This window comes from Shewanella algidipiscicola, from assembly GCF_900380485.1.
Taxonomy (GTDB): domain Bacteria; phylum Pseudomonadota; class Gammaproteobacteria; order Enterobacterales; family Shewanellaceae; genus Shewanella; species Shewanella algidipiscicola.
The window spans coordinates 1-230,686 of sequence record NZ_OXJV01000012.1; the positions used below are offsets into that span (position 1 = coordinate 1).

Here is a 230,686-nt window from a genome sequence, read left to right on the forward strand (position 1 = left end):
TAGGATAGGTGGGAGACTTTGAAGCAGGAACGCCAGTTCTTGTGGAGTCAACCTTGAAATACCACCCTTGTAGTGTTGATGTTCTAACTCTGGCCCCTGAATCGGGGTTGAGGACAGTGCCTGGTGGGTAGTTTGACTGGGGCGGTCTCCTCCCAAAGAGTAACGGAGGAGCACGAAGGTTGGCTAAGTACGGTCGGACATCGTACGGTTAGTGCAATGGCATAAGCCAGCTTAACTGCGAGACATACACGTCGAGCAGGTGCGAAAGCAGGTCATAGTGATCCGGTGGTTCTGAATGGAAGGGCCATCGCTCAACGGATAAAAGGTACTCCGGGGATAACAGGCTGATACCGCCCAAGAGTTCATATCGACGGCGGTGTTTGGCACCTCGATGTCGGCTCATCACATCCTGGGGCTGAAGTCGGTCCCAAGGGTATGGCTGTTCGCCATTTAAAGTGGTACGCGAGCTGGGTTCAGAACGTCGTGAGACAGTTCGGTCCCTATCTGCCGTGGGCGTTGGATGATTGAAGGGAGCTGCTCCTAGTACGAGAGGACCGGAGTGGACGAACCGCTGGTGTTCGGGTTGTCATGCCAATGGCATTGCCCGGTAGCTACGTTCGGAATCGATAACCGCTGAAAGCATCTAAGCGGGAAGCGAGCCCTAAGATGAGTCATCCCTAGGACTTTAAGTCCTCTAAAGGGCCGTAGGAGACTACTACGTTGATAGGCAAGGTGTGTAAGCGTTGTGAGGCGTTGAGCTAACTTGTACTAATGACCCGTGAGGCTTAACCATACAACCCAAAAGGGTTTCAGTTAATGGTTAACTTTAGCGAAAGAATACAGNCACTTGATTTAGTGTGACTCAAATTTAACTCTTGTATAAAGAGAACAGCTTTCTAAATTTATAATTTTGGTTAATTACGCAGGTAATTGTTTGGCTGACAAAGCCGTAACGAGCGAAGCGTGGAGTGTACTTTAGTACATGAGCACTGTAGCGAGGAAACAATGCCGTCAGACGGACAATTAACCAGTAAGAATTTGTCTGGAAACCATAGCATTGTGGTACCACCTGATCCCATCCCGAACTCAGAAGTGAAACGCAATCGCGCCGATGGTAGTGTGGGGTCTCCCCATGTGAGAGTAGGTCATTTCCAGACGCCTAATACTAAAAAGCCCGTTGCTAATGCAACGGGCTTTTTTCGTTTAACCGCTATTGAAATTATCACTCGAAAATGGGGAAATAAAAAGTCCGAACGTGGTGAGGCTCAAACTCATGTGGAGGTCGATAAATGTTCCAGACAATATCGACACTTCCGCCATCCTTGGCGGTCGTAGGGGGCAGCGTCTGTGCTTATCAAGCGCAGCTTGATGCTGGAGCTGAACCCGGAGAGCTAGCTTGAAGCTGACTATTACAGATGCCTAATGCTCTCGCAAGAGAGTCGATAAAGCCCGTAGCTAACGCCGCGGGCTTTTTGGTATATGAGTTTGCCCAACTTAGCCTGAATATCGGCTAGAGAGATTTAGATGATATTGATTACTTGATTATGCTTGGCGGCTAAGCGGGAGGTATTCACTTTGATACAAGCCCAATATCGATAGATACAGGGCTTGTGCCTTATAGGGCAAGTAGCTTATCTATGATGGGTGCATTAGCCGCAGGAAAGTCATAGTGTTGTAACTTATGTAAGTCAGCCCACTCTATTGGTTGTCCTTCAAGGCCTCTAGGCTCTCCAGAGAAGCTGTTTACTATATGGATATCGAGTAGGACTTGTTTGTCGGGATAATCGTGAGCAATTGTCATTAGAGGCGTTGTATCGCTAACAGTAATATTAACCTCTTCTTGCAACTCTCGGATTAGTGCTTGTGATGTTGTTTCATTATTTTCAACTTTACCACCTGGAAATTCCCATTTTCCACCTTGATGAAGATGGTCTGGGCGTTTAGCTAGCAGTACCTGATTGGTGGTATTCATAACAACACCAACGGCGACATGTACTCGTTTCATCGGTTAGTTGTCCTTGAAAAAGTCTGCTTCATCATACCCGAGTGCATCTAAGGACTCAGCATCGAACTCAGGTTTCACTGGAATGGCGTGTTTCTCTGACGCCCAGTCGCCAAGATCAATAAGCTTGCAGCGTTCGCTGCAGAAAGGTTTAAATTTAGATGTTACAGTCCACTCTACTTGGGCTTTGCAGGTCGGGCAGTTTACTACGGTTGGCATAAAAGCTCCCATTGTCGCTTTGGTGATTTATACGAATCCGATTAATCAGTCGAACGCTTAATTAATTGAATTGGCATTAAGCCCAATGGTAATCAGTTTAGCGACAGGTTGCCAACATAAAGTCGATGGTTTGGTCTGAATGTTTTTGTTGCTCAAATCCAACGAAGTGGATTGCGTAACGATTGCGATTACCGCTAATGGTGGGGTAACAGCCTTGTGCGGCATCGAGTTTAACTCTGATAAGAGATAATGCCTGCTCACTATTGCCTTGGTAAAATCCAGCAATGGCGGTTTCATCGGTGTAATGGGTGTTTTGACGAGTTAATTCAAGTAGCAGTTTGATGGGGGTGAGCAAGCAGTCGAAGTGGGCTATCCAAGTTCGATATTCCTGCAGGCGAACATCGAAGGGTTTTGCTAACCAAAAATGCAGTTGGGGTAAGTCAAAGTTGCAACAGGCACCCGGCATGCCAAATCGTTGTCTTAGTGCTGACAAGAAGCGGTCTTGTTTGAGTATTTGTCCGGGACGTTGGTAGTGGATTAAATATTTTCTGGCATCTTTTAGTCTATCGATAAGGTCAGTGAGCTGTTGTTTATCGGTGTTATTTTGATTTTGCCAGTGAGTTAATTGTTGTAGTTGTTTATCGATATCTTTAATAATTTCAATTTGATAATCACAGCGCTCTGTGAGTTCACACAAGGAGAATAGCGGATAAAAGCACCGATGTTGGTGGTCTTGAACTAGGTTACTCTGCAACTGATTGGCAAGATACTCGAGCCGTAAATAGCTGCGGGTTTTCTCATTGAGTGGCTGTTCATAGATCAATTTATTCATGACATTATCGGGTGCGACCGGCTAGTGTTAGGTATTTATTATGTAATACAGCTACCTTGCCTTTTAATGCTGATATCGTTCCTTGATTGTCGATGACATCATCAGCTTTTGACAGTTTCTCGGCTCTACTGGCCTGACTGTTTATTATGTTTTGGACTTGTTCTGCACTGACCGCATCGCGCTCGATGGTCCGCTTGGTTTGTAGTTCAGGTGAAATATCAACCACTAAAGTGCAATTGACTAAGCTATCTAAACCATTCTCAAATAGCAAGGGCACAACTAAAATAGCGTAGGGTGAGTCAGCTTTTTCTAATTGCGACAGCATTTCTGCCCTAATGAGTGGATGCAAAAGGGCATTAAGCCATTCACGATCGGCAGTATTACTAAAAATACGTTGCCTTAATGCTGCACGGTTAAGCTCGCCATTATCCAATAAGATGGTTTCGCCAAAGTGTTCGACTATTTTGGCTAATCCTTCACTGTCTTTGGCGACCACTTCTCGGCTGACGATGTCGGCATCAACCAAGGTGATCCCCAATTCGGCAAACAGGTTGGCCACGGTCGTTTTTCCACTGCCAATCCCCCCGGTTAATCCGACAACAAAATTTGACATGGCTGGCTCTTAAACTCTCAAAGTAGTGTTATAGACAAAGGTCGAGGGTTATAGGGTCGCTAAATAAGCGTTGACTATCTGCTCGCCCCATAACATGGCAATCCACCCAGCGATGGCAATATATGGGCCAAACGGAATGGGATTACCCGAGTTGATTTTCTTATTGACTATCATCGCGATGCCAACCACAGCCCCGACAACCGATGATAACAATATGATCAAAGGCAGCAACTGCCAACCTAACCAGGCACCGAATACGGCTAGCAGTTTAAAATCACCGTAGCCCATGCCTTCCTTACCTGTGAGTAACTTAAAGCCCCAAAAGACACTCCACAGGCTCAAGTAACCCGCGGCGGCACCAATGATGGCATCGGTGCTTGTGGCAAAGGTGCCATTGAGGTTAATGAGTAAACCTAACCAGAGTAGCGGTAAGGTGATTTGGTCGGGCAGTAGCATCTCGTCGAGATCGATAAAGGTTAGCGTTAGCAGGGCGAAAGTGAGCAATGTTGCCAAGGCAAATTGCCAGCTGGGACCAAAATGCAGGGCTAAATAAGCGATAGCAACGCCGGTAATTGCTTCAATTACCGGGTAGCGAGGTGAAATCGGCATGCTGCAACTGGCGCAGCGACCTCTAAGCATTAACCAGCCCACTATGGGAAGGTTATGCCAAGGTTTAATCGTGGTATTGCATTTGGGGCAAGCCGAGCCGGGGACTATCAAATTGTATTTGGCTGGAAAGGCATCGATAGGGGCGTCGAGTTTGTCGGCGATAGGGGCAATCAGGGCTTGATGATATTCCTTGAGGTATTGGTTGCATTCTTGCTGCCACTCGCGCTTCATCATCACAGGTAAACGGTGGATCACCACATTGAGAAAGCTGCCAATAGTGGCGGCAAAGACAAAACTGATGGTGGCAAACAGCCAAGGGTGCTGCGCCATTAAATCGATAAACTGAGTCATTATTGTACTTATCTTGTTGATGCTAACTAGTTACTAAAAATGGCATCTTCTATGCCAAAGTCGCCGGCCAATAGCTCATTTAACCAATGGCTTATTTAAATAGTCGCTTTAAATGCAATTGATTAATGAACTTCATTCAAGGGTTAGCCTACCACATTACCCATTTCGAAGATGGGTAAATACATGCCGACAATCAAGCCACCCACCACGGTACCTATCACCACCATCATAACGGGCTCAATAAGGCTAGACAATCCATCGACGGCATCATCCACCTGCATTTCGTAGATATTAGCCACCTTATTGAGCATCTCATCGAGGCCGCCAGACTCTTCACCAATCATCACCATTTGGATCAACATATCGGGAAATAGTCCTGTTGTACGCATGGCAACGTTCATCTGCATGCCCGACATCACCTCTTGGCGCACCTTTAATAGGGCTTTGCGATAGACATAGTTGCCCGATGCACCAGCAGCAGACTCTAAGCCATCAATTAATGGCACGCCGGCGGCAAATGTGGTGGCTAAGGTTCTGGCAAAACGCGCCATGGCACCTTTATGCAAAATGTCGCCGATAGCTGGGATCTTGAGGACTGCCTCGTCGACGCGATTACGAAAGGTTTCTGAAGTTAAGTGGGCGCGTTTGAATGCCCATACCCCAACAATGATGGCGATGACAAAGAAATACCATGAGCCTTGTAACCAGCGAGACAGACCAATAATTAATTGGGTAAAGGCGGGCAGCTCGGCGCCAAAACCATTAAAGATCTCTTCAAACTGGGGCACCACAAAGAGCAGCAATAATGAGGTGACCAAAATAGCGACTATCACTACAGCGGCCGGGTAAAACATGGCTTTTTTGATTTTAGACTTGAGTGCTTCGGCTTTTTCGCGGTAAGTGGCGATTCTGTCAAACACCGCATCGAGAGAGCCCGAGTGCTCGCCTGCGGCCACAAGGTCGACATACAGGTCGTCGAAATATTTGCGGTGGGGTTTGAGTGAGTCCGACAGCGGGATCCCCGACTGCACATCGGCAACGATAGTGGCGAGTAGCTCGCGCATCTTCGGCTTTTCATGGCCGCGGCCGAGCATCTCCAAGGTGGTCACTATGGGCACGCCGGCGGCCAACATGGTGGCAATCTGGCGGGTCATCATGGCGATATCCATGGCGGTGATCTTAGGGTCGCGTTTAAATAACGATTCGGCTTTTTTCTTAACGACTTTGGGGTTTACCCCTTGAGACTTTAGCTGGGCTTTGATTTCGGCAGCCGAGGTGCCGCGTAGTTCGCCACCGGTTTTTTTGCCATCACGATTGGTGCCTTTCCATTCGAAGGTAACGACCTTTGGCTGTGCCTTGGCCGCTTTTGGCTTTTTGCTTTTCGATGGGCTTTTTGACTTAGCAAGTGATGCGGTGGCCATGGTGTGTCCTTAACTCGTAAGTATTAAGTATTGAGCTGTATGTATTAAGTTGTAAGTCTTAGGCTGTAAGTTGCCAATCACTTATTGTTTTGGGCTAGAAGCTGGTCACACGGTTAATTTCGGCAATGCTGGTGACGCCGGCAATCACCTTACGTAGGCCAGAATCGCGCAGATCGCGCATGCCTTGCTCCTTGGCTTGGGTGGCAATTTGCAGTGAATTACCGCCTTCCATGATGGTGCGGGCAATTTCATCTGACATTTTCATCACCTCATAAATACCGACGCGGCCTTTATAGCCACCAGAGCAGAGGTCGCAGCCCACAGGCTTATACACGGTAAAGCCCTCATCGATTTGCAGTTGGGTAAAGCCAAGTTTTAATAGCTCGTGTTCGGGCACCTCTTCAGGCAAGCGGCACTCGGTGCATAGGCGTCTGGCAAGGCGCTGGGCAATAATCAGGTTAACCGAGCTGGCGATGTTATAGCCAGGCACGCCCATATTGAGCAAGCGGGTTAAGGTTTCGGCCGCCGAGTTAGTGTGCAGGGTCGAGAGCACTAAGTGGCCGGTTTGCGCCGCCTTGATGGCAATTTCGGCGGTTTCGAGATCGCGAATTTCCCCTACCATCACCACGTCGGGGTCTTGGCGTAAAAATGAGCGCAGCGCCGAGGCGAAGGTGAGGCCAGCTTTTAAGTTAATGTGAACCTGATTGACCCCCTCTAAGTTTATTTCGACCGGATCTTCGGCGGTGGAGATATTGCGCTCTTCGGTATTGAGAATATTCAGCCCGGTATAGAGGGAGACGGTTTTACCCGAGCCTGTAGGGCCGGTGACCAAGATCATGCCTTGGGGTTTAGCCAGCATCTGCTCATACAGCTCGCGCTGATCGTCTTCGTAGCCGAGCTTTTCGATGCCCAGCTGCGCCGAGGATGAGTCTAAGATACGCATTACGATTTTTTCGCCCCAGATGGTGGGCAGGGTGCTCACCCGAAAATCGATAGATTTAGTGCGCGACAGCTTCATCTTGATGCGGCCATCTTGGGGTACGCGGCGCTCGGCAATATCCAGCTTTGACATCACCTTGAGGCGCGCCGATATGCGGCCCGAGAGGTTGACCGGCGGCTCGGAGACTTGATGCAATATGCCATCGACCCGAAAACGGATGCGGTAGCGCTTCTCGTAAGGCTCAAAGTGTAAGTCCGACGCCCCTTTACGTATGGCGTCGGTCAAAATTTTATTGATATAGATAACAATTGGCGCATCGTCACTAGCATCCCCCGTCGGCTCATCATGCTGCTTGTCGGTATCGGTGATCTCGATGCCCGAGAGGGAGTCGGCATCTATGCCGTCTAAATCCAGCGCTGAGATATCCTCTTCGAGCACCTTTTCCAGCGCCTTGGTGAGTTTGTCATCTTCGACTAATATCGCCTCGGCGTGCAGCCCGGCGCTAAATTGAAAGTCTTCTAGTGCGGCAATATTGGTGGGATCTGAGGTACCAATATAGAGGCGGTTACCGCGCTTAAACAGCGGCAGGCAGCGGTGTTTCTCTATGAGTTTACGATTGAGAAAGTCTTCGGGGATGCTGCTCAGGTCGAATTCATTTAGGTCTAGTAGCGGCGTGCCATATTCTTCATAACAGAGCTCGGCAATCTCACGGGCGGAGAGCAGCTTATCGGCGACTATGGTGGAGACTAAGGATTGCTTGGCTTGGCGCGAGCGGGTTATTGCGGATGCAATTTGGGCTTCGCTTAGGAGATGCTTGCGAATAAAGAGGGTGGATAATCCTAAGTGAAGACCTGTGGTTGGCATGATTTCAACCGTAGTAGATAAATTATATTCTTAAAATGACCAAAGAGAGCTTAGCTCCCTTTGGTGTCTTTTGTTTAATATCAACAGCCTTTATTATGTGCAACTACCTGGTAACCAACTTGTTTTGGCCGGTGAAACTGCTGTACCAGTGCATTTCCACTCTGTAAGATTGAATCCACCAGCAGTTGTAAAGTCTGTAGCTGCTGCTGCTGCCGCGCCATTTTGTGGTGTTAACAAAATTGATAAACCTTCTAAATCACTTCCAGTAGTCGCTGTAACAGTAATCACTCCTGCTGCAGAAGTAGTTAGAGTTCCTGCATATTTTGTGGCAACGAAACCATCGCCACATGCAGCAGGGCTTGCTCCGTATTGAGCTTTCTCACTAACACAAGTTTTAGCTGTACTTGCTGCTAACATTATTTCTGAGGCCTTTGCTCTAGAGGTATAATCCTGATAAGCAGGCAGTGCGATAGCCGCTAGAATACCGATGATCGCGACTACGATCATCAATTCGATCAGGGTGAAACCCTTAGCGTTGTTGATTTGTTGGTTCAATTGGATACCTTTCATTGTTACGCTCTCCGTTGGACGATAATGTTATCTTATTGTTTAGTAATTGTTTGCTATGCTTATTGTTTTCTATCCAATTAACTACTATCAGGTTATTAGTTAATAGCTGATAGGTCATTGGCTTATCAATTGCCATTAACTTGAGGATTTGGCAGCAATGATGCCGATGTTATCCTAGGTTAAGGTAGCGCATTAATAAGTTGTACAACATTACTGGTGTACCGTATGTCGTTTGGGTAGCTTTACCCACTGCCCACTACCCACTTTAGCCACTACTCACTTTAGCAGTGAACCAGTAAGCAGTTTAAGTTATAGCCACCTAGTTAACCTAGCCTTAACTTAGGTTTAACCTAGGTGGCCAGTGTGCAATGTAACACCTTGGTTTCAACAATAAAGATAAATGTTAGTTTACTTAACTCAACTTATCTTTTTGTTTAGCCTGTTGGGTGGCGTATCTTCTGCAATACTAGCCCATTTTCGTCATATTCATCATTTCGACTGAGTATTTAGTCTAGCTTGGTAGAGAGCTGGCTGAAATGGCTGGCTCACCTGCTGTCAAAGTTAGTACAAAGTTAACTGGAATGGAACTACCAATGACAACAAAGTACTAATTTTGCGATAAATTTGTCTAATGCTGGGGTGTTTTTGAAAAAACAGTTCTAACATAATTTTGTCGCTATCTAAATAAATGGCACATTTCACCCATTAGTCAAAAAAATGTTGTTTACCAAGTGAGGAGACTCGCTATGAGCTTGACTACTGCAGCCAAATTATTGTCAGTCGTAAGTTTTACATTGGTGCTCTTGATGACTTATTTATAGGGGGGTGCCTGTGGTTTTAGGTGACGATAATGGGCTTGAGTGATTTAGCCTTGGTTGTGTGTTGGGCTGCATGCCAGTAGCAACCTATTATTATCTTTTTTGTTACATTTTGGGTGGTGTGACGGTTTTTTTGGGGTCATTAGCGCTTATAAATAGTGCTTAAAATTAGGCGAGCTTACATGAGGTCGTGTACTAGGCTTGGTGATTAGGTCGGTTTTAGTCATTAGCCGTACAGCATGGACTGCCTCCTCTGCTTTATCTTTTTAAGGATGGTTGTGATTAAGCCGAGCCGCTGGTGATGCGGCTCGATAAGTCAGATAGATGAGGTGCTAGCGTATTGCCTTGAGCGACACCTCATGCTGATGGTGTAAGACTGATGACCTTGAGGGCGAGTCGGTTGGGGCTAATCTTTCAGCCTTAACGATAGGTCGAGCGCTTTAAGGTGTTTAGTGAGCGCGCCGACTGAGATGTAGTCGACACCTGTGCTGGCAAAGTCGCCGATGGTGTCTAAGGTGACGTTGCCCGATACTTCTAGCTTAGCGCGCTGGGCCTCAGGGTAGCGGTTATTAAGCTCGACCGCCTGTAACATCATGGTGACGTCGAAATTGTCTAACATCACGATATCGCTTTGGGCGTCTAAGGCTTGGGTTAATTCGTCGAGACTTTCGACCTCAACCTCGACCAATTTATCGCTGGCCAATTGACGGGCGGCGTTAATCGCGTGAGCAATTGATCCACAGGCCATGATGTGATTTTCTTTGATTAAAAAGGCATCGAATAACCCGATACGATGGTTTTGTCCGCCACCGCAGGTGACCGCGTATTTTTGGGCGGTGCGCAGCCCTGGGATGGTTTTGCGGGTGTCGAGTAGCTTACAGTGAGTGCCTGCGATTTTATCGACATAATGTTTTGTGAGGGTGGCCACGCCCGATAAGGTTTGGATAAAGTTCATGGCGGTGCGCTCACCGGTCAAAATGGCACGCGCCGGGCCCGACAGTTCACACAATACTTGGTTGGGGACGAGTAGATCGCCGTCATCAACATGCCAATGGAGGGCAACTTCGCTGCCGAGCTGATTAAAGACTTGCTCTGCCCATGCCTTACCGCAAAATACGCCCTCTTCACGGGTGATGAGGGTGGCCTGTGCATAGCGATCGCTTGGGATCAGTTGGGCGGTAATATCGGCGCTGAGTTTTTCTTGGGCACTCAAATTGCTGTCGGCTTGGTAGCCTAAATCTTCTTCGAGGGCGATTTTAACCGCGAGTCTTATATCATTTTCCAACATGTTTCTGTCCTCTGTGAGTAGCAGTCTCTCGTGGCGGTTAGCGACCTGTGGTTAATTATCCCGTTTGTGGAGACATTAAGAGTGGCGTAAATGCCTTATGGCGTTGTGCCCGTATTGGCTGCTAGCACTGGTGTTTTGTATTGGAATGATAGCAAATATGAATCTGAAAAAGCAGCGTAAATTATAGATTGAGTTACCGCCCTTATCTATAACAAAACGCTTGTTAGCGGTGATAAGTGTTTATCACTGTGTATGGCGATGATTGTTGATGAGGTTTTATCGGTCGCGGCGCCTTAACTAGCGAGGCGAGACAAATGCAGGTAAAGTGGATTTCACATTTTTTTTTGCTATTTTAGGCGGGTGAATTCGCCGCTATTGGCTTTTAAACTCAGCGATTAATGTTAACCATCGCTGGCGTAGGGCCGTACACCTACTTTAGACAATATAAAGATAGGCAAATGAGCCGCATTCGAGGCAAGATGAGTAAACTAACAATGCAAGATGATGGCTGGATCAGCCATGCAAGGCGCTGTGTATCGCCACACTTTAATCCGCGGCCTCATGGCGAGGTGAGCTTATTAGTGATCCACAACATTAGCTTACCTGCGGGTCAATTTGGTTTGCCGTATATTGACCAACTGTTTCAAGGCTGCATCGATGTGAGCGCTGACGACAGCTTTTGTGAGTTGGCCCAATTAACGGTATCGGCCCATTTTTTAATTCGCCGTGATGGGGAGTTAGTGCAGTATGTCAGCTGTGATGACAGGGCTTGGCATGCGGGTGTGTCGTGCTATGAGGGGCGCGAGGGGTGTAATGATTTTGCCATAGGGGTCGAGTTAGAGGGCACGGACGATATTGCCTATACCTATGCCCAATATGCGACATTACAACAATTAACCTTAGCCTTGTTTGACGCCTACCCTTTGCTCAATGGCGAGCGAATAGTAGGACATTGTGATATAGCGCCTGGGCGTAAAACTGATCCTGGTGGAAGTTTTGACTGGTCTAGGTATAAAAAGAATCTACTCGGCTATGCCGATAAGACCATTGATTGACAAGGTAAGGAGACTGAGATGGCGCTGTTTTCGTTGTTGATAGCGATTATGATTGAGCGGTTAAAATTGTTGCCACAAGCTTGGCAGCTAGAGACCTTGTTGGCTTGGTATAACAAGGCTTTTTTTGGTGATAACTCGCTGAAAAATGAGCCCATGATGCTGCTGGCGCTGTTGTTACCCGCGGTGAGTGTACAGGTGTTGGCTTGGTTTGTTGAGGGGATGTTTTGGGGGCTTATTAGCTTACTGTTATGGGTGGCGGTGGCGATTTTATGCTTTAGTCATCTCAAGCAGCGGCAAGTCTTTAAGCAGTATATTCAAGCGGCGTGCCGAGGAGATGTACAAGCATGTTATCACTTTGCCGAGGCTCTTGATCCCAGCGTTAGCCTCGATGCGATATCGGAAACTGACTTAGGTGCTAAGGTGGGTCAGACCGTGGCTTGGGTTAATTATCGTTTTTATGGTGCAGTGGCGCTGTATTTAATTTTCTGTGGGCCAGCTGGCGCCGTGCTTTATTGTACCGTGCGTTATTTTGCCGATGAGGCCGCTAGCCAAAAAATCCGCTTACCGCTGGTGGACTCGGCGTTGACCGTGCTTGATTGGCTACCGAGTCGCTTGATCGCGTTTGGTTATGTTTTGAGCGGTCATTTTTCGGCAGCATTTAGTCGCTGGCGCCGCTTGGCGCTGCAATGGCGAATGCCTGCCAGAACCGTGATAGCCGAAGTGGCCTTGGCTGCCGAAACTCTCGAGGCCTCATCGGCGACGCCCATATGTGTGCAATCGACTATCTCTTTGCTGCAGTTGAGTAAACGAAATTTTATCCTGTTAGTCACGGGATTATCTTTGTTAACGATATTTGGCGTGGTGGCATAGCGGCACCGACTTACATCAGGATAGCGTGCGAGGGGGTTGACCTTGTTATTGGCAAATGGTCAGACCCCCTGCGGCAAAATATCAGCTATCCTCACAAATCCTGAGGCAATATGAAGCAGATCACGAACTAGACATCTCAAATGTGATTTGATAAAGTGCGCTCAGTCAATTAAATTGGTAAGACCAATTTACAATAGGAGCTGAGGCCCATATGGCTTATAGCAAAATCAACCAGCCAAAAATCTCTGACGTGATAATGGGTCAGTTGGAGCAGATGATCCTAGAGGGGAGTCTGCAACCGGGACAAAAATTACCGCCAGAGCGTGAATTGGCACTGCAATTTGAAGTCTCTCGACCCTCTCTTCGTGAAGCCATTCAAAAGTTAGAAGCAAAAGGATTGTTGCTCCGTCGTCAAGGCGGTGGCACTTATGTCAAAGAGCAACTTTGGCAGAGTTTGGCCGATCCTATTGTGGAGCTGATGCACAGCGATTCTGAGAGTCAATACGACCTACTCGAGTTTCGTCACGCCACTGAAGGCATGATGGCTTATTTTGCGGCGCTTCGGGGTACCGATGCGGATATGCAAAACATCAAACAAAAAATCCAAGCGGTAGAAGCCGCTCCGAATATTGAGGAGCAGGCCGAAGCGATCGTGTGTTTTTATCGCGCGGTTGCCGAGGCATCGCACAATGTGGCGATGCTACACTTGGTACTGAGTTTATCTCCCGTGCTGCATAAGAATGTGGCGCAAAACTTAGAGTTGCTTAAGCGTAGAGCTGACGCCTCTAAGATGGCAAATGAGCATCGGCGAGATTTACTTGCCGCTATCGTGCGCCGCGATCCCGAAGCAGCAAGAGAAGCCTCGAACGAACATTTAAGTTATATCGAGGAAGTGATGTTGTCTGTACGGGAAGAAGACAGTCGGTTGCAGCGTAGTCTGCGCCGCCTAAAAAGTGGTGTTTAGGCAAGTATCCTAAGCGCTATTTTTTATCACTTAATTCATATTATTCATGTATATAGGGAAGGACTGCGAAATGTCTGAACATATGCTACAAGATTTAGATCCGTTAGAGACTCAAGAGTGGGTTGATTCACTGCAAGCTGTATTAGAGCAGGAAGGCCCAGAGCGTGCTCATTATCTGTTAGAAAAGCTAATTGATAAGGCGCGTCGTAACGGTACCCATCTACCTTATAAAGCGACGACCGCGTATTTAAATACGATTCCAGCTGGCCAAGAGCCGCATATGCCGGGCAACCAAGAGATGGAGCGTCGTATTCGCGCTATCGTGCGCTGGAACGCTTTGGCTATGGTACTGCGCGGATCGAAAAAAGATCTTGAGCTAGGTGGTCACATTTCCAGTTTCGCCTCTAGTGCCACGATTTACGATGTGTGTTTTAACCATTTCTTCCGTGCGCCTAATGAAAAAGATGGCGGCGATTTGGTTTATTTCCAAGGTCATATTGCACCGGGTATCTACTCGCGTTCATTCCTTGAAGGGCGAATTACCGAAGATCAGATGAACAACTTCCGTCAAGAAGTTGATGGCAAAGGTCTCTCTTCATACCCACACCCTAAGTTGATGCCTGACTACTGGCAGTTCCCGACGGTTTCTATGGGTCTTGGTCCAATTCAAGCGATTTACCAAGCCCGTTACCTTAAGTATCTTACCGACCGTGGTCTGAAAGATTGCTCTGAGCAAACCGTATACTGTTTCTTGGGTGATGGTGAGTGTGATGAGCCTGAAACATTAGGTGCCATCGGCCTTGCTGCCCGTGAAGAGCTGGATAACTTGGTGTTTATTGTTAACTGTAACTTACAGCGTCTCGATGGTCCTGTTCGTGGTAACGGTAAGATCATCCAAGAGCTTGAAGGTGAATTCCGCGGCGCAGGCTGGGAAGCGGTTAAAGTGATTTGGGGTCGCTACTGGGATCCACTATTGGCGCGTGACACTAGCGGCAAGCTACTGCAGTTGATGGAAGAAACCGTTGATGGTGAATACCAAAACTGTAAAGCCAAAGGCGGCGCCTATACGCGTGAGCACTTCTTTGGTAAGTACCCTGAGACTGCCGAGATGGTGGCTAACATGTCAGATGATGACATTTGGCGTCTAAACCGTGGTGGTCATGACCCAGTTAAGATTTTTGCTGCGCTGCAGCATGCTAAAAACACTAAGGGTCGTCCAACGGTTATCCTAGCTAAAACCGTAAAAGGTTATGGTATGGGTGATGCGGGTGAAGGTAAAAACATCGCCCACAACGTGAAGAAGATGGGTGTTGAATCACTTAAATATTTCCGCGATCGTTTCAATATTCCGATCCCTGATGACCAGTTAGAAGATATTCCTTTCTATCATCCAGGTGCCGATTCTGAAGAGGTTAAGTACCTCAAAGCGCGTCGTGAAGAGCTGCATGGGGCAATGCCTGCGCGTCGCTCTAAATTCTCAGAAGATCTAGAAGTGCCATCACTGAAGATTTTTGACTCGGTGCTTAAAGGCTCTAATGGCCGTGAAATTTCAAGCACCATGGCGTTTGTGCGTATTTTGACTGCACTGCTCAAAGACAAGAAAATCGGTAAGCGTATCGTGCCAATTATTCCTGATGAAGCGCGTACTTTTGGTATGGAAGGTCTGTTCCGTCAAGTGGGTATTTACGCACACGAAGGGCAGAAGTATATCCCACAAGACTCTGATCAAGTGGCTTACTACCGCGAAGATAAGTCGGGCCAAGTACTGCAAGAAGGGATTAACGAGCTAGGTGCAATGTCATCTTGGGTCGCGGCGGCAACCAGTTATTCGGTTAACGACATGCCAACGATCCCTTTCTATATCTATTACTCTATGTTTGGTTTCCAACGTATTGGTGATATGGCATGGGCTGCTGGTGATATGCGTGCGCGTGGCTTTATGGTCGGTGGCACGTCAGGGCGTACCACGCTTAACGGCGAAGGTCTGCAGCATCAAGATGGCCACAGCCATGTATTAGCCAACACAATTCCAAACTGTATCTCTTATGATCCCACTTACGGTTATGAGATTGCGGTTGTGGTTCAAGATGGTATCCGTCGTATGTATGGCGAAAACCAAGAAGATATCTTCTACTACTTGACCACAATGAACGAAAACTACGTTCAGCCAGAAATGCCTGAAGGCGCAGAAGAGGGTATCGTTAAAGGTATCTACAAGCTTGAGTCTGTTTCGGGTAGCGGCAAAGGTAAGGTACAGCTTATGGGCTGTGGCACCATCCTTGAGCAAGTGCGTAAAGCGGCGCAAGCGCTGGCAAAAGATTTCGGTATTTCGTCAGATGTCTTTAGCGTCACTAGTTTCAACGAGCTAACTCGCGATGGTCAGGCTGCTGAGCGTTACAACATGCTGCACCCAACTGAAACGCCTAAGCAAGCTTATATTAGCCAAGTGCTATCGAGTGAGTCACCTGCGATTGTGGCGACGGACTACATGAAGATATACGGCGAGCAACTGCGTGCTTATATCCCAACAGACTACAAAGTACTAGGTACTGACGGTTTCGGCCGCTCTGACAGTCGCGATAATTTACGTCATCACTTTGAAGTGGACGCCAAGTTTATTGTTATCGCTGCACTTAAGTCACTCGTTGACCGCAACGAATTGCCAGTGGATGTGTTGACTAAAGCGATTGCTGAATACGGCATCGACGTTGACAAGATCAACCCACAGTACGCGTAAGGGAACAGATAATGGCTGAATTAAAAGAAGTGTTAGTCCCCGATATTGGTGGGGATGAAGTACAAGTTATCGAGATCTGCGTTGCTGTCGGTGACAGTATCGAAGCAGAAGAGTCGATCATTACGGTAGAAAGCGATAAGGCGACCATGGATATTCCTGCGCCTTTCGCTGGCACCCTTGCTGAGCTGAAAGTGGCTGTAGGCGACACAGTGTCAGAAGGCACCTTGATTGCGATGATGAGCGCCGCGGGGGCAGAGACTGCAGCGCCTGCGCCAGCAGCAGAAACGCCAGCTCCAGCCGCACCTGCCGCTGAGCCGACGCCTGTAGCCGCGCCAGTTGCTGCAGCGCCATCGGCGCCACAGATTATTGAAGTGACCGTGCCCGATATCGGCGATGCGTCCGATGTGGATGTGATTGAAGTATTAGTGGCCGTGGGTGACAGTATCGATGTGGATACTGGGCTTATCACCCTTGAAACCGATAAAGCCACCATGGAGGTGCCTGCACCTGCTGCGGGTGTGGTGACTGAACTGAAAGTCGCTGTGGGCGATAAGGTGTCTCAAGGCTCGCTAGTATTGATGCTGCAAGTTGCTGGCGGTGAAGCCGCTGCACCTGCACCCGTTGCAGAGGCTGCTCCAGCGCCTGCGGCCGCGCAAGCAGCAACTAGGGTTGAAGTGAAAGAGATTGCCGTACCAGATATTGGCGATGCCGCTGATGTCGATGTGATTGAAGTGCTGGTGGCTGTGGGCGATATGATTGAAGCCGACCAAGGCCTTATCACGCTTGAAACCGACAAAGCGACCATGGAAGTGCCAGCGCCGTTTGCCGGTAAACTGGTATCGTTAACGGTGAAGGTGGGCGATAAAGTTTCTCAAGGTAGTGTTATCGCAACAGTTGAGACTCAGTCAGCTGCGCCAGCTGCAGCGCCTACACCAGCCGCAGCGCCTGCGCCAGTTGTTCCTGCACAGGCTCCTACTGCACAGGCTCCTACTGCAAGTAAGCCGCCAGTACCGCATCACCCAAGTGCCGGTAGCACGCCTAAGACTGGCGCGGTACATGCATCACCTGCCGTGCGCCGTTTGGCGCGCGAATTTGGTGCCGACTTAAACTTGGTCACAGGGACTGGGCGTAAAGGACGTATTCTTAAGGAAGACGTACAAGCGTTTATCAAGTATGAGCTAAGCCGTCCAAAAGCCACCGCGGCGACAGCCGTTGCGGGTGGCGCTGGTGGGCTCAATGTGATTGCCGCGCCTAAGGTTGATTTTGCTAAGTTTGGCGAAGTGGAAGAAGTACCACTAAGCCGTATTCAGAAGATCTCGGGTCCAAACCTTCACCGTAACTGGGTCACGATTCCCCATGTGACACAGTTCGATGAGGCCGATATCACTGAGATGGAAGCGTTCCGTAAGCAGCAAAATGAGCTGGCGGCTAAGCAGAAGAGCGGCATCAAGATCACCCCATTGGTGTTTATGATGAAAGCCGTTGCTAAGACACTGCAACAGTTCCCAGTGTTCAACGCTAGCTTGAGCCCTGATGGCGAGTCGCTGATCAAGAAGAAGTACTACCATATCGGTGTGGCTGTCGATACGCCTAACGGCTTGGTCGTACCGGTTGTACGTGATGTCGATAAGAAAGGCATTCTTGAATTATCTGCCGAGCTGATGGAGATCTCTATCAAGGCCCGTGACGGTAAGCTAAAAGCGACCGACATGCAGGGCAGTTGTTTCACCATCTCTAGCCTCGGCGGTATTGGTGGTACGGCATTTACACCGATTGTGAATTACCCTGATGTGGCGATTCTTGGTGTCTCTAAGTCAGAGATTAAACCTAAGTGGAATGGTAAAGATTTCGAGCCTAAGTTAATGTTGCCGCTGTCTTTATCTTATGATCACCGCGTTATCGATGGCGCTATGGCCGCACGCTTCAGTGTGACGCTGTCAAGTATGCTGTCCGACATACGTACACTTATTTTGTAATGATTAAGGCTACTCAGGTTGAGTAGCCTTTTGTTTAACTCGTTGAAAGGTTAAAATGCGGCCACCTTACAAGAACATACGTTCAAAAGCTGGCGTCATATAGCGTTGGGCCGGAATTCCTCCCAACGGAATGAAAAAGAATAGAGGAAAACATGAGTAACGAAATCAAAACTCAGGTAGTGGTATTAGGGGCTGGTCCTGCTGGCTATTCAGCGGCATTTCGTGCTGCCGATTTAGGGCTAGAGACTGTGATCGTTGAGCGTTTTAGCACCCTTGGTGGTGTTTGTCTAAACGTCGGCTGTATCCCATCAAAAGCGCTGCTACACGTATCTAAAGTGATTGAAGAAGCGAAAGCGATTGCTAACCACGGTGTGGTGTTTGGCGAACCACAGATCGATCTTGATAAACTGCGTGAGTTTAAGCAAAGCGTCATCAGCCAGTTGACAGGCGGTCTTGGCGGCATGTCTAAGATGCGTAAAGTTGACGTCGTTAATGGCCTGGGTAAGTTTACTGGCCCTAACACGCTTGAAGTGGCCGGTGAAGATGGTGTTAAAGTGATTCACTTTGAAAAAGCCATTATCGCTGCGGGCTCTCGTCCAATCCAGCTGCCTTTTATTCCTCATGAAGATCCACGCATTTGGGATTCAACTGATGCGCTAGAGCTGAAAGAAGTGCCAGGTAAGTTGCTCGTTATGGGTGGCGGTATTATCGGTCTAGAGATGGGTACTGTGTACTCTTCATTGGGTAGTGAAATTGACGTGGTTGAGATGTTCGACCAAGTGATCCCTGCTGCCGATAAAGATATCGTGCGCGTGTACACGAAGAAAATTAAGAAGAAGTTTAACCTGATTCTTGAAACAAAAGTGACCGCAGTAGAAGCCAAAGAAGATGGTATCTATGTGTCAATGGAAGGCAAAAAAGCCCCAGCTGAGCCTGTTCGTTATGACGCAGTATTGGTTGCTATTGGTCGTACGCCAAACGGTAAGCTAATCGACGCCGATAAAGCGGGTGTTAACATCGACGAACGTGGCTTTATCAATGTGGATAAGCAGCTACGCACTAACGTGCCGCACATCTTCGCCATTGGTGATATCGTCGGTCAACCTATGCTGGCTCACAAAGGTGTGCATGAAGGCCATGTTGCGGCTGAAGTGATTGCGGGCATGAAGCACTACTTCGATCCAAAAGTGATCCCATCAATTGCATACACTGACCCTGAAGTGGCTTGGGTAGGTGTTACCGAGAAAGAAGCTAAAGAGCAAGACATTGCTTATGAAACAGCAACTTTCCCATGGGCTGCTAGTGGTCGTGCGATCGCTTCAGACTGCTCTGAAGGTATGACTAAGCTGATCTTTGATAAAGAGACTCACCGCGTTATTGGTGGTGCTATCGTGGGTGTTAACGGTGGCGAACTACTGGGTGAAATCGGCCTTGCAATCGAAATGGGTTGTGATGCAGAAGATTTAGCGCTGACTATTCATGCTCATCCAACCTTACATGAGTCAGTGGGTCTTGCTGCTGAAATTTATGAAGGTTCAATTACTGATTTGCCAAATCCTAAGGCAAAGAAGAAAAAATAACTGCAGTTATTAAAAAAAGCGCTCATTGAGCGCTTTTTTTTTTGCTAACCTAACTCCTACATTGCTTTATCATTTTTGTTACGCTCGGGGGTGGTCGCGATAACAACTTGTCAATTATCATTAGCTAGCTTAATTGCTAAGCGGATTTGTTTTATTCATCTTGGGCTACTTTGGCGCTTGCTGTTGGCGTTTTTGTTTATAGGCAGTTTTGCCTTGCCGGTGCATGGCGATCAATTAGTGCAACGGGTGTTTAATGCTCATGATGGTTTGCATAACGCCAAGGTCAATGACATTAGTTTTGATAAGCATGGTTACACTTGGCTGTCGACCGAAGAGGGCTTGTATCGTATAAGTGATACCAAGTCTCGCCGAATTGATAAGGATGTCGATGGTATCCGTTTGTCTGATGAGTTTATTGCGCTGACAGAACCGTTGAGTGATACCTATTTGTTGGTCAGTACTTATGCCAACACCTATCTGTACAATATGGTTAGCGATGAGTTTAGCCAGTTTGGCAGCCCAGCGTTATTTAGCCATGCCCGCCGCAGTGGTTTACTTGGTCTCTCCCAGCAAAATGATGGCAGTTATATGCTGCTCAATAGCGTCGGTGAACTGTATCGTTTTGATTATCCTGCAATGACGCTGACCTTTATTAATGCGTTGCCCCACGACCCTGATTCAAAGTGGTTAGCATTATCAGCCGGTGAAAGTAACCAACTTATTCTGGCGAGAAAACGAGAGCTTCAGCTAAGAGATAGCTTAGGTATGCTCAAGGGCGTTTTTGCTTGGACTGAAGCTAATGGATTGATAAAAACCCTATTTGAAGACAGCCAGCAGCGGGTATGGCTGGGGGCCAGCAGTGGTTTATACCGGGTTTATCCTGACACGTTAACGGTCGAAAAAAATAACCCAAGCATCATTTCATATCTCTGGCATCAGCCAAGATAAGCAGGGGTTCTTGTGGCTTGCTGGTCGTGATGACCTGGTAAAGTGGCACCCAGATACGGGTGAAACTAAACCCTTTAATGCGCAGCTTAAGTCTGCCGCTGATCTTAACTATTTACATGCCATTGCGGTGGACAGTAATGATCTTATTTGGGTCGGTGGTTCGGGCAGCGAGTTAGCGCTTGTGGCCGATACCGCCGAGTTTGTGCTTGAAAGCTATACACAGGAGCCGCCATATCAACTTGCCGATGATATGGTGTGGACCATCTTTAGCCAACGAGAGTGGCTATGGCTGGGTACAGATCAGGGGATAATCGAGATCAATCGACAGCAAGGTCAGAGTCATTTGATCCCTATCGCCGCGATGGAGGTCAATGACAGTGTTTATAACATTAAGCCGCTCGATGCGGTGCACCTACTGATAGGTACCACGAACGGTTTATTTATCTATAATCGCGATAATAAACAGGTTGTGCGTTTTGCACAGTGGACCGGTGGTCAATCTTCGCTTGAAAATAAGATTGTCTACTTGGTGTACCACGATCCTTTGCTCACTCAGCGCTGGTGGTTTGTTACTGCAACAGGGCTGTTTTACTGGGATGAGGGCACTGATGAGGTGAATCTCTTACCACGGCAAGATGTGGACGGTAAACGCTATCAAAGCTCGCTGCGAGCCATTTACCGTGCCAGTGACGGCAAGTTATGGCTGGGGGGCGGCGATCAGTTTGGCTATATCGATAAGCTGGGGATCTATTACTCACGCAGTGATGTGATTGATGACGGTGAGCGAGCGGTCGATATTAGTTATATCAGCGAAGTGGAGCCAGGCCTGCTATGGCTGGGAACCTCGCCTAATGGCTTGATGGAATACCAACCTCAAACGGGACTGACTGAGCGGTTAACTCAGAATTGGCAGCTTGAATGTGGGTCGGTATTTTTTATTGAACAACTGGCTGATTATCGCATTGTGGGTTGTAACAATTCGCTGATCCGCCAAACGTTGGCTAACGGTCAGCTCTTGGTTATCGAGCAACAAGACGGACTATTGAGCAATGAGCTGAATGATGGCGCTTCGTTTTATGAGCCTGGTGTTGGCTTATACATTGGCAGTCCCAACGGTGTCGAATTGATTGACGTGACTAAGCTGAGCAACCGTGTGGCCACCGATGGCATTATGCTGGAGTCGATGTCGATATTTTTTGATGGAGCCACCAAAAGAGCGCTCTTGCCTGAGCCTAATAGTGTCGTTGCGCCCGGTGCTCGCATGATTAGCTTTCAGCTAACCAGTTCAGATTTTTTGACCGATGCGCCCTTGCAGTTACAGTATCGTTTACGCCGAGATAACGGGCAGCCCCCCGCCAACTATGTGTTATTGCAGGGGCAATCTCAGGTCAATATTGCGGGATTATCCGCAGGTGTATATACCCTCGACATTCTTAGCGAGCAAAATGGTGTCTGGTCACAAACTCCATTCTCCTACTCGTTTAGCGTTGAAGACTATTGGTGGACCAGTGAGTGGTTTAAAGCCTTGATTTCGCTGGTTGCCATTGTGAGTGGATTATACTTTTTAATGGTGAGGCAGAAGCAATTATCGGCCTTTAAACGCGTCAACCGCGCGCTGCGTGAAAGTGAAGAACGCTTGCGTCAATCGCTGCGTGGCAGCGACTCAGAATTATGGGAATGGCATAGCGATACAGGGCTGTTTAATTTAGAAAATCGTGGCGGCAATTTTCCCAGCAGTGAGCAACGCCTGTTAATCAGTATCAAGGAGTTTCCTATTCATGACGAAGACCGTCCTCGAGTGGTAAAGGCTTGGCAGCGGTTGCTAAATCAACAAGAGGCGCGCATCGATGTCGACTATCGTTATCTGCGGCTCGATGGGACTTGGGGCTGGACGCGTGTCAGTGGTCGGCCGCTTGAGTTTGATCCTGTTACTGGCGCCATTAAGAAAGTGGCAGGTATCTATAGCGATATGACTCAACAACGTCGCTTAGAAGATGACGTTAAGTTATTGGCCCAAGCCTTTAGTAATACTTCTGAGGGGGTGTTAATTCTTGATGCCGATGAACGGGTGAAAGTCTCTAATCGGGCAGCGCAAACCATATTGCAGGTGAGCAGTGAGGCGCTCATCGGGTGTAAGTTCTCTGCACTGCTAAGTGATAATGACTTACCATCAAATATGCAGGCTGATAATCATTATATCCAGATTCTACTTCAGCAATCGCTGACTTGGACTGGCGAGCATAGCTTTTATACCCCAGATAAAAAGATGTGTCCTGTATGGTTAAATTTGTCGACAATGACCAATGAGGTAGGCGGCGTTTCCCATTTTGTGGCCGTGTTCTCTGATATTTCTGAGCGCAAGCAAACTGAGGCAGAGCTACGCCGTTTAGCGAATTACGATGTGTTGACAGGGCTGCCTAACCGTACGCTGTTTTCCGCTCGGTTGGCACAAAGTATTCAACGCGCCGAAGCCAAAGATGAGACATTAGCGCTGGTCTTTCTTGATCTTGACCGATTCAAAAGCGTTAACGATTCTTACGGCCACAGCATGGGTGATGCGCTACTGATTGAAGCGGCTAAACGGCTGCAATCTTGTGTGTCTGATGAGCACACTCTGTGCCGCTTTGGTGGTGATGAATTCCTGATCTTACTGCGCAATGTTAATGATATTGATGCTATTAATCATCTGTGCGAATCGCTGATCCGCCAAATTGAGCTGCCGTTTGAACTCTATGGGCGGGAGTTTTTTATCTCAACCAGTATTGGCGTGAGCCTCTGGCCTGATGATACCAAGCAGGCGGAGACCTTGATTAAAAACGCCGATCAGGCGATGTATCATGCTAAGGAAGAGGGGCGGGGTAACTTTCAATATTATTCTGCCGAGCGTAATGCGCAATCCTTGTATCACCTTAAGCTTGAGGCCGATCTGCATAAGGCTATAGCCCGAGAGGAGTTTGAGCTGCACTATCAACCGCAGATTGATATGTTAAAAGATGACAGAGTGGTTGGCATGGAAGCGCTACTGCGCTGGCGTCACCCCGAAGAGGGATATATTCGACCCGATATCTTTATTAAGGTCGCAGAGTCTTGTGGTTTGATTATCGATATCGATCGTTGGGTGCTAAAGGAAGCCTGTATGCAAGGGGCTCAATGGGCTAAGCGTTATGGCGATGAACTGCAGCTGTCTGTCAATATTTCAGCGGTGCATTTCAGGCAGCCCGATTTTATTCAAGGGATTGAGCAGGCATTGCACACATCGGGGATGCCTGCGCACATGTTGGGGCTGGAGATCACCGAAGGGGTGTTGATGAAAGAGCTTCATATCGCCAAAGAGCACCTACAAGCCTTACGCATTTTAGGGATCGATGTTGCCATTGATGATTTTGGTACGGGTTACTCGTCGCTGGCTTATTTGCGTAGTTTTGATGTTAGCACCTTAAAAATCGATCGCTCCTTCTTAATTGATATTGCTAATAATCAGGCCGATCAGGCCATCGCCAGTAGTATTATTGAGTTGGCGCGCAACCTGAAGTTAACGGTTGTAGCCGAAGGCGTGGAGACCAAGGCGCAACTTGAGCAGGTCTTCAGTCGAGGTTGTTACATTATTCAAGGCTACTATTATGCTAAACCCATGGCGGTGCCAGAGTTTGAGGCGTATCTCAATGCGCAGCAGCACGCCGGTATTATCCAGTAATGTTGTTGAATAAACTGCAAACTTTTTAGTTTGTTAAGTTGTTTGCTAGACTGTATTTCCTTGTATCAACCATCTGAATAAAGACCCTATATGATACGTTTTTTGCTGCTATCTGTAACACTCTTTTATGGCGCTAGCGCTCTGGCTGATGATGCTCGCCCCAAGGTGGGCCTAGTGCTCAGTGGCGGTGGTGCCAAAGGGGCTGCTCACGTGGCGGTGCTTAAAGTGCTCGAAGAGCAGCGGATCCCGGTTGATTTTGTGGCAGGCACCAGTATTGGTGCCTACGTCGGTGGCATGTATGCGCTGGGTTACAGTGCTAGCGAAATTGAAGCTATCATGATGGGGGAAAATTGGAGCGATGGCTATTCCGATACCATCCCTCGTGAGGCGCTGAGTTATCGCGACAAGCAGCACAGAGATAGGTTTAATATTCCTATCAATGTGGGATACAGCGATAAAGAGGTGAAGGTGCCCAACGGCTTGCTGCGTGGCCAGACCATGTCGATATTACTGCAACGCTCTACCGATTTAGTCCATAAATTTAACAGTTTCGATCAACTTGCCATTCCTTATCGGGCGGTTGCCACCGATTTAGAAACAAGCCTGCCAGTGGTGATGGATCACGGCAGTCTAGTCGATGCGATGCAGGCTTCGGCAACGGTTCCTGGCGCACTACAAGCGGCACAATACAATGGCAAAATGGTGGTCGATGGGGGCATAGCGAACAATATGCCTGTCGATGTGGTTAAGGCGATGGGGGCCGATATTGTGATTGCGGTCGATATTGGCTCATCTTTGGTTAAACGCGATCAGTTGGCCAGTACGGTTGCGGTATTGAATCAGCTATCGACCATGTTGACTAACGCCAGTACCGAGCGCCAAAAACAGCTGCTGACAGAACAAGATATTTTAATACGTCCAGAGGTGGGCGAGCTCAGTACTACAGATTTCACCATCATGCCAGAGGCCTATCGCTTGGGGGGGGATGCGATAGCCTCGCAGCTGGATAAACTCAAAAGCTTGTCGATCAGTCCTGCAGCTTATCTTGCCTATCAGGCGAAAAAAGACGCGCAGCGATTAAGCTGGAACGCTAATATTCGTCAGCCCGTGGTGGCATTACGTTTTGAAAACAACTCTAAGGTCAGCACTAAATTATTACATGAAACCTTAGGGATAAAGGTGGGTGATGTTGTTAACAAAAAGACCTTAGAACAAGGGATTAGCAATATTTATGCGTTAGATAAGTTTGAGCGAGTCAACGCCGAATTTATCGATACCGATGCTGGCAGAATACTTGTGCTCAACACTCAAGCCAAATCTTGGGGGCCCAATTATTTTCAGCTTGGCTTTAGTTGGGAAGATGATTTCACCCTAGATTCGGTTGTGTCACTGGATGTGGCATATACCCTTACCGATCTGACTCAATACGGCGGCGAGTGGCGTAACGAATTACGCCTCGGGTTTGAGAAGCTACTCTCTAGCGAATTTTATTTGCCGCTCGACTCTGATCAACGTTATTTTGCCCGTACCGAACTCTCTTATGAACGTAAAGATTGGGATTTTTACCAAGAAAACAATCGTGTGTTGCAATTGAGCCAAACCAATTATCGCGCCGATCTGGGCATTGGTTTTAATTACGTCAATCAAGGGGCTATTGAGCTGGGCTTGACCGTCGAGCAAGGCTATTTAGAAAACGTGGCTCTGTTTGATGATTTAGATTACAACTCCTACGGTGGCTACCTGAAGTTTGGGTTTGATGACCTTGACAGTATTAACTTCCCCACGTCGGGTAATCGTCTGGAGCTGAATGTCTTCTACCGTAAAGATGAGAGCCCACAACAGATTGCGGATAATCCATCCGATATCTCTTTTCAATTTGAGGGCAGTTGGCGTGGCGCCTTAAGTGTTAATAACCATGCTTTTGTGGGGATAGCTTCGTTTGCAACTGTCGACAATGATGATCAGTTCAGTGTGCATGTTTCTGAACTAGGCGGCTTCCTTAATTTATCTGGCTATCATAAAAATGCGCTGGTTGGTCCACATAAGGTGTTTGGTGCATTTGTTTATCAATACGATCTTGGCCGCGATATGTTGGGGATGACAGATTACCCGCTTTACTTGGGGGCCAGTATTGAAGCGGGTAATGTCTGGTTGGCACGTGATGAAGTTAATTTTGGTGAATTGCTCTACGGAGGGAGCCTCTACTTTGGTACCGATACTTCGATGGGGCCGGCAGCCTTTGGCTTTGGTTGGGCCGATGACGGTGAAAAATCGGTGTTTTTATTCTTAGGTAAAAATTGGTAGCCCTTAATTAAGGTATATTTACTTAGCTTTTATCGCAGGCATATGTGGTGACCAAAGTGGTAGGTCAACGATTAAGTAAGAGCCCGCATCATTTGATGTGGGCTTTTTATCTCATAGGCGCTAACGGTCGCTGCTCGGTAGCTTGCTTAAGTGATGGGCAAGCTACTGGGCACGCAATACCTGACTTACATAGTCACTTAACTGGGTCAAGTCATCCAGTTTCCGATGAGCCGCCGCCCACTTAGCCTGCGCCGCTTCATGACTTGCCGGTACCACCACTGTGTGCATATTGGCTGCGCGTGCGGCGATAAGGCCATTAAAAGAATCTTCCACGGCGATACACGATTGGGGTGCTACCTGTAACGCGGCTGCGCAATTAAGGTAAACCTCAGGGTGCGGTTTGCCAAAGGTGAGCGACTCGGCGCTGCAGATGGTATTAAAATAATGGCCTATATCCAGTTTTTGCAGTACGGCCTCGATGAGTGGCGATGATGAAGAGGTGGCTAAGCCAATTTTTAACGGCTTATCTTGGCAGGCTTGCAGAGCCGATATGGCGCCATGCATGGCTTCACCGCTGCGCAATATTCCTGCCGCAACCTGCTGCACAATGGCATTGGCAGTGGCTCGATTGTCATAGTCTGGCCAAGGGTGGCGTTGATACCAATAGTCGACCACTTGGTCGATACGCAATCCGGTGGTTTGTAGCGTGTCTTGCAGGCAAATAGGTAAACCTAATTGGCCAAATACACTGATTTCAGCCGCCTGCCAACTGGGCTCTGAGTCGATTAATACTCCATCCATGTCGAAGATCACTGCCGCTACTTTGTTGTGGTTCATTGAGCCATTCCTGATGGTTATTTACGCATTGTCGATGGAATATTATGCGGATTTATGGGCTGAATACGACCGTTATGAATAAGTTCTTTAAAAAAAATTGCACATAAATGTGCCTTTTTAATGTGTTTATAATAAATTATTGTTAACCATTAAAGTATATATTTATCAGTTGGTTGGTGGTTGTTTCAAACTATCGTCTAATTTCATTTGTTTTATCACTGAGATAAATTGCCTTGTGCCCTAGAGAATCCCGGTAATTTCTCACTTCTCAGAGTGTGATCTGATTCATACTTTTGCAAAGCTGTAGTATAATGCGGCCGGAAATACGGGTTAAGCCTGCTTGACTGTTAACTTCAAAATGTTACTTCAAAATTGAAGACGTGCAGTTTCGCTGTTAGAACGCCAAACAAAGAGGAATGTTGCCGTGCTAGAAGCATATCGTAAACACGTCGCAGAACGTGCTGCAGAGGGCGTAGTCCCTAAGCCACTAGATGCCCATCAAGTGGCCGAGTTAATCGAATTAGTAAAAAATCCGCCAGCGGGTGAGCAAGAATTTATTCTTGACCTGCTAGAAAACCGAATTCCACCAGGTGTTGATGAAGCTGCATACGTTAAAGCAGGTTTTCTCGATGCACTTGCTAAAGGTGAAGTGACTTCACCTATCCTATCTTCAGCGCGCGCAGTTGAATTGCTTGGCACTATGCAAGGCGGCTACAACATCGAGCCACTGATCGCTCAGCTAGATAACGATGCTCAAGCGCCGTTAGCGGCAAAAGCCTTATCAAACACCCTACTGATGTTTGATGCCTATCATGATGTCGTTGAAAAAATGCAAGCGGGTAACGCTCACGCTAAGCAAGTGGTTGAGTCTTGGGCGAATGCAGAGTGGTTCTTGAACCGTCCAAAGCTGGCTGAAAAAGTGACCCTGACCGTATTCAAAGTGACTGGTGAAACCAACACCGATGACTTGTCTCCAGCGCCAGATGCATGGTCTCGTCCAGATATTCCATTGCACGCTTTAGCTATGCTAAAAAATGCCCGTGACGGTATCGTACCTGATGAACCAGGTGTTGTGGGGCCAATCAAAGAGATCGCAAGCCTTAAAGAGAAAGGCCATCCGCTCGTGTATGTGGGTGATGTTGTCGGTACCGGTTCTTCGCGTAAATCGGCCACTAACTCTGTGTTGTGGTTCATGGGCGATGATATTCCTTATGTGCCTAACAAGCGCGCTGGCGGTTTCTGCCTAGGCGGTAAAATTGCCCCAATTTTCTTTAACACCATGGAAGATGCTGGCGCTTTGCCTATCGAGCTTGATGTTAACGAAATGAACATGGGTGATGTGATTGATATCTACCCATATCAAGGTGTGGTTAAGCGTCACGGCACTGACGAAGTGATTTCAGAATTCAAACTTAAAACCGAAGTCTTGTTAGATGAAGTGCGTGCTGGTGGACGTATTCCATTGATCATCGGCCGTGGCCTGACTGATCGTGCACGTGAAACACTAGGGTTACCTGCATCAGATATTTTTGTTCGTCCACAAGATGTGGTTGATTCTGGCAAGGGTTACACCCTAGCGCAGAAGATGGTTGGTAAGGCGTGTGGTGTTGCTGGTGTGCGTCCAAACCAATACTGCGAACCTAAGATGACTTCTGTGGGTTCTCAAGACACGACAGGTCCTATGACCCGTGATGAGCTGAAAGATTTGGCTTGTCTTGGCTTTAGCGCCGATTTGACCATGCAGTCTTTCTGTCACACCGCGGCTTATCCAAAGCCAGTTGACGTGAATACCCATCACACGCTGCCTGATTTCATCATGAACCGTGGCGGTGTATCACTGCGTCCAGGTGACGGGGTTATCCACTCGTGGTTAAACCGCATGCTATTGCCTGATACGGTTGGTACTGGTGGTGACTCGCATACCCGTTTCCCAATCGGTATCTCGTTCCCAGCAGGTTCCGGTCTAGTGGCGTTTGCTGCCGCGACAGGTGTCATGCCGCTGGATATGCCTGAATCTGTACTGGTACGCTTTAAAGGTGAGATGCAGCCGGGTATCACATTGCGTGACTTGGTACATGCTATTCCGCTCAAAGCTATCGAAATGGGCTTACTGACCGTTGAGAAGAAAGGCAAAATTAATGCTTTCTCTGGTCGAGTCCTTGAGATTGAAGGGCTTGAAAAGCTGAAAGTTGAGCAAGCGTTTGAGCTTTCTGATGCATCAGCCGAGCGTAGCGCTGCAGGTTGTACTATCAAGCTAGACAAAGAGCCAATCATCGAATATCTCAACTCTAACATCGTCATGTTGAAGTGGATGATTGCCGAAGGCTATGGCGATCGTCGTACTATCGAGCGTCGTATCACTGCGATGCAAGAGTGGCTAGCGAACCCAGTGTTGATGGAAGCCGACAGCGATGCAGAATACGCCGAAGTGATCGAAATCGATTTGAATGAGATCAAAGAGCCTATTTTATGTGCGCCAAACGATCCAGATGACGCTGTGCTATTGTCATCGGTTGCCGATACTAAGATTGACGAAGTCTTCGTCGGGTCTTGTATGACGAACATCGGCCATTTCCGCGCAACGGGTAAGATGCTGGATAAGTTTGCTAAAACCCTGCCAACGCGTTTGTGGATCGCGCCACCAACTAAGATGGACAGAGACCAACTAACAGAAGAAGGCTACTACGCTATCTTCGGTCGTGTTGGTGCGCGTATCGAGATCCCTGGTTGTTCATTGTGCATGGGTAACCAAGCGCGCGTAGCTGAAGGCGCAACTGTGGTATCGACCTCAACACGTAACTTCCCTAACCGTTTAGGTACGGGGGCTAACGTCTACTTAGCCTCTGCTGAGCTAGCGGCTGTAGCGGCGTTACTGGGTCGTCTGCCCAGCGTGACTGAGTACCAAGATTATGCCAAAGAGCTTGATGCCACTGCGGCAGACACTTATCGTTACCTGAATTTCGATAAGATTGAATCTTACACTCAGAAAGCAGGTGAAGTGATCTTCCAATCTGCGGTTTAAGTTAATCGATTCGATTAGGTAAACAGCAAAAAGGCCAGCTAATTAGCTGGCCTTTTTTAATGTGAGTAACATGCTGTTGAAATGTAATTTGTCACCTAACAACCCTGCTTATGCAGATTTGCGATGCAGCGCTTCTAATAGTTGATCTTCTAGCTGAAAACGAGTTTCCATGGCATCACCAAGGGATGATAAATCATGGTCGAGTTGATACAGAATTTTGTCATCGTCGGCTTCGGTGTACTTGTCATTAAAGTCGAGGGCTAGATCGGTCGTCTCGCTGATCTTTGGCATCACCTCTTGAGTGAGGCTTTGGCTCGATTGCCCATTGTTGTCACAGGCGCTAACTAGGCGATCATAAACCTCAAAATGACCTTCTGATACGTAATCGACCAACAGATCGCAAAATTCTTTAACTGATTGAAAGTTGGGGAGTGATTTATCGTGAGACTCATAGGGAGGCAATCCGGCAACTTGGCAGTAATGGATCAGCAATTTACGCCGATGATTGAGCCATTGATCAATCAGTGAATTGGAGCCTCTCCATTTTTGTTCAGCTCTTTCCAATTGCTTTAGCATGACATTCCCCATCGATGTTGTTCTATGCCTTCTAATGTAGGTGACAAACGCAGCTTTGATCAACTCTTTTTTAGCGTAAACAGAGTCAAGCTGCATCTGGTCTAATCTGCTGGTTTTGTCTGTAAAACGAATGGGTGAGTAATAAGGGGACTGAAAATAAAATGCCCAGCGATAGAAATCTATCGCTGGGCGAGTAAAGGTATTGCGGGCTCGATGCGACGAGCTTCTTGATTGTTCTTGCTAGCGCAGACTTTTTATATCAAAGGCTTTGATGTGGCGCAACGTTTTTCTAACGAATTATGAACCTTTACCCCATAATCCATCGATAGTCTGGTGTAAAAATAAACAGCTAGACGATAAAAGTATAATCAAGCGGCGTTTGTCACATAAATGTACTGATGGAGGTTACTTTATTCACGTAAATGCTAAACTACTGTCCCAGCGGAAATCAATAAGCGTAGGAATAGAGCCCCATGGCAGAACTAAAAAATGATCGTTATTTGCGTGCCTTACTAAAACAACCTGTCGATAGAACTCCTGTCTGGATGATGCGTCAAGCTGGGCGTTATCTTCCAGAGTACAAAGCTACCCGCGCCGAAGCTGGTGACTTTATGTCTCTTTGTAAGAACCAAGATCTGGCCTGTGAGGTCACTCTTCAGCCGCTTCGTCGTTACGACTTAGATGCCGCAATCTTGTTCTCTGATATTTTGACTGTGCCTGATGCTATGGGGCTTGGTCTCTATTTTGAAGCGGGCGAAGGCCCACGTTTCGAGCGTCCTACCGATACCATAGATTCCATTAAAAAGCTGTGCATTCCTGATCCAGAAGATGAACTGGGCTATGTGATGAATGCCGTAAGCACGATTCGTCGCGAGCTTAAAGGTGAAGTGCCGCTGATTGGTTTCTCTGGCTCGCCTTGGACATTGGCGACCTATATGGTTGAAGGTGGTTCAAGCAAGGCGTTCGAAAAAATTAAAAAAATGGCCTATGAAGAGCCAACCACACTGCATATGTTGCTCGACAAGCTTGCCGATTCAGTCACCTTGTACCTTAATGCGCAAGTGGCTAACGGTGCCCAATCATTGATGATTTTCGATTCGTGGGGCGGTGCATTATCGCATCACGCCTACCGTGAATTCTCACTGCGTTACATGCAGAAGATTGTTGATGGATTGACGCGTCATGCCGATGGTCGTCAAGTGCCTGTGACCCTATTCACCAAAGGTGGTGGCTTGTGGTTAGAAGCGATGGCTGAAACGGGTTGTGACGCACTAGGTCTTGACTGGACTATAGATATTGGCGATGCACGTCGCCGCGTGGGTGATAAAGTTGCCCTGCAAGGTAACATGGATCCTTCAGTGTTGTATGGTACTCCTGAGCGAATTCATCAAGAAGTGGATCAAATCTTAGCTTCTTACGGTGAAGGTGCTGGCCATGTATTTAACCTTGGCCATGGTATTCACCAACATGTTGATCCTGAGCGTGCTGGTTCATTTATCAAGTCGGTGCATGCACTGTCTCCTCAATATCATAAGTAGTCAGTACTTGTGATGAGTCTGATTAAAAAGCCCGTTTAACGGGCTTTTTTTGATCTTATGGCGCGATAGAGAGATACAAAGGTATGTAGCTGGATGGGGCGCTTGGCGGATAAGTTTCATCTGTTCAGCTAGTTAGCGGCGAGATACATCATTTAATGCAACAGTTTTTACCAATATGGTCGCTTTGAGTATACGGTTGCCGTGAGTATATTTGTCGTGACTAATATAAAAATATAAAAGCTATTTAATCCTTTAGCTAAATAGAGTATTTTGCTTGCCGCATATGTATTGATGCGAATATGAATTAACACAGGATGGCTGTAGATAGATGCGTATTAGCAAAAAATTAGTGATTTTTGTTGTCGGATTTTGCTTGCCAGCCATGATTGCGATCACTTTCTCCCTTAATCTGTGGTTCGACAACCGCGTCGAGCAGCTTAAACACGCCTCTATCGATGGTGAATTCGATAATATTGCCAGCCTAATCGATACTGAGCTTGAGCGTTTGGCGTTATTCACCCAAATATACGGTGTGCCTATTTCGGCATTAGATCGCCCCAATCGTCAGCGCTTTGAGCAGGCTTGGCTCAATAGTGGATTAGCCGAACATCGCAGTCTATTTTATTTGGATCAGGATAAAGATAAAGCCACCGCCTTCGCCTCCAGTGGCGGAACCATAAATCATTTCGACTCCGGCAAATTACCCGCCTCATTGTTCGCATTAACTCAAGCTAAAACGGGCTTTTACCTGCAAGGGGATAAGGGCTTTATTATCAGTGTTGCCCCTGTTGATCCTAGCTTATCTATCGTCTTTGTCAGAGGGGTTGATGTTAGCCTGTTAAATCGCTATCAAGTTAACGATGCCTTGAGTCACCTGCAACTTGGTCGTGGCAAAGCCACGAGCCTTATACCAAACTATGCCGCCCTATCACATCAACTGAACGTGCCTAGCCTGCTTGACGATGAAGCGCTGCATCTGTCGATAACTCTTTCCGATAGTGTCTTTAACGATATTCATCAACCACCGACCCAGCTGCTTTATGGTGTCATCGGCCTGAGTGGCTTATTGCTGTTTTTGGGTTTTTTATGGCTTAGGGTGGGATTGGTGAGTCCTTTTAGGCAGTTATTGACTGAATTAGCCAGTATCGATCCTGAGGCCAAGACTTATGAGCCAATACGAGGTGAAGGCTGTGAAGAGTTGGCTGGCATCGCCGAACAGGTGAATCATTTGATGGCACGTATCTTCCAGCAAAAAGAGCGCTCAAAAACCACCTTAGAGGCGATTGCCGAAGCGGTGATCCTCACCGATGTCTCAGCCAAGGTTATCTACCTCAATCCTCAAGCTGAGCGTTTACTGCAGTGTGAGTCTAATACGGCGGTGGGCGAGAGTATCGAGCGACTGTTTAAGTTTGATAAGCAGATTAACCAAACCTTGTTTACTTTAATGCGAAGTGGCGTGAGTCAGCCCTTATTAAGTAAGGTTAAATGTTGTAATGATAATAGTAAGATTATGGAGCGCAGCATCAACAATTTGCGTGATCCACACAACCAGGTGATTGGCAGTGTGATTGTGCTGAGGGATATCACTCAAGAGGAGTTACTGAAACATCAATTAAGACGTAAGGCTAATTTTGATAGTATCACTTCGCTATTAAACCGTAGCGCCTTTGAAGAACGCGTAGTGAGTTTTGCCGCCGATGCAAAGATACTGGCAATGTGTTATTTCGATCTCGAACAATTTAAGTTGATCAACGATTCTTGTGGTCATAGCCAAGGCGATGTGATGCTTAATAGAGTCGCTAAAGCGATACAATCGAGTCTGACAGGGAATGTGTTGGTCGCTCGTCTGGGTGGCGACGAGTTTGGTTTAGCCCTTAAAGACAACACCCTGTTGCAGGTTGCCCAGCAAGTGAAACGCATTATGGATAATGTGGTCAAGTTGGTCATGGAGCACCAAGGATGCCAATACCGCGTAGGAATGAGTGCAGGGGTTGCGGTGGCGCGTTCGCCCTATATTTTACCGCTTGAGTTACTTAAAGATGCCGATATTGCCTGTATTGCCGCTAAACGTAAGGGGAGTAATCAGGTGCATTTTTATGACAATAAAGACAAAGAGTTAACCTATCAGCGTAATGCACCCAAATGGGCGGTGAGAATTGCGCAGGCGATAGAACGTAATGAGTTAATTCTCTATTATCAGTCGATTAAAGGCATTAGTGGCAACGGCCAACATAAGCGCATGGAGATCCTACTGCGGATCCAAGAGCCCTGTGGGCGGATCTTGCCGCCTGCGCAATTTATTGAGGCTGCTGAGCGCTTTAAGCTAATGACTGAGGTTGATAAAGAGGTGATCCGCAAAACTTTCTTGTGGTTGTCTTCTCATCCAGAGCTATGGCCCGACCATAGTTTATCGATTAATTTATCGGGTAATAGCTTAGGCGCCGAAGGCATGGTCGATTATATCATCGCTCAGTTGCACCATTTTGCTATACCTAGCAGTTGCATCTGCTTTGAGATCACAGAAACCAGTGCGATTCAAAATCGCGATCGGGCGATGGAAATGCTGAACCGCCTACGTAAACAAGGCTTTGCGTTTGCGCTCGACGATTTTGGAACCGGCTTCGCCTCCTATGGTTATCTGCGTGAGCTGCCTGTGAACTATGTAAAAATCGATGGCTGCTTTATCAAAACGTTGGCTACGAATGCCAAAGATTATGCTATCGTCAAATCGATTCATGATGTGTGTTGCGTAATGGGCATTGAGACGGTCGCCGAGTTTGTCGAAAATGAAGAGATCATCGAAAGGCTTGAGTCTATCGGCATTAACTATGCGCAAGGTTATGCCATAGGCCGCCCTCAGAGCCTAGAGACCTATCTTGACTCGCACCCGCAATTACAGCTAATCCAAGAGGCCGCAGCACAGGGGCGTTAAGGTGTGATGCTTGTGCTTTGCAGCTATCTGTGTGAGCTTAAGTCTATGTCGCTTAAGTGGTTAACGGGTAGGGAGAGCAAAGATGCAAGGATTGACAGATAAAGTGGTGATCATTACCGGTGCGTCAGAAGGAATAGGGCGTGCATTGGCCAAAGCCATGGCACCATTGGGCTGTAAATTAATATTAACCGCCCGCAATCAAGCCCGGCTTGATTCACTGGCACAAGAGTTAGCCCAGATGAGTCATCACACCCCCTTAGTGATCAGCGCCGATATTAGCTCACCCGACAGTTGCCAACATATCGTCGATAGTGCCATTAGCCATTTTGGTTATCTCGATATTGTGGTTAACAATGCGGGCATGACTATGTGGTCGCGCTTCGATGAGTTAGAGGACCTGACCATTCTTGCTAAGCTGATGACGGTCAATTATCTCGGTCCCGCCTATTTAACCCACAGCGCGTTACCCCATTTAAAAGCCAGCCAAGGGCAAGTGGTGGTGGTCTCTTCTGTGGCAGGTCTCACGGGGGTGCCAACCCGCAGCGGTTACAGTGCATCTAAGCATGCGGTGATGGGCTTTTTTGACTCACTGCGTATTGAGTTAGCCGATGACAATGTGGCGGTGACTGTGATTTGTCCCGACTTTGTGGTGTCAGAAATCCATAGGCGGGCGCTCGATGGTCAAGGCACACCACTGGGGCGTAGCCCAATGCAGGAGTCTAAAATTATTAGCGCCGAGCAATGTGCGCAGATGATGTTACCTGCCATTGCTCAGCGTCAGCGCATGATGATCACCTCAATACGTGGTCGACTCGGTCGTTGGCTACGCCTGCTCGCGCCTAAGCTTATCGACAATATTGCTAAAAAAGCGATCGCCGCGGGCCATTAACCTTTTCATCGCTCACGTGAGAGAGGGATTTACTCCTGATCGTTTAAATGTTTGATGATGGCGCGCTCTGCATCGGCTTGGGTAGCGACATCATCGCGTGCGACAACTGGCGTGGTCGACCTTAAGCCGGTCATATCTTCTGCAATGTGTAGCCAGTCTGGATGCCAATAGAAGGACGTACCTGCAAGAGTGTTCCAGTGGTGTACGCCAGCTCTTTCGCCATTATAAACAAGATCGCCAATTGAATATGTCATCATTATTCCCTGATTTAGTTGAAAACGCTCGAGTGAATATAGTGCACTTGGTAACAATATGCATGTGTGAACTAGTTCACGTTTGTTAATTGTTTATCGGAGATCCAGTGGATAATAAAAAACCGGCCATGGCCGGTTTTTACCATACTAACCTACTGTTAGCTTTCGCGAGCGATGGCGCGGTAAGCGATATCGGTACGAAAATACACATCGTCCCAATGGATGGTATCCACTAAGGCGTATGCAGCACGCTGTGCCTCGGTGACGGTATTGCCCAGTGCGGTAGCGCATAGGACGCGCCCCCCATTGGTGACCACTTTTCCCTCTCGCATACAAGTGCCGGCATGGAACACTTTGGCGTTATTATCGCCAAGGCTTAAGCCTTCAATGACATCATGCTTACGGTACGCATCGGGGTAACCGCCGGCAGCCATGACGACGCCAACGGCGGCGCGCGCGTCAAACTCTGCGGTCACGGTATCGAGTTCACCACGGGTAGCGGCTAAGCAAAGCTCAACTAAATCTGATTTAAGGCGCATCATGATCGGTTGAGTTTCTGGGTCGCCAAAACGGCAGTTGTATTCAAGCACCTTAGCGCTACCGTCGGGTGAGATCATCAGGCCTGCGTAAAGGAAACCAGTGTAGACATTACCTTCGGCGGCCATGCCATCGACGGTTGGACGGATAACATTAGCGATTGTCCAGTCGTGCACCGCTTGGGTCACCACAGGCGCGGGAGAATAGGCACCCATACCGCCAGTATTCGGGCCATTATCGCCATTGTCACGGGCTTTATGATCTTGACTGGTGGCCATAGCCAGAATGTTTTGCCCATCGACCATCACGATAAAGCTGGCTTCTTCACCCTGTAAAAACTCTTCGATAACGACACGTGAGCCTGCTTCGCCAAACATATTGCCTGCGAGCATATCTTCAATGGCGGCATCGGCTTCGTTTTGGTCTTGGGCGATAATCACCCCTTTACCCGCCGCTAAGCCATCGGCCTTGATGACGATAGGGTAGCCAGTATTGGCGGTGACGTCAGCTACATACGCTTTGGCTGGCTCAATCTCGGTAAAGTTGGCATAGGCTGCAGTTGGAATGTTGTGGCGGGCTAAGAAATCTTTAGTGAAGGCTTTTGATGATTCGAGCTGCGCTGCGCCTTTCGTGGGGCCAAAAATCGCTAAACCCGCTTCGTTAAAGGCATCGACAACCCCCAAAGACAAGGGCACTTCTGGGCCAACGATAGTGAGCTCAATGTTATTGGACTGAGCAAACTCAACTAATGCGCTAATCTCTTCAACGTTAATGGCGACGTTTTCTAGTTTAGGCTCTAAAGCCGTGCCTGCGTTACCTGGTGCAACGAAGATGGTGTCAACGTGTGCTGATTGAGCGGCTTTCCACGCTAATGCATGTTCACGTCCGCCGCCACCAATAATTAATACTTTCATGTTCTTACCTTTTATAGCTGCGCCATTTCCCTTCTCTGTATCAAGCATGCCTGTGTATCGGTATATTCTTACCTATAACACTGCGCATGCTTTGACCTAGAGAAAATGGCTTGCGCTAAACGTTAAAAATGAATGTGGTTAATCCGCGAATTAATGACGGAAGTGACGCATACCTGTAAATACCATCGCCATGCCGTGCTCATCGGCCGCTTGGATGATCTCTTCGTCACGAATCGATCCGCCTGGCTGGATGATACAGCTGATCCCCGCGGCCGCTGCGGCATCAATACCATCGCGGAAGGGGAAAAACGCATCCGATGCCATGACCGAGCCTACCACTTCGAGGTTTTCGTCGGCGGCTTTAATGCCTGCCACTTTGGCGCTGTAGACGCGGCTCATTTGGCCGGCGCCAACACCAATAGTCATGCTGTTTTTGGCGTAGACAATGGCGTTCGATTTAACAAACTTAGCCACTTTCCAGCAGAACATGAGATCTTTCATCTCCGCTTCGGTCGGCTGACGCTTCGAGACCACTTTAACATCGGCTTGGCTAACCATGCCTTGGTCACGATCTTGCAGCAGCAAACCACCGTTGACACGCTTGTAGTCTAGGCTGGTGGTCTTAGTGTTCCATTGACCGCACTCTAGCAGGCGCACATTGGCTTTAGCGGCAACCACGTCGCGCGCGGCTTGGCTCACACTTGGGGCGATAATCACTTCCACAAACTGGCGCTCAACGATCGCGCTAGCGGTGGCGGCGTCAAGCTCACCATTAAAGGCGATGATGCCACCAAAGGCTGAGGTGGGGTCGGTTTGATACGCGCGGTTATAAGCATCGAGCAGATCGCTACCAATCGCCACGCCGCATGGGTTAGCGTGCTTAACGATAACGCAGGCGGGCTCGTCAAACTCTTTCACGCACTCAAGTGCCGCGTCGGTGTCGGCGATATTGTTGTACGACAGCGCCTTACCTTGTAGCTGTACTGCGCTAGCGACTGAGGCTTCATCGATATTCAGATCCACATAGAACGCCGCGCTCTGATGGCTGTTTTCACCGTAGCGAAGATCTTGTTTCTTCAGCAGTTGGGTGTTGTAAGTGCGCGGGAAATTAGAGTCAGCGTGGCATTCATCTGTGCTGTGTGCAGGTACCATAGTACCGAAGTAGTTGGCAATCATGCCGTCATAGGCTGCGGTGTGCTCAAATGCGGCGATGGCCAAATCGAAACGGGTTTCAAGCGTGGTGCTACCGTTATTGGCTCGCATCTCGGCAATCACGCGGTCGTAGTCGCACGCGTTGACAACAATAGTGGTGTCTTTGTGGTTTTTAGCGGTCGAGCGCACCATGGTGGGGCCGCCAATATCGATGTTTTCTACCGCATCGGCTAGGGTGCAGCCTGCTTGGGCAACGGTGTTGGCAAAGGGGTAGAGGTTAACGGCAACTAAGTCGATTGGCTTGATGGCATTTTGTTCCATGACCAGCTCATCGATACCACGGCGTGCTAAGATGCCGCCGTGCACTTTGGGGTGCAAGGTTTTTACACGCCCGTCCATGATCTCTGGGTGACCTGTGTAGTCGGAGACCTCAATGACAGGCACACCGTTGTCTGCCAGAAGGGCAGCGGTACCGCCAGTAGAGAGCAGCTCAACACCTTGAGCATGCAAGGCTTTTGCAAACTCGAGAATTCCGGTTTTATCAGAAACGCTTAACAGCGCGCGACGAATAGGTCTGGCATTATTCATTTTGGGTACAGGGTCCAGTAGTTATTTTTAAGGATCTTTCGGAAAACATTACAGTGCTTTAGTTAGTGCCTTGCTCTGCTTTCCAAAAGTCCCTCAATCTATTGTTACTGTCCATCGCGGCGCGCGTATTTTATCGTAAAACGCTGTGCCATGCTGTTTTTTTCTGCACGATTTCACAATACGCCTAAGCGAACAAGCATCTTGACTGTAAATCCGCATAATAACCCTTGACCTTAGATTTAACTCTAAGGTTTATACTTAGTGCCATCGACAATGATGCCAACGTGTTTGGGTGAGTGATGTATCGAATAGGTGAATTAGCAAAGCTGTGTGAGGTAAAAACTGACACACTGCGATTTTATGAAAAGCATGGTTTGTTATCGCCTTCGATGCGAACCGAATCAGGCTATCGTATGTATACCGAAGAGGATGCAGAGCGGTTACGTTTTATCTTGCGGGCCAAGGCGGTGGGATTCACGCTGGCGGAGATAGCTGAGCTGTTGTCGATTGATTTGGATAAGTCCAATTGGGCGTGCGCCGATGTCAAAGGGATGGTGGACATCAAGTTAGCTCAGGTGAGCGCCAAAATCGCCGAGCTTAATCATTTTCAGGTGTCGCTTAAGCGCTTATCCGATGCCTGTTGCGGCGGCCCTGAAAGTGCCGAACATTGTTCAATATTAGAAGCGCTAGAATCAAACTCTGCTGAAGTAAAGCGTGAAAACCATACTCATCAGCATCAAAATAACCCAAATAAAGCAAGCTGTAAGCGTAAGGGCTAGTTATGTTATTAAGTCATTTTATCGATCTGTTTTTAGAGTCAGCCCCTTGGTTGTTACTGGGGTTAGTGTTGGCAGGCATGTTAAAGATGTTTGTGCCTATGACATGGATGCAACGACAGCTAGGGGGCCATGGCTTTAAAACCACCGTCAAGGCGGCGGTGCTGGGCGCGCCTTTACCCTTATGTTCTTGTGGAGTGATCCCCGCCGCAGTAGGGCTGCGCCGCTCTGGCGCGTCGAAGGCGGCGACCACCTCATTTTTAGTCTCGACCCCTGAAACGGGCATCGATTCTGTCAGCGTATCTTATGTCTTGCTTGGGCCATTTATGGCGATTGTTAGACCTATTGCCGCTATTGCCAGCGCCATTGTCGCAGGCTTGTTAGTTGGCCGTGATGATGACCAAGTAGCGCCTGCAACCTCAGTGTCAGACAAGGACGCGGCAACCGCGAGCTGCTGTAGCAGTAATAAAGCCGAGGTCGTGGTGGCGTCTTGTTGCAGTAGCAAAGCTGCCACGCCCGTAAAAAATGGCGGTGGTGCTAGTCAAGGGAATAAGCCGCTCATCATGCGCCCATTAGGTGAAAGTGGTCGTATGATGGAAATGTCGCCTCAAGGCGCTACGCAAGTGGCTAGCCTTAAGCCAGTCGCTGCCAGCTGTTGTAGCGACAAGGCTGCCGCTAAAATTGAGTCTGTATCGAGCTGTTGCAGCACGGAGAATAAGGATGAGACTACTGAAAGTTGCTGCGCCTCGACCCAAGATATCGCCAGCGAGCTTAAAGGCACTTCGGTGATCGCCAGAATGGGCAAAGGGCTGCACTATGCCGCCACCGATTTGATTCGCGATACTACCCTTTGGCTGTTGATCGGTTTGTTTTTTGCGGCCTTAGTGCAAACCTATGTCCCAGGCGATTTTATGGCTAAATGGGGCGATGGCCTGCTTGCCATGTTGGTGATGGTGCTGATCTCTGTGCCTATGTATATCTGCGCTACGGCATCGACGCCGATTGCTGCAGGGCTATTACTTGCTGGGGTGTCACCCGGCGCGGTATTGGTGTTTATGCTCGCCGGCCCTGCGACTAATATCGCCACCTTAGGGGTTGTCGCTAAAGAGTTGGGTAAGCGTGCCTTATATGGTTATCTGGGCGGCGTACTCGGTGTCGCCTTAATCTCTGGGGTGATAGTTAATTACCTTGTTGATACCTTTGGCTTTGAGGTGATGCCGCAAGTGGGTGAGCAGCACAACCTATTACCCGATGCCGTTGTGTACACCTCTGGCGTTGTGCTAGCGATATTGATGTTAAAGGTACTGCTGGAAAAGCTGCCTAAAAACTGGTGGCGCCGTGATTGCTGCTCATAACACGGGGTAAGCTAGCTTAACTGTCGTAGATCGGATTTGAAATTAATTATCAGCCAAAAGGCACTCAATGAGTGCCTTTATTTATGGGTAACACTGAGTGTTGCTTAACTGGCTGGTACAAAATCCATGGGGATATTGCGTTCGGTTACCGTGGCTTGGGTGACGCTGACCTCCTGTTCATCGGCATGAATAAAGAAGGGGGATTGTGGATCGTCTGCGTTGTTGCTCGACTCCGGATCATCATTTTGGGCTAAACAGGTGTAACCTAAGCTGTAACTGTCGGCAGCGACAAAACCAAATTCATATTGGTAACCGATAACTGTCTCTGTGTCATCTAGTATGGCTTGTACACGCGAGGAGGCGATAGGCGCCACTTGAGGTGGAATGAGCCCTGCATCAGGGCGGAAATCGCTCATCTGCGCCAATGGTGTATCGGCTGGGTAAAGGTAAACGGCTTGATTAAAGGTAGAGCCCTCGGCGGCGGTTTCACAGGCTGTCACGGTATCGGGACTGATTTGACCACGAATCGCGCCCACTTCGGCATTATTAACCAATTGCACCGAGGTTGGTTTGAGTGTCCAGTAGGCTTTATTGCCGTGGGGCGCCTGTAGTCCTTTAGCCAGATCGAATTCGGCGACAAACAGGTTGTTGCCAGCGGCGATAGTAAAGGCTTTATTAAAAAATAGTCGCCCTGTATCTGGCTCGTCGGCGCCAACACCGCCGCAAGTGCCATTGCTGTTAGTCGTTAATCCTGCAATCCCATCGATGGTTTGTACATAGGAGCTATCTTCATTGGCAACTTCACTGTTTTCCATGTAGATACACATTTGGTATTCACCGACGGGAACCGATTGGCCACTGACCAATGTGGCTGTCTCTTGGCCTTGAACGGTAAGTAAGTCGACCATTTTGAGCTCGCCGTTATCCGATACATCAAATGACAGTGACTGCCCATTACCTTTGAGCACGACTTGTTTAAAGGCGATATTGACAACTTGAGCATCGGCAGGGTTATCGGACACGCCAAGACTAAAGCTGCCTGATAGTGCTGGGTCAGGGGCGTCATTGCTATCGCTGCCGCCACAAGCGGTGAGGACACTGGTCAGTGCGATGGCCATTAACGATGTAGAATACTTCATAGATCACCTGTTCATCATGTGTAGAGTGAATGTAAAAGGGGTTAATTCACGCCGCTAAGTGAGGTGAACGACGTATATAGATACATTATAGACACACTTAGTTGTCATTCTTAAGGTTGAGACATTAACAATAGGGGTATATGAACCAGAATTAATTTAGTTAGGGGGAATATGGATAGATTATTTACCCATTAAGAGTGATGAGTCTTGGTAGGAAGCAGCTTGTGGGTTAACTATAAAGGGTTGTAAATCAAGCGGCTTTAAATTGAGTTGCTCAAATTAAAGCCGCCGTCGCTATTTAATCACTCAAACCGTTAGTTTGTAAATTCAGCATTGTGGTAGACGTTTTGCACGTCGTCACAATCTTCTAGCGCCGCTAGAAACTTCTCGAATTGCGCGATCACTTCAGGATCGATCACCTCTGTCATGGTTTGCGGCACGAAAGTGATCTCTTCCACTTCAAATTCGATATCGGGTAGTGCTTCGTTTAAGGCGGTTTTAGCTTTGAAAAATTCGGTATGAGGAGCAAAAACACTGACCATGCCGTCTTCGACTTCAATATCGCTAACATCCACATCGGCCATCATCAGTAGTTCTAAAATGGCTTCTTCATCGTCACCTTTAAAGACAAATACCGCTTGGTGATCAAACATATGACCAACCGTGCCTGGGCCGCCTAACTTGGCGTCATTTTTAACAAAGGCTTGTCTCACCTCGGTGAAAGTGCGCTTACCGTTATCGGTTAAACAGTCGACGATGACCATGGCGCCACCTGGACCGAAGCCTTCATAACGGGCTGTTTCATAGTCTTCACCGCCGCCGCCACGGGCTTTTTCGATGGCACGATCTATCACGTGAGCCGGAACCTGATCTTTTTTAGCCTTAGCGATCATTTGACGCAGTGCTAAGTTGCCATCTGGATCGAAACCACCATTTTTTGCGCAAACATAGAGCTCTTTGCCGTAGCGAGAGTACAGTCTAGTTTTTTGCCCAGCCGTTTTGGCCATAGATTCTTTGCGATTTTGGTATGCTCTTCCCATCTTGATCTATCTCTTTAAGCTAAAAAAATTGGCCCAATGTTAGCAGTTTTATTGGCATTTTTGCAGACTTGGATAATGAATTTATCAAAACAGCGCTAAGTATCACTATTGCGAGGTTTTTTGTTCTGGCCGGTTAATGAAATCGGGGATCTCTAATATCGCCTCAACTCGGGCGGCAAACAGGGCGTGATAACGGTACTTGGTCGTGTGTGGCCTCGAGTCGATAATTGCCATCTCAGCGATGCGATAGCCTTTAATAGAGACCGACTCGTGGCGCCGTTCAAATCGATAACGGGCACTTAAGGTGACAAATATCATTGCCTCATAAGGCTGGTGATGAGTAGACTGCTAAATCAATTTAATCAAGAGTTCGTTATCAATGGTGCAGTGGCAAGAATATGGGTTTTCAGCGCTTAGCGTAAAGCAGTTATATGAGCTAATTAAGCTCAGGGTCGATGTGTTTGTGGTAGAGCAGCATTGCCCTTATCCCGAGCTCGATGGCAAAGACACACTGGCCCAGACTCGCCATCTGTTAGGGGTTGATGAACATGGCGCGCTGGTGGCTTATGCCCGCATTTTAGCGCCGGGCGTGAGTTATGCCGATAGCAGTATTGGCCGAGTGGTGGTCGCCCGTTGCGCGCGTGGAGCCGGGCTTGCGGAGTCACTAATGCACAGGGCGATAGCCATAGCTCAAGCGCAATGGCCACAGGCCAATATCCAGATCGGGGCGCAGCAGTATCTGTGTGGTTTTTATCAACGTCTGGGGTTTACCCCTGTCTCGGATGTGTATCTCGAAGACGGTATACCACATGTCGATATGTTATTAAGCTAAGTCGCCAGCATAATAGCCTGCCATAAAAAAGGAGCACCTTGATGGTGCTCCTTTTTTTGAGATAAACGCCATAGGCGCTAAAGGCATATCGAATAATAAGCCTTAGTCTCGAAGGCGGATCCTTGGATTGTCGTCAACTTCACCGCGGCTATCTATGGTCGATAGTTGGTGCTGCTGGGCGATAATCGCTAACGGACCCGAAGGCAAATGGCGAACAAACAACAGTCGATAACCAAACCGAAGCAGGTTATAAAGGGCCATTTTTTGCTCTGCGCTCATAGAGTTCCAATGCTCATCATGATGCAGGCTAGTCCTTCGCCTGTCTTGCAGTTGTTGTGCTATTTGCATGTTATTATCTTTACGTATGAAGGCTGATGCAGCCAATTAATTCATCCAGTGCAGCCCCTTCTGATGGCGGTTGTCACTATCGACCAATGGGTCGATTTGAGCAGTTTAAAGTGAATTGGCTGTGTAAAAATTGCACGAGATCAAAGTCGGTGCAAGATCATGCGACTAGGTTGAGTAATTATGAAATTGCTCACGTTTTATCCCGTTTTTTGAGGCCGTAAGATGCTCCATTATATCGAACCAGTGTTTCGACCACCGTCAGAGTGGAAATCATTAATTTTACAAGTGACCAATGGCTGTAGTTGGAATCGTTGCAGTTTAAGCTTGTAGCACCGCAAAAGCAGTTTAAGGCGCAAAAACTCGAGCTGATTGAAGCCGATATCCTTAAAGTAAAGCAAAGTGGTGTCGCGGTATCACGGGTTTTCCTTGCCGATGGTGATGCAATGGCACTGCCCTTTAAACGTTTAGAGGCGATCTGTTTGTTGATCCGTGAACACTTACCTCAAGTCACTAGGATAAGCAGTTATTGTCTGCCGCGTAACCTTACTAATAAGACCGATGAGCAACTCGCTAGGCTTAAGTCGTTGGGGTTGAGTCTATTGTATGTGGGCTGTGAAAGTGGCGATGACCAAGTGTTAGCGCATATTGAAAAAGGCGAAACCTTCGAATCATCACTGATGGCATTGAGTAAAATACGTCGCGCCGGTATGAAATCGTCAGTCATGATATTAAATGGTTTGGGCGGGGTGACGCTTTCTCAACAGCATGCGGTTAACTCGGCTAAATTGATGAATGTGGCGCAGCCAGACTATTTGTCCACCTTAGTGGTGACCTTACCTTTGGGGACGCAGAGAATGGACAGTCGATTTGACGGGCATTTTGAGCTGCCCGATCAGTTGGGGCTACTGCGTGAAATGCACACCTTGTTGAGCCATCTTGAGTTAGATAAAACTATTTTTCGCTCTGATCATGCTTCAAATTATTTGGTGCTCAAAGGGGTATTAGGCAAAGATAAAGCCATGTTACTCGCTCAGGTCGAACAGGCATTACAGGGGATGATCCCGCTGCGGCATGAATGGCAGCGAGGCCTGTAAGGCAAACTATTGGCGTACAGGCAATGCTAGTTTTTGGTTTACTTTTCTATATGGATCTCGCGTATTGGGCAGGGTATTTCAATACCAGCCTGCTGCAGAGCATGAATTAAAGCCAGATTTACTTGGTATTTCTTTTGGTGGTAATGGGCAGTTGGAACCCAATAACGCACACCGATCTCTAGCCCTATGCTATTAAAACCATTGATGCCAATTTGTGGTGCAGCCTGCTGGCTAACATGTTCGCTGCGCTCTAACACCTGACGTATGATGGCAATGACTTGGTCTACGTCACTGTTGTAGTTGATATTAAAGTGGTTATTAACCAATTTGTTTTCAAACGAGTTATGCAGTATTTCACCGACAATATGTTTGTTGGGAATACTGATCACCTCACCCTCTTCATTGGTCAGCAGGGTTAAGCCAAGATGGATGCTCTTGACGACACCACTGACCCCTTTAATTTCAATCGTATTACCTACCACAAAAGGGCGAGTCACAATAATAGTGACGCCAGCCGCGTAGTTGGCGAGCATGCCTTGCAAGGCTAGCCCTGCGCCTAAGGATGCCGCGCCGATGGCGGCGACCATGGGGGTGATACTGATCCCTAGCTTGCCCAGTGCAATGATCCCCACCATCACCACTATGATGATCCGCACTAAGTTAGAGACAAAGTTGCTTAGGGTGATATCGATATGATGTTTTTCAAATTGCTTAGCGACTAAGTTAGACACCTTGTTAGCCACCCACAGCCCAATCAGAAAGACCAGCAGTGCACCAACGAGCTGAAAACTGTATTTGACCAGAAATTCGGTCAACATGTTGTAGACATTCTGCAGCTGAGCAAGCTCCTGCTCTAAACCATTCTCATTCATAAGGTTGTTCCTGACACTGTGGCAACAAATAATCGTTAAGGTTACTTAATTTTCAAGAGTTTGATAATCACTATCTGCTTAAATCACTCAATTGGCTTAATGCGTGATTGAGGTCAAGCTATGGGCATCATTTTCTAAGCGGAGCACTGGGTTAAGTTATAGTTCAACGAGGACAAATTGATAAATGGTTTAATTAAGGAGCGATATGAAAGCGTTAGTATTAGCGTTAAGTTTGCTGGCATCGGTTAGTGCCCAAGCGGCGACTCTAGTCGTGGGAGACAGCCTAAATACAGTTGAGCTACAAGATCAGCATGAGCAAACCTTGGTGGTAGATCAAAACACCCGCATCGTGCTGTTTAGCCGAGGCATGAAGGGCGGTGACATCATTAAGGCGGCGTTGGAGTCACTACCGCAGACGGAGCAAGCAGAAGGGCTCGTTTATGTCGCCGATATTAGTGGCATGCCATCACTCATCGCCAAGTTTGTCGCCATACCACAAATGCAGGATCTGCCTTTTCAAATCGCCTTAGACCGGGAAGGGCAAGTAACGCAGCAGTGGCTGGGTAATAAAGACAGTGCAACGGTTATGCACCTGCAACAGCTCAAGATTGTTGCCATGACTCAGGTAGACACGCCTGAAGCGCTAGTGGCTGCGATAAAATAGTTCATTACATCTTGCCTCGGTTATCTTGATGTTGCGCAGTGTTGGGTAAGACTAACGCTGCGCAGCTCATATCATATCTCCATCATGGCCTGTTTGGTGCTGCTGCTCGTTTGTGCATGGCGTGATTGGCTGAGTTTTACCTCCTCGTTTACCATCATCGCCTATTGAATAAAAAGTTATCTTTGAAGCATTAAAATTCATTGCTATTAGGGCTGAAATAGCGTTTACTGCGGATGATTTTTAATCAGCTTAACTCACACTATTTTATGCTGCTATGGAGATACTGGCGCGATGAGCCAATTTCAATCTATTGATGTTAATGATTATTATGACTCTGAGACATTTGAGCGTATTAAATCGTTTGCCCAAGATAAGCCCACACCATTTGTGGTCATTGATACTCAGATTGTTGCCAAGCAATATCAGGCGATGGTGGATAACTTTCCATACGCCAGTATTTACTATGCGGTTAAGGCCAATCCCGCGCCGCAAGTGTTAACCCTGCTGCGTGACAAAGGCGCCAATTTTGATATTGCCTCAATTTACGAGCTCGATATGGTCACTGAGCTTGGTGTGAGCTGCGATAGAGTCAGCTATGGCAATACCATCAAGAAGCGCGCCGATGTGCGGGCGTTTTTTGCTCGTGGTGTACGTATGTTTGCCTCAGACTCAGAAGCCGATCTACGGATGTTAGCCGAAGAGGCGCCGGGGGCGCGCGTTTATGTGCGGATTTTAACTGAGGGCACTCATACTGCCGACTGGCCTTTATCACGTAAATTTGGCTGTCAAAATGAGATGGCCTATGACCTGCTCGTGCTGGCTAAGGCATTGGGACTTGAACCCTACGGGATCTCGTTTCATGTGGGATCGCAGCAACGTGACATTGGCGCATGGGATTCGGCGATTGGTAAAGTCAAAAGCATCTTCGATCGCCTCAGTGAGGAGCACGGTATTATCCTCAAGATGATTAATCTTGGTGGTGGTTTTCCGGCTAACTATATCGATAAAACCAATCCGCTGGAAACCTATGCCGAGCAGATAACGTACTTTTTGCAGGAAGATTTTGGCGATAACTTGCCAGAAATTATTTTAGAGCCCGGTCGTTCGCTGTTGTCTAACGCTGGGGTATTAGTATCAGAGGTGGTGTTGATCAGTAAGAAGTCACACACAGCGTTGGAGCGTTGGGTCTTTACCGATGTTGGTAAATTTTCTGGCTTGATTGAAACCATGGATGAAGCGATAAAGTTTCCTATCTATTGTGAGCGTCAGGGCGAACTGGATAAATGTATGATTGCAGGGCCGACCTGTGACAGTGCCGATATCATGTATGAGCATTACCATTATGGCTTGCCCAGTGATTTAGCCATCGGCGATCGTCTCTATTGGCTCAGTGCTGGCGCCTATACTACCACCTATTCGGCGGTATGTTTTAACGGTTTCCCACCGCTAACAGACTATTATTTATAGGTGTCGCTATTGATAATCCCTCAATGTTAGCGATACAGAAACAGTGGCGAGCCTTACGTGTTAATGCTCGCCAAACCATTAGCAACTAAGGTATTGATTGGCCTAATCAGTAAACCGTCAGGGGGCTTTAGCGTCTCTGGCAGTGTATGTGAATCAATCACTTTGCCTTGTTATGTGCAAGGTGTACAAGCCACAGCCTCCTACCGTTAGCCACAGGCCCCCACCTTTTGCCGCAAACGGCATTATCTCTTTGACTGATATTTATCGGCACTGTTTTTTATTGGTACATTTTTTATTTTAAATTAATAGCTTAATCGTTGTGATTGTCGTTTTCTAACCCACTCAATCAGTGGTGATTAAATCTGCAAGCGTGCTGGAAAGGTAGCTGCCAACTGCTATATTTGCTGTTGTTGTGGTGTAAATGGTTTTGTAAATCGATTACGGCAAAAGATCGAACTGCTAGCAAGCAAAGTGTGATCGAGTTAACCTTACCGGCTTGCGTACTAGGTTAAAGTCCGATTTAACAGAATTTTATAATCAAAACTGAAAGGGGTTTTCATAATGTCAGATGTATTTCATTTAGGCCTGACCAAAGAGATGTTGCAAGGTGCAACACTTGCCATCGTCCCGGGTGATCCTGAGCGTGTTAAGCGTATTGCCGAATTAATGGATCAACCTACATTTCTTGCTAGCCACCGTGAATATACCAGCTACCTAGCCTATATCGATGGTAAACCCGTCGTTATTTGTTCAACTGGGATTGGTGGTCCATCAACCTCAATTGCGGTTGAAGAGCTGGCTCAGTTGGGGGTTGATACCTTCTTACGTGTCGGAACTACAGGTGCAATTCAGCCCCATGTTAATGTTGGCGATGTCATTGTGACTCAGGCCTCGGTTCGTCTGGACGGTGCTAGCTTGCATTTTGCTCCTATGGAGTTTCCTGCGGTAGCCAACTTCGAATGTACTACGGCGATGGTTGCTGCTACGCGTGAAGCGGGCATCGAGCCACACATTGGCATAACGGCATCTTCTGATACTTTCTATCCAGGTCAAGAGCGTTACGACACTGTGAGTGGCCGTGTTACCAGTCGTTTTGCTGGCTCAATGAAAGAGTGGCAAGCGATGGGTGTATTAAACTACGAGATGGAATCGGCGACGCTATTTACCATGTGCGCGAGCCAAGGGTGGCGAGCAGGTTGTATTGCGGGCGTTATCGTTAACCGCACTCAGCAAGAGATCCCTGATGAAGCGACTATGAAAAAGACTGAAACCAGTGCCGTGTCGATTGTGGTCGCAACCGCGAAGAAGTTGTTGGCATAAACTGCTGACATCATGCGTGACATGGGTGTTGGCGTCAGTTTAGATGAGTCTTAATGTGAGTCTTTGCGGCCTATGATGTTGTTAGGGCTCTCATTGCCACCTTGTGTGATGATATGTAAATAAAAGGCGCCCAGTGGCGCCTTTTTGATATTTAGCGTAAAGCCAGTGTCGTATTCGGCCTAGAAGTGATATTTAGCGATCACTGAATAGGTATTTTGATCTACGCCTTTAACGCCATATTTATTTTGCCAGTAGTCATACTCGACGCCGACAAACAGTTGGTTTTTATTGTGTTCACCAAAGATCACCGCGCCAAGATCGTACTTAACCTGTGGGTTAAAGTGGAAGTTCTCTTCATAGCCTTGGTTATCGGCAGAAAAGACCCAATCGATATAGCCATCGAATATGATATTGCTATTACCCACGGGGAAATCCATTCTAAAGGCCGGAGTGACTTGCCAACCATCACTTAGGTTACCACTGCTGAGCGCGTCACGGCGGTAGGTATTAATATTGAAATAGGTAAAGTAAGGCACTGCGATATCCATGCCGATACCATACAAGAAACTGGTGACTGGGCCTTCACCTTCTTCAAGCATAAATGCCCAAGAGAGATCGGTTATTGGACCAAAGTCTATTGATTGGCCACTGATCTTGCTAGCGCTTAAGCGTGTCGAAATTTCACCATAAGTGGTGTCGTTTTCAGACAGGTTTGAGCCGTTAAAATAGGTAACATCTTGGAACGCAAACCAATCACCGTAGATCCATGCGCCTGCAGTTTCGAAAGTGACTGTCGTTTGTCTGTCCGAAGCGGCAAGATCATAATCATTACCGTGCAGTGCCGTCACACTCATATCCCACCACTGCACGATATCATTAGCCATAGCAGGTTGTGCAGCCAATAGGGCGAGAGCAAGCCAACTCTTTTTCATCAATCTTCACCTTGTGTTGATTTTTTTATTCGGACGTAATTTAAAACAGTCCTGAGATTATTTAGGTTATGGTGATGCAGTTTGATCGCCGTAACCCTTTAGCGGCGGCAAGTATAAATGATTTCTTTAAGCGGCCAAAACACTAAACAATGCGCAGGGCTAATAAATATCGACTCTGTGGTAAAGACCTCGATTTACTGCTGAAAGGCATGACATAATATGTCGCCTGCAGCGAGAAGAGCTGCTATAGTCAACTCTTAATACTCTTATTTCAGGGGGAAATATGGTGTTGTCAAATCCGTTGATGATATGGATAGTGATCGGTATCGTGTTGATGTTAGCTGAGATTGTCTTACCCGGTGGAATTGTTATTTTATTGGGGGCTGCCTGTTTGGTGGTGGCTGGGGCGTTAGCCGTTGGCTGGGTTGAGGGCTTAGTGCAAGCGCTCACCTTGTGGTTTATTGCCTCTATGGTGTTACTGTTAGGCTTTCGTCACGTCACGCAAAAGTTGGTCGGCGGTGATTCACATATTGATAATACCGATGAGGAGATGGATTTATATAATCAAACCGCGATAGTTAAAACGGTGATTGGTCCCGCACAGATACGTGGGAGAGTTGAATTTCAGGGGAGTGAGTGGCCAGCGTTAGGCGATGGCAGCGAGATCCCTGTGGGGGCAACTGTCAGAGTGATATGTCGTGAAAATATCGCCTTGGTGGTTGAACCAATATCAGAGTAATAGCGATAAGCTATGTAAAAGGATGGAATCTATGTTTGTATTTACCTTAGTGGTGTTATTTGTTTTTTTTATTTTATATAAATTGCTGTTGATCGTGCCGATGCGTGAGGTCAATGTGATTGAACGTTTAGGCAAATTTAGGGTGGTGTTGCAACCTGGGTTTCATTTTTTGATCCCCTTCTTCGACCGGGTTGCTTACAAGCATGACACCCGAGAGCAAGTACTCGATGTACCACCGCAAAGCTGTATCTCAAAAGATAATACCCAACTAGAAGTTGATGGACTGGTGTATCTTAAGGTGATGGACGGGAAACTGGCCAGTTATGGTATAGAAGATTATCGCCGCGCCGCAGTCAACTTAGCCCAAACCACCATGCGCTCAGAGATAGGTAAGTTAAGTTTAAGTCAGACCTTTTCTGAACGTGACAGCCTCAATGAATCAATCGTGCGTGAGATAGATAAAGCGTCCGATCCTTGGGGGATCAAGGTGCTGCGTTATGAAATTAAAAATATTACCCCCTCCTTTAAAGTGATCCACACCCTCGAAAAGCAGATGGAAGCCGAGCGCCGTAAGCGCGCCGAGATAACCTTAGCCAATGCCGAAAAAGCCGCGATGATTAACCTGTCTCAAGGTGAGCGCCAAGAAGCGATTAATATTTCAGAAGGACAAAAGCAGAAACGCATCAATGAAGCCCAAGGTACGGCACAAGAGATCGCCATTATTGCCAGAGCTAAAGCCGAAGCCATGACTCAGGTGTCTCAAGCCCTTGCGCTAGAGGGAGGCAACGAAGCGATGAATATGCAGCTTAAAGAGCAGTTTATTGTGCAGGTTGGCAAAATACTTAATAAGGCCGATATTTCGGTGGTCCCCGCCGAGCTGGCGAAACTGGAAGGTTTCTTCGAAGGGATGGAGCAAGTGACCCAAGCGGTTGGGCAAGCAAAAGGAGAGCGCTCATGATTGCAGGTATCGATACAGACTTAATTGTCATGGGGATTTGGGGATTAATTTTTGCGATTTTCGTGATCAAGTTATTCCAATCTATTCGCTTGGTGCCCACCAAGTCGGCATGTGTGGTTGAACGTTTGGGTAAGTATCACTCGACGCTCGATGCTGGCTTTCATGCCTTAGTGCCCTTTGTCGATAAAGTCGCGTATGTCCACGATCTTAAAGAAGAGACCATAGATGTACCGCCCCAAGAGTGTTTCTCTAGCGATGAAGTCAATGTGGAAGTCGACGGGGTTATCTACATCTCGGTAATCGATCCGGTAAAGGCCAGTTATGGGGTGACAGATTATCGCTATGCCGCCATTCAGCTTGCGCAAACCACCACGCGCTCTGTCATAGGTACCTTAGATTTAGACCGCACCTTTGAAGAGCGTGATGTGATCAGCGCTAAAGTGGTCGAGGTGTTAGATCAAGCGGGCGCCACATGGGGAATTCGGGTGCACCGCTATGAGATCAAAAATATTACCCCGCCAGAAACCGTGAAGAATGCCATGGAGATGCAGGTCAACGCCGAGCGTGAACGCCGTGCACTATTGGCAAAAAGTGAGGGTGATAAACAGAGTAAAATTAATCGCTCTGAAGGTATTAAAGCGGAAACCATTAACCATTCAGAAGGTGAAATGCAGCGCCGCATAAATGAAGCCGAGGGTAAAGCAGAAGAGATCTTAGCCATCGCCAAGGCGACCGCCGAGTCGATTGAGCGTATCGCCCAGGTGATCTCAGCACCCGGGGGTAAAAACGTGGTGCGTATGCAGCTTGGTGCCCAATACCTCCAGCAGTTTGATGGCCTAAGCCAGAATGCCAGCAAGATAGTGTTGCCTGGCAATATGATGGACTTTGAGCATTGGATGGACAGCATGGGGCTGGAAGAGAGTAAAGATTAAGTCATCCACGTAATTGAAAAGCCGGTGCCATGGCGCCGGTTTTTTTATGCCTGCATCGCAATGCGTTAAAAGCCACGCAGCGTATGACCTAGGCGCCGGCTCCTGTTATACTGCCTGCTTGATTTTTTGGAGGCAAGAATGGACGTATCTTCTTTACTTGACGGCTTAAACGATAAGCAGCGCGAAGCCGTTAGCGCACCACAATCTAGCATGTTGGTGTTAGCGGGCGCGGGCAGTGGTAAAACACGCGTATTGACCCACCGCATCGCTTGGTTGATGCATCATGAACAGCAGAGCCCCTATTCTATTCTTGCGGTTACCTTTACCAACAAAGCCGCCGCCGAGATGCGTGAGCGGGTAGAGAAGGTGAGTGGCAGCAATATGGGCCGCATGTGGATAGGCACCTTCCACGGCCTCGCTCATCGTTTGCTGCGCACCCATTATCAAGACGCTAACTTGCCTCAAAGTTTCCAAATTCTTGATTCTGACGATCAGCTGCGCTTGATTAAACGTATTTTAAAAAGCCTTAACCTTGATGAAAAACAGTACCCTCCGCGTCAAGCACAGGGCTACATCAATGGTAAAAAAGATCAAGGTTTGCGCCCTAAGCATATCGATACCACGGGTTTTCCTATCGAGCAAAACCTGCTGAAGATCTATCAGGTATACCAAGAGTCTTGCGATCGCGCAGGGCTGGTGGACTTTGCCGAAATTTTGCTGCGGGCTCATGAGCTGTGGCTCAATAAACCGCATATTTTAGAGCACTATCAAGCGCGTTTTAAAAATATCCTTGTGGACGAGTTCCAAGATACCAACGCCATTCAATATGCGTGGATCCGCGTGCTAGCGGGTAACAGCGCCAATGTGATGATTGTTGGTGATGATGATCAGTCCATTTATGGCTGGCGCGGCGCGCAGGTCGAAAATCTGCATAAGTTCTTAGATGATTTCCCCGACGCGAAAACCATACGCCTAGAGCAGAATTACCGCTCCAGCGCCAATATTTTGAACGCCTCGAACGAGCTGATCGCCAACAACCCAGATAGACTCGGTAAAAAGCTGTGGACCGAAGATAAAGCTGGTGAGCAGATTGGGCTTTACTGTGCCTTTAACGAAATGGATGAGGCGCGCTTTATTGTGGGCCGTATCATGGACTGGCAAGATATGGGCGGCAATTTAAGCGATTGCGCGATCCTTTATCGCTCCAACGCCCAATCACGGGTGCTTGAGGAAGCCTTGCTGCATAAAGGGATGGCTTACCGTATTTATGGCGGTTTGCGCTTCTTCGAACGCCAAGAAATTAAAGATGCCATGGGGTATCTGCGGCTCATCAGTAACAAAAATGATGATGCCGCTTTTGAACGTGTCATTAACACGCCCGCTCGCGGTATAGGGGGGCGCACTCTGGATATTTTACGCTCAACGGCGCGTCAGCAAGAGTTAACCCTGTGGCAGACCTGCTTGTCGGTGCTCGATGAAAAGTTGCTCAGTGGCCGAGCGGCAAATGCGGTGCGTGGCTTTATGGATCTTATCGTTAACTTGCAACAAGATACCGAATCGCAATCTTTGCACCGTATGACAGATCATGTGATCCAAGCGTCTGGCCTCAAAGCCATGTATGAAGCCGAAAAGGGTGAGAAGGCCCGTGCTCGAGTAGAAAACTTGGATGAGTTAGTGACCGCGGCGCGCACCTTTGTGATGCCAGAAGATCTGGAAGATATGGGTGAACTCAACGCCTTCTTGTCCCATGCGGCGCTCGAAGCGGGCGAAGGCCAAGCCGATGCCTTTACCGATGCGGTGCAATTGATGACGCTGCATTCGGCCAAAGGACTTGAGTTTCCACTGGTGTTTATGGCGGGCGTCGAGGAGGGGATTTTCCCCAGCCAAATGGCGATGGATGAGGGTGACAGGCTCGATGAAGAGCGCCGCCTCTGTTATGTTGGCATGACCCGCGCCATGAAGCAGCTCTATATTACCTATGCCGAATCACGGCGCATCTATGGCCGAGAAAACTTTGCCCGACCGTCACGGTTTATCAAAGAGATACCCAGTGAATATGTGCAAGAAATTCGCTTAAAGGCACAGGTAACGGCACCGACTAATAGGTTTAGTAACCGAATCAACGATGCTATTAGTGAGAGTCGCAATCGCCCTGTAAGAGCGGTTGCTGGCCATGAGTCTGGTTTTAGTATTGGTCAACGGGTGATGCATTTTAAGTTTGGTGAAGGCAAGGTTATCGATCTTGAGGGCAATGGAGAGCAAGCGGTTATTGAAGTGAACTTCGACGATGTCGGCCGTAAACGGCTTAAAATCGCCTTTGCTCGTTTAGAAAAGGTATAGCCATGGGTGGTACAAATGGCTTGAAAGTGGTCGTATGTCAGTCATAATGTCAGCCATATTGACCTCAGATCACAGGCCAAGCGGTGTTTAAGGGAGCCTCATTAGATGAACTTACGGGATAAAATTAACGCCTATTTGCGTCTTGCACGCATGGATCGGCCCATCGGTACCTTGTTGCTGCTATGGCCTTGTTTAATGGCCCTTGTACTAGCGGCTGGTGGCATGCCAGATACTAAAGTACTGATTATTTTTATTATTGGCGTGGTAGTGATGCGTGCGTGTGGGTGCATCATCAATGATTATGCCGATCGTAATATCGATTCTTACGTCGAGCGCACTAAATCACGACCTTTAGTCAGTGGTGAGGTGTCGGTAAAAGAGGCCCTGTGGCTATTTGTGGCATTAGGCTTGTTAGCTTTTGGTTTAGTCTTGATGCTTAATCCATTGGTGGTGCAACTGTCTGTGGTAGGGATTATTTTGACCATCATCTACCCCTTTACCAAGCGCTTTACCAACATGCCGCAAATGTTCCTTGGTGTGGTGTGGAGTTGGTCAATACCCATGGCCTATGCCGCGCAAACGGGTGAGGTGCCAGCAGAAGCCTGGTGGTTATTTGCCGCCAACTGGTGCTGGACTGTTGCCTACGACACTATGTATGCCATGGTCGATCGTGATGATGATTTGAAAGTAGGCATTAAATCGACGGCGATTTTATTTGGCCGTTTTGATCGTCAGATAATCGGTTTGTTTCAGTTAGCCGCCCTTGGTTGTTTTATTATGGCGGGCTTAAGCGCGCAACGTGGTTTAGTCTTTGGTTTAGGCATTATCACCTTTGTCGGCTTTAGTCTGTACCAGCAAAAGCTGATTTATGGCCGCGAGCGCGCGCCCTGTTTTAAAGCTTTTTTAAATAATAACTGGGCGGGGTTAAGCCTGTTTATGGCATTGGGTATCGATTATCTAATCTAAATGGGTTAAGCGTGTTGCGCTAACGGTCACAGATGCAAGTCGAGATGATTAACAACAGAAGCCAGTGACATTATCACTGGTTTTTTTGTTAATCGTATAAGTGCAGCTCATACTAGACCAACTAGCTCGCTTGTTGTAGCTGCAGATCTCCATTCAAATTCGCAGCCTCAATAGCAGACTTAAACTGCTGCGGATTATCCAGCACTATGTCGATTTGGCTAACTGACTCTGTTAACTGCCCCATTGCGCCCATATAGACTTGAGGAGATGTAAACATAATTCGCGTATTGCTTTTCCCTCTGCCGAAACTCAGATCCTGCTTGTCTCGCTGTGCACTGCCATCGAGTAATTCCACACCTGCAATACGATTTAATTCAACAACTAGCATTCCCCAAATGCCATTATTTAGCACCAGCTTGTCATCGATGAGATAACAACTATAGTGCCGCGCAATTCGGTGGTTTGCACAAAGTACCACGACACTATAGGCGATAAACCCAGCAGAAAAGAGTGCGGCGAGTTCACTCCAATCGACTAAGGCTAGGTAACAACAAGTCGCGGCAGCAACCAAACCTGTGATCAGTGACAACAGATGCCAGCGACTCGATGATAATGAGGTGATATGCGCAATAGCCCTTGCATGATGACGAGAGAAATAAGCTATGGCGTAATACCAGCTGGCAGGCTCGGTCGCTAACATGTATCCCAAGGTGAGTTTCTTATCATCTTGGACTTGCGGCTTATCTACAGGCTTGTTCGTTGTAAGCGATGCTTGAGGCTGATTTGTGCCATATTGGCTTATCACAGTGAGTCTCGGATCGCCTTTGGCCGATCTCGCTTGCCACAGTCCCCTCGCAATACTCACGATTAGATACAGTTCAATCGCGAGTAACACGGCAATAATAGGAAAGCGCAACCAGGCGATAAACTCAAAGTAACTCGCGATCTCCGCCGGGAAACCAAGCCGAGCCATCAGGCTGCTAAGACTAAAAATGATAAGTAGTTTCCATAACTTTTGACCGCCCACTTTGATAATGGCAAACCAATAGCCAAGTGGTAAAATAAGGAAGTAGATAACAGAAAATACACTTAGCCGAATCAGTGCACTAGGTTCATCTAAACTCGCGGGAAGATATGTAAAACCAAGGCTGTAAGCCACAACGACGGATAACAGAAACAACAAACGATATTTAACACTTCGCCTCATAAAGGCTCCCTGTGTAATGTTACCTATTTGTAAGCAACATATGGAGTTAAGACGCTAGTCTCAAGCTAAAAATTGTAACTAAAGTCATTTAAGACGAAGATTTTTATATGAAATTAACTCTGTAACAGGGCTAAGTTGACGGAGATTTCTTGTCATTCTCTGCTTTTTGCTTCATTAAGTCGGCAATTTGGGCAGATAACACAGCTATCTCAGTTCGGATCTGAGCGCGTCGCTTTTCGGCCGCGTCACTTTTATCGTGAGCTAAGGCCTTAAGCTCTTGTTGGAGATCTTGTATCTTCTCTTTGCGCTGTTCAATCAGCTCATCAAGGGAAGGTTTATGGGGTTTGTCGCTGGCCGCCGCTTGCTGAGTTTCTTGCATCTCATTCACTTTAGCGTGCAGTGCACCACCAAGTTCACTCGCCAACGCTTGGCGACCTTCACTAGAGATAGAAACCTGACTACTTTCCTGACTAGGTACCGCTACAGCTGAGGCAGCCGTCTCTTTCACAGCCACTAAATCTTTCGCAACTACAGTTAATCGGCTCAAACTTGTTGGGCCAAGGCTTTGCTGATTTATTCCTTGAATGTTCATACTGCGCCTTCTTTAACGAGCAACTTGTGCTGAGTGATATTAATACCCATTGCTTCTATTCATCGGCAAATGACAAAAATGGTTTAGTTAATTGGCGACAATCTTTTCAGCAATCAGCAAAATTGTGGCTCAGACTAGATAATTAACGCCTAACGCGACAAGATGAATGAGTCATTATGGGGATACCTGTAATGACTTTTTTTATGGGGGCCGTATATGGTGGGGACAAGAGGCATTTATCTGTGTAATGAGTCAATTGAGAAACTCGCTGCAGGATAATGGCATAATAGCTCATAAATGAGAGTGCAAAAAAGCAGCGCCGTGAGCGGCAGTAGCGTGAGGGTAGTCTAAGCTTATGTGAAGAGTTATTGGTGAAATCATCAGCTACACATGAGTAAAAATTGTTGTTGGATGTGATAGTGACGATGAGGTTATGCAGGAGATTTTCATGCTTAACACAGACGTTGCATTTGAGGTGGGACAGTGGCAAATCTATGAGCTAGCGTTATTGCTGACCGCGGGGGCGATAGTATTATTTTGGCTCGGGGTATCCTTGTTTAAACGTCGTGGGATTGGTTCCTGGGTTGTGGTGCTATCTCTTAGCAGTGGGTTGATCACATTGTGTTTTTTCAGTAGAACAGACGCAATGGTGTTGCAGCAGATTTTATTGCAAGGACAGAAAATTGAAGTGGTCAATGGGGAGTTAAACTATGGTGAGTATCATTTTCCCTATATGGCGAAACATGAAATAGATTACCGTGAAATCCACCTCGATAAACGTACTATTAAACTCTATCACTCAGGCCACTTACCCAGCGCTCGCTGTTACCGAGGCTTTTATAGCCATAATCTTATTAACGCGAATAGTAGTGTGCGTCTCTATATCCATTGGGTTGATAGACCATATCAGTACCGTCAGCAAGACTATATCCTCAGGGCGCCCTGTATCTTAAAGATTGAGCAATTACATGATAAGGCCCGAGTGGCCGTTGCTAGCAATTAACGCTGCAGGCTCGCTACCCTCTGTAATAGGTAATCCGACTACGAGCCGGCACAAAAAAGCCAGTTGATATAAGCAACTGGCTTTTTGACGTTATCGACACTGAGCTTATCAGCTATTATCGCCTTCTTTTAGCCACTGAGCGGCACGTTTGGCAAAGTAAGTTAAAATGCCATCGGCGCCCGCGCGTTTAAAGCACAGTAGTGATTCCATTACGATGGCTTTTTCGGCTAACCAACCATTTTCAATGGCAGCCATATGCATGGCATATTCACCACTCACTTGGTAAGCGAAGGTCGGCACTGCGAGTTCACGCTTAACGCGGGTGACGATATCTAAATAAGGCATACCAGGTTTTACCATCACCATATCGGCACCTTCTTGAATATCGAGGGCGACCTCATGAAGCGCTTCATCGCTGTTAGCGGGGTCCATCTGGTAGCTGTGCTTGTTGCCACCCTTTAGGTTACCTGCCGAGCCGACGGCGTCACGGAATGGGCCGTAGTAGCTCGATGAGTACTTAGCCGAGTAGGCCATGATTTGCGTATTAATGTGACCAGCTTCTTCAAGCGCTTTGCGGATAGCGCCAATGCGGCCATCCATCATATCAGATGGGGCAACGATATCGGCACCGGCTTCGGCATGTGACAGCGCCTGCTTAACTAAGATCTCGGTAGTGATATCGTTAAGAATATAACCTTCTTCATCTATGATGCCGTCTTGTCCGTGGGTGGTAAATGGATCAAGGGCAACGTCGGTCATCACACCTAATTGAGGAAACGCTTCTTTAAGCGCGCGCACGGCGCGTTGGGCTAACGCATCGGCGTTATAGGCCTCTTCCGCCATTAAGGTTTTTTTCTCGGCGGGTGTCACGGGAAACAGTGCCACAAGCGGAATGCCTAGCTCGACTAGCTCTTCAGCTTCTTTCAAAAGTAAATCAATTGAATAGCGTTCAACACCAGGCATTGATTCTACCTTTTCAGTGCGGTTATTCCCCTCGAGTACGAACATTGGGTAGATTAAGTCATTAACCGAAAGTTGATTTTCGGCCATTAAACGGCGACTAAAATCATGTTTACGCATGCGGCGCATTCTGCGCTGAGGGAAAGCACTGGTAATGATGTTCACATTCGACTCCTAATTTAGGGTTACTGACTGCAATGAATTGTAGGATTTGAGTTGGCGATTGTGCCAAGTCGTCACGGATAAAGCTAAGTCTTTTCTACTGTTCGATATCTACCGTATAAACACAGACACGATTACGGCCACTATTTTTAGCATGGTAGAGCGCCTTATCGGCTCGTTCGACCAAGGTGTTGATCTGTTGGTCGTCGACAATTACCTCGGCATACACCCCAACACTAATCGTAAGCGGAATGGCATTGGCCCCCCAACTTAGCGGTAGCTGAAATACGGTTACTCTTATTAATTCAGCGACTTTTTCGGCGCCATCAATAGAGGTATTGGGCAGTATCATAGCAAATTCTTCACCGCCAAAACGTGATACTAGATCACTTGGGCGCCTTAACTTTTGTTTTAACGCTTGGGCTATCTGTTTCAGTGCTTGGTCGCCCGCGAGATGGCCGTAAGTATCGTTAATGGCTTTAAAACGGTCGATATCGATCATCAAGACGCTGAGCGGCGTTTGCTGGCGACGGCTGAGACGGCCCTCAGCTTGTAAACGTTTTTCAAATGCGGCGCGATTTTTCACTCCGGTGAGGCTGTCGACAGTATTTTGCTCGGTTAGCTTTTGATTGGCCTCATTAAGCTCACGAAGGGCAATTTCAAGCTCCAAAGTGCGCTCTTGCACCATCTGCTCGAGTTTTTCATTGCTGTTGGCCTCGGCTTGAAGGGCTTCTTCTTTGGCCTGGCGAATACGTCTGGATTGCTCTAATGCTTGTTGTTGTATTTTTAGCTTAGTTTTACGCTCATCATTGTAGCGCAGTGCTAACACTGCTGTCATAAAGAGGATTTCAAAGTTCAGCCCGATGAGCATCGGCGTTTGTGGCAACATAGGTAGATATACTATTCCTAAGTACATCATGGCGGTAATGAATGAGCCGATTAACATCCCCGACCACGCAAAGGTGTAGAGCTTGGCCAGCTTATGTCCTTGCAAACTGAGCATAACGGCTATCACCATCAATAACAGGCTGACGATAAGTACGGCGAGGATATCGACGGTTAAGGCGAGTGGGTAACTGATAAATGGTATCAGTAACGTCAGTATCAATGTGCCAGTAGCACTGTAGCGACACAGTTTTAACATCAATAGATTATTATCTCTAAGCTGCAGTACTCTTTCGGTGAACAGTAACATAAAAGTAATGCCGATAGGGATAAGTAACGGGATGATAGTTTCTTGCACTGTAGGCCAGTCAGGCCATAAGTAACGTGCTGGCAAACCAAGCAGTGTTGCGACTAGTAGAGACACTGTCAACACGTAACCCGCATAAAGGCTGTAACTGGGCGAACGCGATATGATGGCTATAAACAGGCTTAATAGGCCGATGGCAAGCAAGGCACCAAGCTGTAATCCTTGGTATAAGGATTGGCTTTCAGTGGCTCTGATCATCCCATTAGAAGATTTAAGAGTTAAGGGGACACTCGCGCTGCCCTGTGTCTCGATACGCAGATAAAAGGTGTGTACCTGATCTGGCGCTAAATTAAACGGATACACAAACTGGTTATGTACCATAGGGCGTAAAGAAAAGGGGTACGCATCCCCCATCTCTAGGTGGACTGTCTGCTCTGCGTTAGGCAGATGATATAGGCTAATTTTATCTAAATGCGGATTACCTATGGTTAAGTAGTTACGTAGCTTCTCAGTTGTCGCATTGTATAAGCTGAACTTTATCCAAAAAGGCTTAACCGCTAATGCTTGATTAAAAAAGGGATCTATTTTTTTCCAGCGACTTGGATTGAGTGATTGAATATCGTCTAGCCGTTGGAGTTTGTCATCTTGCACATAATAGAGCCATGGCGATAGCTCGATGACATCGTCATCGCCGACAGGCAACAAAGTGTGAGCTACGCTACTGGTTGAAAGGCAGCATAATATGAGAATGATGAGCAGAGGGTTAAAATGCTTCATAATTCGCCTGCAAATCAAAAAAAGCACAAGTGTTGGCGTAGACTTGGGCGGCGAACTCATTAGCTGGCTGGCCTCTTAGTTGGGCAACATATTGGCTAATATAGGGCAGATATTGCGGCAGGTTTTTACTCGACTTAGGCTTGGGGCGCATGCTACGCGGCAGCAGATAAGGACTATCGGTTTCAAGCATGATTCGTTCCGCTGGAATATCGCCAACCAAGGAGGCCAGTTCCGCCCCGCGCCGCTCGTCACACACCCAGCCTGTGATGCCAAGGTGCAGGTCGAGTTCAATATAGCGTTCTAGGCTGTGCCTATCACCCGTAAAGCAATGCAATAAGGCGCCTTTAAGCTGAGGTCGATAATCTTTGAGGATCTCGACAAAATCATGGTGGGCATCGCGCTCATGCATTAATACAGGCATATTGAGGTCAACCGCCAGCGCCAGTTGCTTAGCAAAGGCGCTGCGCTGCATGGGTCGCGGCGAGAAATCGCGATTATAGTCTAAGCCACACTCGCCGATGGCTACTACGGCCGGATGTTGGGCTAGCTGGCGTAAGCGAGTAGAGCTGTTCGCATCCCACTCACTGGCGTGATGTGGATGCAGCCCAGCAGTGGTCAAAAGCGCCTCAGGGTAGCGCTGCGCGCAATCAATGGCTTGCTGACTTTCCTCTAGACTACTGCCAATGACAATGAGCGGCGAAACCCCTTGCGCCGCCGCAGCGTGTATCACGTTATCGATATCATTTTCTAATGCACTGCCAACTAAGTTAACAGCGATATCTATATGACTTGGCATTAGTTAATACGTTTAACCCTAATCGTGGTGTTGCTGCCCTCTTTACCTAGCAGAAAAGAGCCTAGTGCCGCTCGTTCAATTTGTACTTTATCGCCGCTAGATACTCGAAAACGACGGCTGTCGATCTGCTTCCATTGCTGGCCATTTTCGAAGCTGAGCTTTAACGTGCCATAGGGATCTTTATCGACCTGTTTGACCGTCAGCCACATGGCATCAATTTGTTCTTGTTTGACGATTTTACCAAAGTTGTCTTGGGCCGACTCTGTCAGTGTAGTTTGAGTTGTTTTAGTTTGGGATGCAGCAACCTGAGCGGCTGCAACCTCTGCGGTATGGGTAGGCACTTCATTCAAATCGGTAGAGACTTGTTGTGCGGCGCGATTAATCGCTTGTGCCGCAAGTGCGTCATAACAGATTAGCCGTTCAAGTTTATCGGTTTTGGCAGCGCATTGGGCAAGTTGTTCTTCAATATCGGCAACGGCGTGAAGAGAAAGCAATAGGCTTGAAAGTGTTATCCAGCGTAAACCATGGGTAAAACGAGAGGTCATGAAAAAGCTCCTTTTTATTATGAACGCTAAGCAAACGAGACTCTCAAAAACGAACAGCTACCCGAATTGGATAGCTGTTCGTGTAAGCCATTAACCAAGCGCTGTGGCTAGATTAATCCGCTTGTGTTTGCTCATCATCTTCTTCTGTGTCCTTTTTACTGTAGAAACGGGCCGCAAGCAATCCCCCTTCGAACAATATTAACATCGGAATCGCTAACATGGTTTGCGAGATAATGTCGGGTGGGGTCAATAACATGCCGATAATAAAGGCACCCACCACAATATAGGGACGTTTGGCTTTGAGCTCTTCAGGTGTGGTTACTCCCGCCCAGCAAAGCAAGATCACCGCAATAGGGATTTCGAAGGCTAAACCAAAGGCAAAAAACAGCTTAAGCACGAAACTCAGATAACTACTGATATCGGTAGCTACTTGCACCCCCTCAGGGGCAACACTGGTAAAGAAACCAAATACCACAGGGAATACAATGTAATAGGTAAAGGCTATCCCTAAATAAAACAGTAATGTACTGCTGGTGAGCAGTGGCACCATTAGGCGTTTTTCGTGCTTGTACAAACCTGGAGCAATAAATGACCAGATTTGAAATAGCACATAGGGGATGGCGATAAAGAACGCCAGCACTAAGGTTAATTTAAACGGAGCGAAGAAGGGCGCGGCCACATCTGTTGCGATCATGCTACTGGTGTCTGGTAGCACATCCATCAGAGGCGTTGCCATATAATGATAGATATCGTTCGCCCAGTAGACTAGGCAAATAAACACCAAAAGCACACTACCAATCGCTTTAAGTAACTTGTTACGTAACTCAAGCAGATGGCTAATTAACGGTTGCTGTTGCGACATGGACTACCCGTCAGATTTATCTGTTGAAGTGCTGCCTTTGGCTGTACCTGTCGTCTTAGGGGTTGAGTCACTGCTGGCACTGTCTGTGCTACTCGGTTTCTCTTCTACCTGATAAGGACGATTAACAGATTGGGCTGCTTCTTTTAATTGATCGATTGAATCCTGTAATTCAGGCGAAAGATTCTTTAGCCCTTGGCTTTCAGCCTTCTTCAGGTCTGAATGCAGTTGCTCTATTTTAAGCTCTTGCTCGAGCTCATCTTTTACTGAATTGGCCATGCGCTTCATGGCGCGGATCCAGCCACTAATTGAGCGTACTGCAACCGGAAGCCTTTCAGGGCCAAGAACCACTAGCCCCAAAATACCGATCAACAGTAACTCCATAAAGCCGATACCGTCGAACATAAGGATTTACGCCTGTTCTTTGTCCTTGGGCTCAGTCTTTTTTTCATCAGCCTGAGCGGTTTTTTCTGCAGAGGTGTTTTCTGCAGCAGTTTTTTCTTCTAGTGCTTTCTTTTCATCTTCAGAAGACATGGCGTTCTTGAAGCCTTTTACTGCACCACCTAAATCGCCGCCAAGTGAGCGTAATTTCTTCGTGCCAAACAGTAAAACTACGATTAAAGCAATGATAAGGAGTTGCCAAATACTAATGCCACCCATGTAACGTTCCTCTTTAATTTAACTCTTTAGTAAGACTGGTTCTATTATGAACCTTTGGTTATTTAGTGCTAGCTAAAATTTGCGATTCTTTGGTCTAGATCGCCATCCGAATAACCATAATATGGTCCCGATCCCGATAGACCCGTAAGAGGCCCATAGTGTAGCGTTTTGTGCGAACAAAATAGTGCCGCAGATCACTAAAACTGCCGATGTCACTAAAAGGTAGTTACTTTTGTGGGCTTTTTGCTGCTGTTTTAAGTAGCGTTCTAGGAGTAAATTTTGGCTGTTTACGAAATTTTTACCCATTTTAAGATTATCGTAAATTAGCTCTGGCAGTTCCGGCAATTTATCGGCCCAATAGGGGAACTCTTTTTTAATTTTTTTGGCCATGCCGATGGGGCCAATTTGCTCGGCCATCCAGCCTTCGAGAAACGGCTTGGCCGTTTTCCATAAGTCCAACTGCGGATAGAGCTGGCGCCCAAGTCCTTCAATATAAAGTAAGGTTTTTTCAAGCAGCACCAATTGTGGCTGCACCACCATATCGAAGCGGCGTGCGGTTCTAAATAGTTCTAGCAGCACATGGCCAAAGGAGATTTCGTCCAATGGTTTATTAAACATCGGCTCACACACCACTTTAATGGCTTGCTCGAAGGCGACGATATCGGTATCGGCAGAAACCCAGCCTGATTCGATATAGAGCTGGGCAATACGGGTGTAATCACGGTTGAAGAAGGCAAGGAAGTTCTCGGCTAGGTAACGCTTATCTTGTTCGGTTAAGGTGCCCATGATGCCGCAATCTAGGCCGATATAGAAAGGATCTTCCGGGTGTTCAGTGCTAATAAAGATGTTGCCCGGGTGCATGTCTGCGTGGAAAAAGTTATCGCGAAACACTTGGGTGAAAAATAGCTCAACGCCGCGTTCGGCCAGTAACTTAAGGTTGGTGCCTTGGGCTTCTAACGCGGCCTTGTCTGATACTGGAATACCATAGATGCGTTCCATGACGATTAAGCGTGTAAAGCAAAACTCTTCATACATAAATGGCACATACAGTGAGCCAGAGTCGAGAAAGTTATTGCGTAGCTTAATGGCGTTAAGCGCTTCCAATTTTAGGTTTAATTCGCCTTCAATCGTGGTGCGATAATCCTCTACCACTTCGGCCGGACGTAAGCGATTACCTTGGCCTAACAGAGTTTCTAAAAACTGAGCGCTCTGGCTCATTAATTGAAGATCGGCATGCACTTGCGCTTCAACATTGGGCCTGAGTACCTTGAGTACCACTTCGGCGCCGCTCGATTTTAATTTGGCGGTGTGAACCTGAGAAATCGACGCCGATGCCAAAGGCACATCGTCAAAATCGTCAAAGTAGGTTTCAATGGGGGCGCCCAGTTCGGCTTCAATTTGAGCTTTTGCCACTGAAGAGTCGAAAGGCGGCACGCGATCTTGCAGCATGGCCAGTTCTTCGGCCCATTCATCACTGAGCAGATCACGGCGAGTCGACAGCATCTGGCCAAATTTAATGTAAACCGGCCCCAGCTCTTGCATAGCCAGTTTGAGGCGTTCACCACCCACTTTGTCTTTATGTTTGTTGCGTAACCAGAAAAAGCTGCAGCGCAGCAGTCTAAAATACCAAGGCTTTAGCTTTGATGGGATAAGCTCATCTAGGCCGTAATTGAGTGCAATTTTAATGACTTGGTATGCGCGCCGAATGCTTTTGACTGTCATTTTGTCTTGTGAGTCCTGGTTATGAGTCGTTCGATCCTTTGGTTTAAGACATCAGTATCGTCTTTAAGCTCATCGATTCTATCACTAAAATGAATAAATTCGATTTTGTGTGGACTGATGCGATACTCTTCGACAACGAGCTGGCCGACATGGTCGCGGCTCTTATTAAATATGTCCGCGAGCCCTTGTCTGAGTTGTTTGACGCCTTGTTGCAACATATGAGTTGGCGCATCGCCAATCCATTTTGACAGAGGCTCAGCAAAATCAAACTCTACCTGTTGCATGAAGTGGCTAAAGCTTTGCAGTAGATTGAGATCGCCTTCGAGTTTGAGCTTATCTTGTTTAATCAACTCGGTGAGATTAGCGCCTTCGGTGAGGCGATACAGAGTAGTGATGTCAACTTCAACCTGAGTGGTGATCTCACCATTATATTGACTAAAGACTTGGATCTCTTTGGCAAATAACAGGTAAATGGGCCAGCTAAGTTGGGTCAATTGTATGCACAGCATCTTGCCATGCAGCGTATGCTGTTTGGCATACGCTTGCGGGGACTGTTTGACAGCTTGCTGTAATGCGGTTTCAATTGCCGCGCTAAGCAGCAATACAATGTCACGTTTCATGCGTTACCTAGTCGGCTGAAGCAAAAGGGGAAAGATTAAAACTTATAGCCTTTGTGCAGTGCCACAATACCGTCGGTCATGTTGGTGTATTCAACCTGTTCGAAACCGGCATCGATCATCATGCTCTTCAGGGTCTCTTGATCAGGGTGCATACGGATTGACTCGGCTAAGTACTCATAGCTTCCCGCATCTTTAGTGATCAAGTCACCCATCTTAGGTAAGATTTTAAAGCTATACAGATCATACAGCTTACACATCACTTCATGTTTAGGTTTAGAAAACTCCAGTACCAACAGCTTTCCACCAGGCTTTAATACCCGCAGCATAGAGCGGATAGCCGCATCTTTATCAGTCACATTACGTAGGCCAAAAGCGATGGTGATAATATCAAAATAATTATCTGGAAACGGTAATGCTTCGGCATTGGCTTGCACGTAGTTCACGTTACCCACAACGCCACGATTTCGCAGCTTATCACGGCCAACCTTGAGCATGGACTCGTTAATATCGGCAAGGATCACCTGGCCTTTATTACCCACGATGTGGGAGAACTTGGCAGTAAGATCGCCCGTGCCACCGGCAAGATCCAATACTTTCATGCCTGGACGCGCACCCGCACTCTCTATGGTTAAGCGCTTCCAAAGACGATGAATACCAAAGGACATGACATCATTCATAATGTCGTACTTGGTTGCGACTGAGTGAAAAACGTCGGCCACAAGGTCCGCTTTTTTCTCTGCTTCTACCGTCTTATAACCGAAATGGGTATTGTTGGGTGAGCCCTCTGACATTTATTGTATTCCTGTGCTTCGCTACTGTTATGGCGAGTGTAAGTGAATGATGCTCATTGCAGAATCATTCATCTGTGACTCTGTGATCGATGTTAATAATCCATGTGCCGATTTTATAAAAATGCGCGTTGGCGCAGAGTTTAAAAAATTGAACGCCGCATTACATCATAATATTAGCCATAAGCCAAATTCCCCAGAGCCAATTACCCTATGGGCTGCCTCGCTATTCGTCCCTGCATGTAGGCATAGATCAGTTCGCTAATACTTTGACCTGTTTCTCTGCGTCCCGCATCGCTGCCAGCGTTATGACAACTCGGGGCGGCTTCGGCCAAATGCAAATAACAGGCGTTGGTGCGCAGCCCTATTTGATTAACGTAATAGAGAGCGTCCAGAAGCGGGATCCCTGCTGCCGTTGAAGCGCTGCTGGGCATATTCATGATGGCATCCATATCCAGCTCAACCGCCACGGGTGAACCGCTGTCGTTAAGTTGGGTGACTATCTCATCGATGGCCTGTTTGAGGCTCAGTTCTTGGCGCACCCAGATGGCCTGCAGGGTATGCCACTTGCCGCCAAAAGCGCTGAGTTGGTCTAAAGTTTGTTGGCTATTTTTGAGCTCATGCATGCCCAGTACATGGTAGTAACCCAGCGCGCCACTGGCTGCGGCGTAACTGAAACCATTACCGCTGTGGCGGCCTTCTCTAGGGCGAAAGTCGGCATGCGGGTCGAGGTTGACGGCGGCGATCGGGCGCTTCATCACTTGCTTGCTCGCCATCAAGAGTCCGTAGGCGTTGTTATGGCCGCCACCAATCACGATAGGTTCTAATCCGGCGGCAATGATGCTGCTGACGATATGGATCACTCGCTCATCGAGGCGCTCGACATGGGCTCTTAATGTTTGGGTGGTTGCGCTCGCGGGCAGTTGCAAATCGTGAGTATTAACTTGCCCAAGCACCATGCACTGCTTAGCGTCGAAAAATTGATTTGATTGCAGATTACACCATTGGCTCATGGTTGCTTCGAACGCATCAACCGCGCCGCCACGACCAAGGTTGGCTCGCGGGCCGATATCTTCGCCTATCCCTAAGATGACAAATCGCACACCTTGTTGTTTGGCATCGGCTAATGCGGTGTTTAATGGCGTGTCGCCATCGTAACAATACAGGGCTTGTCCTAGCTTGGTTTCGCCTTCACGAACATGGGTGAAGGTGCTGCACAGTTGGCGGGTAAAGGGGAGCAGTGTTGGCATGGTCATGGCCCTATATTATTGTTGATGCCTCAATTGTACTATTGTGGCCCACAAACCTAGCGGCTGGCAATTGTGCGTAAACGCAGGAGGCCGCGCCAGAGTAGCTGTAGACCTTGGCGTCATCGCTTATTGGCGGTGTGATGGCTTGTTGGCGTCAGGCTAGTGGCTTGGAGTAGGCTTAATCGTTGTTGCTAGGGCTATTGAGGAGCGGCGCCAGTTTGAGCAGCTCGGCAACATTATTGGCCCCCAATTTGCTCATCATTTTTGCTCGGTGCACCTCAATGGTGCGCAGGGCGACGCATAGCTGGTTGGCCATCTGTTTATTGGTGTGGCCGGCGATAACTAATTTGAAAATTTGGGTTTCTCGCTCAGACAAGGTGTCGATAAGCTGTTGGTGGCGAAGCTTCCAATGTTGGCGCTCACTGTAGTGTAACCCTTTAGCGATAGACTCGGATAACGCCGCGCCTTGGACGGGCTTTTGGAAAAAGTCGAACGCCCCATTTTTAAAAGCATCGACCGCCATCGGCACATCGCCATGGCCGGTGAGAAAGATCACTGCCAGCGGGCTTTTAGCTTGGTGCAATAAGCGCTGCACCTGCGGCCCGCTCATTGAGGGCATTTTGGCATCTAAAATCACGCAGCCGGGCTGGGTCAGATCGACACTGGACAGAAAGTCATCGCCAGCGTTAAAACTGGTTATCTCATAGCCATAACCCACCATTAAAAAACTGATCGCATCGATGATCGCTTCATCATCGTCGACAAGATACACGGGACTAGACGAGGGTGTTGGCACGGCGGTTCCTTTATTGAGTTTTGATAACTATTTGGCGGCGATGACTATGATTGATATCGCAGATGCGGCCATTTAGCCAACTATTTTAGGTAAAGCATGAGGCGCATCACGTGGCGATCTGCTATCGATACCGTAAGCTGTGCTAAGCGTATCGATTGAGGAACATTGTGTGTATAAATACCTACTGCATGCATTGGCTGTGTGTTGCTTATTGAGTAGTTTATTCTGTTGTTCTGCCCGTGTTTTTGCCCAGCCGCAACAGCTATATGTCGGCGTGTTGGCTAACTGGGGGCATCAACAAGCCATGGAGCGCTGGACGCCCATGATGACCTATTTAAATCAACAGGTACCCGGCACGCAATTTCATGTATTTCCGGGGAATTTTGAAGCCCTAAATCTTGCTATGGAGCTAGGGCAGATCCAGTTTATTATCACCAACCCGGGGCAATATCTGTATCTGTCGAACCAGTATCCGCTGTCTTGGTTAGCCACCATGCGCTCTCGGCGGCATAACGGCAGTACTACGGCTATCGGCTCGGCCATTGTGGTGAAAGCCGAAAGTGATTATCGCACCTTGTATGATTTAAAAGATAAAATCATCGCTGCCAGCGATCCCCATGCATTAGGCGGATATCAGGCGACCGCAGGATTAATGCATAAATTGGGCATGGATGCTGACCACTATTTTGGCCAAGTTAAGTTTGTTGGCTTTCCGCTCGATCCCTTGTTGTATCAAGTGAGGGACGGCCATGTCGATGCCGCGATCACCCCCTTGTGTACGCTTGAGGATATGGTGGCGCGCGGCTTGTTAAATCCTGCCGATTTTAGAGTGCTTAACCCGAGTCGTCCCGAAGGGTATGACTGCCAGTGCAGCACTAAGCTCTATCCTAATTGGTCGTTTGCGGCCAATGAAAGTGTCGATATTAATCTTAGCCAACAAATTAGTCAGGCATTAATGGCATTACCAGCCGAGCATCCGGCCGCAGTGAGCGGCCAACTCATGGGCTGGACGTCGCCCATTAGTCAGCTAGCCGTTATCCAACTGTATGGTGACTTACATGTGATCTCGCAGGAAAAAAGCCGTTTAAACGCCCTGCAAACTTGGCTCAATGAAAATCGCCATTGGGGCATCTTAGCTGTGGTCATTTTTTTAGTGGCGACGGTATATCACCTGTGGATCGAGTACCGATTTCACCAAAAAAGTGAGTCATTGGTCAGCACAGAGCGGCAATTAAAGCAGCAAGCTATTGCGTTAGAGCGGCTGCAAAGCGCCTCTATGATTGGCGAAATTGGCGCGGGGCTGGCTCATGAGATCAACCAGCCTATTGCGGCCATCACCAGTTATAGCGAGGGCGGCATCATGCGCATGCAAGGCGGGCAATTGACGGAGGCGGAAGCCACCATAGACTTGCTGCAAAAAATTCATAAGCAGTCGACCCGTGCGGGGGAAGTGGTGCACAGGATCCGGGGTCTACTCAAGCGCAAAGAGGCGGTGATGGATGATGTGAATATTCTCACTCTGGTGGATGAGAGCTTGTCTCTGCTGCGTTTAGAGTTGATGCGCCGCGATATCGAGGTGGTCAAAGAGATCAGCGGTGAGCCGTTTTTTATTAGTGCCGATCGCGTCGGTCTGCTGCAAGTGTTGATTAATCTGATTAAAAACAGTATCGATGCCATTGCCGAGCGTCCCGATGATACAGGGCGTGGGCAGATCATAATTACGCTGCAGTTTCATGAACACCAAGTAGATGTACTGGTGATCGATAATGGCCCAGGATTGACGCAACAGGCCGCCACCGTGATGGCAACGTTTTTTACCACCAAAACCGAAGGATTAGGCTTAGGATTAGCCATCTGTAATGAGGTGATAAAAGAGCATAACGGCGGCTTCACACTAGAAAATCGTGACGATGGCCATAGCGGATGCGTGGCTAAAATCGCGCTAAAGCGTAGAGGGTGCCAACAAACGGTGCAGATTTAACGGTTAGTGACTCATCTGCTTTCGATAAAACAGGATCGAAGTAATGGATTGTTTTTCATTGCTTTATTTACATGTGTCGCACGAATGCTATTCGATATGTGGTTTACCACACTATACAAAATCAGTGCTGTGTGTTGGTGAAATTATCGACTATGAAGTCGATCACAAACTGACCTGCCAGTGGATCGATATGTGGTATACCACAATGTGCAACCACTCCTCCCTTGGTAACAATGGTGAAAACCGAGTGACATTTGATGGTGTTGTCCCACGTAATTAATCGGGATGAGCTACCAGCTCAGGTCTGTCGGTATCATTGTTAATTGGGAGAAAAATCATGAAACTTGATCGGCGTACCTTTATTAAAGGGGCTGGTGCTGGGACCGCAGGTTGCGTATTTGCGACGTTGCCGGGCTCATTAGCAGCGCTAGGGCAAACGGGGTTAAGCGGCAGTGCAGAATCGGTCGCCAGTATCTGTGAGATGTGCTCGACAAGATGCCCCATTTCGGCGCGAGTCGTGAATGGTAAAAACGTCTCCATATTGGGCAACAAGAAAGCCAAATCCTTTGGTGGCGCAGTCTGTGCGCGTGGCGGCGCAGGCCATAGTCAGCTGTACGACAAGCAACGTATCGTTAAACCGCTCAAGCGGGTAGGTGAGCGCGGCGAAGGCAAATGGGCCGAAATCGAATGGGATGAAGCTTATGCCATCATTGCCGAAAATCTCAATAAGATAAAAGCCCAGCACGGCGCCGAATCGGTGGCGTTTTCCTCCAAATCTGGCTCACTTTCGGGTCACCTTTTCCATCTGGCTAAGGCTTTCGGTAGCCCAAACACCTTTACTCACGCCTCTACGTGTCCGGCCGGTTATGTGGTGGCTGCCAAGGCGATTTTTGGTGGCAAAGTCAAACGTGATTTAAGTAACTCTAAATACATCATTAACTTTGGTCATAACCTGTATGAAGGCATCAATATGTCTGAAACGCGGGGCATGATGAATGCACAAATGGAGAAGGGCGCTAAGCTGGTGGTGTTTGAGCCTCGCTTCTCGATTGTGGCCGATAAAGCCGATGAGTGGTACGCCATTAAACCGGGCACCGACGTTGCGGTCGCGTTGGCGATTTGCCACACCCTTATCGAAGACGATCTGTATGATAAGGCTTTTGTCGCCCAGTACGTTGCTGGTTTCGACGCGTTTGCGCAAGAGGTTAAAGCCTACACGCCTGAATGGGCCGAATCGGTCAGTGATGTGCCCGCTGAAGATATTCGTCGTATTACGCACGAATACGCCGCCGCAGCGCCTCATGCCGTGGTGGACTTTGGCCACCGCTCTTCATTTACCACCGAAGAGTTTGAGATGCGCCGTGCCCTTTATGCCGCCAACGTGTTAATTGGTAATATCGAGCGTAAAGGGGGGCTTTATTTTGGTAAGAAAGCCTCTAAGTACAATAAGTTTGCTGGTGAAAAAGTGGCGCCGACCTTAGCGAAACCTGGGGTAGAGGGTATGCCCTCAATCGATGCCAAGCGTATCGATATGGTCGATGATCAATATGCCTTGTTGTGGTCATCGGGGGGGATCTATCAAACGATTTTAGATGCGACATTAGAGGCCAAGCCTTATCAGCTGCATGGCTGGGTGATGAGCCGTACCAATCCGATGCAGACCATGACAGACAGAGCACGCATTGTTGAGACCATGCAAAAGCTCGATTTTATCGTCGCCTGCGATATCTATATCAGTGAAAGCGCCGCTTATGCCGATATCTTCCTGCCTGAATCGACCTACCTTGAGCGTGATGAGGAGATTGTCGATAAGTCGGGTAAAAACCCCGCTTACTACGTGCGTCAACGTGTGGTCGACACCATAGGCGACACTAAACCCAGCTGGATGATTTGGAAGGAGTTAGCCAATCAGCTCGGGCAAGGGCAGTACTTCCCTTGGGATAACATGGAAACCTTGCAGCTGTTTCAAGTCGATAAAGATGCGGCGCTGCTCAACACCATTAAACGTGATGGTTGGGTCAGCTATGGTAAGCCCTTGATGCTTCGTGAGCGGGAGATGGTCAAGACCTTTACCGATACCTACCCCAATGCAAAAGCGGTCGATGATGATGGCACTTATGCCAGCCAGCTAAGCTTTAAAACCCCGTCTGGCAAGATTGAGCTGAGCTCAGATAAAGTGGAGAAAATGGCGCCAGGGCGGGGGGTTATCCGTTACCGCGAAGTGACCATGAAGAAGGCCGACGAGCTGTTTTTCATCCAAGGAAAAGTCGCGGTGCACACCAATTCGGGCACGCAAAATGTCCCTATGCTGGCTAATCTAATGTCGGATAATGCGGTATGGATCCATCCCGTCACGGCGGGCTTATTGAATATTGCCAACGGTGACGCGATTCGCATCTATAACGCGACTGGCAGCGAAGAGGGGCATGCCTTGGTCACGCCGGGTATTCGTCCCGATACCGTGTTTGCCTATATGGGCTGTGGTTCTAAAAACAAAGAGCTAGCCCGCGCCACGGGTAAAGGCGTGCATTGTGGCAACCTACTTCCTCATATTACCTCTCCGGTTACTGGTATGAATTTACATACCACCGGGGTCAAAATTGCCAAGCTGTAATCGGAGTTCATTATGACTAAACGTTATGTTCTTGTGCACGATGAAAATAAGTGCATTGGCTGCCAAGCCTGTAATGTGGCCTGCCGCAGTGAAAATAATGTGCCTGAGTCGGTGACCCGGCTTCAGGTACGCATCGAGGGGCCTTACGGTAACTTTCCTCATCTGCATTTTAAATACAATCGCGTCTCTTGTGAGCAGTGTGAAAACGCGCCATGCGTCAAGGTGTGTCCTACGGGCGCGGCTTACGTTAACGCCGATGGCATTGTCTCAATAAATGAAAACAAGTGTGTCGGCTGCCTCTATTGTGTTGCCGCTTGCCCCTACAAGGTGCGCTTTATTAATCCGGAAACTCGGGTGCCAGACAAGTGTGATTTTTGTAAGGAGACGCGACTTGCTCGTGGTGAAGACCCAGCCTGTGTCAGTGTTTGCCCGACCCAAGCCTTAGTGTTTGGCGATGCCAATGATCTGAATTCAGAGGTTCGCAAGGTGTTAGATACTAAGCCGCATTATCAGCAAAAGGTGAATCTTGGCACAGAGCCAAGGGTCTATCGCATTCCTAGCCGTAAAGGGGGGATTAAAGCATGAACAATATTTGGGGCTCCATGGAGCAATATGATCCAGTCGTCTGGAACTGGATAATCGCAGTCTACCTGTTTATGGCAGGCTTATCGGCAGGTTCTATGTTAGTGGCGATAGGGCTTAAATGGTACAAGCAGAGCCGAGGGCTACCCACTGATGGCTTGCCTGTGATTAAGGCCGCGGCGGTGATAGGGCCTGTGGCTATCTGTTTGGGCATGGCGTTATTGGTGCTGGATTTGACTAAACCGTTTGAGTTTTATCATATCTTACTCAATTACAACTTAACGTCTGTGATGGCATGGGGGGTTATCGCCCTGCTGATTTACATTCCTTTAGTGTTTGTGTTTGCCGCGCTAGTGTTTGAAAAGCAGGTGCTGCACTACGCTCCCTGGTTAGCGGGCATCTTGTCGGTCTGCCGTCAGGTTGAAGGCAGTTTGAATAAGCTGATTTTTGCGCTGGCACTCGGCGTTGGGGTCTACACCGGATTTTTGCTGTCGGCGATGATCAGCTATCCGATCCTCAATACTGCAGTGTTACCGGCGCTGTTCTTAGCTTCGGCGCTCTCGGTCGGTTCGGCTGGTAATATTTTGGTAGCAACGCTGTTTTTCAGTAAGAAAGAGTCTGACTGTATCGAGCAGGTGCACCGTATCGAGTACCCTGTCGCGTTTAATGAAGCGCTCTGTTTAGTGCTGCTGTTTGTCGGGCTTAACTTTTCCGGTCCTGCCGCGCAGGCGGCGACGGCGGCTATCACTACCGGGACTTGGGCAAGCGTCTTTTGGATTGGCGTGGTGGGCTTAGGGCTAGGTGTGCCTGTGCTCGCCAGCTCGCTGGCACCGAAGGCGTGGCGACACAGTAAGGCATTTTTAATTACCGTGTCCTGTAGCACGATTCTTGGGGTGTTGGCCTTGCGGCATTTCGTGGTCTATGCGGGACAAAGCTATATTAGTTAATGGGCCATGTTACTTGGGTTAACTTATCGCGTTAGCCCAAATGGTGGCTGTGACTAAGTATTTAATCGTTAAATTAAAAAGGATGATGACCCTGTAGGGCATCATCCTTTTTTATGCTTAGCATCTGTGCAGTTAAGTTAGCGTACTGTCTGGCAAGCTAAAACGGTTGTCAGAGGCTTAATCGATATCTAATGGCTCTGGCGACAAAATAATCCCTGTGTTGTCTGCATACAGGTGATCGGCAGGTAAGAAGGTTACGCCACCAAAGTTAACTGGTACTTCGAGCTCGCCTACACCATGGCCATCGGCGCCAACTGGGATAGAGGCAATGGCCTGAATGCCAATATCGAGATCTTCCAGCGCATCAACATCACGTACCGAACCGTAAATGACAATGCCTTCCCAGTTATTAGCGACCGCAATTTCTGCGATTGATGCATCGAGTAGGGCGCGGCGTAATGAACCACCACCATCAACCAGCAACACCTTGCCTTCGCCATCTTGCTGCAGAACTTCTGCGATTAAGCCATTGTCCTCGAAGCATTTGATGGTGCTAATTGAACCGCCAAAAGAGCTACAACCACCGTAATTACTGAACATGGGTTCGACGACATCGACCATATCAATGTAAGTGTCACAAAGTTCTGAGGTGTTGTATTCCATAAGTCATACTCCTGTAGAAAGGCATTTTGCTTGGATAAATCAGCAACATATTAGTACCAGCCAGTATATAAGGGATTCTTAAAAAGAAAAGCGTTATTAATCACGCAATTGTCGATAAAACTAGCTTGTATGCCAGTTGGTGTAATGTTTCTATCATTGGTGGTAAAACATACTGAAAACATGACCCACCTCATTAAATAACGTATTTTTATTACACATTGTGTATGGTTTTGCTAATATAGCTGCAGTAATTGATAACGTTAATTTAACTTGCTTTAGGGGCATGGATCCCCCAGTTCGCTTACGGATGGTATAGGGTCTTAAGAAGGTGCCTTATGGAAGTTTCAAACACAATTGAATTAATTGGCTATTCTGCGTCATTAATGGTGGCAATATCATTAATGATGAAGGACATCGTTTGGCTAAGAACGCTTAACTTTGCTGGCTGTACACTGTTCGTGATCTACGGCACTTACATCTCGGCATGGCCAGTTGCAGGTATGAACGCTTTTGTTGCCTGCATTAATATCTATCATTTAGTTAAAATTGCCCGTAGTAAATCGCAGTTAAACGACATAAAAAGCGCCTGACTGCGGTGTGTGCCAACCTGAGTCTGCTCTCGGGTTGGTGGCTCTGCCTGACTCCTCGTCCTCCCCATCGAATGTGTGCCTGAGCTGATGCCTTACTGAGGTTAGTCGATGTTTCGCCTATACCCACGGCCTCGGCAATCTGCTGGCGCAGACTTGTACTTATAGTTTGTCACCGAATTATCAGCGTTTATGCTGATAACAGCTATGTGCTATAGCCCCAGTTATTACTGTTATTTTTGTTGTATTTCTTCGTGAGGCACGGGGTTAAATTGCATGTGCGCAGTACAGATAACAAATTGACTTGTTATTGCTTTGTTATACTATCCTTAGGTGCAATCGTTGTTTCATCTTCCCCAAGAACAAGAAAAAGGATTCGCTCATGGCAGAGCAAGGCACTAAACCTTATCGGTTTACTATACGTGTCACCGTAGTGAGTATTTTTGTCTTTGCTACCCTATGTACTGCCTTGATTGCAATAGGATTGCAATATTATTTTAGCGAACGTCTGGCGACTGAGTCGGCGCTTAAACTCTATAATAGCAGTGCCCGCAGTACCAGTGAACACTTGGCGTATTTGGATAGGAGTATCATAAATACAACCAAACTATTGGCGAGTTTCTCGTCGCTAGAAACGGATGAGGGATTGTCAGCCGAGGCGCTGAGTATCTTTTCCAAACTGATGCAAACCTCCCCTTTTATTTGTGCTATCTACATTGGGCTCGACGACGGTGATCTGTATGAGCTCATTAATCTCAATACAAATGCTGCCGTGCGCGACCAGCTTAATGCTGGCCACTTAGACCGTTGGGCCTTAATCAAGATCCACACTCATGCCAGTGGTGAGCGACGACGTGAAATTGCTTATTTTGATGCCGAGTTTAATCTTAGGGTCAGCCATTTTGATGTCAGTGACTATGATGCGACTAATCGCCCTTGGTATATTAATGCAACTAGTGAGGAGGTCTATAAGACTGAGCCCTATCTATTTCAGACACTACAAGCACCAGGACTCACTTATTCTATTAAGTTACCGGGTAATGGTACCGTATTGGGAGTCGACATTGCCCTATCTAGCCTAGAGGAACACCTAGTGCAACAAGGCCAGACTCACGGGCTGGATGGTGAGCAAGAGGTTTTTGTGTATAAAGCCACAGGTGAGCTTATCGCCTCTAATCAAGCTGCTGAAAACGAATTTAAACTCCCAGCAGGGCCACAATTAACACTTACGGATGAACAAACAGCGTTTATTACGCGCTCGCCAGTATTAAGAGCGTCGAATGAAACCGATTGGCCGCCGATAGACTTTGCTATTGCCGGAGAACCGCAAGGATACAGCATAGATATGCTTAATCTGGTAGCTGCAATGACGGGGCTGCAGATTGAATATAGTAATGGTATTAGCTGGGCTGAGTTATTTGAGCAGTTTAAACGCGGTGAACTTGATCTATTGCATTCGGTGTTAAACAACGAACAAAATGAAAACTTAGGTTTATTTAGCCAACCCTTTTTACCCTTACCTTTTGCTATTGTCACTCGCCCCAATCATCAAGTGTTTAGCCGTATAGAACAGCTCGAAGGGCATAAGCTGGCGATTCCCCGTGGTTGGTCAGTTATTCCCATTATTCAGCGTTATTTTCCACAAATTGAGGTGGTTGAATACGACTCAACTCTAGCGGTTTTGCAAGCCGTAGCCCAAGGCGAGGTGTTTGCTGCATTAGATAACAGCGTGGTGCTGCACTATACCGCTAAGCTTTTCTTTATTGATGGTGTGCAGTTTCATGAGCATATTGATTTTGCCCCCGCGAATGTCAATCCCGGCTTGAGTATTGTCGTGCATCCCAGTGATGAAGTATTACTGGAAATCATCAACTTAGCCTTGGCAAACATCACATCTGAGCAAGTTAGTGCATTAGAGCAAAAGTGGTTCGGTGATGGCATGGAGGCGTCATCGAACCTGCAACAGGGGGCCGTTCCTTATAAGTTGTTAATAGATATAGCTAATTATCCGAGTGAACAGCAACAGCTCAAGCTTTATAGCATCAATGGTGAAGAGCGATATGTCTATGTGGCTCCCATGCATAACAGTCGCACCGAAACGGAATATTTTGCCATCGTGGTACCTAAGCTGGTCTTGCTATCGACTAGTCAAGAAAGGGTGGAAAAGTCGATTATGATCACCGGCATATGCATGTTGCTAGTGCTGCCATTATCTTGGTTATTTGCCTCACCGATCATTAATCCGATTAAACAGTTAGCGATTGAAAACCTTAAGGTAAAAAATCGCCAATACAGTGAAGTCGCTAAGGTGAATTGTTATATCGTCGAGATTGATGAGTTGGCCGATTCAATGGTAGATATGTCTGATTCGATTAGGCAGCACGAACAGAATCAAAAGCAATTAATGGAATCATTTATCAAGCTTATCGCTCAGGCTATCGATGATAAATCCCCCTATACCGCCGGGCACTGTAACCGTGTACCCGAGCTTGGTTTGATGCTGGCGGATCAGGCTGTGGCGTCGCAACAGCCCCCCTTTGATACGTTTGAATTTAATAATGAAGAAGAGCATACCGAGTTTAGAATGGCAGCCTGGTTGCATGACTGCGGCAAGATCACCACACCAGAGCATATTGTCGATAAAGGCAGTAAGTTGGAGGTGATCTACAACCGAATTCACGAGGTGCGTATGCGCTTTGAAGTGCTGTGGCGTGACGCCCAAATAAGCTACCATCAACAGTTGGCGCAACAACCAGAGAACAGAGAACAACTGCAAGCCGAGTTAGCGCAAAAGTGGCAAACCCTTAACCAAGACTTTGAGTTTATTGCCAATGCTAACGTGGGTGGCGAGTTTATGGAGCAAGCCCATATCGATAGATTGCAGCAATTGGCTAAAATCACTTGGGTGCGCCATTTCGACGACAGGCTGGGGCTGTCGCCCATTGAAGAGCTCAATTATCCCAAGTCGCTAGAAGTGCTACCTGTGACAGAGTCGCTATTAAGTGATAAACCTCAGCATATTATTCGTCGCGATTTTCCGGTGCATTTCGATAAAAAGTTTGGCATTAAGATGACGGTGCCAGAGCATCTGTATAACCAAGGTGAGCTGTACAACTTAGCCATTTCTCGAGGCACCTTAACCGCTGAAGATCGCTTTAAGATTAATGAACATATTACTAGCACCATTAAGATGCTAGAAAGTTTACCTTTTCCTCCCGAACTGGCGCGGGTGCCGCGTTATGCTTCGACTCACCACGAAACACTTAAAGGCACTGGGTATCCGCGTAAGTTGACGGCTGAGCAGCTATCGACCCCAGAGCGTATTTTGGTGTTAGCCGATATTTTTGAAGCCTTAACCGCGGCCGATAGACCCTATAAAAAGGCCAAGCCCATTAGTGTGGCCATCGATATTTTGCATAAAATGGTCTTGGATGACCATGTCGACAGAGATCTGTTTGAGTTGTTTTTAACCAGTGGGGTTTATCTTGACTACGCGAATAAATTTCTCGACCCGAGTCAAATCGATACGGTGGATATTGAGCAGTACCTTAATCGAACGGCGTGATTATGGTTGGATGGAGAATTATGGTTGGGATAATCGGAGCAGAACAGCTGCTCACCATGCACCTATGAGGCTAGATTATTTGTCCGTTAAATTGGGCAGCAGTGAGTGCTCTAAATAATCGATGGGCTGCGCGCCTTGGACAAAACCATCGTCGGCCAGTATCCGCTTGAGTAAGGGGATATTAGTGTTAATCCCTTGGATAACCAGTTCATTTAAGGCAACACGCATACGGGCAATGGCGCAGTTGCGTGAGCTACCCCAAGTGATGAGCTTACCTATCATGGCATCGTAATAGGGCGGCACCTGGTAACCTTGATAAAGATGCGAGTCCCAGCGAACCCCAAGGCCGCCGGGAAGGGTGAGTGCTGTGATGGTGCCGGGTGATGGGGTAAAGTTAGCAGGATCTTCAGCGTTAATACGACACTCAATAGCATGCCCATGGCATTGTATTTGTGCTTGGCGCATGCCAAGAGGCTGATCTGCGGCGATACGCAGCTGCTCGGCGACCAAGTCGAGATGGGTCACCATCTCTGTTACCGTATGTTCTACCTGCAAGCGGGTATTCATCTCCATAAAGAAAAATTCACCCTCTTGGTAAAGAAACTCTATGGTGCCAACGCCCTCATAGCCTATGGCTTGGCAAGCCTTGATACAGCGTTGACCGATAGTATCGCGCTGCTCATCGGTTAACCCTAATGCCGGCGCTTCCTCTATCACCTTTTGCTGGGCACGTTGCATCGAGCAGTCGCGCTCGCCTAAAGACAGCGCATTGCCCTGCTTATCGCATATGACTTGCACCTCGATATGGCGCGGCTGGCTTAAGTATTTCTCTAGATAGACGCCGGCATTGCCAAACGTGGCTTCGGCCTCTCCTTGAGTTAAGGCTATGGTGCTTAGCAGCGCGCTGGCATCGTTAACGATGCGCATCCCTTTTCCGCCGCCACCGGCGGTAGCTTTGACCATAACCGGATAGCCGATAGCGTCGGCCAGAGCCAAATTGGCGGACGCATCATCGCCCAACAGGCCATCAGAGCCGGGAATAGTCGGTAATCCTGCCGCTTTCATGGCGGCAATGGCGCTGACCTTATCCCCCATTAGGCGGATGGTGTCACTGCGTGGGCCGATAAACACAAAGCCACTGGCGGTCACTTGCTCGGCAAAGGTGGCGCTTTCGGATAAGAAGCCATAACCAGGATGGATAGCATCGGCATGGGTGAGTGCGGCAGCGGCCAGTATTGCTTGGCTGCTTAGATAACTTTGGCTCGATGGGGCGGCGCCAATACACAGGCTTTCATCGGCAAGGGTGACATGCAAGGCGTCTTTGTCGGCGCGCGAGTGAACACTCACTGTGGCGATATCCAATTGCTGGCAGGCGCGGATGATCCTTACGGCGATTTCGCCGCGATTGGCGATAAGCACTTTGTTAAACGGGCGCGATGCTGCCATGGCAGAGCTTACTCGATAACCATTAAGGGTTGATCAAACTCAACGGCGTCACCGCTGTTGCATAAAATCGCCTTCACTACGCCAGCATGTTGGGCTTGTATTTGGTTCATCATTTTCATTGCCTCAATAATGCAGACGGCATCACCTTGCTCGACCCTTTGCCCCACTTTGACTAAAGGCTTGGCATCTGGCGAAGGCGATAAATAGAAGGTGCCCACCATAGGGGACACCAGCAGATCTTCCTCGGCATAGTCGAGTGGCTTAGTCGACTCTGAGTTGGTTGTATCTTCTTTGTCGTCGGTGGTTTGGCCAAATGCTTTAGCCGCTACGGTCTTGGTGTAGCTCAGATCGCGGCAGATACGAATCGACTCCTCGGCATTTTTAATTTCCAGCTCCGAGATATCAGAGGCTTGCACTAGGGCGATCAGTTTTTTAATTTTACGAATATCCATACGCTTGTCTCTTGAGCATTAGTGAGCTGCTTTGATACGGCTGATGGCCGAGCGCAGTGCAAATTGATAACCCATTTCACCCAAGCCACAGATCACCCCAACGGCTTTATCTGAAAAGTAGGAGTGATGTCGAAACGGTTCGCGGGCATGCACATTCGACAGGTGCACCTCGATAAAGGGGATAGCCACTCCCAGTAGTGCGTCTCTAAGTGCGACACTGGTGTGGGTAAAGGCCGCCGGATTGATAATAATGAACTGGGCATCGCTGGCATGAATGGCATCGATCAGTTCATGTTCGGCATTGGATTGAATATGTTGCAGTTGCACCGCTTCTGCTTGGGCCATTTGGGTCAACTGTTCGACAATCTGGCTTAAAGTGTGATGACCATAATGGCCGGGTTCTCGACGACCTAATAGGTTTAGATTAGGGCCATTGACTAACAATATTTTCGCCTGATTACTCATGCAACATACCTTTAGGAGTGAGCCGCAGCGCGGCGCGCAGATGCTCATTTTTAATAGATAACTGCAAGTTAGCATAATTTAGCGCTATTTTGTCGCCGCAATTTAAATTTCATCATCAGCCTGGGTAGAGGCCGATGTTTGCATCAAGCATTATCGCCTATGCTGCGACAAAGAGTGGCGGTTACTGCTATTGGTTGTGGAGGGGTAACCCTTATCGACCCCTTATTTAGTCGAGGCGAACAACGAGGCTGGCAATGATTCGTGATTAACAGATAAGACAGAGAAACGATGGGTTTCTCTGTCTTAGGTATTTGGTGCGTCGGCTAAATATAGCGCCGTGCTATGTTAAAAAAAGTATTTATATTGCAGCTGCAATGTGCGCGGTGCGCCCATGGTTTCAATGGGGTATTCTGCTCGGTGGCCGTGTTTAAAAATACTCTGCGGCACTTCGCTATCAAATAGGTTGTCAATGGTGAGCTGCAATTGCTGGTTTTGTTTGGCTGATAACCAGGTTTGCAGGCCAATATTGGTAAGCATATAGTCACCGGCAGTGAGGCCATAATCTAAGAACTCTCCGACATATTGGCCGCTCACCCAGAGTGTCACATCATCGTTCATCTCGTAGTTTAGCTTGGCAAAACCTGTGTATTTGGGGACTCGCTCAATTTGCTGGCCATTATCTTTGCGCTCGGCATGGGCATAGCCACCGCTGAGTTCCATTAACCATTTCGCTGAAAAGGCTTTGACCAAGTGAATATCTATCCCATAGCTTTCGACACGGCCATTAAGGTTGCTGTAGGTAAACTGGGTGTCACTGAGCGCGCGTTGCTCTATGAGGTTATCAATATTACGCCAAAAACTATCTACGGTTAATGAGATATCACCTTGATAATTAAACCCAATATTAATACTTTCACTGGTTTCTGCTACTAAGTCAGGATTACCCAAGGTACCCAGCTGTTGATAGAGTTCTGAAGCGGTTGGCTGGCGATAACCATTGCCAAGATTGGCCTTCAGTTGTAATTGTGACGTTATATCGTGAGTTAACGCGATACTGCCAACCCAGATAGATTCGTCATTGACCAGTTTATTGACTCGTGCTCCCAGTGATAGCTGGGTATCGGGCAGGCTGCTTAGCTTAGGTTGGTATTGACTAAATAGTGCATAAGTACGGTCAGTTGGCGTGGTGAAGTGCATAACCTCGTCAGCGCCTTCAAATTGTTCATACTGACCTCCCATAATCCACTGACTCCCATCTTGAGTGTGATAGTTAGCGGAGACGATCGCGCCGTAATCTTTAAAGCCCCAATATTGATCCCAGTAGGGAACATCGACCTTGCCGTCAGCCTCTTTGGTGATTTCACTATAGTGAGAGTCCCAGTGTTGGTAGCTTAACTTGGTTTGTAATAGCAATTGGTCTGACACTTGGAGTTGCCAATCGGCATAGGCGAGCGTCTGTTTGCGATCATTTTCACTCAAAATAGCGTTGTAAGCTAAAGGACGTTCGAGTAAGCCGTCATTATATTGCGCAAAAATAGTCAGTTGCTGGGCATCGCTGATGGACCATTTAATTTTTGCATTGAGGTTATTCATATGATAACCCCGCTCTTTGTCTAAGGCCGCCGTTGGTGAGTATTCCTCATCGGGCCAAAGTGCGTAGCCTTCTGATTGGCTTGAACTGGCGGCTAAGCTAATTTGGAGATCATTGATTTCGCTGCTGACGAACGCTGATAGATCATAACTGGGCAGCGTATCAGCCACTAAGCTAACTTCACCGCGATCATCATGTTGATAGCTTTTGGTGATGATGTTGATGATCCCCGCAATGGCTTCCGAGCCGTGGATCACGCTTTGGGCACCTTTAATCACTTCGATGCGCTCAATCATCATGGGGTTAATACTGTCGGTATAGGTTGAGCCATAAAGCCGATTATTGAGTCGATTACCGTCAAGTAACCAGAGGATGTCTTGCGGGCGACTGCCTTGCAATGCATAGTCGGTATCGGTATGGCGACCCGCTCGGCCGTTAGCGAATAAACCTGGTACAAACTGGCTGAGGACCTTGTTGATATCGACCGCCCCAGCGGCTTGGATCATCTCACTACTGATAATGGTGACATCGCTACCCAGGGTAACAATTTGGTAGGTGCCGTCATCTTGATATTGCACACCGTGAACGGTGATTTTTTCGATATCATCAGCGAAAGCGGCGTTGTTTACAGCTAATAACGTTAAAGCTAATCCCCATGTTTTCAAATACATTACTCATTCCTTTTGGGTACGCGGTTATGTTTTTGTGACCTAAGTTAACGGTGTGTATTATATGTTTGAGTGGGGATAATTTTGCGAGCTAGATCAATTATATCGGCGACAGTGTGAAAAATATTATAAAAGTATTACTCGTTCGATATGAATATCGCTGGCAATATAATGCGCTTAATTAAATGGCTGGATCATTTATTAATGAGTGAAAAGGGATTGATATTAGGCTTGAATATGCTTGATGAATTATAGTGGTTACCACTGGCTAAGCTTGGTCGATGGGCATTAAAGGTGGGTTATATTAGTCATACTTAGCCATTTAAGCATGGCTAAGGTATTAATGGGGAATATATTACTTTAGGCTTAATATAAGGCGAGTTAAACGATACCCGTTCGGCTTAAGCGTGCCACCTTGACGCCTTTAAGCACAGCCATTCGATTCACTATGCTATTGAGTTCACTGGCTTGCCCTTTGATAATAATGGTTTCTAGGCAGTTATGGTGGTCAATATGAACATGAGTACTACATAAAACATGAATTAAATTATTGTGCTGTATCTCAAGCAGTTTTTCAGTTAGCCCTCTTTGGTGATGATCAAATACCAGCGTGAGCACGCCCACGACATCTTCTTTGCTATTATTCCACTGTTTATCAACCAGCCTATCGCGAAATAGATCTCTTATATATTCAGAACGAGAAAGATATCCGCGCTCTAATTGATCTTCTTCAATCTCTTCAAATTGAGATTTAGGCATGGAAACAGTAAAGCGGATCGTGTCGTTAGGCATAAGTTAAATTCTATAAAGCTTAATTACTGTGAGTATCCTACAGATATAAAAAGGATGCAAAAATATAAAATTGATCTAAGTCAACGATAGTATTAAAGATCTGTTTTTAGGCTGATTTTTAGGCATATACCCGCTAGTATGACGAATATTTTAATAGTATTACCTATTTGGGCTAAATGTTTATGAGACGGTTAATCTTGCTGCTGTTGTGTGGTTGCTTCGCTTGCCTCTCAGTGGCAGCGACGGATAGGGAAGTGGCTGCCACTGAGAGGGTATTGACACTCGCCTTAGGGGCCGAGCCCGACGCGGGGTTCGATCCTATCTTAGGCTGGGGTAAATATAACCGGCCGCTGTTTCAGTCGACACTGTTGCGGCGCAATAAACAACTTGAGCTGGTGGGCGACTTAGCGACATCGTGGACCTTATCAGCCGATCGCTTAACCTGGCAAGTCTCGCTACGAAAAGGGGTTAACTTTAGCGATGGCACAAAGCTTACGGCTGAAGATATTAAATTTACCTTCGATACTGCCAAGCAAATTGCCTCAATACACGATCTCACTAATCTAGAGAAGGTTGAGGTGGTAGCAGATGGAGAGCTCAGGTTTCACCTGCAGCAGGCCGACATCACTTTTATCGATAACTTTGTCAGTTTAGCGATTGTGCCTAAAGCAAGTTATGGTCCGCGATATGGCTTAGCACCTGTTGGCTCGGGGCCGCTTAAGTTTGTTCGTTGGGATCGCAATCAACAGCTCATCATGGTCCCCAATCCATATTATTACGGACAAAAGCTGCAATTTAAAAAAGTGGTGGTCATTTTTAGTGATGAAGATAGCCGCTACTCTCGGCTGCGCGTCGGTCAGTTAGACCTTAGCGCGATAGCACCGCGCTATGCGCAGTTACTCCCGCCGACATATCGGCTATGGCGTATCGACAGTGTCGATAACCGCGGCATTGCTTGGCCTATGCTGCCTAAGCAGGGCAATAACATAGGTAATGATGTTAGCTCAGATCTGGCGATCCGCACCGCTATCGACTTAGTCATTGATCGTCAGGTGTTAGTTGAGCAACTGCTAGAGGGTCATGCAACACCGGCTTATTCGATTGCCGATGGATTGCCTTGGGGGCCAGTTGCTCAAGCCCATGAACCTCAAGTTGATCCCGAGGCCGCTATTGCACTGCTTGATAAAAGTGGATGGCAATTACAAGGTGGTATACGTCAGCGCGATGGCGTTAAGGCGTCGATGACGCTTTATTATTTGGCAGGCGACACCGTGCGCCAACAATTAGCCTTGGCGGTAGCGCAAATGGTCAAACCGCTAGGTATCCAAATCACTCCCGTCGGTAAAAGTTGGGAGGCCATCTATAAACAGATGCATCAACAGCCGGTGTTATTTGGTTTTGGAAGCCACTCGGCAACCGAAGTGAGGGGCGTGCATCACAGTCAATATCGAGGCCAAGGCTATTTTAATTCAGGCTATTACAGTAATCCTGAAGTGGATAACGCATTAGATGAGGCCCAGCATGCACTTTCGTGGCACGCCTCATTGCCGTATTGGCAAAGCGCGCAGCAATTCATTGCCCAAGATAAACCTTGGACTTGGCTGGTTAACCTTAAACATCTTTATGCGGCCAATGTCTGTCTTGATCTGGATTCGCCCGGAATTGAGGCCCATGGTCACGGCTGGCCATTAGCCAATAATATCGAGCATTGGCGCTGGCAATGCCCCAACTGATGCCCACCCATAGCTATGCCATCTTAAGTGCTGGTTTTCGGCTGGTATTACTGCTGATTTTGGTGGTATTACTGGCCTATCTTCTGCTGAGCTGGACACCGATAGATCCGCTGAACGCCTATTTAGGTGGCAATGTCTTTGGCATTTCTGAGCCACAAAAGGCCTTGCTCGCCCAGCAGTTATCACTGGATCAAGGAGTGGGCCAGCGTCTACTGCATTGGTTATCTGGGTTAGCGCGAGGCGATCTCGGCTTTTCTACCCTTTATCAGCAGCCCGTATCAAGCGTTATCGCCACCCATTTACCCCTATCGCTACTGCTCATTGGTCTTAGCTGGGTAGGATCGTTGGTGCTCGGTTATCTGCTGGGGTTACTGGCGGGTATTTATCAAAACAGTTGGCTCGATAAGGCGGTGCAGCGGTTTTCATGGTTGATGGTATGCATGCCCTCTTTTTGGTTAGCCATGCTGTTTATCAGCCTATTTTCAATTGCCTTGCAGCTCACCCCCGTGTGCTGCGCCGCGCCAATTGGTATGACTTTTTCTGAACAATCTGTGCTCAGAATGTTGCATCATCTGCTATTGCCTGTCGCTACCCTGACGGTGGTGAGCATGGCGCCAATAGTGTTGCACACCCGAGAGAAGGTGATTGACGTGCTGCAGTCTGATTATGTGCAGTATTCTCTGGCGCATGGAGATAGCCTGTTGAAGGTGGTGCGCTTTCATGTGATCCGTAACAGTCTATTACCGGCAATTGTGTTGCAATTTGCGACCTTTGCAGAGCTGTTTGGTGGCTCGCTGATCGCCGAAACTGTGTTTAGTTTTCCCGGATTAGGCGCCAGTATTGTGAAGGCAGGTTTAGCCAGTGACACCGACTTACTCATGGGCTGCACCTTAATTTCGGCATTGATGGTCTTTAGCGGTAACCTTATTGCCACTGTGTTATCACGCTACTTTATTCAGGAGGCTGGGGATGCGTGATCTACTGCGTCAGCCCAGTTTTATGGCCGCGCTTGCCTTACTATGCGGGTTGGTTGGGCTGGCCTTACTCTGGCCTTGGCAGGGGGCAGAGCTCGATTTACTCAATAAATATCAAGCGCCTTCACTACATCATCTGTTTGGCACCGACTGGCTCGGCAGAGATCTGTTTAGTCGCAGTCAACAGGCGCTGGCACAGAGCCTGTATGTGGGCGGGCTTGCGGTATTGCTGAGCAGTGTGTTGTCCTTGATGATGGCGATGCTTGCCATGCTACATCGCGCCGCCGCGTGGATGGTCGATTTGCTGGTGGATCTGTTTATGTCACTCCCCCACCTCTTGCTGTTAATTCTCTTATCGTTAGCCTTTGGCGGTGCAGAGTTCGGCTTAGTGGTGGCGGTTGCATTAAGTCACTGGCCTAAACTCACGCGATTACTGCGCTTTGAAATGAAACAGGTGCAGTCAGCCCCCTATTATCAGTTAGCGAAACAGTTTGGTACTTCACCTTGGCAAAGGTTACGGCGTCACATGTTGCCGCATATCTTGCCTCAGTGGTGGATAGGCGGCTTGCTGCTGTTTCCTCATGCGCTTACCCATATGGCGGCGTTAACCTTTTTAGGTTTTGGTCTTAATCCTGACTCGCCATCCATGGGCGCCTTGTTAGCTCAGGCATCGCAATATGCGTTAACCGGACATTGGTGGTTTGCCCTGTGCCCTGGTTTACTCTTACTCAGTTGCTTGCTGCTCTTGTCTTATGTTGCGCAGCGTCTGCTGCTCGGTTTACGTCAGGGGCCGCAAACTCACCTTGAAGGAGTGGTTAAATGTTAACTGTCGAAGGGCTTAGTATTCAATCCGATGCTGTCTCTCTATTGTCGCCGTTAAGCTTTTCGCTCAAGCAAGGTGAGGTGCTTGGTGTGATAGGCGCGAGCGGTAGCGGTAAAAGTCTATTGGCACAGGCGTTGATGGGGCAGGTTCCGCCCGGCTTTAAATTAGGTGGCAAGGTTACCAGTCAGCAAGGCTTTCGGCGCGCATTGGCGGCGCAGTCGGCCTCTGTGTTAGATCCGCTGCGATTAATCGGGTCACAATTGCGTTATGCCGCGCAGCGATTAGGCAAACGTGCCTCGACGCGTCGACACTATTTTAAGCTTGGCCACAATATTACTGAGCGTTATCGGCACCAGCTCTCTGGTGGTATGGCAAAGCGCGCCTTGATGGCGCAGGCTTGCTGGCAATCGAGCGAGATTATGATTGCCGATGAGCCCTGCTGCGGACTCGACGTCGAAGCGGCAAAGGCGATATACCAACATTTAGCGATGCTTGCTCGCGATGAACAACTGGGTGTCATGGTGATTAGCCATAATTTGAGGCAATTATTGCCTATTGCCGACAGAGTGTTAGTGCTGCGCGATGGGCGCGCCGTGGAAATGACCACCCCAGCGCATATTCGTGCAGGGGCGTGTGATGAGTATACGCACCGCTTTTGGACGGCACTGCCAGAACATTGGGAGTCAGAACGTGTTGCGGTTGCATAAGGGCTATGTGCGCCGAGGCGAGCAGTTAATCACATTTCCAGACATCGAGCTTAAGCGCGGCGAAATAGTGGGGGTATCAGGCCCCAGCGGTGTGGGCAAATCCACTTTAGCGAGCATGCTTGCGGGGATAATACCTATGCAAGCTGAGCTGCACTCATTGCCAAGGCGCGCGCGGGGTAAACCTAATCCGGTGCAGTGGCTTATCCAACAGGGGGAGTTTGCATTTAATCCCAGATTAACCCTTAAAACCGCGTTAGATGAGGGCTGGCAGTGTGACGATTACCTGCCGCTGCTCAAGGATTATGGTCTGGATGCCTCTTGGTTAACAAGACGGCCAAATCAGTTATCCGGCGGTCAGTTACAACGCTTTAATTTGATCCGGGCATTAGTGCCCACCACGCAGTTTCTTATCTGTGATGAGGTAACGGCGCATCTCGATACCATCACCCAAGCCGAGTTTTGGCAGCACTTATTAGCTACGGCAAATAAGCGCAACTTAGGCGTGTTGGTGATCTCCCACGATCCCTACCTGCTCGAAGCGATTTGTGATCACATTGTGACTTGGTAAAGCGCCGTCAACGGCAGGCGTTACGCTTAATCGCGAGGCTTTCCTTGACGTAGTGCCTTGGTGGCGCCGCGCTGTTTTTTGGCCTCGATACGCCGTTTCTGGCTGCCTTTGGTGGGTTTGGTGGCGATACGCTTTTTAGCGGTATGGCCAACGCTAGCGACTAAGCTGATAAATTGTTCCAGTGCGGTTTGACGATTAGCATCTTGGCTGCGGCTAGCTTGACACTTAATAATGATTTTGCCGCTTTTGGTAATACGATGATCAGCTTTAGCCAGTAAGCGTTGCTGATAGAGTTCGGGGAGCGAGGATTGGCGAATATCGAAAATAAGCTGGGCAGCGGTAGAAACTTTATTGAGGTGCTGTCCTCCAGCGCCACTGGAGCGGATAAATTGCCATTCAAGTTCATGGTCTTGTAGTTCAATTCGATTGCTGATTTTTATCATGCAGGCTCTTTAATGGTGATTATTTGATATAGACAGGTATCATTGCACTGACCAAATAAGGCAAAATGGTCAACTTACTTCTTGCACCGTCGCGGAGTCCCAATATGTTATGTCAAATCGCTGATATCACCAATGGGGTGATCAGTTTATTTGCTAGCGGTCGGTTATCGACAAAAGATTATTGCCAGTTAATCGCCCCCATTATCGAAAAATACCAAGCCGAGTCAGGTAAAGTCTGTCTGTATATCGAAGCCGACGTACTGCTCGAAGGCTGGGAGAGCCAGTCATTATCAGGTGTTGGCGAGGTTCAATTACCTAGGTTCGATGCGCTAGTCTTAGTGGGCGGCCCTGATTGGTTTGGTAATGCGGTGCGCCTAATGGGGCCGTTTATGCAAGGCGAGGTCGCGTGGTATCCGCTCGAGCAAAAGCCATTGGCCATTGAATGGATAACCGCCAAATTAAGTTGCCCATTAACTCAATAAGTCATTTAGGCTACACTGACTGTTGTAAATAAGCCCAAGCGCAACACAGCGTTATAGTGAATATTGAAGGAAATCCTATGTTAGCCATTAAATCTCCAGTCCTTAAGTGCGCCACATTAGCGCTGTTTACGTTGATACTCTTGTCAGGCTGCGCGCCAGAAGTGGGTAGCGAAAAATGGTGTAAGCAGATGGAGGATAAGCCTAAAGGTGATTGGACCGCTAATGAAGCCGCCGATTACGCCAAGCATTGCGTCTTTAAATAATCGCTCAGTCTCGGGTTATCGACAGCAAGTGTGACGCCGACAATACTTTAGTTAGGTGAGGTATTGTCAGCGTTGAACAAATCATTACAATGCCTGTCTAATAGCTATTCATTTGATTTTTTTAGCTTTAATTTTAAGGGTGTCTGTGAGTCGTTTCTTCCAGCTCGTTATCCAAAAGATCGCATTGATGATGATCGCTATCGTGGCGCTGCAGTTTGCAGTGGCTAACTTTGGCGTGCATCAATTGCACTTAGGGGATCGCCAGGAGGAGAGTAAAAACCACCCCCATTTGCAGTTTACTGCCCAGGTAGTCAGCCTATCTCAATGTGTCGATTGCCAATGTGCGTTCGATTCACCTGAGCTAGACAAGCATCAACCCACGGCCCACCATCAACATCAGATCAGCAAAACCGAGACCCAAACTTTCGACCTCTGCCTAGATTGCCAGTGCCACGGTGGTCATGCGACCCTATTATCGCAAGTGATTACTGTGCCATCGCTGCCAGTGTCTGATGCGCCAAAGAACTTAGCTCACCATTACTTCCCGCCCGAGCAACAAGCCGCTTATCGCCCTCCTATAGTGTAATTCTGTTAGCCCCTATTCTTCTGTAGCTCATGGCCGTCTTAGCAATAAGGCTGCGGCTTATGCTATGGCGTTTTATCGGATCATATTCAGCTCATTAACGCTGTGACGCTTAATGTGCTGGAGATTGACACCCTGTTTAGCTGCCCCGCTTTGACCTTGCGTGGATGGGCGCCATATGGCGCGGTGGCTGGATCGAATGTTCAATACTAGGAATTGCGATGCAAAAAAGTATTATCGCGGCGCTACTTCTGGCCAGCTGTAGTGGCTCAGTTGTGCATGCCCTGCCCAGTGGGACGCAAAGTTTTGCGCCCGCGTTGGCGCAAATCAATAACAGTACTCCCCCTTTTCAGGCTTGGTTACCAGAGTTGTTGCAGCAGTTTAATCAACTGCCACAGATCAAGGCACAGCAAGCCAAGCTCAAGCAGGCTGAGTTAATGATGTTGGCGGCCGACAACGCCGTCTATAACCCCGCGTTAGATGTCAGCTATGAAGATGGCGTAGATCAGACCTATGGCATAGGGATAAGCCAAACCTTAGATTGGGGCGATAAACGCGGCGCCGCAACGCGCACCGCCATGTTGCAAGCTGAAATATTGCGCTCTGACGTTGCACTAAGTCGCAGTCAGGCGTTGGCTGAATTGCTCTTGGCTATTGTCGAGCAAAGACGGCAGGGCAAGATCTTGCATTTCCAAATGCAGCAGCTCGATGCGGCTCAGCGGCAACTCACTATTGCCAAGCAGCAGTTGCAGGCAGGGCTGTTGTCACAAGCTGAACATCAACTTATCCAACTTGAACTGGCAAGCCGCGCCGCAGAGCATGCCATGGTAGAGCAAGAGGCGATCGCGGCCGACGCTAAGGTGTTGATGCTCGTGGGCACCGCCTCGGTTGCCTTTAATGACTTTATTACTGCGCTCAGTGTCGATGACTCGCGTTATGTGATCCGCTCAGAGGTCACGCCCGAGTTGCCGGCACTCAAGGGGGCATATCAACAAGTGCTGCTCGCCAAATGGGCCACAGAGCAAGTGAAGGCCGATACTGCCGCCGATCCCACCATCAGTTTTGGCGCCGAACGCGAAGGTGACGACAATAAGTTTACCTTGGGCCTGTCGGTGCCATTACACCTGCGCAATAACTACCGCGACACCCATGCTGTTGCCAGCAGTGAGGTGGCGGTGGCGGAGCAAAATTACCTGGCCCAGGTGCGTGTCATCAGCCAACAGCAACAGCTATTTCAACTCAGCTTTCCGCGATTACAACAACGTTATGAGCAGTGGCGCCAATTGGTGCTGAGTTCCAGTGCCGGTATTGCCGATGCGTTAGGTCAGCAATGGCAAGCTGGTGACATTAGCACCAGTGATTACCTGCAGAGCCAGCGCCAACTGGCCAGTAGTTATCTGGCTGGCTTGTCATTGGAGTCGGCCTTGTATCAAGCTTGGCTCGATTGGATGGGGGCTAGCGGCCAGTTAGAGCACTATTTAACAGCGCAATTGAGTTTGCCCGCGCACGCTAAAGCATCGAAGTGAATTTAGGACGACATAACATGAATAAGCAAATTAATAGGATCCAAGGCGTGACGTTAAGCGCAAGGCTAATTAAGGCCGCACAGTTACTATCAATCACCACACTATTAGGCTTGTCAGCCAGTGCGTTTGCCAGTGACAGCCATGATCACGGCGCAGCCAGCGACCTCGAGCGTCCACATGACGCCAGCGAAGTGGGGCACGACCACCAAAGCGAGCTGCCAGAGCATCGCGAGGCCGATAACGCCCATGGTCATGATGAGGACGAAGCCGAGCATAGCGATGGCATTGTACTTAGCGCCGCCCAATGTGAGCTTGCCGGTATTAAGGTGGTATCGCTCTCTAAACAAAGTTTTAGTTTAGAGGCGGTGGCAACGGCCACCTTAGTCGTGGACCGTAATCGCACTATCACCTTGGCGCCACAACTTGAGGTGCGGGTGCTTAAGCGGCATGTGGTGCCTGGCCAAGAAGTGCAGCAAGGGCAGCCCATTTTGACCCTAGGCGGCGCCGCCGTGGCCAAGGCGCAGGCGGAGTATATCAATGCCGCCGCCGAGTGGAGCCGAGTACAACGCATGAGCCAAAGCGCCGTCAGTGCCAGCCGTCGCTTACAGGCGCAGGTGGACGCCGAGCTTAAGCGGGCGACCCTCGAGGCGTTGAAAATGACGGATGGGCAAATTAAGGCGCTTGCATCTCGTCCAGACACCATTGGCCGCTACCAACTGTTAGCGCCAATAGCGGGGCGCGTACAGCAAGATGTGGCCATGTTAGGTCAAGTTTTTGCTGGCGGCACCGCCTTGATGCAGCTTACCGATGAGTCACACCTCTGGGTCGAGGCTCAAGTGACACCGACTCAGGCTGAAAAAGTGACGGTGGGCAGCAGTGTGCTGGTGAAAGTGGGCCCCCATAGCATAGAGGCGCAGATCATCGGCCGCTCCCATGAGCTCAATAGCGTCACGCGCACCGAGCAAATTTTGGTGGCGTTCGATAATCCTGGTCATGTACTGCATGCCGGGCAATTTGCCGAAATTTATCTGGCCGACAATAGCGTTACCGGCGTGGTACTGCCCGATGCAGCCCTGACCCGGGGCGGTGATGGTGACTGGCAAGTGTTTGTCGCCACTGATGAGGGGTTCGAGGCGCGAGAAGTTGAGGTGGTTGAGCGTCAACGGGGCATGAACTTAGTGCGTGGTTTAAGTCCTGAGACTCAGGTGGTGATTTCGGGGGCCTTTTTCTTAGCGTCCGAACAGGCCAAGTCGGGCTTTGATATCCACAATCATTAAGGGATCCTTGCTATGCTACAAAAATTAATCGATACGGCGATAGCCAATCGTCTGCTGGTGGTGTTGGCGCTGCTAGGGACCATTGTCGCCAGTGTGGTGGTACTGCCTAAGCTCAATCTCGACGCCTTTCCCGATGTGACCAATGTGCAGGTGACGGTCAATACCGCAGCTGAAGGCTTAGCCGCCGAAGAGGTGGAAAAGCTAATAAGTTACCCCGTCGAGTCGGCGATGTACGCCTTGCCTGCGGTCACCGAGGTGCGCTCATTGTCGCGTACGGGCTTGTCTATTGTGACTGTGGTGTTTGATGAAGGCACGGATATCTATTTTGCTCGCCAGCAAGTGTTTGAGCAGTTGCAAGCGGCCAGAGAGATGATCCCTAGCGGAGTCGGAGTGCCCGAAATTGGCCCCAACACCTCGGGATTAGGGCAAATTTATCAATATATTTTACGCGCCGAACCCGGTTCTGGCATCGATGCCTATGAGCTGAGAAGCCTGAATGATTACTTAGTGAAGCTGCTGATGATGCCCGTGGCTGGGGTGACCGATGTGCTCTCCTTTGGCGGTGAAGTGCGGCAATATCAAGTGCAGATAGAGCCCAACAAACTGCGCAGTTACGGCCTTGATATGGCACAGGTAACCGCTGCGCTTGAGAGCAACAACCGCAATGCCGGTGGCTGGTTTATGGCACAAGGCCAAGAGCAACTGGTGGTGCGCGGTTACGGTATGTTGCCCGCGGGCGATGCCGGCCTAAAAGCGATCGGGCTAATTCCGCTAACCGAAGTGGCAGGTACCCCCGTGCGCGTGAGCGATATTGCCAAAGTGAATTATGGTAGTGAGATCCGTGTAGGTGCTGTGACCATGACTCGGCGTGACTATGCTGGCAATGTACAAAACTTGGGTGAAGTGGTTGCGGGCGTGGTGCTCAAACGTATGGGGGCTAACACTAAAGCCACTATCGATGATATTACGGCGAGAACTGCGCTGATTGAGCAAGCATTGCCAGATGGGGTGTCGTTTGAGGTGTTTTACGATCAAGCTGACTTAGTTAACCAAGCGGTGAAAACGGTGCGCGATGCCCTGCTAATGGCCTTCGTGTTTATTGTGGTGATTTTAGCGCTGTTTCTGGTCAATCTGCGCGCTACCTTGCTGGTGTTGTTGTCTATTCCTGTGTCGATTGGTCTGGCGCTGATGGTGATGGCTTACTTTGGCATGTCGGCCAATTTAATGTCACTAGGCGGCCTCGCCGTAGCGATTGGTATGCTGGTCGATGGCTCGGTGGTGATGGTGGAAAACATCTTTAAACATCTTACTCAGCCAGATAGAGGTCATTTAGTCAAAGCACAGGCTAGATCAGGAGGTGAGCGTGATCCGCACCATGCTGATTTAGATGGCCTTGGTGAAGGTGCTCGTGGTGGTATTGTGATGCGGGTGATGCTGGCGGCAAAAGAGGTGTGCCGGCCTATCTTTTTTGCGACCGCCATTATTATTGTGGTGTTTGCGCCGCTGTTTGCCTTAGAAGGGGTTGAGGGCAAGCTGTTTCAGCCGATGGCGGTCAGCATCATCTTAGCGATGATATCGGCCTTGGTGGTGGCCTTGATTGTGGTGCCAGCACTGGCGGTAATCTTGTTTCAACCGGGAGTGTTCAAACGGGGTGTGAAACTGAGACAAAGCGTGTTGCTTAAACCGATTGAATCCTTCTATCGCAAGCTGCTCACCGTCACCATGGCGCGCCCTAAAGTAGTGGGATTAACCGCGATACTGATGCTTGCCTTTAGCATGGCGCTACTGCCTAGGCTAGGCACGGAGTTTGTGCCCGAACTAGAGGAGGGCACCATTAATCTGCGCGTTACCTTGGCACCCACTGCTAGCTTAAGCACTTCACTTGATGTCGCGCCTAAGCTCGAAAAAATCTTAATGCAATTTCCCGAGGTGGAATATGCGCTAAGCCGTATTGGCGCGGCGGAGCTGGGCGGCGACCCTGAGCCTGTGAGTAATATTGAGATCTATATTGGTCTCAAGCCGCTGGAGGAGTGGCAATCGGCGAGCGATCGCTTTGCCCTGCAGCGGCTAATGGAGCAAAAGCTGAGTGTCTATCCGGGTCTGCTGTTTACCTTCTCACAGCCTATTGCCACTCGCGTAGATGAGTTGTTGTCTGGGGTGAAGGCGCAGCTTGCCATTAAGCTGTTCGGCCCAGATTTAGCGGTATTGTCGCAAAAAGGGCAGCAACTGAGTGATTTGGTGATGCAGATCCCCGGCGCGGTCGATGTGTCGCTGGAGCAAGTCTCTGGTGAGGCGCAGTTGGTGGTGCGTCCTAAGCGTGACGTGTTAGCCCGTTACGGCATCAGTGTCGATGAGGTGATGAGCCTTGTGAGCCAAGGAGTGGGCGGCGCGAGTGCTGGGCAGGTGATCGATGGTAACGCCAGATATGATATCAATGTGCGTTTGGCCGCCGAGTACCGCAGTGCGCCCGATGTGCTGCGGGATCTGCTGCTTAATGGGGCGAATGGTGCGACCGTGCGACTTGGCGAGGTGGCCGATGTGTTGATTGAGATGGCGCCGCCCAATATCCGCCGCGATGATGTGCAGCGCCGCGTCGTGGTACAAGCTAACGTATCGGGACGTGATATGGGCTCGGTTGTTAATGATATCTATGCCATAGTGCCCCAAGCCGAGCTGCCACCAGGCTACACCGTCGTGGTGGGTGGGCAGTATGAAAACCAGCAGCGCGCCCAGCAAAAACTGATGCTGGTGGTGCCTATCTCTATTGGGTTGATCGCCTTGCTGCTCTATTTCTCATTTGGCTCTATTAAGCAGGTGGGGCTAATTATGGCTAACGTGCCACTGGCCTTGATCGGCGGTATCGTGGCGCTTTACTTAAGCGGCACTTACCTGTCGGTGCCAAGCTCGATTGGGTTTATCACCCTATTTGGGGTGGCCGTGCTTAATGGTGTGGTATTGGTGGATGCCATTAATCAGCGCCGCGCAGCGGGTGAGCCGCTGTATACCTGTGTGTATGAAGGTACCGTCGGGCGGCTGCGTCCGGTACTGATGACGGCACTGACCTCGGCGTTAGGCCTTATTCCTATTCTGCTCTCGACTGGTGTGGGCAGTGAGATTCAACAGCCACTGGCCGTAGTGATCATTGGCGGCCTATTTAGCTCGACCGCACTGACACTGCTGGTGCTGCCGACCCTGTATCGCTGGTTGTATCGAGACGATAAGGCGTCACAAGGTTAGAGCGGTGTGAGTAAACCTTATGGTTTCCATTGGGCCAAGGATGGCCCGATTGATATAGGCGTTTAATGGGTCACCCTGAGTAAGGTTTTGCGTTGACAGTCATAGTGTTATTGAATAGATTAACTTATTAATCAGTACGCTAAATTAAGGATGATTGATGTACGCTTCGTTTCGACAGCTCGCTGGTATGCTCTGTTTGATTGCCTCTTTTAATACCTTTGCCGTCACCCAATGGGTTGATTTTGAACTTATCAATGGCCACATCAATTTGCCAGTGAGCATTAATGGCATAGCAGGCCGTGCCATTTTGGATAGTGGCGCTCAAGGCAATGCGATTAACACAAGCTTTATTAATCGCCATGGTTTTGAATTCGATAAAGGCGGCAAGATTAATATTCAAGGGGTGTTCAGCACTGAGAAACGCCAGCTCTATAATAATGTCCCTGTGACCTTGTTTGGGGCTACCATCGAGTTTGATCAGTTAGCGAGTCTGCGTATTGGCCATCATGAGGTGCAGTTGTTACTCGGTGCGGGTCTATTAGATAAGTTTATCTTTCAGATTGATTACCCCAATAGCCGGATGAGATTATTCGAAAGAGGCAGTGTGGATTTAGCTAAACTCGAAAATATTCCGATGCAGATCGACAGAGGTGCGGGGCAACCCATTGTTCGAGTTGAGCTTAATGGTGATGCCGATGAAAAACCTTGGCTTGTCCTCGATACTGGTAACGCCGGTGGGCTATTTTTAAAGCGCATGTTAGTAACGAACAATAACTGGCTTGAGCTTTACGGTTCTCAGTCGGGAATAGGCCGTGGTGCCAATAGCATTGCTCTGGTCGATGAATTTCGGTTGCCTAAGATGAAGTTTGGGCCATACACAGTTGAAAATGTCTTAGTGACAGTACCAGGAGAGGGACAAACAGAATCGGTCTCGGGTCGCAGTAACAGTGGAGGGTCTCGTATCAAGGGTAAAAACATCAAGGGGCTGGTGGGCTATGATGTACTGAAACACTTTGTGTTAACCATAGACTATAAGTCGGGCCATATGCATATAGGCTTACCCGAAGACTCATAATCAGCTTTCTGGGATTTCGATAATAAGGGCATAGGATCGCATCATCTGTGCCCTTTTTTGTGGCTTTATTTTATGCCTGTCGCGGCGAGATTAAATACCGACTTTTATCACCACTTTCCTTACCGCTTTAGGTGTAACCGATGTTCCCGGCATATGCATGTCTTGTGGGAAAAACAGCGCAAACATGCCGGCTTTTAAGGGGATAAAGGCGGCATCTGCTTTATTGGATTCATAATCAAACTCGGCGTAATCATGTTTGTCGAAGTAGGGTTTTGCTGGAGTCTGATCCGCCAGAGGCAGATAACCAAACTCCTCTTCACCACTGACCACATATTGCACGTCGATGTAACGGCGATGCACCTCAAAAGATTCTTGTTCTCTGGGTTTGGTTTCATAGTCATTAACGATGACAAACAGATCTTTGCCCTCGAGCTCATAGGTGCCCACCTCGGCTTGAGTAAAGTCGGTCTCGACTAAGTGTTGCAGCGCTTTGGCCAATCTTGGGCTCAGTGAGGCATACAGGGCAATGTTATTTAAGCTATCTACTATCATGACGGTTACGCAAACAAGTTAATTGAAGCGTTAGTTTAGCAAGCTTGGCTGTTAGTGGGATAGCGTTTGTTGTGGCTCGGGGGGGGGGATATCGCACGAGGCCCTAAAATCTTGCCACCACTGCACATGTCGGCGCATCTGCTGTTTGAGTTGCGCGGGCAGGGCATGGCGCTGTTCGGAGAAATGATGCTCGATATAGCCTTGATAAACACTGCCATCAAACAGGCGCTGCATCGGCTGACTTAAGCGGTAATGCAGTTGGTTTAATTGAGATAGATAAGCCTGAGTTTGCCCAAGATAATATTTGTGAAACAAATTTTGCAATATCTCTTGTTGCCGATTGGCGTGGCCAAGGCGGCAGGCGGCGAGCGTTTGATGGTTAAATAGGTAGTCATTGACTGCCGTTAGTTGAGATACGCTCAATGCAAGTGAGCGCAGATATTGGTTGAGCAGTGGTTGGCGATGAAAAATCGCTAGTGTTTGCTCTAAATTGTCTATTTCAATCTGGTGCCACGAGTGAGCGACGATCTGCTCTTTGATGTTGTTGAGCTGGCTCAGTGCACTTTCAAACTCCACTCGTCCGCTGTGCATCTCATTTAGGGGCAGTGAGTCGTAACCGATAAACAGTCGTTTCTTAATGCTGGTATCGCGCGTTAACATCTGCCTAAACATTGTGAGTGCCTGTTGCTGTTTTTGTTCAAGCCCTAATGTCAGTGTGTGGATGAGATCAGCATCGTCTAATGTTTCAATGCACTTGGGGGCAAGTTGGATAAAACGAATATGGTAGATCAGTCGCTGACTCGGCGGTGCCACTTTACCTAAAGCGCTATTGCGCTCGGCAATCAGTTGGCCAAGCGCGCAGTGATTAAGCTTAAGTGTTTGTAAAATAGAGAGGGTTTTGGTGTCTGCTTCATAAACTGTGGCCTTGGGTAAGGCCATGGGAGTCAATGGTGCGCCTAGATAGGGCTGATTGAGTACGGTCTCGAGCCGCTTACTGTAATCTTGCCATATGGCATCGGCATCTTGCCTAGGCTGGCAGCCCACAGTGAATAGACTAAGTAATGCCAGTAAGACTGTGACTCTGGCGACGCGCTGGGTTAAAAAGAACATCTGTTTAGGCCGGCTGTGAATGAGGTTGTGGGCTCGTGCTTGGGTGTCACTTGAGTCGCTTCCTTTTTTGTTGCTGCGCTGATGGTTTATCATGCCATGGTAATACGTTGCCTTAGCTCAAAGGGTTTACTCGTAACAATAACCTATTTTTATCAGGTGGTTAGCGCTCGGTTTGGCCTAGGGCTGTTACTATACACCTATATTCTATCTCTTATTTACAGGCTATTTTAGATAAATGCTGGCTGCCCACTGTCGCGATATTTTATTATCATAGCCAACTTCATAGACTCCTTAGGGTAAGGAGTGCGTTGATGACATTCAAAAAGGAAAATAACGTGTCTCAATTACGGTTTTTAGCCGGCCCCAGTGCCTATCGCACTATTGCCGAACATGGGCTTGATCCCGCGCTGTTTACTCGTGTGCTAGCGGCGTCTGGCGGCCCCAAATGGATTGGGATTGCTGGGCTAGATAAAACCCTGTTTACGCAATTTTTCAAGGCCAGACAGACACCGCTATACACCTTAGGTGCATCGTCGGGGGCGTGGCGTCTCGCCTGCTTGGCGCAGCACGATCCGCTCGCGGCCTATGCTCGGCTCGAACAACATTATATTGAGCAGCGTTATGATGTTAAGCCGACGCCTGTTGAGGTATCCCGCCAGATACAAACCATTATCAAGGCAATTTTAGGCGATAATGCTGGGCAAGATATTGTCGATAACCCAATGATTAAAAGCCATTTTATCGCCTGTAAGGCGCGACATTTAAATCGCCTGCCCAGTCGGTTGGCTCTTGGGACTGGGCTTGCCACGACGGCGTTAACCAATCTGCTTAGTCGTAAGAGCCTGGGGTTGCATTTCCAGCGTATGGTTTTTGGTAATGCGGCGGCGAAATCGCCCTTTTTACACTTAACCGATCTGCCCACTAAGCACCTCGCATTGACCGCAACTAACTTGGCGCAAGTGTTACTGGCTACAGGCTCGATTCCCTTAGTGTTGGCTCCGGTGACGCACATAGCGGGCGCGCCACAAGGGCATTATTATGATGGCGGTATTACCGATTATCATTTTGATTTGGCGATAGAGGATAGTGAGGGGCTAACCTTGTACCCCCATTTTTATAGCCAGATATTACCAGGCTGGTTTGATAAATCTTTGCCTTGGCGTCGTGCTCGGCAAAACTACCATAATGCGCTGATCTTGGCGCCGAGCGAGGCCTACATTCGTCAACTACCCTATGGTAAATTGCCCGACAGAAATGACTTTAATCGCCTATCTAGCGATGAGCGAATTCGATATTGGCAGCAGGTTTTAGCGGCCAGTGACGTGTTGGCCGATGACTTTAATAAGATTTTGAAAAGTGGAGATATTATGCGGTTTATTGAGCCGTTTTAATGATTAATGTTATGGGGCGTGAAACCAAATCTGTTCAAGTCTGGTCTAATCATTAACGGAAGAAATAGTGAGATTGGCATGGTCTAGCCAATGCAATAATGACGTATAAAGCAGTAATGACAGCAACTGCTACACTTTATTATTATTGCTCCTAGTAAGCCGTTTGCAGCTTTCATTATGCTCGGTTTTGCAAACATCGACCAAGGGGGAGGAGGCTGCTATGTTAACGCAAGAAATGGCACTAATCATTCGTGATGAATTGTTATTACCCGCTGGCAGAGTCGAGATCCGAGTGGCAGGGCCATCTGGATTAAGCCTGATAGCTGAGGTACTTAAAGGGCATTATGCTTTAGCCTTTGGCATGGCAAAAACCGATAGCATCCCTCCTTGTTACACCATCGCGACCCAATGTGAGATTATCGACTTCAACCTACTCGATGACGGTTGTTTGGGGGTTGTACTCGAAGGTCAACAAAGAGTAAAAATCTTATCGGCCAGCCAGCGTAAAGACGGCAACTGGATAGCGCGTACCTTAGGCTGCCACAACTGGCAACAAGAACCCATTAAAGGTGAATTTGAGTTGATCAGCGCCGCATTAGCGCAGTTTTATCGCGTGAATCCAGCCTTGTTTGAGCTTTACTCCGATCTGCATCTTGAAGACGCCAGCTGGGTGAGCCAGCGCTGGTTAGAGGTACTACCTCTGTATAACCGCGACAAGCAAGTGTTAGTTAATCAGCCTGACTGCCACAAAACCATGGACTTTGTGCTTGAGCTGATTAAATCACATGCCAACCATAACATTTAATCACTACTTGGCTTAGATAGCGCCCCTTGGCGCTATCTTTGTTATTATGGCGCCCATTTTGATTTATTGGCCAGCATCATGGTTCGCGCATCCCAAGCCTCATATATCGTACTTCCTGACCATCCTTCGGCGCCCGCCACCGTGGTGGAATTTTTAATGACGCGTTTTTCACAAGTTTCCGCCCAAGAATGGCAATCACGGGTGCGTCAAGGGAAGGTGCATTGGCTAGATGGACAGCCTATCGAGCTCGATAGCGCCTATCGGCCCAAGCAACGTGTGTATTATTATCGCGAGGTGGCCCAAGAGCCCCGCATTCCCTTTAGTGAGTCGATACTGTATCAAGATGAGCGTATTATCATCGCCCATAAACCGCACTTTTTAGCGCTGCATCCCAGTGGGCAGTTTATTAATGAATGTTTAGTCAATCGGCTGCGAATCGCTACCCAAGTGCCACAGTTAGTCCCAGCGCACAGGCTCGATAGGGCTACGGCGGGCATAGTGCTGTTGATTAAACAGCCTGAATATCGCGACGCCTACCATGGCCTATTTCGTGATGGCGCGATCACTAAAACCTACCAAGCCTTAGCATCCTTAACCCCAGCATTGGCGCGCCAATATAGCGATGGTCAGTTAGCGAGCCCCTTGCGCTGGACGGTAAAAAATCGTCTGGTGAAAAGTGAGCCATCATTTATGATGCAAGTGACTGATGGAGAGGCCAATAGCCATTCGGAGGTGGCCTTGGTTGAGGTGCAAAAGGGGATGGGGCGATTTGAACTGTCGCCCATTACGGGCAAAACCCATCAGCTTAGAGTGCATATGCACAGCTTAGGCATGCCCATTTGTAATGACAGATGTTATCCCACTTTATTGCCAAAGGCGGCGGATAACTTTGCTCAGCCGTTAAAGCTGCTGGCTCAGCGGCTGCAGTTTAGCGATCCTATTAGTGGTCGGCATATCGATATTCAATTGGCCGATTTACCCTTTAGTTAAGCCATTATCAAAGGATGATAACAAGGTCACAGGGCTGTTAGCTGTGGCGCGGCAATCCGTTTATCTTGTCTGCCTTGGTGGTTTAAATTCGGTTTCGCTCATGTCGGCATGCAGCACGCTAATACGCTCTGGTGCGCCATTATCAGCAAATGTCACTAAGCCAATGCCGCTTTTATTCACCAGCCGTTGGCTGTTAACGCCGTTAGGGCGCCTACCGCGAATCGACATGCGTTTGCGTTTTGTCAGCCAGTTTAAAGGTGAAAAGTGGCCATACAACCACCCATTGAATTTATCAAACAGGGGCAATAGCTTCTCTGGAAACTGATTTTTAATGCCGCTGCAGGTGATTTGATAGATATTAGGGCTCATAGAACGAAAGCGAATGCCAATATCGTAGGCAAAAGAGTAGTGCACATCGCCCGATAGGATCACAAACTGCTCGGGGGTTTTGCGGTGCAAAAAGATGCTCAGCAAGGTGTTGGCAGTGCCTGGGTGGGCCATCCAGTTTTCGGCATCGACCAGCAGCGACGCGCCTATCCAGGTGGCGGTGCGTTGTACGGCTTCAATTAATTTAACCCCGAAGATAGGTGCGGCCGATACAATAATCACCTTGTCTTGCCCCACCAGTTGCTGCTGCATCTCCATCAGGGCTTCCCAGTCCATTAAGCCTGAAGGCTTGGCTAGGTTTGACTCGCTGCGCCAGCGTTGGGTGCGGGTATCGAGTACCATGAGTTTAGGGCTGGTATTGAGGTGGTAATGCCACTGGTCAAAGTGCAGTAGTGTATCGATGAGCTCATCGTGTTGACTCTCTGTGGGTGAGGCTAAAAATGCACTCAGTTGAGGCACTATGTCGGCTTTAAATTTATCCGGTTGATTGCCTATCCCTTGAAACAGGGTGTAGCCAATTAAGCCGTTGCCTATGATCCGCTTAGAGAAAGGGTGGCCATAGGCCGCTTGCTCCCACTTTGCGGTGAGATTCCAATCGTCGGTGATGTCATGGTCATCGAAGATCATATAAGTGGGCAGGTGTGCCAGCAGGCGCCTGACCTGAGTTAAGCCCGCTTTAAACTCGAGTAGATGAAGCCATTCACGTTGCCATCTAGCGCTATTGGCTGGCGACAAGCCGTTAACTTGCTTAGGAATATCCATTAAGGCCCATAATTCGGGTGACCAAGACAGCAGATAGATAGCGATCACCTCGGCCAAGCTGGTGAGGTGATTTTCGGCGATCGACGAGGTAAAAATGGGGTGATTAATATACCAACGGCTGATGGCGGTTGCCGCAGGATATTCGGTGCGTGGCAATATGTTTTTGTGGCGTTGATACATAGACGCTGGCTGGTAGCTTATGTGCTTGCTGTCGGTCAGCAAAGCTTGCTGGAACTGCTCATCGCGCAGCCCCAGCAGTTCGATGGTCTTGCCGATGGCATATAACATGGGGCCTGCGACATCATCGAGGTAGACTTGATCGCCACTGAGCATTAACAGTGCGGGTCGCGAGGTCGCACTGTTGTCTGTGGCCATCAGGGTATCGGCGGCCACTAAGCTGTCACCGCTATAGTGATGTGGGTTGCGACAAGAGCCGTGTAATAGCTTATCTATAACAGGTTTTACCACAAATTGCGGTGCCTGTTGCTGCGGATAATGTAGCTGCTTAACGCCACTAAATAGGTCGCCATCGGTGGGAGTGGAAACACCATATTCAATCAGCTGTTCGCTGGGATTGAGCTCAGGTTTGCAGAGATGGATAATATATTGATAGGCGTGTTCGCCCAACTTAAATTGAGTGACCTCATCGGTTGCAAGCGGATATTCCACCTCTGCCAATGTCAGCGTCAGTGCGGATAAGGGCTTGCTGGCGACAAACAGTAAACAGATATTATCGCTATCGCAGTGGCGCAGCATCGGACCGGCCAAGAGTAAGGGGAGCGTGACTGCCATGTTAAGCTTGCCTCAATCGATTGTGACCTTTAGATGTGCGCATTTCACCTCTTAATCGGCTGGTGTTATTAGGTTTATGTTCTCATCAGGCGGCATTATTTTACCAGTGTGCAGTGCATCGGTGTGGCGTTATAGCCCCATGTGATACTTGCTTGACCGTGATGTTCCCATAATTGCTCATTCCTACCTTGGTAGCGAGCCCCGCTGCCGCTAGGCTGAATGGTCATCAAGGAGGAGCTATCGCCCAATTCGGCAATTAGACTTGGTGGTTGGGTGTCAAAATAGGTAACCACCACCTCTTTGGCAGGGGTATCATCACAGCGATAAAACACCGGCCCTGTAGACTCAACTAAGCGATATCTTGCTTGTAGTTCTACCATGCGAGTCTGGTAGTTGTCGATAACACATTGTTTTTTATCTGTACTCTTCCAGCAATCATCACGACCTTTGATAAAACCGCGTTGCTCGGCCTTGAGTATCGGAGGGTGTTGATCGTGTGCTTTAACTAATGCCTGAGCGTAAATGCTGGCTAATTGTCTATCCAACGCTGCGAGTGTTTCATCTTGGCAGATCAGGCTTTCGATGCTGTTTAATGTCGGGGTGGTGCAATCATAGCTGGGTGTGGTATTGCCGCTTAGGCTGGGCTCGCTTGGTTCAACTGGAGCGGTGGCACAACCGCCAAGTGCGACTAATAATAGGGCGTAGCTCAGCGGCTTAGTATTGAACACTTGTGTTAGTGGCATTAGTGGCTCCTCATTTCAGGGCGGGTCTAATATCAGATTGAGGCTTGAGAATATCGCGTCAGTGGCGACCCAGCAAATGTTTAACATTAACCTTGTTTTATGAGCATGTTAGCTTAGTGTGTTTTATCTTTTTGTTAAATTGGGCATCATACTATCAGTGCTGATAGCTAGGCTGTGGAGGCCAAAGTGAAGATCCGTATCTTGTTAAATGGAAAGAAAGTCCAGTTAGCGCCATTGCGAGTGGCGATCGACACATTACGCGAGCAGCATGATATTGAGGTGCGCGTGACATATGAGGCCGGCGATATGGCGCGCTTAGTCGATGAGGCCATTGGCGATAATTGCCAACGACTGGTCGCCGCCGGTGGCGATGGCACAATCAATGAGGTGGCCGATGCGCTGCTAACTCACCCTAAAGCTTCACGTCCAGCACTGGCGATTTTGCCCCTAGGCACAGCCAATGACTTTGCCGCCGCGTGTACCATTCCTGATGAGCCAGAGGCTGCGCTGGAGCTGGCACTCAGTGGCGATGCTTTTTGGATCGATGCGATTAAAGCTAACGACACCCATTTGATCAATATCGCCAGTGGTGGTTTTGGTGCGCAAGTGACCTCGACGACGCCGGCGGCGTTAAAAAACTTTCTTGGTGGCGGAGCCTATACCTTATCTGGGCTGATCCAAGCGTTGAGCTTTAAACCCTATGAGGGCGAATTTATTATTGATGGTCAGAGCGCTTCACAGCAGTTGTTATTGGGCGCCGTGTGTAATGGCCGTCAGGCGGGCGGTGGGCAAGTGTTAGCGCCCAATGCCTATATTAACGATGGATTACTCGATTTAGTCGCCTTGCATGATTTCCCTCTAGAGGCTTTATCACAGGTGATTGATGAATTTCGCCAGCCCAAAGACGATAATCAATATGCGATATATGCTCAAAACACGGCGGCACGTTGGCGCGCAAAGTCACCAATGCCAATTAACCTCGATGGTGAGCCTATCACCACTAGCGATATCACCTTCGAAGTGGTACCTAATGCCATCAAGATGGTGCTCAGTGCCGACTGCCCTATGCTTAAACCCGGTAGTGAGCCCGCTTAAGTGAACTTTAGGGGGTGAATGCCAAGCTCCACTTGATGTGGCTCGATTATGTGAGGTGTTTTTTTGCCTTGAAGGTGGCAGTTAAGCTCACACCTTTGAGGATTAACTGTGCGATAAGTGGCTTAAACGCGTTAAAATAGCCCTTATAGATTGACGCAATGTCGCCGCGCGGCGGCCACCTCAGCTAAGGAACTCAAGTGCCCTCTCTAGCCAGCTCACGATACCGAGCCGCCGATCAACTGGCGTTGCTGCGGATGATGGGTCTCGTACTCAAACTGTGTTTAACCTTTGCTTTGGCCGATACCTTTGGATTATCGCTGCACAGCCCGGCGCTTAATTTGGCGTTGATCATCGAGGGGCTCTACCTCGGTTTTACTTTCTACCTAAGAAAACAGTTATTTAATAGTGATGCGGGGCTGTTCATTGCCTTGCTTATCGACACCTTGCTGTGGATCACTTGGCTCTATTTTTCTGGTGGCGCGACCAATGCGTTTATCTCACTCTTGCTGTTGCCCATCGCGATAGCCGCGGTCTTGTTGCCCAAATGGGCACCTTGGGCGCTGGCCTTGTTATCGACCTTAGCGTACAGCGCCATGTTATTCACTCTGCCTCAAGGAGAGATGCAGCACCACGGCATGGACATGAGTTCACACTACTTAGGCATGTGGTTTAATTTTGTTATCTCTTCGCTGGTACTCACCACCAGTGTGGCATTTTTGGCTCAACGTTTGCGGCGTCAAGACGCCGAGCTGGCCTATATGCGAGAAGCACAGCTGCGCCAAGAGCGATTACTGGCGCTAGGCACAGCCTCGGCGCAAATGGCGCATCAACTCGCCACACCTCTAGCGAGTCTGCGACTGTTGGTCGACGAATTACATGACGAATCCACAGGTAGCCAGATGACGCTCGATGAGATGCAAACGGCCCTTAATGTGTGTGATGTCACCCTAGCCGAGTTGCGCTTGGCGACCGATTCGATACGTGAAGGTGAATTTAACTATATTTCAATCAATAAGTTAATAGAAACCTTGCAACAGCAAGTCCGCTTGCTGCTACCCAGCATAGAGCTGGTCATCTCGACGATAGATTGCGGCGATGAGCAACTGCGCGCCGATGCCAGTTTGCTGCCGGCGCTGCTGGCATTAATAGAAAATGGTGCGCGAGCGAGCGAAGAAGTGGGCGGTCCAGCGCGCGTAGAGCTGTCATTGCAATGTCAGTTTGATGAATTAGTGGTGGCGGTGCGTGACTTTGGCCCCGGGATCCCCAGCCCGTTGCTGACCCAATTGGGGCATAAGATCATCGATAAACCCAAAGGCATGGGGGTGGCTTTACTGCTCAGCCATGCCAGTTTTGAGCGTCTCGGTGGCCGCTTAATCTTTGGCAGTCATCTCGATGGTGGGGCGATTGCACAGGTATATCTTCCGCTACCGGAGGCGCAATGAAACGTTTATTAATTATCGAAGATGATCGCAGTTTGGCGGCTATTTTAGCGCGGCGCATGAGTAAGCATGAGTTTGAATGCCGCCAGTCTCATGATGCGACAGAAGCCCTGTTGTGTGCCCGCGAGTTTAAACCTAGCCATATCTTGCTCGATATGAAATTGGCCGAAGGCAATGGCTTGGCTTTAATCTCGCCATTAAGGCGATCTTTGCCCGATGTGGTGATGGTATTGTTAACGGGGTACGCCAGTATCGCTACCGCGGTGGAAGCCATTCGCTTAGGCGCCGATAACTATTTGGCCAAGCCAACGGATACCCAAACCTTATTGAATGTGCTCAATAATAGCGCGTCAGCGCTCACCGAGGAGGGCGTCGATGAGGCACCTTTTAGCACGAAACGGCTGGAGTGGGAACATATTCAGCAGGTGCTCACGGCCAACAAGGGCAATGTGTCGGCCACGGCGCGGCAGCTGGGCATGCATAGGCGCACCTTACAACGTAAATTACTTAAAAAGCCCGTGAGCAGTTGAGTCTATATCGGCCTGACTACTTCTTAGTGCCGCATTATTAACCCATTGTAAAAATGGAAAAGTTTGGCTTTCGCTGCGCTTGGCGTCAAAGGCTGTGATTACGTGGCGATGTAAGCTAAAAAATCCCCGGCATCTTACGATGTCGGGGAAGGGAAGTGCAGTGGAATGATCCCTAAAATGATAATAACGATGTTAAAAAGTGCAGCTTTGAACAATCACTTATCGCTCGCATTGCCTCTTAAAAGCGATATTCACCTATCAGCCAGGCGTTGATACCTGTGCCGGGCATACGTTCACCCAGTGCCAACTGACTGTTAGCTACTCGGTTATAGCCACCAAGGTGCTCTTGGTACTCGGTGTCAAACAAGTTGTTTACGCCCGCTTTAACCAGCCAGAGGTCGGCATCATAAGCCAGCGATAAGTTGACTAAACCATAACCTGAGGTTTGCAGCTCCTGCTGGGTGCTAGACACCTTATGTTGCGCGCTTACTCCTAGCGCCTCAACGCGAGCCAACCATGCTCCTCGTTGGTAGTTTAGGCCAACCGTGATGTTTGGCGGGGCGATGCGATACAGATTATCGTCGATATCGCGGCGCTCTCCTCTAACATAGCTGGCTAACATATCGAGCTGAAGCTGGTCATTGAGCCGGTAGCGGGCGCTAATGTCCATACCGTAGAGCTGGGCATCGACGTTGGCAAATTGCAATGGGTGGCTGTCGCCCATCATCTGCGCGGCCATGATCACCGCTTTATCGGTGGCATTAACCCCTTGAATATAATCATCGATACGTTGCCAAAACAGCCTTGGACTCAGTTGCAGACGGTTGTCTTGATAGTCGGCGCCAAGCTCCAATTGATAGGCGGTTTCTAAGGATAAATCCATCTGGCCGACATAGGTGCGCCCATCGGCGAGTCCACCCGTTGATTGCATCGGCACCCATAAATAACGCTGCTGATAGCTGGCACTGTCTTGCTTGCGCGCCGCCGCAACAATCCAGCTCAGCGACTCATCCACTTGATAGCGGCCATTAACGACGAGGTCGACACCCGTTTGCGATTGAGAGCGATCGGCTGCATTGTATCTGTCCATCAATACCTTGATGGCAGGCATACTCGCCGCCATTGAGTGATTCACCGCATCGGCATCGGTTTGGTAGTGCTTGACTCGCCCCCCCAGTTGCCAGTTCCATTGATCGATATCTTGTTGCCACTGGGCAAAGGCGCTGATGGTGTTATCGGTAACGCCATTGAAGTTATCGACCTTGAACATCGGTTTGGTGGGATCGGTTATCACCGAGTCATGCTGGCTCCATTGCGTATCGAGGCCGAATAGCCAAGCAGCTTTGGCTATCGATACTGAACCGTCGATACTTTTGCTGTCGGCATTGTTATAGCGGGCACTGGCGGTGTCATTTTTCACCCGCTCGCTAAAGTTGTCCATGCCATGACGCGCATCGCTGTAAGCGAGATGCCAGTTGATGTCCCAATTATTGAGCAGGTGTTGCCCCTCAAGTTTGACCCTGTCGGTGCGGATAAAATCGATATCCATAGGTAAGGCTGGGGTCCCGGCATTGGTGGTTTCTAGATGTTGATAGTCGATGGCTATCGACTCATCGTCAAAGCCCTTATCGCTAAGGTTAAAGCGATATTGGCCGCCTACAATCGCCTTATCGTAGGTGGTTGGGGCGATGTCGATACCGGCGCCAGTTTGTTGGTTGGCATTGGCTTGCAGAGCATCGCCATACAGTAGCAGTGCCTGTTGCTCTGTGCCGAAGTTGGTTTTCGCTCCAAGGTGCGCTTGCTCTCCATTATGTTGATATCGGGCGGCCACTTTACCGCTAAATTCATCGAAGCGTGCCTGTGATTCAACCACTTTAACGCTGCCCCCAAGGGTGTTGGTGCCAGCCGACACCGGGGCTATACCACGACTCATCTCCAGACGTTCACTATTGACTAGGCTCGCATAGCTCAAAGGGGTATCCATGGCATTAGGGCCGGCTCCTGCTAATGTGACGCCGTTAACCTGGGTATTGACCCTGTCGCCAAATAGGCCGCGATATTGGGCTATTCCTGTCAATGGCCCGTTGCCATTGACGGCTGCGCCAGGCAACTGGCTCAACAAGCTACTAATGTCGGCGACGGGTACGTTAGCCTCACGGGAAATGGTGCTGTCATCTGTTAGGTGACTGCCACTGACTTCAATAATTTCAAACGCCGCTTGGTTGGCCACCACCGGCGTGGCTAACAGACTGCTAATGGCGAGTGCTAAATAAGAGTGTCGTAAGGTGATCATATGCTGTTGATATTCACTGGTAATTTATTTTTGTGGCGTTATTGTCTCAGCGAGTCTTAAGACTGACAAAGGTAAATCGCCAGAGTGCGACAAGGTGTCGCAGTTAGCGCTCAGTACCAGAGGAAGACGTCACCTCAAGCATAAGCTTTTAGGGGGAAAATTATGTGCAGCATAAAACTTGTGTAAATTGTGTTTAAGCTGCGAGTTGCTTGAGACTTGCCATAGAAGTATGTGCAGGTCATGAGCTAAGCGATTCAAACGTATGTTTGTTTTATTAAGCGCATGCCGTTGCGGTTATTTAGCAGAAAGTGATATTAAATTTAACTTTTTCGCGACAGATTTATGGCTGTGGTTTATCAGTTTTATGTCAGGTTGATGGGTTTATGCTATTTAAAATCAATGTCTTGCTGTTTATGGTGAATGGTGGGTTATTATTTTCGGTCTATTGATATGACCAATAAACAGGCTTGACAGTCAAACGGATCACGCCTTTAATCGGTTTTGTGTGTTTAATAAATAAAACACCTCGTTGGTTTTATTGTGCTGCCAAATGCTTAATTAGCGTTAGGCATCTTTCTAATTGAGTTATGACAATATTTGGTATGCATCATGGAAAATGAACGTAATAACAGATTTTACCCGCTAGAAGCGCAAACTGAGGACGTGATTGCGCAGCACTGTTTACCTGCGATGCCAGAAGGGCATGAGGGCGACAACGAAGAGGAGGTGTGTTTCGTATTGGGTTACAATTAGTGAGTACTCGGCGTTGAGCTGTAGGTAAAATAAAAACAGCGGCAATACCTAGGTATGCCGCTGTGATTAATATTGCTCATTATCTGTTTGCGAGTCGCTGTGCTGTAAATGTCTATTCAGCAATTATGCATTCGCCAACCAATAATCAGCTAAATATTAGTCAACGGCAACCATGACGTTGCTCGCCTTGATCACCGCATAAGCTTCGCCGCCAACGGTTAGGCCCAATTGCTCGCAAGATCGTTTAGTAACCACTGATGTGATTTCAACACCTGGAGCTAATTCGATAACCACTTCGTTGTTAACTGAGCCTTCATCTATCGATTTAATTTTGCCGGTAAGTGTGTTGCGTGCACTGATCTTCATTAATTATTATTCCTGTAAGTCATACTAAAGAGTTAGATTCTAACGTGTTTAGCGATTGTTGTTAACCGTAAAACAGACTAGCACTTAGGTAAAATTTACCCTTTAACAGGCTTAGCCTTTAGTCGGCTGCGCACCAAATAGATGATCTGCGGCATCAAAGAGGCGGCAATCATCCCCAGCATCAATAGATATTGGTATGGGCTAAAGCGCTCGCCCAGCAAGAACATGCCCGCCACTATCCCCGCAATCGGATTGGCAATGCCACCAAAGGTAAAATCGACCACGCTCATGCGTTGCAGCAGCCATACATACATGCTGTAACCCAGTACAGTATTGAGTAACACTATCCAAAGGAGTCCCAGCACATTATTGCTGGTCAGCTGGCTCAGCGCGAAGGCATAGCTGTGAGGCGCCATAAAGGCATGGACTGCTGTTATCAAAGAGAGAATTACGCCGCCCAATAGCAGTTGCCAAGTTAAAATGGTCCACCAATGAATGCGCCCACCCAGAGCCTTAGTGATAGTGCTTCCCACAATAATACAACCAATGGCCGCGAGCATAGCCACAAGGCCGATAGGGTTTAAGCTAATGGCATTAGGGTCAAACAGCAACCAAGCCAAGCCTATTAAGATAGAGCCAAACAAGGCCTGTATTTTACTGGGGCGTTGTTTATTGACTACCCAGTGAAACAACATGGCAAATACCGGAACGCTGACCATGCCGACCCCTGAAATGGCCGAGGGCAATGTCAGTGCCATCACAAAAATTAAGCTGAAAAACAGCGCAATATTGATCACGCCCAGCTTGAGCAAAATAGACCAATCTTGCCTTTGCGGTAGGCTAGGTTTTATCGCCAGTAAGATAAGCCCCGCTGGCAATGCACGTATCGCGCCCAATAATAGTGGCGGCCAATCGGGCAGGCTAAATTGGGTCACCGCATAAGTCGTGCCCCAGAAAAACGCTGGGATCATCGCAAGCAGCACATTCATTTTTATCTCCAGTTCAAGTATCTTAATGTAAAGATATATTAGTGTGCGGCTTAATGTCGCAATTGTAAAGTATCTCTATGTAAAATATCTTTGCGTTAAAATATTTTTGCCGTTATCTTGGCATAATCGATATAGTCGCAGCTGTGGTAGTCTTAACTGCCGCCGTGCGATCCCTGATATACAGCAATACCTTGGGAGCCATAGATGAATCATTCTGTTACCGACGGCGTCGACAAAGTCGTAGCGCAATGGGCCAGTGAAAAGCCACAGTTAGAGACCATGCCAATGGCTATTATAGGGCGGATGATGCGCTTATATAAACACCTAGAGTCAGAGATAACCGCCTGTCACAAAGGCTTTGGCTTAACCCAGGGCGAGTTTGATGTGCTGGCTACCTTGCGCCGCAGTGGCGCGCCTTTTAGCTTAACGCCATCGGCATTACTCGATTCAATGATGCTCACTTCTGGCGCCATGACTAATCGACTCGATAAGCTTGAGCAAAAAGGGCTGATCAGCCGAGTTCACAGCCAGCAAGATCGTCGCAGTGTGACTGTGGCACTCACCGATGTGGGTTTGAGTCTTATCGATATCGCCATAGAGGCTCATGTGGCAGTACAGCAGCAATCGATGCAAGGCCTATCTTCCCAAGAGCGCGCTGCACTCAATGATATATTTAAACAATGGCTGACTCAGTTTGAACCTTAATGGCTAATGCGAGATCATCCAAAACCTATTGGTCGTTTGGGTCAAGGCTTTTGCCTTGACTGGCTGTCCTTAAAACCTGTACGGCGTGAGTTACGCTAAGCCCTTTTATTTTAAATAGACTTCGTACATTATTCTGCCACTTGCCAGCTATACTTTAGATCACATAAATAGGGGCGATAACATAGCGTGTAACTGTTTAAATCTGCCCTAAAGACTCGCGATTTAAGGGATTATTATGCAGATGACACTAGAGTTTTTTGGTGCAACCCAAGAGGTGACAGGCTCTTGTCACCTACTGACGATTGATGGACGCCAAGTGTTACTCGATTGCGGCATGATCCAAGGGGGTAAGCAAGACGCATTGCGTAACCACGACCCCTTTGCTTTCGATGCCAGCCAAGTCCATGCCGTGGTACTAAGCCATGCCCATATAGACCATTCAGGTCGACTACCTTTATTAGTTAAGTCCGGCTTTAAAGGTCCTATCTTTACTCACAAGGCCACGGTTGAGCTGTGTGACATCATGCTCAGAGATGCGGCCATGCTGCAATTTCGCGATGCCGAGCGCATTAATAAACGCCGTGCTAAAAACCAGCTCGATCCCATTGAGCCCTTATTTACTGAGGAAGATGTGGCGCTGGTGATGCAGCAATTTGTGGCACTCGATTATGGCGAGTCGTGTGAGGTGGCACCCCATGTTCGCCTCTGTTTGTCTGATGCGGGCCATATTTTAGGCTCGGCCATTGTCGAGTTGTGGTTAGGGCAAACCGCGGAGCAAAAAAAGCTAGTGTTCAGTGGCGATTTAGGGCGTGCCGGCATGCCGATTTTGCATGATCCCACTTTTATCGACAGCGCCGATTTAGTCTTAATGGAAAGCACCTATGGCGATCGCCTGCATCGCAGTTGGCCTGATACCCTAGCCGAACTTAAGGCGATATTTGCGAGTACGATAAAACGCAGTCGCGGCAATATTTTACTGCCAGCCTTTTCGGTGGGGCGCGCACAAGAGCTGTTATACCTGTTTCATCTGTACGCCAAAGAGTGGGATCTATCACGGTGGCGCATCTGCTTAGACAGCCCGATGGCGATAAGAGCCACTCGAGTCTATGTCGAAAACTACAACTTAATGGATGAAGACTTTAAACGTTTCACCCGCCTCTCACCGGGGCAGCATCCACTGCTGTCAAATGTCGACTTTATCGATAGCACAGAAGAGTCGATGGAGCTTAACCAGATCCATGAAGGCTTAATTATTATTGCCGGCAGTGGCATGTGTAATGGTGGGCGCATTCGCTGTCATTTGGCTCATAATTTAGCTAATAGCCTGTGTGATGTGATTATCTGCGGTTATCAAGCCATGGGCACGCCCGGACGTTTGTTGGTCGATGGTGCCGACAGCCTGACCATACATGGTAATCCGGTGCCCGTTAAAGCCAAACTACATACCATAGGCGGCTTATCGGCCCATGCGGATCAAGCCGAACTGCTTAACTGGTATCGCCACATTACGGGCACACCATCAGTGGTGCTGGTGCACGGTGAATCAGAGGCACAAAAGGTGTTGCTCAGTACCTTGCAACAACTGGGTGAGTCGGCGCCTATCGAGTCGGCCATTGCCGAGTATGCTAATTGCCTCGATCTGAACGCCTTACCCAAGTTAGTCTGGGTGAATTCACGCTAGTCCGCTGGCGTGATAGAGATGCGTTGACATACTTTGCTAAATTGTTGGTTATTTGTATGCTTTTGGGTTTGCTGGTAGCATATTGACTTCGCGTGTTTTTTGTTGACTAAAATGGAGTTTGTGATGCAATTATCACTTGTCAAAGGACTGGCCATCGCGGCGTCGTTATTGTCTTGTACTGTGTTAGCCCAGCGCCCCGAATTTTCAACCACAGCGGCAAAATCAGATTATGATTTTGCTAAAAACCCGTCGGCCAAGGTCAGCTTTATCCTTAAACGCACCAGTCGTCATGATTTTTCTAAGACCACTGCGGCACACGCCGACTATGACTTTGCCGATAACAAGCGTTGTACCGATTGTGAAGGGTCGAGCATTTCGACTCCCCATGATTTGTCTAAGACTGAAGCGGCAAAATAAGTCTAATTTACCCTGTGGTTGGGTGATTACCTCATCTAAAGAGGGGCACCCAACGAGTGTTGGTGATTGAATGCTATTACTTGCTCGTTAGCGACTTATTTAGCTTGGGGCCGGTTTTTTCCGATACGATATGCGTCAATCACACCTATAAACCAGCTTATGACAAAGGCGAGGGTCGCTAAGGTAATAGCCATATCGTCACCATGGGCACCGGCTTGATTTATCTCTTGAAAAATCACCCCAAAATCCAGCGGTAGTTCTCCCGATAAAATGCGATCACTAATGGCTTGTGCCCGCTCAACGGCACGGTAAAGCAGATACACCAGTCCAGATAAGCTCACAACGGACAGCAGTGTGCCTGTGTTATAACGCTTTAAATAAAAATGACCACTGCCAGGGCAGATAAAGGCAGATAACAGGGCGGCGATGATCGCGGGGTTCATGGGTATTCCTAAGTGGTTTATTCTAAGTCGATGCGACGAATACAGGCTCTGAGGTGCGCCGCTAAGGCATCCTGCTCGGGGTTGTCTCCCTCATTTTGGCTGGCGAGTTGGCTCTCTACCCCCGACAACTCCTGCACTAGCCAGCCTCGTATCATAGTATAGTAACGCGAGTCGGTGCCATAACGGACGACGATGTCGAGTGACTCTGGTGAGGGGGTGCGTATTGCGTGTTTAAGTGACTGCACCATGGCGCCGATATGTTGTTGTTCTTGCAAATCTTGTTGTGAATGTATCCCACTATCTTCACATCCCCAAGCGGTATTGATGCTTAATGCTAAGATCATCATCAAGGCAGATTTCATCTGTACTCCTTAGTGGATTCACTCTTACTGAACCAGTAATCGATGTGGGGTAATAGACAAAATGTATCGTAAAGTGGTGAGCTAAGATAGTGGTAATAATGACTGGGGGTTTATCGCAGCAGAATAACAACACAAACCCAGCTCATTTGAGCCGGGTGCGCCGGGAAGCGTTGTTAGGATTAATTTTGTGGTAGTGACCTCCCGTTATTTTCTGGGTAGGCGATGCCAAATAACAAGGTGTAGGTCACTGGTAATACGATTAGCGTTAACACAGACGCAAACCCAAGGCCAAAGATGATAGTGATCGCCATTGAGCTAAAGAAGGCATCCGATATCAGTGGCATCATTCCGAGCATAGTGGTGATAGCCGCCATCAATACCGGTCTTACACGACTGACGGCCGAATCGATAACCGCCTGATACGCCTCTTTACCTGAGCTGAGTTCTAGGTTGATTTGATCGACCAACACAATGCCATTTTTGATCACCATCCCCGTTAAACTAAGTAAGCCAAGCAGGGCCATAAAGCTAAATGGTGCATTAAATAATAGCAGACCCGATACCACACCAATCAAGGATAGCGGCACGGTAAACCAAATGACTAAGGGCTGTCTCACCGAGTTAAACAGCAAGACAGTGATAAGGAACATGCCAAGGTAGCCCAGTGGAATGGAGCTAAAGACCGATACCTGTGCCTCGGTAGCGGTTTCATATTCGCCGCCCCATTCGAGGGTGTAGCCTGCTGGTAGGGGTAAGGCTTCGATTTGCGGGCGGATTTTTCTAAATACCGAATCGGCGGTCTCATCGATACCGTTGACAGGCTCTGCGAACACGGCAAGCACACGCTTACGATCGCGGCGCATGATTAACGGGTTCTCCCACTCGGTGCTAAAATCTGAGACGACTTGGCTGATAGGCACAAACACATTGTTGCCTGAACTCCACACTTGTAGCTCAGAGATGCTATTAGCGTTAAAGCGTTCGCTTGCTGGTGCTCTAGCAACAATGGGTAATAGGTGGCTGTTGTCGCGATATAGGCCTATCTGCTTGCCACTGAAGTTGGTCAGCAGGGCATTGTCGAGATCTTGTTTACTGACCCCAGTTTCTCTTGCTTGTGCCAGCGCCAATTGTGGACGAACCAAGATAACCTGATCACGCCAATTATGCCTCACGCTGGTGGCTGTCGGCTCCGCGTTAAAAATATCCACCGCTTGTTGGGCGAGATTTCTCAGCACTTGAGGATCTTCACCATAGAAACGCGCCTCTATCTTAGCCGCCGGAGTTGGGCCATTTTCTAAGTATTTAATGCGATATTCGGCCTCGGGGTAATCAACACTTAACTCACGCTCAAGTTTTCGCATGTACTGGTTAAGACTGTCGAGATCGCTCATCTCTATTATCAGCTGCCCATAGGCTTTATAGCCTTTTTCTGGTACATATGGCAGCACGAAACGTTGCGCCCCTTGGCCCAGAACCGTGGTGATGTTAACCAGTCCGCTATCCTGTTTAGCTTGCCCAGAGAGCAACTTTTGCTCAATACGGCTAAGTTGTGCCTCCGTGGCCTTGATATCGGTGCCTTCGGGCATCCACACATCCACAAAAAACATCGGTGTATTAGACGAGGGGAAGAACACATTTTTCACATGCCCCATACCGATCACCGAGCCCAGAAGAGCTAGGGTGACCATAATCAAGGTGACGGCGCGAAAGCGCATCGCGAGGCTGAGCAGTAAACGATACAGGTTAAATAGCCAGCCCTTATAAGGATCGTTATCGATATTATCGCTAGGAACGCCATCTTTAAACATCATATTGCAATAGAAAGGGGTCAGCGTCATCGCCGTGATCCAGCTGATCAATAACGAGATCAACAGCACTAAAAACAGGGTGATACAAAACTCGCCGGTGGCGTTATCCGACAGGCCAATGGGGGCAAAGGCCATGATAGCAATCACGGTAGCACCGAGCAGTGGCCACTGGGTTTGCTTGATCACTTGCTTAGCGGTTTCGAGACGCGTTTGGCCGCGTTTGAGGCCAATCAAAATGCCTTCGGTGACTACTATGGCGTTATCCACCAACATACCCAAGGCGATGATGAGTGCACCCAGTGAGATGATCTGCAGCTCGATATTGAGTACATTCATCATAATAAAGGTGCCGAGAATCGTCAGCAGTAACACCAGCCCCATCAATAGGCCTGAACGAACGCCCATAAAAATCAGTAGTACACCAATCACAATCGCAACAGACTCGGCCAAGTTGATTAAAAAACCATTAATGGTCTCATCAACCATCTGGCTTTGGTCATAAACCGTAGTCAGGGTCATGCCTAGAGGCAGCTCACTGTCTAGGGCTGCAACCTTATCATTGACCGCTTGGCCGACATCCACCACATTGACGCCACTCGAGAAGGCTATTCCGATAGATAACGCCTTATTTCCCGCGCCGTGGTAGATACTGCTAGGTGTTTCTTCGACATCTTTATAGATGTTGGCAATATCGGCTAAATGAATAAGCTTGGTATCGCCAGGAGGGCTTACCACTAGGCGTGATAGCTGGGTAACACTATCGAACTCCCCAGTGGGATGAATTCGGATACGATTATCACCCACCATGACGCTCCCCGCATTTGAGACCACGTTTTGGCTATTAATCAGCCCATATATATAATCTTGGTTTAACCCTAGGGCATTGAGCTTCTGGGTTGATATTTCAACCACCACTTGTTCATTCACCACGCCAGCAATATTGACGCGCTTAATGCCTTCAATCAGCACCAGTTCGCGACGCAGAAAGTCGCCATAGTTTTGCAGTTCACGGTCGTTATAACCTACGCCGCTCAAATTGAGCAGAATGCCGTACACATCACCAAAATCATCGATAACCGCTGGTTCCATGACGCCTTGAGGCAAGATGCCTTTGGTATCGTTAATCTTGCGGCGCACCTCATCCCAGACTTGGGGCAGTTCGCTTGCGCCATAGCTTTCTTTAATTTCTATCTCAATTTGAGACAGTCCTGCACTGTTAATCGAAGTGATATGCTTAATGCCATCGAGTTGCTGTAATGCATCTTCCAGTGGTAGGGTCACCTCCTCTTCAACCTGTTCGGGCGAGGCGCCCGGATAGGCGGTGACCACGAGTGCTTGTTTAATGGTAAATTCAGGAAACTCCAGCTGACCTAAGCTGAAAAAAGAGATACAGCCACCAATTAATAGCAGCAGGGCAAACATCCAGCTGACGACCTTGTGGGAAATCGAGTACTCGGCAAAATTCATCGATTAAAGACCTCGTTGCCAGTGCAGGGGTTTAACTTGCATGTTTTCTTGCAGATATTGCACGCCTGCCACGATCACCTTGTCACCTACGTTGATGCCATCGAGCACCTCAATGCCATTAGTGGTGATTTTTCCTACGGTGATCTCTTGAGACTGCACTAATCCTGTGTCTGAGTTGTAGGTCCATATAATGGTTTTACCATCTAGATCTCGCTTGATAACGGCACTGACTGGGACGGTTGCCCCCGTGTCGGCCTGAGCTTTCCCCGATAGATCTAACCTTAATTTGGCGCTCATGCCGGGTAAAATGCTGATATCTTGCGGGGCTGGCAAGGTAAACACGACCTGATAGCTTTGGGTGCCCGGTGTCACCTGAGTGGCAAACTCCTTTAGGCGCGCAGGATAAGTTTGCAGTGGATAATTGCTAAAGGTCACGCTAGGCAGGGCAGGAGCATTGGGATTAAAACGTGTAACTTGGCTTGCTAATGACTCAGGCACCTGAATAACCACATCGATAAAGCTATCTTTTTGCAGGATCAAAATGGGCTGGTTAGCTTGAACAATTTGATAGTTCTCGATCGATCTTTTTGCCACTGTGCCGTCAAATGGCGCCTTGATGATGGTATAGCTGAGTTGATCTTGGGCGCTCGCTAAGTTGGCCTTAGCCGACTTTATCTGGGCCTTAGCCAAGTCATACTCGGCTTGGGAGATTAATTCACGACGCAGCAGCTCACCCTTACGCTTGAAGTCGGCCACGGCTAACTCGTGTTCCGCTTCTCTGTTGAGTAAAGTGTTACGCGCATCTTTATCATCGAGTCTGGCAAGAGTGGCGCCCTCGCTCACTTTCTGGCCCTCAACTAATGAGAACTCAGTTAGCTGACCCGAGAGGCGAAATGAGAGTTCAACTTGTTTGGTTGCGGCGACTTTGGCTGGAAAGCTGCGTATGCTCGCCCGATTAAGGTCGGTGATCTCCATCAATTTGACGGGACGAATACTTGGCGCCTGAATTTCAGTAGACTCTGACGAGCAGCCCACTAAAAGCAGTAGTGTCGTTATAGAGAGTCCGATTGTTACACTTTTCATCATACTAATCTCACATTGTTACGAGTTGTATCCTGCTAAGGGGTCAAGATAACAGCCCTCATGGTTGAGTAAAATGGAATTATGTGAAACCATGAGTTTCATAAAATGAAACTATTTTTAGCTTGATTAACAAGTTGAGCAGTGCTCTGCTTGCCATTTTGTTAATGGCCCTGGCTACAGTGGAGAGACATGAATATGAAAACTGAAGATATAGCCTTATTTCATCGCATCGTCGAAACCGGCAGTCTGGTTGAAGCGGCAGATATTTTAAATTTGCCCAAGTCGACACTAAGTCGTCGCTTACAGGCACTTGAAGATGAGCTTAACGTGAAGCTGTTTCATCGCCAGAGTCGGGCGATGACCTTAACGGCCTCAGGCAGCCATTTCTACGATAAAACCACGCCGATGTTGGCCATGCTGGAACAAACCCTATCGGAACTGTCTGGGCAGGAAGCGGAGGTGACCGGCCATCTGAGGATCTTAATTTTCCCTATCCCAGAACTCCAGTACATCATCCATACGATCTTTGAATTCATGGATCTGAACCCAGAACTTACGGTTGAGATGATCGTAAGTTCTGAACCTAAGGATATGATTCGAAACAATATCGATCTGGCTTTTATGCTCGAAGATGCGTTTAACGAAAATGAGATGGTTGCGCGGCATATTATCGATGAAAAGATACACTTTTTTGCCAGTCCAGGATACCTCGAAAAGGCGGGTAAACCGTTAACGCCAGAAGAGTTACCCAAGCACAATTCAATCCTGTTTCGCTACCCTAATGGCAGAATTTTCAACGAGGTGCCCTTCGGCAAGGAGAAGATGCTCTCTGTGACGGGGAACTTATGCATCAACAACTTAGACGCTTGCTTGGAGGCGACACTGATGGGGCGAGGGATCGCTATGATGCCGCTTCCTCTCGCGCAAGAGAGCGTGGATAACGGTAATTTAGTCATGCTATTTGAAGATGTTGAGCCCTATGAGGGCAAGTGCTTCTTAGTCTATCCTTCGCGGCGCTTTATTAGCCTAGCCAGTCAACGTTTTATTGACTACATTATGACCGCGCTAGCAGCGTGTAATCACAATGGTGCCTGCGATCGCGAAGCAAAAACCAAAGGTGCAATAAAGCCTTTAAGCTAAACTGAGGTATCAATCAGCGCTAATTATGAGGCCAAATGGTGCAAGTAACTGTGCCTGTTGCCACTGGTTGATGATCACTCCTTCGAGCGGTACCACTCTAGGGTCGAGTCCTTCGAGCTCGACTCGGGTAAGGTTAGCGCCGCGCAGGTCAAAACTACCCCATTGATCGGCGGAGAACTCGCCGCCACTCAAATCGGCGCCACGCATGGATGCCCCGTTTAAATTCGCGCCGCGCCAGCGGTTATCAAATAGCTCACACTCCTCGAGTAGTACGCCATCAAAATTGCTATAGGCCAGATTGCAGCCCGTGATATAGCCACTGCAAAAATAGCTTTTTTGGGTGATGTAATTGGTAAAGCTGGCGCGATGAAAATCGGCGCCCTGCAGGTTGTTATCACGATACTCAGCGCCAAAACAGCGGCTGCCTCTAAACAGACTCATGCTTAAGTTGCATTGTTTAAAGCTGGCATTAGTTAGGGTGGCGTAACTAAAATCACAGCCAAGTAGGTCGCCACTTTCCACAAACTGACAGCGCTCAAATTGACAATCGCTTAGATCGGCATGGTTAAATCTGCAGCGGTAGAAGTGGCAATCTCGATAGTGCTGTTGTTGTAAATCTTCGCCGCTAAAATCATGTTCGATAAACCATTGCTCGCAGATCGTTGTCATGTTAACTCCTAGGCATGGGGGGAGGCTGGCAGAGCGTTAATTTGGGGTGGGAATATTATTCACCTGACTCTTGCTCGGCTCGGTGATTTGTTTGGCCAAAATATAACAGGCGATGCCCATGATGGCATTGGTTATGGGCAATGCAAGCAATAATCCTTTTACACCGCCTAAATAAGAGCCTACCGCCGCAAAGGGCAAGAGTAATAAAAACAGGCGGCAGAGGTTAAGCAACAGCGAACTCATTGGCCTGTGGTAGGCATTGAGCGTAGTGGCAGTTAAAATTACCATCCCCAATGGGCCATAGGCGGCGGGCAGGGCGATAATATAAAATGTTAACCATTCAACAACTTGTGGATCGCTGCTAAACAGCTGTGCAATGGAGCTGGCCCAAAATAGCAGCGGTAAATAGAGTAAGGTCTGAAACACCAACACAAACTTCAGCGATAGCATTAACGCCTCACGTGCTCGTCCTCCTTGACCCGCGCCTAAGTTTTGCGCCACAAAGGGCACTAGGCTCGATGACAATGCCATGACGGCGATTAACAGTACCGATTCTAGACGTGTGCCTGCACCAAAGGCGGCCACGGCGCTATGGTCGATACGCGCTAGCATCGCCATAATCAGAGCATTGGCGAGCGGATTAAGCAGGTTCATCAGCGCCGCTGGCTGGGCAATATGCGCTAATTGTTTCCAGTTACAACGCATGCGGGCGAGATTAAACTCGGCAAATTCAACCAAGTTACGTTTGATGATAAGTAGATAGCCAGATAGCGACAACGCCACTACCCACGACACTAAGGTCGCAATGGCTGCGCCTTGTATTTCTAAGCGCGGAAATGGCCCCAGGCCAAAAATCAGCAGCGGATCGAGGATCAGGTTGATTAACGCCGCCAGTGCCATTATTTTAGCCGGTGACTTGGTATCCCCCGTGGCGCGCAGCCCTTGGTTACCCACCATTAACAGCACTAACAGTGGCGCGCCCAGATACCACAGCAACATATACTCTTTAATCAGGGGGAGGCTGGAATCATTGGCGCCCAACAGGCTAAACAAAGGCACAATACACAGGCTGCCAACTAAGGCGAGCAAGGCGATTAATCCAAAGGTCAGCAGTAAGGCATCGTGCAAAAACACCTTGGCTTTATGGCTGTTACCACTGCCGATCAGGCGGCCCAAATTGGTCGCTACCCCAGCGCCAATGCCTATGGCGATACTGGAAATGACTAAGGTAACCGGAAAGGTAAAACTGATCGCCGCTAGGGCTTCGGTGCCTAACTGGCTGATAAAAAAGGTGTCCACTAGACTAAACCCAAGAATGGTTAAGATACCAATCAGGTTCGGGAGGCTCATATTTAGCAGTACACGACCGATAGGCTGGCTGAGCAGCCCGTGTCTGTCTCTCATTACGATGGATTGCCTAGATTACAGAAGGAGGGCAATTCTAGCAGGATTGACCGATTTTTAATAAAACCCAGTTAAAAAAATCAGATTTTTTTTTGTAAAGCCCTTGGATCTCGTCACACCTACCCCCATATATCCAATCATCACTCGGCATAACTACTTTGTGTCGTCTTTATTTGTAAACCGCCAACGTTTGTTGGGCAAGAAAATCATTAGGAGAGTCCATAGATGAATATTCGTCCATTACATGACCGTGTCATCGTTAAGCGTTCAGAAGTTGAAGCAAAATCCGCCGGTGGCATCGTACTCACAGGTAGTGCAGCCGAGCAATCAACTCGCGGTGTAGTCCTTGCAGTAGGCAATGGCCGAATTCTTGAAAACGGTACTGTTCAGCCACTTGACGTAAAAGTCGGCGACACAGTTATTTTCAACGAAGGTTATGGCGTGAAAAAAGAGAAGATCGACGGTGAAGAAGTCTTGATCCTATCTGAAGCAGATTTAATGGCTGTAGTGGAATAATCCACTAAGTTACTCACTATCCCAGTTAAACAAAAATTTTATTAAAGGATATTAACATGGCAGCTAAAGAAGTACTTTTTGGTAATGACGCACGCGTAAAAATGCTAGCCGGCGTAAACGTACTAGCCAACGCAGTTAAAGTTACCCTAGGCCCTAAAGGTCGTAACGTTGTTTTAGACAAAAGCTTCGGTTCACCACTTATCACTAAAGACGGTGTGTCAGTAGCAAAAGAGATCGAACTTGAAGACAAGTTCGAAAACATGGGCGCACAAATGGTGAAAGAAGTTGCTTCTAAAGCCAACGATGCTGCCGGTGACGGTACCACCACTGCAACAGTATTAGCGCAAGCGATTGTCACTGAAGGCCTAAAAGCCGTTGCAGCAGGCATGAACCCAATGGATCTTAAGCGTGGTATCGACAAAGCGGTTATCGCAGCCGTTGCCGAGCTTAAAAACCTATCTCAAGAGTGCAGCGACACTAAAGCGATTGCACAAGTAGGTACCATCTCTGCTAACTCTGACGAGTCAATCGGTGAAATCATCGCAACAGCGATGGAGCGCGTAGGTAAAGAAGGCGTTATCACTGTTGAAGAAGGTCAAGCACTCGAAAACGAACTTGACGTGGTTGAGGGTATGCAGTTCGACCGTGGCTACCTATCTCCATACTTCATCAACAAGCCAGAAACCGGCAGCGTAGAGCTAGAAAGCCCATACATCTTGTTGGTTGATAAGAAGATCTCTAACATCCGTGAATTGCTACCTATCCTTGAAGGTCTAGCGAAAACGGGTAAGCCTCTGCTTATCGTTGCAGAAGATGTTGAAGGCGAAGCACTAGCCACATTGGTTGTAAACAACATGCGCGGTATCGTTAAAGTGGCTGCTGTTAAAGCACCGGGTTTTGGCGACCGTCGTAAAGCAATGCTACAAGATATCGCCATCCTCACCGGCGGTACTGTCATTGCTGAAGAGATTGGCCTAGAGCTTGAAAAAGCCACCCTAGAAGACCTAGGTACAGCTAAGCGCGTTGTTATCACTAAAGATGACACCACCATTATCGACGGTAACGGTGAGCAAGAGCAGATCCAAGCTCGCGTAGCACAAATTAAAGTTCAAGCTGAAGAATCAACTTCTGACTACGACAAAGAGAAACTACAAGAGCGCATGGCTAAATTGGCCGGCGGTGTTGCAGTGATCAAAGTGGGCGCAGCCACCGAAGTTGAAATGAAAGAGAAAAAAGCTCGCGTAGAAGACGCACTACACGCGACCCGCGCCGCTGTTGAAGAAGGCGTAGTAGCAGGTGGTGGTGTTGCACTAGTACGTGTTGCTAGCAAGATTGGCGACGTAGAAGTGGCTAACGAAGATCAAAAGCACGGCGTGGTTATCGCCCTACGTGCTATGGAAGCGCCACTACGTCAAATCGCGACTAACGCAGGTGAAGAAGCGTCAGTTGTGGCTAACAACGTGAAAAACGGTACTGGTAACTACGGTTACAACGCAGGTAACGACACTTATGGTGACATGCTAGAGATGGGTATTCTTGACCCAACTAAAGTAACTCGTAGTGCGCTACAGTTTGCGTCATCTATCGCAGGCCTGATGATCACCACCGAAGCTATGGTTGGCGAATTGCCACAAGAAGCTGCTGCTGACATGGGCGGCATGGGTGGAATGGGTGGAATGGGCGGAATGGGCGGCATGATGTGATCCTAGCTGGTTAAAATCGTCTATAGCGGCGTTACCTTGCTACTCGTTTAAGAGAACTAAACGTCGTGGCAAGAAGCCTTGCTCTAGAGCGATTTTTCCTGCGCTAGAACATCTGTTCCATAGGCCTGAGTGCTTAGGTCGCTAAGAATTACACCTAAAAAGAAACCCCGATACTGTTAATAGTATCGGGGTTTTGTTTTATGTGCTTATTGCAAACTTTGTTTGACGAAAAGTCGTGGTGCTTCGTCCTATATTGGTATAAAGGCGGGTTGACGCCCAATGAACTAGAGCCTTTGTTCTGGTTAAACTCTATGGTGGGCAATTTCAGTTGAGCACTCAGTGTTTCGTTAAACCGATCTGATGTTAGCTAATCTTTTGTATATCATCGAAGTCAGGTTATCATTGTAACTATCTAAATAGATGAATAATTATATACTTGGCGGTGTAATCCCCCATGTAACCTAAAGAGACATTCACATGAGAAAGATCATATTCGGTTTGGTTTTAATCGCTGTTACAGGTTGTTCAAGCAATGGTCTAACAACGCTGAAGCCAATGGATCCAAATTTTGAAAAAGAAATCGTGATGACAAACGATCCAGATCAAACCGCAAAAGTTAGAAGTATTGTTACTAACTGGATGGTCGATAATGGTTACAATGTGTCTAAAAAAACGGCAAGTCCAAATGCGCAGCTAGGCGATGATCAAGTCATGTTTGAATTCAACGCTAACTGGTGGTGGGACATGGCAACCTATATGCGTTACGTAAACTTAGATGTTACTGATAATAAAGGAAATAAGGTGGCTGAACTTGATTTCGATTCAGTAAGGTATGGTGGTATGGATAAGTTTGGCGATGCAGAAGAAAGATTAAATCTAATTATGGAAGTATTTTTCCAAAAGATTTCAGTACAAGATGCTGAACGTCAATTAGAGCATGGTAAAGATAGAAGTACTAAATTAGCACCGACCTGTGCTTACGACTGCTAGCAAATAATGGTTAGGAAAATAGTTTTGCTATCATAGAGGCCGTATAGTTTTCTGTGTAAAAAGGACGGGGTCAGCGATCAGTGTTACTTCACCACTCCGAATGCTTGAGAGCAGGAAACTAAACGTCGCGGTAAATCGCCTTGCTCTAACAAGATTTATCCCACGTAAAATACTCTGCTGGTCTAAAGCTTCACAGCCTGAAACCAAGTGAGTTAAATAGCGGAAAACAGTGCCACCCATCATTAACGGCATAAATTTTAACCTCCTACTAATGCTTGTTTTGAGCATTTAACAAGGCTGTAACCCGCGCTGAACATGGGGTTGGGCTGTTGCCTTACTGCCCATCTTGGTTTTATTTCATGCAAAAATATGTTAAGATGCCGCCCTTTTTTTACAGCCTCAGCCTTTACAACGTCATTAACGTGTCTTTGCAATAGACGAGGAAAACTTACCGGTTCAGTTCAAAAATGTGGTGCCAAACGGCTCCGCTTTGTAGCTGACGATGACAAAAGCGAATCCTTAATGTCGAATTTGACGCAATCTGTTGCTCGTAAATCAACAGATGAAAACTACCTTGCTACCCATCCCCCCGAACAAAGTGCTACATCAACCACGGTAAACGCCTTCTCCAGCCCTGTACTCTGGTTAAGTGGCGGCTTTCTCGTCCTATTTGTACTGCTTGCTGTTTTCGATACTCCGCTCCTGTCCAACATCGTTCAAGTTGGATTTTCAAAAGTCACCCAATGGTTTGGCCCATTCTGGCAAGTGCTGTTACTGGCTAACTTTATTATCGGTCTCTATTTAGCGTTTGCGCGTACTGGCGACGTTAAGCTAGGTAATCGCGAGACGCCTGAAATTGATACCTTTAAATGGTTGGCGATTGTGCTATGCACCCTGTTAGCCGGTGGTGGCGTTTTTTGGGCGGCCGCCGAGCCAATTGCCCATTTTGTCTCATCCCCCCCTTTTTACGGTGAAGCGCAAGGTCGAAGACTGGCGATCAATGCCTTATCGCAATCGTTCCTCCATTGGGGCTTCCTAGCATGGGCGATCCTCGGTAGCTTAGCGGCTATCGTTTTGATGCACCTGCATTACGATAAAGGTTTGCCACTGCAGCCGCGTACTTTGCTGTATCCCATTTTTGGTGATAAAGCCCTTAATGGTTGGATTGGCACCTTAACCGACACCTTCTGTATTATTGCGGTTGCTGCGGGCACCATTGGCCCTATTGGTTTTCTTGGCTTGCAAATTAGCTATGCGCTCAATGCGTTATTTGGTGTGCAAGACACGCTTATCACCCAAAGTTTGGTGGTATTGTTTGCCATTGCTATGTATACCTTGTCGGCGTTGAGTGGCCTTAGCCGAGGTATTCAGTTGGTGAGTCGTTACAATATTATGTTGGCCGCAGCGCTCATCATCTTCATTCTATTATTTGGTCCTACTAGCTTTATTATTGATGGCTACATGCAAGGCATGGCGCGAATGGTGAATAACTTTGTGCCAATGTCTCTTTTTCGTGGTGATAGCGATTGGTTAGGTTGGTGGACGGTATTTTTCTGGGGCTGGTTTATTGGCTATGGTCCTATGATGGCGATCTTCATTGCGCGTATCTCTCGTGGGCGTACCATTCGCCAAATGATCTTATCCATCTCTATTATTGCGCCCTTGATCACCTGCTTTTGGTTTAGCATTGTCGGTGGTTCGGGGCTGGCGTTTGAACTGGCTGAGCCCGGCATTATTTCTACAGCATTTGAGGGCGGCAATTTGCCTGGGGCTTTACTGGCGATCAGTTCACAGCTGCCGATGCCATTGTTGACGGCGATACTGTTTTTAATCCTCACCACCACCTTTATCGTCACCACCGGTGATTCAATGACTTATACCATTAGTGTGGTGGTGACCGGTTCTACCGAGCCGAGTGGAGCCATGCGTGCGTTTTGGGGATTGTTGATGGGATTTGTTGCCATTGCATTGATCTCTATGGGATCTGGTGGGATCTCTGCGCTGCAATCCTTTATTGTGATCACCGCAGCGCCAGTGTCGTTTGTTCTGCTTCCTTCACTGTGGCAAGCGCCCAAAATGGCTAAAGCGATGGCGGAGCAACAATTTGGTAAGGCATCATTTGTCCCTGTAAAGGCAAACTAATCTTGATAGAAAGCTGAGTTAGCCTTGTATGTTAAAGCCCCGTGACTTAAAGGTCGCGGGGCTTTATTGTCTCTAAGGGCGCAGCGTAGCAATTTTAATCTCCACCTCAGGTTGCTTGATTACACTTGGTGGTTCAATTACCTACCATAGACAGTTAACAGCGGGGATTTATCATCATGGGGACACAAAATTCACAATCTAAGGGCCGTAAGCCCTGGGTGGCTATTGGGGTTGTTGTATCTATAGGGCTACTGCTTTGGTTGTTGTTAACCATCATGCCTAAGGGGTTTAAGACGACCCACGAGCAAATAGGTACAGGTAAGCCGGCGTTGGTGTTTGTCTATGATCCTAATCTCGCATCGAGTAACAGCCAGACTGAACAGATGAATGAGGCGCGTGCCCACCTTGGCGATAACGTCTTCTTTCTGCTGGCGAGAGCGGGTACGCCTGAGGGCGATCAGCTGATCGCTAGATACGGTGCCAGTCGAGCCGAACTCTTGTATTTCGATGCATCGGGCAAGTTGGTTAAAAGACAATTTGGAGTGGTGAGCGCCAATGAGCTAATGCAGTGGATGCGATAGCGGCAGTAATACGACAGCGCTTAATAAAGTGTTTGCATCTAGATCGCGTTAGTTAATCTCGTATTGTAAATCAAACCGTGGGCGCTTATATGGCGTCCACGTTGTCACTTATCTCATGTTGTTGCTACCTATAGCTTTAGGCTGGGCCAGCTAGGCTTGGCTATGCTCTTTTTACCCAGACGTTTTACTGAGTTTGTCACTGTCGATGAGCCAGTTTTTCACAATGTGCTAACATATTGTCATTATTACTGCGTGAGCGATTAGCGATTCCTTATTTTTATGGGTAATTTATTGAGGGATTACCATTAGCTTTGAAGAAAAATCTATTTTCTTTAGGAAACTCGCAAGTTTAGTAAGGTGTTGTATTCATTGGCCATGAATTCCTGATATAAATATCACTCACATTAACAACTGTGGGTTTGCGTTGGCATTCCAAGCAGTAGCAATCTTAATTATTTGTATACCCTGGAGTACCACAATGAGCGCTGACATGACTCTCGAATGTTTTCTTTCCACCGTTGCCGCGCGTAACCCTAATCAACCTGAATTCTTGCAGGCTGTAACCGAAGTCTTAACCTCAATTTGGCCTTTTGTAGCAGCGCATCCTGAATATTTAGATAGCGGAATTTTAGAGCGTCTTGTGGAGCCTGAGCGATTAATTCAGTTTCGTGTTTCATGGGTCGATGACCAAGGCAAGGTGCAGGTGAACCGCGCATACCGAGTGCAGCATAGCTCGGCTATTGGGCCCTTTAAGGGGGGGATGCGTTTTCATCCGTCAGTTAACCCATCGGTCCTTAAGTTTTTGGCTTTCGAACAAACCTTAAAAAATGCCCTCACCACACTGCCTATGGGCGGTGGTAAAGGGGGCAGTGATTTTGATCCTAAAGACAAGAGCGAAGCCGAAGTCATGCGTTTCTGTCAGGCGCTCATGTTCGAGTTGCATCGTCATGTGGGCGCAGACACAGATGTGCCTGCCGGAGATATGGGCGTCGGTGCTCGTGAAGTGGGTTATATGAGCGGCATGATGAAAAAGTTAACCAATAGCGCCGAGTGTGTGTTTACGGGCAAGGGACTGTCGTTTGGGGGCAGCCTTATTCGTCCTGAGGCGACGGGTTACGGTCTGTTGTATTTTGTCGAGGCCATGCTCAGGGTCAACGGAGGCACACTCGAGGGCAAAACCGTGACGGTGTCTGGCTCGGGTAACGTGGCGCAGTACGCCATAGAGAAGGCGATGGAGATGGGCGCAAAAGTCATTACGGCGTCCGATTCTGGTGGAGTGGTATTCGATCCCGATGGGTTTACCCCTGAAAAACTCGCTAAGCTGATGGAGATTAAAAATCAGCGCCGCGGCCGCGTTGCAGATTACGCCTACGAAATGGGGCTGGAGTATGTTACCGACGCCACGCCATGGCAGTTTGCCACCGAAATAGCACTGCCTTGTGCGACACAAAATGAGTTAAATGCAGAGCACGCGGCCCTGTTGATCGACAATGGAGTGCAACTGGTTGCCGAAGGTGCCAACATGCCAAGTACGGCAGAAGCTATCGCCTTGCTGCATAAAGCCAAGGTGCTCTTTGCCCCAGGGAAGGCCGCTAATGCCGGTGGTGTTGCGGCCTCGGGCCTTGAGATGAGCCAAAATGCACTGCGCTTAAGTTGGACTCGTGAAAAGGTGGATATGCGTCTCTGTGACATTATGTATTCGATTCACGATACCTGTCAGCAATATGGCCGTGAAGGTGAGCATATTAATTATGAGTTAGGGGCTAACGTTGCAGGCTTTGTCAAAGTGGCCGATGCGATGAAGGCGCAAGGCGTGTGTTAAGGCATGGTCAATTGTGTCGCCACTGAGCGATTGGAGTTAAAACAACCGTTAGATGGCTCGCGTTACTTGCTGGCAGGTGAGCGTGGCCCGATAAGCAATTTGGTTGCCTAGCTGCTTAACAACAGGCCTTAACAACTCTGCTAGGGGGCGCACCAGCCCCCTCATTTTCTCACTCCCTATTTTATCCGTTTAAGCTTGGTTTAAGTGTTAACCCCGATGATGCGAGGTGATAAGAATGATGCTAAAAACCTATGAACTTTGATATCTTGTTAGTGTTCGTTAGCAATAAAATTAAAATAAATTGAAGGAGATAATGCGTGAAAAAAATCACCATGTTGCTGCTGTGCGTCTTGATGCCGGTGGCGAGTGCGTTTGCTGAGCCAAGCAAACCGCTGTCGGTCGATGTGTTGTGGCAACTGAGCCGCATAGGTAACCCGACGATTTCGCCAGATGGTCAATACATTATTGCGCCCGTCACCCAGTACGATGTGCCTGAGGATAAAGGCTCAACTCAGTTGTGGTTATTTAATCAAGACGGTAAAAGTCAGCGCGCCCTTACGGCTAAAGGACTGCGTGTGAGTGAGCCGGTATTTTCGCCAGACAGCCGTACATTGGCCTTTATTAGCCAGCGTGACAAGGATGAAGTGGGCCAAGTGTATCTGTTACCACTCGATGGCCCGGGTGAAGCCCAGCGTTTAACCGATGTGCCCAGTGGGGTAAAAGGCCTGAAATGGGTCGGCAAACACCTCTACTTTATCAGTTCTATTTTTCCCGCTAAAAATTGGCAAGAGATAGCAGAGCAGCTCACCGTAGATAAAGATAATAAAGTCTCTGCACGGCAATGGAATGCGCTGCCCTATTCCAGCTTCGACCATTGGATTGATGAAGACCGTGAGGCACATGTATTTCGGATTGCGGCTAAGGGGGGCAGCGTCGAGGCTGTGACTCTGCCGTTAAATAAACAGCTTCCGCGTTCATCACAAAGTGCGGCAAGTTACGATATTGACCCTAGCGAAACTTGGATAGCCTTTAACGCCAATGGCTGGGACAACCAAGTTGATCCTAAAACCGATATTTTCCTTGCGAAAATTGGCAGTGGTAAGGTTGAAAATATCACCTCGGCCAATCAAGCGCCCGATACCAACCCTAGCTTCAGCCCTGACGGCAAAACGCTCGCGTTTACTCGTCAGTCTATTAATGGTTTTTATGCCGATACTGCCAAACTTACCTTGTTGGATCTCAAGCGGCGCAGTGAGAAGGTGTTAGCCGATAACTGGGATCGCTCGGTGACGCGCTTTGTCTGGACGCCAAACAGCAAAGGATTTTATGCCGCCATCGATGATGCGGCGACGCGGCGTATTTTTTACATTAATGCCAGCAATGGCAAAGTTAACGCCATTACCGATGCCACCAACTTTAGCCAACCGGCAATTGCCAATGATGGCACCTTAGTTGCGGCCAACGACAGCTTCCTGTATCCGGCGCAGTTGGTCAGCATTAACCCTAAAAACGGTAACCGCACCCGACTGGACCATTTCAATGATGACATCTTAGCCGATGTGGATATGGGCACCTATGAGTCAGTGACTTATAAAGGCTATGATAACCAAGACATTCAAATGTGGGTGCATTATCCCGCTGGGTTTGACCGTAGCAAGAAGTATCCGCTGATGATGTTAATTCATGGTGGTCCACACAATGCAATTTCTGATGGTTTCCATTACCGCTGGAATGCGCAAACCTTTGCCTCTTGGGGCTATGTTACTGCGTGGCCTAATTTCCACGGCTCTAACAGCTTTGGGCAAGACTTTGCCGACAGTATTAATCCCGATTGGAAAAATAAATCACTCGAAGATGTGCTCAAGGCGACCGAATGGTTTAAACAGCAGCCGTGGATAGATAGTGAGCGGTTAGTGGCGGGTGGCGCCAGTTATGGTGGTTATTTAACCTCGATTATTTTGGGACAAGAGCATCCGTTTAAGGCCTTGTTAATCCACGCCGCGGTGTACAACATGTATTCGCAATTGGCGGCAGATTTTGCGGTGCATAGTCCTCGTTTCGGTAATTACTGGGATAACCCAGAGATATACAAGGCGATTTCACCTCATTATGGCGCAGCTAACTTTAATACCCCCACCTTGGTTATCCACGGTCAGCTCGATTACCGCGTACCAGTGGGGCAAGGTTTTGAGTTGTTTAGAACGCTGCAGACCCGCGGCGTGGAGTCGCGGATGATCTATTTCCCTGACGAGAATCACTGGATCATGAAACCCAATAACTCCATCTATTGGTATAACCAAGTACAAGATTGGATGACTCGCTTTGCCGAGCCTGGTGCAAAGTAATATGGCTTAAGTGATATCACAGAGCTAAGCGCTAGTGTCTGTGAGGTTTCACTGACACAGCTTAAAAAGGCTGCCTAAATTGGCAGCCTTTTTTGTGTCATCATCGCTGGCGCTTAAGCTGAGTGTTAAGCGCAACCGATAATGGCTTATTGTTGTAGCTGAGCTTTGGCCGCTTCGACTTTAGCGAAGTCGAGCCCTAGCTCGTCCACGGCTTCTTTGATCAAGGCCGGATTTTGCATCACCATCGCCATCAGCTGTTGGAGCTTTTCGGGGGCGGTGCCTAGCTGACCAATGGTGCCCATCGCCATGAGTGGGTTTTCGGTCAAGGTCTGAAACAGCTTTGATCTTTTTGTCACTAACAGGCTGAGGTGATTTAACCTAAGCCATCTATTATTTGTGGTTAACGCTCTGCTTTTATAACGTATCTCAATATGGTTTAGCTAAATCAATTTAATCAGACCCAATCCAAATCTACCTTCAGGCTAACGAAACCAGATTAAATACCCAGCCCATAATGGTGAATGATACCAGTAGGAGGACAAATAATAGGGCGAGCAAGCGCCACTGCATCACCTGTTTTAACATCACAAATTCTGGAAAGCTCGCGGCCACGGTACTCATGCAGAAGGCTAATGTGGTACCTAATGGCACGCCTTGCAACAGTAAACTCTCTAATACTGGGATGACGCCAGTAGCATTGGCATAGAGAGGAATACCCATTAATACCGCAAGGGGGACAGACCACCATTGACCGTCACCTAGATTGGCTTGTAACCAACCGGCAGGCACAAATCCATGCAACGCAGCACCAATACCCACACCGATAATGACCCATTTCCATACCCGACCAAAAATTTCACTGGTTTCCGATTTAGCAAACTGATGTCGCTGCTGCCAACTTACGTTGCTAGCGGGCGCGGTTGTTGATGTTTCATTGGGGGTGTTTGCGGAGGCGGCTTGCTGTCCTCTGGCATAAGCTTTCGCCGCCAATGGTTGCAGCCAGCGCTCCGCTTTTAACAGATCGAGTAGTGCGCCGCCGAGCATGCCGATAACGATCCCCGTTAAGGCATATAATAGGGTGATCTTTAAACCTAATAGGCTAAACAGTAATAGGATAGCGACTTCATTAATCAGTGGCGAAGTGAGTAAGAATGCCATGGTGATCCCTATGGGGATCCCCGCAGAAGTAAAACCTAAAAAAACGGGAATACTTGAGCAGGAGCAAAAGGGGGTTATGGCACCAAACCCAGCGCCCAATCCATAACCGACCACCTTAGGTTTACCCGATAGATAATCTCTTACCCGTTCCACATTCAGCGAGGCGCGTAACCAGCCGATGGCATAAATCATTACGATAAGCAGAGCGAAAATCTTGCTGGTGTCTTCAACAAAGAAATGCAGTGCTTGTCCAACTTGGGTTTGGTTGGATAAACCAAAGGTATCGTAGACGAGCCAATCGGCAAATACAGAAAACCAAATTAACATTGGTCGACCTCGCTAAAGGATGAAAAAACCAGTTAGTTCATTAATTAATTGGCAATACTAGCTTGGGTTAATAGTTTTTCGATTTCGGCATGAGCCGGCACAGTTCCAGAAGAAACAACGACACCGTTAATCACGATGGCGGGCGTGGACATTACGCCATAATCTAAAATCGTTGCCATATCGGTCACCTTTTCAAGTTCAATATCTACCGATAAGTGTTTAGCGACTTGTTCTACATCTGCAGCCAAATTGGTACATTTTTTACAGCCACTTCCTAATATTTCAATTTTCATGTCGTTACCTTTTTAGGTGTGTTTAGGGGATTTTGTGTGGAGCAAGGTCGAAGTAGTGAGGCTTGTGCCTGAGCATTTTTTTCCAGAACGGTCTCGATGCAGTCAATCATCTTTAATAGGCAGGGGGTTTCGAGCCGGTAATAGATCTGTTTTCCATCGCGGCGACTATTGACGATCCCCACCTGCTTTAAGACCGATAGGTGTTTTGAGACGGTTGATATATCGGCGTTAATACCACCTGTGAGATCGCAGACACATCGTTCTTGCTGCTGTATTTGTTCCAGTAGCCATAGTCGAGTCGGATGTGCTAATGCCTTGAGAACCGCTGCACGGGCATTGAGCCTAAGCTGTTCTTGGTCGGTCATGGCAATCTCCAAGCTGAGTGCTGCTTTAGGGTAATTATCATTTTGTTATTTGGCATAATAGCCAAATGTATTTCGCCTGAAAAAGTATTGCACAAGATGTTTGGTCATTATCGTGATGAACCAAACACTTTATGCCGAGTTTGTGGGGCCGACGTTGTAAAGTTAATGGTAATTTTTGTAGGTGGGGATGGGAGTTAGTTGAGCGTTGGCGTTAATGCACAGCGGTATCGACTTGTGGTATAGGACTTTACCTCTCTATTGCTGCACGCAGGAGTGCTTGAGTTAAGCGCTGCAACGAGGCAGCTTTATCCTCTACCGAATAGGAGAGCTGATCAGAGAAAAGCTGACTGATAAAATCTAGGTATACGGCCGCGAGGGAGCTGGCCAAACAGGGTAAGGGGATAATGAAATTATCTGTCTCAAATGCCACGGCCAGCCTCTGTTCGATCAATGTGGTTAAATTATATTTTAATTGACGATGAGCCTGTGGTGCATCGTTACCTAGCTTATAAGACATAGAACGACGAAAGCTACTCTGCACACTAATTCTATTCAACATAGCAATAACCGATGAGCGAGGACGCAAGCTCAACCAATCTTCTAGAGTGGTTAAATCCTGAAAAAATGATTCGAAGAGTGAATCGTGTATTGCCAAAAACACATCGAGTTTACGCTCATAATGACGATAAAAGGTGGTTTTCCCAACATCTGCCTTTTCGAGCAATTCCACCACGGTTATATCACAATAGTCTTTATCTTTTAGTAGTTCCATAAAGGCCTGCTGTATGCGCTTGCGACAGCGGTTGGTTTTGGTGAGTTCAGGCATAGTTGGGTTCAAATATCGACGCCATAGCATCGGAAAGTGGAAGGCCCCAGTATAAGGCGGCTTGTAACTTAGGCAACCAATAGCGAGAGGATAATCGGTTGAGTGGAACGTTTTGCTTAAATTGTTCCATCTGGTACTTATCTGCAATCTTGTTCCTGTTTTATGACTAAGGAGGTCGCCAATATGAGTGCATCAACAATCATCATTGGAAAATACCATGAACTCATCAATGAATCGTCGGAGTTTTGTTAAAAGCAGTTTGATAGCGGCTTCCAGTTTCAGCCTTCTAGGAGTAAGTACGATGGCAAAATCAAAAGAGCAAACCTCTCATCCTCTCGCTAATTTAGACCCTGAAAAGCTCAATATCGGTATCTTCCTTTTTCCAGGGATGACGATGTTAGATGCATACGGACCATTGCAGTTGTTGGCCGTTAGTCAGTTGTTCAACGCGTTTACCTTTGCAAAGTCTGCAGAGCCATTGCCCTGCGATGCTAATGTCGCGTTACTGCCCAATTACAGTTTCGCAGACTGTCCTGCGCTCGACGTGTTAATCGTGCCAGGTGGAGCGAATCCGATCGGGCAGATAGAGGATGAACAAGTGATCGGATTTCTGCGCGCTGCAGGTTCACAGGCCAAATACGTGACATCGGTTTGCACTGGCGCGCTTATTCTCGCGGAAACGGGTTTGTTAGATGGCTACAAATCGACGGTACACTGGGCTTATGCTGAGTCGCTTAAGCGTTATAAGAAGGTGAGTTATGTCGATCAGCGTATCGTTAAAGATCGTAATCGGATCAGCGGCGGCGGGATCACTGCAGGACTAGACTTTGCTTTAACCTTGATAGCCGAATTAGCGGGAGAACAGCAGGCTCAGATCTTAGAGTTGCTGCTGGAATATGATCCTCAGCCACCATTTAACACCGGTAATCACAAATTAGCAGAACCGCAATTGAAACAGCAGGTTCAAGATATGGTTCACCATATTGCCAACGAGTTGTTCGTGCCTGTGGCTGGGGAATAAATAGAAGGTTAATCTCAGTGAGTTCTACTTGAACGTGTTCAGGTTCTGGCGTGGAGTCGCATAACGACTCCGCAACCAATAATATGAGGAACAACTATTTTTGTAGTTGCGCCTTGGCGGCTTCCACTTTTGAAAAATCTAGGCCAAGCTCTGTAACCGCTTCCTTTATCAAGGCCGGATTTTGCATCACCATCGCCATCAGCTGTTGGAGCTTTTCGGGAGCGATGCCTAGCTGACCAATGGTGCCCATCGCCATGAGTGGGTTTTCGGTCAAGGTCTGAAACAGCTCATTGATCTTTTCGTCACTAACATTGTGTTCTTTTAAAATGGCAATAATTGGGTTCATCTTGATGCCTTTGTGTAAGTGTAAAAATAAATAGGCGCTAATTTTATCACACATCGGCAGGCTGAGTAGAATAGGGCGAATGAACCCAAGGCTTAGGTTGCAATGCTGCGGCGTCGATTCTATGCTGGCAGTGGGCGATGTTTTCAATCTGAAGCATGAGTAAGGTGCAACCATGTCTGAGCAATTTATCTGTTGGCGATGCAAGCAGCCGTTAACGGCGGTGATTTTACCTATGTCGCGGCGTGAAGAGTGTTTGGCGTGTCATGCCGATCAGCACGTGTGTAAGATGTGTGTGTCCTTTGGCGATGCGGGCCGGGGCGACTGCAATGAAGTGCGCGCCGAGTGGATATCGGATCGCGAGCGGGCCAATTTTTGCGATTATTTTAAGCCGATAACGGCCAGCGACGCAGAGCAAAGTACAGCCCAGAGTGATAGTGATAACGCCAAAGCGCGGGCGCAGGCACAACTGGCCGCCTTGTTTAATGATGAGCCTGTAGCCACTCAGCCAGACGCTATCTCAGAATATAGCCCAGCGCATACATCTGAACGTAAACCTCAAGATAAACCATTAAGCGCCGTCGAACTTGCCGAACAGCAACTACGGGAGCTGCTGGGTGATTAGCCCTCTGCGCCACTGTGTACAGGGGCGTTAACTTGTCTGGCGCTGTGATCACTGGAGTTAACCCAATAAGGCGCTCCACAGCAGGCGAATACCGATCAATACCATCAGGGCTAAAATGATCTGTTTAAATAGGCTTTCACTGACCTTGTCTTGCAGGCGTAATCCCAATCTCACCCCCAACCAGGCAACAGGGGCTAGTAGCATTGTCCCCCATAAATTGGCGACGTTGATCTGCCCAAGCAGGCTATAAGGGATTAATTTGACCCCATTGACCACGGCGAAAAACATCACCGCAGTGGCGAGGTATTGGCTTTTTACTAAACGCTGCGGCAGCAGATAGGCATTTAACGGTGGCCCGCCAGCGTGGGCGACAAAACTGGTAAAGCCGGACGGTTTATGCTCAAAACGGCCGCTCAGCAGCAAGCCATACGTCCCAAATCCCAGCGATATTGCCCCTAAAATGCCGCGCAGGTATTGCTCGTTTAGATGATCAAACAGCAGATACCCTATTGCAATGCCGACAATGGCCGCAGGCAGTAAAATGGACAGTTGGCGGGCATTGTGTTTACCCCACCATGAACGAACGCTCAAAATATCCATATAAATTAACAGTGGCAGCATCACCGCCGTGGCGGCTAGGGGGCTGACAACCAAAGCCATTAAGGGCACCGTCAGTCCGCCCACGCCGCCGGCAAACCCCGACTTTGAGATGCCGGTCATTAATACGGCGGGTATCGCAACGAGCCAAAATAACGGATCTGTTAACACGTTTGCTCCTTGATGAGGTGACATACTGCTGGCGAGTATTGTGAAGGCGTAAGTCACCACATTGACTGTGATGGTTTCGCGCTTTTTGATATGCCATGAACATCTATAGTGCCATTGAATTAAGCTTTCACAACGGATTTTTTACTCTAGCGTCAATTGATTTACTTGTTTGCCAAGGCGTGTTTTATGACAGGGTTAAAGCCGCGCCTAGATTGATGCCATTATCTCTGGCGCCAAGCTCATCTATGGGGATATGCCCATGCGGGCAAAGACTGTGTTAACTATGTCGGTAGAGATCCCTTTAACCACACCGTTTTCTTGGTATTCAAGCGGTGGCATATTCAAGGTGGCTAATGATAGTGGCGTATCGGCAGATACTGATGCTGCCCACAAGGTGAGGGTTGCGGCAATGGCCTTAATAACACTAATGGGCATGATACACAGACTCCACTCACTGCAGCTAAATGAGAGTGAGTCGCCAAGTGTACTATCACTGTCATAGTAGGCGCGGATTGTAGTAAAGGAACTTAATTATCGCCTAACTTTTTTCACTGAATGTGATTGAGCTAACACTTATGTAGGGTCTTATCATCCAGAGGTTGATACAAGTTGTGATGTTTTATGGGTCATGTAAACGAGCCTGCGATGAGTGGAAACCAGCAAGATTTAGCTGCGGGCATTAAGGTTAACCGGTACCTCAAAAGGCGCTGAATGCACCTTTTGGGGTGTAGATACCCTGTGAGTCGGCCAAGCTAATCGCCTAACAATCGAGCCTATTCGGCTTCTTCCAGTGAATAGGGGAGGGCTTGCAAGGTCAGTTGTGAGGCTTTATCGCCTGCGATACGTAATGTGGCATCGAGTTGGGTATCGTTAGCCAAGACCGCCGTCATTAGCACCTCTTGGCCGCGTTGCACCCACTCGATAATGGTGCCGGCGCGGCGATAAAGCGCATCCTCAAGGGCGATTTCAAGTTGGCTGTCGGCCGTTAATGGGCTAGATACCGTGCCACTGACAATATATAAGGCGCGCTTATTACCGCCACGGTACTTCATACGGGCAATGGTTTCTTGCCCCATGTAGCAGCCTTTATTAAAGCTGATGCCGTCGATGGCCTGCAGATTACACATTTGCGGCACAAATTGCCCTTGATGTGCGGCGCCAAGGTTGGGGTAACCTGCGGCGATTTCGAGCGCTTGCCATGCACTGGCATCATACACGGCTTGTGGCAACTGGCTTATTAATGTGTCGGCTGCGCTCTGCTTTAGCACGATAATATGACGGCCAGCATCATGTAAAATCACGCCATTATCGATAGGGGTCAGTTCGCTATTTAACGCGCCAAATTGCTGGCTTAACCAGTCAGTGGCTTGCTCGCCGCTCACGCCAAGCAGTAACCAGTCTGCACTAGCATCACTCAGCTCCGCCTTGCTAAATACCGCATATTTTTGCAGTTGTGGCAGATCCATCGCCAAGGTATCGCGAGGCATCATCATGATCAAAGCGTCACCCATGCTGAAGGTTCTGAAGCTGGCCAGCATCTTACCTTTTGGGTCGCAGTGAGCTCCCCAGCGCCATTGTTCAGTGCCCAGCGAGCTAATATCTGTGGTGACTTGGCCGTGGATAAAGCTGCGGCCTTGCTCACCCGTAACGGCAATTAAGCCTAGGTGGGTAAGATGCGAAAAGAACAGCTCTGGGGATTGTCCGTTTAAAGGCCAGGTTGGCTGAGAAGTTGACACTGTCATGAGATAGTCCAAGAAATAAACGAATAAGAGTCACGATTGTACCGTTAATCATCGTTGGCGCAAAGGTGGTTAAGCGAAACTTACAGCAAACAATAAAGCCCCATGATGTTGATCATAGGGCTTTATTCATTTAAGTGCATAACTCAAGGCTATCAGTACAGTAAGCGTGTTCTGATGGTGCCTTCAATCGCCTTCATCTCTTCGAGTGCTTCGTCGGCTTGATCTGAATTCACTTCCATTACCACATAACCAATTTCAGCCGTGGTTTGCAGGTACTGGGCGGCGATGTTGATGCCTTTTTCTGCAAACGCTTGGTTAATCTTGATCAAGATACCGGGACGGTTATGGTGAATGTGCAACAGACGCGATGCATCTTTGTGCTGGGCCAGCGACACTTCAGGGAAGTTAACTGCAGTCATGGTTGAACCGTTATCAGAGTACTTGGCCAGTTTCCCAGCCACTTCGATACCGATATTCTCTTGCGCTTCTTGGGTGCTACCGCCAACGTGTGGGGTTAGCAACACATTGTCTAAACCGCGCAGTGGGCTGATAAACTCATCATCATTCGATTTAGGTTCAACCGGGAACACGTCGATAGCCGCCCCAGCAAGGCGCTCGCTACGAATTGCTTGAGCTAGGGCATCAATATCGACAACCGTACCGCGCGAAGCGTTGATCAATATGCTGCCTTGGCGCATACAAGCAAGCTCTGCTTCGGCGATCATATCTTTGGTTTGTGGGGTTTCTGGTACATGCAAGCTCACCACATCGGCTAGGGCCAATAGCTGCTCAAGCGAGTGGATTTGCTGCGCATTACCCAGTGGCAATTTATCTTCGATGTCGAAGAACACGACGCGCATACCTAAGGTCTCTGCCAAAATGCCCAGCTGAGTACCAATGTGGCCGTAGCCGATAACGCCTAAAGTTTTACCGCGGGCTTCATAGCTGCCAGCAGCGCTTTTGAGCCAACCGCCACGGTGGGCGATAGCATTACGCTGTGGGATACCACGCAATAGCATGATGATCTCACCCAATACCAACTCTGCGACGCTGCGCGTGTTAGAAAAAGGCGCGTTAAAAACCGGGATCCCCAGTTTTTCGGCCGTGGCGAGATCAACCTGATTGGTCCCAATACAGAAGCAACCAATGCTGACTAATTTATCAGCGTGCTTAAGTACGGTTTCAGTCAGTTGGGTACGGGAGCGAATACCAACGAAATGAGCATCTTTAATCGAGGCCAATAGCTCCTCTTCTCCTAGTGATGCCTTATGGTATTCAATGTTGCTGTAGCCGGCGCGTTTGAACACATCTACCGCAGATTGATGGACGCCTTCCAACAGCAGGATCTTAATTTTATCCTTGTCTAGCGAGTGTTTCGCCATGATTTGGGTACCCTCTTTATCGGTTGTTGCTATATATTGGTCATTATTTGGTTGTTGACAGCTAAAGCCCTCTCAAAATAACACTATTCTGAGTCAGTGTGGAGGGCTAGATGGCTAAAGTCATTATTTTGATATTAAAACAATATCATCTAAGGAGTTCCAATTTTGAATAAAAGTATTATCTGGCTCATCATTTTTTTCGCTGTCTTCATCTGGTCGGCGATTGAGCCAAAAGATACCTTTACATGGTTTTTGGAAGTGCTGCCAGCACTAATCGCGCTGCCCGTATTGTATTTTACGCGTAAGCGCTTCCCATTAACATCATTAGCTTACGGTTTGATTCTGATCCATGCGGTTATTTTAATGGTGGGGGGCCATTACACTTATGCCCAAGTTCCGTTGTTTGATTGGGTCGCCGAGGTGATGGGCAGTGATCGCAATAATTATGACAAAGTCGGCCATTTAGCCCAAGGCTTTATTCCAGCATTGTTGGCCAGAGAAGTGCTGCTGCGTAATGAAGTATTAAAGCCCGGGGCTTGGTGTGGCTTTTTAGTCTGCTGTTTTGCCTTAGCCTTATCGGCATTTTATGAGCTTATCGAATGGTGGGTGGCGGTCTTGACTGGTGAAAATGCCGAGGCGTTTTTGGGCACCCAAGGGTATGTGTGGGATACCCAGTCGGATATGGCGATGGCGTTGCTGGGGGCAATTGTCAGTGTGCTGCTGTTATCACCTTGGCATAATCGTCTGCTGCAACAGTTTACCCCCACTCGCTAAGCTGTTTGATATTTCAGGTGAACGATTAACTAAACCACCACGACTGAGCTCGGGTGTTGGCCTCAGCCGTGGTGGTTTAGCCTATCTCATTTAAGCGCATCTTATTTTGTCGGCTACTAAGGTTTTTTATGCCTTTGGTGCGGCGAAGCTACTGATTTGTATTGATTGCCTTTGCTTTGATTTTAGTTTGTTGGTATTTTATTTTTTTGCTTAATTTTCTTGAACCTATGAATACGTTACCCGTGTGACTGCCTAGGGTGATGGAGATGTTGTAATTACTCAGGAATGTTTACTCGATATCAATCGAGTTGGCGAAATCTAAATCAAGGAGGATTTGATGGACAAAATTGACGAGCTGGTATTTTTACATCAAGTATCGAGTCCGTGTGAGCTAGGATTATGGGCGCAGTCTCTCGGATTAAGGGTACGGATTGTACATCAGGTCGATGAGCTTGAGCCCGATCCGCAACGCAATAGTTTCTATTTTATTGCTCAACAAGGCGCCGCTGTCGATAAGGATGGTATGCCGCTGATTGTGCCTCACTTACTGCCTTATGTGCCGCTGGCATTATATCTGGTCGATCGCCATGCTATCGACGCCGAAGTGGCATTATTGCAAGGTGTACAAGGATTATTGTTTAGCGATGATCGACAAGATCTGCAACTCATAGGTCTACATGAAATGCTTCGCGATGAACTTTGGTACGACAGAACTTTATTATCGAAAGTGCTGCGTCGCTTTATCACCCCCCAACAAAGTTCGCAATCTTTAGATCAAGAAACGGTTAGTGCACTGCAAAAGCTAACGGGTCGTGAACGCACGATCATCAAATTGGTCTCCAGTGGTGCTCGCAATAAAGAGATCGCCGCCCACCTGTTTATCAGTGAACACACGGTGAAAGCACATATCTCGTCGATTTTTCGTAAGACCCAGTCGCGCAACCGTGTCGAACTACTGCGTTGGTCACAGGCGAACGCCGCCTATTTTGAGTGTTGTTGACTAACGGCAAGGAGCTTTCTTTATATGCATGGTGAGTGGTTGTTGCTCACTCTTTATGCCGCTATTCACAACTCTATTACCGCGAGTATGGTCTGAAAACGCTAAAATCGCGTAATTAATTTACCAAAGTGAAGTATATCGATCGTTATTTTGTCTTTTATAGACGGTTTTTGCTTGTCGCTAGAAAGCGATATTAATGGTGTGATTGTTTATTCTTCGGTTTCATTTGTTTTATTAAGGTTTGCTTTTGGTTATTTTGGTTTTCACCTTGTTTTAAGTTTGGTGTTTAAAAGTCGCTTTTTACCTGACTTTTGGTTACCTGTCTCGCCTATCTCCAATAATGTTTTTTTCTATGATGTCGGATGCTTGTCAGGCTGATATAGCTCGATACACTGCTACCACATAATAAAATTAGTGGTTAAAAATGTATGGAAGTTTTCATCAGTTTATTAGGTATGCTTGCCTTAATGGGCTTAGCGGTATTATTTTCGGAGCGTCGCAGTTCCATTAACCCGCGCACCGTCTTAGGCGCGCTGGCGTTCCAAGTCGCATTTGGCGCGTTTGTGATGTATGCCCCTATAGGTCAAAGCATGCTCGATAGCGCCTCAAACGGCGTAATGCATGTGATTAACTATGGTAATGAAGGCTTAACCTTTGTGTTTGGTGATTTGGCCAAATTCAGCGTGGGCTTTATCTTCTTTATCAATGTGCTGTGTATTGTGGTGTTTATCAGTTCGCTGATTGCCGTGCTGTACTACTTAGGTGTGATGCAGTTGGTGATTGGCCTAATCGGTGGTGCCCTGTCTAAGTTATTGGGGAGCAGCCGCGCCGAATCACTATCGGCCACCGCGAATATTTTTGTTGGCCCCATTGAAGCGCCTTCGATGGTGCGCCCATTTGTGAAGCACATGACTCGCTCTGAGTTGTTTGCTGTGATGACAGGTGGCCTAGCTTCGGTTGCTGGCGGCACCATGATTGGTTATATCCAGATGGGGGTCGATGTTAAATATGTACTGACCGCTGCCTTTATGACCGCACCCGCTGGCCTATTGTTTGCCAAGTTGATGTGGCCAGAAACAGAAACGCCGATCAACGACATCAAAAAAGTGATGGACGAGCAGGAAGATAAGCCTGCAAACGTACTCGATGCTGCAGCCAGTGGCGCAGCAATGGGGATGCAACAGGTACTCAACGTGGCTGCCTTATTAATGGCCTTCGTCGGGTTAATTGCGCTACTTAATGGCTTGATTGGTGGCATGGGGAGCTGGTTTGGTTATGGCGACCTCACCATGCAAGCCATCTTGGGTTATTTGTTATCGCCTTTAGCTTGGATCATGGGGGTGCCTTGGAGCGAGGCGACCCAAGCGGCATCATTTATTGGCCAAAAAATGGTGATCAATGAGTTTGTTGCCTATATCGACTTCCTTAAAGTGGCCGACGACTTATCGGTTAAAACCCAAATTATTATCAGCTTCGCCCTATGTGGCTTTGCTAACATTGGCTCGCTAGCTATGGTGATTGGTGGCTTGGCAGCCTTATGCCCTGAGCGTCGTCACGACATTAGCGCCATGGGCATGAAGGCGCTTATCGCCGCGGCATTAGCTAACTTGATGAGTGGTACCATTGCCGGTCTACTATACAGCCTAGCGGGCTAATGATTCAGGGTGCTTGTCGCTGCGCGACAGGCCATTTATTGATTGGAGAGACAAATGACCCCACATATTAACGCGCCAACAGGTGCATTTGCGAAAACAGTGTTAATGCCAGGTGACCCGCTACGTGCTAAATACATTGCCGAGAACTTTCTCGAAAACCCTAAGCTTGTGACTGACGTGCGCAACATGTTGGGTTATACCGGTGAGTATCAAGGTAAACCAATTTCAGTGATGGGATCTGGCATGGGCATTCCTTCTATGTCTATCTATGCCAAAGAGTTGATCACCGAATATGGCGTCGAAAACATCATTCGCATCGGCTCTTGTGGCGCGATCAGTGACAAGATTAAGCTGATGGATGTGGTTATCGCGATGGGCGCTAGCACAGACTCAGCAGTCAATCGTAGCCGTTTTGCCAATACAGATTTTGCCATGATTGCCGATTTTAACTTGTTGAGCCTTGCCGTCGATGCCGCGAAAAAACAAGAGGCTAACTATCATGTCGGTAACTTATATTCGTCGGATCTGTTTTATAGCAGCGACGAGTCGCGTTACGACTTGATGGAAAAATATGGCATCTTAGGTGTCGAGATGGAAGCGGCTGGTCTATACGGAGTCGCAACTGAATATGGTGCTAAAGCGCTGGCGATGATGACAGTGACCGACCATATTCGCCAAGGGTTGCACCTGACTGCTGAAGAGCGTCAAGAAACCCTTAATGAGATGATTAAGTTGACACTAGAAGCGGTTAGTCACTTAGACTAAGCCGCGACTGTCATCAGCTAAGCACTTGAGCTTATTAAACATAAAAAGGCCTTATGACAAGGCCTTTTTTTGTGCCCAGAGATTACTGGCTTGCCGTTGGTGTTCATTACTTAATAGGCCAAAGTATTTGAGATAACCGCAGTTTTTACATGATATGCCGCTCGGTTAGCGGTTTAAACTTTAGCAATGACGCAGTAGACTAGCGCTTATTATCATTGAAATGGAATATCAGATGAGCATTTGGTTTAGACCCATTACCCTAGAAGATTGCGCCAAATTAGATGCCGGCTTGCATGGCAAAGGCACCTTGATGCAGACCATGGGCATTAGCATTACAGAGATAGGCGATGACTACATGACAGCCACCATGGCTGCGACCCCCGCAATTCATAACCCATTGGGGATAGTGCATGGCGGGGCTAATGTTGCCTTAGCCGAAACTGTCGCCAGTTATGCGGCAAACTTTGCGGTCGATTTTGAGCAGTATTACTGCGTCGGGCAAGAGATCAACGCCAACCATCTTAAGGCGTCTCGTAACGGCGTACTTACCGCCACCACTAAGCCTGTGCACTTGGGTAAACGCAGTTCGGTGTGGGAAATCCTGATTCATAACAGTGCCGGTGAACTCTGCTGTATTTCACGTATGACGGCGGCGATCGTTAAGCGTTAACTTTAGGGCTTAATTTGTGCTCGGTAACGTTAGGCGTGTTCTGGGATATCAAACCCGCTCGCCTAATTGCAGGTATAACTGTGCTGGTATCACGGGCAGCACCAAAGAAGGCTAAGCCTAAGTCAACATTGGGATACACCACAACTCAGTCTGCCACCTTGCTGTCGCTTTACGCTTATGCTGTCCATAATAAGGATATTCACTGTTACCTCGATGGAGCGTGTATGGATAATGCAACGATATGGGAATGGGTCGGTTACTTAGCCTCTGTGGTGGTCGCCATTTCATTGATGATGGCGAATATTAAAAAGCTGCGCTGGTGGAATTTAATTGGCGCCGCCTTGTTTGTCGCCTACGGTGTGGCGATTGAAGCTTATCCTGTCGCCTTAGTGAACTTCTTTATTGTGCTGATTGACGCTTATTATTTGGTTAAGCTCTACCGTAAGCCACCAAGCGTTACCCCAAATACTCAGTGATTGAACTCATTATCTTAACCGCCCGTATGGATGTGCAGTACTTTGTTTAAGCCTGCGCTAGGCGGATAGAGCCTACTCAGTTAAAAGCCAGTGGCATATGTCACTGGCTGTTTTTATTACTTTGCTGACTCACCACTTAAAATAGCAGTGTGGCAAATCCTAGTAGGGCAAAGAGTGCGGCGCAGCCACGATGGATCCAGACCATAGGCAGCTTGTCGGCGCTAAAGTGGCCGGCAATCACCACTGGCACATTGGCTAGCATCATCCCGAGTGTGGTGCCGACAACCACCAAGGCGAGGGCGTCATATTTAGCCGACAGTACTATGGTGGCTATCTGAGTCTTATCGCCCATTTCGGCTAAGAAAAACAGCACAAAGGTGGCAATAAAGGGCCCCATCTTATAGAAGCGGCTCTCTTCGGCGTCGACCTTATCTGGCACTAATACCCACAGCGCAATGGCAAAAAAGGAGCCTGCGACAATATAGCGCGCAAGATCTGGGCTGATCCAGTTGATGGCCCATTGGCCCAGCCACGCAGCAGCAAAGTGATTGGCAAGGGTCGCGAGTAAGATGCCTAAAATGATGGCGGTTTTATTTCTAAAGCGGGCGGCTAGGATTAATGCTAGCAGTTGAGTTTTATCACCAATTTCGGCAATTGCCACGGTGAAGGTTGACGCAAGTAGAGCTTCCATGAGGGTTCCTTAGGGGGCAAAAAATCCAAGCACAGTCCGCCGCCCCCTAAATTTGAGCGGTAACCGTGCTTAGGTCTTGCCGGGTAATACGCAAGCCGATGTTGGCTATGCCTATTACTGTGAGCACCATGGCATAAGGCCAAGTATGTTGATACTCACCCATGACTCATTATATTAAGCCACGTTAGCTACTCCCCTAAAGCAGTGGCGGCAGATTATACGGATCTAGGTTTATTAGGCAAGTCAGGCGGGCCGTTTTTTTTGCAAAAAGCTGTATAGTTGTAATGGTGCTGTATTACGCTTGTTTAGTGGATATTGCCGGGGTGTATAAACTTGCTTTTGTTGCTGAAGTTGGCTTGTGCGCTGCGTTCGGCTCTGATAAGGTCGCTAGCAGTCATATTAAAATTGTAAAGGTAGTGATGAAAAAAGCCTATCGATATTTTTACCGATTTATACCGCCTCAGCGGCTTAGTTAAATAGATATTGGTAAAAATGATCATGTTAGCTAAGTTGTTGGGGCCCAACCATATCGTAGTAAGGTGCAGATGCACTAGACGATGGGGAGGCTTACAGTGGGTGCTACATGTTGCTAAAAATCCTCTTTCAATTGTCGTTCAAATCTGACCTTCCAACTCTTATAAAAATTAAAAACAGGAAAATCTTGTGAATTCAAAAATGCTTGGCTCTATAGCCATTGTTGCAGGGACGGCAATCGGTGGGGGAATGTTGGCTTTACCTCTGGCGACGGCGGCATTAGGTAGTGTTGCTGCTATTATCTTGTTAGTGGTGATTTGGGGCGTATCGGCTTATACAGCGCTGTTGATGTTAGAAATTAATCTTCGTTCTGGGGTGGGTGACAATGTGCATGCCATCACAGGTAAAACCTTAGGCAAATTTGGTCAGCTTATTCAAGGGGGCTCATTTTTAAGCCTGCTTTACGCATTAACCATGGTCTATTTGCTCGGTGGCTCCTCTTTATTAGTCTCTAAACTCGATGGTTTGTTTGGCGTACAGCTCGACTCACATTCAGCGATTATGTTGTTTACTCTGTTTTTTGGCGGGCTAATTGCGGTGGGGATCGCCTGGATCGATAAGATCTCACGGGTACTTTTTTCTGCCATGGTGCTGTTATTAGTGCTGGTGGTGTTGTTTTTGTTGCCCGATGTCTCGTTGTCGAGCATGGCGGCGACAGCGGTTATTGAAGGCGTCGAGCAGGGCAGTTTTTCTGGTTACTTGATGGCGGCGGTGCCAGTGGTATTTACCTCGTTTGGTTTCCACGTCTGTATTGCCAGCCTAGTGGGTTACCTTGACGGCGATAGTGTTAAATTGCGTAAGGTACTGTTGATTGGCTCAACCATTCCATTGGCCTGTTATATATTTTGGCTGACGGTTACCTTAGGTACCGTAGGTGGCGACAGAATTAGTGGGTTTGATGGCTCGTTACCTCAGCTGATCAATGCGCTGCAAGCCTTGGCGCAATCATCGATTGTCAGCCAAAGTATCGCCTTCTTTGCCGACTTGGCGCTGATCACCTCGTTTCTTGGAGTCACCATGAGCCTGTTTGATTTTATTGCCGAGTTAACTCGGGCCAAAAGCAATGCGAGTGGCCGCTTACAGACTTGGTTATTAACTTTTATTCCGCCTTTGTTGTGTGCGATCTTCTATCCCGACGGCTTTGTCAAAGTACTAGGCTTTGCGGCGATACCACTGGTGATGATGATCATTATTTTACCTATCTTGATGGCCATGCGTCAGCGTAAGTTGGCACTGGGAGGTTACCAAGTGATGGGCGGTACGCCAGCCCTATATGTGGCGGGCGCGCTAGGGGTGATGATCATTGCCTCGCAATTATGGGTGACCATGTAGCATCATCTTAAGGCGGCATGACTTATTCAGGGTAAATGAGACTAAGATGCCGCCTAAGTGGATTATTTTTTAAGGGTGTTATACGACATATTTAGCGACACACCTCGTTACTTTTTTAGTCATTTTCTAAGCTATTTGTATACTAACCATTTGTGATAAAGTCGAGTAATTGCCCGACTTTTTTATTGTCTGGGTATTGCTCAACAATTGAATCGCTCGATATCTATAACGATAAAATGGACTTAAAAAATGAAAAAACTATTAATGACAGTGGCCTTTGCCGCTGCCTTTGGCGCACAAGCCGATGAGGGCATGTGGCAGCCGCATCAACTGCCCGCGATGGCGGACGAGCTCAAAGCCAAAGGGCTTGAAATTGATGCCAAATCAATCTCTAAATTGACCGAATTCCCTATGAATGCCGTGATAAGCCTTGGTGGTTGTACGGCGTCATTTGTCTCTCCTAAAGGGCTGGTGGTGACGAACCATCACTGTGCCTATGGCTCGATTCAGTACAACTCTACTCCTGAGAACAACCTTCTCGAAGATGGCTTTTTGGCCAAAACCTTTGCCGATGAGTTACCAGCGACACCCGGCTCACGCATCTATGTTACCGAAGCAGTGACCGATGTGACTGACAAGGTTAAAGCGGGCTTGGCGGATAAAGAGGGTAACGCCTTCTATCAAGGCATTGAAGCCAAAGAAAAAGCCTTAGTGGCCGAGTGTGAGGCCGAAGGGGGCTATCGCTGTCAGGTATACAGTTTTCATGGCGGGTTGGAATATTATCTGGTTAAGCAACTGGAGATCCGCGATGTACGCTTAGTCTATAACCCAGCGGCAAGCGTGGGTAAGTATGGCGGCGATATCGACAACTGGATGTGGCCACGTCACACGGGGGATTTCTCTTTCTACCGTGGTTATGTGGCTAAAGATGGCAAGCCTGCCGACTTTAGCCAAGACAACGTGCCTTACGAGCCAAAGAGCTTCTTGAAAGTGTCGGCCAAAGGCGTCAGTGACGGTGATTTTGTGATGGTGGCAGGTTATCCGGGGCGCACCAATCGCTACCGCACCGCCAACGAAGTCCAAAATCAGTTTGAATGGGCATACCCTGAAGGCAAAATGCTGCGCGAGCGCTTTATCGAGATCATCAAAGAGACGGCGCCAGAGGGCAGCGATGAGCGCATCAAGTATGAAAGCCTGATCGCTGGATTGGCCAACTACGCGAAAAACTTCACCTCAATGATCGAGTTCTACGGTAAGTCGACCATGCTGGCCGATCGCCAAGCTGGTGAGGCCGAACTCGGGAAGTGGATTGCACAAGATAGCGACCGTCAGGCCAAATATGGTAAGACCCTTGCCGAGCTAGACAGCCTGATCGCCCAAAGCCAAGAGCACCAAGCGCGTAACATCATCTTGGGTTACTTAGGTTACACCACTATGTTGCCCACCGCGCGCCAACTCTATCGCCTAGCCAATGAGAAGCAACTTGACGATATGGCTCGTGAGCCAGGTTACCAAGAGCGTGATATGACCCGCTTTAAGTCAGGCATGGAGCGTATCGACAGACGTTACGCTGCCAGTGTCGATAAAGCCGTGGTCTTTGACCTGCTTAAACGTTACGCCGCGTTGCCAGAGAGTGAGCATATTGCCGCACTCGATAAAGCTTTTGGTATCGATAAAAACTTTGATGCCGCCAAGCTCAGCAAGACGTTAGACAAGATGTACGCCAACACACAACTGGACGATCAAGCCACGCGTCTGGCCTGGATGGACAAATCGGTAAGCGACTTTAAGGCCTCCAAGGATCCCTTTATTCAGTTTGCAGTGGCTATGTATGACACCGACATGGCTGAAGAGCAAAAATCGAAGCAACTGGCTGGTAAGCTTATGAAGGTGCGCCCGCAATATATGGACGCCATCATCGCTTATAACAAGCAGTTAGGTAAGCCAGTTTACGCCGATGCCAACTCAAGCTTGCGTGTTACCGTGGGCCATGTGAAGGGCTATTCACCACAAGATGGTTTACAGGCGGTGCCTTTTACTCGCCTCGAAGGGATCTTAGCTAAGGACACTGGCGTGTCGCCATTTGACGCCCCTAAGAAGCAGTTAGAGCTGATTAAGCAAAAGCAGTATGGTGATTTCTATATGAAGTCTATCGACTCGGTGCCGGTTAACTTCCTGTCGACCTTAGACACCACTGGCGGTAACTCTGGCTCGCCAACCTTAAATGGCCGCGCCGAGCTTGTGGGCCTGCTGTTTGACGGTGTGTATGAGAGCATCATTGGTGACTGGGGCTATGATCCTGACACCAACCGTTCTATCCAAGTCGATAGCCGTTATATGCTGTGGGTCATGAAGTACTTAGATAATGCCGATAACCTGCTGGAAGAGATGGAAATTGTGCATTAATCATCGGCGATTAACCCTGCGCGGTTAATACGCTATGCCACCGAAAAAGGGGCTTAAGTCATCACTTAAGCCCCTTTTTTTGCCGAGTTGATGTCGATAAGGGGTAATGGGGCCGTTGTAAAACCGCCTTTTAGCAACGTATGTAACAGGCAATAGGGTTGATAAAGTAAAGGCAGGCAAGCCTAACGAGGAGCAAAAATATTTTTGACAAACACTATTTTTGCTTTGAAATCGTTACTTTTTGATTGCGCTTGTAAAACAAAAGTATCATTTTGCGTTGCTCGTTGTTACATCTCGTTGTGCTGCTATTTTGTCTAGATTACTATCTTGCACTTGGGATTAATTACTCTTGATAAAGGATTGTTTTAATGAAATATGCTTCACTTGCTGCGTTAACACTTGCCGCTGTTCTTACTGGTTGTGCTTCAGATCCTGGGCCACGTATGGCACTGGAAAAAACCGTTGAAGTCGATGGTAAAGTACTGAAGTTTAACGGTAGCTATCACGACAAGAAAAACATTTTGATCCTAACAGTGAACGGCGATCCCATCATGCAAGGCCGTTTTCCTCCCTACACACCGACTCAAAATTTAAAAGCCAATTATCAAGACTTCGCGGTACGCAGTCATTGCTACTTTGGCTCGGTGTTAGGTAATCAAGGCGGCGCCTTTGGTGCTATCGCAAGTGTGGTGCAGTCTTCAAAGAGCAGCACAGCCGATAAATGTGAGTTATACGTCAATGAAAAGTTAGTCGATAACTTATATTTCTAATATTTTTAAATTTAGGTTTGGCAATTAATCAGGGGGGGCTTCCTCCCTGAATTGATAACTTGTGCCCCATCCTTTATGGCATAGGTCTGATGAATCAGCTTGGTGAATAATCTTAATTGATAGGTCTCAGTCAAGGTTAGATTGATTGGTATAAACAAGGAAGCTAATGGCAATCAAGCGATTATTAACTCTCACGTGCTCCCGCTGTTTCACCGATAAACAATTAAGCTTGGCAATGTCTATTGTGTTTGTTACTGCAGTGATGACATACAGCAGCGGGCCACTTGCCATGTCGACTCGCGATGCCATATTGAATTTCAAACAAGTTACCAGGGCTATCGTTGAGCAATCTCATCGCCTCAGTAAACAGCACGCTCGGCAAATGGAGCTGTTATCACAAAAGCTAGACGAGACTCAAAGCGCCAAAATCGTGCTACAAAGCGAATTCATTGGCGACATGACACAGACGGCCGAGCAAATGTTAGCGCTCGCTAACCAGTATTTACCCCATTATCAGCATTTTCTCGCACATATCGACAAAGACAGTCATTGCTACCAACCCGAGCAATTGGCACAATTTCAACACACTACAGCCGAGCTACAAGATTATGTCGCTAGCATCGACGCCCTGCTAATAACTCGAGATGAAGCGGAGGCGTTTTCGGCATTGATGGCGTTCAATCTTGGTCAAACACAAGTCAATATGCTTATCGACATGTTTGAGATCTCTACATTCTGTTATCTGTCAGAGGCTCTGCCGTCTCTGGTTGAAGACGTTCAAAGTGTCGAGACTGAACTGGTTGAGAAACTGATACACCATGGGGCGACAGATGAATATGATGACACGACGTCGCAGACAGCGATAAGGAGCGCGCTCAAGCCACAGGAACTGCCCCGGCAACCCCAGGAAAAGGCGGTTGAAACAGTGACACTAAGTTATGAATTTACGGCTAATGCTCTCCCTTATTTTAACGATCTTAGCACTCTTGAAGTCAGCGATATCAATGAGCTCAAGCAACTTACGTTGACCAATCAACTCAGTATTAATGACCAACTTCAGTTACAACTGCCAGATGCGGCATTAGCAGATAACAGCCTGTCATACCAAGCCCGTATTACCGGTGTTGTCGAGACCGACAATGAGCGAGTCATCCTAGATATATTACTGATCCGCTCGCCGTCATATTCCATCGATGCAATGTCATTTAACGACCCACAAATAGCAAGCTGTGTAAAAACTAGCGCCAAGCAGCTTCAATTAAGTCGTAGCAATGAGCTTACCCAGCTTAATTGCCGTCTGTCATCGACAGTAAATCTTGACGACCTGCAAAAATTCAAACAACTGCAAACCGTCAGTTTAATGGGCGGCAAGCTCACTGATTTATCGCCCTTATCGAGCTTAGCGCAATTAGATATGCTGCATTTAGAGCAGAGTCAGATAACCAAATTTGGCGATATCAGCCGACTATCAGCCAACCTGATGTTATCAAATATCGACACTCACGATTGGCAGGCACTGGCACAGAGTCAAGCTGGCTCAATCTCGATCATGAACATTACAGATTGTTCGCGGCTAGCCCCTTTAGCACATCAGCCTCATGTGGCCTTAATGTATAAAGGACTTAACCCTAATGAGATGGTGGCGTTAATGCAGCAGGTGGAAAAGGGCAACAAATCGCTGACAGTGTTAACGGATTGCCCAGCCCCCCAAAACTAATAACCAAACAGCTAAGCATCAAAAGTTAAACCTTAACAAATTAGGTCTGGGAAACTAAGCGGCATAGACAGTCAATTGCCTTTAGCTCATAAACTGTAAAAGGAAATACAATGATAAAAAAACTGTTATTAGCGTTATGTTGTACCTTAGCCGTTAGCGCTCAAGCAGAGCCAGAGCTACTGCCCTTCGCACCGCTTGCCGAGAGTAAGGTTTATAAAAAGCAGACTCGTCATTATATTCCGTTCGCCTTTATCTCAGGTATTGATAAAGGGGCATACCAAACTCAAACTTATGCCGGGCAGCTAAAACGCATCTATTATGAACTTCCCACCAGCTATGATCCTAGCCATGCGGTTAATAACTATAAAGCGCAAATTATAAAGCTAGGAGGCAACATACTGTTTGAGTGTCAGCGAGATACCTGTGGTAACAAGAACAAACTATCGAAACAAGTGAGCCCGCTTCACGATATTCCTAAAAACGCTCCGGCACTACTCACGGCTAAGCTCCCCCTTAAAAACAAACAAATTTACCTCTCAGTCTATGCGGCTAATTGGCACAATGGTGCTGGGCTGCAACTGGATATTATCGAGGCAATCGATGAGCCATTGGATCTATTAACAACCAATCAAGCCTATCTCGGTGCGGCGGTAGAACAAGAGTCATTTAAAGACAGAATGAGTAATGATACGCAAGGCGCTAGCGATCACCCCATGATAGCCAGACTACCCGGTGCCTATATCCATGATTACCTACAACAAGGATTTGGCCAAACCTTAGTGTTCGATGGCGTCGATAAAGGCCAACACAAAATCAAAACCCTTGAAGGTAAGATCACCGATATAAACTACAAACTTCCTCGTGGTTATTCTGAGTATGAGGTCAATGCCAATTACAAGGCGGCGTTAGAAAAACTCGGTTTTGTGCGCGGATTTCACTGCCAAGGTAATCAATGTGGTCAATCACAAAAAATTCATTCACGCATAAAAACATTTGCACATATCGGGCGAGATGAAAATCAGTTTTACTCTCTCTATACCTTAGCTCGCCCAGAGGGTAATGTGCATGCCATGGTCTACATTATAGGTTACGAGAATGGCCTATGGAGCGAGCTTAAGCTCGTTGAAGAAACCAGCCTAGTAGATGATAGATTAGTTATTGATCTAGAAGGCCTAACCGACAAGATTGCACAAACGGGTCACGTTGCACTCGACGGTCTATTGTTTAAGTTTGATAGCGATGAGATGTTACCGGAGGCCGCCGAAGTGATAACGATTGTGGCAAGTTATCTTAAGGCTCACCCGAAGCAAGACTTCTATGTTATCGGTCATACCGATGACCAAGGCAAGCAGAGTTACAACCAAGTGTTATCGGAAAAGCGGGCTAAAGCAGTGGTGCAATCACTGATCAGTCTGCACGACATAAACAAACAACAACTCACCGCCAAGGGGATTGGCGAATATGCCCCCGTTGCAAACAATAGCAAGGATGCAGGCAAGCAGCTTAATCGCCGTGTCGAGTTGGTACTTCGCTCCGATAATAAGTAACCTTAATAGGTGCGCTAAACGTCCGTAAGGCGCACCTATTGCTTCATTGTTATTAGGTAATGGAGGCTACCACAGGCCTTTTGATTTCACCCGGCTGGCACGTTCAAGCTGAGTTGTTAGGCTTGGTGTGTCATCGGGAGTCGTGGCTGTGGCTGGCGCTTGTGCAAATTGACTGCGCAGCGCCTTTATCTGTGCCATTAACTGATCTTGCCCTTGCTTAAGCTGACTCAACTGAGTGGCGAAGTCAGCTTGTGGCTGCGCGGTTTCTGCTGCGGGCAATTGACTCAGCTGGTCACTTAACTGTGCCTGCCCCTGTTGTAACTGCTCAAGTTGCTGCTCAATAGCGCTAAAATCCACGTTGCTTGTTTGTTGTGGCACGCTTGCGCCCTCAAGCATCGCAGTTAATTTTTGCCACTGCGGCTCAGATAGCCCCTTATTCTCGTCGGCGGCTAAAGTGAGGCCGACAGAGCGAAGTTGGCCGTCTAAGGTTTGACAGTTTATCTTGTCTTGTAGCAAGGTTTGGCTCAGCATTGATGGCAGCTGTGGCGCCAATTCATGCAGGAATAACCCAGATAGGTACAGGTCTCGATGAAACTGGATACGGCGCTGCTGCACGACATCAGATTCATCATTACGCGCTTTTTCCTGCTGTTGCCATAGCCTTAAGACTTTTATGGCATAGCCGTGGGAGTCGTGGACCTCTGGTTCTAGCCCGACACTGAATCGAATCCGCATAATGATCCTTTACACCGATTCAGCTGGGGTAGCGGCGTGATAGCAACAGATCTCTCTCGATAATGCTTCTTGAGGATCTTTTACCATCACAATTTTATCGCCCAGTGAAGGATAGGCATTGCGGATCGCGCTTTCAATCAGCATAGCGCCGCCACCGACTAAATAGATCCGGTTTGGGTTACGAGTAAAGGTTTTCGCCTCATAGGCTACCGCGGCACCAAGTTCGGCTATCTTGTCTTCGATGCGCTCTAGTACCCAATTGACCTTGCTGATGTCGTTAATCACTTCTTCAACAAACTCACGATTATGGCGACGCTTAATTAACTCATTAGCGACCAAGTAGCTGGCATCGCTGTCTGCTGCCGACAGCGCCTTTCTTGCTGCGTTGGTCACCATAGATACACCAATCTCGGCGTTGCCATACACGGCCGACACATCGTCGAACTCGCCAACAATGACGCCCATATCTAAGGTGGTGCCGCCGCAGTCGATAACCAAAGATTTAGTAAATTCATTGACACCTGAATCCATCAGCGTGGTTAGCACGGCAGGCAGGCTTTCTGGCAGCACTTCAACATCGACAATGGTGAATAACTCGCCTTTATTGAGGCTGATGTCTCGCATCAAGTTAGCTTTCTTACGGGCGATATTCTCTTCGTTTTTCTGGCAGTCATCGGCCTTGTAGTACTCAGTGATAGGCAGTGTGACCAGAATGCTCACAGGACCCGGTTTCACGCCAGTTTGTAGCAATGCATGGTGAACCGACAGCAGGTTTAAGTCGTCATATTGGAAGGCAACGTGAGTGGTCGACAATGCCTTATCCGATGTCGCGTCATAGGTGTATTTGGTCGAGGCGATTTGATAGTTAAACACCTTACGGTCATTAAGCAAAGCGGCACTTTTCCAGTCTTTACGAAAAGAGTTGGGGGAAGTCACGCTGCGCACTAAGCCGTCTTCAATCCAGCTGATTTTTACATTAGTAGAGCCATCATCGATAGCAAATTTTGTCATGCTTGAATGCATTACCGTTCCTTAAAATAAACCCATTTTTGCATGTTAATACGACCCGATTGGCGCATAACTGAAATCTTTTGTTGATTTAATTTCAGATGGTGCTGTCGGCTACTCAGTCATATTGGCCTTAGAATGAAGGTGTCGGTATTGTTTCTTCGGCTTAATGGGGAGGAGTAGCGTGTTTGAAGTCGACATTTCGTTGTTGTTAATGGCCTGCGGGGTGATCTATCTAGATAGACGAATGTCGTGATCACATGGATGCCGACGTGGAGCGTTTAGGGAGGTATCCGCAGTGAGCCAAAAAAGCGCTTGCACCTGAGTCTGCGGCAGGCAATTACTAAGCATGAAGGTATGCTTTCAAACAAGCCTAGCCAATAACAAGGTCGTTTATCACGACATTGGCGCTTTCATGCACTGCACCTGCGGCAGGCAATTAACTCCCATTGAAGGATTCGACCTCAGATAGTTCGCCAAGTAACAACTCGGCTAGACGTTGCAGAAAACAACCCTCAGCATTCATCGGCAGAATACCGTCGGGGGTAGGTGACCCCTCACGATGAGGGTGAACCTTTTCAATACACTTTGCCATATTGCAAATGCAATAAAAACCCATCTATTGCTAGAGCCTGTTGCCCTTTGCTGGTTGAATGTAGTTCGAGACAAAAACGTTTTAATCAAGGCGAGTGGATTGCAGCCTAGTCATCTAAGCAAAATTCACTTAACAAAGAGTAAAACATTTTTAGCCGAACCTTTCGGGCAGCGTTTTTTGGGTATTTTTACTGCGTTTTCAGCTTTTTATGTAGAATAACTACACCATAAAGCTTCTGCCTTGTATAACTACCCCATCATTCGCTGCAAAAACAACCTTGAAAGTTCAACAGGCCCTAGGTGGTCTTTAAGTTTTCAGTGTTTAATCTCGTCACTCGAACCTTATTGGTTAGAAAAGTTATTCTCAACCAACTTCTGCTTGTTCTCCGCTTGCGGTACGTGGCACGTAGTACAGTTGAAATACTCATTGTTGATCTGGCTATCGGCCTGCATATGCGAGTCATGAATTGGGGTTGCTTTCATGCGTACGGCTTTGTCTGGGCTGTGGCAAGTCATGCAGCCGTTTTTCTTAATGGTAATTTGATAGTCGGCCTTATGGGGGATCAGCGGGGGCTGGTGGGCAAAGCTGCGGGCTATCGGCTCTCCTTTTTTAGGGTAAGTGGGCATCGCATCGGCAGCGCGTACCTCAGTGATCGCCGCGTGGCTGAGCGAGTTCACATTAACGGGCTCTGTTTTGGCTGGTGCGAGTTCAGCTGCGCTGGCATTGAGCGCCATGAGCGCGACTAAAGTGAGTGCTTTTTTCATTGGTTGTTCTCCGCCTTTAGGGCAATTCGATTTTGATACTGAAATACGCGTGGAGCACAGACATCGATGCAGCGACCACATAGAGTGCAGTCACTGTCGGTTATCATGGGATTTTTCCCTTTTAGTGCAGGTTTTAATACTTGGCGCTCGGGGCAAACCTCAAAACAGGCCATGCAGTTATCGCAGCTGCTGGCGTTGACAGCGCTGATTTTGATTGGGCTGGTTTTACCCAGTAGGGCAAACATCGCCCCGGTTGGGCAGAGGTGACCACACCAGGCTCGCTCGCAAATGAAGAGATCGAGCAAGAAGATGGCGGCTAATATCCACAAGCCACTCCCTGCGCCAAACAAGATGGCGCGATAGAGTATGGGCACCGGGTTTACCCATTCCCACACCGCAATACCGGTGAGCAGCGGCAGTATGAGTACCACGGCTAATAGGTAATAGCGTAAATGCCGTGGCATTTCGCTTGTGCGGGGTAAATGTAACTTACGCCTTAGCCAGCTGGCGGCATCAGTCACTAGGTTGACTGGACATACCCAGCTGCAAAATACCCGCCCACCAGCTAGCCAATAGAAGATGGCGATAACTGCGGCGCCAAGTAGCAAACTGAGCTCTGGCCAGTGGCCGCTCATTAGCACTTGCAGTGTCGCTAGTGGGTCGGCCAAGGGGACGGCACCTAACAACTCACTGCTAGACAGATTCCCCTTAAGCAGCCAGAAGCCAAACCAAGGGCCAATCGCAAAGGCAAGCAGGACTACTAGCTGGCAAGCGCGGCGCAGCAATAGAAACTTGTGGGCGCGCCACCAGCCGAGTTGGTCAATCGCGGCTTGGTCAAAGCGCGTCTTGGCCGCTTTGTTTGTGGTATGACCCATGTTGTTATGCGTCATGGTGTGAGCCCCTTGTTTAACATCTCAAGCGTGGTCTCTTCGGTGTTGATATAGGTATCGTGTGTGGCGGTTTTCCCCTTGGCAATATGGGGCGGTAGCACTTTGATCGCCGCTTCTTGCAACACGCAAGCATGCTCACACTTACCACAGCCGGTGCAGCTGTCGCTGTTGACCGTGGGGATAAACAGGGCGTGATGGTCGCTACGTTGATTGTGCAGGTGCTCAAGGGTGATTGCTTCATCAATCAATGGGCAGACGCGATAACACACATCGCAGCGAAGCCCTTTAAAGTTGAGGCAATTTTCTTGGTCGATAAGCACCGCAACCCCCATTTTTGCTTGGGTGATATCCGTCAAGTTGTGATCCAGCGAGCCCGAGGGGCAGGCTTTGACACAGGGGATATCTTCACACATTTCGCAGGGGATCTTCCGCGCCGTAAAGTAAGGCGTCCCCGTCGGCGCACCCTCAAACCAGCGGGCCAGTTTAAGGGTGTCATACGGGCAAGCCTCAACACATAGACCGCAGCGCACACAGGCAGATAAGAAATCATCTTCTGCTAACGCGCCCGGGGGCCTTATTGCTAATGGGTCAAGGTGCGACGATTGCTTCGCCACGCCAGTGATCCCTAATCCCAATAATCCCATCGCACAGCCAGCCTTAGCCGAGGTGGCTAAAAACTGGCGGCGATTAACGCCTTTGGCTTGGGTGTGTCGATTGACCTTACTCATAGCGTACTGCTCAAACCTCTTTTAATGGTACAAACTCTTGGTGAAATAAACTGCCTTAGGCTTTCATCACTTTTACTGGACACTTCTTGTAATCGGTCTCTTTCGATAAGGGATCGGTCGCATCGAGCATGAGCTTATTCACCAGCTGACGTGCATCGAAAAACGGCATAAACACTACGCCTCTTGGCGGCTTGTTACGGCCTTTGGTTTCGACGCGGGTTTTGACTTCACCGCGAGGTGAGGCAACGACGACCTCATCGCCGCGCTGCAGGCCTCGAGCTTTGGCGTCTTCGGGATGCATGAAAATTTGTGCATCGGGATAGGCGCGATAAAGCTCTGGCACGCGAGCGGTCATGGAGCCAGTATGCCAGTGCTCTAGCACGCGACCGGTTGACATCCATAGGTCATATTCGCTGTTAGGCACCTCGGCTGCGGGCTCATAAGGCAGGGCAAAAATCACCGCTTTACCATCGGGATGGCCGTAGAAATTAAAGCCTTCGCCCGCCTTAACGTAAGGATCGCTACCTTCGACAAAGCGGCGTAGGGTTTCTTTGCCGTTAACGACAGGCCAGCGCAAACCGCGAGAGGCATGGTAGGCATCAAAGTCTGCCAAGTCGTGGCCATGGCCGCGACCAAACTGGGCATACTCTTCGAATAGGCCTTTTTGCAGATAGTAACCCACGGCTGCCGACTCATCATTAAGCTCGCCTTTGCAGTCAGACTGCGGGAACTTGTTGACAACACCGTTGGCAAATAACACCTCATACAGGGTTTTATCGGCGTACTCAGGCTTTTTGGTTATCAGCTCTGCTGGCCATACTTCTGACACTGTAAAGCGCTTCGAAAACTCAATTAATTGCCATAAGTCTGACTTAGCCCCTTCTGGCGCTTTGACTTGCTGATGCCACATATGGGTGCGGCGCTCGGCATTACCATAGGCACCCTCTTTTTCTACCCACATGGCTGTTGGCAGAATCAAGTCAGCTGCCATGGCGGTGACGGTTGGGTATGGGTCAGATACCACAATGAAATTGTCTGGGTTGCGGAAGCCGGGATAGATCTCCTCGTTAATATTGGGGCCCGCCTGCATGTTGTTGGTGCACATGGTCCAATAGCAGTTGAGCTTGCCATCTTTAAGCATACGGCTTTGCAATACGGCGTGATAACCGGGCTTGGGTGGAATGGTGCCTTCGGGCAACTGCCAATGTTTCTCTGCGATGGCCCTATGCTCGGGATTAGTCACCACCATGTCGGCGGGCAGACGGTGAGCAAAGGTGCCCACTTCACGGGCGGTACCGCAAGCCGAAGGTTGGCCTGTGAGTGAGAATGGGTTATTACCGGGCGTGGCGATTTTACCCGTCAACAGGTGGATGTTGTAGAGCATGTTATTGGCCCATACACCACGGACGTGCTGGTTGATCCCCATGGTCCATAGGCTCATGATTTTCACATTGGGATCGGCATAGGCTTTGGCCATGACTTCGAGTTTTTCAGGCTCAACACCACTCATCTTTGCGGCGTATTCTAGGGTGTAAGTACTGACAAATTTGGCGTACTCATCGAAGCTAATGGCGGTCGATTTACCATTGCCTGGGTTTTTGGCTTTTTGCTCTAACGGATGCTCAGGGCGTAAGCCGTAACCTATATCCGTGATGCCTAAGGCAAACTTGGTGTGCTTGTTAACAAAGTCCTTGTTAACCGCATTATTTTGGATGATGTAGTTGGCTATGTAGTTCAGAATGACCAGATCGGATTGCGGCTTAAACACCATGGGATTATCGGCGAGGTCGAAGCTGCGGTTTTCGAAGGTAGATAAGACATGTACCCGACAATCGGCATTACTGAGGCGGCGATCTGACAAACGTGCCCACAAAATGGGATGCATCTCGGCCATGTTGGCGCCCCACAAAACAAAGTGGTCGGCCGCTTCTAGGTCGTCATAACAGCCCATGGGCTCATCGATACCAAAGGTGCGCATAAAGCCCACCACGGCAGACGCCATACAGTGACGCGCGTTAGGGTCGATGTTGTTGCTGAGAAAACCGGCTTTGTGCAGTTTCGAGGCGGCGTAACCTTCCCAAATGGTCCATTGGCCCGAGCCAAACATGCCCACCGCCGTCGGCCCTTTGGTCTTGAGTGTGTGTTTCCACTTTTCGGCCATGGTATCTAAAGCGACATCCCAACTGACGGGCGTAAATTCACCCTCTTTATGATATTGGCCGTCTCTCATGCGCAGCAATGGCGTGGTGAGTCTGTCTTTGCCATACATGATTTTTGATAGAAAGTAGCCTTTAATACAGTTAAGGCCTTTGTTAACCGGACTTTCTGGGTCGCCCTTAGTGGCAACCACTTTACCGTTATTGGTGCCCACTAATACACTACATCCCACGCCACAAAAGCGGCAGGGGGCTTTATCCCACTTGATGGTGTCTGTTTGCTCTGCAGCTTCAACGATCTTCACTGGCAGAGTGACTCCCACTGCGGTGGCAGCGGCAACTGCGGCGTTGGCTTTGAGAAACTCGCGGCGGCTAATGCTCATGGTGTTTCCTCACTCTTTTCTTCTACAGGTTCAACTTGATGATAGATAAGGCTGCTCGATAGCACCCCGTTGAGGGCGTTAATGGCTTCGATGTTTTTGAGTATCGATGCTTGCGACTCACCCTCTAGGGTGACCACAAACTTTGCTTGGTCGCTGATTGCGTGGATATCGGCGCCGGCTAAAGTTTCGATATCTGCGGTAATTTGTGCCACTGCGCTTGGCGCAGCGTGTACCACTAAACTGGTTATATGGTATTCCTGACGCATGGGGTTACCTTGTTATTCGCAGTAACGATAGCCAACGCTGTCGGTTAGTTACAGTGACCGCTTTAGGGTTAAATTGAGTCTAAGCCTTGTTATTTTTGTGGGTATACCTCTTGAGAGGTAACTGATTGGTTTGTCGATCAAGATCAAGTTTTTAAGCGTGACCTAACACTCAGTTCGTTATTTATGGGGACCGCGCTATTGGTGTAATCAATCAGCTTAGTAAGCCGATGGGCGATTCGCCAGTGTGGTGGTGAACAAGATAAGGGCGCTTAAGTGGGCGGTTTGTCGCATTTTTTGAGCGGGCAGATGAGGGAGGCGCCCAGATAACCGATGCAATCAATCGAGGTTGTCATCTATTTGGCGGGGTGACTGTTTTATCTGGCGGCGGGCCCAAAAATGGCCGGAGCCATTGCTGGTCAATGGGTTCACGGGGCGTGATAACGCATATTGGGCTAGCCATTGTACTTTTCATTATGCTATTCGTTATCGGCTAATAGCCTGTTAGCTCCATATAGCCAGTGCCTTGATGACTGCCCGATATGCTAATGGGGCCTTCCCAATAGCTCACGCTCAGTGGCATATGGCTGTCACGATTTAACGGCTTAATCGTCAGTTGCAGTTGTTCACTTGCAATGGCGATGCGCCAAGCCACAGGGTATCGCCCCGACGGCGTTTGCTGCCAGTCGGTGGGCGTCATTTTAATGTCTGTGGGGGCGCTGGTGGAGTCGATATTACGCCCGCTGCCATCGGCATACATGCGTCTGGCGCTGTAGAAATGACTCGCCTGATTATCGTCGCTGCGCAATTGAAACAGCATCAGCGCCGAGCCATCGTCTAAACGCAGCGCAAACCAATCCCAGCCTTGTTGATGTTTATTGAGGAACTGTGAACTCCACTCTCTGTCGAGCCAAGCGTCGCCTGAGACATTAACCGACTTACCCTCTAGGGTGACTTCGCCAGTGACTTGGATGAAAGGCTGGCTGTAGTAATAAGAGGCTACGCTGCCATCACCGCTTTTAATGCTGTAACCCTTATCGCCCTGTAATTGATAAGGGGCGCTAGTGTTAAGTGCCAATCGATAACTGAGCTGCTCATCGCTGACGGTTAAGGTTGCCGGAAACAGGTCTTGGCTTTGACTCTGCCACAGCCAGTTGTCCAGTTTAATCGCCAATGGCGCCGCATCACTGCCGGCTAATTGAGGTTGAGCCCGTGCCCAGCGCTCTTTAGCCACATGTTGCTGGGCGGTGGTCACCGCGCTGTGGGCCATATACAGCTGGTTGCTGGCCCAGGTTGATGAGGATTCACTCGCCTTGGGCGATAGGGCTATCCTAAATTGTGTCCATTGCAGCCCCAGAGGTTGACCCGATGCCGTGGTGAGGTTGGCGGTCAAATACCACCACTCTTGGCGAAAATCGTTATGGGCTTGGTGATCTTCAGGAAAGCGCAGGGTTTGCCCAGGGGTGACCTGAGTATAGCCCTGTAGATTATCGCCCATCAGTGAGCCCATTGCGCTTTGAGGCTTGGTGTCTGGTGCATCGCAGCCAAGCAGTAAGAGTAATAGGGTGAACAGGCCCGCGCGGGGCGAGGATAATAGCGTCATAACACATCACTCTGTAGGCTACTGATGAGAGGGCGGCGAGTTTGCTGATACAAGGGCAGTGCTACGGCAAAGCCGCTAGCGACTAGGGCGAGCAGAGTCACGTCGAAGTAGGCTTGCCAATCCCATATCATGGCGATGCTCCAACCAAAGGCTTGTAGGGTCACTTTATTGATCAGCAAGTAGCCTAGTAGCGCGCCAGTCGGCAGGGCAACAATACAGGTGAGTATCACCATTAACAGCATTTGGCTGGTGACCATAAGGGAGAGCTGGCGGCGATTAACCCCTAAGGTGTACAGGCGTGCAATCGGCGCCATACGGGCTTGGGTCAACATATAACAGGCGCTAAACAAACCAATGGCGGCCACCAATAAGGTTAAGCTATTAAGCACCTTAGTAATGGAAAAAGTGCGTTTAAACATCTCTACCGCTTGCGCCTTAATACGGGCTTGGCTGTATATCAGTGCATCTGATAGCGAAAACCTTTGCATCAAGCCTTGGCTCAATTGCGTTAAGTCGCCTTGATAGGTCACCGCTAAGCTAATGGGTAAGGTGGACAGCTTGGCTTGGTGCCAGGTGACAGTCGAGACGATGACCTCGCCATAGGGGTTACCATAGTCGTAGTAAATCGCCCCCACGGTAAGGGGACTATCGCCAAGCACATCGACCTTAATCGTGTCGTTTAACCCCAGCTGGTGTTTGATGGCAAAAGGTTCACTGACCATCACCACATCACCGGTTAAAAAGCGCTGCCACAAGTTATCGACAGCGGTTTTAAGCACTGTGGTGTGTTCAACAGAGTAGTCATCACGGGCGACTAAGTAGATAGGCTGCTGCTTAGCGCGGCTCTTAATCGACCACTGCTGATAAATGCCAGTGACCTGTTTATCGGCGGCTAAATAGGCTTCAATTTGCTGCATCTGGCTGCTTGGTGGGCGGATATAAAGGTCGGCATGCAAACGCGCGTTGAGCCACTGTTTGAGCGTGAGTTCGAAACTGCCCACTAGGCTATTCATCGAAATATTAGCCGTTAGTGCCAGCAGCATGGCCATCATGGCGAGGGAGAGCGGTGGGATAAGCTCCTTGGTCTCGGCTATTTGATAACCGACTAACCCTTTGGGTGCCACGCGCTCAATAACTTGAATTAATTGCTGTAATAACCAAGGCAAGGCCAGCGGGATACTGAGCACCACTAAGCCTAATAACGCCATGGTGATCCGGTAATTATCGGTTAATGCCATGCCAATTAAGGCCACTGCTGCCAAGCACAACGACACCCATAGCTGCCGCTTATGGGCACGATGGGCACTGGCTTGTTGATTAAATTGCCCGGCGCTCTGGGCCAGCGGTTGGCGCAGCAGCTCGATAAACAGCGAGCTACAGGCCAGTAAGGCGGCGATAAAGGTTAACAAGGTCGCCTGAGCGAGCCATTGCCATTGCCATATTCCCGGTAAAATGGTGGCCCCATAGAGCTGCTCTAGGGTCACTGAGACCATAGGCTGTAACCAATAACTAAGCTGCAAGCCGCCAATAAATCCGATCAGCGAACCTACCACAACCAACAGCAGCAGCTCGCTCGCGAGTGCCGACATGATTGACAGTTTCATGATGCCTTGCTGCTGCAACTGAGTGATCAGCCGTTTACGTTTAAGCAGGCTGTAACGCACGCCGTTATAAGCGATAAACAGGCCGACAATAAAGGCCAGTAAGCTCATGGCGGTGAGGTTAAGGTGAAAGCTGTTCGTGAGCGCTTTCATGCTGTCGCCATTGTCACTTGGGCTGAGATGAGCCTTATTCTCAAGCCACTGCTCTATTTGGACTTTTTGTGCGCTAACATCGTTAAAAATGGCGATATAACTCAGTTGCTGCGGTTTATTGAGCAGTTGCTGTGCCAGCGAGATATCCATCAGTAGGCGGTTGCCTAAATTAAGCTGGTCATCCACAGCGATAACATTGAGCGTTTGCCCCTCGACAGTCAACGTAGGTTGATTGAGCTGCTTGGCGTTTGATTGGCTCATTAATACGATAGGCTCGCCAGCGATAAGTTTTGCCAGTGGCAGCGCGTCACCGTTAAAGCGATGCAGACTTGAGGCGTTCTCGTCATTTGAACTATGACTACTTGCTGCGCTCATGGCGGCGATGATGTCGCTACCTTGTACTTGCCAGTGCCGTGCCTGTTCGTCCACCAACATGCCTTGCACTACCGCCAGACTGTGGGTGATCCCCTGTTGGCGCAAGGTAAAATAGAGCTGTTCATTTAAGGGGGTATTAGGCAGTGGGGTGATAAACCACTTAGCTTGCTGGCTTAACAGTTCGGTGGCGTTACTATAGCTGTTGATCGCATTTTCATTGGTGGCGCGCACGCCAGTAAGCAGGGTGACCGCGAGGATAATACCGATAATAATCGCGCCCGCTTGCAGCGGTGATTGTCGATAATGCGCCAAGAACACCCGCAGGGTGAGCTGCCAACCTTTTAGGGTTTGAGGATTACCGATGTGACGGCCACTGGGTGGGTTATTCATGAACCTTGCCCAGATCCAGGTGCCAGCGGCGCTGCATAAACTCGGCGCACTCTTGGCTATGGGTGACCATTAAAATACTGGTGTGGTGTTCAGCCGCGAGAGCGCAAATCAGGCGCATTACCTCAAGGCTGGCCTGTTGATCTAAATTGCCCGTGGGTTCATCGGCGAGTAACAGCGCAGGTTTATGTGCCAGCGCCCTTGCAATGGCCACGCGCTGCTGTTGTCCGCCAGACAGGGTTTCGACATGGCGTTTACGCAAGGCGCAAAGCCCTAAGGTGTCGACTAGGTGATCGCACCAAGGGGTCCAGCGCTCGTTATTGAGGTGCAAGGGGAAAGCGATATTGTCCTCAACATTAAGCGGGGTGAGCAGATTAAATTGCTGAAAAACAACCCCTAGTTGCTGGTGGCGAAACTCACTCCAACGCGCATCATTCCACTGGGTAGTTGGGGCTCCCAAAAGGGATAAGGTGCCCGAGGTCGGCCGCTCAAAGCCGGCAATAATATTGAGTAAGGTGCTTTTACCGCAGCCACTGGGGCCAGTTAAGGCAACGGTGTCGCCTCGCTGCAGGTGTAAATCGACATGATCGAGTACCTGATGAAACTTATCGCCGTCGGTAAATCCTTTGCAGATCTTATCCAGCGTAATAACGCTTGTACTCATCACAACTCCTGTAGTGCATCACCATAGCGGCAAGCTCTGGTTAAATAATGCGCGAGTAAGATATTGGTAACACAATGCAATTTAACATTCATCTTCTAATTGCATTGATTGTCGATTGCATCAAATAAGTGGCTGATTAAGACCGTGGGGTTATACGAAGGATAATCGATAAAAGATCGACTTAGTGTCATCAATAGGGTCATAGCATCGTGGATTGAGCCTGCTTAAGCTATTGCTTTTATTAATAGGCTTAATAGTGCCAGGGCCAATTACGGCGGCATCGACAGGGTAAAAGAGATTAACGTCGTTGGTGAGTGCTGTGTCAATGAATTCAGCTTGTCGATGCGTCAACTTTCTTGTTACCTTACTTAAAATTTAAGCGTAAGTAAGTGGCCCCATGAACAATCTTGTGATCAAACCCAATTATGTCAGTCTATTTAACTGTGTCGGCCCTGAGTGTGAGGACAGTTGCTGTAATGACTGGACCATTACGTTTGATAAGAAAAGTTATAAAAAAACCGTTAGCCATCCTAAGTTTGCCTCGCTTGCCAAAATAGCCTTTACCGAGGTGAAAAAGAATGCGGCGAATTGGGCCACGGTAAAGCTTGATGAACAGGGGGGCTGTCCGTTTCTCGATGAAAGAAAACTGTGTAATATTCATAAACATGCTGGTGAAGCGGCCTTGAGCGACACCTGTAAGACTTATCCTAAACTCGACCGTCATGTTGGTGGTAACAAGTACCGCTCGCTGAGTATGTCTTGCCCTGAAGTCGCGCGTATCGTGTTGTTTCATCCCGATGCATTTCAATTTGATGCACAACACAGTGGTCATAAGGCGGTGGTTAAACCCTCTCCTATTTGGCTTGAAAAGAGTTATGAGTACAGCCTAGAGTTGTTAGTGGGTTTAGGGCTCGATTGGGAACCGGCGCTGCTGGCCATTGGTTTATTAATGAAAACCAGTGAAGAGGTGCGAGCGGGCCAGTTACCCGATAGCGCCCTCGATGAGCGTTTTTTACAACTGAAGCAATTTGCCGAGGCGGGATTATTGGTCGAGCAATATGCTAAATTGCCTTATGCCCCTATCCCGCAGTCGCACGCCTTCTTTGGGGTTCACTCCACTTTTTGTCAAATCCATTCTCGGGCCACAAGGGCGCGTTTTTCGCGCTTAAATGAGGCGGTATCGGCCATCTGCAATGAAGACAACGAGTTTAGTGTCGCGGCCATGAATCAGGCGTGGAATGCTATTGCGCTCCCCGCCTTAGGTGAGCATGCCGATCTATTTGAGCGTTATATTCTCTACGCCATTTTTCATCATCACTTTCCTCTGCTTGGCGAAGAGGCGCCGCTGAAGGCCTTTAGGTTGTTGGTGCTCGATTGCTTTATCATGCGCGGTTATCTCTCGGCGATGGCGCACCAGCATAAGCAGCTCTCAGAGAGTGACATCATCTTGTGTTTTCAGATCTATCAGGTGGTCAGACAGCATCGTCCAGTTATGGCGCAAACTATTGAGGATGTGATGCGAGAGTGTGAAATTGAGTCGGTGCCTGCGGTGATGAGCTTATTAAAAACGCAGTAGTCATCAAAAGACTGAAGATAAAAGAGCAATAAAAATGGGGCAATTATGCCCCATTTTTATTGGGGGTAACCGAGATAATGCATTGAACTAATGAACCTACGCAGTAATTTGCTCAACGATAATCTGTTTGCGTTTAGCAAAGTAGTGGCGAGTTTCTGCCAGAATCACATCTCTTAAGCCGATGATCGCAATGAGGTTAGGGATCGCCATTAGGCCATTGACGGTATCGGCCAGCATCCAAATTAAGTCCAGTTGGATAAAGGCGCCGGCGGCGATTAAGCCTAAAAATAACCATTGATAGATTTTAATGCCATGCTGGCCGAGGCGGTTACCCGTGAGGTAGTGCCAGCAGCGTTCGCCATAATAGTGCCAGCCCAAGATAGTAGTAAAGGCAAAACAGACCAGCGCGATAGTCACCACATATTGACCGACGATGACCGAGCCACCAGAGGCAAATGCGGCGCTAGTCATGGCGGCGCCAGCAGTGTCGCCATTCCAGACGCCGGTGATGATCAACACTAAGCCTGTCATGGTACAAATTAAGATGGTGTCGAAAAACGTGCCCGTCATGCTCACCAGCCCTTGCTCAACCGGCTCGTTGGTTTTTGCCGCCGCGGCGGCAATGGGCGCACTCCCTAGACCAGACTCATTGGAAAATACCCCGCGAGCAATACCAATTTGCAGTGCTTGGGCCACAGTAGCGCCAAGGAAACCTCCGGCGGCCGAGATCGGAGTGAAAGCTGAGTGCAATACCAATTCAAAGGCTGGGATTATTTGCTCTGAGAAGCTAAGTAAAATCCAGATGCAAGCCAATACATAGCCTATCGCCATAGTGGGTACTAACTTTTGTGCGACATTGGCGATGCGTTTAACCCCGCCCAAGGTGACAGCGGCGACTAACAAGGTTAAGACCACGGCGGTCCCCCAAGTGGGGACGTCGAAGGCAATGGTTAAGGCATCGCTAATCGCATTGACTTGGGCGAAGGTGCCGATCCCAAAGAAAGCCACGCCAATACCAAATAGGGCAAAGAGTTTTGCCAGCCAAGGTAGCCCCAAGCCGCGTTCAATATAGTACATGGGGCCACCGGCAATATTGCCACGTTCATCGACTGTGCGGTATTTCACCGCCAGCATGCATTCGGCGTACTTGGTCGCCATGCCAAAAAAAGCGGCTAGCCACATCCAAAAGAGGGCGCCAGGTCCACCAATTTTTATGGCAGTAGCGACGCCAACAATATTACCTGTACCTATGGTGGCCGATAGGGCGGTGCACAGCGCTGCAAAAGATGACAGATCCCCTTTACCGCTGGCGGGCTTAAATAGCAGGCTTAACGCCAAGGGTAATTTAAACACCTGTAATAGTCGCAGTCGCAGAGTGAGGTATAGACCGGTACCAACCAATAAACATAGGGTAATGGGGCCCCATACAATGGCATTGATATCTGTGAGTAAAGCGTGAAAGTTCATGTTGTTCCTCGAGTATTAAACTGCTTGACGATTCGTCTTAATAATCGGAGGAGGAAAAGAAATGGCTGAATTTCGGTATCGTAAAGTGCAGATGTGCTGTTTCGGCCAAGCGATGGCAAAAAGTGGGCAGCGGCAAATGACGACGCATACAGTCATCCTCTCCTCTGTCCTTTTGCCTGAGCGTTTCGCGGTAATGGATTGATACCATCGCCACTTTCGCCTTCGGCGCTGTGTCATATTTAGGCAAACGCTCACCTATCTGTGCACAGTCTCTCCAGAGGCTCGTCCAGTAACAGTCCTCACCACATAAGTGGTACCTGAAAGAGTGCTCTGTACGTTAAGCGCTGAGCTTATGCATGCAGAGTTGCCTCGTCGGTGTGGGGTTAATCCCCGCTCTCCTGCTACCTTCATCCGAACGGATCCCTTTTACAGATGAAGTGATACCACTTGAGTCTGTAAAGGGGGTGATATCATGCGCTAATTGCGGTTGTGGCTCAAGGGTGTAATTTCACATTTGTGTATTATCTCGGCCGCTCGCTGATTTTTTGAGCGGGTGTCAATAGCAGTTAATGACCTTGGTTAATCTTGGCGTTAATCTAGGCTTAAAGCCTCAGATATAAATTATTTATGCCTAGCCCCTTACATCTATGCTTGCTGTAGGTTTACAATAAAAACCATAATCACACCGTGGTTATAAAACTCTTATGTTGCTAAGCGTTGTTGCTTTTTCGCACACAGAGACTCTAAGGTGTATCGTCACCTCATTGACTTGCCCAAACTTGCCCTCGCGCAAACAAGCCGTGATCTCGACTCATTACACTCGATAGCCCGTTAGTGTGTTGCAAGCGTTAGCGCTAGATTATCGGGATTAAGATGTTATCAGCACTGAAAAAATCATTGAGTAAATCGCTGTCTGGCGCCGAGTTGCAAGCCAATGTGTTGGCGGGCTTAACCGTTGGTGTCATCGCGCTGCCCTTATCTATGGCACTGGCTATTGCTAGCGGTGTGCCGCCGCAGCATGGCCTGTATACCGCTATGGTCGCTGGGGCAATTATCGCCATTACCGGGGGCTCTAAAGTCAATATTTCGGGGCCAACAGCGGCCTTTGTGGTGATTTTGCTGCCGATAGTACAGCAGTTTGGCTTAGGCGGTTTGCTGCTGAGCGGTTTTATGGCGGGCATGATTTTAGTGCTGATGGGCATGGCGCGACTGGGTAGGCTGATTGAAATAGTGCCCTATCCTGTCACGATAGGCTTTACCGCTGGTATCGGGGTGGTGATCGCCACATTACAAATTAAAGACTTTTTTGGTCTGAGTGTGGCGCCTGTAGAAGGGCACTATTTACAACAGGTGTCGGCCATAGGCTCGGCATTTTCGAGTATCACTTGGCAGGAAACCTTAATTGGTACAATCACCTTAATGGTGTTATTGCTGTGGCCAAAGTTGCGTTCAAAAATACCGGCACACTTAGTGGCACTGACCGTTGGCGCCCTCGTGGCGTGGTTGTTAACCCAAGGGCTAACCGATTTTAGTGTGGCGACCATAGGTAGCCGTTTTCATTATGAAATTGCTGGGGTGGCAGGGCAAGGGATCCCGCCATTATTGCCCAGCTTTACCTGGCCATGGGCGCTGCCCGATGCCAGTGGCGCTCCCATAGGATTGAGTTTTGAGCTGATTAGGCAGCTGCTACCTTCAGCTATCACCATCGCCATATTAGGCGCATTAGAGTCTTTGTTATGTGCGGTGGTAGCCGATGGTATGTCGGGCAAACGGCATCACTCTAATGATGAACTGATTGGTCAGGGGATAGGTAACATGGTAGCGCCCCTGTTTGGGGGGATCCCAGCTACGGCGGCCATCGCCCGCACGGCGGCGAATGTGAAGGCGGGGGGGAGCTTGCCGCTGTCGGCCGTGGTGCATAGCGGGTTTATCTTATTAAGCATCTTAATGTTGTCACCGTTATTGGCCTATATTCCGATGGCGTCGATGGCGGCGTTACTGTTAGTGGTTGCCTGGAATATGAGTGAGGCGCGCCATTTTATGCGCACGCTCAAGATCGCGCCTAGAGACGATGTGGTGATTTTACTCGCCTGTTTTTTACTGACAGTGTTATTTGATATGACCATTGCCGTTGCAGTCGGTATGGGGATGGCGGCGATATTGTTTATCCGCCGCAGCATTAGTTTGAGTGGTCCTAAAGCGATGAAGCTCGACCACGAACATTATGCGATTCCTGAGCAAGTGGTTATTTACGATATCGATGGGCCGCTGTTTTTTGGCTCGGCGCAAAAGGCGCTGCAAACCATCACGGCGGTACGCCCCGACGTACGAGTGGTGATTTTAGATATGTCCCATGTCACCTTGCTCGATATGAGTGCCATTGTCGCGATGGAATCGATAGCTCAGCAACTAGAGAGCAAAAATGTGGCGCTTATCATTAACAATCTGCAGCCAAGAATGATCCTTAAATTACGTCGCGCAGGCATAAGAAAGCGTCAGGGGAAGGTGGCCTACGCGCGCCACCTTGAGGACAGTTTAACGCTCGCCAAACCCCTGTGCTAATGGATTTTGTATCGTTTATGTTGCTGTTATATAAGCTGTTTAATTCTACTTGTTCGCCGTTGTTGCAATGAAAGTCGGTTATTAATAATTAACTGTTTAATGTTGCCAGTCGTTATCACTAATGTTATTTCTTGCGTCGCTGTAGTAGGATTCAGCATCTGCAACGCAAGTTGTTTGCAGGTTTATTGCAATAATAGCGGCATAAATTGGGTGTCACTCGGTTACCGGGCTGGTGAGCAATACGACCTTTAGCCAGTAGACGGCTCAATATAAGTCACTGAAAATATATAATAATTATAACTTACTCATAAATATGGATGGTGATAACAATGCTCATATTCTTTATTTGTATTGCGTTACTCATACTGGCCTATAAATTTTACAGTCCCTTTGTAGAACGTCAGGCGGGTATCGATCCCAATGCAGAAACCCCGCAATCTCGTTTTAATGATGGTGTCGATTATGTCGAAGTTCATCCTGCTAAAGCTTTTTTAATTCAATTTCTGAACGTTGCTGGTGTGGGGCCGATTTTTGGTCCTATCTTGGGCGCGTTATATGGTCCAGTGGCGCTAGTCTGGATTGTACTGGGTAACATTATTGGTGGTGCGGTGCATGACTATTTCTCTGGTGTGTTAAGCATCAAAGAGGATGGCAAGAGTCTGCCTGAGATAGCTGGTCACTATTTTAATATTTACTTTAAAGGTGTAATGCTGCTCTTTACCGCCATGCTGCTGTTTTTTGTTGGCGTAGTGTTTATCATGAGTCCAGCTGGATTGTTAAGTAATCTGGATTTTTTCAAAGACACTATTTTTGCCAATAATACCTTCTGGGTATTATTGATCTTGGGGTATTACTTCCTCGCGACCTTACTGCCTATCGATAAAATCATCACTAAACTATACCCATTCTTCGGGCTATTAATGATTATAATGACAGTATCGATTGCGGTGGCATTGTTGTTTAATGCTCCACAACTACCAGAGATGGGCGATATATTTGCTTACTTCGATCACAGCCATTACAACAACGATCTATTGGCGCCCAACCCTGATGGTTTACCTGTTTGGCCATTATTGTTTGTGACCATTACTTGTGGCGCGATCAGTGGTTTCCACTCGACTCAGGCACCTATCATGGCGCGCTGTTTAACCAATGAAAAATATGTGCGTCCAGTGTACTACGGCGCAATGGTGTCAGAAGGTATTGTGGCGTGCGTATGGGCAATGGCGGGTATCGCCGCGTTCCCCGGTGGCTATGTTGAGCTAAAAAGCATTCTCGATGCTGGCGGCCCAGGCTTAGTGGTTAATCAGGTGGCGTCCACTTACTTAGGGGTTGCTGGTGGTATTATGGCGATTATTGCCGTGGCGGTGTTTCCTATCACCTCGGGTGATACTGCATTTCGCTCACTGCGATTAACCATTATCGATGCGTTTAAGATCCCACAAAGTATTCGTAATCGTCTCTTGGTGGCCTTGCCTATTTTGGTTATTGCTTACTTTATGACGAAAATAGACTTTTCTCTGATCTGGCGTTATTTTGCTTTCTCTAACATGCTGTTATCGACCAGTGTATTGTGGCTAGCGACTAAATATCTGTTTGATCGTGGCACCATCCACTGGATCGTGAGTTTACCTGCTACCGTGGGGACCAGTGTAACCGTCTCTTATATCGCTACAGCAGGTATCGGGTTAGGGCTTGAGCAGTCATTAAGTCAGCCCATAGGTATTGCGGCAGGAGTGATCTCCTTGGTTGGTATTATCATCGCAGACAGAAGACGTAAGGTCGCCATTGCATAAGCAGTCTGAGTGACTCTCGTTAACAACCGCTCCATGTTGCATGGGGCGGTTTTTTATGTCTAGTATGATTAAAATGCAGTGGGGCGGGTTAAGTCGAACCGCAGCGCTTCTGAAATGCCGTAATAGGCCGATGGGCCACCGGCCCGCAGTATTGGCTCGGCCAGCGCGGTTTGATACACTCCCTGAGCGTCAAGCAGGTGCGGCGCAATATGCACAGCAACCACCTCGCCAAGGACTAACCAAGTATTAATTTTGTCCCCATTAGCCGCCTGCAGTTGGATGCATTGCGCTAGTTTACACTCAAAATTCACTGGGCTTTGTGCCACCCTATCTGCCGCCACGAGAATGCCGGAAACAGGAGTTAACCCAGCAAACTCAAACTCATCGCGCCCATGGGGTAACGCCGCCGAAGTTTGGTTCATCTGCTTGGCCAAGGGGCGCGTGGCCAAGTTCCAGACAAATTCACCCGTATCGACAATATTGGCCACGCTGTCTTTATAGCCGACGCTGGCAAAGCCGATGATGGGCGGATGATAGTTAAAGCAGTTAAAAAAACTATAAGGTGCCAGATTGCGGCGACCTTGGGCATTGCGTGAGGCGATCCACCCAATAGGGCGTGGGCCTATAATGGCGTTTAAGGGGTCATGGTCTAAGCCATGGCCGTTGCGAGGTTCGTAATAGTAGCGCTCATCTGTACTCATATAGCACCTGAAGTTATTGCCAGTAAGGAGCATTTAAGCGCCAATTACGACCAAATACAAACCTTCTCGGACTATTTAGTCCAGTGGGTTACCGGTTTTTTGGGGAGTCGTTCTCGCTATCAGGGGGCTGGGTTATACTCGCTGAAACCTAATGTCAAAGGAGACGTTTTAATGATTATTTTGACCACCAATTTGGGCGATATTGAGATTGAACTCGATATGCAACGCGCGCCGATCAGCAGTAAAAACTTTCTCAAATATTGCCAAGAGGGATTTTTTGAGGGGACCATTTTTCATCGAGTGATTAAAGGTTTTATGATCCAAGGTGGCGGTTTTAGCGTCGATATGCAGGAGAAACCAACGCGGGCGGCTATCGTTAATGAAGCCAATCGTGGCCTTAGCAATATTAAAGGCACCATTGCCATGGCGCGTACCGATGCGCCGCATTCAGCCACCGCCGAGTTTTTTATTAATCTTGCCGATAACACCTTTTTGGACCATGTCGCCACGACTAATGCCGGCTGGGGATATGCGGTGTTTGGTCGCGTAAATGCGGGCATGAATGTGGTCAATCAAATTGCCCAGCAAAAGACCCAGTCGCAAGGCGAGTATGATGATGTTCCAGTCAAGCCCATAGTGATTGAAAGGGTCACTATTATGAATCCATAAGGCGGTGTCTGAGCTAGATTGACGGTAATGCAATCAAGCTGTGAGGTGGGGCACAGTTTTCTGTTTACGACTCCTTTAAGGTAATAGTTATTGGCGCACGCCAATAACTTGCCGGCTAACATCACTTATTTCATACCTTGAGATTGGCATCATTTTTACTCATACATGGTTGATATTGGCATCATTTTTACTCATACATGGTTGATATTGTTTGTAAATCTAGTGGGTAAGATGGGATATTGTAGGCATAAGATAGATAATTAATGAGGTTGTTTTATGCCTAGACCCAAAAAATGTCGCCGTCTGTCATCTTGCGTACCTTGCAGCATGTTTAAGCCTAATGGTATGCCCGCGGTTGAGCTGACGAAAATACAGCTCGAGGCCGATGAATTTGAAGCGTTAAATTTAGGTGATGTGCAAAAGTTGAGTCAACTCGATGCCGCCGCCTTAATGGGGGTGTCGAGACAAACCTTTGGTAACTTATTAGCCAGTGCGCGTAAAAAAGTCGCTACGGCCATAACTCAAGGCCATGCTTTGTTACTTCCTCAACCGATAGATAGGGAACCATTATGATTATTGCATTGCCGATGAGCCGAGGCCGGCTTGCCACCCATTTTACTAAAGCGCCGTTGATTGGTTTTTTTAACCAATATCATCAGCTAATCACAACTGTAGAGAACCCCGCATTGGCTGGCGGATGTAGCGCTAAAAAAGCCCTGTTAAATCTGATCGGCGCGCAAAAAACCGCTATCGTTATCGTACAACATATTGGCGAACGTATGCTGGGTAAGTTGTTAGATGCGGGGATCAGTGTGAGCAAAGGCGATAGCTGTGACAGTATTGAGACCCTGCTTACCAATAGCTTGGATGTCAATCGACGTATGGTTGATGCATCCCAAGGACGGGCCTCACTTCATCATGCCAAGAAAGGCGGTTGCTGCGCCAGCAGCGGTGCTTGCGGTTGCGGGCAGAGCAAGCCTGATCAAGCCGCGCCATTATTGGCTCGAGTTGAGCCAATGAGTAACCTTGTGGCAAGTTATTCAAGGTTACGACCCGCAGGCAAGTAACTCTTTGTTATTGTCTATTGGCAGTTAATGCAGCGCATAAAGCTGCATTAACTCACTATCTGTCCAGCTTTAGTTTATTATTAGACTATTTCAGACTGGGTGAACCCTGCATCCATTTAATCTAGTCCAACATCTGATAGGGGCGAGCTATCGCCTCGTTAACATCCCTTATCGAAAACACCTTAGCAAAGCGGCCAAAAGCTTGCCCATAAAAATAGAGCTCTACCACTGGCAGGCTAAACACATGATACGCAGCGGCAATAGCCGGGTGTCTCTGGCAGTCGATATAAGCCCATTTCATTTGGTTAAACTCATCACGTAGCATGTCACCTATTCGCGGTTTAATGCTCTGACAAACCCCGCAATGGGGAGCGCCAAACAGTAATAGCACGGCGTTATTTTGTTGCAATAACAGCTTAAGTTCTGCGGCAGAGTGGATCTCAATTGGAGCGGACATCTTGATTGACCTTATGTATTCAAAAAGGCGATATAAGCCAGTATCGCTGGGGTAATCACCTGAAGCTAACTACCTATAAAGCGGTATTTTTATCGCATATCTTAGCGTAATTGCCCTAGGTAGATCACACTTCTCTATTTAGGAAAGTTTATCGGTTGTCGCTTGCGTCTGCTGTGGTTACACTGAAATTATAAGTTGTATTTATAATGTTTGTTTTGGTTGTCGTTATCGCCATACACACAGGTGAGTTTGATGTGTATTAGTCAGCATTTATAGCGTCAGTCATGGAGTCAGAGTCACGTGAGTAAGTTTATCACTCAGTCGTTCCGCTTATGCGCCGTTATTCATGGGCAGATGTTATTAGGCTAAGTGACCTTGAATCAGTCAATTATGTTAGATGTTAAATTGGAAAAGTCATGTTGAATATCGATGATCCGCGTGAAACAGAGCAAACAGCCGCAATATGGCGTTTAGGTTTTCGGCCGTTTTTCCTAGGAGGAGCCGTGATCGCCACCTTGTACATTCCCTTATGGTTGGTGGTCTGGTTTTTACCGCAATTTAGTCTATTCCCTAGTCAATTTTGGCTTAAGGTGGTGCCATTATGGTGGCATCCCCATGAGATGCTATTTGGTTTCGCGTTGGCCATTGTCTGTGGTTTCTTGCTGACATCGGTGCAAACGTGGACCAACCAACCTAGCTTAAAAGGACGCCCACTAGCGTTGACATTCGCGTGTTGGCTGATGGCGCGGTTATTGTTGTTACTGCCTATGGCGCTGCCGCTATGGCTCCCCGCGTTATTTGATTCACTGTTTTTAGCCATCACGGCGATGACCTTATGGCGCTGTATATATAAAGTGAAGCAGTGGCATAACATCGGCTTCCCTATCATGTTATTGCTTGCTTTAGTGATTAATTTACTCAGTTACTATGCGCTCAGTGAGCGTAACTTCAGCTTAAGTCAGCAGATTTGGCAGGCGATGCTATGGTGGCTGGGGCTGTTGATCACCATAGTGGGTGGGCGTGTTATTCCCTTCTTTACGGCTATGCGAATTAAGCTGCCTAAGCCTAATCCTATCGTGATCTTAGACCGCTGCCTTATCCTGTTGATGTTGGCACTTGTGCTGCAAGCGATGGTTAAGGTCTTACCAGCTAATATCGAGCAAGGTTTGCTGGTCGTTGCCGCCTTGCTGCATTTGGTGCGCTGGTCCCGTTGGTATCCCCATAAAACCTTGGGTGAACCTTTATTATGGTCGCTGCACAGCGCTTACTTATTCTTGCCAATTACCTTGGCCGCTCTGGCGTGGAACATCGATGATGAGAATGCTTATCGTCAACTATTACACCTGTTTGCCATAGGTACACTCGCTGGCATCTGTTTGTCGATGATCTCTCGGGTGTCGTTGGGTCACACTAGTCGCAATATTTATCAGGGGCCCAATATGACTCTCGCCTTTGTAGGGCTAATCATGGCGGCGTTGCTGCGTGCGGTCCTGCCACTGTTGTGGCCGCAATATGCGCAGACTTGGCTGTGGTTGGCGGCGGGGTGTTGGACTGTCTCCTTCGGGCTGTTTGTGTGGTTTTATGTGCCGATCCTCACCCAGCCTAGGATCGATGGGCGCCCCGGGTAGGAGGCGCTGCTCAATATTTGTATTAAACGTAGTTAAAGAAGGATGATTTATGATGTTGTTTAATAAGGGTTTATTTGGCTCCACCCTAGGGCGAAACAAAGGGTTGTTATTAACGCTATTGGGTAGTGTTATGTGGATAAGCTATGGCTACGCCCAGACAGAGTCGGCCAGCCCTAAAGCGATGCAGGCTAAGTTTCCTAATCAATATATGAGTTGGGCGGCGACATCAGAGCAGGAGGAGCGAACCGATATGTTGGCCAGCTACCCCGCTGCTATTGTTTTATGGGCCGGCTCTGCATATGCCAAAGAATATCACAGCCCTCGTGGTCATCATTTTGCGGTGGCGGATGTGAGCCATACCTTACGTACTGGCGTGGCGCCAGCTGCTGGGGAAAAAGGCCTATCGGCGAGTTGCTGGACCTGCAAATCACCGGATGTGCCAAGATTAATCGATAAGCTGGGGGTTGAAGGTTTTTCGGCGCAAAACTTTACCGATCTCGGCACCGAAATGAACAGCGTGGTGTATTGTACTGATTGCCATGTTAACGGCTCTGCCGAATTAAGCTTACCACGTCCCCACGCTCAAGATGCCATGGCTAAGGTGCACCTGCCCTTTGATAAACAGGACAGCAATATGCAAGGGGCTCAAGTGTGTGGCCAATGTCATGTGACCTACTATTTCCAACCAGAGCGCAGTAATAAAGTCAATATTCCGTGGATATTTGGTAGCACAGCTGACCTTATCGAGAAGTATTATGATGCGCGTCGTTTTTATGAGTGGATCCACCCAGTATCGAAAACCCCTATTTTAAAAGCGCGCCATCCTGAATTTGAGCATTGGAGCCGCAGCCAACATGCTGAGGTTGGGGTCACCTGTATTAGCTGCCATATGCCACCGGCAAAGGACGCTACGGGGCAGGAGTTCACGAATCATCAAGTGAGTGACGCATTAGCCAATTATGAGCAAGTGTGTCAAGACTGTCATGGTAATAAATCAGCGTTAGTGGACAGCTTGCAACAGGCTAAGACGCAAATAGATGCCAAGGCTCGTGAGGTAGAAGGTTTGTTGGTGAAGGCGCATTATGAAGCTGGTGCTGCATGGGAAGCAGGGGCAAACTGGGCCATGATGAATGATGCCATCATGGCTATTCGACATTCACAATGGCGCTGGGACTTTGCCATGTCGTCACACGGCATATATGCCCATAACCCTGAAGAGGGCAACGAGTTGCTCGATAAGGCGATTGTTCAGGCTAATGAGGCACGCCGCCATTTGGCTACAGTGTTGAAAGAGCTAGCCGTTACCCAAGTCAACTATCCCGATATATCGACGAAACAGACTGCTCAGCAGGCTGTAGGCATAGATTTAGATAAGTTGACCGAAGAGAAACAGGCGTTTATTAAACAAGAGATTGATGAGCACTGGCCAGCAGTGAGCCGTCATGGTTACTCAATCGATTAATCTGAGTGCGTTATTGGCATTAATTATGGCTATGGACAATCACCCATCTGAAGCGATTAACTACGGTGACTTATGTATAGTCATTCAAGTTTATAGCCATTAAAGATGGGGGGGAGCTTGCCAAGGGGGAATATCGATAAGGGCGCAATCGTGATAATGATTGCGCCTTTTTATGACCATAATTAGGTTGATAAGGTGACGGCAAGGTCAACGTGAGCCTTGCTGATATACGGTTTAATATGGCGATTATTGAAAGGTATAGAGTAGGTTGAAGGTAGTGACCGTATCGGTCTGTTTCGAACCTTCGGGCACCACTTCGGTGTACTTAACGTTCATACCAATTTTAAATGCCCAATCTTGGAATAGGGTATTTTTATAACTTAAATCTAGAGTTAAGGTATTGTTTTCTTTGCCTGCTTCGGCGGTCAGGTCGGCATTAAAACTAGTGTACTCATGGATGCGCTGCTCAAATTTGGCAGCGGTACGTAAAATGATATCACGATCGGCGGCGGGGTCGGGAATGTCATCGGTGACTGCTGGTAAATTATAACGATAACCAGGACCAACTTCTAAACTAAGGCGGGTGTTATTGTCGCTGATCGCATCGAAACCATAGCCAGTTGAAACGGTAGAGCTGCGGGTATAACTACCGAAGCGGTCTTTAATAAAGTCGCCGCGAGCGAACACATAGCCGCTGTAAAATTTATAACTGGACTGTAACTGCAGATCGTACTTTTCCGAGGTGGTTTTTTCCGCATCGGCGGCGTAATAGGCTTTAATCACCCCTTCTTGACGGTATGCGGTTGTATCGTAAACTAATTTTGTTCGGCCATTAAAACTGCTGGAGTCGGTGTTACCTGTGTTGATTTGTAAACCTGCTTCGATTTCAGCGGAAAAATCACTGGGTGGCTCTTGGTAGTCGGGTGGAACAAGCGCCCAAGCGCTGTAAGAAAGAGTGAGTGTGACGAATAAAAGAGTTGCTCTTATCATTATTATTGTTCTTATTTTGTTTAAGTGAGCCCAGATTAGGCGCTCGTCAAAACGACAGCCCAGTATCATACCGTTTCAATGCCCTGTCGGTAAAGTCCATCGGCTTAAGATATTGCTTGAATTTTGTCGGGTGTGCAGGTAATATTCCGCGGCTTAATTCAGTCACTTTAATTAGTTCCTTGCCTCTATTTGGTTTGACTGAGCCAACAACGAGGCTAGATAACCGTAAGGAGCAAAAAATGCGTCATTATGAAATCGTATTTTTAGTTCACCCTGATCAGAGTGAACAAGTGCCAGGTATGATCGAACGTTACACGGGTATTCTTACCCAAGCTGGCGGTCAAATCCATCGTTTAGAAGATTGGGGCCGTCGTCAACTGGCTTACCCAATCATCGAATTGCATAAAGCTCACTATGTTCTTATGAACGTAGAAGCGACTGCAGAATCGGTTGAAGAGCTAGAAACAGCTTTCCGTTTCAACGACGCTGTTCTTCGTAGCATGGTTATGCGCACTAAAGGTGCCATCACTGAAGCTTCTCCAATGGCTAAAGCAAAAGACGAGCGTGATTCACGTCGTTCTAGCGAAGATCGTCCAGTTGCTGATGCAGCTGATGAATCTGAAGAAGCCGCTGAAAACACAGCAGAGTAAGTTTTTCTGTGTCCACCAATAACTTGGTGTTGTCTGGAACCATAACCCGTTCTAGAAGCTTTAAAAGCCCAGCAGGTATCGCGCATTGTGTGATTATGTTGGAACACAAATCGCAGTGTTATGAAGCTGAAATGCTCAGAAACGTATACTGTCAGATACAAGTCATATTGAGCGGCGAACGCTTTGAAAGCGTTACAGACAAACTGAAATCCGGGGTGGATATCGAGGTTCAAGGTTTTATTGCTCTGCAACAAGGGCGAAATGGCCAAAACCGTTTGGTATTACACGCTGAAAATGTCGAATTGAAAACTTAGGAGACTGTCACATGGCACGTTATTTCCGTCGTCGCAAGTTCTGCCGTTTCACTGCAGAAGGCGTTACAGAGATCGATTACAAAGATATCGCTACTCTAAAGAACTACATCACTGAAAGTGGTAAAATTGTTCCTAGCCGTATCACTGGTACAAACGCTAAATATCAACGTCAACTAGCTCGCGCCATCAAGCGTGCTCGTTATCTTTCTCTACTGCCGTACACTGATTTACATCAGTAATACCGCATTAATTTAGAGGAATATACAATGAACGTTATTTTACTTGATAAAATCGCTAACCTAGGCAACTTGGGTGACCAAGTTTCTGTAAAAGCGGGTTACGCACGTAACTACCTTTTACCAAAAGGTAAAGCTGTTGTTGCTAACGCTGCTAATACTGAAGTTTTTGAAGCACGTCGTGCTGAATTAGAAGCTAAGTTAGCTGCTGAACTAGCTGCTGCAAACGAGCGCGCTGAGAAAATCAATGCACTTGAGCCTGTTGTTATCGCTTCTAAAGCGGGTGACGAAGGTAAGCTATTCGGTTCAATTGGTAACCGTGATATCGCTGATGCAGTAACTGCTGCTGGTGTTGAACTTGCTAAGAGCGAAGTTCGTCTTCCACTAGGTGCTATCCGCACTACTGGTGAATACGAAATTGATGTTCAAGTTCACACTGAAGTGAAAGCTGTAGTTAAAGTTTCTGTTGTTGCAGAAGCTTAATAACTTAGCTTAATCGCTTTAAAGAGAGCACCGCACTAACGTGATTAGGGCGGTGTTTTTTTATGCCTTAAAATTATCAGTGTGTTTTTTGGCTTTACAATCATGAGCGACAACATAAAGCTAATAATGGCAGACCACCGCTGATGGCTGTCTAACTTCTACTTTTAACAGCGGTTAAAAATGAGGATTATCATCGGTATTAACCTATGTTTAGCTATGAAAGATAAAGAGACTGAAAATGCCATTGAAGCTAGGGCTGCATACAAAAGTGCTTAGTATATCTAGGCTTTAATGGCTGATTTTTTATTAAGCCATTGATTAATTACATAAATCATCAAGGTTTAAGGTGAATTCACAGGGAGATGACTCTTGTGTTTTCCAATGATGTAAATCTGACTTAGCTGTACATCCAGTATCTTCTATCAATGCTTTTTCATTTCGACAGAGCATGACCTCAGAGTTGTTTCCAACGACCTTGATGAGTAAAGAGTAGTCATGTGGGAACTGTAATTTTTCGGATTGTCCATTGACGGCTTTTAAGAGTAATTCATCGTTTAATAAGCTTTTACCGTTACCGTATTTAACAAGCCCATCAACACCTGACGCAATGGTCTTAATTCTCGATGCGTAGTCGTACATATTCTCTACTTCATTATCGTTTGCTTGACATCCGCTATTGTTCAGCGATAACGAGATTAAAAATATGGTTACCAGAAAATGTCTATAGTTTATGCCCATGCCGTTAGCTCTCCATTCTCATCGAATCCATTATCTAAATTCCAATTTACGAAAGCACTTAGTGTCCCACTGTCGAAAACGAAATTTCCTAGAACAGCTAAATATTGCTTAATGTTGCTAATTGCTAAGTCAAAGACTTCATCATAGTCTTTAAGGCCATAGGGGGTATTTAAGTTTTTGATAAACTGATTATCCACTTCGTTAGGACGAGGATATAGCATCCCTGAGTTGGCAGCTAGATGCCTAGCCCATGGAAAAAAACGATATCCTTCATCAGCATTATCAACGACTAATTGAAAACCTTGATGCCATTTATCGAAATCAGGAGTCACTCTTTCTGCTTGTTGTGGATGAACTTCTGTTAGTGCAGCTAACCAAATGGTCTTAATCGTATTATCAAGATCACCATTGTTATCGATACAGCTTCCTAGTTGCTCTTTAACATGATCTGCCAGCCCTATTTCTCCTAAATTCAAGCGCTGCCATATATAGGCATCCTGATGCATTTCACAGGTTCTATGAGCCGTTTTGTTTTGCTCATAAGGTCCAACCTTTAGCTCGACTACGGGGTGAATAGTGATATCTGCAATAACATGGGAAACTATGCCACAAATCCATGCAAACGTCTTATGTTGTTCGGTTCCCGTATACAATTTGCATTGTCGAGCTAGCGCCTTAATAAACTCTCCCGTTTTTTCATAATGCATTAGGTCAGCCCAAACATTTTGCTTCGAGTCTGTAATTGCGAGATAAGGATAGTCAGGTGACACACTTCCAAGCTCAACATACGATTTATTCAAAGCAATGGCTTTTTTTGCCTCCAAAGGCATTTCAATGGTATTTAATGCATTGGAATCACTTGCGATGTTTACCGCGGTTAAATGTGCAAAAGCTCCAGGCATAGAGTTTCTTCCTTGATAACTAAGGTTAATTAGCAGCTTAATTTATCAGTTAGTATAAAAAACATCCATGAATATACCTTAATTTTATTCAACCATTTAGGTACATTGCTTTAGTTGTTTTTTTCACATTAAAAGAGTGACAGGAGAGATTATTGAAAGGGGATACCTAGCTATAAACTTAATGATAAGTATTTTCGAACGCATGTCCTTGGAAAATACCACTGTGAAATTATGAAGTTCAGTAAGCATTAGACCGTAAGAAAATAATGATAAATGATGCTAGTTAAGTTAGTACTATATGAGGGGGTGACACCCGCGCGTGCGGGTGTTTTTATCTATATATCAGGTTGTTATATAGTTAGTTGTGCACTAGTTTCAATTCGTTAATTACTGACGAGTGTTAGCTCATCAAGCAGATTATCGGCATGATCCACCTCATCCATCATCCACAGGATATACCTAAAGTCGACGTGCACAGCACGTGTAATGGTTGGGTTAAAGAACCAATCTTTAGTGATCGCCTCATAGGTCGAGTCAAAATTCAGCCCCACCAGTTCACCTTTGCCGTTAAAGACCGGTGAGCCTGAGTTACCTCCCGTGGTATCGACACTGGATAGAAAGTTAACCGGCACCGAGTCGAAGCGTTCAGGTTTATCTATACAAGAAAACAGACGACACAACCAAGATGCAGGATCTTGATAAACCGACTCCACTTGGTGACTGCCATAGCGTTTAGCTGTAATGGCATCCAATACCTTTTGCGGCGCATTAAATGGCGTGACGCCAGTATGTTTAGCCGCAAGCCCTTCTAAGCGGGTAAAGGGCTGTTTATAGAGCGCATCTTTTGATTGATAGCCATCGACCATGCCGTAAGTGATTCGCAAAGTACCGTTAGCATCGGGATACACAGGCCAATCGTTTGCCTTGTAGTAGGCGATAACCGCTTGCATATAATCTGGGCGGGCTTGAGACAGTTTACCGGCTAGGGTCTTTTGTGCTTGCTCTTGTGCCATATTGGTGTCGTATAGGGCAACCGCTAAGCGAATAAAGGGATCGCGACTGGTTTCAAAGGCATTAACATCGGCATTCATCCAGGCTAAACGTTTAGCGGGGTCTGTGAGTGATGTTGATGAATATAGCTTATCTAGTGTGTCGGCTAGAATAATGTCGCTGTTGTTAAGATTGAGCATCTCATCTAATGCCGCGACTCTATGTGCTTGCGCCCGATACGCGTTAAGATCCTGCAGCCATAACGTCTTATCAACGGAAACGGCAAAACGTGAGTCGATACGTTTAAGACGCGCTTTAAACATCTTCATGTCACGGGTTTGATAACCCTCTTCACGCTCTGCATCGGGCTTGGTTTGCTCTTTGGCTAAGCGGTAAAGCTGATTAGCCGCAGACAACAAGGCACTAGACTGAGCGTTGTCGAAGAAGTAGCGCCGTTGCTGCGCTGCACGTTGCTCAATCAATAAGGCTTCGAGTTGGTCAAATTTGGCTTGGTAGTGCAGATACTCACTATTGTTTGCTAGCCAGTGGCTAAAGTCATCTTCACGTGACTGTTTGATGCCCGCAATATCGGTAGCCTTAAAACCATCGAGTAGACCGTTGTACTTTTTCATGCGGTTAGCCATAGACAATAGCGTGCCTGCATATTTGATGGCTACATCCGTATCATGTTCTCCCATGGCTTCGAGTGTATCGATACGTAGTTGATAGCGCGATGCGAGGGTAGGGTAGAGCCAGTCACTGGCAAACTTAAGTTCGCTGGTGAGGCGGTAACGGCTGGTCGAACCCGGATAGCCTGCCGCAAATACGCCATCACCGGCTTTGACGCCATCGCGGTTAATCTTAAGGTAGCTTTTAGGGGTAAAGGGCACGTTGTCAGCTGAATATGCCGCAGGCTTACCATCTTTGCCTACATAAGCGCGCAAGAAGGTAAAGTCGCCCGAATGGCGCGGGTATTCGTAGTTATCGATATCACCACCAAAGGCGCCCACGCTCTCTGGCGGGGCATAGACCAGACGCACATCACGAATGATTAACTGCTTGATAAGGTAGTATTCTAAGCCATTATGAAAACTGCGTACCGAGCAGCGATAGTTTTCATCGCTCTCACACTGCTTAATTAAGGCCTTACGATTTGCTTGGATGGTTTCAAAGCGTTTTAGCGGGTCATCACTCAAGCCCGTTTTGACCTCGGCACTGACATCGGTGACCGCCTCGGTAATATACAGGCGCTCGTTAGGACCTGCCGAGGGTTCATCGCTCATTTTTTTGGCTAAGAAGCCGGTTTCGATGTAGTTATGTTCTTTTTTACTGTTGTATTGGATAGCCTGATAAGCACAGTGGTGATTAGTCACAACTAACCCTTGGGGGGATACGAAACTGGCGGTACAATACCCGAGGCCAACGACAGCATTCATTGGATATTGGGTCAGATCGGCGAGTTGCTCTGCTGCAATGTGGATACCGCGTTCGCTAAGTTTATCGGCGATTGACGGCATCTGATAAGGTTGCCACTGCCCTTCATCGGCGATGGTGATGCCCGATGACAGCATTAAGGCTGCAACCAATGCTTTGCGCATGTTTATTCCTTAATTATTATAGGTGTGTTTGTTGGATTAACTGGCGTAGGCTGCCAGTTATGGGTTTGCTTGACCCCAGTTTTATATCATATTTTGCCTAATTGTTGGAAATTTGGAGAGTAAATGGCACAGCAAGGTAGTTTTCAGGCTAAGAAAAAGCCCAGAGATTTACAACTCGACGCATTAAAGATGCCGCCACATTCGATTGAGGCTGAGCAATCTGTGCTGGGTGGCTTGATGTTGGACTCCGATGCGTGGGATAAAGTGGCTGAGGCCGTGGTAAAAGAAGATTTCTATTCCCGTTCTCACCGGATGATCTTTATGGCGATGGAGTCTTTGGTGGCTGCCGGCCAACCGATAGATTTGATCACCGTATCAGAGCAGCTCGAACTTGAAGATAGCCTTGAAGATGCCGGTGGTTTTGCCTACTTAGGTGAAATTGCTAAAAATACCCCAAGTGCAGGTAATATTTTATCTTACGCCTCCATTGTGCGTGAGCGCGCGGTGGTGCGCGAAATGATTAAAGTCGCCAACGAGATCGCCGATGCAGGCTTTAATCCTGAAGGACGAAACTCGGGCGAGCTACTGGATTTAGCCGAGAGTAAAGTCTTTAAAATCGCCGAGCAGCGCACCAATGCCAATGAGGGACCAGAAGGCATTAAGACCATTTTGGAAAAAACGGTCGATAAAATTGAAGCCCTATATAACAACCCGCATAACGGTGTTACCGGGGTATCGAGTGGCTTTGGCGATTTAGATAAGATGACCGCCGGTTTCCAATCGGGTGACTTGATTATCGTGGCGGCGCGTCCCTCTATGGGTAAGACCACGTTTGCGATGAACCTGTGTGAGCAGGCGGCATTGAATGAAGGCAAACCGGTATTGATTTTTAGTCTCGAGATGCCTTCAGAACAGATCATGATGCGTATGTTGGCGTCGCTTGGACGTGTCGACCAAACCAAGATCCGTACCGGTCAGCTTGATGATGACGATTGGGCTCGGGTGTCGTCGACCATGGGCATCATGCTCGAGCAGGGCAAGATGTATATCGATGATGGCTCGGGGTTAACGCCAACCGAGGTGCGTAGCCGCGCGCGGCGGATTGCCAGAGAACATGGCGGCTTGTCGATGATCATGATCGATTACCTGCAATTGATGCAAGTACCTGCTTTGTCAGACAACCGAACGCTGGAGATCGCCGAGATCTCTCGCTCGCTTAAAGCGTTGGCAAAAGAGTTGGAGATCCCGGTGATCGCCCTGTCACAGCTTAACCGCTCGTTGGAGCAACGCGCCGATAAACGCCCTGTAAACTCGGATTTGCGTGAATCGGGTTCTATTGAGCAAGATGCGGATTTGATCATGTTTATTTATCGTGATGAAGTGTATAACGACGACTCACAAGATAAAGGCACCGCAGAGATCATTATTGGTAAGCAACGTAACGGCCCCATCGGCCGGGTGCGTTTGGTGTTCCAAGGCCAATATTCGCGCTTTGATAACTACGCGGGTCCTCAATTCGAAGAAGATTAATAGCGAGCGGGGCAGGATGAAAGATGATTTATCTTGCCCCGCGAGCCGTTAATTTGCGCTATGTTGTTATAGGTTACTTGCTTCTAAAATAAGGTTATTGTTTGAAACCCTTTCCCCGTGCAGAGATCAGTGCCGCGGCGCTGAAATCGAATTTACGCCGATTACGCGAGCTCGCCCCCCACAGTAAGGTCATGGCCGTGGTTAAAGCTAATGGCTATGGTCATGGTTTATTGAATGTCGCTAATTGTCTATCCACCGCCGACGGTTTTGGCTTGGCAAGATTAGAAGAGGCGCTCGAACTTAGGGCCGGTGGTGTTACTGCTAAATTGCTATTGTTAGAAGGTTTTTTTCGTCAAAGCGATCTGGATCTGCTCGTCACCCATGACATAGATACCGTGGTGCACCACGAGTTTCAAATCGAGATGCTCGAGCAGCAAATACTAGCCAAGCCGGTTACCGTATGGCTAAAAATTGATTCGGGTATGCACAGGCTGGGCTTTAATCTGGCCCAGTTCAACGCCATTTATGCCCGCTTAATGGCGTGCCCGCAAGTGGCCAAACCTATCCATTTGATGACCCACTTTGCCTGCGCAGATGAGCCTGATAATCCAGCGACGGCGAAGCAAGCCGAGCGTTTTAATGAGATGACCCAAGGCCTCCCAGGGTTTCGCACGCTAGCTAACTCTGCCGCAGCATTGTACTGGCAGCAAACACAGGCCGATTGGATCCGCCCAGGTATTGCCCTTTATGGTGTCTCACCCGTTGCCAATGACTTTGGCAGTAATCATGGTTTAGTGCCGGCCATGGAGTTGATGTCGCAGCTCATTGCAGTTCGTGATCATAAGGCCTGCGATCCTGTCGGCTATGGCAGTTATTGGCATGCCAAGCAAGATACCCAATTAGGCGTGGTGGCGATTGGTTACGGTGACGGTTATCCGCGTAATGCCCCAGAGGGTACCCCAGTGTGGGTCAATGGCCGCTTAGTACCTATTGTTGGCAGAGTATCAATGGATATGCTTACGGTGGACTTAGGCATAGACGCCACTGATAGAGTTGGGGATGCAGTAATGTTGTGGGGCAAGGCGTTACCCGTTGAGGATGTTGCTGAGCATATTGGTACTATTGCCTACGAGTTAGTGACCAAGTTGACCCCGCGTGTTGCAGTGTGCATGGACTAACGACAAATGCCCATTAGCGGTGATTTCAATAACGATTAAGCACCTTAACGATCTAAGTCGTTAAGGTCTGTACTGTGTTAACGCTCGAAACAGATTTCGATATAGGCGTTGCCGAATTCGCTACTAAAAGGCATAACGATTTTTTGCCCATCAGATTTATGGGCTATGGTGTGTGCTTTACCCGATACCACGACTGGGGTCGCCATCTCAAAGTCGTAGCCCTTTTCGCCTAACAGTTTTTTTGCTCCACCCGTCACCATGTTGGTTAATTCGCCGACCAGATCGGTGATCTCCTCGTTGATATTTTGCGGCTTTTCCCCCAGCATTTTATGCATGATCTCAAGAATCAATGGCGCTTCAAAGGTGATTGATAACGACCCCTTTGTCTGCGGCCCAACCATGCCAATAAGCCCCGAAACATCTCCCTTAGCGATATTATCTTGCTTTAAATTTGGCTTACCCGGCGTTAGCTTCATGCTTGCCATGGTCTCCAGCACATTGAGTAGCGAGGCTAAGAAGGGGTTAATAAAGTTAACATTCATGACGGACGAGGCCTTATTTTAACAAGGATGAATTCAAGGCTATAAGCTTAGGTGAATTTAGCGTTATAACACATTGTGGTTTGACCACCTTAGCATAGGCGTACCGATAACGAGCAAGGGCTTTATTAGGCTTACGCGATCGTTTGACGCTTTTATAGGCGGCATTTTAAGCTTGTCATTAATTTGTGTTTTATCTGTTGGGTAAACGTGTCAAATAGGCGCTGATAGTAGGGGCAAATAGCAAGGAGAAGCGGGCGTGACATGTCTAGAGGACATTAAAGGCAAGTTTGCCGGTTCTTTTTATGCCTCAATTGACCGCAAACCTGTGCATTCTCTAGTGGCCGAGGTAAAATGCCCAGTCATGCCCTTTACTGTGGCTTGCTAAACTAGGGGATACCGTTTTTTATGTCGTTACATATCATGCCATCAGTCATCAATCGTACTTTCAGCATTGCACCCATGCTGGATTGGACCGATAGGCATTACCGCTACTTTGCTCGCATCATGTCTGCTCAAGCTTTGCTGTATACCGAGATGGTGACAACGGGAGCGATTATCCATGGTAAGGGTGATTATTTAGCGTATAACGAAGAGGAGCACCCGCTTGCGCTGCAACTTGGTGGGTCGAATGCGTCTGACTTAGCCACCTGTGCCAAACTGGCTGAGCAGCGTGGTTATGATGAGATTAACCTCAATGTCGGTTGCCCGTCAGATAGAGTGCAAAATGGCCGTTTTGGTGCCTGCCTTATGGCCGAACCTAAGTTGGTGGCCGAATGTGTCGATGCGATGCGCAGTGTAGTGGATATTCCCGTTACGGTTAAAACCCGTATCGGTATCGATGAGTTAGACAGTTATGAATTTTTGACTGAGTTTATCGACACCGTTAGCGCCGCAGGCTGTGATACTTTTATCATTCATGCTCGAAAAGCTTGGCTGCAAGGCTTGAGCCCAAAAGAAAATCGTGAGATCCCTGAGCTGGATTATCAGCGCGTTTACCGTTTAAAGCGCGATTATGCCGCGCTGAGTATTTCTATTAACGGTGGCGTAAAAACCTTAGATGAATGTGCTGAGCATCTTAAACATTTAGACGGTGTAATGGTGGGGCGTGAAGCCTATCAAAATCCTTATATATTGGCTGAAGTTGACCAACGCTTATGTGGTAGCGAAAAGCCAGTGTTGAGCCGAGATGCCGTGCTAGAAAAGATGATCCCCTACATCGAAAAACACTTACAAGCGGGCGGGCGTTTAAATCATATCACTCGCCATATTACTGGGCTGTACCAAGGTGAAGTGGGCTCTCGGGCGTGGCGTCGTTATGTGAGCGAAAATGCCCACAAACCTGGCGCGGGCATCGAAGTGATCCATCAGGCCAGAGCCAGCATGGAGAGTGTGTAAATAAGTACTAGCCATGTTATTGGATAGCATCAGGGTTTAATTCATTTTCCCCCTGTTATGCCCAGCGTAAGCCTTCACCTTGGTGAAGGCTTTTCTATGGTGTGGGCGCCGTTCAGGGTGTTCAGCATAGAGAGTAGTAAAAATGACTACTGCCTAGTGAAACTCGCTAACTCTTTTCATTTCGCTTAATCCTTGTTTGTTATTTGGGATTATTCTATCTTCAATCTTTTGCATTTAATTCAACCGCTTAACTTGTTGTTACTGAGTTGGCACGCCACTTGTATTGTCTTAATTATCACCATTAAATAGCAAAGGATAAGACCATGAACAAGTTCACTAGAATGTCATTAGTCGCTGCCACATTTATCGGGATCAGTTTTTCTGCAACCGCAGAGGATTTTATACCAAATGACATTAGCGCCACTTTGGAGCGTCAGTTAGCGGCGCAAATGCAAGATGCAATAACTCTAGTAAAACAAGAGCTAACTTTGTCACTGCAGGCGCAGTTGTCGGAGTCACTGTTCGATAGCGGTTTTGAGTCATCAAACCCGATTGAAGAGCCGGCAACGTCAGATCAACATGCAGTGATAGCCAGTGTGAGCCAAAAGGACTGAGCAGATGTATTTTTGGGAGCTGGCATTGATTTTATTGTTACCTGTCTTGGGTTTTGTGATTTGTGCGGCACTGGTATGCACAGTAAGAAGCCTGACGGGAAGTTAACTGCTCAATACCTTAATAGGAGTCACCGATGAAGATTGATGATCTAACTGACACCCTGAAGCGGCCTAGTAGCTTGATTTGTGGGGTCGCCACAACCATGGCCGATAAATTTGCTTGGTCGTGCCTGTGGACTCGGGTGGTGTGGACGGTGGCAGTAGTAATGAATCCGGCCATGTTCCTAGTGATTTATTTTGCGCTGGCATTGGTATTGCCTAGACGAAAATCGCCTTATTAACCACATAGGCCGTGATTGATAGGTCATAGCAAGTGTTAAAGCAGATGATAATGATATTTATTGAGAGGATACTATGATGAAACTGAGATTAACTAGTACACAGAGCCCAGCCGCTATTGCCGTGGAATTAGGTGTGGTCATTGTGATTAGCCTGCTTATTTTCACCTTAGCGCTTTAGATTAAGCCTTGGATATTAAGTGAGTTAGAGCATATTTTAATGAGAGGGGCGGAATATTAGCATTTAACATGAACGCTAATATCGCAGTGACTCCTGTTACAGCGCAAGAGAGTTGATAGTAAGCCATGCGGTGGCAAAGGGCACAGATACTAGCTGACCTTGAACTTGGGTACAAAGAGGTTCGCATAAAACGCATCCAAAGCGCATTGTATAGTTTGGATTATCTAAACTGCATTGAAGTCGGGAGAGGTATTACCTAGTGATGTTGCCGGCTTAGAGCGACTAAACCGACGCTATGTCATGACTCACTTATGCTGTTACTTATTCAAAAACGCGGTAAATTGCGCCTTAGCTTCATCACTTTGCAGTCGCAGCGCGAACGCTTCTAACTCTTGTTGCATTTGCGACCGCACTGCCTCGATATCGTATCGCATTAAGCGGCGGCTCGCCTGCAAGGCTTGAGGCGGTTTCTGTGCTAACTTAATCGCTTGGTTGAGTGCATAGTCAAACAGCTGTTCATTGGGTAACACCTGATTGACGATATTCATCGACAATGCTGATTCGGCATTAAAGCTCTCACCTAATAGCAGTAATTCGGCAGCTTTTTGCGGCCCCACTAAACGTGGTAATAATAGGCTGGCACCCGCTTCGGGAACTAAGGCTAAATTGACAAAAGGGAGTTGAAATTTAGCGCTGTTGTCGGCGTAAACTAAGTCGCAATGCAGTAGCAGTGTGGTGCCGATACCTACGGCCGCTCCCGTCACCGCCGCAACAATGGGCTTATTGAGATCAAGTAGGGCAAAAAGAAACTTAAATGCAGGATGCTCTGGACCTAAGTTACTATTTTTTAAAAAGTCAGCGATATCATTGCCAGAGGTGAAACACTCTGTTTGCCCTTTAATCAGAAAGGCGTTAATTCCGTTGTCTGAATCCCCTTGGATAAGGTATTCTGTGAGTTGATTATACATATCGAGATTAAGCGCATTGCGTTTTTCTGGGCGATTTAAGGTGATAATGCGAACGCCCTGCTCATCCTGAATTTGAATGGTACTCATTGGTCAAGATTCCTTATTTGTGGCAAATGGGATTAAGAAGGAGTTTAAGACATTGAAACAGATTTTCAAACACGCGTTTAACTTTGTGTTGCTATCATGCACTTCATTCTCCGTTTTGGCAAATGTGATGCTAGTCGATGGCTATGTGAGAGCCATGCCTGCTAGTGTGCCCAATACGGCTGTTTATTTTACCCTGATGAATCATGGCCCAGAGGTTAAACTAGTCGCAGTGGAAACCGATGTCGCTGAAGAGGCGCAGTTACATACACTGGTTGAAGAGGAAGGCGTAATTAAAATGCGTCAGCTCCCCTATTTTACCATTGCAGCCCATGACAATTTGGCGTTGGCGTCATCGGGTAACCATGTGATGCTGCTAGGCTTAAAGCAGCCATTACAAATTGACCAGAAAGTGGATTTAACGCTTACATTTGATGATGGTACCGAGCAGGCTATTACCCTGACGGTCACCAGACAAGATGCGACTAAGCAAGATGGTGAAATGGATCATCATCACCACCATTAACGGAGTAATCGTATGCAGATGACATGGAAAAAAGGCGCTCTCGTCGCCGCAATAGTGTTTCTAATTGGCTATTTTGTCAGTGTGTGGTGGAGCATCGAGCCTGATAGAATTGAACCGCACCAACTTAACAGTGCAACTGGCCAAAAAGTGGTGGGCTATGCGACCACAACGTCACTGATTTTAACGGTCGAGACCCTTCTCGATAAGAGTGGTGGCTGGTTATCTAACGACATTATGCCGCCCTCGCTATTTATGGATAACATGCCGGCGTTTGAATTTGGTGCTATCGAGCAGGCACGTGATCTTGCCTTGATCATGCGCAAAGAGTTTAGTCGGTCACAATCGCAATCTACCGCCGATAACGATCTGTTAGCCGCCCATTCTAAGCTGAATATTGAGCACACCAGTTGGTTGGTTCCAAGTGCTGAAGGCGAATACCGTGACGCGATTAAATTATTCAAACTGTATCGTGCCCGCATTGCCGATACCAATAATCCCGATGCTCAGTTTTATGCCCGAGCCGATAACTTAAATGAATGGTTAAAAGAGGTGCAAAAGCGCCTAGGCAGCATGTCGCAGCGTTTGTCTGCTAGTGTTGGGCAAGATCGTCTCAATACCGATTTAGCCGGAGAAACCGAAGCCAGCCAGTCGACCCCGAATCTAGCGCGTCAGCAGATAAAAACAGGTTGGTGGGAAATCGATGATGTATTTTATGAAACTCGCGGCGCCACTTGGGCCTTGCTGAATTTTATGAAGGCTATTGAGGTCGATTTTGCCGATGTATTAAAGAAGAAAAACGCTGAAGTCAGCTTACAGCAGATCATTCGTGAGCTGGAAGAAACTCAGCAACCTGTGTGGAGTCCGATGATCCTTAATGGATCAGGATTTGGCATAGTGGCTAATCACTCATTGGTGATGGCCAATTATATTTCCCGCGCAAATGCTGCGGTTATTGATCTCACTAACTTATTGACTCAAGGTTAAATGATGAAAAAAACACTACTTGCATGTGCTCTGCTTACTTCACTAGCAGCGACTTCTGCACAGGCCGCAACACTGGTTGGTTTTAAAGTGGGTGGCGATATTTGGCAAGCGGATACTAATGGTACTTTTGCACAAGGTGGTCAAACTCAACAAGATTTTGATTACGGCTCATCAACACAAGGTAGCCTTTGGGTTGCCGTTGAGCATCCGATCCCATTAGTACCAAATGTTAAAATTCGTGAGAATCGCTTAGATGCGGATGGTCAAGGCACATTGGTAGCCCCTTGGATCTTTGGCGAACACACCTTTAGCCCAGGTAGTATTTCGACTGCGACCAACTTAAGCAACACAGATTTTGTACTGTATTATGAGTTGCTGGATAACGACCTCGTCGCGCTCGATTTAGGTGCGGCTTACAAGCGTATGCACGGTTCATATCGGGTTGCTGATGCTGGTCATCCTGAGCAAAAAGATCTGAGTAGCGGTGTTGTGATGGCGTACGCTAATGCCGAAGTAGGCTTGCCCGGTCTAGGCTTGTATGGGTTTGCAGATGTGATGCTGGGTGTAGATGAAACTAGTGTATATGACTATTCTGTTGGTTTAGGCTGGCATTTTGATGGCGTCGCGCTCGATACTAAAATCCGTGTTGGTTATCGTGACTTTACTTTCGACGTTAATGGCTTCGATGGTATTACTGCTAACTCACAGTTCAAGGGCGCTTTTGCCGGTGTAGAACTGGTTTTCTAACGCTGTCATCTATCCTAGCGTTTGTCTCCTGATTTGGTCGATGAGAGCCATAAAAAAAACCGCCATTAGGCGGTTTTTTTTATGGCTAATGGTTAGTCGATTTACTGGCTGACAACGGGGGCGATTAAGCCACTGTTAATCGAAATTACGTCATCTTCATTTAGGGTTCCAGCCGCTTGTTTTAGCGCTAAAATGGAGTTGATGTAACCGTAACGGGCATTCGATAACTGACGTTTTGAATCGTATAAATCACGGGTACGGTTTAGCACGTCAACAATAGTACGAGTCCCCACTTCAAAACCTGCTTGGGTCGCTTTAAGTGCACTCTCTGATGAGATAACCGATTGCTCATAAGCACGGATCGAGCTGATAGAAGCACCGACGTTATTGAAGTTGTTACGCACATCTTTAACTACTTTACGGTAGGTTTGTTCCATCTTTTCACTGGCTTCAACATACTGATATTGTGCTTGATTAACTTGTGAACTTACCTTGAAGCCTTCGAAAATCGGTACGCTTAAGGTCAGGCCAACATTGGCATTATCCACATCAGGCTGATTACCAATTTGGTTCTTTTGCTCAAGATTAGTGGTGTAACCTGCACTTAGGTTTAGCGATGGCATATGACCCGCTTTGTAAAGCGTGATGGTCTGCTGAGCGATATCTTTACCGATACGAGTTGCCATAAGGTCAACACTGTTGCTCTCGGCCATTTTTAACCATTCTTCTGGCATGGCTGGTGTTGGCGTGACAGCGGTGAAGCGATTGGTATCTAAGATATCGATGGATTTATGATCGATACCGGTAATTTCACGCAAGGCTTCGTAGCTGTTGATCAACTGGTTTTCCGCTAAGATTTCAGAGGCGCGGGCTAAGTCATACTGTGCTTGAGCTTCATGCACATCGGTAATAGCGGTAAGGCCTACCGCAAAACGTTGTTTTGTTTGCTCTAGTTGACGTTCAATTGCGCGTTTTTCAGCGCCTTTAAACTCGTAGTTATCTTTAGCCGATAAGACGTCAAAGTAAGCACTCGTCACTCGAATAATCAGGTTCTGTAGTACCGAAGCATAAGCGGCATCGGCCTGTGTGGCGGCAAGTTCCGCTAAATCTAGCCCAACCCATGCACTGTGATCGTAAACCACTTGCTTTAATGACACGCCGGCATTTAAGCCGCTGTTATAGGTATTGTCGGACACATCTGACCAACTTTTGCCATAACCCACGCTGGCACTTAGTGTCGGCAGCAAGGGAGCACGATTTTCTTCGATCTGCTCGTAGAGTCTGTCGCGTTGAGATTGAGCTTGAAGCGCGATAGGATCACTGGTAAGTGCTTGTTGATAAATTTGTAATAGGTCGTCGGCGTGCACGGCTGAAGTTGTCGCCGTTAGAGTCAAGGCTGCACATAAAGTGCGGATCTTAAATTTCATTACCTGTCCTTTTTTAGACATAAATACTCCTTTTGGCGGAGCGATTTACTTAATAAAGTTAAGTGATGCTTTACAGCAAATCATTTGAGTAAAGCGGTTTGCGCTTCCCGACGCTTCCCGATACATCTAAACTTGTAAGGTTAAGATACTAAGATATTAAGAAATTAACCAATTTTAAGTCAACTATGAAGTGTAACAGTTTTTGATTTTATGTCTGCAATTTTTGGGGGGCGACATGCTATATTTACCTACCCTGCAGCCCTTAACCGTCATCAAAATAACTCAAAGGAAAGTGGATGAAGCAGAAATTTAGCCGTGATGATATTGAGATGCTGAGTCAGCATACTGTATATCAAGGATTTTTTCGCGTTGACGAGTACCGTTTTAAGCATAGGTTATTTGCTGGTGGTTGGAGCGAACCCGTGACTCGAGAGGTGTTTGAGCGTGGTCATGCTGTGGTGGTTCTGCCCTATGATCCCGTTAGCGATAAAGTGGTGTTGATTGAGCAAATTCGGATTCCTGTTGTGGCGGATGCCTCAACACCATGGCTGTTTGAGTTAGTGGCTGGCATGATTGAGCCTGGTGAGTCAGCCGAGCAAGTGGCACATCGAGAGCTAAGAGAAGAAGCGGGACTGGTGGCAAATAAAATGGTGCGGGTGTGTGACTACTTTGCTAGTCCAGGCGGCAGTAGCGAACGCTTTGACTTTTATTGGGCGAAGGTGGACGCGAGCCTTGCAAGTGGTATTCATGGGATCAGTGAAGAGCATGAAGATATCAAGGTACATGTGATGTCGCGCGAAGCGGCGTATCAGCTATTATGTGATGGGGTGATAAATAACGCCTCGACTATGATTGGCTTGCAATGGCTGCAATTAAATTACCATAAATTAAGAGAAGGGCTGTGACAGTTTCGTTAAACAAGCGGCACAATAGCTACCAAGTGGACGTCAGTCGCTTTTTGGCGTTATGTAGCCGAAATTACTTTAATATATTGCGTTGGCTACCAGCCTCTTGCGAGCAGGGATTTTGTTGGCAAGTCGATGGTGATTTTGGCAGTTTAGACGTTAAGTTGCTCGAAAATACCCAATATACCCAATTGATTGAAATCTCCCGGGCTATCGACTCAGTGCAATTAATTGATACCCCTAAGGTTGTCGTTCGTGTTTATCATGATGCTAAATTAGCAGAAGTGTTAACTAGTCGACAGATTTATCGCTTAAGACCAGTATATGATTACCCAAATATACGTATGTATCATAGAGACGAAAAGTACCAGGTAAATGCTTTTCTTGAAGAGTTACTACAGATTGACAATCATGTCAGGATTATTTGTCAGTCCACATTTTAGGGTTTTAATGTGCTAAAAGAGGCTATCTCTTATTCTATTGGTGACGGTGAGAGCGTTAGACTGGTTCAAGTGACCGATCCGCACCTGTTTGCCGATCGCGAAGCTCAGCTTTTAGGCGTTAATACCGCAAATAGCTTAGATGCTGTGCTTAATACCATAAAGGCGGTTGATTATCCGGCGCATCTGATGTTGGCGACGGGGGATATCAGTCAGGATTACTCGCACGAGTCTTATCATAATTTTGTGCGTGCAATTGTACCGCTTAATTTACCTTGCCATTATTTACCCGGTAATCATGACGACCCTAGGGTGATGCATCTGCATATGCAAGGGCCTCGAGTGTATGGCGAGCAACGCATTTTGGCAGGTAACTGGCAAATTATCATGTTGGACTCCACTGTTAGGGGAAAGCCTGGGGGCCACATGGCCGAGACTCAGCTGGCCTTGATAGAGTCTGCGGTCGCGGCGCAGCCAGATAAACACACCTTACTGGTGATGCACCACAATCCAATTTTGGTGGGCTGTCAGTGGCTGGATCAACACTGCATGGATAATGGCTCAGATTTTATTGCCAGGGTCGCTAAGTTACCTCAGGTTAAGGGATTGCTGTGGGGGCATGTGCATCAAAGCCTAGATCAAACTCATCCCACTGAGCATGGCACCATGCGTTTAATGGCAACACCTTCCACCTGTATTCAATTTAAACCTAAGTCACCTTATTTTGCATTAGATGCACAGCAGCCAGGATATCGATTACTGGAACTAAAAAGTGATGGTGGTATATTGACCAATGTTTACCGGGTTCCTGGTAATAAGTTTTCTCCCGATCATGAGTCAAGTGGTTATTAATTTCTTCTCATACTAGCGCAGCATCAGGATGATGCTTGATTGGAGCTAAAGCTTTATTTGGTGAATTGCGCTGCCAATGTTAGCATCGTGGCACTTACTCTCTCTGTCGGTACCTTTTGATTTGTTCTGTGTCGTTAGCGTTGGTATCGCGAGTTAAATAATAGCAATAGTTATCGAGGAAATATGCTGCTCTATCTCCATGGCTTCAATAGCTCCCCTCAGTCAGACAAAGGGCTGGTGACCGCTCGATATATTGCTCAGCATTTTCCACAACTCTCTTTTTTTCAACCGCAGTTACCCGCCACTCCCGCCGCCGCGATGACATTACTGATAGAGATTGTCGAACAAGCACTCGCTAAAGGGGAGTCGCTGCATTTTATTGGCTCATCATTGGGGGGGTACTTTGCCAGTTACCTCGCTGAAACCTACGGTGGTAGAGCGGTGCTCATTAATCCGGCCGTTACTCCTTATGCATTATTTGATGATTTTATTGGTCAACAGTACAATCCGTATACTGACGAAACGTATCAAATATTACCCGAGCATAAACAAGAGGTTGCACTGTATGATACCGAGGTTATTCTGAATCCTGAGCGATTTCTTGTATTATTACAATCCGGTGACGAGGTGCTCGATTACCAACAAGCAGTGAATAAATACCATTGTTGTCAGCTGCTAATAGAGGCGGGTGGTGACCATAGTTTTATCGGCTATGAACAACAGTTGGATAGGATCTGCCAGTTCCTGTTTCTTAATAAATAGACATGTAGGGCCGCAATAAGGCCTGAATAACCATATGTGTGTGCCATGACAAATCAATACACCTCAGATGCAATTGAAGTACTTAATGGACTCGACCCTGTTAAGCGTAGACCCGGCATGTATACCGACACCACACGTCCGAACCATTTAGGACAAGAGGTGATCGATAACAGTGTGGATGAGGCGCTGGCAGGCCACGCAACTAAAATTGACGTGATCCTTCATAAAGATAACTCGCTGGAAGTTATTGATGATGGTCGTGGTATGCCCGTTGATATCCATCCAGAAGAGGGGATTTCTGGGGTCGAATTGATCTTAACTAAGCTGCATGCTGGCGGTAAGTTTTCTAACGATAACTACCAGTTTTCAGGAGGCTTGCACGGGGTGGGCATCTCGGTGGTCAACGCCCTGTCAGATCGCGTTGAAATCAGCGTAAGACGTGGCGGCGAAGTCTATGAAATGGCGTTCGAGCATGGCGATAAGGTTGAAGACCTTAAGGTCACCGGCACCTGCGGCAGACGTAATACGGGCACTCGGGTGCATTTTTGGCCTACCGCCAGCTATTTTGATTCGGTCAATTTCTCTATCCCAAAACTGGTTTATTTACTGCGTGCCAAAGCGGTATTGTGCCCAGGACTACGCATTAAATTCACCAATAAACAAACTGGTGAAAGCGAAGAGTGGTTTTATGAAAGTGGCTTAACCGATTATCTGCAAGCGTCGATTAATGGGGCTGAAACCTTACCCAAAGAGCCGTTTATTGGCACCATGGTCGGCAATACCGAAGCGGTTGATTGGGCGATAACTTGGCTGCCAGAGGGCGGCGATTATCTTAACGAAAGCTATGTTAACCTTATTCCCACGCCGCTTGGTGGTACTCATGTCAACGGTTTTAGGCAAGGCTTGCTCGACTCGATGCGTGAGTTTTGTGAGTTTCGTAATCTGATCCCGCGTGGTATCAAGCTCTCGCCCGAAGATATTTGGGACCGCAGTAGTTATATCTTGTCGATTAAGATGCAAGATCCTCAATTTGCAGGACAAACCAAAGAAAAACTCTCTAGCCGCCAGAGCGCCGCATTTGTTTCTGGTATTGTGCGTGACGCCTTTAGTTTATGGCTTAATACCCATACAGAGCAGGCTGAAGCCTTAGCCGATATGTGTATTAATAATGCGCAGAAACGGTTAAAAGCGGCTAAGAAGGTGGCGCGCAAAAAAGTCACATCAGGCCCAGCCTTACCCGGCAAGCTTACCGATTGTAGCGGCCAAGATCCTATGCGTGGCGAGCTATTTTTGGTCGAAGGTGACTCGGCGGGTGGTAGTGCTAAACAGGCGAGAGACCGTGAGTTTCAAGCTATCATGCCTTTGCGCGGTAAGATTTTAAACACGTGGGAAGTGGATGCCTCGCAGGTATTGGCCTCGCAGGAGGTGCATGATATCTCGGTGGCGATAGGCTGCGATCCCGACAGTAGTGATATTTCTGAATTGCGTTATGGCAAAATTTGTATACTGGCCGATGCTGATTCCGACGGATTACATATCGCGACCTTGCTGTGCGCACTGTTTATGAAGCATTACAGAGTGTTAGTAGAAAAAGGCCATATCTATGTGGCGATGCCACCACTGTTTCGTATCGATGTGGGTAAAGAGGTCTTTTATGCCCTCGATGAGGCGGAAAAGCAGGGGATTTTAGACCGTATCGCCGCCGAGAAAAAGAAAGGCAAAGTACAAGTGACTCGCTTCAAAGGTTTGGGCGAGATGAATCCGTTACAACTGCGCGAAACCACAATGGATCCGAACACTCGCCGTTTGGTACAGTTAACCATTGATGAGGCCGATGATACTATGGCACTGATGGATATGTTGTTAGCGAAAAAACGCTCGGGTGATCGAAAAGCATGGTTAGAGACCAAAGGGGATATGGCTCAGTTATAACCTGAATTATGGCTCAGAGATTGTATAGGCAGATGAACTTAAGATAATGAAAAATAAAACGATAACTACTTTATCTTTTAAGCTGTTTATAGCTATGGTCGTCATGGTTATGGCAGCAGGAGCCAAGGCCGATCGGCAGTCGATTATGATCACCGTGGCTAAAGGTTTTGGGCTCTCATTATATGCCGCAGATCTGGGCGATGCTAAGCAGATGGCCTTAGGGGACAAGGGAACCTTATTCGTTGGCTCCTATAAGACGGGAGTTATTCATGCGCTAGTGGACAGTAATGCCGATGGTCGGGTCGATAAGCGCTATATTGTCGCCAAAGATCTGCATTACCCTGAGGCGATAGCTTTTCACGATGGCGATCTCTACGTAGCTGAAAGTTCGCGCATTATTCGCTATGTGGATGTTGAAAATCGCTTACGTCGCCCTAATCGCGGCAAAGAGGTGTATAACCGCTTACCGGGCAAAACTAACAAGAGCCACCGTGCGATGCGTTTTGGGCCAGATGGCCGCTTATACGTTGCCATTGGCGCACCCTGTAATGTGTGTGAAGCACCGGCGCCGTTTGGCAGTATTATTGCTATCGATGTTAACACCGGCAGTAGCCAGCAGGTGGCGACAGGCTTGCGTAATGTGACCGGTTTTGATTGGGCGCCAGATGATAATAAATTGTGGTTTGCCGATATCGGTCGCGATTGGATGGGTGACCGATTGCCCCCCGATGAGATTAATCGCGTCGATACCGTTGGTAGTCACTATGGCTTTCCCTATATTCATGCGACTGACGTGGAGGAACCTGCTTATGAGAAACCTAAAGGGTTAAAAGTGACCCCGCCAGTGTTTGAATTACCCGCTCATGTCGCGCCAATGGGATTGCAGTTTTATCGTGGTAAGCAGTTTCCGGCAAAATACCATGAGCAGATGTTTGTTGCCGAAAATGGCTCGTGGAACCGGTCGAGTAAAATTGGCTATCAGGTCACTATGCTGACGCTTGCGGGCGATGAGATAGTAGATCGACAAACCGTGGTGAGCTTTCTAGATGGTGAATTCCCGGTCGCTAGACCTTACGCTTTGCTGTCAGCTCCCGATGGGGCTATCTATATTTCTGATGATTTTAAAGGCAATGTTTATCGACTGTTTTATAAAGATAACGGCGTCAATGAGAGTGAACCGAGTGAACAACAGGATCCAAACCAATGAGTGATGCGATAGATTTGAGTCTCGATGGTGTCGAGCAGATGCCCCTGAGGCGTTTTACAGAGGAAGCGTATCTCAATTACTCTATGTACGTCATCATGGACCGTGCATTACCGCATATTGGCGATGGATTAAAGCCAGTGCAGCGGCGTATTATTTATGCCATGAGTGAGCTGGGCTTATCGGCGCAGTCTAAGCATAAAAAATCGGCTCGTACCGTCGGTGACGTATTGGGTAAATACCACCCTCATGGTGATAGCGCCTGTTATGAAGCCATGGTATTGATGGCTCAGCCATTCTCATATCGTTATCCGCTGGTTGACGGTCAAGGTAACTGGGGGGCACCCGATGATCCTAAATCGTTTGCCGCCATGCGTTATACCGAGGCGCGTTTATCGAAATTCTCTGAAGTGTTGCTCACCGAGCTGGGTCACGGCACTGTCGATTGGGGGGTTAACTTCGACGGCACCATGAAAGAGCCGCTGGTGTTACCAGCCCGTTTACCGCATATTTTACTTAACGGTATTACCGGGATAGCGGTGGGGATGGCGACGGATGTACCGCCCCATAACGCGCGTGAATTAGTCGATGCCTGTATCGAACTCTTGGATAACCCTAAGACCGAACTTGAACGCATTATGGAGTTGGTTCCGGGGCCTGATTATCCGACAGAAGCGGAAATTATCACGCCTAGAGCCGATATCGCTAAAATTTACAGTACTGGTCGTGGCTCGATTAAAGCGCGCGCCGTGTACACAATCGAAGCGGGTGAGATAGTGATCACCGCACTGCCACACCAAGCCAGTAGCGGTAAGATTTTAGAGCAGATAGCCGCGCAGATGCAGGCCAAGAAGCTGCCTATGGTCGCCGACTTACGTGATGAGTCAGATCATGAAAGTCCTGTACGTATGGTGGTTGTGCCTCGCTCTAATCGCGTCGATTGCGATCAACTTATGGCGCACTTATTTGCCACTACCGATCTGGAAAAGAACTTTAGGGTCAACTTAAACGTGTTGGGGCTCAACGGTCGTCCGCAGGTTAAAGGGCTTAAGCAGCTTCTTAGCGAGTGGTTAGAGTTTAGGATGAGCACCGTCAGACGGCGCCTAGAACACCGACTCGATAAGGTGCAGGCAAGATTACATATTCTTGATGCCTTGATGATCGCCTTCCTCAATATTGATGAAGTGATTGAGATCATCCGTTATCATGACGATGCCAAAACAGAGTTGATGTCGCGCTTTAGTTTGAGTGATGAGCAAGCCAATGCCATCCTCGATTTAAAACTGCGCCATTTAGCCAAATTAGAAGAAGTGAAGATTAAGGCGGAGCAGAGCGAACTCGAAGCCGAACGTGAAAAGCTCGAGCTGCTGCTTGGCTCAGAGCGTCGCATGAAAACCTTAATCAAAAAAGAGCTTAAGCAAGATGCAGAAACCTATGGCGACGCTCGTCGTTCACCACTGGTCGAACGTCAAGAGTCTAAAGCCTTAAGCGAGCAAGAGTTAGTCCCAGCCGAAGCGGTGACTGTGGTCTTATCGGAAAAAGGCTGGGTACGTTGTGCCAAGGGACATGATATCGACCCTACAACACTCTCTTATAAGGCGGGGGATGGTTTTCTCTGCGCCGCCTCAGGGCGCAGCAATAATGCCACCGTGTTTATTGGCAGTACTGGCAGGGCATTTGCCACCGATACCCACACCTTACCGTCGGCGCGTAGCCAGGGTGAGCCATTAACCACGCGCTTCCAATTGTCGCCAGGTGAAACCATTGAACATGCTTTGATGGGGGAAGATGGGCAATGTTTCTTGCTGGCTAGCGATGCCGGTTACGGTTTTATTGGTGACTACAAAGATATGGTGTCGCGTAATAAGGCGGGTAAAGCCCTATTAAGTTTGCCTGCGAATGCCAAAGTGCTGCAACCTAAACGGGTCGATAAGTCTCGTCGTGAGTCGATTTTAGCGATCACCAACGAAGGGCGGATGCTACTGTTTTCAGTAGATGCACTGCCACAACTGTCTAAAGGTAAAGGTAATAAAATCATCGGTATTCCGAGCGAGCGCGCAAAAAACCGTGAAGAACTACTGATGCACTTGCACGTAGTGCCTGAAGACACTGCCGTCACCTTGTGGGCGGGTAAGCGTAAGTTGACCTTAAAACCTAGCGATCTTGAGCATTATCGTGGTGAACGTGGCCGCCGTGGCGCTAAGTTACCGCGCGGTTTACAACGTGTCGATAAGGTGGAACTCGGTGCTGATGAGCCAGTACTTTAAGCCGTTTTAGGTTCTTAGTGCTTTAGGTCGCTTTAGGTCTTAGTCTAAGTGCTCTAAGTGCTCTAAGTCCTGAGTGAGATAGCAAATAGCGAGATAACAAAAAAAGCTGCTTTTAAGCAGCTTTTTTGTTGGTCATTTTTATGTCTAATTTTTATATCTAAGGATTTGCACCGTCGGCTAACTCCGGAGTTAGCTGACGGTATAAGCTTTGTTTGTGGGTCTGTCACAGTATGGCTGATGAGTCGATTAAGCCACTTCGTAGAAGTTAGGCGTAACATCTAATCTCGCTTGAATGATCTCGCTGGCCATGCGGGTACATTTACCGCATTGACTACCTACACCCAAGCGTTTTTTGAGATCGGCCAAAGAGGTATCTCCCTGATCAACAGCTTGTTTAATCTGAGTATCGGTAATGGCATGGCATAAACAAACGTACATACTATGGCTCTCTCTATAGTGATGCATGAAAGTGTAAATGAAAACGATTCTCAATACTAATAACTTTAAGTTATAGCTAGTATTTATGCTGTAAGGTTCAGCTATTAAAAAACCAGACGCGATGTTAGCGCGTTTTGATGGGCTGCTGGTTGGGCTTTGGCGCAAATATAATGGCTACAGGCGGATTTTTAATAGCAGATTGTTAATAACTGAGGCTGAGTCGCTATTCAATGTCGGGGCTATGGCTTAGGTGTTACGTGCGCCTTGCCAGCATTGAGCACTCGTCAATGCCGCTAAGCTTAGCTGCCTAACTGAGCTAGCTAATTGAGCGGTGAGGTGCACCGCTTAGTCTTACTTTTATATCAATAGCCGCGTTCAAAGTTGACTAAATGGCTGAGCGCTTGCCCCTTGATGAAGTGGTGATAGTTAGCGGCAAAGATTTCCACCACTTGTTCAGGTCGGCTTGGAGCCGCGATATGTGGGGTGATGGTAGCATTGCTTAATGACCATATGGGATGGTTGGCGGGTAACGGCTCTTGATTGAACACATCTAAAATCGCTTGTTGCTTGGGTCGCTGTAGTAGTTGTTGATATAGCGCATCGAGATCGAGTACATCACCTCGCCCAAGATTAAATAAAATGGCTTCATTTTTAATCATGCTGAGCATTTGGCTGTCTAAAATGCCTCGGGTATCTGGCGTGCTAGGCAGGATCGCGGCAATGGCATCGGCCTGGGCAATATGGCTGGGTAGATTGGCGAGGGTATCGACCTTATCGAATCCAGTCGTTGGTTTGGCACCGCGGTTAATTCCGGTTACCTGCATTCCGAAATGTTTGCCTGTGTGGGCAATATGCTTGGCAATATTGCCCGTGCCTAAGAGCAATAACTTTTGCCCTTGCAAGGTTTTAAAGCTGCTGGGGCGCCATATTTTATCCGCCTGTTGTGACTGATACTGTTTATGTTGACGTTGATGAGCCAGCAAGTAGCCAAATAGATATTCACTCATTAAAGGGCCAAATATTCCTTTAATGTTAGTGAGCTGGTAATCACGGCGTAGACGAGGTTTGACTAAGGGGTCGACACCCGCATAGGTTGATTGCATCCAAGTCAATTGCTGCGCGTGACCCACAAGTGGCGCCGCTAATGGGGGCTCTGCCAACCAAATATTCGCGCTGAGAATACTGCTAGGATCATCGTCTAGTAACGTCAGTTGTGGGAGATGACAGGAGTCGAGCAGTTGGCGATACTTTGGGTTGTCACTGGTCAGCAGCAGCAGTTTATGTTCCATGGCTAGTCCCCATTATCATTGGCGTTGTCGCGTTAATTAGGCGGTCATAGCGAGCATGCTTGGCCTGGTGGGTTAACTTGGCAAGCATAACTGAGTTATGTTACCTGAATGGATGAGTATAGTGTATGCGCTTTTCTGCTAAGCTGCTCGATAACTTGCTGACTAATATCAGGATAGTTACTAAAAATTCCATCAACGCCAAGTTTAGCTAAATAGGCGATATCTGCCGCATCATCGACGGTATAAACATAAACTTTAGCTCCGCGCTGATGGGCATCAATCACTATGTCTGAGGTGATAAAGCTCAAACTGAGGTGCAGTGAATAAGCCTGTAACTGGCTCACTAAGGCGGCATTATCAACAGGAATACCTTCAATGAGCGGCGCCACCAAGGCTTGAGGAAACTGCTGTTTAACGCTGGCAACAAAGTGGTGATTAAACGAAGATATCAATAGCTTATCGGCGCTAAAATTTAGTTTTGATAAGATGTTAGGGTACAAGCTTAAAAATGGCGTCAGTGAGTTCATTCCCTTGAGCTCAATATTAACGATACAGTCGAAGTGTTGCAGATAAGCCAGTATTTCCCACAAGGTGGGAATGGGCTCGGCACCGACGCGTACCGTGGCTAAATAGGCCTGGCTCACCTCTTCGATGAGCCCAGTGCCAGTGCTTATACCGTCGAGGCGTCTATCATGAAATACATACAGTTGGCCTTCGACATTGTGCACGTCAATTTCGATAGCCATGCTCCCAAGTTGCACAGCTTTTTTAATCGCGGCTAGGGTATTTTCTGGCGCATAACCGCTAGCCCCTCGATGAGCAAATACCTGCATTAGTTTCTAATCAACCCCTGAGTTTCTTTGCTTTGGCCACTGTTAATATGCACTTCAAGCTGCGGGTAAGCGAGTTCTAAATTGTTTTCTTTGAGTTTCTTATTTACTTGTTTATGTAGTTTGTGACGCAGTGGCCAGCGGGTATTCATGTCTTTAGCATAGGCACGAATTTCGTAATCTTGGGTGTGCTTACCAAAGCCTGCAAACCAGACTTCTGGCTCAGGAATCGTCAGTGCTTCATCGCACTCTTTAACGGCTTGATACAGTGCCGCTTCTACCCGGGCTGGATCTGAGTCTCGGGCGACCGACACGTAAACAATCACTCGAGTGATTGGGTCGGATAATGACCAGTTGATTAGCTGCTCGGTAATAAATGCTTTATTGGGCACAATGATCTCTTTGCGATCCCAATCGACAATGGTGGTGGCGCGGATCTGAATTTTACTGACAGTGCCAGTTAAGTCACGAATCGTGACCGTATCTCCAATCCTCACCGGTTTTTCGAACAAGATGATAAGGCCCGATATAAAGTTTGCGAAAATTTCTTGTAAGCCAAAACCCAGACCGACCGAGAGCGCTGCCACTAGCCACTGCAGTTTAGACCACTCCATTCCTAAGGTAGAAAAACCACTTAATACACCAAAAAATACGACTAAATAACGGCTTACAGTAGTAAGAGCGAAACCCGTACCTGGGGTTAAATCGAGCCGCTGAAGGATCATCAGTTCCAGTAGACCGGGTAAATTAGTGGCAATCATTAATGAAAAGCCAACAATAATTAGTCCCAGCAGTAACGATTTAAGCGTGATAGGCTGCTGCTGAGAGATGCCATCGATCACGGTCGAGCTGGTCCAGAGGGTGATACCATCCAAAAACGAGAAGATGGCGCTGTGGGTTTGAGTCCAGAGTCCAATTAAACTGATTAAGAAAGCAAGGGTCAATAATGAGCGCACCAAGCCTAATGATTGACTCGAGATGGTTTCAAGATCGACCACGGGCTCCTCGTAGGTGTCACCTTGTTCATTATTGGCGCTGTCGTCATCTTTTTCCCGTTGGGCCAATATTTCGGCGCGCTTGGCTTTTGCACGGTGAAAGGCGATGCGCCGGCGTTCAATCAACATCCAGCGTTTAATCAGTTGATAGAGCAACATAAAGCTCAACGACAAGATCAATGACAGTTGAAGTTGTAACAACATTTGGAAAGCGGTGAAGTAATATCCTCTAAACGCTAATATTGCACATGCGGGCGGCAGCAATAACAGCACGGCCCAGAGTGTTTTTTGCAGTAAACGTTTGTTTTTATCATCTTGATGGTAAAGACGTTGCTGCTTAGATAACTGTAAAATATCGATATAAAACCAAAATAGCATGATGGCGAACACAATAAAGGCACCGCGGCCTAAACTGTTACGGATCATCGACGTTTCTAACACTTCGGTAAAGCCGAGCACGCCAATAATAGGCATGGTCATTAATGTAAAAGTGCGTAGCCGTTGCTGCCCTGCATGAATAGTGTTGGCATCTCCTTTGAAATGACCAATTAATACCCCTTTTTCTAAGGCGAGTAGATCGGTGAATTGATATAACAGATACAGGGCGGCGATGGCTAAGATCCCCATGCCAACCGATGACACTAAGTTATGTTCTGAGTAATATAAAATCAGACCACTAAGTAGTAATGGCAAGGGTTTAATGGCGCTATAACAAATCGAAATAAAGAGGGCGGTTATAGTGTAGATAAACTTATCTTGGGTCACGTTGCCCACAAATGCCGCGTTGTGGGTCATGGCTTTATTAAAACTGGGTGTGACTAGATCCTGTAGCACTAGGCATAAGATGAATAAGATGATCCACCAAGACCACAGTGTGCTTTGCTCACTAAAGGAGTCGGTAATCTGATGCCAAGGAGCTTGTGTTAACAGCCATTGGCTACTCTGCAGCAGATCGCTAAACCAAAACCGGTCAATGCTATTGGCATTAGCAACCCAGAACAGATGTTCGTTAAGGGTTGTTTTTAGATTTTTATACTGCTGATTGAGTTGCTCATATATCACCCGCAGTTCGGCTAGCTCGCCAATATACAGGTCGTAGTTTTCCAGTAGTTGTTGCTGCAATTTATGTTGCGATTGCAAAAGCTTAGCTTGTAATGGTGTGTGCTCGCCTGTGCCAGTATTGAGGCTGGCATGCAGGGTAATATCTTGCTCTACTTGGTAGCGTTCAAGACGAGCATTGGCGATTTCATTGCTGATAATGTCTTGGTTTGGCGGTTTAGGTAGTGACGATAGAATGCGTAAAAAGCGCTCGCCAAACGCAGAGTTAAGTTTGACTAAGCCTATTTGCTGCTGAATATTACTCAACTGCTTGGCCTGCATCTGGTACTGGGTTTCAGCTTCTTCCTGTTTAGTGGCCACTTCACTCATCTGATAGGTGAGTTGCTGCAGTTGTTCGCCGTAGGCTTGGTTTTGTTCATTAAGCGCCAGCGCGAGAGCATCATCGGTTGTCGAGGTTTCAATTTGGCTGGCTGCGATGGTGGCAGCCGTGGTTTTATGGCGTTGCACTGAAATGGCCGCATTCAGTTTTTCTATTAGCTGTTCTTGCTGGATCAATTGGCGGCGCACTAAGGTTAACTGTTGTTGGGTGAGGGCGATCTGCTTTTGGCTGCTGGCGAGCTCTGATTCCAATGTTGACAGTGTCTGGCGGTAGAGCCGACTCTGAGCCTCGGTTATGTTAGTTTCGTGACTACTACTGGTGCGAGTGTGCTGGGCTAACGTGCTATTGGCCTGAGTAATAATGGTGGGCAGTTGATGCTGTCGTTTGATGAGTTCGTTAATTTGTTGCCCTAGGCTGGCTTCGATCTCTTTTAGCTCTGATAGGCGCAGATAGGCCATAGAGGCTTGTTGGCTTAAATCTTGTTGTGGTTGCCAACTTAAGGGTTTAGAAGCCTGCTCTATTTGTTTGCTGATATCATTTTTTTTGTTTTGATATTGATGCTGCAGCGCCTCGAAATTACTTTGCAGTTCACGCTGCTCAGTGATCTGCTGCTCAAGTAAGGCTAGTTGTTCTTCGGGGGTTTTTGTTGTGGTATTCGTGTTTTGGCCTATCCCTAAATGCTTGTTAAGCGATAGCGGCGAGTTAGCAGTGGCTGCAAAAGATAGAACGCATAGAAAAATGAGTAAAATACGAGACATAATCTGCTTTTAGTTGGCATTAATACATGGATAGACCGCTATATAGTACCAATATAGATTGAAAATGATATTGATGGATCGGTTAATTTGAACTGAATCGTGACAGGCCGCTTTGATCTGCTGTGTTCAGCAATGGCCTTGGTTATGCTGAGGTCATATTGGACTGTTTTTTCGCTCGCTGATTTTTATGGCTCTGTTGCGTTTCATAAATGGCTGTTATCACAACCAGCGCGCCGCCAATGATTGTATTTAGCGCTAACTCTTCACCCAGTAGCCATAACGCTAATAGCGCACCATATAAGGGTTGCAAGCAGGAAACTAAACTGACAGTTTTGGCACTAAGTTGGCGTAGTGCTGATGTAAATAACGCATGTGGCGCTGCGGTAAAGACCACGCCGAGTAGGATTATCAAGCCCCAAACGGACTGGTTAATGGTACTGATATTAACTTGGTGCCAAGGCATTAAAAACACAACAGCTACAGCGGTTTGATATAGCATAGCTTGGGCGCCGCTATACTCAGCAAAGTAACGCTTGTGGAGTATATTACGAGCGGTAAACAGCATGGCTGAGAGTATGCCCAAAATGATCCCCAAAGTAACATCGTTGCCGAGAGTGGCTTCGGGGATCAACAAACTGACGCCGCAGAGCACACTAATACCGCTTAGCAAATCGGCGCGTTTGAGGCGGCTTGCGTTAAACAGTGGCTCAACTAATACCGTCATCACTGGATAGGTAAAAAAGGCAATCATCCCTATGGCCACAGATGAGAGCTGCATAGAGGCGAAATAGGTGACCCAATGCAGGCTCACGATAACCCCAAGTCCAAGCGCAATAAGGTAATCTTTGTGGGCGTTAAGGCGAAGGCGGCAACCGCTGCTTTTAACAATAAGTGCCAAGATAAGGGCAGCAACAGCACAGCGCAGCACGGTAATGTCGAGGGCACTCAGTGGGATCAATTTAGAAAACAGTGCCGTCCCACCAAAGAGTAAGACGGCAATATGCAGTTCGATTAACCCGTGATGGCTGCTAGTGTTGGGCTTCAATGTCGCAGTTAGTCTATTTTGGCAAAGGCTTGACCCATGCGCGTTACTGCTTTGGGTTTAACACCGTCGGCAAACTCTTCAATGGCATCTTTAGCAAATAACATCACCACTGTACTGCCTAGCTTAAAGCGACCCATTTCCTCACCCTTATCTAAGGTTAAGGCTTCCGGCCCTTCGGTTGGGTAGTCCCAGGTGAAGACTTTTTTACCCGTTGGCGGGGTGACAGTGCCAGCCCAGACCGTTTCGATGCTGGCGACAATCGTTGCGCCAACAAGCACCATGGCAATAGGACCAATTTCGGTTTCAAATATCGCTACGACGCGCTCGTTTAGAGCAAATAACCCCGGTACGTTTTCAGCCGTTAGCGGATTGACCGAAAACAGTTCGCCAGGGACATAGGTCATCTTAGATAAGGTGCCTTTTATTGGCATATGAATGCGGTGGTAATCTTTAGGCGCTAGATAGATGGTGGCAAAATCGCCCCCTTCAAAGCGCTTAGCATCATCGACTTGATCGCCCAATAAGGCTAAAGCAGAGTAGTCATGGCCTTTAGCCTGAAAGATGCGTCCCGATTTGATAGATCCACATTGACTGACGGCGCCGTCGACAGGATGGACGATATAGTCGTCATCATCACATAAAGGGCGGATCCCCGGTTTTAATGCGCGGGTAAAAAATGCGTTAAAGCTGGCGTAAGCCTCTGGTTCACTTTGGGCGGCTTCGCTCATATCAATTTTGTACTGCTTGATGAACCACTTAATGACGCTAGTGGTGACCATACCTAGCTCTGCTGCCGCCAACTTGCCTACTAGGCGTGAGAGAAGGTGTTTTGGCATCATGTATTGCAAGGCAATTTTCAGTTTGTCCACGTTAGTTATCCTTAAAATCCAATATGGCTATGTTGCTGTCTGTTGTTAGTCGCTGTCATTTCTAAAATGACGAGCATGGCGCTGCTCATCGAGGCTGTCTATGATGCGATGATAGTTGTTGTACCTATCTTCGAATATTTTGCCTTCGTTAAACGCAGCGGTAATGGCACAACCTGGATCGTTTTTATGTTTACAATCCCTAAACTTACAGGTGCCAATATAGTCTCTAAATTCGATAAAACACCAGCCGACACGCTCAGGAGGTAGATGCCACAAAGCGAATTCGCGCACGCCAGGGGAGTCCACTAGGTCACCGCCGCTGGGGAAGTGTAGTAATTTAGCCGTGGTGGTGGTGTGTTGACCTAGGCCTGAGTTTTCAGACACATCGCCAGTGAGTAATTCAGCGTCGGGTAATAACGCATTGATTAATGATGATTTACCAACGCCTGATTGGCCGACAAATACACTCACTTTATCTTTAAGCAGCGCTTTTATCGTGTCGACCCCTTCGCCTTCGATGCTGCTGACTTTATACACAGGGTAACCAATTTCTTGGTAGCGACGTAAAGCCGCCTCAACTTGAGGGGCTTCCTCTTCACTGAGTAGGTCAATTTTATTGAGGATAATGACTGGGGCTATACCAGTGTCTTCAGCGGCCACGAGGTAACGGTCGATAATTTGGGTGGTAAAACTCGGTACTACCGATGAGACAATCAATATTTGGTCAATATTGGCGGCAATAATTTTGATGCCATCGTACATGTCAGGTCGAGACAATGACGAATGCCTTGGGTGCACCGCTTCGACAACGCCGGCTATGGTCGCTGTGGTTTCAACGGCAAGGCGGACAATCACTTTATCGCCAGTGACTAAACTTTGAATATTTCTGCGTATGTTACAGCGGACTAATTGGCCATCTTCGGTTTCGATATCAGCATGTTGACCAAAACGAGAGATGACGGTGCCGAGTAACTCGGGCCCAAGTGAACTATCTTGTAGTTCTGGAGCGGCGTCACCCGCCTCTTTGCGTTGCAAACGTTTTTCGTGGTTAGCACGCATGCGGCGGCGCTGGCCTTGACTTAAAGGTTTCTTTTTACTCACAGTGTAATCATCGTCAAAATAAGGTTATTTTGTGTTGTCTAAAGAAAGCAGTATGATACACGGTCTTAAACAAAAAAGCCTGAATTTAGGCAAACGTAATAATAAGGCAGAGACATGGCTGCAGATGAAAGTAATCTGATTTGGGTTGATCTAGAGATGACAGGGTTAGAACCTAGTGTCGATAGAATCATTGAGATAGCGACTATTGTGACAGATAAGGAGCTAAATATTCTGGCAGAGGGCCCTGTGATTGCGATCAATCAGTCAGATGAAGTGTTGGCAGGCATGGATGATTGGAACCAGAAACATCATGGTGAGTCTGGCTTAATTGAACGGGTTAAAGCAAGCCGCATTAATGAAGCGCAAGCAATTGAACAAACGATTGCATTTTTAGCGTTACATGTACCCAAAGGTGTATCACCTATGTGCGGCAATAGTATTGGTCAAGATAGACGCTTTTTGAACCGTTATATGCCAACACTTGAGGATTACTTTCATTATCGTAATATTGATGTGAGTACGGTAAAAGAGTTGGTTCGTCGTTGGAAGCCTGAAGTAATGGACGGCTTTACTAAGCGTGGTACCCATCAAGCATTGGTCGATATTCAAGAATCTATTGCTGAATTGCAGTTTTATCGTGATAAAGTATTTAAAATTTAATCAATCAGTATAAATTTTTAAAGCAAGGGGTTGCAGCGGGGCGAAATTCTCCTATAATGCGGCCTCAACTTTCAGCTAGCAGCTCACGTTAGCAGAATTGAAATGCGACATTAGCTCAGTTGGTAGAGCGATACCTTGCCAAGGTATAGGTCATCGGTTCGAACCCGATATGTCGCTCCAAATTACAATCTACAGCATCACCAAATGCTATAGATAAAAAGATTTATGCGACATTAGCTCAGTTGGTAGAGCGATACCTTGCCAAGGTATAGGTCATCGGTTCGAACCCGATATGTCGCTCCAAATTACAATCTACAGCATCACCAAATGCTATAGATGCAAAGATTTATGCGACATTAGCTCAGTTGGTAGAGCGATACCTTGCCAAGGTATAGGTCATCGGTTCGAACCCGATATGTCGCTCCAAATTTGATTGCGACATTAGCTCAGCTGACTCTTTTTTAGAGCAAAAGGGCGATACCTTACCAAGGTATAGTCATCGGTATCCATTTCGAACCCGATATGTCGCTCCAAATTACAATCTACAACATTACCGAATGTTATAGATGCAAAGATTTATGCGACATTAGCTCAGTTGGTAGAGCGATACCTTGCCAAGGTATAGGTCATCGGTTCGAACCCGATATGTCGCTCCAATCTCCCTCAGGTTTTATTATCCCCTTAAACTCAAGTTAGATAAATTACTGATTTATAGAGTAAGGCGTGCTTCTAACACGACATGTCGTTCCAATTTCCCTATTTTTGATTATCTCATCTTAAGCGATATGAGTTCTGCTGATTCTATTATTTAGGTAAGAGGGATACCATATAAAGGTTAAACGTCATTGGTATCTATTTCTAACCTCATCTATCGCCTCAATTGTGCATTGTTTGTTGTGGTTGCTTTTTAAACGTCTTGCATAAGTTCAATTTTAACTTGGGTGATTTGTGCCCCATTTCTTTAACGAAACCTAATATAAAGATGATTGAACTGTGTAAACTATGACCTTGTTCAAAAAAATATCCGCAAAATACTTCATAATAAAATCGAGTCAATATTATCGCCTAGTCAAATGGCTTGGATTGGAGAGGGTAAGATGAGATTTCAGCAGCTTAATGAACAATTGGAATATGTCTCTAAGTGTCGCTTAGAAATGGCTCGATTATATGGGCGTTTGCACAGTGCGGTTGATTCATCACGCGTCAAGTTGATGCTTGAGTATTTACAACAGCATGAAAAAGAGATGTCACAGAAGATAGATGACTATATCGAAGAGGCCCCCTCTAAATTATTAGAACTTTGGTACAACGATATTGTGTTTGAAGATTTTATCAAACGTTGTCAAGATATCGTTCCTAAAGCCAATATGAACGAAGAAGATCTATTGGAATTACATTTAGATCTAGATAATCGTTTGATTGGACTGCTGCAGAAAACGGCCGAATCATCCGTTCCCGGCGATGTGAAAAATGCGATGAGCGAGTTGGTACGAGTAAAGAAAATTCAACAGCAGCGTTTAGTGCATAGTTGTATTCGTATGGATGATATTTAAATTCTATCGTAAACTCGGTAGTTTAATAGGCTAAAGCTACCGAGTTATTTGTTGCTAGGGCTAAGCCCATCATCTGGTGTTATTGCCATTGGCTTGAAGCACGAGCACCGTTCTCATTCTGGCGCGCTTCCCCTCTGCTTTATTGTTCAAGGTCACCACATCGTTTAACTCCCGCCCTACTAACGTTTACTTAAATTTCAGACTTAAGCCTTACTATCTAGCTCATTTTTTTTGTGCAAGATCAAACTTATCTCAATAATTACAGTAACCCGTGAATCTAATGACCAATATGTTATCTAACATCGAATATGCTAAGCCTTAGCTAGCGCATAGGATGTTTTATTAACGTATTTAGGAGTCTCCCCATGTTGTTTTGTGATGCACAGCTACCACAAACATTATATTCGACTCAAATGGTGAGAGAGGCTGAGGCCCATTTTATCCATTCAGGCGACATATCTTTATTAGGGTTAATCGATCGCGCAGGGCAGGCGACCTTTGCATTACTGCAACAGCAAAATAAGTTAACTAGCCATATTTTGGTGTTAGCTGGATACGGCAATAATGGGGCTGATGCTTATATCTGTGCCACGCTTTTGCTTGAGGCTGGCTGCCAAGTTAAGCTGTATGCTTTAGAGCGAGAACCTATTGGTGAAGGCGTGAGCTATGCCAAAGCCGTATTTTTGGCAGCAGGTGGTCACCTAGAGCAGGATTGGCAGCAAGCATTATTAGCGGCAGATGTGGTGATAGATGGCTTACTCGGCACTGGCTTTCACGGTGAGCTCAATGAGACGTTTACGACCATCATTACCGCCGTTAATCAGCAGCCTTCTTGGGTGTTGTCTATAGATGTACCTTCGGGCATTAATGCCGATACAGGAGCTGGGCAACTGGCGATTAAAGCCGATGTGACATTGACCATGGGAGCGGTAAAGCAGGGGCTTGTTACGGGTAAGGCCCGAGATTGCGTCGGTTACTTATGGTTTGCCGATATTGGATTAACCCCATACCTTCCCGCGTCTACCGTCATTAATATTGCGCACCGAGTCACCGATTTAGGCATGCCCACTCGCGCTAAAAACAGCCATAAAGGCTCTTGTGGTAAGGTCACTGTGATCGGGGGGGATATTGGTATGGCGGGCGCGCCAAGGCTTGCCGGAGAAAGCTGTTTACGCGCCGGAGCAGGTCTCGTGGCTGTGGTTTCTAGGCCGCAGCACCTCCCTATTATCAATGCTGGGCGACCAGAGCTGATGTTTTGGGGCTGTGAATTGGTTGATATGGAGGTATATCAACGCTTAGGGTGGGCCGATGTATTGCTAATTGGACCTGGACTTGGCAAGCACGATTGGGGATACAATTTACTCAAGGCCACCGGATTGAGTGACAAGCCCTGTGTCATGGATGCAGATGCCCTTAATTTACTGGCACTTGAGCCTAATAAGCAGCGACATTGGGTGTTGACGCCCCATAGCGGCGAAGCGGCAAGATTACTGGGGATAAGTATTGCAGACGTTGAACAAGATCGCTTTGCAGCGGTTTATGCTCTACAGGCCAAGTATGGTGGTGTTGTGGTATTGAAAGGTGCGGGCACACTTATTTACGATGGTACTCGTTGTCATGTCGCCCCAGTGGGTAATCCTGGATTAGCTAGCGGTGGCAGTGGTGATGTATTAGGGGGCATTATTGCGGCGTTTATGGCGCAAGGGATGTCCAATATGGATGCTGCCAGTGCTGGTGTTGTAGTGCATGGCGTCGCCGCTGACATGGCTGCTGAAGAGGGAGAGCGTGGCATGTTGGCTTGCGATCTGTTTCCGCATATTCGGACACTAGTGGACAAGATTTAAAGCCGTCAGATTAAAAACAGCTAATGTTTGTTTAGATAGAATTCAGTTTGGGTTAAAGTATCTGGTTATAATCAGTTTGCCCAATTTAGGTTACAACGAATACACCATGACGCCAGTGACAGTTTATCTTGAAAATGAGTTTGATACCGTGAGCTTAGGGCAGCAGTTAGCTCAAGCGATCAGGCCTCCGCTAACCATCTATTTGAGTGGTGAATTAGGCGCTGGAAAAACGACATTTAGCCGTGGTTTGATCCAAAGTTTAGGCCATCAGGGAGCAGTTAAAAGCCCTACCTATACTTTAGTTGAACCCTATGAACTGAATGGTATTGATGTCTATCACTTTGATCTATATAGGCTCAGTGATCCTGAAGAGTTAGAGTTTATGGGGATTAGAGACTATTTTGCCGATAACAGTTTATGCATTGTGGAGTGGCCCGATAAAGGGGCGGGTATTTTACCTGAAGCCGATCTGCTTATCGATATAAAATACCTTGATCAAGGGCGAGAGGTCACCTTAAGGGCAAATAAGCCTGCAGGACAGTTACTGATAGATAGCTTACATAATAATGATAACAACTGACTCGATTATCAAGCGCGTGTTGCTACTGTTACTGCTGTGTGTTCCAGCAGCAATAGCTCACAGCGCAAACAGGTTAGATGGTGTGCGAATTTGGGCCGCGCCAGAATCGACGCGGGTGGTATTTGACCTGCGTCAGCCGCCGCAGTACAGCCACTTTACCCTGACGAATCCTTATCGACTGGTGGTCGACCTGAGTGGCACTTCCACCGCAATGGATCTGAGTAAAATTGAGAATAATAGTAAGCTGGTCAAAAAGGTGCGCATTAGTAAGCCGCCGAAAAAAGGCACGCTCAGACTCGTTATCGATTTAGTTAAGCCTGTAAAAGCGAATTTATTTGCTTTAACTCCTACAGCGCCATACGGCAATCGTTTGGTTGTCGATCTCGATGGCGGTGGGCCGGATAAACCGGTAGTAAAAGCACAATCTGTTCCTGAATTAAGGGATGTGATTGTCGCGATTGATGCAGGCCATGGCGGAGATGATCCTGGCTCTATAGGCCCTAAGGGCACCTATGAGAAAAAAGTGGTGTTGCAGATTGCAAAAAAAGTCGAAGCGAAAATTAACGCCACCCCAGGTATGAAGGCGGTCATGACCCGCTCTGGAGACTATTTTGTTAATCTCAATAAGCGCTCTGAAATTGCACGCACCAGTAAAGCCGATCTATTAGTGTCAATCCATGCCGATGCATTTACCTCGCCTCAGCCACAAGGTGCCTCGGTTTGGGTGTTGTCGATGCGACGGGCTAACAGTGAGATCGGTCGTTGGCTGGAGCAAAAAGAGAAGCACTCTGAGCTGCTCGGCGGTGCAGGTGAAATAATTCAAAGTGCCGATAATGAACAGTATCTTGCCATGACATTACTCGACATGTCGATGGATCGATCTATGGCTATTAGTCATAATATCGCTGGTGATGTATTACTCAATTTAGGCAAGGTCACTAAATTACATAAGCACCAGCCAGAAGCGGCCAGTTTCGCGGTATTAAAGTCCCCCGATATTCCCTCTATTTTGGTTGAAACAGGCTTTATCTCTAACCATAAAGAGGAGCGTTTACTGACACAGCGCGAGCATCAAAACAATATTGCCAATGCGGTACATAAGGGCATATTACGCTATTTTGAAACCAATCCGCCTGCTAATACCCTTCTGGCTAATCGCAGCACCTTGAGTCATAAGGTCGAAAAAGGTGAGTCGTTGTCGGTTATCGCTCATCGTTATCAGGTATCTGTTAGCAGTATCAAAAAAGCCAATAATCTTAAATCAAACACAGTTCGTATAGGCCAGAAACTGGTCATTCCCCGCGCTTAATAGGAGTCAAAATGACCATTAAAATTTTGCCTCCTCAGTTGGCTAACCAGATTGCCGCTGGTGAGGTTGTTGAGCGTCCTGCATCGGTTATCAAAGAGTTGGTAGAAAACAGCCTAGATGCTGGCGCCACTAAAGTTGATATCGAAATCGATAAGGGGGGCAGTAAGCTAATTAAGATTCAAGACAATGGCTCTGGGATCGAAAAAGATCAACTTGGCTTGGCGCTATCGCGTCATGCGACCTCTAAATTGGCTTCTTTAGATGATCTCGATGCAATTTTAAGCTTTGGTTTTCGTGGTGAAGCGCTGGCCAGTATTAGTTCGGTATCACGTTTAACCTTCACCTCGCGCACCGCCAGCCAAACCGAGGCGTGGCAAGCATATGCTGAAGGCTCTGAAATGGCGGTAACCGTGATCCCCGCCGCGCATCCTGTGGGTTCTACGGTAGAAGCGGTCGATCTGTTTTTTAATACCCCCGCTCGTCGTCGTTTTCTGAAAAGCGATAAAACGGAGTTTACTCATATTGATGAGTGGCTTAAACGGATTGCTTTAGTGCGGCGCGATATCCATTTTACCCTTAAGCATAATGGTAAAATGGTGCGAAATTATCGCGCAGCGAATACTCAAAACCAGTATCTACAGCGTTTAGCACAGGTGAGCGGTAAACAATTTGCCGAGCATGCGTTGGCGGTTGATTGCGAGCATAACGGGTTAAAGCTCAGTGGTTATATCCAGTCGCCGTATTTTGACGCGAGCTCAAGTGATACTCAGTATTTTTATGTAAATGGTCGATTAGTGCGCGATAGGTTGGTTAATCATGCGGTGAGACAAGCGTTTGCTGAGCAGCTGCAAGGCGTTCAGGTTGGCTATGTGTTGATGCTTGAACTTGACCCGCATCAAGTAGATGTCAATGTGCATCCAGCAAAGCATGAAGTGCGTTTTCATGAAAGTCGCTATGTACATGATTTTATTTTACAAGCACTCCAATCGGCTCTGTCACAGGCTGAACAACTACCGTTGAACGCTCATCAGCCTGGGGGCGATGAGGCTCCAATGGATCACGCTGAAGCGCCATTAGTGCAATCAACGCCTGCTGCAAACCGTCCATCGTCGCCTTTTGCTGGGCACTATAGCGCACCTTTGTCTGTAACCCCTCCCGCTAGCGAACGCCATGTGCATGAACGAGTTGCTTCGGCCTATGGTCAAAGGGGATCAGGCTATAGCCAGTCTTCAGGGGCAGAGCACCGCTCAAGCCGCTCAGATCGTTATCAAGCAGCAGATTTACCTTCGCAGGCGGCCATTGATAATTATGTGCAGTTGCTTGCAACCCCGAATGTAAACAGGCCCACAGCAGCACCCTCATCACCTATGCCTTTGGTTTTAGCGGGGCAATACTGGGTAATAACACAAGACGATGCACTCAAGTTATTGGCGTTTACAACCGTCGCAGAGGCGGTGCTGCGTCAACAGATAGAGCACAAGCTTGCATCAGGACTCGTGGGGCAACCACTATTGATGCCGGTGTCGATAAAGGCAGACAATGACTGGCTTGAAACTCTTGAACAACGAGAGCAACTTATCAGAAAGCTGGGCATCGAATTAACTATTCGATTGGGGCAGTTGATTATCAAAAAAGTGCCCCCATATCTAAGGCAAAGCCAATTAGCGAATGTTATCGCAGATTTTTTACAGTGGATTCGTTTTGAAGAGCCAGCCGATGAGGCCATTGTGAATTGGTTAGTTAGCCATGGCCGAGAACATTTTACATCGGCACCAGCACTTTGGACTGAGTTCAGTCAGTTGCCTGAGCCGCAACAGCAACAAATAATATCGAAAGCCAAGGTGTTACCTTGGCAACTGTGGTTAAGTGAGCAAACGAGTGAATAGCAATAATAAGCCGACAATTTTAACCCTAATGGGACCAACGGCGTCCGGCAAAACGGCGTTAGCTATTGAGCTGGTAGAGCGTCACCAGTGTGAAATAATCTCGGTTGATTCAGCGCTTATCTATCGTGAAATGGATATCGGCACGGCTAAGCCCAGTGTTGAAGAGCAGCGCCGTGCACCACATCGATTGATTGATATTCGTGACCCTAGTGAAAGTTATTCTGCCGCTGATTTTCGTCGTGATGCGCTTAACGAAATTGAACGTATTTTAGCTGCTGGCAAAACCCCGTTATTAGTGGGTGGAACCATGCTCTATTTTAAAGCCTTGCTTGAGGGGTTATCTCCTCTTCCTACTGCAAACAGTGAGATCAGGGCCGAGATAGCCCGAGAGGCTGAAACCCTAGGCTGGCAAGCATTACATCAGCAGTTACAGCAGATCGATCCTGTGTCGGCGCAGCGTATTCATCCTAATGATCCGCAGCGTTTATCGCGAGCATTAGAGGTGTTTCGTATTAGCGGTAAAAGTTTAACCGAATTAACGGCGGTTAAATCTGCTGCATTACCATACTCTGTTGTGCAATTTGGTATATCGCCAAGCGATCGGAAAGTGTTACATTCTGCTATTGCTGCACGATTTGACACTATGTTAAAGCAAGGATTTATAGAAGAAGTGCAAGCACTCAAGGCGCGTGGTGATTTGCATTTAGAGCTACCTTCTATGCGATGTGTTGGGTATCGCCAAGTATGGCAATACCTCGATGGTGATTACGACTATGATACTATGGTTGAAAAATCCGTCGCGGCGACTAGGCAATTGGCAAAGCGTCAATTAACATGGTTACGTGGCTGGGCCGATTTAAATTGGCTGGAGAGCGGTGATGATGCAAATATAGGTCGACTAATACAATATTGTCGCTAGCTAATTCATTCACTCTATATAATACTAAAACCAAACCCAAAGTTGATGCAGCATTAGGTTTTATTTAATTTTAATAAAAAGGAAATTATATAATGGCAAAGGGGCAATCTTTACAAGACCCATTTTTGAACGCATTACGTCGTGAACGCGTTCCGGTATCTATCTACCTAGTTAACGGTATCAAGCTTCAAGGACAAGTTGAATCATTCGATCAGTTTGTTATTTTATTGAAGAACACTGTCAGCCAGATGGTATATAAGCACGCAATTTCTACAGTTGTGCCAGCGCGCCCATTTAATGTGAGCAACCATCACAACACCCCAAATCAAGCGAGCAGTTACAACGCACCTACAGATGAAAGTGCTGAGTAATTTCTTGAGGAGTTTGTTTTTTGTTTGATCGCTATGAAGCGGGAGACGCAGCCGTTCTTGTTCACATCGATTTTGCCGATGAAAGCAGTAGAGAAGATATTACTGAACTTCGTTTATTAGTCGAGTCGGCAGGAGCAAAAACCGTTGGTGTGATAACGGGAAGTCGTCGCTCTCCAGATCGTAAATTTTTTGTTGGTTCAGGTAAAGCGGAAGAGTTAGCAGCGTTAGTTG

Annotated in this window: 202 protein-coding genes, 5 tRNA genes, 2 rRNA genes, 1 pseudogene and 1 riboswitch (1 of these 211 cut by a window edge); of the genes and pseudogenes, 118 read left to right on the plus strand and 92 right to left on the minus strand. The window is 47.7% G+C overall.

All coding sequences use genetic code 11. The features are described from left to right. A 23S ribosomal RNA gene (locus DN599_RS07435) occupies positions 1-793 on the plus strand; the annotation flags it as partial. A 248-nt stretch (positions 794-1,041) separates the two neighbouring features. Beyond that, a 5S ribosomal RNA gene (gene rrf / locus DN599_RS07440) occupies positions 1,042-1,157 on the plus strand. 458 nt (positions 1,158-1,615) lie between these two features. Here the strand turns inward: rrf and mutT are convergent. The 9 genes from mutT to nadC all read right to left on the minus strand — a co-directional run bounded on the left by mutT (position 1,616) and on the right by nadC (position 10,527). Next, positions 1,616-2,005, minus strand: a complete 390-nt coding sequence (gene mutT / locus DN599_RS07445) for an 8-oxo-dGTP diphosphatase MutT (RefSeq protein ID WP_110457004.1) — start codon at positions 2,003-2,005, stop codon at positions 1,616-1,618. Between the two features lie 3 nt (positions 2,006-2,008). After that, the gene (yacG, locus tag DN599_RS07450; RefSeq protein WP_110457499.1) at positions 2,009-2,221 is read right to left on the minus strand and encodes a DNA gyrase inhibitor YacG; all 213 of its coding nucleotides are present in this window, start codon (positions 2,219-2,221) and stop codon (positions 2,009-2,011) included. A gap of 97 nt (positions 2,222-2,318) precedes the next feature. After that, positions 2,319-3,053, minus strand: coding sequence for a cell division protein ZapD (gene zapD, locus DN599_RS07455; RefSeq protein ID WP_110457005.1), 735 nt, complete (start codon positions 3,051-3,053; stop codon positions 2,319-2,321). A 4-nt stretch (positions 3,054-3,057) separates the two neighbouring features. Then, entirely contained in the window at positions 3,058-3,666 is a 609-nt protein-coding gene (gene coaE / locus DN599_RS07460; RefSeq protein WP_110457006.1) for a dephospho-CoA kinase, read from the minus strand. Positions 3,667-3,714: 48 nt separating this feature from the next. Then, positions 3,715-4,626 (minus strand): prepilin peptidase, encoded by a 912-nt coding sequence (locus DN599_RS07465; protein ID WP_110457007.1) that lies wholly within the window; start codon positions 4,624-4,626, stop codon positions 3,715-3,717. Between the two features lie 143 nt (positions 4,627-4,769). Next, on the minus strand, positions 4,770-6,047 hold the full coding sequence (locus tag DN599_RS07470) for a type II secretion system F family protein (protein WP_110457008.1): 1,278 nt from the start codon (positions 6,045-6,047) through the stop codon (positions 4,770-4,772). Between the two features lie 94 nt (positions 6,048-6,141). Further along, the gene (pilB, locus tag DN599_RS07475; protein WP_110457009.1) at positions 6,142-7,851 is read right to left on the minus strand and encodes a type IV-A pilus assembly ATPase PilB; all 1,710 of its coding nucleotides are present in this window, start codon (positions 7,849-7,851) and stop codon (positions 6,142-6,144) included. Positions 7,852-7,944: 93 nt separating this feature from the next. Further along, a complete protein-coding gene (locus tag DN599_RS07480) occupies positions 7,945-8,421 on the minus strand; it encodes a pilin (RefSeq protein WP_110457010.1) in 477 nt (158 codons plus the stop codon). Between the two features lie 1,224 nt (positions 8,422-9,645). Next, positions 9,646-10,527: a carboxylating nicotinate-nucleotide diphosphorylase gene (gene nadC, locus DN599_RS07485; protein ID WP_110457011.1), complete on the minus strand. Its 882-nt coding sequence runs from the start codon at positions 10,525-10,527 to the stop codon at positions 9,646-9,648. Between the two features lie 479 nt (positions 10,528-11,006). Between nadC and ampD the strand changes: the two genes are divergently transcribed. The 9 genes from ampD to DN599_RS07525 all read left to right on the plus strand — a co-directional run bounded on the left by ampD (position 11,007) and on the right by DN599_RS07525 (position 26,655). Next, positions 11,007-11,582, plus strand: a complete 576-nt coding sequence (gene ampD / locus DN599_RS07490; protein ID WP_110457500.1) for a 1,6-anhydro-N-acetylmuramyl-L-alanine amidase AmpD — start codon at positions 11,007-11,009, stop codon at positions 11,580-11,582. Between the two features lie 18 nt (positions 11,583-11,600). Beyond that, complete coding sequence (ampE, locus tag DN599_RS07495; protein WP_110457012.1) at positions 11,601-12,452, plus strand: beta-lactamase regulator AmpE; 852 nt, start codon at positions 11,601-11,603, stop codon at positions 12,450-12,452. Between the two features lie 211 nt (positions 12,453-12,663). After that, positions 12,664-13,416 (plus strand): pyruvate dehydrogenase complex transcriptional repressor PdhR, encoded by a 753-nt coding sequence (pdhR, locus tag DN599_RS07500; RefSeq protein ID WP_110457013.1) that lies wholly within the window; start codon positions 12,664-12,666, stop codon positions 13,414-13,416. A gap of 70 nt (positions 13,417-13,486) precedes the next feature. Next, complete coding sequence (gene aceE, locus DN599_RS07505) at positions 13,487-16,153, plus strand: pyruvate dehydrogenase (acetyl-transferring), homodimeric type (RefSeq protein ID WP_110457014.1); 2,667 nt, start codon at positions 13,487-13,489, stop codon at positions 16,151-16,153. Positions 16,154-16,164: 11 nt separating this feature from the next. Continuing rightward, the gene (aceF, locus tag DN599_RS07510) at positions 16,165-18,129 is read left to right on the plus strand and encodes a pyruvate dehydrogenase complex dihydrolipoyllysine-residue acetyltransferase (RefSeq protein WP_110457015.1); all 1,965 of its coding nucleotides are present in this window, start codon (positions 16,165-16,167) and stop codon (positions 18,127-18,129) included. A gap of 152 nt (positions 18,130-18,281) precedes the next feature. Continuing rightward, complete coding sequence (lpdA, locus tag DN599_RS07515) at positions 18,282-19,709, plus strand: dihydrolipoyl dehydrogenase (RefSeq protein ID WP_110457016.1); 1,428 nt, start codon at positions 18,282-18,284, stop codon at positions 19,707-19,709. Between the two features lie 183 nt (positions 19,710-19,892). Beyond that, positions 19,893-20,657 carry a ligand-binding sensor domain-containing protein gene (locus tag DN599_RS18875; protein WP_239473256.1) on the plus strand — a complete coding sequence of 255 codons (765 nt, stop codon included), beginning with the start codon at positions 19,893-19,895 and terminating at the stop codon, positions 20,655-20,657. 10 nt (positions 20,658-20,667) lie between these two features. Then, positions 20,668-24,351 carry an EAL domain-containing protein gene (locus DN599_RS07520; protein WP_239473257.1) on the plus strand — a complete coding sequence of 1,228 codons (3,684 nt, stop codon included), beginning with the start codon at positions 20,668-20,670 and terminating at the stop codon, positions 24,349-24,351. A gap of 90 nt (positions 24,352-24,441) precedes the next feature. Further along, positions 24,442-26,655 (plus strand): patatin-like phospholipase family protein, encoded by a 2,214-nt coding sequence (locus DN599_RS07525; protein WP_110457017.1) that lies wholly within the window; start codon positions 24,442-24,444, stop codon positions 26,653-26,655. A 162-nt stretch (positions 26,656-26,817) separates the two neighbouring features. Here the strand turns inward: DN599_RS07525 and hxpB are convergent, their stop codons facing one another. Beyond that, on the minus strand, positions 26,818-27,492 hold the full coding sequence (gene hxpB, locus DN599_RS07530; protein WP_110457018.1) for a hexitol phosphatase HxpB: 675 nt from the start codon (positions 27,490-27,492) through the stop codon (positions 26,818-26,820). A 424-nt stretch (positions 27,493-27,916) separates the two neighbouring features. On the opposite strand from hxpB, the gene acnB reads away from it, so the two are divergent. Then, on the plus strand, positions 27,917-30,514 hold the full coding sequence (gene acnB / locus DN599_RS07535) for a bifunctional aconitate hydratase 2/2-methylisocitrate dehydratase (protein WP_110457019.1): 2,598 nt from the start codon (positions 27,917-27,919) through the stop codon (positions 30,512-30,514). A gap of 108 nt (positions 30,515-30,622) precedes the next feature. On the opposite strand, the gene rsd is transcribed toward acnB, so the two are convergent. After that, complete coding sequence (gene rsd / locus DN599_RS07540; RefSeq protein WP_110457020.1) at positions 30,623-31,090, minus strand: sigma D regulator; 468 nt, start codon at positions 31,088-31,090, stop codon at positions 30,623-30,625. Positions 31,091-31,563: 473 nt separating this feature from the next. On the opposite strand from rsd, the gene hemE reads away from it, so the two are divergent. The 3 genes from hemE (at position 31,564) to DN599_RS07560 (ending at position 36,449) form a co-directional block, all read left to right on the plus strand. Next, complete coding sequence (gene hemE / locus DN599_RS07550) at positions 31,564-32,628, plus strand: uroporphyrinogen decarboxylase (protein ID WP_110457021.1); 1,065 nt, start codon at positions 31,564-31,566, stop codon at positions 32,626-32,628. 328 nt (positions 32,629-32,956) lie between these two features. Beyond that, positions 32,957-35,560, plus strand: coding sequence for a sensor domain-containing protein (locus tag DN599_RS07555; protein WP_110457022.1), 2,604 nt, complete (start codon positions 32,957-32,959; stop codon positions 35,558-35,560). Positions 35,561-35,642: 82 nt separating this feature from the next. Beyond that, complete coding sequence (locus tag DN599_RS07560; RefSeq protein WP_110457023.1) at positions 35,643-36,449, plus strand: SDR family oxidoreductase; 807 nt, start codon at positions 35,643-35,645, stop codon at positions 36,447-36,449. A 29-nt stretch (positions 36,450-36,478) separates the two neighbouring features. On the opposite strand, the gene DN599_RS07565 is transcribed toward DN599_RS07560, so the two are convergent. From DN599_RS07565 to purH, 3 genes are all read right to left on the minus strand, one after another. Further along, positions 36,479-36,703 carry a hypothetical protein gene (locus DN599_RS07565; RefSeq protein WP_110457024.1) on the minus strand — a complete coding sequence of 75 codons (225 nt, stop codon included), beginning with the start codon at positions 36,701-36,703 and terminating at the stop codon, positions 36,479-36,481. Between the two features lie 158 nt (positions 36,704-36,861). Beyond that, the gene (gene purD / locus DN599_RS07570) at positions 36,862-38,154 is read right to left on the minus strand and encodes a phosphoribosylamine--glycine ligase (protein ID WP_110457025.1); all 1,293 of its coding nucleotides are present in this window, start codon (positions 38,152-38,154) and stop codon (positions 36,862-36,864) included. Between the two features lie 150 nt (positions 38,155-38,304). Then, the gene (gene purH, locus DN599_RS07575; RefSeq protein WP_110457026.1) at positions 38,305-39,894 is read right to left on the minus strand and encodes a bifunctional phosphoribosylaminoimidazolecarboxamide formyltransferase/IMP cyclohydrolase; all 1,590 of its coding nucleotides are present in this window, start codon (positions 39,892-39,894) and stop codon (positions 38,305-38,307) included. A gap of 299 nt (positions 39,895-40,193) precedes the next feature. On the opposite strand from purH, the gene zntR reads away from it, so the two are divergent. Both zntR and DN599_RS07585 read left to right on the plus strand, forming a co-directional pair. Further along, complete coding sequence (gene zntR, locus DN599_RS07580; protein ID WP_110457027.1) at positions 40,194-40,673, plus strand: Zn(2+)-responsive transcriptional regulator; 480 nt, start codon at positions 40,194-40,196, stop codon at positions 40,671-40,673. Positions 40,674-40,675: 2 nt separating this feature from the next. Beyond that, the gene (locus tag DN599_RS07585) at positions 40,676-42,025 is read left to right on the plus strand and encodes an SO_0444 family Cu/Zn efflux transporter (protein WP_110457028.1); all 1,350 of its coding nucleotides are present in this window, start codon (positions 40,676-40,678) and stop codon (positions 42,023-42,025) included. Positions 42,026-42,129: 104 nt separating this feature from the next. Here DN599_RS07585 and DN599_RS07590 read toward each other — a convergent pair whose 3' ends face one another. The 3 genes from DN599_RS07590 to DN599_RS07600 form a co-directional block, all read right to left on the minus strand. Continuing rightward, a complete protein-coding gene (locus tag DN599_RS07590; RefSeq protein ID WP_110457029.1) occupies positions 42,130-43,164 on the minus strand; it encodes a DUF4382 domain-containing protein in 1,035 nt (344 codons plus the stop codon). 314 nt (positions 43,165-43,478) lie between these two features. Beyond that, positions 43,479-44,204, minus strand: a complete 726-nt coding sequence (locus DN599_RS07595; RefSeq protein WP_110457030.1) for a YebC/PmpR family DNA-binding transcriptional regulator — start codon at positions 44,202-44,204, stop codon at positions 43,479-43,481. A 105-nt stretch (positions 44,205-44,309) separates the two neighbouring features. Further along, complete coding sequence (locus tag DN599_RS07600; protein WP_110457031.1) at positions 44,310-44,522, minus strand: hypothetical protein; 213 nt, start codon at positions 44,520-44,522, stop codon at positions 44,310-44,312. Between the two features lie 61 nt (positions 44,523-44,583). Between DN599_RS07600 and DN599_RS07605 the strand changes: the two genes are divergently transcribed. Continuing rightward, positions 44,584-45,036 carry a GNAT family N-acetyltransferase gene (locus DN599_RS07605; RefSeq protein WP_110457032.1) on the plus strand — a complete coding sequence of 151 codons (453 nt, stop codon included), beginning with the start codon at positions 44,584-44,586 and terminating at the stop codon, positions 45,034-45,036. Between the two features lie 102 nt (positions 45,037-45,138). Here DN599_RS07605 and DN599_RS07610 read toward each other — a convergent pair whose 3' ends face one another. Next, positions 45,139-45,384 carry a hypothetical protein gene (locus DN599_RS07610; protein ID WP_110457033.1) on the minus strand — a complete coding sequence of 82 codons (246 nt, stop codon included), beginning with the start codon at positions 45,382-45,384 and terminating at the stop codon, positions 45,139-45,141. Positions 45,385-45,606: 222 nt separating this feature from the next. Between DN599_RS07610 and DN599_RS07615 the strand changes: the two are divergent. Next, positions 45,607-46,478 (plus strand): annotated as a pseudogene (locus tag DN599_RS07615) (radical SAM protein). A 38-nt stretch (positions 46,479-46,516) separates the two neighbouring features. On the opposite strand, the gene DN599_RS07620 reads toward DN599_RS07615, so the two are convergent. After that, positions 46,517-47,350, minus strand: a complete 834-nt coding sequence (locus tag DN599_RS07620; protein ID WP_110457034.1) for a mechanosensitive ion channel family protein — start codon at positions 47,348-47,350, stop codon at positions 46,517-46,519. Between the two features lie 205 nt (positions 47,351-47,555). Here DN599_RS07620 and DN599_RS07625 point away from each other — a divergent pair, with 205 nt between their 5' ends. From DN599_RS07625 to udp, 3 genes are all read left to right on the plus strand, one after another. Continuing rightward, positions 47,556-48,014: a hypothetical protein gene (locus DN599_RS07625; protein WP_110457035.1), complete on the plus strand. Its 459-nt coding sequence runs from the start codon at positions 47,556-47,558 to the stop codon at positions 48,012-48,014. Between the two features lie 291 nt (positions 48,015-48,305). Further along, a complete protein-coding gene (locus DN599_RS07630) occupies positions 48,306-49,481 on the plus strand; it encodes a type III PLP-dependent enzyme (protein WP_110457036.1) in 1,176 nt (391 codons plus the stop codon). Between the two features lie 561 nt (positions 49,482-50,042). After that, entirely contained in the window at positions 50,043-50,801 is a 759-nt protein-coding gene (udp, locus tag DN599_RS07635; RefSeq protein WP_110457037.1) for a uridine phosphorylase, read from the plus strand. 179 nt (positions 50,802-50,980) lie between these two features. Here udp and DN599_RS07640 read toward each other — a convergent pair whose 3' ends face one another. Then, the gene (locus DN599_RS07640) at positions 50,981-51,733 is read right to left on the minus strand and encodes an outer membrane protein OmpK (protein WP_110457038.1); all 753 of its coding nucleotides are present in this window, start codon (positions 51,731-51,733) and stop codon (positions 50,981-50,983) included. Positions 51,734-52,016: 283 nt separating this feature from the next. On the opposite strand from DN599_RS07640, the gene DN599_RS07645 reads away from it, so the two are divergent. From DN599_RS07645 to ubiA, 5 genes are all read left to right on the plus strand, one after another. Then, complete coding sequence (locus DN599_RS07645) at positions 52,017-52,472, plus strand: NfeD family protein (RefSeq protein ID WP_110457039.1); 456 nt, start codon at positions 52,017-52,019, stop codon at positions 52,470-52,472. Between the two features lie 31 nt (positions 52,473-52,503). After that, positions 52,504-53,430 (plus strand): SPFH domain-containing protein, encoded by a 927-nt coding sequence (locus DN599_RS07650; protein ID WP_110457040.1) that lies wholly within the window; start codon positions 52,504-52,506, stop codon positions 53,428-53,430. Then, positions 53,427-54,362 (plus strand): SPFH domain-containing protein, encoded by a 936-nt coding sequence (locus tag DN599_RS07655; RefSeq protein ID WP_110457041.1) that lies wholly within the window; start codon positions 53,427-53,429, stop codon positions 54,360-54,362. The genes DN599_RS07650 and DN599_RS07655 overlap by 4 nt, the downstream gene beginning before the upstream one ends. Positions 54,363-54,500: 138 nt before the next feature. Next, complete coding sequence (gene uvrD, locus DN599_RS07660) at positions 54,501-56,702, plus strand: DNA helicase II (RefSeq protein ID WP_110457042.1); 2,202 nt, start codon at positions 54,501-54,503, stop codon at positions 56,700-56,702. Between the two features lie 105 nt (positions 56,703-56,807). Continuing rightward, positions 56,808-57,668: a 4-hydroxybenzoate octaprenyltransferase gene (ubiA, locus tag DN599_RS07665; protein WP_110457043.1), complete on the plus strand. Its 861-nt coding sequence runs from the start codon at positions 56,808-56,810 to the stop codon at positions 57,666-57,668. A 121-nt stretch (positions 57,669-57,789) separates the two neighbouring features. Here the strand turns inward: ubiA and DN599_RS07670 are convergent, their stop codons facing one another. Further along, positions 57,790-58,875 carry a hypothetical protein gene (locus DN599_RS07670; protein ID WP_110457044.1) on the minus strand — a complete coding sequence of 362 codons (1,086 nt, stop codon included), beginning with the start codon at positions 58,873-58,875 and terminating at the stop codon, positions 57,790-57,792. Between the two features lie 130 nt (positions 58,876-59,005). Then, on the minus strand, positions 59,006-59,467 hold the full coding sequence (locus DN599_RS07675) for a hypothetical protein (RefSeq protein WP_110457045.1): 462 nt from the start codon (positions 59,465-59,467) through the stop codon (positions 59,006-59,008). Between the two features lie 448 nt (positions 59,468-59,915). On the opposite strand from DN599_RS07675, the gene DN599_RS07680 reads away from it, so the two are divergent. Next, positions 59,916-60,470 carry a hypothetical protein gene (locus tag DN599_RS07680; RefSeq protein ID WP_110457046.1) on the plus strand — a complete coding sequence of 185 codons (555 nt, stop codon included), beginning with the start codon at positions 59,916-59,918 and terminating at the stop codon, positions 60,468-60,470. A gap of 108 nt (positions 60,471-60,578) precedes the next feature. Here DN599_RS07680 and hemB read toward each other — a convergent pair whose 3' ends face one another. The 12 genes from hemB to DN599_RS07740 all read right to left on the minus strand — a co-directional run bounded on the left by hemB (position 60,579) and on the right by DN599_RS07740 (position 71,597). Continuing rightward, entirely contained in the window at positions 60,579-61,595 is a 1,017-nt protein-coding gene (hemB, locus tag DN599_RS07685; protein ID WP_110457047.1) for a porphobilinogen synthase, read from the minus strand. 94 nt (positions 61,596-61,689) lie between these two features. Then, positions 61,690-63,561: a sensor domain-containing diguanylate cyclase gene (locus tag DN599_RS07690; RefSeq protein ID WP_204165110.1), complete on the minus strand. Its 1,872-nt coding sequence runs from the start codon at positions 63,559-63,561 to the stop codon at positions 61,690-61,692. After that, positions 63,548-64,357 (minus strand): TatD family hydrolase, encoded by an 810-nt coding sequence (locus DN599_RS07695; protein WP_110457048.1) that lies wholly within the window; start codon positions 64,355-64,357, stop codon positions 63,548-63,550. Before DN599_RS07695 ends, DN599_RS07690 begins: the two co-directional genes overlap by 14 nt. Continuing rightward, positions 64,357-64,902 (minus strand): hypothetical protein, encoded by a 546-nt coding sequence (locus tag DN599_RS07700; protein ID WP_110457049.1) that lies wholly within the window; start codon positions 64,900-64,902, stop codon positions 64,357-64,359. The genes DN599_RS07695 and DN599_RS07700 overlap by 1 nt, the downstream gene beginning before the upstream one ends. A 112-nt stretch (positions 64,903-65,014) precedes the next feature. Further along, entirely contained in the window at positions 65,015-65,764 is a 750-nt protein-coding gene (gene tatC, locus DN599_RS07705; RefSeq protein WP_110457050.1) for a twin-arginine translocase subunit TatC, read from the minus strand. 3 nt (positions 65,765-65,767) lie between these two features. Next, positions 65,768-66,166, minus strand: coding sequence for a Sec-independent protein translocase protein TatB (gene tatB, locus DN599_RS07710; protein WP_110457051.1), 399 nt, complete (start codon positions 66,164-66,166; stop codon positions 65,768-65,770). A gap of 6 nt (positions 66,167-66,172) precedes the next feature. Continuing rightward, positions 66,173-66,421 carry a Sec-independent protein translocase subunit TatA gene (gene tatA, locus DN599_RS07715; protein ID WP_110457052.1) on the minus strand — a complete coding sequence of 83 codons (249 nt, stop codon included), beginning with the start codon at positions 66,419-66,421 and terminating at the stop codon, positions 66,173-66,175. A 72-nt stretch (positions 66,422-66,493) separates the two neighbouring features. Continuing rightward, entirely contained in the window at positions 66,494-68,143 is a 1,650-nt protein-coding gene (ubiB, locus tag DN599_RS07720; RefSeq protein WP_110457053.1) for a ubiquinone biosynthesis regulatory protein kinase UbiB, read from the minus strand. Then, positions 68,140-68,763, minus strand: coding sequence for a ubiquinone biosynthesis accessory factor UbiJ (locus DN599_RS07725; RefSeq protein ID WP_110457054.1), 624 nt, complete (start codon positions 68,761-68,763; stop codon positions 68,140-68,142). Before DN599_RS07725 ends, ubiB begins: the two co-directional genes overlap by 4 nt. A gap of 35 nt (positions 68,764-68,798) precedes the next feature. Next, entirely contained in the window at positions 68,799-69,554 is a 756-nt protein-coding gene (gene ubiE, locus DN599_RS07730) for a bifunctional demethylmenaquinone methyltransferase/2-methoxy-6-polyprenyl-1,4-benzoquinol methylase UbiE (protein WP_110457055.1), read from the minus strand. Between the two features lie 203 nt (positions 69,555-69,757). Continuing rightward, positions 69,758-70,801: a formimidoylglutamase gene (locus DN599_RS07735; RefSeq protein WP_110457502.1), complete on the minus strand. Its 1,044-nt coding sequence runs from the start codon at positions 70,799-70,801 to the stop codon at positions 69,758-69,760. A gap of 178 nt (positions 70,802-70,979) precedes the next feature. Continuing rightward, on the minus strand, positions 70,980-71,597 hold the full coding sequence (locus tag DN599_RS07740; RefSeq protein ID WP_110457056.1) for a response regulator transcription factor: 618 nt from the start codon (positions 71,595-71,597) through the stop codon (positions 70,980-70,982). 169 nt (positions 71,598-71,766) lie between these two features. Between DN599_RS07740 and DN599_RS07745 the strand changes: the two genes are divergently transcribed. The 4 genes from DN599_RS07745 to nrfD all read left to right on the plus strand — a co-directional run bounded on the left by DN599_RS07745 (position 71,767) and on the right by nrfD (position 77,721). Beyond that, the gene (locus DN599_RS07745; RefSeq protein WP_239473258.1) at positions 71,767-73,578 is read left to right on the plus strand and encodes a sensor histidine kinase; all 1,812 of its coding nucleotides are present in this window, start codon (positions 71,767-71,769) and stop codon (positions 73,576-73,578) included. Positions 73,579-73,915: 337 nt separating this feature from the next. Further along, on the plus strand, positions 73,916-76,192 hold the full coding sequence (gene phsA / locus DN599_RS07750) for a thiosulfate reductase PhsA (RefSeq protein WP_162599176.1): 2,277 nt from the start codon (positions 73,916-73,918) through the stop codon (positions 76,190-76,192). Positions 76,193-76,204: 12 nt separating this feature from the next. Continuing rightward, entirely contained in the window at positions 76,205-76,777 is a 573-nt protein-coding gene (locus DN599_RS07755; RefSeq protein WP_110457057.1) for a 4Fe-4S dicluster domain-containing protein, read from the plus strand. Beyond that, a complete protein-coding gene (gene nrfD, locus DN599_RS07760; protein WP_110457058.1) occupies positions 76,774-77,721 on the plus strand; it encodes an NrfD/PsrC family molybdoenzyme membrane anchor subunit in 948 nt (315 codons plus the stop codon). Before DN599_RS07755 ends, nrfD begins: the two co-directional genes overlap by 4 nt. Positions 77,722-77,898: 177 nt before the next feature. Here nrfD and rraA read toward each other — a convergent pair whose 3' ends face one another. Then, positions 77,899-78,384 (minus strand): ribonuclease E activity regulator RraA, encoded by a 486-nt coding sequence (rraA, locus tag DN599_RS07765; RefSeq protein ID WP_110457059.1) that lies wholly within the window; start codon positions 78,382-78,384, stop codon positions 77,899-77,901. 335 nt (positions 78,385-78,719) lie between these two features. On the opposite strand from rraA, the gene DN599_RS07770 reads away from it, so the two are divergent. Beyond that, positions 78,720-78,974 carry a YgjV family protein gene (locus DN599_RS07770; RefSeq protein WP_110457060.1) on the plus strand — a complete coding sequence of 85 codons (255 nt, stop codon included), beginning with the start codon at positions 78,720-78,722 and terminating at the stop codon, positions 78,972-78,974. Positions 78,975-79,353: 379 nt separating this feature from the next. Beyond that, positions 79,354-82,536, plus strand: coding sequence for an HD domain-containing phosphohydrolase (locus DN599_RS07775; protein ID WP_110457061.1), 3,183 nt, complete (start codon positions 79,354-79,356; stop codon positions 82,534-82,536). A 75-nt stretch (positions 82,537-82,611) separates the two neighbouring features. Here DN599_RS07775 and accC read toward each other — a convergent pair whose 3' ends face one another. The 5 genes from accC to nikR form a co-directional block, all read right to left on the minus strand. Next, positions 82,612-83,982, minus strand: a complete 1,371-nt coding sequence (accC, locus tag DN599_RS07780; RefSeq protein ID WP_110457062.1) for an acetyl-CoA carboxylase biotin carboxylase subunit — start codon at positions 83,980-83,982, stop codon at positions 82,612-82,614. An 8-nt stretch (positions 83,983-83,990) separates the two neighbouring features. Further along, entirely contained in the window at positions 83,991-84,434 is a 444-nt protein-coding gene (gene accB, locus DN599_RS07785) for an acetyl-CoA carboxylase biotin carboxyl carrier protein (protein WP_110457063.1), read from the minus strand. Positions 84,435-84,452: 18 nt separating this feature from the next. Next, a complete protein-coding gene (aroQ, locus tag DN599_RS07790; protein ID WP_110457064.1) occupies positions 84,453-84,899 on the minus strand; it encodes a type II 3-dehydroquinate dehydratase in 447 nt (148 codons plus the stop codon). Between the two features lie 345 nt (positions 84,900-85,244). Continuing rightward, positions 85,245-87,161 (minus strand): TonB-dependent receptor plug domain-containing protein, encoded by a 1,917-nt coding sequence (locus tag DN599_RS07795; RefSeq protein ID WP_110457065.1) that lies wholly within the window; start codon positions 87,159-87,161, stop codon positions 85,245-85,247. Positions 87,162-87,539: 378 nt separating this feature from the next. Further along, on the minus strand, positions 87,540-87,950 hold the full coding sequence (gene nikR, locus DN599_RS07800; RefSeq protein ID WP_110457066.1) for a nickel-responsive transcriptional regulator NikR: 411 nt from the start codon (positions 87,948-87,950) through the stop codon (positions 87,540-87,542). A 254-nt stretch (positions 87,951-88,204) separates the two neighbouring features. Between nikR and DN599_RS07805 the strand changes: the two genes are divergently transcribed. Genes DN599_RS07805 through DN599_RS07825 form a run of 5 tightly spaced genes read left to right on the plus strand, consistent with a single transcriptional unit; the run spans position 88,205 to position 92,755 of the window. Beyond that, positions 88,205-89,683, plus strand: coding sequence for an ABC transporter substrate-binding protein (locus DN599_RS07805; RefSeq protein WP_239473259.1), 1,479 nt, complete (start codon positions 88,205-88,207; stop codon positions 89,681-89,683). After that, positions 89,671-90,660, plus strand: coding sequence for an ABC transporter permease (locus DN599_RS07810; protein ID WP_239473260.1), 990 nt, complete (start codon positions 89,671-89,673; stop codon positions 90,658-90,660). The genes DN599_RS07805 and DN599_RS07810 overlap by 13 nt, the downstream gene beginning before the upstream one ends. Next, a complete protein-coding gene (locus DN599_RS07815) occupies positions 90,653-91,483 on the plus strand; it encodes an ABC transporter permease (RefSeq protein ID WP_110457067.1) in 831 nt (276 codons plus the stop codon). The genes DN599_RS07810 and DN599_RS07815 overlap by 8 nt, the downstream gene beginning before the upstream one ends. Then, positions 91,477-92,187, plus strand: coding sequence for an ATP-binding cassette domain-containing protein (locus DN599_RS07820; RefSeq protein WP_110457068.1), 711 nt, complete (start codon positions 91,477-91,479; stop codon positions 92,185-92,187). Before DN599_RS07815 ends, DN599_RS07820 begins: the two co-directional genes overlap by 7 nt. Then, positions 92,171-92,755, plus strand: coding sequence for an ATP-binding cassette domain-containing protein (locus tag DN599_RS07825; RefSeq protein ID WP_239473261.1), 585 nt, complete (start codon positions 92,171-92,173; stop codon positions 92,753-92,755). Before DN599_RS07820 ends, DN599_RS07825 begins: the two co-directional genes overlap by 17 nt. A gap of 26 nt (positions 92,756-92,781) precedes the next feature. Here DN599_RS07825 and arfB read toward each other — a convergent pair whose 3' ends face one another. Continuing rightward, positions 92,782-93,198 (minus strand): alternative ribosome rescue aminoacyl-tRNA hydrolase ArfB, encoded by a 417-nt coding sequence (gene arfB / locus DN599_RS07830; protein ID WP_110457070.1) that lies wholly within the window; start codon positions 93,196-93,198, stop codon positions 92,782-92,784. Between the two features lie 104 nt (positions 93,199-93,302). Between arfB and DN599_RS07835 the strand changes: the two genes are divergently transcribed. From DN599_RS07835 to DN599_RS07865, 7 genes are all read left to right on the plus strand, one after another. Beyond that, entirely contained in the window at positions 93,303-93,680 is a 378-nt protein-coding gene (locus DN599_RS07835; RefSeq protein ID WP_110457071.1) for a SpoIIAA family protein, read from the plus strand. Positions 93,681-93,757: 77 nt separating this feature from the next. Then, complete coding sequence (locus DN599_RS07840) at positions 93,758-93,943, plus strand: DUF3012 domain-containing protein (RefSeq protein ID WP_110457072.1); 186 nt, start codon at positions 93,758-93,760, stop codon at positions 93,941-93,943. Positions 93,944-94,133: 190 nt separating this feature from the next. Next, positions 94,134-94,529 (plus strand): hypothetical protein, encoded by a 396-nt coding sequence (locus DN599_RS07845; RefSeq protein ID WP_373317387.1) that lies wholly within the window; start codon positions 94,134-94,136, stop codon positions 94,527-94,529. Between the two features lie 218 nt (positions 94,530-94,747). After that, positions 94,748-96,052, plus strand: coding sequence for a TolC family protein (locus DN599_RS07850; protein WP_110457074.1), 1,305 nt, complete (start codon positions 94,748-94,750; stop codon positions 96,050-96,052). Positions 96,053-96,069: 17 nt separating this feature from the next. After that, positions 96,070-97,329, plus strand: coding sequence for an efflux RND transporter periplasmic adaptor subunit (locus DN599_RS07855; RefSeq protein WP_110457075.1), 1,260 nt, complete (start codon positions 96,070-96,072; stop codon positions 97,327-97,329). A 12-nt stretch (positions 97,330-97,341) separates the two neighbouring features. Continuing rightward, the gene (locus DN599_RS07860) at positions 97,342-100,566 is read left to right on the plus strand and encodes an efflux RND transporter permease subunit (protein WP_110457076.1); all 3,225 of its coding nucleotides are present in this window, start codon (positions 97,342-97,344) and stop codon (positions 100,564-100,566) included. Positions 100,567-100,723: 157 nt separating this feature from the next. After that, on the plus strand, positions 100,724-101,641 hold the full coding sequence (locus DN599_RS07865) for an aspartyl protease family protein (RefSeq protein WP_239473262.1): 918 nt from the start codon (positions 100,724-100,726) through the stop codon (positions 101,639-101,641). Between the two features lie 90 nt (positions 101,642-101,731). On the opposite strand, the gene DN599_RS07870 is transcribed toward DN599_RS07865, so the two are convergent. Then, entirely contained in the window at positions 101,732-102,193 is a 462-nt protein-coding gene (locus DN599_RS07870) for a NanQ anomerase/TabA/YiaL family protein (RefSeq protein ID WP_110457077.1), read from the minus strand. Positions 102,194-102,244: 51 nt separating this feature from the next. Beyond that, the gene (locus DN599_RS07875; protein ID WP_110457078.1) at positions 102,245-103,396 is read right to left on the minus strand and encodes a DUF3080 family protein; all 1,152 of its coding nucleotides are present in this window, start codon (positions 103,394-103,396) and stop codon (positions 102,245-102,247) included. Positions 103,397-103,638: 242 nt separating this feature from the next. On the opposite strand from DN599_RS07875, the gene DN599_RS07880 reads away from it, so the two are divergent. The 3 genes from DN599_RS07880 to DN599_RS07890 all read left to right on the plus strand — a co-directional run bounded on the left by DN599_RS07880 (position 103,639) and on the right by DN599_RS07890 (position 106,489). Further along, positions 103,639-104,694: a patatin-like phospholipase family protein gene (locus DN599_RS07880; protein ID WP_110457508.1), complete on the plus strand. Its 1,056-nt coding sequence runs from the start codon at positions 103,639-103,641 to the stop codon at positions 104,692-104,694. Positions 104,695-104,914: 220 nt separating this feature from the next. Next, positions 104,915-105,499, plus strand: a complete 585-nt coding sequence (locus tag DN599_RS07885) for an LON peptidase substrate-binding domain-containing protein (RefSeq protein ID WP_110457079.1) — start codon at positions 104,915-104,917, stop codon at positions 105,497-105,499. 78 nt (positions 105,500-105,577) lie between these two features. Then, positions 105,578-106,489: a pseudouridine synthase gene (locus DN599_RS07890; RefSeq protein ID WP_110457080.1), complete on the plus strand. Its 912-nt coding sequence runs from the start codon at positions 105,578-105,580 to the stop codon at positions 106,487-106,489. Between the two features lie 60 nt (positions 106,490-106,549). Here the strand turns inward: DN599_RS07890 and DN599_RS07895 are convergent, their stop codons facing one another. After that, on the minus strand, positions 106,550-108,430 hold the full coding sequence (locus DN599_RS07895; RefSeq protein ID WP_162599177.1) for an alkaline phosphatase D family protein: 1,881 nt from the start codon (positions 108,428-108,430) through the stop codon (positions 106,550-106,552). 95 nt (positions 108,431-108,525) lie between these two features. Continuing rightward, on the minus strand, positions 108,526-109,173 hold the full coding sequence (locus DN599_RS07900; protein ID WP_110457081.1) for an MliC family protein: 648 nt from the start codon (positions 109,171-109,173) through the stop codon (positions 108,526-108,528). A gap of 186 nt (positions 109,174-109,359) precedes the next feature. Here DN599_RS07900 and yegS point away from each other — a divergent pair, with 186 nt between their 5' ends. The 3 genes from yegS (at position 109,360) to DN599_RS07915 (ending at position 112,237) form a co-directional block, all read left to right on the plus strand. Then, entirely contained in the window at positions 109,360-110,268 is a 909-nt protein-coding gene (gene yegS, locus DN599_RS07905) for a lipid kinase YegS (protein ID WP_110457510.1), read from the plus strand. A gap of 197 nt (positions 110,269-110,465) precedes the next feature. Beyond that, positions 110,466-111,710, plus strand: coding sequence for a sensor histidine kinase (locus DN599_RS07910; RefSeq protein WP_420820856.1), 1,245 nt, complete (start codon positions 110,466-110,468; stop codon positions 111,708-111,710). Next, the gene (locus DN599_RS07915; RefSeq protein ID WP_110457082.1) at positions 111,707-112,237 is read left to right on the plus strand and encodes a response regulator transcription factor; all 531 of its coding nucleotides are present in this window, start codon (positions 111,707-111,709) and stop codon (positions 112,235-112,237) included. Before DN599_RS07910 ends, DN599_RS07915 begins: the two co-directional genes overlap by 4 nt. Before the next feature lie 238 nt (positions 112,238-112,475). Here DN599_RS07915 and DN599_RS07920 read toward each other — a convergent pair whose 3' ends face one another. Beyond that, a complete protein-coding gene (locus DN599_RS07920) occupies positions 112,476-114,530 on the minus strand; it encodes a TonB-dependent receptor (RefSeq protein ID WP_239473263.1) in 2,055 nt (684 codons plus the stop codon). Positions 114,531-115,139: 609 nt separating this feature from the next. On the opposite strand from DN599_RS07920, the gene DN599_RS18630 reads away from it, so the two are divergent. Further along, complete coding sequence (locus DN599_RS18630; RefSeq protein ID WP_162599178.1) at positions 115,140-115,283, plus strand: hypothetical protein; 144 nt, start codon at positions 115,140-115,142, stop codon at positions 115,281-115,283. Between the two features lie 156 nt (positions 115,284-115,439). Here the strand turns inward: DN599_RS18630 and DN599_RS07925 are convergent, their stop codons facing one another. Then, a complete protein-coding gene (locus DN599_RS07925; protein ID WP_110457083.1) occupies positions 115,440-115,649 on the minus strand; it encodes a TOBE domain-containing protein in 210 nt (69 codons plus the stop codon). 95 nt (positions 115,650-115,744) lie between these two features. Then, entirely contained in the window at positions 115,745-116,638 is an 894-nt protein-coding gene (locus tag DN599_RS07930) for a DMT family transporter (RefSeq protein WP_110457084.1), read from the minus strand. 204 nt (positions 116,639-116,842) lie between these two features. On the opposite strand from DN599_RS07930, the gene DN599_RS07935 reads away from it, so the two are divergent. From DN599_RS07935 to DN599_RS07945, 3 genes are all read left to right on the plus strand, one after another. After that, a complete protein-coding gene (locus DN599_RS07935) occupies positions 116,843-117,343 on the plus strand; it encodes a MarR family winged helix-turn-helix transcriptional regulator (protein ID WP_110457085.1) in 501 nt (166 codons plus the stop codon). A gap of 235 nt (positions 117,344-117,578) precedes the next feature. After that, the gene (locus DN599_RS07940; protein ID WP_110457086.1) at positions 117,579-119,024 is read left to right on the plus strand and encodes an MBL fold metallo-hydrolase RNA specificity domain-containing protein; all 1,446 of its coding nucleotides are present in this window, start codon (positions 117,579-117,581) and stop codon (positions 119,022-119,024) included. 123 nt (positions 119,025-119,147) lie between these two features. Further along, the gene (locus tag DN599_RS07945) at positions 119,148-119,441 is read left to right on the plus strand and encodes a hypothetical protein (RefSeq protein WP_239473264.1); all 294 of its coding nucleotides are present in this window, start codon (positions 119,148-119,150) and stop codon (positions 119,439-119,441) included. Between the two features lie 95 nt (positions 119,442-119,536). Here DN599_RS07945 and DN599_RS07950 read toward each other — a convergent pair whose 3' ends face one another. The 4 genes from DN599_RS07950 to DN599_RS07965 form a co-directional block, all read right to left on the minus strand. After that, positions 119,537-119,884: a hypothetical protein gene (locus DN599_RS07950; protein WP_110457088.1), complete on the minus strand. Its 348-nt coding sequence runs from the start codon at positions 119,882-119,884 to the stop codon at positions 119,537-119,539. Between the two features lie 17 nt (positions 119,885-119,901). Then, entirely contained in the window at positions 119,902-120,246 is a 345-nt protein-coding gene (locus tag DN599_RS07955) for a hypothetical protein (protein WP_110457089.1), read from the minus strand. Positions 120,247-120,425: 179 nt separating this feature from the next. Then, positions 120,426-123,521, minus strand: coding sequence for an efflux RND transporter permease subunit (locus DN599_RS07960; protein WP_110457090.1), 3,096 nt, complete (start codon positions 123,519-123,521; stop codon positions 120,426-120,428). A gap of 3 nt (positions 123,522-123,524) precedes the next feature. Beyond that, positions 123,525-124,604 (minus strand): efflux RND transporter periplasmic adaptor subunit, encoded by a 1,080-nt coding sequence (locus DN599_RS07965; protein ID WP_110457513.1) that lies wholly within the window; start codon positions 124,602-124,604, stop codon positions 123,525-123,527. Between the two features lie 195 nt (positions 124,605-124,799). Here DN599_RS07965 and DN599_RS07970 point away from each other — a divergent pair, with 195 nt between their 5' ends. Then, positions 124,800-125,744, plus strand: a complete 945-nt coding sequence (locus DN599_RS07970) for a LysR family transcriptional regulator (RefSeq protein ID WP_110457091.1) — start codon at positions 124,800-124,802, stop codon at positions 125,742-125,744. A 9-nt stretch (positions 125,745-125,753) separates the two neighbouring features. Here DN599_RS07970 and DN599_RS07975 read toward each other — a convergent pair whose 3' ends face one another. Together DN599_RS07975 and DN599_RS07980 are read right to left on the minus strand one after the other, a co-directional pair. After that, positions 125,754-126,413, minus strand: coding sequence for a Qnr family pentapeptide repeat protein (locus DN599_RS07975; protein WP_110457092.1), 660 nt, complete (start codon positions 126,411-126,413; stop codon positions 125,754-125,756). A 36-nt stretch (positions 126,414-126,449) separates the two neighbouring features. Continuing rightward, positions 126,450-127,817 (minus strand): MATE family efflux transporter, encoded by a 1,368-nt coding sequence (locus tag DN599_RS07980; RefSeq protein ID WP_110457093.1) that lies wholly within the window; start codon positions 127,815-127,817, stop codon positions 126,450-126,452. A gap of 225 nt (positions 127,818-128,042) precedes the next feature. Between DN599_RS07980 and DN599_RS07985 the strand changes: the two genes are divergently transcribed. The 7 genes from DN599_RS07985 (at position 128,043) to DN599_RS08015 (ending at position 137,916) form a co-directional block, all read left to right on the plus strand. Then, on the plus strand, positions 128,043-128,333 hold the full coding sequence (locus DN599_RS07985) for a co-chaperone GroES (RefSeq protein WP_110457094.1): 291 nt from the start codon (positions 128,043-128,045) through the stop codon (positions 128,331-128,333). Between the two features lie 56 nt (positions 128,334-128,389). Then, a complete protein-coding gene (gene groL / locus DN599_RS07990) occupies positions 128,390-130,036 on the plus strand; it encodes a chaperonin GroEL (protein ID WP_110457095.1) in 1,647 nt (548 codons plus the stop codon). Positions 130,037-130,513: 477 nt separating this feature from the next. Further along, positions 130,514-131,026 carry an Sbal_3080 family lipoprotein gene (locus tag DN599_RS07995; protein ID WP_110457096.1) on the plus strand — a complete coding sequence of 171 codons (513 nt, stop codon included), beginning with the start codon at positions 130,514-130,516 and terminating at the stop codon, positions 131,024-131,026. 522 nt (positions 131,027-131,548) lie between these two features. Continuing rightward, on the plus strand, positions 131,549-133,168 hold the full coding sequence (locus tag DN599_RS08000) for a BCCT family transporter (protein WP_110457097.1): 1,620 nt from the start codon (positions 131,549-131,551) through the stop codon (positions 133,166-133,168). A 176-nt stretch (positions 133,169-133,344) separates the two neighbouring features. Next, entirely contained in the window at positions 133,345-133,749 is a 405-nt protein-coding gene (locus DN599_RS08005) for a hypothetical protein (protein WP_110457098.1), read from the plus strand. 478 nt (positions 133,750-134,227) lie between these two features. Next, positions 134,228-135,571, plus strand: a complete 1,344-nt coding sequence (gene gdhA, locus DN599_RS08010) for an NADP-specific glutamate dehydrogenase (RefSeq protein ID WP_110457099.1) — start codon at positions 134,228-134,230, stop codon at positions 135,569-135,571. Between the two features lie 317 nt (positions 135,572-135,888). Continuing rightward, positions 135,889-137,916, plus strand: coding sequence for a S9 family peptidase (locus DN599_RS08015; RefSeq protein WP_110457100.1), 2,028 nt, complete (start codon positions 135,889-135,891; stop codon positions 137,914-137,916). Positions 137,917-138,062: 146 nt separating this feature from the next. Here DN599_RS08015 and DN599_RS08020 read toward each other — a convergent pair whose 3' ends face one another. The 5 genes from DN599_RS08020 to DN599_RS08040 form a co-directional block, all read right to left on the minus strand. Continuing rightward, positions 138,063-138,272 carry a DUF2999 family protein gene (locus DN599_RS08020; RefSeq protein WP_239473265.1) on the minus strand — a complete coding sequence of 70 codons (210 nt, stop codon included), beginning with the start codon at positions 138,270-138,272 and terminating at the stop codon, positions 138,063-138,065. 121 nt (positions 138,273-138,393) lie between these two features. Continuing rightward, the gene (locus tag DN599_RS08025; protein WP_110457102.1) at positions 138,394-139,401 is read right to left on the minus strand and encodes a permease; all 1,008 of its coding nucleotides are present in this window, start codon (positions 139,399-139,401) and stop codon (positions 138,394-138,396) included. A gap of 44 nt (positions 139,402-139,445) precedes the next feature. After that, complete coding sequence (locus DN599_RS08030) at positions 139,446-139,694, minus strand: thioredoxin family protein (RefSeq protein ID WP_110457103.1); 249 nt, start codon at positions 139,692-139,694, stop codon at positions 139,446-139,448. Next, entirely contained in the window at positions 139,691-140,059 is a 369-nt protein-coding gene (locus DN599_RS08035; protein ID WP_110457104.1) for an ArsR/SmtB family transcription factor, read from the minus strand. Before DN599_RS08035 ends, DN599_RS08030 begins: the two co-directional genes overlap by 4 nt. 247 nt (positions 140,060-140,306) lie before the next feature. After that, entirely contained in the window at positions 140,307-140,831 is a 525-nt protein-coding gene (locus tag DN599_RS08040) for a TetR/AcrR family transcriptional regulator (RefSeq protein ID WP_204165111.1), read from the minus strand. Between the two features lie 355 nt (positions 140,832-141,186). Here DN599_RS08040 and DN599_RS08045 point away from each other — a divergent pair, with 355 nt between their 5' ends. Then, entirely contained in the window at positions 141,187-141,906 is a 720-nt protein-coding gene (locus tag DN599_RS08045) for a DJ-1/PfpI family protein (protein WP_110457106.1), read from the plus strand. Between the two features lie 94 nt (positions 141,907-142,000). On the opposite strand, the gene DN599_RS08050 is transcribed toward DN599_RS08045, so the two are convergent. Then, positions 142,001-142,252 (minus strand): DUF2999 family protein, encoded by a 252-nt coding sequence (locus DN599_RS08050; protein ID WP_110457514.1) that lies wholly within the window; start codon positions 142,250-142,252, stop codon positions 142,001-142,003. 172 nt (positions 142,253-142,424) lie between these two features. Between DN599_RS08050 and DN599_RS08055 the strand changes: the two genes are divergently transcribed. Next, complete coding sequence (locus DN599_RS08055) at positions 142,425-142,874, plus strand: hypothetical protein (RefSeq protein ID WP_239473266.1); 450 nt, start codon at positions 142,425-142,427, stop codon at positions 142,872-142,874. 57 nt (positions 142,875-142,931) lie between these two features. Here the strand turns inward: DN599_RS08055 and DN599_RS08060 are convergent, their stop codons facing one another. The 4 genes from DN599_RS08060 to serA form a co-directional block, all read right to left on the minus strand. Beyond that, positions 142,932-143,642 carry a sulfite exporter TauE/SafE family protein gene (locus tag DN599_RS08060; RefSeq protein WP_110457107.1) on the minus strand — a complete coding sequence of 237 codons (711 nt, stop codon included), beginning with the start codon at positions 143,640-143,642 and terminating at the stop codon, positions 142,932-142,934. 243 nt (positions 143,643-143,885) lie between these two features. Further along, positions 143,886-144,077 carry a hypothetical protein gene (locus DN599_RS08065; RefSeq protein ID WP_110457108.1) on the minus strand — a complete coding sequence of 64 codons (192 nt, stop codon included), beginning with the start codon at positions 144,075-144,077 and terminating at the stop codon, positions 143,886-143,888. 338 nt (positions 144,078-144,415) lie between these two features. Beyond that, complete coding sequence (ygfZ, locus tag DN599_RS08070) at positions 144,416-145,384, minus strand: tRNA-modifying protein YgfZ (RefSeq protein ID WP_110457109.1); 969 nt, start codon at positions 145,382-145,384, stop codon at positions 144,416-144,418. A gap of 152 nt (positions 145,385-145,536) precedes the next feature. Beyond that, entirely contained in the window at positions 145,537-146,766 is a 1,230-nt protein-coding gene (gene serA, locus DN599_RS08075; protein WP_110457110.1) for a phosphoglycerate dehydrogenase, read from the minus strand. Between the two features lie 165 nt (positions 146,767-146,931). On the opposite strand from serA, the gene DN599_RS08080 reads away from it, so the two are divergent. The 6 genes from DN599_RS08080 (at position 146,932) to DN599_RS08105 (ending at position 152,106) form a co-directional block, all read left to right on the plus strand. Then, positions 146,932-147,540: a DUF2238 domain-containing protein gene (locus tag DN599_RS08080; protein ID WP_110457111.1), complete on the plus strand. Its 609-nt coding sequence runs from the start codon at positions 146,932-146,934 to the stop codon at positions 147,538-147,540. A gap of 337 nt (positions 147,541-147,877) precedes the next feature. Next, entirely contained in the window at positions 147,878-148,540 is a 663-nt protein-coding gene (locus DN599_RS08085) for a helix-turn-helix transcriptional regulator (RefSeq protein ID WP_110457112.1), read from the plus strand. 428 nt (positions 148,541-148,968) lie between these two features. Further along, positions 148,969-150,195 (plus strand): NupC/NupG family nucleoside CNT transporter, encoded by a 1,227-nt coding sequence (locus DN599_RS08090; RefSeq protein WP_110457113.1) that lies wholly within the window; start codon positions 148,969-148,971, stop codon positions 150,193-150,195. 54 nt (positions 150,196-150,249) lie between these two features. Next, complete coding sequence (gene deoD / locus DN599_RS08095; RefSeq protein ID WP_110457114.1) at positions 150,250-150,960, plus strand: purine-nucleoside phosphorylase; 711 nt, start codon at positions 150,250-150,252, stop codon at positions 150,958-150,960. Between the two features lie 232 nt (positions 150,961-151,192). Then, on the plus strand, positions 151,193-151,630 hold the full coding sequence (locus DN599_RS08100; protein WP_110457115.1) for a PaaI family thioesterase: 438 nt from the start codon (positions 151,193-151,195) through the stop codon (positions 151,628-151,630). A 224-nt stretch (positions 151,631-151,854) separates the two neighbouring features. After that, positions 151,855-152,106, plus strand: a complete 252-nt coding sequence (locus DN599_RS08105; RefSeq protein WP_110457116.1) for a YgjV family protein — start codon at positions 151,855-151,857, stop codon at positions 152,104-152,106. A gap of 136 nt (positions 152,107-152,242) precedes the next feature. On the opposite strand, the gene DN599_RS08110 is transcribed toward DN599_RS08105, so the two are convergent. Next, positions 152,243-152,797 carry a TMEM165/GDT1 family protein gene (locus tag DN599_RS08110; RefSeq protein WP_110457117.1) on the minus strand — a complete coding sequence of 185 codons (555 nt, stop codon included), beginning with the start codon at positions 152,795-152,797 and terminating at the stop codon, positions 152,243-152,245. Positions 152,798-153,472: 675 nt separating this feature from the next. Between DN599_RS08110 and DN599_RS08120 the strand changes: the two genes are divergently transcribed. The 5 genes from DN599_RS08120 (at position 153,473) to DN599_RS08140 (ending at position 161,103) form a co-directional block, all read left to right on the plus strand. After that, complete coding sequence (locus DN599_RS08120) at positions 153,473-154,663, plus strand: aromatic amino acid transport family protein (RefSeq protein ID WP_162599195.1); 1,191 nt, start codon at positions 153,473-153,475, stop codon at positions 154,661-154,663. A 249-nt stretch (positions 154,664-154,912) separates the two neighbouring features. Then, positions 154,913-157,069, plus strand: coding sequence for a S46 family peptidase (locus tag DN599_RS08125; RefSeq protein ID WP_110457120.1), 2,157 nt, complete (start codon positions 154,913-154,915; stop codon positions 157,067-157,069). 368 nt (positions 157,070-157,437) lie between these two features. Continuing rightward, positions 157,438-157,839, plus strand: coding sequence for a hypothetical protein (locus DN599_RS08130; RefSeq protein ID WP_110457121.1), 402 nt, complete (start codon positions 157,438-157,440; stop codon positions 157,837-157,839). 235 nt (positions 157,840-158,074) lie between these two features. Beyond that, a complete protein-coding gene (locus DN599_RS08135) occupies positions 158,075-159,556 on the plus strand; it encodes a leucine-rich repeat domain-containing protein (RefSeq protein WP_162599179.1) in 1,482 nt (493 codons plus the stop codon). A 110-nt stretch (positions 159,557-159,666) separates the two neighbouring features. Next, positions 159,667-161,103 (plus strand): OmpA family protein, encoded by a 1,437-nt coding sequence (locus DN599_RS08140; RefSeq protein WP_110457123.1) that lies wholly within the window; start codon positions 159,667-159,669, stop codon positions 161,101-161,103. A 66-nt stretch (positions 161,104-161,169) separates the two neighbouring features. Here the strand turns inward: DN599_RS08140 and DN599_RS08145 are convergent, their stop codons facing one another. The 10 genes from DN599_RS08145 to DN599_RS08195 all read right to left on the minus strand — a co-directional run bounded on the left by DN599_RS08145 (position 161,170) and on the right by DN599_RS08195 (position 173,408). Continuing rightward, positions 161,170-161,838 carry a hypothetical protein gene (locus DN599_RS08145; protein ID WP_110457124.1) on the minus strand — a complete coding sequence of 223 codons (669 nt, stop codon included), beginning with the start codon at positions 161,836-161,838 and terminating at the stop codon, positions 161,170-161,172. A 9-nt stretch (positions 161,839-161,847) separates the two neighbouring features. Continuing rightward, positions 161,848-162,861 (minus strand): plasmid segregation protein ParM domain-containing protein, encoded by a 1,014-nt coding sequence (parM, locus tag DN599_RS08150; protein ID WP_110457125.1) that lies wholly within the window; start codon positions 162,859-162,861, stop codon positions 161,848-161,850. Positions 162,862-163,782: 921 nt separating this feature from the next. After that, a complete protein-coding gene (locus DN599_RS08160; RefSeq protein ID WP_110457127.1) occupies positions 163,783-164,205 on the minus strand; it encodes a nitrate reductase cytochrome c-type subunit in 423 nt (140 codons plus the stop codon). Beyond that, positions 164,202-165,095: a quinol dehydrogenase ferredoxin subunit NapH gene (gene napH, locus DN599_RS08165; RefSeq protein ID WP_110457128.1), complete on the minus strand. Its 894-nt coding sequence runs from the start codon at positions 165,093-165,095 to the stop codon at positions 164,202-164,204. The genes DN599_RS08160 and napH overlap by 4 nt, the downstream gene beginning before the upstream one ends. Then, positions 165,092-165,823, minus strand: coding sequence for a ferredoxin-type protein NapG (gene napG / locus DN599_RS08170; RefSeq protein ID WP_110457129.1), 732 nt, complete (start codon positions 165,821-165,823; stop codon positions 165,092-165,094). The genes napH and napG overlap by 4 nt, the downstream gene beginning before the upstream one ends. A gap of 55 nt (positions 165,824-165,878) precedes the next feature. Then, the gene (gene napA / locus DN599_RS08175; protein WP_110457130.1) at positions 165,879-168,362 is read right to left on the minus strand and encodes a nitrate reductase catalytic subunit NapA; all 2,484 of its coding nucleotides are present in this window, start codon (positions 168,360-168,362) and stop codon (positions 165,879-165,881) included. Then, entirely contained in the window at positions 168,359-168,628 is a 270-nt protein-coding gene (locus tag DN599_RS08180) for a chaperone NapD (protein WP_110457131.1), read from the minus strand. The genes napA and DN599_RS08180 overlap by 4 nt, the downstream gene beginning before the upstream one ends. Positions 168,629-169,118: 490 nt before the next feature. Further along, positions 169,119-170,228, minus strand: a complete 1,110-nt coding sequence (locus DN599_RS08185; protein WP_110457132.1) for a lipocalin-like domain-containing protein — start codon at positions 170,226-170,228, stop codon at positions 169,119-169,121. Beyond that, entirely contained in the window at positions 170,225-172,747 is a 2,523-nt protein-coding gene (locus tag DN599_RS08190; protein WP_110457133.1) for an ABC transporter permease, read from the minus strand. Before DN599_RS08190 ends, DN599_RS08185 begins: the two co-directional genes overlap by 4 nt. Next, positions 172,740-173,408: an ABC transporter ATP-binding protein gene (locus DN599_RS08195; RefSeq protein ID WP_110457134.1), complete on the minus strand. Its 669-nt coding sequence runs from the start codon at positions 173,406-173,408 to the stop codon at positions 172,740-172,742. Before DN599_RS08195 ends, DN599_RS08190 begins: the two co-directional genes overlap by 8 nt. Before the next feature lie 397 nt (positions 173,409-173,805). Here DN599_RS08195 and fliB point away from each other — a divergent pair, with 397 nt between their 5' ends. Beyond that, on the plus strand, positions 173,806-174,984 hold the full coding sequence (gene fliB, locus DN599_RS08200; RefSeq protein WP_110457135.1) for a flagellin lysine-N-methylase: 1,179 nt from the start codon (positions 173,806-173,808) through the stop codon (positions 174,982-174,984). Positions 174,985-175,080: 96 nt separating this feature from the next. Here the strand turns inward: fliB and DN599_RS08205 are convergent, their stop codons facing one another. Then, positions 175,081-176,451 (minus strand): alanine/glycine:cation symporter family protein, encoded by a 1,371-nt coding sequence (locus DN599_RS08205; protein ID WP_110457136.1) that lies wholly within the window; start codon positions 176,449-176,451, stop codon positions 175,081-175,083. A 154-nt stretch (positions 176,452-176,605) separates the two neighbouring features. After that, positions 176,606-176,739: riboswitch (glycine riboswitch) on the minus strand. Between the two features lie 585 nt (positions 176,740-177,324). On the opposite strand from DN599_RS08205, the gene dauA reads away from it, so the two are divergent. Both dauA and DN599_RS08215 read left to right on the plus strand, forming a co-directional pair. Further along, a complete protein-coding gene (gene dauA / locus DN599_RS08210; RefSeq protein ID WP_110457137.1) occupies positions 177,325-179,013 on the plus strand; it encodes a C4-dicarboxylic acid transporter DauA in 1,689 nt (562 codons plus the stop codon). Positions 179,014-179,342: 329 nt separating this feature from the next. Then, on the plus strand, positions 179,343-180,809 hold the full coding sequence (locus DN599_RS08215; protein WP_110457138.1) for a carbon starvation CstA family protein: 1,467 nt from the start codon (positions 179,343-179,345) through the stop codon (positions 180,807-180,809). A 68-nt stretch (positions 180,810-180,877) separates the two neighbouring features. Here DN599_RS08215 and DN599_RS08220 read toward each other — a convergent pair whose 3' ends face one another. Next, the gene (locus DN599_RS08220) at positions 180,878-181,510 is read right to left on the minus strand and encodes a flavin reductase family protein (RefSeq protein ID WP_110457139.1); all 633 of its coding nucleotides are present in this window, start codon (positions 181,508-181,510) and stop codon (positions 180,878-180,880) included. Positions 181,511-181,681: 171 nt separating this feature from the next. On the opposite strand from DN599_RS08220, the gene DN599_RS08225 reads away from it, so the two are divergent. The 3 genes from DN599_RS08225 to DN599_RS08235 all read left to right on the plus strand — a co-directional run bounded on the left by DN599_RS08225 (position 181,682) and on the right by DN599_RS08235 (position 183,246). Beyond that, positions 181,682-182,179 (plus strand): peptidylprolyl isomerase, encoded by a 498-nt coding sequence (locus DN599_RS08225; protein ID WP_110457140.1) that lies wholly within the window; start codon positions 181,682-181,684, stop codon positions 182,177-182,179. A gap of 276 nt (positions 182,180-182,455) precedes the next feature. Continuing rightward, on the plus strand, positions 182,456-182,752 hold the full coding sequence (locus DN599_RS08230) for a DUF134 domain-containing protein (RefSeq protein WP_110457141.1): 297 nt from the start codon (positions 182,456-182,458) through the stop codon (positions 182,750-182,752). Continuing rightward, positions 182,749-183,246, plus strand: a complete 498-nt coding sequence (locus DN599_RS08235) for a NifB/NifX family molybdenum-iron cluster-binding protein (RefSeq protein ID WP_110457142.1) — start codon at positions 182,749-182,751, stop codon at positions 183,244-183,246. Before DN599_RS08230 ends, DN599_RS08235 begins: the two co-directional genes overlap by 4 nt. 121 nt (positions 183,247-183,367) lie before the next feature. Here DN599_RS08235 and DN599_RS08240 read toward each other — a convergent pair whose 3' ends face one another. After that, positions 183,368-183,703: a thioredoxin family protein gene (locus tag DN599_RS08240; RefSeq protein ID WP_110457143.1), complete on the minus strand. Its 336-nt coding sequence runs from the start codon at positions 183,701-183,703 to the stop codon at positions 183,368-183,370. A gap of 416 nt (positions 183,704-184,119) precedes the next feature. Between DN599_RS08240 and DN599_RS08245 the strand changes: the two genes are divergently transcribed. Then, positions 184,120-185,331: an NnrS family protein gene (locus DN599_RS08245; RefSeq protein WP_110457144.1), complete on the plus strand. Its 1,212-nt coding sequence runs from the start codon at positions 184,120-184,122 to the stop codon at positions 185,329-185,331. A 130-nt stretch (positions 185,332-185,461) separates the two neighbouring features. Beyond that, positions 185,462-186,793 (plus strand): ammonia-forming cytochrome c nitrite reductase subunit c552, encoded by a 1,332-nt coding sequence (locus tag DN599_RS08250; RefSeq protein WP_239473281.1) that lies wholly within the window; start codon positions 185,462-185,464, stop codon positions 186,791-186,793. Positions 186,794-187,039: 246 nt separating this feature from the next. On the opposite strand, the gene DN599_RS08255 is transcribed toward DN599_RS08250, so the two are convergent. Next, positions 187,040-187,783 (minus strand): DUF481 domain-containing protein, encoded by a 744-nt coding sequence (locus tag DN599_RS08255; protein WP_110457146.1) that lies wholly within the window; start codon positions 187,781-187,783, stop codon positions 187,040-187,042. A gap of 239 nt (positions 187,784-188,022) precedes the next feature. Here DN599_RS08255 and rpsF point away from each other — a divergent pair, with 239 nt between their 5' ends. The 4 genes from rpsF to rplI are packed head-to-tail and all read left to right on the plus strand — an operon-like array spanning position 188,023 to position 189,466. Next, entirely contained in the window at positions 188,023-188,433 is a 411-nt protein-coding gene (gene rpsF, locus DN599_RS08260) for a 30S ribosomal protein S6 (RefSeq protein ID WP_110457147.1), read from the plus strand. 8 nt (positions 188,434-188,441) lie between these two features. Further along, positions 188,442-188,747: a primosomal replication protein N gene (priB, locus tag DN599_RS08265; protein ID WP_110457148.1), complete on the plus strand. Its 306-nt coding sequence runs from the start codon at positions 188,442-188,444 to the stop codon at positions 188,745-188,747. An 11-nt stretch (positions 188,748-188,758) separates the two neighbouring features. Next, a complete protein-coding gene (rpsR, locus tag DN599_RS08270) occupies positions 188,759-188,986 on the plus strand; it encodes a 30S ribosomal protein S18 (RefSeq protein WP_011867078.1) in 228 nt (75 codons plus the stop codon). A 27-nt stretch (positions 188,987-189,013) separates the two neighbouring features. Next, on the plus strand, positions 189,014-189,466 hold the full coding sequence (gene rplI / locus DN599_RS08275; protein ID WP_110457149.1) for a 50S ribosomal protein L9: 453 nt from the start codon (positions 189,014-189,016) through the stop codon (positions 189,464-189,466). Positions 189,467-189,784: 318 nt separating this feature from the next. Here rplI and DN599_RS08280 read toward each other — a convergent pair whose 3' ends face one another. From DN599_RS08280 to DN599_RS08290, 3 genes are all read right to left on the minus strand, one after another. Next, positions 189,785-190,105: a hypothetical protein gene (locus tag DN599_RS08280; protein ID WP_162599180.1), complete on the minus strand. Its 321-nt coding sequence runs from the start codon at positions 190,103-190,105 to the stop codon at positions 189,785-189,787. Positions 190,106-190,194: 89 nt separating this feature from the next. After that, complete coding sequence (locus DN599_RS08285) at positions 190,195-191,106, minus strand: zinc dependent phospholipase C family protein (protein ID WP_110457151.1); 912 nt, start codon at positions 191,104-191,106, stop codon at positions 190,195-190,197. A gap of 383 nt (positions 191,107-191,489) precedes the next feature. Continuing rightward, the gene (locus DN599_RS08290; RefSeq protein ID WP_110457152.1) at positions 191,490-193,694 is read right to left on the minus strand and encodes a S46 family peptidase; all 2,205 of its coding nucleotides are present in this window, start codon (positions 193,692-193,694) and stop codon (positions 191,490-191,492) included. Between the two features lie 123 nt (positions 193,695-193,817). Between DN599_RS08290 and dnaB the strand changes: the two genes are divergently transcribed. Together dnaB and alr are read left to right on the plus strand one after the other, a co-directional pair. Continuing rightward, positions 193,818-195,224 (plus strand): replicative DNA helicase, encoded by a 1,407-nt coding sequence (dnaB, locus tag DN599_RS08295; RefSeq protein WP_110457153.1) that lies wholly within the window; start codon positions 193,818-193,820, stop codon positions 195,222-195,224. A 101-nt stretch (positions 195,225-195,325) separates the two neighbouring features. Beyond that, a complete protein-coding gene (gene alr / locus DN599_RS08300) occupies positions 195,326-196,402 on the plus strand; it encodes an alanine racemase (RefSeq protein ID WP_110457154.1) in 1,077 nt (358 codons plus the stop codon). Between the two features lie 77 nt (positions 196,403-196,479). On the opposite strand, the gene DN599_RS08305 is transcribed toward alr, so the two are convergent. Further along, the gene (locus DN599_RS08305; protein WP_110457155.1) at positions 196,480-196,944 is read right to left on the minus strand and encodes a chemotaxis protein CheX; all 465 of its coding nucleotides are present in this window, start codon (positions 196,942-196,944) and stop codon (positions 196,480-196,482) included. 405 nt (positions 196,945-197,349) lie between these two features. Here DN599_RS08305 and dusA point away from each other — a divergent pair, with 405 nt between their 5' ends. The 3 genes from dusA (at position 197,350) to DN599_RS08320 (ending at position 199,294) form a co-directional block, all read left to right on the plus strand. After that, entirely contained in the window at positions 197,350-198,339 is a 990-nt protein-coding gene (dusA, locus tag DN599_RS08310) for a tRNA dihydrouridine(20/20a) synthase DusA (RefSeq protein WP_110457156.1), read from the plus strand. Between the two features lie 323 nt (positions 198,340-198,662). After that, complete coding sequence (locus DN599_RS08315; RefSeq protein WP_110457157.1) at positions 198,663-198,953, plus strand: hypothetical protein; 291 nt, start codon at positions 198,663-198,665, stop codon at positions 198,951-198,953. A gap of 134 nt (positions 198,954-199,087) precedes the next feature. After that, complete coding sequence (locus DN599_RS08320) at positions 199,088-199,294, plus strand: PspC domain-containing protein (protein ID WP_110457158.1); 207 nt, start codon at positions 199,088-199,090, stop codon at positions 199,292-199,294. Positions 199,295-199,789: 495 nt separating this feature from the next. Here the strand turns inward: DN599_RS08320 and DN599_RS08325 are convergent, their stop codons facing one another. Further along, entirely contained in the window at positions 199,790-200,527 is a 738-nt protein-coding gene (locus tag DN599_RS08325) for an enoyl-CoA hydratase (RefSeq protein WP_110457159.1), read from the minus strand. A gap of 52 nt (positions 200,528-200,579) precedes the next feature. Between DN599_RS08325 and DN599_RS08330 the strand changes: the two genes are divergently transcribed. The 3 genes from DN599_RS08330 to DN599_RS08340 are packed head-to-tail and all read left to right on the plus strand — an operon-like array spanning position 200,580 to position 202,781. Beyond that, complete coding sequence (locus DN599_RS08330) at positions 200,580-201,050, plus strand: copper chaperone PCu(A)C (protein WP_420820857.1); 471 nt, start codon at positions 200,580-200,582, stop codon at positions 201,048-201,050. A gap of 12 nt (positions 201,051-201,062) precedes the next feature. Further along, positions 201,063-202,034: a DUF2333 family protein gene (locus DN599_RS08335; protein WP_110457161.1), complete on the plus strand. Its 972-nt coding sequence runs from the start codon at positions 201,063-201,065 to the stop codon at positions 202,032-202,034. A gap of 3 nt (positions 202,035-202,037) precedes the next feature. Beyond that, positions 202,038-202,781 (plus strand): TIGR04219 family outer membrane beta-barrel protein, encoded by a 744-nt coding sequence (locus DN599_RS08340; protein WP_110457162.1) that lies wholly within the window; start codon positions 202,038-202,040, stop codon positions 202,779-202,781. 101 nt (positions 202,782-202,882) lie between these two features. Here the strand turns inward: DN599_RS08340 and tolC are convergent, their stop codons facing one another. After that, a complete protein-coding gene (gene tolC, locus DN599_RS08345) occupies positions 202,883-204,208 on the minus strand; it encodes an outer membrane channel protein TolC (RefSeq protein ID WP_110457516.1) in 1,326 nt (441 codons plus the stop codon). A gap of 296 nt (positions 204,209-204,504) precedes the next feature. Between tolC and nudF the strand changes: the two genes are divergently transcribed. From nudF to parC, 7 genes are all read left to right on the plus strand, one after another. Next, complete coding sequence (nudF, locus tag DN599_RS08350) at positions 204,505-205,113, plus strand: ADP-ribose diphosphatase (protein ID WP_110457163.1); 609 nt, start codon at positions 204,505-204,507, stop codon at positions 205,111-205,113. After that, the gene (locus DN599_RS08355; RefSeq protein ID WP_110457164.1) at positions 205,110-205,556 is read left to right on the plus strand and encodes a DUF1249 domain-containing protein; all 447 of its coding nucleotides are present in this window, start codon (positions 205,110-205,112) and stop codon (positions 205,554-205,556) included. The genes nudF and DN599_RS08355 overlap by 4 nt, the downstream gene beginning before the upstream one ends. 9 nt (positions 205,557-205,565) lie before the next feature. Next, positions 205,566-206,405: a 3',5'-cyclic-AMP phosphodiesterase gene (gene cpdA, locus DN599_RS08360; RefSeq protein WP_110457165.1), complete on the plus strand. Its 840-nt coding sequence runs from the start codon at positions 205,566-205,568 to the stop codon at positions 206,403-206,405. 183 nt (positions 206,406-206,588) lie between these two features. Continuing rightward, entirely contained in the window at positions 206,589-207,167 is a 579-nt protein-coding gene (locus DN599_RS08365; RefSeq protein ID WP_110457166.1) for a YqiA/YcfP family alpha/beta fold hydrolase, read from the plus strand. Positions 207,168-207,212: 45 nt separating this feature from the next. Continuing rightward, positions 207,213-209,099 carry a DNA topoisomerase IV subunit B gene (parE, locus tag DN599_RS08370; protein WP_110457167.1) on the plus strand — a complete coding sequence of 629 codons (1,887 nt, stop codon included), beginning with the start codon at positions 207,213-207,215 and terminating at the stop codon, positions 209,097-209,099. 103 nt (positions 209,100-209,202) lie between these two features. Continuing rightward, positions 209,203-210,306, plus strand: coding sequence for a PQQ-dependent sugar dehydrogenase (locus DN599_RS08375; RefSeq protein WP_239473282.1), 1,104 nt, complete (start codon positions 209,203-209,205; stop codon positions 210,304-210,306). Next, positions 210,303-212,570: a DNA topoisomerase IV subunit A gene (gene parC, locus DN599_RS08380; RefSeq protein WP_110457169.1), complete on the plus strand. Its 2,268-nt coding sequence runs from the start codon at positions 210,303-210,305 to the stop codon at positions 212,568-212,570. The genes DN599_RS08375 and parC overlap by 4 nt, the downstream gene beginning before the upstream one ends. 246 nt (positions 212,571-212,816) lie before the next feature. Here parC and DN599_RS08385 read toward each other — a convergent pair whose 3' ends face one another. From DN599_RS08385 to rsgA, 7 genes are all read right to left on the minus strand, one after another. Further along, a complete protein-coding gene (locus tag DN599_RS08385; RefSeq protein ID WP_110457170.1) occupies positions 212,817-213,008 on the minus strand; it encodes a bacterioferritin-associated ferredoxin in 192 nt (63 codons plus the stop codon). A 362-nt stretch (positions 213,009-213,370) separates the two neighbouring features. Then, positions 213,371-214,297: a D-2-hydroxyacid dehydrogenase gene (locus DN599_RS08390; protein WP_110457171.1), complete on the minus strand. Its 927-nt coding sequence runs from the start codon at positions 214,295-214,297 to the stop codon at positions 213,371-213,373. 95 nt (positions 214,298-214,392) lie between these two features. Beyond that, positions 214,393-215,130, minus strand: a complete 738-nt coding sequence (locus DN599_RS08395) for a glycerophosphodiester phosphodiesterase (protein ID WP_110457172.1) — start codon at positions 215,128-215,130, stop codon at positions 214,393-214,395. Continuing rightward, on the minus strand, positions 215,130-218,318 hold the full coding sequence (locus DN599_RS08400; RefSeq protein ID WP_110457173.1) for a mechanosensitive ion channel domain-containing protein: 3,189 nt from the start codon (positions 218,316-218,318) through the stop codon (positions 215,130-215,132). Before DN599_RS08400 ends, DN599_RS08395 begins: the two co-directional genes overlap by 1 nt. 142 nt (positions 218,319-218,460) lie before the next feature. Next, entirely contained in the window at positions 218,461-219,363 is a 903-nt protein-coding gene (locus DN599_RS08405) for a DMT family transporter (RefSeq protein WP_110457174.1), read from the minus strand. Between the two features lie 8 nt (positions 219,364-219,371). Beyond that, positions 219,372-220,232 (minus strand): archaetidylserine decarboxylase, encoded by an 861-nt coding sequence (gene asd, locus DN599_RS08410; RefSeq protein ID WP_110457175.1) that lies wholly within the window; start codon positions 220,230-220,232, stop codon positions 219,372-219,374. 45 nt (positions 220,233-220,277) lie between these two features. After that, a complete protein-coding gene (gene rsgA, locus DN599_RS08415; protein ID WP_110457176.1) occupies positions 220,278-221,333 on the minus strand; it encodes a small ribosomal subunit biogenesis GTPase RsgA in 1,056 nt (351 codons plus the stop codon). A gap of 114 nt (positions 221,334-221,447) precedes the next feature. Here rsgA and orn point away from each other — a divergent pair, with 114 nt between their 5' ends. From orn to hflX, 14 genes are all read left to right on the plus strand, one after another. Next, positions 221,448-221,993 carry an oligoribonuclease gene (gene orn, locus DN599_RS08420; RefSeq protein WP_110457177.1) on the plus strand — a complete coding sequence of 182 codons (546 nt, stop codon included), beginning with the start codon at positions 221,448-221,450 and terminating at the stop codon, positions 221,991-221,993. 104 nt (positions 221,994-222,097) lie between these two features. Then, positions 222,098-222,173: transfer RNA gene (locus DN599_RS08425), tRNA-Gly, on the plus strand. Positions 222,174-222,220: 47 nt separating this feature from the next. Then, positions 222,221-222,296, plus strand: a tRNA-Gly gene (locus DN599_RS08430). A 47-nt stretch (positions 222,297-222,343) separates the two neighbouring features. Continuing rightward, a tRNA-Gly gene (locus DN599_RS08435) sits at positions 222,344-222,419 on the plus strand. 9 nt (positions 222,420-222,428) lie between these two features. After that, positions 222,429-222,526 (plus strand) — tRNA-Gly (locus DN599_RS18635). Positions 222,527-222,573: 47 nt separating this feature from the next. After that, a tRNA-Gly gene (locus DN599_RS08440) sits at positions 222,574-222,649 on the plus strand. A gap of 441 nt (positions 222,650-223,090) precedes the next feature. Continuing rightward, the gene (locus DN599_RS08445) at positions 223,091-223,546 is read left to right on the plus strand and encodes a hypothetical protein (protein ID WP_110457178.1); all 456 of its coding nucleotides are present in this window, start codon (positions 223,091-223,093) and stop codon (positions 223,544-223,546) included. A gap of 365 nt (positions 223,547-223,911) precedes the next feature. Further along, entirely contained in the window at positions 223,912-225,390 is a 1,479-nt protein-coding gene (locus DN599_RS08450; protein ID WP_110457179.1) for an NAD(P)H-hydrate dehydratase, read from the plus strand. A gap of 106 nt (positions 225,391-225,496) precedes the next feature. Continuing rightward, on the plus strand, positions 225,497-225,970 hold the full coding sequence (gene tsaE, locus DN599_RS08455; RefSeq protein ID WP_110457180.1) for a tRNA (adenosine(37)-N6)-threonylcarbamoyltransferase complex ATPase subunit type 1 TsaE: 474 nt from the start codon (positions 225,497-225,499) through the stop codon (positions 225,968-225,970). Further along, on the plus strand, positions 225,957-227,279 hold the full coding sequence (locus DN599_RS08460; RefSeq protein WP_110457181.1) for an N-acetylmuramoyl-L-alanine amidase: 1,323 nt from the start codon (positions 225,957-225,959) through the stop codon (positions 227,277-227,279). The genes tsaE and DN599_RS08460 overlap by 14 nt, the downstream gene beginning before the upstream one ends. A gap of 11 nt (positions 227,280-227,290) precedes the next feature. Further along, complete coding sequence (gene mutL / locus DN599_RS08465) at positions 227,291-229,165, plus strand: DNA mismatch repair endonuclease MutL (RefSeq protein ID WP_110457182.1); 1,875 nt, start codon at positions 227,291-227,293, stop codon at positions 229,163-229,165. Between the two features lie 28 nt (positions 229,166-229,193). Beyond that, on the plus strand, positions 229,194-230,084 hold the full coding sequence (miaA, locus tag DN599_RS08470) for a tRNA (adenosine(37)-N6)-dimethylallyltransferase MiaA (RefSeq protein ID WP_420820862.1): 891 nt from the start codon (positions 229,194-229,196) through the stop codon (positions 230,082-230,084). A gap of 92 nt (positions 230,085-230,176) precedes the next feature. Continuing rightward, positions 230,177-230,455: an RNA chaperone Hfq gene (gene hfq / locus DN599_RS08475; RefSeq protein ID WP_110457184.1), complete on the plus strand. Its 279-nt coding sequence runs from the start codon at positions 230,177-230,179 to the stop codon at positions 230,453-230,455. Positions 230,456-230,475: 20 nt separating this feature from the next. Next, on the plus strand, positions 230,476-230,686 hold the beginning of the coding sequence (gene hflX, locus DN599_RS08480) for a ribosome rescue GTPase HflX (protein WP_110457185.1). 1,088 nt of this gene lie beyond the right edge of the window; 211 of the gene's 1,299 nt are visible here — the first part of the coding sequence; it begins with the start codon at positions 230,476-230,478; its stop codon lies beyond the right edge, outside the window.

Bases quoted from the DNA above. Each gene is read 5' to 3' on its own strand.
- DN599_RS07680 (WP_110457046.1), top strand. From the start codon at position 59,916: ATGCTTAACACAGACGTTGCATTTGAGGTGGGACAGTGGCAAATCTAT.
- DN599_RS08385 (WP_110457170.1), bottom strand. From the start codon at position 213,008: ATGTACGTTTGTTTATGCCATGCCATTACCGATACTCAGATTAAACAA.
- DN599_RS07810 (WP_239473260.1), top strand. From the start codon at position 89,671: ATGCCCCAACTGATGCCCACCCATAGCTATGCCATCTTAAGTGCTGGT.
- DN599_RS07980 (WP_110457093.1), bottom strand. From the start codon at position 127,817: ATGAGAGACAGACACGGGCTGCTCAGCCAGCCTATCGGTCGTGTACTG.
- pilB (WP_110457009.1), bottom strand. From the start codon at position 7,851: ATGCCAACCACAGGTCTTCACTTAGGATTATCCACCCTCTTTATTCGC.
- DN599_RS07815 (WP_110457067.1), top strand. From the start codon at position 90,653: ATGCGTGATCTACTGCGTCAGCCCAGTTTTATGGCCGCGCTTGCCTTA.
- DN599_RS07595 (WP_110457030.1), bottom strand. From the start codon at position 44,204: ATGGGAAGAGCATACCAAAATCGCAAAGAATCTATGGCCAAAACGGCT.
- DN599_RS08255 (WP_110457146.1), bottom strand. From the start codon at position 187,783: ATGATAAGAGCAACTCTTTTATTCGTCACACTCACTCTTTCTTACAGC.
- DN599_RS07555 (WP_110457022.1), top strand. From the start codon at position 32,957: ATGCGTATTAGCAAAAAATTAGTGATTTTTGTTGTCGGATTTTGCTTG.
- DN599_RS07885 (WP_110457079.1), top strand. From the start codon at position 104,915: ATGTTAACGCAAGAAATGGCACTAATCATTCGTGATGAATTGTTATTA.
- DN599_RS07700 (WP_110457049.1), bottom strand. From the start codon at position 64,902: ATGACCTCTCGTTTTACCCATGGTTTACGCTGGATAACACTTTCAAGC.
- dauA (WP_110457137.1), top strand. From the start codon at position 177,325: ATGTTATCAGCACTGAAAAAATCATTGAGTAAATCGCTGTCTGGCGCC.
- DN599_RS07935 (WP_110457085.1), top strand. From the start codon at position 116,843: ATGAATCATTCTGTTACCGACGGCGTCGACAAAGTCGTAGCGCAATGG.
- DN599_RS08445 (WP_110457178.1), top strand. From the start codon at position 223,091: ATGAGATTTCAGCAGCTTAATGAACAATTGGAATATGTCTCTAAGTGT.
- DN599_RS07820 (WP_110457068.1), top strand. From the start codon at position 91,477: ATGTTAACTGTCGAAGGGCTTAGTATTCAATCCGATGCTGTCTCTCTA.
- DN599_RS07795 (WP_110457065.1), bottom strand. From the start codon at position 87,161: ATGTATTTGAAAACATGGGGATTAGCTTTAACGTTATTAGCTGTAAAC.
- ubiA (WP_110457043.1), top strand. From the start codon at position 56,808: ATGAACTTACGGGATAAAATTAACGCCTATTTGCGTCTTGCACGCATG.
- tsaE (WP_110457180.1), top strand. From the start codon at position 225,497: ATGACGCCAGTGACAGTTTATCTTGAAAATGAGTTTGATACCGTGAGC.
- DN599_RS08340 (WP_110457162.1), top strand. From the start codon at position 202,038: ATGAAAAAAACACTACTTGCATGTGCTCTGCTTACTTCACTAGCAGCG.
- DN599_RS07835 (WP_110457071.1), top strand. From the start codon at position 93,303: ATGTTATGTCAAATCGCTGATATCACCAATGGGGTGATCAGTTTATTT.
- gdhA (WP_110457099.1), top strand. From the start codon at position 134,228: ATGAGCGCTGACATGACTCTCGAATGTTTTCTTTCCACCGTTGCCGCG.
- DN599_RS08025 (WP_110457102.1), bottom strand. From the start codon at position 139,401: ATGTTAATTTGGTTTTCTGTATTTGCCGATTGGCTCGTCTACGATACC.
- DN599_RS08290 (WP_110457152.1), bottom strand. From the start codon at position 193,694: ATGCGCAAAGCATTGGTTGCAGCCTTAATGCTGTCATCGGGCATCACC.
- serA (WP_110457110.1), bottom strand. From the start codon at position 146,766: ATGGCGAAACACTCGCTAGACAAGGATAAAATTAAGATCCTGCTGTTG.
- napA (WP_110457130.1), bottom strand. From the start codon at position 168,362: ATGAGCATTAGCCGCCGCGAGTTTCTCAAAGCCAACGCCGCAGTTGCC.
- DN599_RS07770 (WP_110457060.1), top strand. From the start codon at position 78,720: ATGGAAGTTTCAAACACAATTGAATTAATTGGCTATTCTGCGTCATTA.
- DN599_RS07865 (WP_239473262.1), top strand. From the start codon at position 100,724: ATGTACGCTTCGTTTCGACAGCTCGCTGGTATGCTCTGTTTGATTGCC.
- DN599_RS08225 (WP_110457140.1), top strand. From the start codon at position 181,682: ATGATTATTTTGACCACCAATTTGGGCGATATTGAGATTGAACTCGAT.
- DN599_RS08450 (WP_110457179.1), top strand. From the start codon at position 223,912: ATGTTGTTTTGTGATGCACAGCTACCACAAACATTATATTCGACTCAA.
- DN599_RS08215 (WP_110457138.1), top strand. From the start codon at position 179,343: ATGCTCATATTCTTTATTTGTATTGCGTTACTCATACTGGCCTATAAA.
- DN599_RS07960 (WP_110457090.1), bottom strand. From the start codon at position 123,521: ATGAATTTTGCCGAGTACTCGATTTCCCACAAGGTCGTCAGCTGGATG.
- parC (WP_110457169.1), top strand. From the start codon at position 210,303: ATGAGTGATGCGATAGATTTGAGTCTCGATGGTGTCGAGCAGATGCCC.
- DN599_RS07945 (WP_239473264.1), top strand. From the start codon at position 119,148: ATGCAATTATCACTTGTCAAAGGACTGGCCATCGCGGCGTCGTTATTG.
- rpsR (WP_011867078.1), top strand. From the start codon at position 188,759: ATGGCACGTTATTTCCGTCGTCGCAAGTTCTGCCGTTTCACTGCAGAA.
- phsA (WP_162599176.1), top strand. From the start codon at position 73,916: ATGAAACTTGATCGGCGTACCTTTATTAAAGGGGCTGGTGCTGGGACC.
- DN599_RS08365 (WP_110457166.1), top strand. From the start codon at position 206,589: ATGCTGCTCTATCTCCATGGCTTCAATAGCTCCCCTCAGTCAGACAAA.
- mutT (WP_110457004.1), bottom strand. From the start codon at position 2,005: ATGAAACGAGTACATGTCGCCGTTGGTGTTGTTATGAATACCACCAAT.
- DN599_RS08180 (WP_110457131.1), bottom strand. From the start codon at position 168,628: ATGCGTCAGGAATACCATATAACCAGTTTAGTGGTACACGCTGCGCCA.
- ampE (WP_110457012.1), top strand. From the start codon at position 11,601: ATGGCGCTGTTTTCGTTGTTGATAGCGATTATGATTGAGCGGTTAAAA.
- nadC (WP_110457011.1), bottom strand. From the start codon at position 10,527: ATGTTGGAAAATGATATAAGACTCGCGGTTAAAATCGCCCTCGAAGAA.
- groL (WP_110457095.1), top strand. From the start codon at position 128,390: ATGGCAGCTAAAGAAGTACTTTTTGGTAATGACGCACGCGTAAAAATG.
- DN599_RS07900 (WP_110457081.1), bottom strand. From the start codon at position 109,173: ATGCCACTAACACAAGTGTTCAATACTAAGCCGCTGAGCTACGCCCTA.
- tatA (WP_110457052.1), bottom strand. From the start codon at position 66,421: ATGGGTGGCATTAGTATTTGGCAACTCCTTATCATTGCTTTAATCGTA.
- deoD (WP_110457114.1), top strand. From the start codon at position 150,250: ATGACCCCACATATTAACGCGCCAACAGGTGCATTTGCGAAAACAGTG.
- udp (WP_110457037.1), top strand. From the start codon at position 50,043: ATGTCAGATGTATTTCATTTAGGCCTGACCAAAGAGATGTTGCAAGGT.
- DN599_RS07860 (WP_110457076.1), top strand. From the start codon at position 97,342: ATGCTACAAAAATTAATCGATACGGCGATAGCCAATCGTCTGCTGGTG.
- DN599_RS07675 (WP_110457045.1), bottom strand. From the start codon at position 59,467: ATGAACATTCAAGGAATAAATCAGCAAAGCCTTGGCCCAACAAGTTTG.
- DN599_RS08205 (WP_110457136.1), bottom strand. From the start codon at position 176,451: ATGAACTTTCACGCTTTACTCACAGATATCAATGCCATTGTATGGGGC.
- DN599_RS07605 (WP_110457032.1), top strand. From the start codon at position 44,584: ATGGTGCAGTGGCAAGAATATGGGTTTTCAGCGCTTAGCGTAAAGCAG.
- DN599_RS07465 (WP_110457007.1), bottom strand. From the start codon at position 4,626: ATGACTCAGTTTATCGATTTAATGGCGCAGCACCCTTGGCTGTTTGCC.
- DN599_RS07565 (WP_110457024.1), bottom strand. From the start codon at position 36,703: ATGACATATTCAATTGGCGATCTTGTTTATAATGGCGAAAGAGCTGGC.
- orn (WP_110457177.1), top strand. From the start codon at position 221,448: ATGGCTGCAGATGAAAGTAATCTGATTTGGGTTGATCTAGAGATGACA.
- ubiE (WP_110457055.1), bottom strand. From the start codon at position 69,554: ATGTCAGAGGGCTCACCCAACAATACCCATTTCGGTTATAAGACGGTA.
- DN599_RS07600 (WP_110457031.1), bottom strand. From the start codon at position 44,522: ATGATATTTGTCACCTTAAGTGCCCGTTATCGATTTGAACGGCGCCAC.
- DN599_RS08250 (WP_239473281.1), top strand. From the start codon at position 185,462: ATGTGGATAAGCTATGGCTACGCCCAGACAGAGTCGGCCAGCCCTAAA.
- DN599_RS08315 (WP_110457157.1), top strand. From the start codon at position 198,663: ATGAACAAGTTCACTAGAATGTCATTAGTCGCTGCCACATTTATCGGG.
- DN599_RS07915 (WP_110457082.1), top strand. From the start codon at position 111,707: ATGAAACGTTTATTAATTATCGAAGATGATCGCAGTTTGGCGGCTATT.
- DN599_RS07965 (WP_110457513.1), bottom strand. From the start codon at position 124,604: ATGAAAAGTGTAACAATCGGACTCTCTATAACGACACTACTGCTTTTA.
- DN599_RS07735 (WP_110457502.1), bottom strand. From the start codon at position 70,801: ATGCCAACACTGCTCCCCTTTACCCGCCAACTGTGCAGCACCTTCACC.
- miaA (WP_420820862.1), top strand. From the start codon at position 229,194: ATGGGACCAACGGCGTCCGGCAAAACGGCGTTAGCTATTGAGCTGGTA.
- yacG (WP_110457499.1), bottom strand. From the start codon at position 2,221: ATGCCAACCGTAGTAAACTGCCCGACCTGCAAAGCCCAAGTAGAGTGG.
- DN599_RS07650 (WP_110457040.1), top strand. From the start codon at position 52,504: ATGTTTGTATTTACCTTAGTGGTGTTATTTGTTTTTTTTATTTTATAT.
- rpsF (WP_110457147.1), top strand. From the start codon at position 188,023: ATGCGTCATTATGAAATCGTATTTTTAGTTCACCCTGATCAGAGTGAA.
- ygfZ (WP_110457109.1), bottom strand. From the start codon at position 145,384: ATGACAGTGTCAACTTCTCAGCCAACCTGGCCTTTAAACGGACAATCC.
- DN599_RS08220 (WP_110457139.1), bottom strand. From the start codon at position 181,510: ATGAGTACAGATGAGCGCTACTATTACGAACCTCGCAACGGCCATGGC.
- DN599_RS08130 (WP_110457121.1), top strand. From the start codon at position 157,438: ATGAAATATGCTTCACTTGCTGCGTTAACACTTGCCGCTGTTCTTACT.
- DN599_RS08005 (WP_110457098.1), top strand. From the start codon at position 133,345: ATGGGGACACAAAATTCACAATCTAAGGGCCGTAAGCCCTGGGTGGCT.
- DN599_RS08085 (WP_110457112.1), top strand. From the start codon at position 147,878: ATGGACAAAATTGACGAGCTGGTATTTTTACATCAAGTATCGAGTCCG.
- hxpB (WP_110457018.1), bottom strand. From the start codon at position 27,492: ATGAACCACAACAAAGTAGCGGCAGTGATCTTCGACATGGATGGAGTA.
- DN599_RS07970 (WP_110457091.1), top strand. From the start codon at position 124,800: ATGAAAACTGAAGATATAGCCTTATTTCATCGCATCGTCGAAACCGGC.
- ampD (WP_110457500.1), top strand. From the start codon at position 11,007: ATGAGTAAACTAACAATGCAAGATGATGGCTGGATCAGCCATGCAAGG.
- napG (WP_110457129.1), bottom strand. From the start codon at position 165,823: ATGAGTAAGGTCAATCGACACACCCAAGCCAAAGGCGTTAATCGCCGC.
- DN599_RS08395 (WP_110457172.1), bottom strand. From the start codon at position 215,130: ATGCAGGTATTTGCTCATCGAGGGGCTAGCGGTTATGCGCCAGAAAAT.
- DN599_RS08460 (WP_110457181.1), top strand. From the start codon at position 225,957: ATGATAACAACTGACTCGATTATCAAGCGCGTGTTGCTACTGTTACTG.
- DN599_RS08090 (WP_110457113.1), top strand. From the start codon at position 148,969: ATGGAAGTTTTCATCAGTTTATTAGGTATGCTTGCCTTAATGGGCTTA.
- DN599_RS08045 (WP_110457106.1), top strand. From the start codon at position 141,187: ATGGCAAAATCAAAAGAGCAAACCTCTCATCCTCTCGCTAATTTAGAC.
- DN599_RS08230 (WP_110457141.1), top strand. From the start codon at position 182,456: ATGCCTAGACCCAAAAAATGTCGCCGTCTGTCATCTTGCGTACCTTGC.
- DN599_RS08120 (WP_162599195.1), top strand. From the start codon at position 153,473: ATGCTTGGCTCTATAGCCATTGTTGCAGGGACGGCAATCGGTGGGGGA.
- tatC (WP_110457050.1), bottom strand. From the start codon at position 65,764: ATGTCGCAACAGCAACCGTTAATTAGCCATCTGCTTGAGTTACGTAAC.
- DN599_RS08065 (WP_110457108.1), bottom strand. From the start codon at position 144,077: ATGCCCATTAGTGTTATTAAGGCCATTGCCGCAACCCTCACCTTGTGG.
- mutL (WP_110457182.1), top strand. From the start codon at position 227,291: ATGACCATTAAAATTTTGCCTCCTCAGTTGGCTAACCAGATTGCCGCT.
- zapD (WP_110457005.1), bottom strand. From the start codon at position 3,053: ATGAATAAATTGATCTATGAACAGCCACTCAATGAGAAAACCCGCAGC.
- DN599_RS07470 (WP_110457008.1), bottom strand. From the start codon at position 6,047: ATGGCCACCGCATCACTTGCTAAGTCAAAAAGCCCATCGAAAAGCAAA.
- DN599_RS08390 (WP_110457171.1), bottom strand. From the start codon at position 214,297: ATGGAACATAAACTGCTGCTGCTGACCAGTGACAACCCAAAGTATCGC.
- napH (WP_110457128.1), bottom strand. From the start codon at position 165,095: ATGACGCATAACAACATGGGTCATACCACAAACAAAGCGGCCAAGACG.
- accC (WP_110457062.1), bottom strand. From the start codon at position 83,982: ATGGCAGCATCGCGCCCGTTTAACAAAGTGCTTATCGCCAATCGCGGC.
- hemE (WP_110457021.1), top strand. From the start codon at position 31,564: ATGGCAGAACTAAAAAATGATCGTTATTTGCGTGCCTTACTAAAACAA.
- rraA (WP_110457059.1), bottom strand. From the start codon at position 78,384: ATGGAATACAACACCTCAGAACTTTGTGACACTTACATTGATATGGTC.
- DN599_RS08140 (WP_110457123.1), top strand. From the start codon at position 159,667: ATGATAAAAAAACTGTTATTAGCGTTATGTTGTACCTTAGCCGTTAGC.
- DN599_RS08335 (WP_110457161.1), top strand. From the start codon at position 201,063: ATGCAGATGACATGGAAAAAAGGCGCTCTCGTCGCCGCAATAGTGTTT.
- rsd (WP_110457020.1), bottom strand. From the start codon at position 31,090: ATGCTAAAGCAATTGGAAAGAGCTGAACAAAAATGGAGAGGCTCCAAT.
- DN599_RS07480 (WP_110457010.1), bottom strand. From the start codon at position 8,421: ATGAAAGGTATCCAATTGAACCAACAAATCAACAACGCTAAGGGTTTC.
- DN599_RS07695 (WP_110457048.1), bottom strand. From the start codon at position 64,357: ATGCCAAGTCATATAGATATCGCTGTTAACTTAGTTGGCAGTGCATTA.
- DN599_RS08245 (WP_110457144.1), top strand. From the start codon at position 184,120: ATGTTGAATATCGATGATCCGCGTGAAACAGAGCAAACAGCCGCAATA.
- DN599_RS08125 (WP_110457120.1), top strand. From the start codon at position 154,913: ATGAAAAAACTATTAATGACAGTGGCCTTTGCCGCTGCCTTTGGCGCA.
- DN599_RS18630 (WP_162599178.1), top strand. From the start codon at position 115,140: ATGGAAAATGAACGTAATAACAGATTTTACCCGCTAGAAGCGCAAACT.
- nudF (WP_110457163.1), top strand. From the start codon at position 204,505: ATGAAGCAGAAATTTAGCCGTGATGATATTGAGATGCTGAGTCAGCAT.
- DN599_RS07950 (WP_110457088.1), bottom strand. From the start codon at position 119,884: ATGAACCCCGCGATCATCGCCGCCCTGTTATCTGCCTTTATCTGCCCT.
- DN599_RS08375 (WP_239473282.1), top strand. From the start codon at position 209,203: ATGGTTATGGCAGCAGGAGCCAAGGCCGATCGGCAGTCGATTATGATC.
- DN599_RS07925 (WP_110457083.1), bottom strand. From the start codon at position 115,649: ATGAAGATCAGTGCACGCAACACACTTACCGGCAAAATTAAATCGATA.
- DN599_RS07890 (WP_110457080.1), top strand. From the start codon at position 105,578: ATGGTTCGCGCATCCCAAGCCTCATATATCGTACTTCCTGACCATCCT.
- parE (WP_110457167.1), top strand. From the start codon at position 207,213: ATGACAAATCAATACACCTCAGATGCAATTGAAGTACTTAATGGACTC.
- tatB (WP_110457051.1), bottom strand. From the start codon at position 66,166: ATGTTCGACGGTATCGGCTTTATGGAGTTACTGTTGATCGGTATTTTG.
- DN599_RS08050 (WP_110457514.1), bottom strand. From the start codon at position 142,252: ATGAACCCAATTATTGCCATTTTAAAAGAACACAATGTTAGTGACGAA.
- hfq (WP_110457184.1), top strand. From the start codon at position 230,177: ATGGCAAAGGGGCAATCTTTACAAGACCCATTTTTGAACGCATTACGT.
- DN599_RS08195 (WP_110457134.1), bottom strand. From the start codon at position 173,408: ATGAGTACAAGCGTTATTACGCTGGATAAGATCTGCAAAGGATTTACC.
- DN599_RS07645 (WP_110457039.1), top strand. From the start codon at position 52,017: ATGGTGTTGTCAAATCCGTTGATGATATGGATAGTGATCGGTATCGTG.
- DN599_RS08030 (WP_110457103.1), bottom strand. From the start codon at position 139,694: ATGAAAATTGAAATATTAGGAAGTGGCTGTAAAAAATGTACCAATTTG.
- DN599_RS08035 (WP_110457104.1), bottom strand. From the start codon at position 140,059: ATGACCGACCAAGAACAGCTTAGGCTCAATGCCCGTGCAGCGGTTCTC.
- pdhR (WP_110457013.1), top strand. From the start codon at position 12,664: ATGGCTTATAGCAAAATCAACCAGCCAAAAATCTCTGACGTGATAATG.
- DN599_RS07640 (WP_110457038.1), bottom strand. From the start codon at position 51,733: ATGAAAAAGAGTTGGCTTGCTCTCGCCCTATTGGCTGCACAACCTGCT.
- ubiB (WP_110457053.1), bottom strand. From the start codon at position 68,143: ATGACAGTCAAAAGCATTCGGCGCGCATACCAAGTCATTAAAATTGCA.
- coaE (WP_110457006.1), bottom strand. From the start codon at position 3,666: ATGTCAAATTTTGTTGTCGGATTAACCGGGGGGATTGGCAGTGGAAAA.
- DN599_RS07845 (WP_373317387.1), top strand. From the start codon at position 94,134: ATGATCGCTATCGTGGCGCTGCAGTTTGCAGTGGCTAACTTTGGCGTG.
- DN599_RS08320 (WP_110457158.1), top strand. From the start codon at position 199,088: ATGAAGATTGATGATCTAACTGACACCCTGAAGCGGCCTAGTAGCTTG.
- DN599_RS08105 (WP_110457116.1), top strand. From the start codon at position 151,855: ATGGATAATGCAACGATATGGGAATGGGTCGGTTACTTAGCCTCTGTG.
- DN599_RS08285 (WP_110457151.1), bottom strand. From the start codon at position 191,106: ATGCCTGGAGCTTTTGCACATTTAACCGCGGTAAACATCGCAAGTGAT.
- DN599_RS08400 (WP_110457173.1), bottom strand. From the start codon at position 218,318: ATGTCTCGTATTTTACTCATTTTTCTATGCGTTCTATCTTTTGCAGCC.
- DN599_RS08000 (WP_110457097.1), top strand. From the start codon at position 131,549: ATGTCGAATTTGACGCAATCTGTTGCTCGTAAATCAACAGATGAAAAC.
- DN599_RS08100 (WP_110457115.1), top strand. From the start codon at position 151,193: ATGAGCATTTGGTTTAGACCCATTACCCTAGAAGATTGCGCCAAATTA.
- DN599_RS07875 (WP_110457078.1), bottom strand. From the start codon at position 103,396: ATGATAAACCATCAGCGCAGCAACAAAAAAGGAAGCGACTCAAGTGAC.
- DN599_RS08135 (WP_162599179.1), top strand. From the start codon at position 158,075: ATGTCTATTGTGTTTGTTACTGCAGTGATGACATACAGCAGCGGGCCA.
- arfB (WP_110457070.1), bottom strand. From the start codon at position 93,198: ATGATAAAAATCAGCAATCGAATTGAACTACAAGACCATGAACTTGAA.
- DN599_RS07560 (WP_110457023.1), top strand. From the start codon at position 35,643: ATGCAAGGATTGACAGATAAAGTGGTGATCATTACCGGTGCGTCAGAA.
- dusA (WP_110457156.1), top strand. From the start codon at position 197,350: ATGTCGTTACATATCATGCCATCAGTCATCAATCGTACTTTCAGCATT.
- zntR (WP_110457027.1), top strand. From the start codon at position 40,194: ATGTATCGAATAGGTGAATTAGCAAAGCTGTGTGAGGTAAAAACTGAC.
- DN599_RS07995 (WP_110457096.1), top strand. From the start codon at position 130,514: ATGAGAAAGATCATATTCGGTTTGGTTTTAATCGCTGTTACAGGTTGT.
- fliB (WP_110457135.1), top strand. From the start codon at position 173,806: ATGAACAATCTTGTGATCAAACCCAATTATGTCAGTCTATTTAACTGT.
- DN599_RS07930 (WP_110457084.1), bottom strand. From the start codon at position 116,638: ATGAATGTGCTGCTTGCGATGATCCCAGCGTTTTTCTGGGGCACGACT.
- DN599_RS07855 (WP_110457075.1), top strand. From the start codon at position 96,070: ATGAATAAGCAAATTAATAGGATCCAAGGCGTGACGTTAAGCGCAAGG.
- lpdA (WP_110457016.1), top strand. From the start codon at position 18,282: ATGAGTAACGAAATCAAAACTCAGGTAGTGGTATTAGGGGCTGGTCCT.
- DN599_RS08160 (WP_110457127.1), bottom strand. From the start codon at position 164,205: ATGAAAAAAGCACTCACTTTAGTCGCGCTCATGGCGCTCAATGCCAGC.
- DN599_RS07755 (WP_110457057.1), top strand. From the start codon at position 76,205: ATGACTAAACGTTATGTTCTTGTGCACGATGAAAATAAGTGCATTGGC.
- DN599_RS07670 (WP_110457044.1), bottom strand. From the start codon at position 58,875: ATGAGGCGAAGTGTTAAATATCGTTTGTTGTTTCTGTTATCCGTCGTT.
- tolC (WP_110457516.1), bottom strand. From the start codon at position 204,208: ATGAAATTTAAGATCCGCACTTTATGTGCAGCCTTGACTCTAACGGCG.
- nrfD (WP_110457058.1), top strand. From the start codon at position 76,774: ATGAACAATATTTGGGGCTCCATGGAGCAATATGATCCAGTCGTCTGG.
- DN599_RS07940 (WP_110457086.1), top strand. From the start codon at position 117,579: ATGCAGATGACACTAGAGTTTTTTGGTGCAACCCAAGAGGTGACAGGC.
- DN599_RS07525 (WP_110457017.1), top strand. From the start codon at position 24,442: ATGATACGTTTTTTGCTGCTATCTGTAACACTCTTTTATGGCGCTAGC.
- DN599_RS07610 (WP_110457033.1), bottom strand. From the start codon at position 45,384: ATGCAAATAGCACAACAACTGCAAGACAGGCGAAGGACTAGCCTGCAT.
- DN599_RS08040 (WP_204165111.1), bottom strand. From the start codon at position 140,831: ATGGAACTACTAAAAGATAAAGACTATTGTGATATAACCGTGGTGGAA.
- DN599_RS07775 (WP_110457061.1), top strand. From the start codon at position 79,354: ATGGCAGAGCAAGGCACTAAACCTTATCGGTTTACTATACGTGTCACC.
- DN599_RS07840 (WP_110457072.1), top strand. From the start codon at position 93,758: ATGTTAGCCATTAAATCTCCAGTCCTTAAGTGCGCCACATTAGCGCTG.
- nikR (WP_110457066.1), bottom strand. From the start codon at position 87,950: ATGCCTAACGACACGATCCGCTTTACTGTTTCCATGCCTAAATCTCAA.
- aroQ (WP_110457064.1), bottom strand. From the start codon at position 84,899: ATGAGTAATCAGGCGAAAATATTGTTAGTCAATGGCCCTAATCTAAAC.
- DN599_RS07690 (WP_204165110.1), bottom strand. From the start codon at position 63,561: ATGAAGCATTTTAACCCTCTGCTCATCATTCTCATATTATGCTGCCTT.
- DN599_RS07585 (WP_110457028.1), top strand. From the start codon at position 40,676: ATGTTATTAAGTCATTTTATCGATCTGTTTTTAGAGTCAGCCCCTTGG.
- DN599_RS08280 (WP_162599180.1), bottom strand. From the start codon at position 190,105: ATGTACGACTACGCATCGAGAATTAAGACCATTGCGTCAGGTGTTGAT.
- DN599_RS07895 (WP_162599177.1), bottom strand. From the start codon at position 108,430: ATGGCAGTCACGCTCCCCTTACTCTTGGCCGGTCCGATGCTGCGCCAC.
- DN599_RS07655 (WP_110457041.1), top strand. From the start codon at position 53,427: ATGATTGCAGGTATCGATACAGACTTAATTGTCATGGGGATTTGGGGA.
- DN599_RS07920 (WP_239473263.1), bottom strand. From the start codon at position 114,530: ATGATCACCTTACGACACTCTTATTTAGCACTCGCCATTAGCAGTCTG.
- DN599_RS08240 (WP_110457143.1), bottom strand. From the start codon at position 183,703: ATGTCCGCTCCAATTGAGATCCACTCTGCCGCAGAACTTAAGCTGTTA.
- DN599_RS08185 (WP_110457132.1), bottom strand. From the start codon at position 170,228: ATGACGCTATTATCCTCGCCCCGCGCGGGCCTGTTCACCCTATTACTC.
- purD (WP_110457025.1), bottom strand. From the start codon at position 38,154: ATGAAAGTATTAATTATTGGTGGCGGCGGACGTGAACATGCATTAGCG.
- purH (WP_110457026.1), bottom strand. From the start codon at position 39,894: ATGAATAATGCCAGACCTATTCGTCGCGCGCTGTTAAGCGTTTCTGAT.
- DN599_RS08235 (WP_110457142.1), top strand. From the start codon at position 182,749: ATGATTATTGCATTGCCGATGAGCCGAGGCCGGCTTGCCACCCATTTT.
- uvrD (WP_110457042.1), top strand. From the start codon at position 54,501: ATGGACGTATCTTCTTTACTTGACGGCTTAAACGATAAGCAGCGCGAA.
- DN599_RS08190 (WP_110457133.1), bottom strand. From the start codon at position 172,747: ATGAATAACCCACCCAGTGGCCGTCACATCGGTAATCCTCAAACCCTA.
- parM (WP_110457125.1), bottom strand. From the start codon at position 162,861: ATGCATTCAAGCATGACAAAATTTGCTATCGATGATGGCTCTACTAAT.
- DN599_RS07850 (WP_110457074.1), top strand. From the start codon at position 94,748: ATGCAAAAAAGTATTATCGCGGCGCTACTTCTGGCCAGCTGTAGTGGC.
- DN599_RS08110 (WP_110457117.1), bottom strand. From the start codon at position 152,797: ATGGAAGCTCTACTTGCGTCAACCTTCACCGTGGCAATTGCCGAAATT.
- DN599_RS07590 (WP_110457029.1), bottom strand. From the start codon at position 43,164: ATGAAGTATTCTACATCGTTAATGGCCATCGCACTGACCAGTGTCCTC.
- DN599_RS07985 (WP_110457094.1), top strand. From the start codon at position 128,043: ATGAATATTCGTCCATTACATGACCGTGTCATCGTTAAGCGTTCAGAA.
- DN599_RS07620 (WP_110457034.1), bottom strand. From the start codon at position 47,350: ATGAATGAGAATGGTTTAGAGCAGGAGCTTGCTCAGCTGCAGAATGTC.
- aceF (WP_110457015.1), top strand. From the start codon at position 16,165: ATGGCTGAATTAAAAGAAGTGTTAGTCCCCGATATTGGTGGGGATGAA.
- DN599_RS07725 (WP_110457054.1), bottom strand. From the start codon at position 68,763: ATGAAACGTGACATTGTATTGCTGCTTAGCGCGGCAATTGAAACCGCA.
- DN599_RS07870 (WP_110457077.1), bottom strand. From the start codon at position 102,193: ATGATAGTAGATAGCTTAAATAACATTGCCCTGTATGCCTCACTGAGC.
- rplI (WP_110457149.1), top strand. From the start codon at position 189,014: ATGAACGTTATTTTACTTGATAAAATCGCTAACCTAGGCAACTTGGGT.
- DN599_RS08305 (WP_110457155.1), bottom strand. From the start codon at position 196,944: ATGAATGTTAACTTTATTAACCCCTTCTTAGCCTCGCTACTCAATGTG.
- DN599_RS08325 (WP_110457159.1), bottom strand. From the start codon at position 200,527: ATGAGTACCATTCAAATTCAGGATGAGCAGGGCGTTCGCATTATCACC.
- aceE (WP_110457014.1), top strand. From the start codon at position 13,487: ATGTCTGAACATATGCTACAAGATTTAGATCCGTTAGAGACTCAAGAG.
- DN599_RS07630 (WP_110457036.1), top strand. From the start codon at position 48,306: ATGAGCCAATTTCAATCTATTGATGTTAATGATTATTATGACTCTGAG.
- dnaB (WP_110457153.1), top strand. From the start codon at position 193,818: ATGGCACAGCAAGGTAGTTTTCAGGCTAAGAAAAAGCCCAGAGATTTA.
- DN599_RS08055 (WP_239473266.1), top strand. From the start codon at position 142,425: ATGTCTGAGCAATTTATCTGTTGGCGATGCAAGCAGCCGTTAACGGCG.
- DN599_RS08145 (WP_110457124.1), bottom strand. From the start codon at position 161,838: ATGCGGATTCGATTCAGTGTCGGGCTAGAACCAGAGGTCCACGACTCC.
- DN599_RS07975 (WP_110457092.1), bottom strand. From the start codon at position 126,413: ATGACAACGATCTGCGAGCAATGGTTTATCGAACATGATTTTAGCGGC.
- DN599_RS07625 (WP_110457035.1), top strand. From the start codon at position 47,556: ATGAAAGCGTTAGTATTAGCGTTAAGTTTGCTGGCATCGGTTAGTGCC.
- DN599_RS07955 (WP_110457089.1), bottom strand. From the start codon at position 120,246: ATGAAATCTGCCTTGATGATGATCTTAGCATTAAGCATCAATACCGCT.
- accB (WP_110457063.1), bottom strand. From the start codon at position 84,434: ATGGATATTCGTAAAATTAAAAAACTGATCGCCCTAGTGCAAGCCTCT.